Annotated in this window: 168 protein-coding genes, 6 pseudogenes and 2 riboswitches (2 of these 176 running past the window's edge); of the genes and pseudogenes, 59 read left to right on the top strand and 115 right to left on the bottom strand. The window is 71.1% G+C overall.

Annotated features, from left to right (window positions below; all coding sequences use genetic code 11):
• Positions 1-258 carry the 5' portion of a hypothetical protein gene (locus tag ACN28C_RS32460; RefSeq protein WP_422771291.1) on the bottom strand. 300 nt of this gene lie to the left of the window's left edge, so only the first 258 of its 558 coding nucleotides appear in the window; the start codon lies at positions 256-258; the stop codon falls past the left edge of the window.
• Positions 259-389: 131 nt separating this feature from the next.
• Between ACN28C_RS32460 and ACN28C_RS32465 the strand changes: the two genes are divergently transcribed.
• Positions 390-1,001 (top strand): TetR/AcrR family transcriptional regulator, encoded by a 612-nt coding sequence (locus tag ACN28C_RS32465; RefSeq protein ID WP_422771292.1) that lies wholly within the window; start codon positions 390-392, stop codon positions 999-1,001.
• 77 nt (positions 1,002-1,078) lie between these two features.
• Here the strand turns inward: ACN28C_RS32465 and ACN28C_RS32470 are convergent, their stop codons facing one another.
• The 4 genes from ACN28C_RS32470 to ACN28C_RS32485 form a co-directional block, all read right to left on the bottom strand.
• Positions 1,079-2,500, bottom strand: coding sequence for a glycine hydroxymethyltransferase (locus ACN28C_RS32470; RefSeq protein ID WP_422771293.1), 1,422 nt, complete (start codon positions 2,498-2,500; stop codon positions 1,079-1,081).
• A 52-nt stretch (positions 2,501-2,552) separates the two neighbouring features.
• Complete coding sequence (gene metE / locus ACN28C_RS32475; RefSeq protein WP_422771294.1) at positions 2,553-4,790, bottom strand: 5-methyltetrahydropteroyltriglutamate--homocysteine S-methyltransferase; 2,238 nt, start codon at positions 4,788-4,790, stop codon at positions 2,553-2,555.
• Between the two features lie 62 nt (positions 4,791-4,852).
• Positions 4,853-5,917 carry a ribonucleotide-diphosphate reductase subunit beta gene (locus tag ACN28C_RS32480; RefSeq protein ID WP_422771295.1) on the bottom strand — a complete coding sequence of 355 codons (1,065 nt, stop codon included), beginning with the start codon at positions 5,915-5,917 and terminating at the stop codon, positions 4,853-4,855.
• Positions 5,914-8,304 (bottom strand): ribonucleoside-diphosphate reductase subunit alpha, encoded by a 2,391-nt coding sequence (locus ACN28C_RS32485; RefSeq protein WP_422771296.1) that lies wholly within the window; start codon positions 8,302-8,304, stop codon positions 5,914-5,916. The genes ACN28C_RS32480 and ACN28C_RS32485 overlap by 4 nt, the downstream gene beginning before the upstream one ends.
• 130 nt (positions 8,305-8,434) lie before the next feature.
• Positions 8,435-8,642, bottom strand: a riboswitch (cobalamin riboswitch).
• Positions 8,643-8,952: 310 nt separating this feature from the next.
• Here ACN28C_RS32485 and ACN28C_RS32490 point away from each other — a divergent pair.
• Both ACN28C_RS32490 and ACN28C_RS32495 read left to right on the top strand, forming a co-directional pair.
• The gene (locus tag ACN28C_RS32490) at positions 8,953-10,281 is read left to right on the top strand and encodes a hypothetical protein (protein ID WP_422771297.1); all 1,329 of its coding nucleotides are present in this window, start codon (positions 8,953-8,955) and stop codon (positions 10,279-10,281) included.
• Positions 10,281-14,822: an FtsK/SpoIIIE domain-containing protein gene (locus ACN28C_RS32495; protein WP_422771298.1), complete on the top strand. Its 4,542-nt coding sequence runs from the start codon at positions 10,281-10,283 to the stop codon at positions 14,820-14,822. Before ACN28C_RS32490 ends, ACN28C_RS32495 begins: the two co-directional genes overlap by 1 nt.
• Positions 14,823-14,930: 108 nt before the next feature.
• Here ACN28C_RS32495 and ACN28C_RS32500 read toward each other — a convergent pair whose 3' ends face one another.
• Genes ACN28C_RS32500 through ACN28C_RS32510 form a run of 3 tightly spaced genes read right to left on the bottom strand, consistent with a single transcriptional unit; the run spans position 14,931 to position 16,600 of the window.
• The gene (locus tag ACN28C_RS32500) at positions 14,931-15,236 is read right to left on the bottom strand and encodes a WXG100 family type VII secretion target (protein ID WP_422771299.1); all 306 of its coding nucleotides are present in this window, start codon (positions 15,234-15,236) and stop codon (positions 14,931-14,933) included.
• A 22-nt stretch (positions 15,237-15,258) separates the two neighbouring features.
• Positions 15,259-15,564: a hypothetical protein gene (locus ACN28C_RS32505; protein ID WP_421490938.1), complete on the bottom strand. Its 306-nt coding sequence runs from the start codon at positions 15,562-15,564 to the stop codon at positions 15,259-15,261.
• Between the two features lie 22 nt (positions 15,565-15,586).
• A complete protein-coding gene (locus ACN28C_RS32510; protein WP_422771300.1) occupies positions 15,587-16,600 on the bottom strand; it encodes a hypothetical protein in 1,014 nt (337 codons plus the stop codon).
• A gap of 92 nt (positions 16,601-16,692) precedes the next feature.
• Between ACN28C_RS32510 and ACN28C_RS32515 the strand changes: the two genes are divergently transcribed.
• Complete coding sequence (locus ACN28C_RS32515; protein ID WP_422771301.1) at positions 16,693-33,015, top strand: hypothetical protein; 16,323 nt, start codon at positions 16,693-16,695, stop codon at positions 33,013-33,015.
• 143 nt (positions 33,016-33,158) lie between these two features.
• Here ACN28C_RS32515 and ACN28C_RS32520 read toward each other — a convergent pair whose 3' ends face one another.
• The 10 genes from ACN28C_RS32520 to ACN28C_RS32565 form a co-directional block, all read right to left on the bottom strand.
• Positions 33,159-33,719: a sigma-70 family RNA polymerase sigma factor gene (locus ACN28C_RS32520; protein ID WP_422771302.1), complete on the bottom strand. Its 561-nt coding sequence runs from the start codon at positions 33,717-33,719 to the stop codon at positions 33,159-33,161.
• A 32-nt stretch (positions 33,720-33,751) separates the two neighbouring features.
• Positions 33,752-36,364, bottom strand: coding sequence for a right-handed parallel beta-helix repeat-containing protein (locus ACN28C_RS32525; protein ID WP_422771303.1), 2,613 nt, complete (start codon positions 36,362-36,364; stop codon positions 33,752-33,754).
• Between the two features lie 34 nt (positions 36,365-36,398).
• Positions 36,399-38,018: a S8 family serine peptidase gene (locus ACN28C_RS32530; RefSeq protein ID WP_422771304.1), complete on the bottom strand. Its 1,620-nt coding sequence runs from the start codon at positions 38,016-38,018 to the stop codon at positions 36,399-36,401.
• The gene (locus ACN28C_RS32535; RefSeq protein ID WP_422771305.1) at positions 38,015-39,658 is read right to left on the bottom strand and encodes an RICIN domain-containing protein; all 1,644 of its coding nucleotides are present in this window, start codon (positions 39,656-39,658) and stop codon (positions 38,015-38,017) included. Before ACN28C_RS32535 ends, ACN28C_RS32530 begins: the two co-directional genes overlap by 4 nt.
• Before the next feature lie 300 nt (positions 39,659-39,958).
• Entirely contained in the window at positions 39,959-41,956 is a 1,998-nt protein-coding gene (locus ACN28C_RS32540) for a glycoside hydrolase family 127 protein (protein WP_422771306.1), read from the bottom strand.
• Positions 41,957-41,991: 35 nt separating this feature from the next.
• Entirely contained in the window at positions 41,992-42,810 is an 819-nt protein-coding gene (locus ACN28C_RS32545) for a carbohydrate ABC transporter permease (protein WP_422771307.1), read from the bottom strand.
• Complete coding sequence (locus tag ACN28C_RS32550; RefSeq protein WP_422771308.1) at positions 42,807-43,799, bottom strand: carbohydrate ABC transporter permease; 993 nt, start codon at positions 43,797-43,799, stop codon at positions 42,807-42,809. The genes ACN28C_RS32545 and ACN28C_RS32550 overlap by 4 nt, the downstream gene beginning before the upstream one ends.
• A 20-nt stretch (positions 43,800-43,819) precedes the next feature.
• Entirely contained in the window at positions 43,820-45,067 is a 1,248-nt protein-coding gene (locus ACN28C_RS32555; RefSeq protein ID WP_422771309.1) for a sugar ABC transporter substrate-binding protein, read from the bottom strand.
• 72 nt (positions 45,068-45,139) lie between these two features.
• Positions 45,140-46,156: a LacI family DNA-binding transcriptional regulator gene (locus ACN28C_RS32560; RefSeq protein WP_422771310.1), complete on the bottom strand. Its 1,017-nt coding sequence runs from the start codon at positions 46,154-46,156 to the stop codon at positions 45,140-45,142.
• Between the two features lie 225 nt (positions 46,157-46,381).
• Complete coding sequence (locus ACN28C_RS32565; protein ID WP_422771311.1) at positions 46,382-47,401, bottom strand: LacI family DNA-binding transcriptional regulator; 1,020 nt, start codon at positions 47,399-47,401, stop codon at positions 46,382-46,384.
• A 355-nt stretch (positions 47,402-47,756) separates the two neighbouring features.
• On the opposite strand from ACN28C_RS32565, the gene ACN28C_RS32570 reads away from it, so the two are divergent.
• Positions 47,757-49,445, top strand: coding sequence for a hypothetical protein (locus tag ACN28C_RS32570; RefSeq protein ID WP_422771312.1), 1,689 nt, complete (start codon positions 47,757-47,759; stop codon positions 49,443-49,445).
• An 87-nt stretch (positions 49,446-49,532) separates the two neighbouring features.
• Here the strand turns inward: ACN28C_RS32570 and rpmG (ACN28C_RS32575) are convergent, their stop codons facing one another.
• Complete coding sequence (gene rpmG, locus ACN28C_RS32575; protein ID WP_107258087.1) at positions 49,533-49,700, bottom strand: 50S ribosomal protein L33; 168 nt, start codon at positions 49,698-49,700, stop codon at positions 49,533-49,535.
• A complete protein-coding gene (rpmB, locus tag ACN28C_RS32580) occupies positions 49,700-49,936 on the bottom strand; it encodes a 50S ribosomal protein L28 (protein WP_422771313.1) in 237 nt (78 codons plus the stop codon). Before rpmB (ACN28C_RS32580) ends, rpmG (ACN28C_RS32575) begins: the two co-directional genes overlap by 1 nt.
• Positions 49,937-50,047: 111 nt before the next feature.
• Here rpmB (ACN28C_RS32580) and ACN28C_RS32585 point away from each other — a divergent pair, with 111 nt between their 5' ends.
• Both ACN28C_RS32585 and ACN28C_RS32590 read left to right on the top strand, forming a co-directional pair.
• A complete protein-coding gene (locus ACN28C_RS32585) occupies positions 50,048-51,367 on the top strand; it encodes a CobW family GTP-binding protein (RefSeq protein WP_422771314.1) in 1,320 nt (439 codons plus the stop codon).
• Positions 51,364-51,630 carry a type B 50S ribosomal protein L31 gene (locus ACN28C_RS32590; protein ID WP_422771315.1) on the top strand — a complete coding sequence of 89 codons (267 nt, stop codon included), beginning with the start codon at positions 51,364-51,366 and terminating at the stop codon, positions 51,628-51,630. Before ACN28C_RS32585 ends, ACN28C_RS32590 begins: the two co-directional genes overlap by 4 nt.
• 143 nt (positions 51,631-51,773) lie before the next feature.
• On the opposite strand, the gene ACN28C_RS32595 is transcribed toward ACN28C_RS32590, so the two are convergent.
• From ACN28C_RS32595 to ACN28C_RS32625, 7 genes are all read right to left on the bottom strand, one after another.
• Positions 51,774-53,018: a GTP-binding protein gene (locus ACN28C_RS32595; RefSeq protein ID WP_422771316.1), complete on the bottom strand. Its 1,245-nt coding sequence runs from the start codon at positions 53,016-53,018 to the stop codon at positions 51,774-51,776.
• Positions 53,015-53,194 carry a 50S ribosomal protein L32 gene (gene rpmF, locus ACN28C_RS32600; protein WP_422771317.1) on the bottom strand — a complete coding sequence of 60 codons (180 nt, stop codon included), beginning with the start codon at positions 53,192-53,194 and terminating at the stop codon, positions 53,015-53,017. Before rpmF (ACN28C_RS32600) ends, ACN28C_RS32595 begins: the two co-directional genes overlap by 4 nt.
• 177 nt (positions 53,195-53,371) lie before the next feature.
• On the bottom strand, positions 53,372-54,343 hold the full coding sequence (locus ACN28C_RS32605; RefSeq protein ID WP_422771318.1) for an ATP-binding protein: 972 nt from the start codon (positions 54,341-54,343) through the stop codon (positions 53,372-53,374).
• A 148-nt stretch (positions 54,344-54,491) separates the two neighbouring features.
• Positions 54,492-55,586 (bottom strand): LLM class flavin-dependent oxidoreductase, encoded by a 1,095-nt coding sequence (locus ACN28C_RS32610; RefSeq protein WP_422771319.1) that lies wholly within the window; start codon positions 55,584-55,586, stop codon positions 54,492-54,494.
• Positions 55,576-55,968, bottom strand: coding sequence for an SCO5389 family protein (locus tag ACN28C_RS32615; RefSeq protein ID WP_422771320.1), 393 nt, complete (start codon positions 55,966-55,968; stop codon positions 55,576-55,578). Before ACN28C_RS32615 ends, ACN28C_RS32610 begins: the two co-directional genes overlap by 11 nt.
• A 217-nt stretch (positions 55,969-56,185) precedes the next feature.
• Entirely contained in the window at positions 56,186-56,833 is a 648-nt protein-coding gene (locus ACN28C_RS32620) for a choice-of-anchor M domain-containing protein (RefSeq protein ID WP_422771321.1), read from the bottom strand.
• Between the two features lie 37 nt (positions 56,834-56,870).
• Positions 56,871-57,524: a choice-of-anchor M domain-containing protein gene (locus ACN28C_RS32625; RefSeq protein ID WP_422771322.1), complete on the bottom strand. Its 654-nt coding sequence runs from the start codon at positions 57,522-57,524 to the stop codon at positions 56,871-56,873.
• 197 nt (positions 57,525-57,721) lie between these two features.
• Between ACN28C_RS32625 and ACN28C_RS32630 the strand changes: the two genes are divergently transcribed.
• Positions 57,722-59,182, top strand: coding sequence for a choice-of-anchor M domain-containing protein (locus ACN28C_RS32630; RefSeq protein ID WP_422771323.1), 1,461 nt, complete (start codon positions 57,722-57,724; stop codon positions 59,180-59,182).
• Between the two features lie 257 nt (positions 59,183-59,439).
• Here the strand turns inward: ACN28C_RS32630 and ACN28C_RS32635 are convergent, their stop codons facing one another.
• From ACN28C_RS32635 to ACN28C_RS32660, 6 genes are all read right to left on the bottom strand, one after another.
• Positions 59,440-60,390: an anchored repeat-type ABC transporter permease subunit gene (locus ACN28C_RS32635; RefSeq protein WP_422771324.1), complete on the bottom strand. Its 951-nt coding sequence runs from the start codon at positions 60,388-60,390 to the stop codon at positions 59,440-59,442.
• The gene (locus ACN28C_RS32640; protein ID WP_422771325.1) at positions 60,390-61,133 is read right to left on the bottom strand and encodes an anchored repeat-type ABC transporter ATP-binding subunit; all 744 of its coding nucleotides are present in this window, start codon (positions 61,131-61,133) and stop codon (positions 60,390-60,392) included. The genes ACN28C_RS32635 and ACN28C_RS32640 overlap by 1 nt, the downstream gene beginning before the upstream one ends.
• Entirely contained in the window at positions 61,130-62,065 is a 936-nt protein-coding gene (locus ACN28C_RS32645; RefSeq protein ID WP_422774889.1) for a choice-of-anchor M domain-containing protein, read from the bottom strand. The genes ACN28C_RS32640 and ACN28C_RS32645 overlap by 4 nt, the downstream gene beginning before the upstream one ends.
• Before the next feature lie 113 nt (positions 62,066-62,178).
• Positions 62,179-63,801 carry an anchored repeat ABC transporter, substrate-binding protein gene (locus ACN28C_RS32650; RefSeq protein ID WP_422771326.1) on the bottom strand — a complete coding sequence of 541 codons (1,623 nt, stop codon included), beginning with the start codon at positions 63,799-63,801 and terminating at the stop codon, positions 62,179-62,181.
• A 117-nt stretch (positions 63,802-63,918) separates the two neighbouring features.
• Positions 63,919-65,493, bottom strand: a complete 1,575-nt coding sequence (locus ACN28C_RS32655) for a TIGR03773 family transporter-associated surface protein (protein ID WP_422771327.1) — start codon at positions 65,491-65,493, stop codon at positions 63,919-63,921.
• Positions 65,494-65,560: 67 nt separating this feature from the next.
• Positions 65,561-66,760, bottom strand: a complete 1,200-nt coding sequence (locus tag ACN28C_RS32660) for a WxL protein peptidoglycan domain-containing protein (protein ID WP_422771328.1) — start codon at positions 66,758-66,760, stop codon at positions 65,561-65,563.
• 519 nt (positions 66,761-67,279) lie between these two features.
• Here ACN28C_RS32660 and ACN28C_RS32665 point away from each other — a divergent pair.
• Both ACN28C_RS32665 and ACN28C_RS32670 read left to right on the top strand, forming a co-directional pair.
• Positions 67,280-67,894, top strand: coding sequence for a superoxide dismutase (locus ACN28C_RS32665; protein WP_422771329.1), 615 nt, complete (start codon positions 67,280-67,282; stop codon positions 67,892-67,894).
• A gap of 6 nt (positions 67,895-67,900) precedes the next feature.
• Positions 67,901-68,215, top strand: a complete 315-nt coding sequence (locus ACN28C_RS32670; RefSeq protein WP_422771330.1) for a superoxide dismutase — start codon at positions 67,901-67,903, stop codon at positions 68,213-68,215.
• Between the two features lie 102 nt (positions 68,216-68,317).
• Here the strand turns inward: ACN28C_RS32670 and ACN28C_RS32675 are convergent, their stop codons facing one another.
• The 5 genes and pseudogenes from ACN28C_RS32675 to ACN28C_RS32695 form a co-directional block, all read right to left on the bottom strand.
• Positions 68,318-68,494 carry a hypothetical protein gene (locus ACN28C_RS32675; RefSeq protein WP_422774950.1) on the bottom strand — a complete coding sequence of 59 codons (177 nt, stop codon included), beginning with the start codon at positions 68,492-68,494 and terminating at the stop codon, positions 68,318-68,320.
• Positions 68,495-68,520: 26 nt separating this feature from the next.
• Positions 68,521-68,781 (bottom strand): annotated as a pseudogene (locus tag ACN28C_RS32680) (methyltransferase domain-containing protein); the annotation flags it as partial.
• Positions 68,778-69,563 (bottom strand): ABC transporter ATP-binding protein, encoded by a 786-nt coding sequence (locus tag ACN28C_RS32685; protein ID WP_422771331.1) that lies wholly within the window; start codon positions 69,561-69,563, stop codon positions 68,778-68,780. The pseudogene ACN28C_RS32680 and the gene ACN28C_RS32685, both read right to left, overlap by 4 nt.
• A complete protein-coding gene (locus ACN28C_RS32690) occupies positions 69,560-70,543 on the bottom strand; it encodes an ABC transporter substrate-binding protein (protein WP_422771332.1) in 984 nt (327 codons plus the stop codon). The genes ACN28C_RS32685 and ACN28C_RS32690 overlap by 4 nt, the downstream gene beginning before the upstream one ends.
• 25 nt (positions 70,544-70,568) lie before the next feature.
• A complete protein-coding gene (locus ACN28C_RS32695) occupies positions 70,569-71,678 on the bottom strand; it encodes a FecCD family ABC transporter permease (protein ID WP_422771333.1) in 1,110 nt (369 codons plus the stop codon).
• A gap of 228 nt (positions 71,679-71,906) precedes the next feature.
• On the opposite strand from ACN28C_RS32695, the gene ACN28C_RS32700 reads away from it, so the two are divergent.
• The gene (locus ACN28C_RS32700; RefSeq protein ID WP_422771334.1) at positions 71,907-72,668 is read left to right on the top strand and encodes a class I SAM-dependent methyltransferase; all 762 of its coding nucleotides are present in this window, start codon (positions 71,907-71,909) and stop codon (positions 72,666-72,668) included.
• A 52-nt stretch (positions 72,669-72,720) separates the two neighbouring features.
• On the opposite strand, the gene ACN28C_RS32705 is transcribed toward ACN28C_RS32700, so the two are convergent.
• The 6 genes from ACN28C_RS32705 to ACN28C_RS32730 all read right to left on the bottom strand — a co-directional run bounded on the left by ACN28C_RS32705 (position 72,721) and on the right by ACN28C_RS32730 (position 83,261).
• Positions 72,721-74,061, bottom strand: a complete 1,341-nt coding sequence (locus ACN28C_RS32705) for a glycoside hydrolase family 1 protein (RefSeq protein WP_422771335.1) — start codon at positions 74,059-74,061, stop codon at positions 72,721-72,723.
• A 63-nt stretch (positions 74,062-74,124) separates the two neighbouring features.
• Positions 74,125-77,319: a family 78 glycoside hydrolase catalytic domain gene (locus tag ACN28C_RS32710; protein WP_422771336.1), complete on the bottom strand. Its 3,195-nt coding sequence runs from the start codon at positions 77,317-77,319 to the stop codon at positions 74,125-74,127.
• Between the two features lie 227 nt (positions 77,320-77,546).
• The gene (locus ACN28C_RS32715; protein ID WP_422771337.1) at positions 77,547-78,809 is read right to left on the bottom strand and encodes an ABC transporter substrate-binding protein; all 1,263 of its coding nucleotides are present in this window, start codon (positions 78,807-78,809) and stop codon (positions 77,547-77,549) included.
• A gap of 26 nt (positions 78,810-78,835) precedes the next feature.
• Positions 78,836-81,532: a family 78 glycoside hydrolase catalytic domain gene (locus ACN28C_RS32720; RefSeq protein WP_422771338.1), complete on the bottom strand. Its 2,697-nt coding sequence runs from the start codon at positions 81,530-81,532 to the stop codon at positions 78,836-78,838.
• Positions 81,529-82,350, bottom strand: coding sequence for a carbohydrate ABC transporter permease (locus ACN28C_RS32725; RefSeq protein WP_422771339.1), 822 nt, complete (start codon positions 82,348-82,350; stop codon positions 81,529-81,531). The genes ACN28C_RS32720 and ACN28C_RS32725 overlap by 4 nt, the downstream gene beginning before the upstream one ends.
• The gene (locus tag ACN28C_RS32730) at positions 82,347-83,261 is read right to left on the bottom strand and encodes a carbohydrate ABC transporter permease (protein WP_422771340.1); all 915 of its coding nucleotides are present in this window, start codon (positions 83,259-83,261) and stop codon (positions 82,347-82,349) included. Before ACN28C_RS32730 ends, ACN28C_RS32725 begins: the two co-directional genes overlap by 4 nt.
• 221 nt (positions 83,262-83,482) lie before the next feature.
• Between ACN28C_RS32730 and ACN28C_RS32735 the strand changes: the two genes are divergently transcribed.
• The gene (locus tag ACN28C_RS32735; protein WP_422771341.1) at positions 83,483-84,526 is read left to right on the top strand and encodes a LacI family DNA-binding transcriptional regulator; all 1,044 of its coding nucleotides are present in this window, start codon (positions 83,483-83,485) and stop codon (positions 84,524-84,526) included.
• A 300-nt stretch (positions 84,527-84,826) separates the two neighbouring features.
• Here ACN28C_RS32735 and ACN28C_RS32740 read toward each other — a convergent pair whose 3' ends face one another.
• A complete protein-coding gene (locus ACN28C_RS32740; protein ID WP_422771342.1) occupies positions 84,827-85,876 on the bottom strand; it encodes an aldo/keto reductase in 1,050 nt (349 codons plus the stop codon).
• Positions 85,877-86,241: 365 nt separating this feature from the next.
• On the opposite strand from ACN28C_RS32740, the gene ACN28C_RS32745 reads away from it, so the two are divergent.
• Positions 86,242-86,706: an SRPBCC family protein gene (locus tag ACN28C_RS32745; RefSeq protein WP_422771343.1), complete on the top strand. Its 465-nt coding sequence runs from the start codon at positions 86,242-86,244 to the stop codon at positions 86,704-86,706.
• Between the two features lie 77 nt (positions 86,707-86,783).
• Here the strand turns inward: ACN28C_RS32745 and ACN28C_RS32750 are convergent, their stop codons facing one another.
• Positions 86,784-87,509 (bottom strand): LmbU family transcriptional regulator, encoded by a 726-nt coding sequence (locus ACN28C_RS32750; RefSeq protein ID WP_422771344.1) that lies wholly within the window; start codon positions 87,507-87,509, stop codon positions 86,784-86,786.
• A 911-nt stretch (positions 87,510-88,420) separates the two neighbouring features.
• On the opposite strand from ACN28C_RS32750, the gene ACN28C_RS32755 reads away from it, so the two are divergent.
• Positions 88,421-89,077, top strand: coding sequence for an FMN-binding negative transcriptional regulator (locus tag ACN28C_RS32755; protein ID WP_422771345.1), 657 nt, complete (start codon positions 88,421-88,423; stop codon positions 89,075-89,077).
• Positions 89,078-89,264: 187 nt separating this feature from the next.
• On the opposite strand, the gene ACN28C_RS32760 is transcribed toward ACN28C_RS32755, so the two are convergent.
• The gene (locus tag ACN28C_RS32760) at positions 89,265-92,552 is read right to left on the bottom strand and encodes an amino acid adenylation domain-containing protein (protein ID WP_422771346.1); all 3,288 of its coding nucleotides are present in this window, start codon (positions 92,550-92,552) and stop codon (positions 89,265-89,267) included.
• Positions 92,553-92,898: 346 nt separating this feature from the next.
• Here ACN28C_RS32760 and ACN28C_RS32765 point away from each other — a divergent pair, with 346 nt between their 5' ends.
• The gene (locus ACN28C_RS32765; protein WP_422771347.1) at positions 92,899-94,161 is read left to right on the top strand and encodes a cytochrome P450 family protein; all 1,263 of its coding nucleotides are present in this window, start codon (positions 92,899-92,901) and stop codon (positions 94,159-94,161) included.
• A 52-nt stretch (positions 94,162-94,213) separates the two neighbouring features.
• Here ACN28C_RS32765 and ACN28C_RS32770 read toward each other — a convergent pair whose 3' ends face one another.
• The 12 genes from ACN28C_RS32770 to ACN28C_RS32825 form a co-directional block, all read right to left on the bottom strand.
• Positions 94,214-95,212, bottom strand: coding sequence for an AfsR/SARP family transcriptional regulator (locus tag ACN28C_RS32770; protein ID WP_422771348.1), 999 nt, complete (start codon positions 95,210-95,212; stop codon positions 94,214-94,216).
• A gap of 30 nt (positions 95,213-95,242) precedes the next feature.
• The gene (locus ACN28C_RS32775; protein WP_422771349.1) at positions 95,243-96,592 is read right to left on the bottom strand and encodes a lysine N(6)-hydroxylase/L-ornithine N(5)-oxygenase family protein; all 1,350 of its coding nucleotides are present in this window, start codon (positions 96,590-96,592) and stop codon (positions 95,243-95,245) included.
• Positions 96,589-103,011: an amino acid adenylation domain-containing protein gene (locus ACN28C_RS32780; protein ID WP_422774890.1), complete on the bottom strand. Its 6,423-nt coding sequence runs from the start codon at positions 103,009-103,011 to the stop codon at positions 96,589-96,591. Before ACN28C_RS32780 ends, ACN28C_RS32775 begins: the two co-directional genes overlap by 4 nt.
• 23 nt (positions 103,012-103,034) lie before the next feature.
• Positions 103,035-103,838: a ferritin-like domain-containing protein gene (locus ACN28C_RS32785; protein ID WP_422771350.1), complete on the bottom strand. Its 804-nt coding sequence runs from the start codon at positions 103,836-103,838 to the stop codon at positions 103,035-103,037.
• 8 nt (positions 103,839-103,846) lie between these two features.
• Positions 103,847-104,068, bottom strand: a complete 222-nt coding sequence (locus tag ACN28C_RS32790) for an MbtH family protein (RefSeq protein WP_422771351.1) — start codon at positions 104,066-104,068, stop codon at positions 103,847-103,849.
• Complete coding sequence (locus ACN28C_RS32795) at positions 104,065-104,898, bottom strand: thioesterase II family protein (RefSeq protein WP_422771352.1); 834 nt, start codon at positions 104,896-104,898, stop codon at positions 104,065-104,067. Before ACN28C_RS32795 ends, ACN28C_RS32790 begins: the two co-directional genes overlap by 4 nt.
• Positions 104,895-105,872 carry an ornithine cyclodeaminase family protein gene (locus ACN28C_RS32800; RefSeq protein ID WP_422771353.1) on the bottom strand — a complete coding sequence of 326 codons (978 nt, stop codon included), beginning with the start codon at positions 105,870-105,872 and terminating at the stop codon, positions 104,895-104,897. Before ACN28C_RS32800 ends, ACN28C_RS32795 begins: the two co-directional genes overlap by 4 nt.
• A gap of 3 nt (positions 105,873-105,875) precedes the next feature.
• A complete protein-coding gene (locus ACN28C_RS32805) occupies positions 105,876-110,951 on the bottom strand; it encodes an amino acid adenylation domain-containing protein (RefSeq protein ID WP_422771354.1) in 5,076 nt (1,691 codons plus the stop codon).
• Positions 110,948-112,108 carry an FAD-dependent oxidoreductase gene (locus ACN28C_RS32810; protein ID WP_422771355.1) on the bottom strand — a complete coding sequence of 387 codons (1,161 nt, stop codon included), beginning with the start codon at positions 112,106-112,108 and terminating at the stop codon, positions 110,948-110,950. Before ACN28C_RS32810 ends, ACN28C_RS32805 begins: the two co-directional genes overlap by 4 nt.
• Before the next feature lie 22 nt (positions 112,109-112,130).
• Positions 112,131-113,507: a DegT/DnrJ/EryC1/StrS family aminotransferase gene (locus ACN28C_RS32815; protein ID WP_422771356.1), complete on the bottom strand. Its 1,377-nt coding sequence runs from the start codon at positions 113,505-113,507 to the stop codon at positions 112,131-112,133.
• Between the two features lie 503 nt (positions 113,508-114,010).
• Entirely contained in the window at positions 114,011-115,294 is a 1,284-nt protein-coding gene (locus ACN28C_RS32820; RefSeq protein ID WP_422771357.1) for an MFS transporter, read from the bottom strand.
• Between the two features lie 794 nt (positions 115,295-116,088).
• On the bottom strand, positions 116,089-116,619 hold the full coding sequence (locus tag ACN28C_RS32825) for a pyridoxamine 5'-phosphate oxidase family protein (RefSeq protein ID WP_422771358.1): 531 nt from the start codon (positions 116,617-116,619) through the stop codon (positions 116,089-116,091).
• A gap of 431 nt (positions 116,620-117,050) precedes the next feature.
• On the opposite strand from ACN28C_RS32825, the gene ACN28C_RS32830 reads away from it, so the two are divergent.
• Together ACN28C_RS32830 and ACN28C_RS32835 are read left to right on the top strand one after the other, a co-directional pair.
• Positions 117,051-117,854: a hypothetical protein gene (locus tag ACN28C_RS32830; RefSeq protein ID WP_422771359.1), complete on the top strand. Its 804-nt coding sequence runs from the start codon at positions 117,051-117,053 to the stop codon at positions 117,852-117,854.
• Positions 117,855-118,101: 247 nt separating this feature from the next.
• Positions 118,102-118,923 carry an SCO6745 family protein gene (locus ACN28C_RS32835; RefSeq protein ID WP_422771360.1) on the top strand — a complete coding sequence of 274 codons (822 nt, stop codon included), beginning with the start codon at positions 118,102-118,104 and terminating at the stop codon, positions 118,921-118,923.
• Between the two features lie 298 nt (positions 118,924-119,221).
• Here the strand turns inward: ACN28C_RS32835 and ACN28C_RS32840 are convergent, their stop codons facing one another.
• Positions 119,222-119,554 carry a winged helix-turn-helix transcriptional regulator gene (locus ACN28C_RS32840; protein ID WP_422771361.1) on the bottom strand — a complete coding sequence of 111 codons (333 nt, stop codon included), beginning with the start codon at positions 119,552-119,554 and terminating at the stop codon, positions 119,222-119,224.
• Between the two features lie 129 nt (positions 119,555-119,683).
• Here ACN28C_RS32840 and ACN28C_RS32845 point away from each other — a divergent pair, with 129 nt between their 5' ends.
• Positions 119,684-120,097 (top strand): MBL fold metallo-hydrolase, encoded by a 414-nt coding sequence (locus ACN28C_RS32845; protein ID WP_422771362.1) that lies wholly within the window; start codon positions 119,684-119,686, stop codon positions 120,095-120,097.
• Entirely contained in the window at positions 120,094-120,999 is a 906-nt protein-coding gene (locus ACN28C_RS32850; protein ID WP_422771363.1) for an alpha/beta hydrolase, read from the top strand. Before ACN28C_RS32845 ends, ACN28C_RS32850 begins: the two co-directional genes overlap by 4 nt.
• Before the next feature lie 88 nt (positions 121,000-121,087).
• Here ACN28C_RS32850 and ACN28C_RS32855 read toward each other — a convergent pair whose 3' ends face one another.
• Entirely contained in the window at positions 121,088-121,519 is a 432-nt protein-coding gene (locus ACN28C_RS32855; protein WP_422774891.1) for an NADPH-dependent FMN reductase, read from the bottom strand.
• Positions 121,520-121,734: 215 nt separating this feature from the next.
• Positions 121,735-122,223 carry an SRPBCC domain-containing protein gene (locus ACN28C_RS32860; protein WP_422771364.1) on the bottom strand — a complete coding sequence of 163 codons (489 nt, stop codon included), beginning with the start codon at positions 122,221-122,223 and terminating at the stop codon, positions 121,735-121,737.
• A 142-nt stretch (positions 122,224-122,365) separates the two neighbouring features.
• Between ACN28C_RS32860 and ACN28C_RS32865 the strand changes: the two genes are divergently transcribed.
• The 3 genes from ACN28C_RS32865 (at position 122,366) to ACN28C_RS32875 (ending at position 125,314) form a co-directional block, all read left to right on the top strand.
• Positions 122,366-122,830 carry a winged helix-turn-helix transcriptional regulator gene (locus tag ACN28C_RS32865; RefSeq protein ID WP_422771365.1) on the top strand — a complete coding sequence of 155 codons (465 nt, stop codon included), beginning with the start codon at positions 122,366-122,368 and terminating at the stop codon, positions 122,828-122,830.
• Positions 122,831-122,898: 68 nt separating this feature from the next.
• Complete coding sequence (locus ACN28C_RS32870) at positions 122,899-125,058, top strand: RHS repeat domain-containing protein (RefSeq protein ID WP_422771366.1); 2,160 nt, start codon at positions 122,899-122,901, stop codon at positions 125,056-125,058.
• 109 nt (positions 125,059-125,167) lie between these two features.
• Positions 125,168-125,314, top strand: a complete 147-nt coding sequence (locus ACN28C_RS32875; protein WP_421490924.1) for a hypothetical protein — start codon at positions 125,168-125,170, stop codon at positions 125,312-125,314.
• Between the two features lie 591 nt (positions 125,315-125,905).
• Here ACN28C_RS32875 and ACN28C_RS32880 read toward each other — a convergent pair.
• Positions 125,906-126,364, bottom strand: a pseudogene (locus tag ACN28C_RS32880) (IS5 family transposase); the annotation flags it as partial.
• Between the two features lie 90 nt (positions 126,365-126,454).
• Between ACN28C_RS32880 and ACN28C_RS32885 the strand changes: the two are divergent.
• From ACN28C_RS32885 to ACN28C_RS32895, 3 genes and pseudogenes are all read left to right on the top strand, one after another.
• Complete coding sequence (locus ACN28C_RS32885; RefSeq protein WP_422771367.1) at positions 126,455-126,895, top strand: WD40 repeat domain-containing protein; 441 nt, start codon at positions 126,455-126,457, stop codon at positions 126,893-126,895.
• Positions 126,867-126,929 (top strand): annotated as a pseudogene (locus tag ACN28C_RS32890) (WD40 repeat domain-containing protein); the annotation flags it as partial. The gene ACN28C_RS32885 and the pseudogene ACN28C_RS32890, both read left to right, overlap by 29 nt.
• 18 nt (positions 126,930-126,947) lie before the next feature.
• Positions 126,948-127,859 (top strand): WD40 repeat domain-containing protein, encoded by a 912-nt coding sequence (locus ACN28C_RS32895; RefSeq protein ID WP_422774892.1) that lies wholly within the window; start codon positions 126,948-126,950, stop codon positions 127,857-127,859.
• A 983-nt stretch (positions 127,860-128,842) separates the two neighbouring features.
• On the opposite strand, the gene ACN28C_RS32900 is transcribed toward ACN28C_RS32895, so the two are convergent.
• Positions 128,843-129,100, bottom strand: coding sequence for a hypothetical protein (locus ACN28C_RS32900; RefSeq protein ID WP_422771368.1), 258 nt, complete (start codon positions 129,098-129,100; stop codon positions 128,843-128,845).
• A gap of 291 nt (positions 129,101-129,391) precedes the next feature.
• On the opposite strand from ACN28C_RS32900, the gene ACN28C_RS32905 reads away from it, so the two are divergent.
• From ACN28C_RS32905 to ACN28C_RS32920, 4 genes are all read left to right on the top strand, one after another.
• Positions 129,392-130,075: a YcnI family protein gene (locus tag ACN28C_RS32905; RefSeq protein WP_422771369.1), complete on the top strand. Its 684-nt coding sequence runs from the start codon at positions 129,392-129,394 to the stop codon at positions 130,073-130,075.
• Positions 130,076-130,154: 79 nt separating this feature from the next.
• Positions 130,155-131,852 (top strand): copper resistance protein CopC, encoded by a 1,698-nt coding sequence (locus tag ACN28C_RS32910; RefSeq protein ID WP_422771370.1) that lies wholly within the window; start codon positions 130,155-130,157, stop codon positions 131,850-131,852.
• Positions 131,849-132,472: a DUF1775 domain-containing protein gene (locus ACN28C_RS32915; RefSeq protein WP_422771371.1), complete on the top strand. Its 624-nt coding sequence runs from the start codon at positions 131,849-131,851 to the stop codon at positions 132,470-132,472. Before ACN28C_RS32910 ends, ACN28C_RS32915 begins: the two co-directional genes overlap by 4 nt.
• Before the next feature lie 314 nt (positions 132,473-132,786).
• Positions 132,787-133,179, top strand: a complete 393-nt coding sequence (locus tag ACN28C_RS32920) for a Fur family transcriptional regulator (protein ID WP_422771372.1) — start codon at positions 132,787-132,789, stop codon at positions 133,177-133,179.
• Positions 133,180-133,296: 117 nt separating this feature from the next.
• Here ACN28C_RS32920 and ACN28C_RS32925 read toward each other — a convergent pair whose 3' ends face one another.
• On the bottom strand, positions 133,297-134,556 hold the full coding sequence (locus tag ACN28C_RS32925) for a hypothetical protein (protein WP_422771373.1): 1,260 nt from the start codon (positions 134,554-134,556) through the stop codon (positions 133,297-133,299).
• 64 nt (positions 134,557-134,620) lie between these two features.
• Between ACN28C_RS32925 and ACN28C_RS32930 the strand changes: the two genes are divergently transcribed.
• Positions 134,621-135,760, top strand: coding sequence for a hypothetical protein (locus tag ACN28C_RS32930; protein ID WP_422771374.1), 1,140 nt, complete (start codon positions 134,621-134,623; stop codon positions 135,758-135,760).
• Positions 135,761-135,811: 51 nt separating this feature from the next.
• Here the strand turns inward: ACN28C_RS32930 and ACN28C_RS32935 are convergent, their stop codons facing one another.
• The 4 genes from ACN28C_RS32935 to rpmG (ACN28C_RS32950) all read right to left on the bottom strand — a co-directional run bounded on the left by ACN28C_RS32935 (position 135,812) and on the right by rpmG (ACN28C_RS32950) (position 138,887).
• Positions 135,812-136,588: a TIGR03943 family putative permease subunit gene (locus tag ACN28C_RS32935; protein ID WP_422771375.1), complete on the bottom strand. Its 777-nt coding sequence runs from the start codon at positions 136,586-136,588 to the stop codon at positions 135,812-135,814.
• A 43-nt stretch (positions 136,589-136,631) separates the two neighbouring features.
• The gene (locus tag ACN28C_RS32940; RefSeq protein WP_422771376.1) at positions 136,632-137,702 is read right to left on the bottom strand and encodes a permease; all 1,071 of its coding nucleotides are present in this window, start codon (positions 137,700-137,702) and stop codon (positions 136,632-136,634) included.
• 202 nt (positions 137,703-137,904) lie between these two features.
• Positions 137,905-138,597: a hypothetical protein gene (locus tag ACN28C_RS32945; RefSeq protein WP_422771377.1), complete on the bottom strand. Its 693-nt coding sequence runs from the start codon at positions 138,595-138,597 to the stop codon at positions 137,905-137,907.
• Between the two features lie 122 nt (positions 138,598-138,719).
• Positions 138,720-138,887 carry a 50S ribosomal protein L33 gene (rpmG, locus tag ACN28C_RS32950; RefSeq protein ID WP_107258087.1) on the bottom strand — a complete coding sequence of 56 codons (168 nt, stop codon included), beginning with the start codon at positions 138,885-138,887 and terminating at the stop codon, positions 138,720-138,722.
• Positions 138,888-138,934: 47 nt separating this feature from the next.
• Here rpmG (ACN28C_RS32950) and ACN28C_RS32955 point away from each other — a divergent pair.
• A pseudogene (locus ACN28C_RS32955) lies at positions 138,935-139,399 on the top strand (GTP-binding protein); the annotation flags it as partial.
• Here ACN28C_RS32955 and ACN28C_RS32960 read toward each other — a convergent pair.
• The 7 genes and pseudogenes from ACN28C_RS32960 to aztB all read right to left on the bottom strand — a co-directional run.
• Positions 139,390-139,800: pseudogene (locus ACN28C_RS32960) on the bottom strand (DUF916 domain-containing protein); the annotation flags it as partial. The pseudogenes ACN28C_RS32955 and ACN28C_RS32960 overlap by 10 nt on opposite strands.
• Positions 139,801-140,004: 204 nt before the next feature.
• Positions 140,005-140,286: a Fur family transcriptional regulator gene (locus ACN28C_RS32965; RefSeq protein WP_422774893.1), complete on the bottom strand. Its 282-nt coding sequence runs from the start codon at positions 140,284-140,286 to the stop codon at positions 140,005-140,007.
• Between the two features lie 5 nt (positions 140,287-140,291).
• Entirely contained in the window at positions 140,292-140,480 is a 189-nt protein-coding gene (locus ACN28C_RS32970; protein WP_422771378.1) for a hypothetical protein, read from the bottom strand.
• Positions 140,481-140,904: 424 nt separating this feature from the next.
• Entirely contained in the window at positions 140,905-142,086 is a 1,182-nt protein-coding gene (gene aztD, locus ACN28C_RS32975) for a zinc metallochaperone AztD (RefSeq protein ID WP_422771379.1), read from the bottom strand.
• A 76-nt stretch (positions 142,087-142,162) separates the two neighbouring features.
• The gene (gene aztC, locus ACN28C_RS32980) at positions 142,163-143,077 is read right to left on the bottom strand and encodes a zinc ABC transporter substrate-binding protein AztC (protein WP_422771380.1); all 915 of its coding nucleotides are present in this window, start codon (positions 143,075-143,077) and stop codon (positions 142,163-142,165) included.
• Positions 143,074-144,264 (bottom strand): hypothetical protein, encoded by a 1,191-nt coding sequence (locus tag ACN28C_RS32985; protein WP_422771381.1) that lies wholly within the window; start codon positions 144,262-144,264, stop codon positions 143,074-143,076. Before ACN28C_RS32985 ends, aztC begins: the two co-directional genes overlap by 4 nt.
• A complete protein-coding gene (gene aztB, locus ACN28C_RS32990) occupies positions 144,261-145,133 on the bottom strand; it encodes a zinc ABC transporter permease AztB (protein ID WP_422774894.1) in 873 nt (290 codons plus the stop codon). The genes ACN28C_RS32985 and aztB overlap by 4 nt, the downstream gene beginning before the upstream one ends.
• Positions 145,134-145,178: 45 nt before the next feature.
• On the opposite strand from aztB, the gene aztA reads away from it, so the two are divergent.
• Entirely contained in the window at positions 145,179-145,823 is a 645-nt protein-coding gene (gene aztA / locus ACN28C_RS32995) for a zinc ABC transporter ATP-binding protein AztA (protein WP_422771382.1), read from the top strand.
• On the opposite strand, the gene ACN28C_RS33000 is transcribed toward aztA, so the two are convergent.
• The 11 genes from ACN28C_RS33000 to ACN28C_RS33050 form a co-directional block, all read right to left on the bottom strand.
• On the bottom strand, positions 145,809-146,765 hold the full coding sequence (locus ACN28C_RS33000) for an ABC transporter ATP-binding protein (RefSeq protein ID WP_422771383.1): 957 nt from the start codon (positions 146,763-146,765) through the stop codon (positions 145,809-145,811). The genes aztA and ACN28C_RS33000 overlap by 15 nt on opposite strands.
• 46 nt (positions 146,766-146,811) lie before the next feature.
• Positions 146,812-147,867 carry a FecCD family ABC transporter permease gene (locus ACN28C_RS33005; RefSeq protein ID WP_422771384.1) on the bottom strand — a complete coding sequence of 352 codons (1,056 nt, stop codon included), beginning with the start codon at positions 147,865-147,867 and terminating at the stop codon, positions 146,812-146,814.
• Positions 147,868-148,827 (bottom strand): ABC transporter substrate-binding protein, encoded by a 960-nt coding sequence (locus ACN28C_RS33010; protein ID WP_422771385.1) that lies wholly within the window; start codon positions 148,825-148,827, stop codon positions 147,868-147,870.
• On the bottom strand, positions 148,824-150,068 hold the full coding sequence (locus ACN28C_RS33015; protein ID WP_422771386.1) for a TfuA-like protein: 1,245 nt from the start codon (positions 150,066-150,068) through the stop codon (positions 148,824-148,826). The genes ACN28C_RS33010 and ACN28C_RS33015 overlap by 4 nt, the downstream gene beginning before the upstream one ends.
• The gene (locus ACN28C_RS33020; protein ID WP_422771387.1) at positions 150,061-151,305 is read right to left on the bottom strand and encodes a YcaO-like family protein; all 1,245 of its coding nucleotides are present in this window, start codon (positions 151,303-151,305) and stop codon (positions 150,061-150,063) included. Before ACN28C_RS33020 ends, ACN28C_RS33015 begins: the two co-directional genes overlap by 8 nt.
• Complete coding sequence (locus ACN28C_RS33025) at positions 151,298-152,497, bottom strand: YcaO-like family protein (protein ID WP_422771388.1); 1,200 nt, start codon at positions 152,495-152,497, stop codon at positions 151,298-151,300. Before ACN28C_RS33025 ends, ACN28C_RS33020 begins: the two co-directional genes overlap by 8 nt.
• Entirely contained in the window at positions 152,494-153,882 is a 1,389-nt protein-coding gene (locus ACN28C_RS33030; RefSeq protein WP_422771389.1) for a YcaO-like family protein, read from the bottom strand. The genes ACN28C_RS33025 and ACN28C_RS33030 overlap by 4 nt, the downstream gene beginning before the upstream one ends.
• 2 nt (positions 153,883-153,884) lie before the next feature.
• Entirely contained in the window at positions 153,885-155,219 is a 1,335-nt protein-coding gene (locus ACN28C_RS33035) for a CocE/NonD family hydrolase (protein ID WP_422771390.1), read from the bottom strand.
• Complete coding sequence (locus ACN28C_RS33040; RefSeq protein ID WP_422771391.1) at positions 155,216-156,007, bottom strand: hypothetical protein; 792 nt, start codon at positions 156,005-156,007, stop codon at positions 155,216-155,218. The genes ACN28C_RS33035 and ACN28C_RS33040 overlap by 4 nt, the downstream gene beginning before the upstream one ends.
• A gap of 205 nt (positions 156,008-156,212) precedes the next feature.
• Positions 156,213-158,021, bottom strand: a complete 1,809-nt coding sequence (locus ACN28C_RS33045; RefSeq protein WP_422771392.1) for an ABC transporter ATP-binding protein — start codon at positions 158,019-158,021, stop codon at positions 156,213-156,215.
• Positions 158,018-159,754 carry an ABC transporter ATP-binding protein gene (locus tag ACN28C_RS33050; RefSeq protein ID WP_422771393.1) on the bottom strand — a complete coding sequence of 579 codons (1,737 nt, stop codon included), beginning with the start codon at positions 159,752-159,754 and terminating at the stop codon, positions 158,018-158,020. Before ACN28C_RS33050 ends, ACN28C_RS33045 begins: the two co-directional genes overlap by 4 nt.
• Before the next feature lie 120 nt (positions 159,755-159,874).
• On the opposite strand from ACN28C_RS33050, the gene ACN28C_RS33055 reads away from it, so the two are divergent.
• The 3 genes from ACN28C_RS33055 (at position 159,875) to ACN28C_RS33065 (ending at position 163,026) form a co-directional block, all read left to right on the top strand.
• The gene (locus ACN28C_RS33055; RefSeq protein WP_422771394.1) at positions 159,875-161,125 is read left to right on the top strand and encodes an MFS transporter; all 1,251 of its coding nucleotides are present in this window, start codon (positions 159,875-159,877) and stop codon (positions 161,123-161,125) included.
• 221 nt (positions 161,126-161,346) lie between these two features.
• Positions 161,347-161,531, top strand: a riboswitch (cobalamin riboswitch).
• 176 nt (positions 161,532-161,707) lie between these two features.
• Positions 161,708-162,235, top strand: coding sequence for an iron chelate uptake ABC transporter family permease subunit (locus ACN28C_RS33060; protein WP_422771395.1), 528 nt, complete (start codon positions 161,708-161,710; stop codon positions 162,233-162,235).
• Positions 162,232-163,026 (top strand): ABC transporter ATP-binding protein, encoded by a 795-nt coding sequence (locus ACN28C_RS33065; protein WP_422771396.1) that lies wholly within the window; start codon positions 162,232-162,234, stop codon positions 163,024-163,026. Before ACN28C_RS33060 ends, ACN28C_RS33065 begins: the two co-directional genes overlap by 4 nt.
• A 520-nt stretch (positions 163,027-163,546) precedes the next feature.
• Here ACN28C_RS33065 and ACN28C_RS33070 read toward each other — a convergent pair.
• Positions 163,547-163,798, bottom strand: coding sequence for a DUF4194 domain-containing protein (locus ACN28C_RS33070; protein ID WP_422774895.1), 252 nt, complete (start codon positions 163,796-163,798; stop codon positions 163,547-163,549).
• A 213-nt stretch (positions 163,799-164,011) separates the two neighbouring features.
• Between ACN28C_RS33070 and ACN28C_RS33075 the strand changes: the two genes are divergently transcribed.
• The 4 genes from ACN28C_RS33075 to ACN28C_RS33090 all read left to right on the top strand — a co-directional run bounded on the left by ACN28C_RS33075 (position 164,012) and on the right by ACN28C_RS33090 (position 171,316).
• Positions 164,012-166,942 (top strand): choice-of-anchor M domain-containing protein, encoded by a 2,931-nt coding sequence (locus tag ACN28C_RS33075; RefSeq protein WP_422771397.1) that lies wholly within the window; start codon positions 164,012-164,014, stop codon positions 166,940-166,942.
• Positions 166,943-167,340: 398 nt separating this feature from the next.
• Complete coding sequence (locus ACN28C_RS33080) at positions 167,341-167,748, top strand: Fur family transcriptional regulator (protein WP_422771398.1); 408 nt, start codon at positions 167,341-167,343, stop codon at positions 167,746-167,748.
• Between the two features lie 509 nt (positions 167,749-168,257).
• Positions 168,258-170,231 carry a phosphopantetheine-binding protein gene (locus tag ACN28C_RS33085; protein WP_422771399.1) on the top strand — a complete coding sequence of 658 codons (1,974 nt, stop codon included), beginning with the start codon at positions 168,258-168,260 and terminating at the stop codon, positions 170,229-170,231.
• Positions 170,228-171,316, top strand: coding sequence for a saccharopine dehydrogenase NADP-binding domain-containing protein (locus tag ACN28C_RS33090; protein ID WP_422771400.1), 1,089 nt, complete (start codon positions 170,228-170,230; stop codon positions 171,314-171,316). Before ACN28C_RS33085 ends, ACN28C_RS33090 begins: the two co-directional genes overlap by 4 nt.
• Here the strand turns inward: ACN28C_RS33090 and ACN28C_RS33095 are convergent, their stop codons facing one another.
• A complete protein-coding gene (locus tag ACN28C_RS33095) occupies positions 171,317-173,758 on the bottom strand; it encodes a methyltransferase (protein ID WP_422771401.1) in 2,442 nt (813 codons plus the stop codon).
• 20 nt (positions 173,759-173,778) lie between these two features.
• Positions 173,779-180,267, bottom strand: a complete 6,489-nt coding sequence (locus ACN28C_RS33100; protein ID WP_422771402.1) for an SDR family NAD(P)-dependent oxidoreductase — start codon at positions 180,265-180,267, stop codon at positions 173,779-173,781.
• A gap of 156 nt (positions 180,268-180,423) precedes the next feature.
• Here ACN28C_RS33100 and ACN28C_RS33105 point away from each other — a divergent pair, with 156 nt between their 5' ends.
• The 7 genes from ACN28C_RS33105 (at position 180,424) to ACN28C_RS33135 (ending at position 190,618) form a co-directional block, all read left to right on the top strand.
• Positions 180,424-184,311, top strand: coding sequence for an amino acid adenylation domain-containing protein (locus ACN28C_RS33105; protein WP_422771403.1), 3,888 nt, complete (start codon positions 180,424-180,426; stop codon positions 184,309-184,311).
• 30 nt (positions 184,312-184,341) lie between these two features.
• Positions 184,342-185,853, top strand: coding sequence for an ABC transporter substrate-binding protein (locus ACN28C_RS33110; protein WP_422771404.1), 1,512 nt, complete (start codon positions 184,342-184,344; stop codon positions 185,851-185,853).
• The gene (locus ACN28C_RS33115) at positions 185,850-186,776 is read left to right on the top strand and encodes an ABC transporter permease subunit (RefSeq protein WP_422771405.1); all 927 of its coding nucleotides are present in this window, start codon (positions 185,850-185,852) and stop codon (positions 186,774-186,776) included. The genes ACN28C_RS33110 and ACN28C_RS33115 overlap by 4 nt, the downstream gene beginning before the upstream one ends.
• Positions 186,773-187,564, top strand: coding sequence for an ABC transporter permease (locus ACN28C_RS33120; protein ID WP_422771406.1), 792 nt, complete (start codon positions 186,773-186,775; stop codon positions 187,562-187,564). Before ACN28C_RS33115 ends, ACN28C_RS33120 begins: the two co-directional genes overlap by 4 nt.
• Positions 187,561-188,976, top strand: a complete 1,416-nt coding sequence (locus tag ACN28C_RS33125; protein WP_422771407.1) for an ABC transporter ATP-binding protein — start codon at positions 187,561-187,563, stop codon at positions 188,974-188,976. The genes ACN28C_RS33120 and ACN28C_RS33125 overlap by 4 nt, the downstream gene beginning before the upstream one ends.
• Entirely contained in the window at positions 188,964-189,905 is a 942-nt protein-coding gene (locus ACN28C_RS33130) for an NAD(P)/FAD-dependent oxidoreductase (RefSeq protein WP_422771408.1), read from the top strand. The genes ACN28C_RS33125 and ACN28C_RS33130 overlap by 13 nt, the downstream gene beginning before the upstream one ends.
• Positions 189,906-190,210: 305 nt before the next feature.
• Positions 190,211-190,618, top strand: coding sequence for a Fur family transcriptional regulator (locus ACN28C_RS33135; RefSeq protein WP_422771409.1), 408 nt, complete (start codon positions 190,211-190,213; stop codon positions 190,616-190,618).
• Positions 190,619-190,949: 331 nt separating this feature from the next.
• Here the strand turns inward: ACN28C_RS33135 and ACN28C_RS33140 are convergent, their stop codons facing one another.
• On the bottom strand, positions 190,950-194,261 hold the full coding sequence (locus tag ACN28C_RS33140) for a S8 family serine peptidase (RefSeq protein ID WP_422771410.1): 3,312 nt from the start codon (positions 194,259-194,261) through the stop codon (positions 190,950-190,952).
• 307 nt (positions 194,262-194,568) lie between these two features.
• Between ACN28C_RS33140 and ACN28C_RS33145 the strand changes: the two genes are divergently transcribed.
• From ACN28C_RS33145 to ACN28C_RS33165, 5 genes are all read left to right on the top strand, one after another.
• Entirely contained in the window at positions 194,569-198,210 is a 3,642-nt protein-coding gene (locus tag ACN28C_RS33145; protein WP_422771411.1) for a choice-of-anchor M domain-containing protein, read from the top strand.
• Between the two features lie 297 nt (positions 198,211-198,507).
• The gene (locus tag ACN28C_RS33150) at positions 198,508-199,452 is read left to right on the top strand and encodes a metal ABC transporter solute-binding protein, Zn/Mn family (RefSeq protein ID WP_422771412.1); all 945 of its coding nucleotides are present in this window, start codon (positions 198,508-198,510) and stop codon (positions 199,450-199,452) included.
• On the top strand, positions 199,452-200,288 hold the full coding sequence (locus tag ACN28C_RS33155; protein ID WP_422771413.1) for a metal ABC transporter ATP-binding protein: 837 nt from the start codon (positions 199,452-199,454) through the stop codon (positions 200,286-200,288). Before ACN28C_RS33150 ends, ACN28C_RS33155 begins: the two co-directional genes overlap by 1 nt.
• The gene (locus ACN28C_RS33160) at positions 200,281-201,180 is read left to right on the top strand and encodes a metal ABC transporter permease (protein WP_422771414.1); all 900 of its coding nucleotides are present in this window, start codon (positions 200,281-200,283) and stop codon (positions 201,178-201,180) included. The genes ACN28C_RS33155 and ACN28C_RS33160 overlap by 8 nt, the downstream gene beginning before the upstream one ends.
• Before the next feature lie 21 nt (positions 201,181-201,201).
• On the top strand, positions 201,202-201,546 hold the full coding sequence (locus tag ACN28C_RS33165) for an ArsR/SmtB family transcription factor (RefSeq protein ID WP_422771415.1): 345 nt from the start codon (positions 201,202-201,204) through the stop codon (positions 201,544-201,546).
• Here the strand turns inward: ACN28C_RS33165 and ACN28C_RS33170 are convergent.
• The 7 genes and pseudogenes from ACN28C_RS33170 to ACN28C_RS33200 all read right to left on the bottom strand — a co-directional run bounded on the left by ACN28C_RS33170 (position 201,521) and on the right by ACN28C_RS33200 (position 209,319).
• Positions 201,521-202,354 (bottom strand): cation diffusion facilitator family transporter, encoded by an 834-nt coding sequence (locus tag ACN28C_RS33170; RefSeq protein WP_422771416.1) that lies wholly within the window; start codon positions 202,352-202,354, stop codon positions 201,521-201,523. The two genes, ACN28C_RS33165 and ACN28C_RS33170, sit on opposite strands and share 26 nt — an antisense overlap.
• Positions 202,354-202,683: an ArsR/SmtB family transcription factor gene (locus tag ACN28C_RS33175; protein ID WP_422771417.1), complete on the bottom strand. Its 330-nt coding sequence runs from the start codon at positions 202,681-202,683 to the stop codon at positions 202,354-202,356. The genes ACN28C_RS33170 and ACN28C_RS33175 overlap by 1 nt, the downstream gene beginning before the upstream one ends.
• A gap of 201 nt (positions 202,684-202,884) precedes the next feature.
• Positions 202,885-204,330, bottom strand: coding sequence for an ATP-binding cassette domain-containing protein (locus tag ACN28C_RS33180; RefSeq protein WP_422771418.1), 1,446 nt, complete (start codon positions 204,328-204,330; stop codon positions 202,885-202,887).
• A pseudogene (locus tag ACN28C_RS33185) lies at positions 204,327-205,081 on the bottom strand (energy-coupling factor transporter transmembrane component T). The gene ACN28C_RS33180 and the pseudogene ACN28C_RS33185 overlap by 4 nt, the downstream one beginning before the upstream one ends.
• Positions 205,082-205,106: 25 nt before the next feature.
• A complete protein-coding gene (locus ACN28C_RS33190; protein WP_422771419.1) occupies positions 205,107-205,775 on the bottom strand; it encodes an MptD family putative ECF transporter S component in 669 nt (222 codons plus the stop codon).
• Positions 205,776-205,804: 29 nt separating this feature from the next.
• Positions 205,805-207,535, bottom strand: coding sequence for an ABC transporter ATP-binding protein (locus tag ACN28C_RS33195; RefSeq protein ID WP_422771420.1), 1,731 nt, complete (start codon positions 207,533-207,535; stop codon positions 205,805-205,807).
• Positions 207,532-209,319 carry an ABC transporter ATP-binding protein gene (locus ACN28C_RS33200; protein WP_422771421.1) on the bottom strand — a complete coding sequence of 596 codons (1,788 nt, stop codon included), beginning with the start codon at positions 209,317-209,319 and terminating at the stop codon, positions 207,532-207,534. Before ACN28C_RS33200 ends, ACN28C_RS33195 begins: the two co-directional genes overlap by 4 nt.
• Before the next feature lie 155 nt (positions 209,320-209,474).
• Here ACN28C_RS33200 and ACN28C_RS33205 point away from each other — a divergent pair, with 155 nt between their 5' ends.
• Complete coding sequence (locus tag ACN28C_RS33205) at positions 209,475-210,164, top strand: TetR/AcrR family transcriptional regulator (RefSeq protein ID WP_422771422.1); 690 nt, start codon at positions 209,475-209,477, stop codon at positions 210,162-210,164.
• A gap of 7 nt (positions 210,165-210,171) precedes the next feature.
• On the opposite strand, the gene rpmG (ACN28C_RS33210) is transcribed toward ACN28C_RS33205, so the two are convergent.
• Positions 210,172-210,339 carry a 50S ribosomal protein L33 gene (rpmG, locus tag ACN28C_RS33210; protein ID WP_107258087.1) on the bottom strand — a complete coding sequence of 56 codons (168 nt, stop codon included), beginning with the start codon at positions 210,337-210,339 and terminating at the stop codon, positions 210,172-210,174.
• Positions 210,339-210,575, bottom strand: coding sequence for a 50S ribosomal protein L28 (rpmB, locus tag ACN28C_RS33215; protein WP_422771423.1), 237 nt, complete (start codon positions 210,573-210,575; stop codon positions 210,339-210,341). The genes rpmG (ACN28C_RS33210) and rpmB (ACN28C_RS33215) overlap by 1 nt, the downstream gene beginning before the upstream one ends.
• 174 nt (positions 210,576-210,749) lie before the next feature.
• Between rpmB (ACN28C_RS33215) and ACN28C_RS33220 the strand changes: the two genes are divergently transcribed.
• From ACN28C_RS33220 to ACN28C_RS33230, 3 genes are read left to right on the top strand one after another with little or no spacing between them, the layout of a single operon-like run.
• Positions 210,750-212,054 (top strand): CobW family GTP-binding protein, encoded by a 1,305-nt coding sequence (locus ACN28C_RS33220; protein ID WP_422774896.1) that lies wholly within the window; start codon positions 210,750-210,752, stop codon positions 212,052-212,054.
• Positions 212,051-212,317: a type B 50S ribosomal protein L31 gene (locus ACN28C_RS33225; protein WP_422771424.1), complete on the top strand. Its 267-nt coding sequence runs from the start codon at positions 212,051-212,053 to the stop codon at positions 212,315-212,317. Before ACN28C_RS33220 ends, ACN28C_RS33225 begins: the two co-directional genes overlap by 4 nt.
• On the top strand, positions 212,314-213,183 hold the full coding sequence (locus ACN28C_RS33230; RefSeq protein WP_422771425.1) for a class I SAM-dependent methyltransferase: 870 nt from the start codon (positions 212,314-212,316) through the stop codon (positions 213,181-213,183). Before ACN28C_RS33225 ends, ACN28C_RS33230 begins: the two co-directional genes overlap by 4 nt.
• A gap of 50 nt (positions 213,184-213,233) precedes the next feature.
• Here ACN28C_RS33230 and ACN28C_RS33235 read toward each other — a convergent pair whose 3' ends face one another.
• The 9 genes from ACN28C_RS33235 to ACN28C_RS33275 form a co-directional block, all read right to left on the bottom strand.
• A complete protein-coding gene (locus tag ACN28C_RS33235; protein ID WP_422771426.1) occupies positions 213,234-213,572 on the bottom strand; it encodes a (2Fe-2S) ferredoxin domain-containing protein in 339 nt (112 codons plus the stop codon).
• Complete coding sequence (locus tag ACN28C_RS33240; RefSeq protein ID WP_422771427.1) at positions 213,569-214,333, bottom strand: class I SAM-dependent methyltransferase; 765 nt, start codon at positions 214,331-214,333, stop codon at positions 213,569-213,571. The genes ACN28C_RS33235 and ACN28C_RS33240 overlap by 4 nt, the downstream gene beginning before the upstream one ends.
• A 2-nt stretch (positions 214,334-214,335) precedes the next feature.
• On the bottom strand, positions 214,336-215,580 hold the full coding sequence (locus tag ACN28C_RS33245) for a GTP-binding protein (protein WP_422771428.1): 1,245 nt from the start codon (positions 215,578-215,580) through the stop codon (positions 214,336-214,338).
• On the bottom strand, positions 215,577-215,756 hold the full coding sequence (gene rpmF / locus ACN28C_RS33250) for a 50S ribosomal protein L32 (protein WP_422771429.1): 180 nt from the start codon (positions 215,754-215,756) through the stop codon (positions 215,577-215,579). The genes ACN28C_RS33245 and rpmF (ACN28C_RS33250) overlap by 4 nt, the downstream gene beginning before the upstream one ends.
• A gap of 32 nt (positions 215,757-215,788) precedes the next feature.
• A complete protein-coding gene (locus tag ACN28C_RS33255; protein WP_422771430.1) occupies positions 215,789-217,063 on the bottom strand; it encodes an MFS transporter in 1,275 nt (424 codons plus the stop codon).
• A 34-nt stretch (positions 217,064-217,097) separates the two neighbouring features.
• Complete coding sequence (locus ACN28C_RS33260; protein WP_422771431.1) at positions 217,098-218,102, bottom strand: ABC transporter substrate-binding protein; 1,005 nt, start codon at positions 218,100-218,102, stop codon at positions 217,098-217,100.
• Positions 218,103-218,131: 29 nt separating this feature from the next.
• On the bottom strand, positions 218,132-218,911 hold the full coding sequence (locus ACN28C_RS33265; RefSeq protein ID WP_422771432.1) for an ABC transporter ATP-binding protein: 780 nt from the start codon (positions 218,909-218,911) through the stop codon (positions 218,132-218,134).
• Positions 218,912-218,913: 2 nt separating this feature from the next.
• Positions 218,914-219,969, bottom strand: a complete 1,056-nt coding sequence (locus tag ACN28C_RS33270; RefSeq protein WP_422771433.1) for a FecCD family ABC transporter permease — start codon at positions 219,967-219,969, stop codon at positions 218,914-218,916.
• A 388-nt stretch (positions 219,970-220,357) separates the two neighbouring features.
• A complete protein-coding gene (locus ACN28C_RS33275) occupies positions 220,358-221,584 on the bottom strand; it encodes a TIGR03769 domain-containing protein (protein WP_422771434.1) in 1,227 nt (408 codons plus the stop codon).
• 252 nt (positions 221,585-221,836) lie between these two features.
• Here ACN28C_RS33275 and ACN28C_RS33280 point away from each other — a divergent pair, with 252 nt between their 5' ends.
• A complete protein-coding gene (locus ACN28C_RS33280; protein ID WP_422771435.1) occupies positions 221,837-222,286 on the top strand; it encodes a hypothetical protein in 450 nt (149 codons plus the stop codon).
• A 130-nt stretch (positions 222,287-222,416) separates the two neighbouring features.
• Here ACN28C_RS33280 and ACN28C_RS33285 read toward each other — a convergent pair whose 3' ends face one another.
• The 5 genes from ACN28C_RS33285 to ACN28C_RS33305 form a co-directional block, all read right to left on the bottom strand.
• On the bottom strand, positions 222,417-223,403 hold the full coding sequence (locus ACN28C_RS33285) for an ATP-binding protein (RefSeq protein ID WP_422771436.1): 987 nt from the start codon (positions 223,401-223,403) through the stop codon (positions 222,417-222,419).
• A gap of 169 nt (positions 223,404-223,572) precedes the next feature.
• Positions 223,573-224,649, bottom strand: coding sequence for an LLM class flavin-dependent oxidoreductase (locus ACN28C_RS33290; protein ID WP_422771437.1), 1,077 nt, complete (start codon positions 224,647-224,649; stop codon positions 223,573-223,575).
• A complete protein-coding gene (locus tag ACN28C_RS33295; protein WP_422771438.1) occupies positions 224,639-225,031 on the bottom strand; it encodes an SCO5389 family protein in 393 nt (130 codons plus the stop codon). Before ACN28C_RS33295 ends, ACN28C_RS33290 begins: the two co-directional genes overlap by 11 nt.
• Positions 225,032-225,250: 219 nt before the next feature.
• Positions 225,251-225,898, bottom strand: a complete 648-nt coding sequence (locus ACN28C_RS33300; protein WP_422771439.1) for a choice-of-anchor M domain-containing protein — start codon at positions 225,896-225,898, stop codon at positions 225,251-225,253.
• Positions 225,899-225,936: 38 nt separating this feature from the next.
• Entirely contained in the window at positions 225,937-226,590 is a 654-nt protein-coding gene (locus ACN28C_RS33305) for a choice-of-anchor M domain-containing protein (RefSeq protein ID WP_422771440.1), read from the bottom strand.
• A gap of 199 nt (positions 226,591-226,789) precedes the next feature.
• Between ACN28C_RS33305 and ACN28C_RS33310 the strand changes: the two genes are divergently transcribed.
• The 3 genes from ACN28C_RS33310 to ACN28C_RS33320 all read left to right on the top strand — a co-directional run bounded on the left by ACN28C_RS33310 (position 226,790) and on the right by ACN28C_RS33320 (position 230,008).
• Complete coding sequence (locus ACN28C_RS33310) at positions 226,790-228,250, top strand: choice-of-anchor M domain-containing protein (RefSeq protein WP_422771441.1); 1,461 nt, start codon at positions 226,790-226,792, stop codon at positions 228,248-228,250.
• Positions 228,251-228,366: 116 nt separating this feature from the next.
• Positions 228,367-229,095, top strand: a complete 729-nt coding sequence (locus ACN28C_RS33315; protein ID WP_422771442.1) for a class I SAM-dependent methyltransferase — start codon at positions 228,367-228,369, stop codon at positions 229,093-229,095.
• Positions 229,096-229,273: 178 nt separating this feature from the next.
• The gene (locus ACN28C_RS33320) at positions 229,274-230,008 is read left to right on the top strand and encodes a class I SAM-dependent methyltransferase (protein WP_422774897.1); all 735 of its coding nucleotides are present in this window, start codon (positions 229,274-229,276) and stop codon (positions 230,006-230,008) included.
• Positions 230,009-230,113: 105 nt separating this feature from the next.
• Here ACN28C_RS33320 and ACN28C_RS33325 read toward each other — a convergent pair whose 3' ends face one another.
• On the bottom strand, positions 230,114-230,686 hold the 3' portion of the coding sequence (locus ACN28C_RS33325; RefSeq protein WP_422771443.1) for an anchored repeat-type ABC transporter permease subunit. It continues 360 nt past the right edge of the window; only the last 573 of its 933 coding nucleotides appear in the window; its start codon lies beyond the right edge, outside the window; it ends in the stop codon at positions 230,114-230,116.

Consider the following 230,686-nt stretch of genomic DNA (forward strand, 5'->3'; position numbering starts at 1 on the left):
GGCGAGCAGGCTTACCGCGACGTTGGCGTACAGCAGGGTAGGCGACCCGGTGGTGCGCGACGCGCGGGCGTCGACGATGGCGGCGGCCACGTCGAAGAGCGGATAGATCACGAGCAGCGTGACGGCGAGCGGGCCGAGGTGCGTCGCGGTGGTGAACGCGAGGAGGGCCCAGGCGATGGCAAAACCGAAGCGGACGAAGTACAGCCGCCGCAGGGTGGCCGCCGTCGTCGAGACACCGGGGGTGGCAGTGGTGGTCATCGCGATCCTTTCGATGGTTACCGGAGCGCGATCCAGCGCCACGGCAAACAGTAGAACGAACGTTCTGTCTCTATGATGCCGACTCCACCTCGACCCGTCAAGACCGAACGTTCTGTCGCTAGCATGGGTTCATGGCCCCGAGCGACATTGAGACCCGGCCGTCCGAGAGCCGACCCTCCGAGGCACGACGACGGCTGCTCACCACCGCGACCGGGATCTTCTATGCGGAGGGGATCCACTCGGTCGGCGTCGACCGCATCATCGCCGAGGCCAAGGTGACCCGGGCCACGTTCTACCGCCACTTCCCCGGCAAGGAAGATCTCGTCCTCGCCTATCTACAGGCGGCCGACCAGGCCATCCGCGACCAGGTGGACGGGGCCATCGCCGCCGGCCTACCGGCGACGGACACCGTCCGGGCCGTCGCGGCGGGGATCGCCCGGAGCATCCGGTCCCCCGGCTTCCGCGGATGCGCCTTCCTGAACGCCGTGGCCGAGTATCCCGATTCCGACCACCCCGTACACGGAGCCGTCCTCGCCCATCGACAGTGGTTCCTCGACACGATCAGCGCCTTGATGGCGCGCATCGAGAAGACCGGGGCCGAGGCCGCCGCGCAACACTTCGTCATGCTTCGCGACGGCGCCATGGCGGCCGGTTGCCTCTTCGACCCCGTACTGATCTGCGAGACCTTCCTGCGCGGCGTCGACGGGCTCGTCGAGACTCACGCCGCACGGCAGCCATCCTGACCAGCCTGCTCCAGGGCTCGGCCGACGCCGTAGCAGCCGTCATCCGGCTGGTTGCCCATCTCCCGGTCGACAGGCGATCAGCCGAGGTCGACGCCGGGATAGAGCGGGAACGGCGCCAACAGCTCCGTGGCCTGCTTGCTCACCCGGTCCGCCAGGGCCGGGTCGAGCCGGTACTTCGCCTTGGAACCCTCCGCCGGGCCGGTGTTGCCCAGCACGGTGTGGATCAGGTCGGCGATCTGGTCCATCTCGACGACGCCGAGGCCGCGACTGGTCAGGGCCGGAGTACCGACCCGGATGCCGGAGGTGTACCAGGCGCCGTTCGGGTCCTGCGGGATGGCGTTGCGGTTGGTGACCACGCCGCTGTCCAGCAGTGCCTGCTCGGCCTGTCGGCCGGTGAGTCCGAACGGGTGCACGTCGATCAGCACCAGGTGGTTGTCGGTGCCGCCGCTGACCAGCCGGACGCCGCGCCGCAGCAGCCCGTCGGCGAGGGCCTGGCTGTTGGCGACGATCTGCTGGGCGTACGTGGCGAACTCCGGCCGGCGGGCCTCGGCAAAGGCGATCGCCTTGGCCGCCATGACGTGGCTGAGCGGGCCGCCGAGCACCATCGGGCAGCCGCGGTCGACCTGGTCGGCCAGCTCCGGCTGGGCCAGGACCGCGCCGCCGCGCGGGCCGCGCAGGCTCTTGTGCGTGGTGGTGGTGACGATGTGGGCGTGTGCGACCGGGTCGAAGTCACCGGTGAAGACCCTGCCGGCGACCAGGCCGGCGAAGTGGGCCATGTCAACCATGAAGGTCGCGCCGACCTCGTCGGCGATCTCCCGCATCGCCGCGAAGTTCACCTTCCGGGGGTACGCCGAGTAGCCGCCCACGATCACCAGCGGCCTGAACTCGCGGGCGGCCTCCCGCAGCGCCGTGTAGTCGATCTGGCCGGTGGTTGGGTCGACGCCGTAGCTGCGCTGGTCGAACATCTTGCCGGAGATGTTGGGCCGGAACCCGTGGGTGAGGTGCCCGCCGGCGTCGAGCGACATGCCGAGCATCCGCTGGTTGCCGAACGCCGCCCGCAGCTCGGCCCACTCGGCCTCGGAGAGGTCGTTGACCTGCCGCTTGTCGAACTTCCTCAGGTGCGGCACCTCGACCCGGTCGGCGAGGACCGCCCAGTAGGCGACCAGGTTGGCGTCGATGCCGGAGTGTGGCTGGACGTAGGCGTACGGTGCACCGAAGAGCGCCCTGGCGTGCTCGACGGCGACCGCCTCGACGGTGTCGACGTTCTGGCAGCCGGCGTAGAAGCGCCGGCCGACGGTGCCCTCGGCGTACTTGTCGGAGAGCCAGTTGCCCATCGCCAGCAGCACGGCCGGCGAGGCGTAGTTCTCGCTGGCGATCAGTTTCAGCGACTCGCGCTGGTCGGCCAGCTCCTTGACGATCGCGTCGGCGATGCGCGGCTCGACGGCGCGGACCGCCTCGATCGCGGAACGGAAGGCGGTCGATTCGACGTTCAATGTCACTCCCGGATCGGGCCGGGCGGGCGCTGCGGGAAGCCCGCCCGGCATGGGTTCGTCAGTTTGCGCGGATCTCGGCGGCGGCGGCGACCAGGTGCCGCAGCGACGCCTCGACCTCACGGTAGCCGCGGGTCTTCAGGCCGCAGTCGGGGTTGACCCAGAGCCGCTGGGCCGGGACGGCGGCGACCGCCCGCCGCAGCGCCTCGACCACCTCGTCGTGCGACGGTACCCGCGGCGAGTGGATGTCCCACACCCCGGGGCCGACGCCCCGGCGGTAGCCGATCGCGGCGAGGTCGTCGAGAACCTCCATCTTCGACCGGGACGCCTCGATGCTGGTCACGTCGGCGTCGAGGGCGTCGATCGCGGTGATCACCTCGCCGAACTCGCTGTAGCAGAGGTGGGTGTGGATCTGGGTGTCGTCGGCGACGCCGCCGGTGGCCAGCCGGAACGCGCCGACCGCCCAGTCCAGGTACGCCTGCTGGTCGGCCCGGCGCAGCGGCAGGGTCTCGCGCAGGGCCGGCTCGTCGACCTGGATGACCCGGATCCCGGCGGCCTCGAGGTCGCGGCACTCGTCGCGCAGCGCGAGCGCGACCTGGTCGGCGGTGTCCGCCAGCGGCTGGTCGGTGCGGACGAACGACCAGGCCAGGATGGTGACCGGACCGGTGAGCATCCCCTTGACCGGCTTGCTGGTCAGCGACTGCGCATAGCTGGACCAGTCGACCGTCATCGGCGCCCTGCGGGCCACGTCGCCGTAGATGATCGGCGGACGGACGCAGCGGGAGCCGTAGGACTGCACCCAACCGTGCCCGGTGGCGGCGAACCCGTCGAGCTGTTCGCCGAAGTACTGCACCATGTCGTTGCGTTCCGGTTCGCCGTGCACGAGCACGTCCAGGCCAAGCCGTTCCTGGAGCCGGATGACGTGTTCGACCTCGGTGCGCATCCGCTGGACGTAGCCGGCGTCGTCGAGCCGGCCGGCCCGGTGCTCGGCGCGGGCCCTGCGCAGCTCGGTGGTCTGCGGAAACGACCCGATCGTGGTGGTCGGCAGTTCCGGCAGCCCCAGCCGCCGCTGCTGGGCGGCGGCCCGGTCCGGGTAGTCGCCGCGCTGCCGGTCCGCCGGGTCGAGCGCGCCGAGCCGGGTCCGGACGTCGTCGTGCCGCCAGGCCGCCGGGACGGGCGGCAGCGGCTCGGGCAGGTGGGCGGTCCCGTCGCGCAGCGCCCGCCCGAGCAGGACGACCTCGTCCACCTTCTGCCGGGCGAACGCGAGCCGGGCGTACAGGTCCGGGTCGAGCCGGGTCTCGACGGAGAGGTCGACCGGGACGTGCAGCAGCGAGCAGGAGGTGGCGACCGCGACGTGGTCGGCGAGCGCGCTGACCGTCGCCCCGGTCGCGACGGCGGCACGCAGGTCGGTACGCCAGATGTTGTGGCCGTCGACCAGGCCGGCGACGATGGTCCTGCCGCGTAGCGGGCCGGCGGCGGCGAGCCGTTCGAGGTTGCCCGGCCCGGCGACCAGGTCCAGGCCGACCGCCTCGACCGGGGTGTCCAGCAGAGCCGGCAGGGCGTCGCCGAGCTCCCCGAAATAGGTGGCCACGAAGATCCGCGGCCGCCGTTCGAGCGCGCCGAGCCGGGTGTAGGCGCCGCGCAGCGCGTCGATCTCGGCCGGGCTGCGGTCGGCGACGTAGCCGGGCTCGTCGAGCTGCACCCACGCCACGCCCGCCTCGGCCAGCGCGGTGAGGATCCCGGCGTACGCCTCGACCAGGTCGTCGAGCCGGGCGAACGGGTCGGCGCCCTTGGCCAGCAGCAGGAACGTCGCCGGCCCGACCAGCACCGGCCGGGTGGTGACCCCCAGGTCACGGGCCTCGGCGAACTCGCGCAGCGCCTTCGCCGGGTTGGCGGTGAAGACGGTGTCCGGACCGATCTCCGGCACCAGGTAGTGGTAGTTGGTGGCGAACCACTTGGTCAGCTCCAGCGCCGGCTCGGCGTCGACGCCGCGCGCCATCGCGAAGTAGGTGTCCAGCTCGGAGAGGCCGAGCCGGGCGAACCGGGCGGGGATCGCGCCGACCGCGACGGCGGTGTCGAGCACGTGGTCGTAGTAGGAGAAGGTGTTCGACGGGATGGCGTCGAGACGGGCGTTGGCCAGGGTCCGCCAGACCTCGGCCCGTAGCCCGGCGGCGGTCCTCTCCAGCGCCTCCGCGTCGAGGCTGCCGGCCCAGTACGCCTCGACGGCCTTCTTCAGCTCGCGGTTGGCGCCGATGCGCGGGTAGCCGAGCACGGTGCTCTGGCCGAATGCGGTACTCATCACACAGGGTCCTTCCCTCGGGTCCGGCGGTCGGATCGGCACCAGGCCGCCCGGCGTACGAATCAGAAATCGTCGTCGAAGCTGACCGAGCCGGTCACCCCGACCTGATAGGCCGACACCCGCCGCTCGAAGAAGTTCGACAGTTCCTGCACGTCCTGTAGCTCCATGAACGCGAACGGGTTACGGCTGCCGTACACCGGCTCGATGCCGAGCATGGCCAGCCGCCGGTCGGCGACGTACTGGAGGTATTCGCGCATGTCGGCCAGCGACATGCCGGAGACCCCCTGTTCGAGCAGGTCGGCGGCGAACTGGACCTCGCATTCCACCGCCTCGGCCAGCATGTCCCTGACCTGCTGCTCCATCTCGGCGTCGAAGAGGTCCGGCTCTTCGGCGCGTACGGCGTCGACCACGTCGAAGGCGAACGCCATGTGCATGGACTCGTCCCGGAACACCCAGTTGGTGCCCGAGGCGAGGCCGTGCAGCACCCCCCGGGAGCGCAGGAAGTACACGTACGCGAAGGCGCCGTAGAAGAAGAGTCCCTCGATGCAGGCGGCGAAGCAGATCAGGTTGAGCAGGAACGCCCGCCGGTCGTCGCGGGTCTTCAGCTCCCGCAGTTCGAAGACCGAGTCGATCCACCTGAAGCAGAACTCTGCCTTCCGGGCGATCGACGGGATGTTCTCCACCGCCGCGAACGCCTCGAACCGTTCCTTCTCGTCCGGAACGTAGGTGTCCAGCAGGTTCAGGTAGAACTGGACGTGCACCGCCTCCTCGAAGAGCTGCCGGGAGAGATAGAGGCGGCCCTCCGGGGAGTTGACGTGCTGATAGAGGTTGAGCACCAGGTTGTTGGCGACGATCGTGTCGCCGGTGGCGAAGAACGCCACCAGCCGGGACACCAGGTGCTGCTCCGCCGGGGAGAGCCGGGCCAGGTCGGCGAGGTCGGAGTGCAGGTCGACCTCCTCGACGGTCCAGGTGTTCTTGATCGCGTCCTTGAACCGGTCGAAGAACTGCGGATAGCGCATCGGCCGCAGGGTCAGGTCCATGCCCGGGTCGAGCAGCAGGTGCCGCCCACCGATGCCGGTGACGGTGCCGCTGCTGGGGCTGGTGCTGGTTTCGGAAGTGGTGGTCACTGGCAGGCCTCGCAGCTTTCGGGGTTTTCCAGGGAGCAGGCCAGCGCCTCGTCGTCGCTCACCGCGACGATCGGCTGCGTCACGGGGGCGACCGCGACGGTGGCCTGCTGGATCCGGGTCGCGGGACGCGACCGCAGGTAGTAGGTGGTCTTCAGCCCGGACTTCCAGGCGTACAGGTACATCGAGGAGAGCTTGCCGAGGGTCGGCGCGCTCATGAACAGGTTCAGCGACTGCGACTGGTCGATGTACGGGGCACGGGCGGCGGCCAGGTCGACCAGGGCCCGCTGCGGCAGCTCCCACGCGGTGCGGAACAGCTCCCGTACGTCGGCGGGGAGGTCGGCGATGCCCTGTACGGAGCCCTCGGCCCGCTTGATCTGCTCGCGGATCGCGGCGGTCCACAGCCCTCGTGACTTCAGCTCCCGCACCAGGTAGGTGTTGATCTGGAGGAACTCGCCGGACATGGTCTCGCGCTTGAAGAGGTTGGAGACCTGCGGCTCGATGCACTCGTAGCAGCCGGCGATCGAGGCGATCGTCGCGGTCGGCGCGATCGCCACGAGCAACGAGTTGCGCAGGCCGTGCGCGGCGATCGTCGACCGCAGCGCCGCCCACCGCTGCACCTGGGCGGGTTCGGCGCCCCAGAGGTCCGGGTGCAGTTCGCCACGGGCGGCGCGGGTCTCGGGGTACGCCGGATGCGGGCCGAACCGCTCGGCCAGCCCGGCCGAGGTCTCCAGCGCGGTCAGGAAGATCTCCTCCTGCACCCGGGTCGACAGCTCCCGGGCCGGTGCGGAGTCGAAGGGCAGGCGAAGCGTGAAGAACGCGTCCTGCAACCCCATCAACCCGAGCCCGACCGGCCGCCACCGGGGGTTCGACGCCGCCGCCTGCTCCGCCGGGTAGTAGTTGATGTCGATCACCCGGTCGAGGAACACCACCGCGGTGCGAACCGTGGCCCGCAGCCGCTCCCAGTCCACGCCGTCGGCGGTGACGTGCGCGCCCAGGTTGATCGACCCCAGGTTGCAGACGGCGGTCTCGGCGTCGCTGTTCACCTCCAGGATCTCGGTGCAGAGGTTGGAGAGATGGATCGTGTTGCCCGGGGAGCCGGTCTGGTTGGAGAGCCGGTTCGACGCGTCCTTGAACGTCATCCATCCGTTGCCGGTCTGCGCCAGCGTGCGCATCATCCGCCCGTACAGGTCCCGGGCCTTCACCGTCCGGACGGCCTTCTTCTCCGCCGCCCGGTACGCCTCGTCGAACGCCTCGCCGAAGAGGTCGGGCAGCTCCGGCGCGTCGGACGGGTCGATCAGCGACCAGTCGCCGTCCGCCTCGACCCGGCGCATGAACTCGTCCGGGATCCAGTTCGCCAGGTTGAGATTGTGGGTGCGCCGGGCGTCCTCGCCGGTGTTGTCCCGCAGCTCCAGAAACTCCTCGACGTCCGGGTGCCACGGCTCCAGATAGACGCAGGCCGCTCCCTTGCGCCGGCCGCCCTGGTTCACCGCCGCCACCCCGGCGTCGAGGGTCTTCAGGAACGGCACGATCCCGTTCGACCGCCCGTTGGTGCCCCGGATCAACGCGCCGCGACCACGGACCCGGGACCAGGAGATGCCGATCCCGCCGGAGAACTTCGACAGCTTCGCGACCTGGTGGTAGCGCTCGTAGATCGAGTCGAGCTCGTCCCGGGGCGAGTCGACCAGGAAACACGACGACATCTGGGTGTGCCGGGTGCCCGAGTTGAACAGCGTCGGCGAACTCGGCAGGTACGCCAGGCTGGACATGAGACGGTAGAGGTCGATCGCCTCGCCGGGCGTCTGCGACAGCCCGCAGGCGACCCGCAGCAGCCAGTACTGCGGCGTCTCCACCACCAGCCGCGACTCCGGATGCCGCAACAGATACCTGTCCGCGACCGTACGCAGGCCGAAGTACTCGAACCGACGATCACCGTCCAGGTCGACGGCGTCGTCGAGCTTGCGGGCGTTGCGGGCCACGAACGCGGCCGTCCCGTCCCCGATCAGCCCCAGCCCGTGGGCGTACCGGATGGACTGGCTGAAGCTCGCCACCCCCTGCCCGCGCACCTCCTTGTCCACGTACGCGGCCAGCAGCCGGGCGGCGAGCTTCGAGTACTGCGGCTCCTCGCCGATCAGCTCGGCCGCCGTCTGGATCGACAACTTGTCCAGCTCTGCCGTGGTCGCCCCGTCGTAGAGACCGCTGATCGTCTTTGTCGCCACCCGGAGCGGATCCACCTCGCCCAGGTCGGCGACCCACCGCTCCACCGCCCTGACGATCTTGTTGACGTCCACCGGCTCGGTGTCGCCGTTGCGCTTGCGGACCTGCATCACCTGCCGGCGCTGCTCCGGCACCGCCCGGTCCGGCACAACCTCTTCGCGCGTCGCGGTCATGTCCCCCTCCTCACGCCTGTCCAAGAGGTCGTCGGCGCGCGGGAGGACGCCACCGGGCACCTTCGGCACAGCTGCCGACGGTCCGGCTGATGGCGTCGGCCGTCCCGCGCGGCCTTCGACCGCCGCACACGTCGCGTGCGGCGCGCTGGCAGGTCTTCGGACTCGCGGGCGTCGTACTCGTGCCTACTGGCCGTCGCTTCCCGGACCCGAGGGTCCAGTGCTTCGTTGACGGCGGTCGTTCCCACTCACCGCTGCGGGGCAGTCCCGGATTCGCACCGGGTTCCCTCTTGCCTCGGCTACCGAGCATCGGTAGTCGAACCAGCTGCGAGCAGCACCATATATGGGCGCGACCGAACGAGGAAACACCAGATGCTGTGTCGGGCGTGTCGCGGTGGAAGATCACATCGGCCAGGTGGGCCGAGGTCACGGTGGAGCGGGTGCCGGGGGCGCCCCTCGACACCGGCGGATCGTCACCAAGAGTTCATCGGCTGGATATGGTCACGGGTCCGCCCTCTGGGCGCGCAGCCTGAACTGCGGATCTGACGCTCCCGGTTGGATCTCGGCCACCAGGACGGCCGTCCACCCACAGTTAACATCAGGACACGACCGTGCCGCCCCTGGCGCGCTACGGGTGAGGGAGGAGCACGGTTGAACGCGCCGTCCTTCAGCGGCCTCGGCCGCTTCCTGGACACCAACCGGCAGACGCTGCTGGCCGTACTCACGGTCCTGGAAGTGCTGATCCTGCTGGTGGTCCTGCTGCGGTGGTTCGACCGCCGATACGGCCTGCGGGGCACCGGACGGCGCATCCGGCGCGGCGTCGTCGGCGCGGCGCGGGACCTGGTGGCGCCGATCGTCGGCTTCGTCCGCCTCCGGCGCGGCATGCGGGTGGTCAACGACTGCTTCGCCGGCTCGGGGCCGGTGCCGGCGGCCCGAGCCGGGATCGTGTCGGCGCGATCGGCACTGGCCGACCGGGACGACTTCTGGCCGTACCTGGTGCTGTTGGGCCCGGGAGAACTCGGCGTGCGGCTCGCCGGTGCGGGGCCGGACGTGCCGCTACCGGCGGCGGAATCCTCGTGGCAGGTCACCACGGCGCGCAGCTGGCGGGCCCGCGCGCCGCTGCCACCGGTCCACGGGCCCGCGACCGGCGACCCGCTGCCGATCGCCGTGGGCGTCCGGGCCAACACGCTGGTCCTGCTGGATCTCGCCCGCTGCCCCGGCATCGTGTCGGTGCACGGTGCCCCGACACCGGCGGAGCGACTGGTGTCCGCGCTGGTCGTCCAGCTGTCGGCCCTGACCGACGGGCACGGCGTGCAGCGCCTGGTCATCGCGGCGGAACCCGGCGACGGTCTGGCGGCGGCCGGCACCGACCGGATGCCGATCGCCGAGGCCCTGACGACTCTCGCGCGGCCGCCTCTCGCCCGGCGCTCGGCGGAGCCGGCCGGACGTACCGTCCTGGTCTGCCGGCGGCCCGATCCGCCGGCGGCAGCGCAGCTCGCCACCCTGGTCGCCGACGATCCTGGGCTGCTGGTCCTGGTCGCCGGTTACCTGCCCGGATCACGCTGGCGGCTGCGGGTCGACCTGGCCGGGCGGGTGATCGCACCGGAACTGCGCATCGACGCGGACTCCGCGCCGCTGGCCCGGTGCCTGCGGCCCGCCCGGCGGTCCGCGCGCACGACCGCACCGGCACCGGCCTGGGCCGAGGAGAACTCTCCGGGATCCGTAGCCCCCGGCGCGGCCTCCTCCTTCCCGGCGGAACCAGCGGGACCGGCAGGACCGGCAGGACCGGCAGGACCGGCGATCCCGCCCGACGCCCGTCCGGTCGTCGCGGCGTCGCCCGCCGTGCCGGCCGCGCCACCACCGCCCGGCACACCGGCTCCGCCCGGCACCAACGACGACCTGATCGAGCAGACGCACGAGCAGCGACGGCCGATGGTCCACTCCGGCGTCGAGCCCGCCGGACGTGGCGGAGACCGCTGATGCGCCTGTTGTTGACCGTCGTCTCCGCCGACGCCGACCGGGACGTCGCGCTGGACCTCGGGGTGCGGACGCCGGTCGGTGCGGTCACCGAGCAGGACGGCGCAGCCGGCGAGTGGTATCTGGACGGGGCCCGGCTGGATCCGACCTGGACGGTGAGCCGGGCCGGGCTGGTCGCCGGGGTCCGGCTCGGTGACGGCGGGCCGGCGCCGGCCGGTGGGGTACGTGACCTGCCGGGCGACCTCCGGACCCACTGGCTGGAGGTGCACGGCGTCGGCGGCCCCGGCGCCGGACGGATCTGGCCGGTCGGCCTGGGCTGTCACGACATCGGCTCGGCGCCGGGCTCCGCGATCGACCCGGGCGGCAGCGGGGTGCCCGCGCACGCCGCGCGGCTCAGCGTCGACGACCAGGGTCGCGCCTGGCTGGCCACCGCTGGTCCGGAGGTACGCCTGGCGGCGCCGCAACCCCCGGCCCAGACCGAGCAGGAGGGTCCGCCCGGACACCCGGACCACTCGGAGCGGTCGCGGCCGGCGGGGCCCGCGGCCGGGCAGGGACGGGACGGGACGGAGGACGAGGCGGAGGACGGGACCGACACCTGGGCGCCACGGCACGACGGTGCCCGCCGTTGGCCGCCCGGGGTGGACCTGGCGGTGGGTGAGAGCCTGCTGCGGCTGGTGCCGCGCCCGGCGCCGGACGCCGCGGTGACACCGGCCGTGGACGTACCGGTGCTGGACTTCAACCGGCCGCCCCGGATCGTGCCACCGCTGCTCTTCGCCCGGCGCCGGCTGCCCACCCCGCCGGTCAAACCGACCCGCCGACCGATCCCGCTGCTGATGATCCTCGCCCCGATGGTGCTGGGCCTGGCCTTCGTCTTCCTCTTCCGCTCGTACTTCTTCCTGCTGATCATGGTGCTCAGCCCGGTGCTGGCACTGTCGAACTGGTACACCGACCGGCGCAGCGGCCGCAAGCGGTACCGGAAGGATCTCGCCGAGTACCTCCGTAAACGGGCCCGGATGCTCCGGGAGCTGACGGCGGCGGTCGCCGAGGAACGGCTGGCCCGGTGCGAGGCGTCCCCCGACCCGGCCACCGTCCTGCACACCGCCGTCGGTCCCGGGCGGCGGCTGTGGGAGCGGCGCCGCCGCGACCCCGACCACCTGGTGCTGCGGGTCGGCACGATGGACCAGCCGTCGCTCATCGACGTGGAGGACCCGGCCCGCAGCGACCCGGACCGGCACCTGCGCTGGACCGTGCCGGACGCGCCGGTCACCGTGGACCTGGTCGACCGCCAGGTGGTCGGCCTGGCCGGCGAGGCGGAGACCACGTACGCGACGGCACGCTGGCTCGTCCTCCAGGCCGCCGCCCTGCACAGCCCGCGCGACCTGCAGATCCGCGTGCTGACGGAGCCGAGCGGGGAGGAGCGGTGGAGCTGGGTGCGGTGGCTGCCGCACGCCCGGCCGCCCGAGGACGGTGTCCCGGCCGGGCGGCCCTACACGCTTGTCGGCAACGACCCGGAGACGGTGGCGAACCGGATCGGTGAACTGGTCTCGTTGGTCACCGCCCGGACCAGGGCCCGGGGGTCGCAGCTCGGCCAGGTCATGTTCAGCGAACCCGACGTGCTGCTCGTCGTCGACGGGGCACGCCGGCTGCGCGACGTCTCCGGCATGGTGCAGGTGCTCACCGAAGGGCCGGCGGTGCGGGTCTTCGCGATCTGTATCGACGCCGAGGAGCGGCTGCTGCCGGAGGAGTGCACCGCGGTGCTGCGGGCCGACGCGGACGGGCTGACCGTACGGCAGACCGGCGTGCCCGAGGCCACCGGAGTACGACCGGACCTCGTCACCCCGCGGTGGTGTGACCGGGTGGCCCGGGCCATGGCCCCACTGCGGGACGTCACCCCGGACGAGACCGCCGGACTGCCCGATCGCAGCCGGCTGCTGGACCTGTTGGCGGCCGACCCGCCGGACGGTGCCGAACTGGCCGAGCGCTGGTCCCGGCAACCCGCGTCCACCAGCTTCGTGATCGGCAGCGGCTTCGACGGAACGGTCACCCTCGACCTGGTCCGGGACGGGCCGCACGCGTTGATCGCCGGCACCACCGGCGCCGGCAAGTCCGAGCTGCTGCAGACGATGGTGGTCTCGCTGGCCACGGTGAACCGCCCGGACGAGTTGACCTTCGTGCTCGTCGACTACAAGGGCGGCAGCGCGTTCCACAGTTGCGTACGCCTGCCGCACACCCTCGGCATGGTCACCGACCTGGACAGTGCGCTCGTGGTCCGGGCGCTGGAGTCGCTCGGCGCGGAGCTGCGCCGCCGTGAGGAGATCCTGGCCGAGGTCGCCGCCAAGGACCTCGTCCAGTACCGGGTGATGCGTGGCCGCGACCCCTCGCTGCCGGCGGTGCCCCGGCTGGTGCTGGTCATCGACGAGTTCGCCACCCTCGCCCGGGAGGTGCCGGACTTCATCCCCGGCCTGGTCAGCATCGCCCAGCGGGGTCGGTCGCTCGGCATCCACCTGATCCTGGCCACCCAGCGTCCCGGCGGCGTGGTGACCACCGACATCCGGGCCAACACCAACCTGCGGATCGCGTTGCGGGTCACCGACCCGATGGAAAGCTCCGACGTGATCGACGTACCGGATGCCGCGATGATCCCGGTGGCCACCCCCGGCCGGGCGCTCGCCCGGCTCGCCCACCGCTCCACCGTGCCCTTCCAGACCGGGTACGTCGGCGCGGTGTACCAGGGTGCCGACTCCGAGCCGCCCGAGTCGCGGCCGACCGCCCCGGTGAACGCCACGGAACTGCCCTGGTCCCGGCTGGGCCGGGCGTTGCCGCCGCCTGTGGAGCCGACACACGCCGGCACCGCACCGGACGAGTTGGCCGCCACCGACCTGGACGTGCTGGTGGACGCGATCGACGCCGCCGCCCGCGAAACCGGCTGTGAGCGGCAGCGGAGCCCCTGGCTGCCACCGCTGCCGCCGGTGGTGCTGCTGGACGACCTCACCCCGCCGGAGTCCCGGGCCGGTCCCGGTCTGCCGCCGGTGCCGTACGCGCTCGCCGACCTGCCCGAGCAGCAGAGCCAGCCGGTGTTGACCTGTGACCTCGGCACGCTCGGACATCTCTACGTGCTGGGCGCCTCCCGGACCGGCCGGTCACAGCTGCTGCGTACGCTGGCCGCGTCACTCGCCCGGTCGCTCTCCTGCGCCGACGTGCACCTGTACGCCGTCGACGCGGCCGGCGGGTCGATGGTGGTGCTGTCGGAGCTTCCGCACTGCGGCGCGGTCGTCCCCCGGGCCGACCTGGAACGCCTGGAACGCCTGGTCGGCCGGCTCCAGGGCGAGCTGGCCCGCCGACACGACCTGCTGGCCCGGCACTCCTGCGCCGGCCTCGACGAGCTGCGGGCGGCGCTGCCGCCGGCGGAGCGTCCGGCGCATCTGATGCTGCTGGTGGACGGCTGGGATTCGCTGGCCGCCGTCCTGGGCGACCACGACGGCGGCCGGCTGCTGGACCAGTTCCTCGGCCTGCTGCGGGAGGGGCCGGCCGCCGGGCTGCACCTGGTGATGTCCTCCGAGCGGTCGCTGTTGACCGGGCGGGTGGCCAACCTGAACGATCACCGAATCATGCTGCGGATGACCGACCGGACCGACTACTCGGCGATCGGCGTCAACCACCGTCGGGTGCCGGAGGTGGTGCCGCCCGGACGCGGCTGGCGCTCGGCGGACCAGGCGGAGATCCAGGTCGCCCTCCTCGCCCCGGATCCGTCCGGCCCGGCGCAGGTCGAGGCGATCCGTCGGATCGCGGCCCGGGCCACCGCCCGGGACAGCGGCGTGCCGGCGCAACGCCGGCCGTTCCCGGTGGCCGGGCTACCCACGGCGGTCACCTTCGCCGAGGCGTTCGCCCAGGTCCCGGAGGAGCACCGGCGTCCACTGCGCGCGCTGCTCGGGATCGGCGGTGACGCCGCGGGACCGGTCTACGTGGACTTCACCGGTAAGCAGGCGACCTTCCTGGTCGCCGGGCCGCCGGGCTCGGGGCGGAGCAACACCCTGGCCACGCTGGCGGTCTCGCTGCTGGCCGGCGGCACCGCACTGGTGATCCTGACGCCCCGGGAATCGGTGTTGCGCCGGTTGACGGTGCACGCCCGGGTGCGGGCGGTCGAGGGGGCGACCCCGGATCCGGCGCGGGTGACCGCCGCCATGGAGGAGCTGGGCGGTCCGTTGGTGGTGCTGGTCGACGACGTCGACCTGCTCGGCTTCGCCAACCCACTGGAGGCGGTCCTGCGCCAGGTGGTGGCCACCGGCCGGGACCGCGCCCTCGGCCTGGCGTACGCGGGAACGGCCGAGACCCTCACCCAGTCGTTGGGCGGCTGGATCGCCGAGGCCCGACGCTCCCGGCAGGGCGTGCTGCTTGCACCGCAGTCGGCTATCGAGGGTGACCTGGTGGGTGCCCGGGTGCCGCCGGGGCTGTTGCGCTCCGGCAGCCGGCCGGGGCGTGGCTATACGCCGGACCCGACCGGTGCGCTGAGCACGGTCACGATCCCGCACACCGTGTTGCGCTGACGGCCGCGCTGACCAGGGCCGCCGCGCTGACGCGGACCGGATGGCCGGCACCCGGTCCGCCGGAGGCGCGGCCCGGGTGCCGGTGGGGCGACAGCCGGGCCGCGCGGTTCACGCCGCAGGCGGCGGCTGGGAGAGCGTCTGGTCCATCTCGGTCAGGTTCTTCACGATCGCCGCGAAGCTCTGGGCGAAGGTCTCCAGGTTGCTGACCGCCTTGGTCAGCGAGGCGGTGAACTCCGTGTACTGCGTGCTCATCACCGGGCTGGCCTGCTGCATCCAGAGGCCGCCCTGGCTGGTCAGCAGCTCGGTGACGCTGGTCTGCAGACCTTTCAGCACATCGGCGATCTCCGCGCCCTCGGTGGTCAGCCGCCCGGAGACGGTGTGGATCCTGTCGTAATCGACGTTGACTTCAGCCATCGGATGCCTCCGGTTCGGCGGATCAGGCGGCGCTGCTGGACGCGGTGATCTGCTCGTCCATGGTGCGCAGTTGGACGGTGATGTTGTGGAACTGCTGGGCGAAGGAGCGGATGCTCTCGATCGCCGCGGTCAACTCGGTGTTGAAGGTCTGGTACTGCCCGCTCAGGGTGGGGCTGGACTTCTGCAACCACAGGCCACCGTCGCTGGTGAGCAACTGGGACACCGCGGCGAGCAGATCCTCCAGCCGTGGCACGGTCTGCGTGACGGCCAGGTTGAGCTGGTCGTTGACCGTCTGTACCCGGCCGAAGTCGACGGTGATGTTGGGCATGGCGCTGCTCCAAAGGGTTGGGTCAGATGGTGACGGTGGTGAAGGGGACGTAATCGTCCTCGGACGACTCCTCGGTGACGAGGGTCCACTCCCCGGTCGTCGGGTTGCCGTGGTAGACCTTCGTGCCGTCCGGGCCGACCACCGTCTTGGTGCCGGTGTCCGGCCCGGTCACCACGATGTCGGTCGTGGTGGTCTCACCCTCGTGGTCGACGGTGACCTGATGCGAACCGCCGTCGGCCTTCGGGGTGACGGTGCTGGTGGTGGTCCCCTCGTCGGTGGTCGAGGTCACCACGAACGAGCCGTCGTCGTTCGTCGTCTTCTCGATCTTCTCCTCGGTGCCGTCCGCGTGCGTGATGGTGGAGGTGTAGTCGACGACGTCGATCTTCCCGTCGCCGTCGGTGTCGCGGTAGGTGAACTCGGTCGTCTCGGTGTAGGTCAGCCCGTCACCGGAGGTGACCGTGGTGGTCTCGGAGACGACGTTGCCCTCGTCGTCCAGGACGGCGGTGGTGTTGTTGCCGCCCACCGGTGAGGTGCCGTCGATGGAGGTGGGCGGGTCCCCCGGCTCCGGCACCGGATCCCCGCTCCACACCGGCACCGAGCCGCTGACCAGGTTGCCGTTCTCGTCGTAGTACTGGAAGGTGATCTCCCGGTCCTTGAGGTCGAGGTAGCGCTCGTACGCGGCGGTGTCGGCCTGCCAGCCGCTGATGTTCGCCCGCAGCCGGTCCAGGTTGACCTTGCCGGCGATATCCGCGTCCAGGTCGAAGTAGGCCTTGGCGATGCCGTCGAAGGTGTTCGCCAGCTCGTCGAGCAGCTCCATCGAGTCCTTGAACGGGGTGTGGCAGGCGGAGAAGAAGGCGCTCAGCGTCGCGTACAGCGTCGAGTTGCCGACCTGGCCGGAGTCGACGACGGTGCCGTCGGAAGTGACGACCGACCGGCGCGACCCGGTGTCCACATCGAACTGGATCTTGCCTTTCAGCTCGCGCAGGCTGCCCGCCAGGCTGTGCAGCAGCGCGTAGTCGAGCACCAGGTCGGCCACTGTGCACCCCTACTCCCGCTCGTCGACGAGTGCCCTCCGTAGGGTTCGACGCGCCCGGGGCGGCCAGCGGTTCACCGTGAACCTCCGCGCGGGTGCGTCGCGTCGAACAGGACGAGGGTGTCCGGGGCGGCGGGAGGGGTGCGGTGGCGGTACGGCCCGGTGACTGGTCGGCGCTCACACTGTCCGGTGATCCCACCCCCGGCGATCCCGACGTGCTGCTGCGGGTCGCCAGCTACATGGACGTGATGGCCGGCCATGCCCAGACCGCCGACGACGGTCTCGCCACCGTGTTGCGGCAGAGCGGCGAGGGGGCGTTCGTCGGCAAGACCGCGGACTGGCTGCGCGAGCAGATCAGCAAGGAGATGAGCGGCTTCATCGCCGGGGTCCGGACGGCCTTCTCCGCCGCCGGGCCGGCCATCCGCACGTACGCCGAGGCGTTGCGGGAGGCACAGGCAAAGGCCGACCAGGCGCTGCGCAGCGCGGCCGGGGCCGGCGACGACGAGGACCGGATCAACGCGCTCAAGGCGGACGCGCAGAACGCCGCGGCGGACGTGACAGCCGCGGCGGGAACGGCCCGGCAGGCCATCCTCGACGCCACCGGGCACATCAGGTCCCCGGTGACGCCCAAGTCGGCCTGTGAGGTCTTCTGGGAGATCTTCACCTGGCTGACCCTCGTCATCACCGTGGTCGCCATCTTCGTCGGCGGGCCGCTCGGCCTGCTCGCCTTCGCGATGAACGCCGCCCTGGCGGTGAAGGCGACGCTCGACTTCGCGATGGGCAAGACGAACGCTCTGGGTCTGGCGCTCGGCCTGCTCGGCCTGCTCGGCCCCAGCACCCGGCCGCTGATCGCCCTCGGCGACCTGACCAAACTGGCCAGCAGCGCATGGCGGAACATCACCCAGCTCAGCCGGAACAGCTTCAACCTGGCCCGGACCGGCATCAACGACTTCTGGCAAGCGGTGTCGGCGCTGAGCATCGGCGGGATCATGCGCGGCATCGGTGACCTCGGCGTCACCGTGGCCAACTCGGTGAAGGTCGGCGCGCTGATGATCCCGCGGATAGTCGGCCCGCTCGACGGCCTGGCCGTGCGGGGATTCGTGGCCCTGGAGAAGTTCACCCTGGTCACCACTCCGGCCGCGATCACCCGGCTCGGTGTCGTCGGCTATCAGGGGCTGGGCAGGCTCGCCGGCCTGACCGCCGACGCCGGCCGGTTCGTCGCCGCCAACGCCGTCAGGTTCGGCAACCTGATGGCGCGGGAGTTCGGCGGCTGGAAGTGGTTGCGGATCTTCCTACCGCTGGCCGGTCACGAGATCGGCGCGGTCGGGGTCTCCGGGGCCTTCAAGCTCGGCGTGTTGGGTCGCGGGCTCGGCATGACCCGGTTCGACGCCCTGGCCTCGCTCGGCGGCGGCGTACGGCTCGCCAACGGCATCACCACGGTGCACGTCGTCACGCCCGGCGGCGCACCGCACACCGGTGGGATCAACGTCAGCCAGAACGGGCTGTACCTTCCCGACCTGGTCGAGAAACCGCTGATCGGCGGTGCGTCGATGCCGGAGCTCAGCTTCTCGGCCCGCGGTGTCGACCTCTCCGCGACCCGTGGCGCGCTCGGCGCGAACGACCTGGCCGGCCTGCGCGGCGCGCAGAACCTGGACGTGCCGGTGTTGCGGACGGCCGATACGGTCACCCCGGTCGCCGCGCCCGGTCTGCCCGGTGCCGCGCACGCGGTCGATCTCGGCGCGATCGCCCGGCCCGACGTACCGACGGTCAATCCGGCGGTGACGACATCACAGGTCACCGTGCCCACGGTGGGCACGCCGGGCTCGGTGACCCTGCCGAACATGCAGATCGGCAACCTCAGTACGACGCTGAACCGGGTCGTGGGCGGTGTGGAGGGGATGGAGGCGTTCGGGCGTACGGAGCTGCGCCACCTGCACATGGGCGAGGTCAGCGCGGTCCGGGTGTCGGAGACCGGGGTCGCGTTCAACCTCGGCGCTCCGGAGAAGGCGTTCGGCGAGACCAGCACCGCCACACCCACACCCGCCCCCACGGGTGTGACCTCCCAGGCGGCGCCGACGAACCTCGTCCGGGCCGAGGTCGTCGCGCCACCGCCGACACACCTCGGCAGGGCCGCCGATGCCAGCACCGTCCACCAGGCGCTGAACCTGCTCGACGGGCCCGGCCCCGGTGCGCTCACCGCCCCGCCCCGGGTGGATCCGTCGGCGGTCACCACACCCACCGCACCGGTCCGGGACATCTCGACGCCCGTACCGCCCCGTGCGGAGCAGACCGGCGGCCCGTCGCCGCAGCAGCTCAGCCACCTGCATGCGCTCGATCAGCTGCAGCGGGCACAGCACGCGCTGGCCAACGCCTCCGGGGACGCGCTCACCGTCGCCCGCGCCGAGAAGGACGTCCGGGTCGCCGAGGCGCTGGTCCGCCGGACCGCCGACGGCCTCAGGATCGAAGCCAGGGAGGTCTCCCTCGCGGTCGATCCCCCGCCCGCCCACCCGAACGGTACGGTCGCACCGGACCTGGCGGCGGCCAGGGAGGCCACCTCGCCCGACCTCGCGGCTGCCAGACCCGCTGCGGCGGTGGACGAAGCGGTACAGCAGTTGCAGACCCGGCTGGACGACCTGCGCGGAGCCGACGCCCCCCGCACCGACCTGGCCGCGCTGGAACTGGAGCACCGGTTCGCGCAACTGCGCCCGACCGCCCCGGCCGACATCGCCGACCTGCCGTCGGTGCCCACCGAGCAGCCCGGCACCAGCTTGGCCGAGCTGGAGAGCCGGCTGGCGGCCCTGCGCGGCACCGACCCGCCCTCCCCGGCGGCCCGTCAGCTGGAGCTTGAGCACCGCTTCCATCAGCTCCGCCCCGGTGCCCCACCCCCGGCCCGCCCGGTCGAGCCGGCGATCTTCCCGGACGTGCCGACCATCTCTCCGGCGGAGGCAACCGCCCGCGCCACCGCCGTCGAGCGCCTCACCGACCTGGAAACCCAGCTCGCCGCCGCCCGCGCCGAGGAGGTCCCCGTCGAGTTCGAGACGGGACGGCTCGGTGACGCCGGGTCGCGGGGCGACACCCCGGGCCGACCGGAAACCCCCGACCAGGCGGGTACGCCGGCCGGAGCGGAGCGGGCGAGCGGCGCGGGCGCCGGCGACCGCCTGCCGGACCTGCCGAGCGTGCCTCGGGCCGACCCGGCCGCCGCACCCGGCCCCGAGGCGCTGCACCAGCGGCTGACCGAACTCGTCTCCGACGCCCGGGGGGTCGAGCTGCCCGAGCGGGAGCTGGGCGTGCTCAGCGGCGAGGTCCGCACCGCGATCGAGCAGGGCCGGCACGGTGACGCCGCCCGAGGGCTGAACGCGCTGCACGACCGGATCGACCGGCACGCCCTGTTCCCGCGGCTCGACTCGTTCCGGGCACACGTCGACGCCGGTCACCACCGTGCCGCCCAGCTCGGCATGGAGAAGTCGACCTGGCTGCAACACGCCATCGACATCGAACGCGCGGTCGCCGCCGGCGAGACCGACGAGCTGCACCGGCTGCTGCACGCCTACGAGAACAGCCTCGCCGGCAAGCTGGCCGAGCAGAAGCTGCACGACCGCGTCGTACCCGATGCCACGCCCGACCGTGCTCCCGACGGCGCCGGATCCGCGGGCGACCTGGCCGAGCTGCAGGCCCGGCTCGACGCGCTGCGCGGCGACCACGCCCCCGACCCGCGCCTCGCCGGCCTGGAGCTGGAGCAACGCTTCGCCGCCCTGCGCGGCACCGACGGCCCCGACGTCCCGCTCGCCGAACTCCCCGACGCACCGACGCTGCCGCCCGGCGGCCTCGACGACCTGGCGCAGCGGTTGCACGCGCTGCGGGGGGAGAGCACGCCGGAACCGGACCTCCTCGGCATGGAGCTGCGCCACCGGCTGGACGCGCTACGCGGCTCCGACAACGGTGCGCCACGCGGCTCTGACGACCCGGAGGTCCCACCGACCGGTCCGGCCGAGCTGCCCGACGTACCGACACTGCCGCCCGGCAGCGCTGACGAGCTGACCGAACGGCTCGGCGCCCTGCGGACGTACCGGGACGAGGCGATCGGCATGCCGCCGGCCGAGCGTGCCGAGTGGGACGCCGAGTTCGGCCGCGCCGGCACCGAGGCGGCCGAGGCGGACGTGCTGGCCCGCTACGAACTACGCGTCGCCGCCCTGGAGCGGGAGGCCCGGCTCGCGGAGCTTCGCGGCGGCAGCGGTCCGCTTCCCGCCGACGAGTACCGGGCCTGGCAGGACGCGCTCGCCCGAGCCGGCGACAACCGGGCCGGCATCGACCACGTGCTGTCCCGGTACGCCGCCCGGCTGGACCAGCACCGGCTGGACACCGCCGCCCAGATCAACGCCGCGCTCACCTCCCCCGATCACCTCCGCCCGCTCGACTCCCGGCTCGACGAGGCGCTCGGCGGTCTCTCGCAGAGCCTGCGGGACTCGACCGCTGCCCGCTACACCACCCTCGGCGACCGGTTGGCCGAGCTGCGTGGCGCGGACGGTCCGCCGGTGCCCGGCCGGGCCGCGGACGACCCGCCGACGCTCACCACACCCGTGGAGAGCCCGGCGACGCCGAAGCCGACGGAGAGCCCGGCGACGCCGAAGCCGACGGAGAGCCCGGCGACGCCGAAGCCGACGGAGAGCCCGGCGACGCCGAAGCCGACGGAGGGACCGGCACGGCCGACATCGACAGCGGGTGACGACGTTCTCGAGCTGCCGGCACCGCCCCGCGCTGCCGACGACGCGTCCACCGCACCCGCAGAGAAGGTGGCGATGCCACCGCGCGACCTGCTCGGCGACGGCCGGCCCGGCGGCCAGGCCCGGGTGATCGAGGTGGACGCCGAGCGGTGGCGACCGTTGAAGGACGCGTTCCGTTTCGAGCCACCCACCGCCACCGGCCAGCCGCCGAAGGTCACCCGTCCGCCGGCCAGCGGCGAGCGGGTCGGCGTCGGATACCGGCTGACCGTCACCGAGCAGGAGATGCACTTCGCGCTCAAGCTGCGCCTCGACGCCGCGCCCGGCGTCACGGCGCAGGAGATCGCCACGGTGAAGGCGCGCGTCGTCGAGGGACTGCAGCGGTACGTCAACGCACCCGAGCACCGCCTGCCCGGGTGGGACGTGCCGATGCGGGTGACCGTGGACTTCGACGACCCGGCCAACGCGCGCGGCTCGGTCACGGTCGCCCCCGCCGGCACGCAGACGTCCCAGCGGGTGTGGGCGGCCAACGCCTCGCCGGCCGCGTACGCCCACGAGATCGTGCACCAGCTCGGTGCGACGGACACCACCGCACCGCCGAACGCGTTGCTGCGCGGCACCCACCAGCCCGAGCACGGCGACCTGATGGGCAGCCACACCGACGGGGTCGACGAGTTGGTGTTGACCCCGGCGGCGCTCGGACAGATCGCCGACGTGCTGGCGCCGTACTTCTCCGGCTCCGCCGCGCCACGTCCGGTGCCGGATGCCGTGGCCGGCAACGTCGCCGAGGAGTTCTGGGCCTCCGGCGTGGACGTCGCTCCCCGGGTCACCACCGCCGAAGCCACCCCGCCCGCCGAAGCCACGGCGCCCGCCCCGGCCGGTACGGTCGCCACCTCGTCCGGCACCGCCCCGGCGCCGCTGGCGCCCGTTGTCGCGAGCAGCACGATACCCACGATCACCGTGACGCCGCCGGGCGAAGAGATCGCCATGACGGTCCTCAAGCCCGCCGAGCCGGCCGACAACCCCCTGCCCGGCCTCTACCGGACCCGGCCCGACCTGCTGCACGTCCTCGACTCCATCAACGACCTCGACGGCCTGATCCGTGACCTTGATCAGAGCGTCACCGACGCGGTACGTGCCCGGGTGGCCGAGAAGCTGCCGCTGGTGCCGGGATCGTCCAAGCTCTCGGTGCAGACCGGCGCCATCGGGCAGGCGCTGCGCGACGACGCCCAGTCGTTCTTCACCACCGGTGGCCGCAGTTTCGACGTCCGCGACGGCCTCTTCGGTTGGCACCGGGTCACCGTCACTCCGATCTGGTCGCCGGCCGGTGCCCAGGTCATCGACCAGTCCGCGGACCGGGCGAAGTTCGACACCCGCAGCGACCAGTCCGCCGGGATCAAGTACGCCTCCACCACCGGCGGCTCCGGCTCGCTCGGCGTCGGCACCATGTTTCCGCAGCGGGTCGGCTACGGGGCCGGCGGCGCCGTCGACGTCGCCCTCTCCCGACCGCTGGAGTCCTTCCAGGACGGCGCGAAACTGATCGACTCGCACAACGTACGCAGCGGGTCAGGCTCACACCTGGTCACCGCACCGGTCGGTTTCCAGGTCACCGTGACGGACCCGGACTCGCCGCTCACCGGTCCGCAGGCGACCGAGCGGCGCGTCGGCGAGCCGGTCGGGGCCGACGTGACGTTCCGGACCGTCGACGACATCGCCAACGCCACACCCCGGGAACCCGACTGGCTCACCGTCGACCCGAGCAGGCACACGTCGATGCTTGTGGAGAACCTCACGCCGGTACGCATCCTGCGGGCGGGGATCGGTCTGGACGACGGTGCCGACCCGACGGGCACCTGGAACGACGTCGTCGAGGACGCTCTCGTCATGTTCCGGCCCACCAAGACCGTCGGGCCGGGCACCCTGGGGGCAGGGCAGGCCCGTGGCCTGTTCGAGGAGTCCTCCATGATCGGCAACCTGCTGCCGGCCCTGGACACGGCCGTCCATCCACCGACGATCACCAGCACGCACGGCGCGCACGCGCTCTCGCTGGAAATCACCGCGACCATGCCGAAGCTCTCCGTCCTGGCCGACGTCGCCAAGACCTCGTTCCGCTGGCAGCCGGGGCAGAGCGAGGCGACGCAGTTGTCCCACTCGAGCCGGGTCGGCACGGGCCTGTCCCTGGTCCCCGCCCGCTGGGCGTTCGGCCCAGGATACGTACAGGCCCGGCTCTTCTGGGGCTTCCTGCGCTCGATGACCGCCTCCGCCACCCACGGCGGCACGTCCAGGACCGGCACCGAGTTCAAGGACATCGCCAATGTCCTGGTCGAGGCGCACTTCCGGGTCACGGTGCACGCCGGGCTGCGCGAGGTGCCGGGCAGCCGCTTGTCCGGGCAGGGCACGATCGCACCGATCACCGTCGACCTGGTGGTGCTCGGCCACCTGCCCGCGGTCCGGGTGGCCCAACTGCTCAACGACAGCAGCGTCCTCATCCCCGCACCGAAGCAGTGGTACGTGCCGCCGTACGCCCTCGGTGGTGGCCGCTCGGTCACCTACGGGCTGAGCGGGTTCCAACAGCTCTACCTGGACGTGAGCGGGCTGATCCGACGCATCGAGGGCGGCTTTCTGCCCGAGTACGGCAGGTCCGGCAGGGTGAAACGGATGCGCACCAGCCGCGCCGCGGTTGAACGGCAGGCCAACCAGGATGCGCTGGACCGGGTGCTCTCGGTGTCCGGGTTGCGTCAGGGCCGGGGCACTCTGCTCAAGACCGGCCTGGTCGCCGAGTTGACCCGGACCAAGAAGATCGGCACCCGGCACGTCATCGTGCACGTGACGGCCAGCTACACCAGGGCCTTCCAGCACCTCGGCACCAGCTCGGGCGACGCGGTGCGGACCAGCCACGCCGACACCTTCCAGGAGAAGATCAACGCTGGTCTCCAGTGGCGAGGCGCCGTGGCGTTCGAGGGCGGTGGCGTGTTCCGGCTGGTCGGGACGGCGGCCAGCGCGTTGGTACCCGCGGGTGCGGTCGAACTCCGTGGCCGGTTCAACCGGCAGAGCGACGCGCGGCTAGCCGGTCAGGAGATCCGACTCAACGGCGGGACCCCGAACTCGCAGGCCTTCGGCAACGACCTGCAGATCACGGTGCAGGTGTACGCGTACACGAAGCGCCTCGGTCCGGATCCGAAGTCCCGGTCCATGTTCGGGCGGGTGATGCACCAGCGGTTGCCCCGGCCGGTCACCGACCCGGCCGGCACGGCCCGGGTGGTGAACCCGACCCACGAGCCGGCGGCGCTGGTCGGCGGGAAGCAGTTCACCCGCTTCCGGCTGGTCCAGACGCGTCCGGTCACCGTGCAGTTCGACAACGCCTCGGTGCTGGCCCGGCCGATCAGCCTGCCGACCACGATGACACCGCGCCCCGATCCGCTGGCCGTCGACCGCCGGACCCAGCTCGAGCTGACCCGACTGCGCGAATGGGTCGACGAGGGGCCGAAGTCGACAGTCAACCACTGGCTGTCGGTGGAGGACTTTCCGGGTAGCACCTTCATCACCCGGCTGGCCAGGGACACGCTCCGGGCCGCCCAGGAATACACCGACGCCGTTTCCCGGACCAAGCTGGGCGGCCTGCGCGGCACCGACGGGTTGGCCGAGGGGATGCCGGTCTGGGCCGGCACGATCGACCGGCTGGGCGAGTCGCGCCAGATCCACGGTCTCGCCGCGATGCTCGACGGTGTGTGGCACGTGGACCGGCTCACCACCGCCGAGGACGGCGCCGCGACCGATCTGGCCGTCGCGGTCGCGTTGACCAATCCGACGGTGTTGCCGGCGTTCGCCACCATCACCAACGAGTCCGCCTCGGTCGGTTCGGTCGAGGTCGGCGCGGCCAAGACCGTCGAGCGACAACTCGCGCTGCGGGCCAACTTCTCGGCGAACGTCCGCCGCTCCGGCACCAGCACGGAGACCACCTCGGGCGGTGGTGTGCTGTTCCCGTTCGGCTACGAAAAGCTGCTCTACGCCGGATCCACCCGGCACACCGAGAGCGTCAGTGGCGCGATCGAGCGCAACGCCAACAACCGCAAGGGCAGTCAGCGCTCCTTCCTGGTCGTCTTCGACATGCGGGTGTCGGTGGCCGCGGAGATCACCACCGAGCCGGACCGGTACGCCGCCATTCCGCAGTCGCTGCGGACCGGCGAGTGGCTGCACCACCACAAGTCGGTCGCCCGGCACGGCACCATCAGCAACGCGATATTCCTGCGGCTCTCCGCCGCCACCATGGTCAAGCTCGGTCTGCTGCCGAAGCTGGCCGGAGACCCCGGCACGATGGGAGCGCCGTGGCTGCCGACGCTGCCTCCGGCCCTGGGCCTGCCGCCCGGCCGCAGCCCCGGTCTGGGCCTCTACACCTTCGACGAGACACCGACCCTGACCGAGTCGATGACCAGCGTGCTGCGGGCCGAGGCGGCCAATCTCGGCCCGGACCGAGGAATGGTCAAGGGCCTCCTCGACATGGTGCAGGGCCGGATCACGAACCGCTCGATCGGCAAGATCTCCGACTCGCTCTCCGGACCCGGGCTCGACGACCCGATGCTGAACCGCCGCCGGCTGCTCCACCTCTTCACTCCGGCGGGACAGGCGCAGCACTGGTCGGCGATGGTCGACGGCGGGGTCTCGGTGCTGCACATGAAGCCCGGCCGGATGACGCAACACTCCCGGGACGTACGTCTGCTGGCCGAGCCGATCGGCGAACCGAAGGTCCTCGGTTTCGTCGCCGACCACGACGACCTGGACATCAAGACCACGCACACCAGTGAGCAGGGCGTCACCAGGCAGCGGACGCACGGCGACACCGCGACGGTCGGGGTGGCCGGCACCGGCGTCTCCAACCACCACGGCGAGAACCTCGCGGTCGGCATGGGAGACACCGTCGGGCGGGTGTCGCAGGTGCTGAACGCGCAGAACGACGACTCCACCACGACCGACACGAACCTCAGCTCCGGCCGTGGTGTCAAGGCCAGACTGGAGACACGCGTCAAGTACACCCTGGCCATCTTCGACAAGGGCGAGCGCGTCGACGGCGACCTGCTGGTGGTGTACGACAAGGTGATCCAGGATCGGTGGGCCGACGACCTCCGGCCGCCACGGTCTGCGCCGGCGGACCGGCCCACGCCCTACCAGATCGTTCCGCCGGCAGAGCTGGCACCCGGCTGGCGGACGGTCAACGGGATGCCGCTGCCGCCGCGCTTCAGCGCGGAGGACGTCAACCAGGTCGCCCAGGTACAACGCGTCGTCACGAACCTGCTGGCCGCCGCCGCGAAGCGGTTGAGGACCACGGGGTACGCGGGAGCACACCAGATCCACCAGAGCCTCACCCCGGAGATCCTGCTTCCCGCCATGTCGAAGCTGATCAGCGCCGAGGGTTTCACGCTGCCGCCGGCGGTCAGCGCGCAGATCTTCGGACAGAAGGCGGCGATCACGATCAGGCTGCTGCCCGAGGGCGCGTCGCTCGGCGGCGTCAGCTCCGGCGTCTTCCGCGAACACGCACGCCAGCAGAGCGGTGGTTACAGCACCGGCACCAGCATCGTGACCCAACATCTGCGGATTCCCCGCATCCCGCTGATCGGGCGGGGCTTCGCCGACGACCCGTACCAGGCCCTGGAAACCGGTGGGCCCGGTGTCGCCGCCGGGGACACCCAGGCCGCCGCCGAGAGCGGCAGCAACTCCACCAGCGACCTGGGCAACGTCAAGCCGGAGAGCCGCTCGGCCGCCGTCGACTACCTGAGCCGGGTCGAGGTCACCGTCTCGCTGTCGTACTCGACGTGGCCCACCAGGACGGTCACCAGCGCCAGCCAGCCGACCGAGTTGGTGAACGTCTCGTTGCGGATGGGCCTGCACGACGCGCGGACGGCGCTGCACATCCCGACGGAGGCCGCCGGTATCGCCACGGACTCTCCGGACCGGGTCGCCGCCTTCGGCGAAATCGTCGATCACGAAGCGAAGCTGGCCAGGGCGGCGGAGAACTTCGTCTCCTCCGCCGACAAGCTCGACCAGGCCCGCTACGACGCGTACGCGGCCCCGGAAGGCAGCGCCGCCCGCGCGGAGGTCGAGGCCAAGCTGCCCGGGTTGCACCAGGAATGGGACCGGGCCGGGCAGACCTGGTGGGATCTGCTGCAACGGCACCACGGGCTGCTCGACGACTTCCGGCACCGGTACCTCGGGGTGGCCGAGGGTGCGAAGGACGCCGACGCGGCGGCTCTCGCCAAGCACATCCAGGACGAGAGCGTCCGCCTGCCCACGCCGCCGCAACCCACCACGACACCGCCCGCGCAGCAGCCGGCCACCACAGCACCGGTCCAGCAGTCCAGCACACAGAAGCCGGCCACCGCACCGCCGGTGCAGCCGTCCACAACCGCAGCGCCGAAGCTGTCGACGGAGGCGTCGCGGGTGCTGCCGACGCCGGGCGGTGGGCTCTGTCAGCTCTACGCCGCCGTCGGCAGCGCCCCCGAGCTGGTGAGCACAAGGTTGGCCGCCGCCGGGCTCGGCTCGCCGGCCCTGCACTCGTGGCTCGCCGACCCCGAGGCAGTCCGCGCGCAGATCACCGGCCGGGCCGCCCAGACACCTGGCCTGATGCCGCCGAACATCCAGATCGGTACGGCGGCGGAGCTGCTGCGCCGCCTGGTCGAGCAGCACCTCCGGGCGGTGGGCCCGGAGGGCGTACCGGCACAGGCCATCGAGGCATACCGGAACAACCGGGTACTGCAACTCCGCGCCGAGGTGGACGCGATGGACCGCGACACCCTGTTGGGCCGGTTGCGGGACGCGGGCATCACGAGGCTGCATGACCCGGCCCTGCTGCCGGCCGTGCAGCTGCGCGATCTCTACATAGCGCAGCGGACCGCCGACCTGGTTGCCGCGGGCTGGGACGCTGCGGCGGCCCGCGCCCACGCCGAGGGTCAGGTGCCACTCAGACCCACGACGGACGGCTCACCGCCCCGCGACCTGGCCGACGAGTCACTGTCGATGCGGGCCATGTTCGACTACCTCACCGCCAGCGGCAATCCGGTCGGGCTGCAGGCACTTCCCGACGGTACGCTGCGCGACCAGCTCATGACACACCTGCTGGATCCGCTCCGGCCGGTCGACGCCGACGAGTTCGCCGCCCTCGTCCAGGCCGTGCGAAACTGGGCCGACCACTGGCACGACGCCGTCGGCGAGGCCTACCCGGGCCTGCTGGCCGCCGCGTTGGATGCCCAGATACGCATCCACGCGCCCGAGCACAGCCAGACGATCGGTCGCGAGGGTGCGCCGCTGTTCGACGTGTACCGGCACAGCGACCACTACCAGGCGATGGTCGAGGGACAACCGGCACCGCCGGAGCCCTTGCCCCCCAGCCCGCCGAAAGCGGCCGAGCCGAAAGCGGCCGAGCCGAAAGCGGCCGAACTGGACGAGACGAGGGGACCGGCTGTCGATCCCAAGGGCGTGAAGCCGTTCGAGATCGACCCGCCCGTAACGGCCGGCGGAAAGACTGTCAGCGGGGACGCCCTACGCACCCAGCAGGTGCGCGTCAACCCGGCCTGGATGCCCCTCTCCGACTTCACCCCCGAGATCCACGCCGGCCGGCCCGACGCCCGCTGGCACTACGTGGTCACCGAGGGCGGCGACATCATGATCGGCAGCGAGGAGATCCTCACCGTCGTCTCCGCCAAACAGCTCGACGACCTGCACGCGGCGATGCGGACCAAGAATCCCGACCTCACCCTCGACCAACTCAGGGAAAGCATCAACCAACAGGGCCACCCCACCATCGGCGTACGCTTCGACGCCGAAGGCCACGCCTACGTCGGCAAGGGACGAATCAGCGGCGAACTGCACCGCGACCCGGAAACCGGCCGATGGGTCGTCGACGACAAGTCCGGCCGCTACATGAGCGAAAAGATCCGCCCTCAGCTCGACCCGGCCGATGTCAAACGCTGGCTCGACAACGTCGCCGTCGTATTGAGCAAACAGCTGGGCGAACCCGTCGAAGCCCGCCCATACAAACACACCACCGCCCCACCACCCACCAAAACCGCACCCACCCAGACCGCACCCACCCAGACCGCACCCACCCAGACCGCACCCACCCAGACCGCGAAAGCGGCCGAGCCGAAAGCGGCCGAGCCGAAAGCGGCCGAACTGGACGAGACGAGGGGACCGGCTGTCGATCCCAAGGGCGTGAAGCCGTTCGAGATCGACCCGCCCGTAACGGCCGGCGGAAAGACTGTCAGCGGGGACGCCCTACGCACCCAGCAGGTGCGCGTCAACCCGGCCTGGATGCCCCTCTCCGACTTCACCCCCGAGATCCACGCCGGCCGGCCCGACGCCCGCTGGCACTACGTGGTCACCGAGGGCGGCGACATCATGATCGGCAGCGAGGAGATCCTCACCGTCGTCTCCGCCAAACAGCTCGACGACCTGCACGCGGCGATGCGGACCAAGAATCCCGACCTCACCCTCGACCAACTCAGGGAAAGCATCAACCAACAGGGCCACCCCACCATCGGCGTACGCTTCGACGCCGAAGGCCACGCCTACGTCGGCAAGGGACGAATCAGCGGCGAACTGCACCGCGACCCGGAAACCGGCCGATGGGTCGTCGACGACAAGTCCGGCCGCTACATGAGCGAAAAGATCCGCCCTCAGCTCGACCCGGCCGATGTCAAACGCTGGCTCGACAACGTCGCCGTCGTATTGAGCAAACAGCTGGGCGAACCCGTCGAAGCCCGCCCATACAAACACACCACCGCCCCACCACCCACCAAAACCGCACCCACCCAGACCGCCACCATCAAACCAGCCGAGGGCACCGAGACCGCCCCGCCAGCGGTCGACCTGCGTGCGCGGTGGGTGGAATTTCAGGCACAGCGCCTGCGGGCCGAAGGGACCGACCCGGTGGCAGCCGGGATCCTCGCCAGTGGCCTGACTGCCGACCGCGACACGATGCTCGCCGACCTGGCGACCCAGCACGCCACACAGCAGGCGGCGCAGCAGGCGACATCCGCCGGTCCGACCACGACCGACACCGCTGACCTGGCCGCCACATCCGCGCCCGACACCAGGACGGCGACCACGGCGACAGCGACCACGGCGACAGCGACCACGGCGACGGCGACCACGGCGACGGCGACCACGGCGACGGCGACCACGGCGACGGCGACCGCGACGACCACCGCCCAGACGACGCCGCCGGGGCACGTTGCACCGCCCGGCCCGGACTACCGGATACTCCGCTCCGCCGACGCGGCGCACCTGAGAAAGCTGCATGACGAGGTGAGCCAACTGGTCGCCACAAAGGCTGACGACCGGGGAAAGCTTTCCGTCGAGGTCTGGCGGGAGGTCGCCGGACTCATCACCAGTGCCCTTGGAGCGCCGCCGATACGAGCGATCACTGGCGCCCGCCCGGGCCTGGAGGGCGCCTTCAGCATGAAGCACTGGATCATGGAGCTCGCCACCGACGGTCCGGTGGACGAGGTCATGCAGTGCCTGGTGCACGAGCTGGCGCATCTCGAGCAGTTCTCGGTAGCCGCCCAAATGCTTGCCACCCGGTTCGGCGATCCGGCGGCGCCCGGTGCGGTCACCGCCCACCCGGACGTCCAGCGGGAGCTCTGGGAGGGACGGGTGACCGACGACCCCAGATATCCGGCGATACAGCAGATCTGGGACAGCCACACGGATCCCGCCACCCGGCACTTCAACGAAACCTTCCTCCAGACCAAGCTGCTGGCCCGCGACGCACGCCAGCGGCTCTCGGTGGCGGAGCGACTCTTCGAATTTGCGCCCCGGGCTCTCGACCGGCTGCGCCGCGGCCTCAACCTGCTGGACGCGCTCAGCCGGGTCGCGCCGCTGCGCTACAACACCCAGCCGACAGAGATGCAGGCGTTCCTGACCCAGTTGCGATACACGTCCCTCGGCTCGGTACGGGACTGGAGTGGTACGCCCGTCGCCCAGCTCGCGCCGCCGGAGGGCTACGAGTTGGTCGGCCTGGGTCGCGCGGGTGGTTTCCTCCGCCCGACGGGGTCGGCGACCGAACCACCCCAGCGGCTGGCGCATCCGGACCGGCCGCTGCTCGTGATCTCGCTTGCCGACTCGGCTCGGGCGGATGAGCTGCTCACCGAGCTACGCACCCGACTACCCGATCGGGTGCTGGTGGAGCTGGTCATCCCCACCCCGGTCAGCGCGGCGAGGGCGATGGAGCTGGCCCGGCTACTCGGTCCGGAGCAGCGGCTCGCGTTCGCCCCGCACCTGATCGAGCCGCCCGGAGCGGGGCTCTCCGACCACTTCGTGTCGTACAGCCGGCTGCACACCGCGACGCTGCCGGCGTTCGCCCGGTACGTCACCGTGCACCACACGCCGCGCTTCCCCCAGCTCGCCACGCCCACGACCGACCTGGGCAACCTCGGCGGTGGCCGGTGGGGGGTCTTCGGCGACGACTGGCAGGCGACGTCGGTGGGCGACCGGGTCTGGGTGGGGCCGAAGGACGCGACACCGGTGATCGAGGAGGGCGACCCGCGGGTGGTCATCGGCACACCAGGCCAGGACACCCCCTGGCCGGTCTGGCAGCACGGCATGTGGCTGGCCCGGATGCTGGCCGGTCAGGAGGGCGACCCGGACGCCCCGATCGCCCGGGTGCACCGACCCGAGACGCAGCCGCCGCCGGTGCGGCTCGACGGCGATCTGGTGCATGCCGTCACCGACCAGGACGCCGAACTGGCCCGGCTGGTCACCGGCGAGCAGAATCCCCTCGCCGCCTACGAGTACTCCTTCCCGACCCCGTATCCGCCGCTGGAGGTCGTGCCGGGCCAGGACCTCTCGTTCACCGTGTACGACCTGATCGACGCGCTGCTGGACGTGACCGACGTGCCGCCGGCCGAGCGGGACGTCACGGTGCTCCTGGACGCGCTGACCGCGCTGGCCGGCAAACTCGGCCTCACCGGCCCGGACGCGCTGCGGAACCTGCTCGCCGCCGGTTACCTGGCCGCGCGGGCGTACGGCATCGGCGGGTTCGGCCTCCACCGGCTCACCGCGGCGTACCGGGCGCTGCGGCTGCTGGAGCCCACCGCTCCGCTGGCCTCGGGGCCGTCCGCAGCGGCCGACCTGATCGCCTGGGTCGACGGGGCCAATGTGGACACCTGGGCCCCCGACCTCCCGGTACGGCTCATGCAGGTGCTGGAGCGGACGCGGGAGCAGAACGTCGGGTTGGCACAACTGACCGCCGCCAACCAGGCGGACGCGGAGCGGATCCGTCTCGCCCTCGACGGGCTCGTGCGGCTCGACACCGATGTCTGGGCCACCGCCGGCGTCGGCCCGCAGGTCGGGAGCCTCCCGGCCGAGGGCGATCTGGTGCTGGCGTACCCGGCCGGTCCTCGGCTACAGCCGGTGCCGCCGAGTAGCGCTCCGGCCGGCCCCGACGACCCGCTTCCCGCCGCGCTGCTGGCGTTCCTCGGGGACCAGGCCCGCACCCGGGTCAACCCGGACGGTGGGCGGGAGATGCGGGTCCGGCTGGTGCCGGTGACCGACACGCCGGTCACCCGGGACGACTTCCACTACCTCCGGGACGACCTCGCGGACCTGAACGACCGGCTGGGCTGGCGGGTCGTGCTGGGAGATCCGGTACGTAGCGACGGCAGTCCGGTCCAGTTCATCGACCCGGCCCCGGAGCCGCCGGCCGCCTGAACCGGTTCCCCTCGCCCCGGGCCACACCGGGGCGGACCCGCCCCGGGCCACTACCGGGCGGGGTCAGTTCGGGGCGGGGTCAGTTCGGGGCGGGGTCAGTTCGGGGCGGGGTCAGTTCGGGGCGGGGTCAGTTCGGGGCGGGGTCAGTTCGGGGCGCTGCCGGTCACGCCGCGCCGGTGCAACGCCCGTTGCAGCTCGCGGGCGGCATTGTGGGTGCGCGACTTCATCGTGCCCGGGGGCACGCCGAGCACACCGGCCACCTCGCGGTGCGTACGGTCCTGGTAGTAGACGAGGAGCAGGGCCTCGCGGTGCACCGCCGAGAGGCTACGCAGCGCCGGCTCCAGCTCGGCCCGGTCCAGGGCGGCCTCGTAGAGGCTCTCCGCCGGCTCCCAGACCCTGGCGGTGAGGTCCTCGGCGACCTCGGCGGGGCGGGCCGCCACCCGCCGGGCCTGGTCGATGCAGAGGTTGTGCGCGACCCGGGAGAGCCAGGCCTGCGGCGACCGGGCACTGGCCACCGAGTCCAGGTTCCGCCAGGCCCGCAGGAGCGTCTCCTGGACCAGATCCTCGGCACGGTGCGGGTCGCCGGGGACCAGACGCAGGGCGTAGCGGTGCAGCGCGGGGCGACTCTGCGGCACCAGCACCCGCTCGTACCAGGTGGTCAGGTCGGTCTGGATCGGTTGAGGAGCGCACTCGACGGTCGTCATCGGATACCTCATCTCTGGCCGTACGGACCGGCTCAGGCAACCGAACCGGCGGCGGGCACGTCGGAGGCGGTCAGCCGCAGCAGGTCGTCCGTTGACGGGTCGGCGAGGTCGGCCACCCGCTGCGCCTGGTGTTCGGTCATCCGCTGGAAGACCTGCCGTGCGGCCCGCCCGTTGCCGAAGCCGTGGCCGTGGGCCATCCCGGCGAAGAGGGCGTGTACGGCGCTGCGCGCATCGTCGCCGAGCTGGTACTCGTGCCGCCGGCACTGGGCCTCGACGATGTCGGTCAACTCGGCGGGTCCGTAGTCCTCGAAGGTCAACGTCCGGGAGAACCGCGAGGCGAGGCCGGGGTTCGATGCGACGAAGCGGCTCATCTCCAGCGGGTACCCGGCCACGATCACCACCACGTCGTCGCGGTGGTCCTCCATCAACTTGACCAGGGTGGCGATGGCCTCCTGCCCGAAGTCGTTGCTGTGACCGGGCGGGACCAACGAATACGCCTCGTCGATGAAGAGCACCCCGCCGAGCGCCCGGCGGAAGACGGCCTGGGTACGGGGTCCGGTGTGCCCGACGTACTCGCCGACCATGCTGGTCCGGTCGGCCTCGACGAGGTGGCCGCGTTCCAGCATGCCCAGCGCGGCGAGCAGCCGGCCGTAGAGGCGGGCGACGGTGGTCTTTCCGGTGCCCGGGTTGCCGGCGAAGACCAGGTGCCGGCTCAGCGGCGGCGACGCCAGCCCGGCCTCCTGCCGACGGCGTACCGTCTGCATGAGTTTGATCTGAGCCTGCACGTCCTGCTTGACCCGGTCCAGGCCGACCAGCGAGTCCAGTTCGGCCAGCAGCTCCGGCAGGTCGGCCTCGGTCGGCACGGCCACCTCGGCGCCCGCGGCGGCCTCGGTCGCCGGGGCGGCGGGCGTCGCGGGTGCGCCGGTCGCCGCCAGGTTACCGGGCTGACCGCCGGCGGCGAGCGCGGCCGGCGGCAACAGCGACCTGGTCACCTCGGTCAGCCGGATCTCCTCGAAGACCGGCTTGGCCTGCGGGTCCACGTCGACGTCGAGTTCGGTGTCCCGGATCCGGGCGCGGACGACGGCCGGCGTCGCGCCGGCGCCGACGTGGATCGCCGGGTACGTGCTGGCCGTGAAGACGCAGTCGACGAACCGGCCGCCGCCGCCCTCGGCCACGAAGAGCGCGTTCTTCGCCCCGGTCGTGCACGAGGTGGCCGTCACCTGCGGTTTCGCTCCGGTCCACACCACGATGCCGGAGCCCTCGGCGTCGTGCACCGCACACCGGTCGACGGTGCCCCCGCTCTCCTGCTCGAAGACGATCCCGGCGGTGCCGGCGCGGTCGATCCGGCAGTCGGTCAGCTCCACGGTGGCACCGACGCCGACCTGCACCCCGGCCCGGCCGCTGGCGTCGACCACGCACCCGGTCAACCGCACCGGCCGGTCCGCGCCCACGACCACCCCGTTGCGGTTCGCCGCCAGCACGGTGCCGGTGGCCGTCACCTCGGCACTGTCGGCGGTGCTCACCCCGGCCAGTCCGCAGCCGTGCACCCGGCCCCCGGTCAGCTCGGCCCGGCCCGCCCCGATGGCGTGCAGCCCGTGCTCCGCCGAGGGACCCACCCAGACGCCGGTGGCGGTCAACCGGCCGGTGCCGCCGACGTGCAGCACGCTGTATGTCGAGTCGCCGAGCACGGTGTCGGTGAGCGTCACGACGCCCTGGTCGGTGACGATGAGCCCGTTTCCGGCGCAGCCGCGCACCGCCCCGGCGACGACGCCGACCTCGGCCTCGTCCCGGCACACCACACCGGTCGCGCCCGCCCGGTCCACGTCGCAGCGGCTCAGCGCCAGTTGCGACCGGTCGGCGGCGACGACGCCCGCGCCGGCCGGGTCGGTCAGCCGGCACCCGGTCAGCTCGACCCTCGTGGTGCCGGAGGCGAAGACCGAGTCGCCGCCGCTGCGGGACACCGCGACGTCCCGCCCGGTGACCGAGGCCGCCTCCTCGGCGAGGATGCCGTTGCGGCCGGCCGCGACGACCGTGCCACCGGCGAGGTCGAGTCGGGCGGTGCCGCGCGCCCGCACGCCGGAGCCGGTGACCGGGCCGATCCAGGTGTCGCGGAGCGTGGCCTGCGCCGACTCGCCGGCCACCACCCCGATGCCGTCGACGTCGGTGACGACGCAGCGCTCGAGCAGCACGACGGTGCCGCCGGTGGCGTACAGGCCGGCCAGCCGGGCGCCGGTCAGCCGGCAGTCGCGCAGCACCGGGCGGGACTCCCCGGTGGTCTCGATCCGGCCGCCCTGCAGGACGCAGCGGACGAGTTCCGCGCTACCGTCCTCGATCCGCAGCAGCGGCTCGGCGGGGTCGGTGCCGGCCAGCGTCAGGTCGGTCAGGGTCGCCCCGGCGGTGATCCGCAGCGAGGTGCGCGGCACCAGCGACACGCTGCCCGGACCCCGCTCGGCCCGTAGCCGTACCGGGCTGTCGACGAGCAGTTGCTCGTGGTAGAGACCGGGTGCGACAAGCACGGTCTGCCCCTCCGAGGCCGCACGCAGGCCGGCCGCGATGCTCTGCGCGGCGCCCCGTTCGCCGGGTGCCACCCGGACGACGTCCGAGCCGGTGCCGACCCGTCGGCCCCGAAGTACGCCCCGTACCATCACTCACCCCCGCCGGACCCGTTGGTTCCGGTGCTCACGGCTTCCCGCTGCGCACCAGGTGCTCCGCGCCTCCGGCGCGGCTGCCGAACGGGTCGTCGGCCTGTTCCACGGCCAGCCGACGCCGGGTGCGGGCCGCCCGGTGGCGACGCCAGAGCCGCCCGGCCACGAGCACTGCCCCGATCGCGGCGAGCACCGCCAGCACCACCGGCCAGGAGACCGGCCGGCTCCGCTCGCTCCGCTCGGCGAGCGTGGCGGGCCGGCCGCCGTCGACCAGCGGGCCGGTGACCGCGGCGTACGGGTCGAGCCGCCCGACGCCCTCCGCGCCGATCGCGGGTCCCCGGTCGGCGGTGCTGACGAGTTGTCGGCCGACCTGTCCCGCGGAGAGCCCGGGGTGGGCGGAGCGCACCAGGGCCGCCGCGCCCGCGACGAAGGCTGCGGCGTACTGCGTACCGGTGCCGACGTAGGACCCGGTGCCGGCCGCGCCGATGCTGCGGATCCGGGTCGCCGGTGCGAGCAGGTCCACCGAGCCGGCCGGATAGTCGCTGGACGGCCGCTGGTCGGGACGGAGACCGCCGACGCGGAGCAGGCCCTCCGCCGGGGCCACCGTGGAGTCGCCGGCGGGGGCCGGCGCCACCACGAGCACGTTCCGCCCGATCGCCTCGTCGACCGCCGACCGTACCGTGCGGTCGGTGACGTCGACGGCGGCGCCGAGCAGGATCACCTTCGCTCCGGTGGCGACCGCGACCTGGATCGCGGTCACGGTCGCCGGTGGGCTCGCCGCGACGCCCCGGTCCACGAGTCGCACCGGAATGATCACGGCCCCCGGCGCCATCCCGACCCGTTCGCCGTCGGCACCGTCGTCGGCGGCGACGATGCCCGCCAGTGCGGTACCCGAGCCGACGCAGTCGGTGTCGCCCAGACCGTTGCCGGAGACGATGTCGGCGCCCCGACCGAGCCGGTCGCCGAGTCCGGGCCGACCCGCCGCCACACCCGAGTCGATGACCGCCACCCGGACGCCGGCGCCGGTGGTGCTCCGCCACACCCGCTCCGGAGCCATCAGGCGCTGCCCCCAGGTCGAGTTGGCCGGCGGGGCGGCGACAACTGTCGGCCGGCAGCCGGAGCGGCCAGAGGCCGGGGAGCCGGAACCCGCCGACCGGCCGGCACCGGAGAGCGGATTCGCGAGGGTGCCGGGTGCCGCACCCCGCCCTGGTGCGCTGCCGGGACCGGAGGTCGGGTCGGCCGAGCTGGCCGGGTCGGGCGCGGCAGCCGTCGTGCTGGGCAGCACGCCGTGCCGCAGGCCGGTGCCGATCGCGTCCCACGGCAGCACGAGGTGCCAGCCCTTGTTCAACCGCCCGGGATCGGTCAGCCGGCCGCCGTCCGGCTGCCGCCGCCCCGTGTTGAGCTCCAGGATCTCGCCGGCCCGCTCGGCATCGCCGAGGAACCGGTCGGCGATCGACCAGAGGGTCTCCGGCCTGCCCTGGTACGACGCCAGCACGGTGTAGTAGAGGACATACGGCTCGACCTCCGGACCGGCCGGCGCGGCCCGGGCGGCGCGGGGTTCGGTCACGGCCTCCGTGGTGGTGACCGTGGTGGCCGCCGTCAGCGCCGTGAGCATCGCCAGCCCGGTCAGGGCCACCCGGGCCAACGGGGTCACCAGTTGGCCCTTCGGATCAGTGCCCAGTCGTGGTCGTCGCCGGAGCGGCAGCCGAACACCGCGAGACGGGCATCCAGTCCGCCGTCCGCGTTGCCGGGAACGTCCAGGCAGAGGTTCGAGGCGGTGTTGACGATCCGGTAGTACTGGACCTTGCCGGACTTCACGGTGGGCTGCAGCCGCCAGTACTGGTTCTCGTCGTCGAAGCAGCCGGTCTCGTTCAGCGGCGTCGCCGGGGCTACCGAGCCCAGGCCCGGCAGATCCAGGCAGTACTGGGAGGTGACGCTGCGGATCCAGTACAGCTGGTTGCCGGAGCCGTCGACCCTGCGCGGGACGAAGGCGTACTCCTGGTTGTCGGGGGTGTGCGGGTAGCAGAGGTTCTGGTTGACGGGCCCGTCGCGCGGCCCGGGCCCGGTGCCCGGGATGTCGAGGCACATCTTGGTGCCGAGGTTGTGGATGAAGTACGGCCCGTACGAACGGTTGTCCGCGGCGGCGTCCTTCGCCTTGACCGGTGGCTGGTCGGAGCTGACCGCCTTCGTCGGGGTGCCCGGTTTCGTCGCCTTCGCCGCAGGTGGCCTGGCCGGTGCGGTCGTCGCGCCGGGTGTCCGTCCGGGCGCGGCGGTCGGGCTCTTCGACGGGGCAGCGGTGGGCGGGGTCAGCCGGGTGTCCCTGGCGTACTCGGTCTCGAAGCGGCCCATCTGTTCCGTCAGGGCGATGATCCGTTCACCGCCCGGCACGTCGGCCAGCGAGCGGACCGCCGGATCGCCGCGAAGGAACGCCGCCAGTGCGAGCGGGTAGTCGTCGGCGCCGGTGCCGGGTACGGCCTCCAGCAGTGCGCACATGGTCTCGCCGAGCGCCGGTATCGCCGAGCTGGGCGTCCACGGCGAGGCCGTCGCCGACGGCCGTACGTAGGCGACCCAGACCTGGGGCAGGAACTGCGCGATGCCCTGCTCGCCGGTCGGGCCGAGCCGCTGGGGGTCGAACGCGGAGGTGGCCATGAGCTGCGCGGCGACCCGGGCCGGCGGCAGCTGTTGCGGGCAGACGGCCCCGGCGGCCAGGATCGGTTCGAGGTACTCGTCCGGCACCGGCAACGGCGCCGCCTCGGTCACCCGCTCCGCAACCATCGCCTGCGTGGTTTCGGGTGCGGGTTCACCGCTGCCACCGAAGGCCGGCTGCATCGCGTACCAGATGGCGTACCGCTGCACGGTGTCGACGTACTCGACCGCGCCGGCCGGCACGTCGCCGGTCTCGACGACCGGCCCGACGCCGACCCGATGGGCCGCCAGCGCCAGTTGCCACCGGTCGCCGTCGAGCCTGAGCACCCGGATCTGGCCGACCAGTTGGCACATGTGGTGGGCGAGTGCGGTGACGCTTGCCTCCCGGTCACCCGGTCGCGCCCCGTCCCACGGCGCCCACTTCTGCCAGACGGTCGGCACCAGCCCGGCGGTGCCCTGAGCGCCGACGGCCTGCACCGCCTCGACCGGGGTCGCGGAGAACCGGGATGCGGCCATCACCTGGCCGGCCAGCCGCGACGGGGTCAGGGTGGGGCACGCCTCGGCGGCCTCGGTCAGCAGCCGGACATCCGCGTCGGAGACCTCTGTGCCGGCCAGTGGCTGCACGGCATCGGCCGGGCGAGGAGCCATGGACGCGGTCAGGGTGAACGTCGCGGCCAACCCCAGGGCCAACCCCACGGACAGCCGATGAACGGTCCTTCTTGACATGCTCGTCCGGGTCGTCCTGCTCGGCACCGGCCCCCACACCTTCCCCAGAATTGTCCGCAATGGACGCACTGCAAGGTAGATGTCGGCAGTGTGGAGCACAGGCACCTAAAGGGACGCCACCGTGAACATTGGATGAACCGATCCGGTCCGCGGTCGCATCCTGACGGATCTCGTGGACGCCGGGCGATCCCGTCGGCCCGTGTCCAGGGTCGCCCTCCGAGGTCACGAGCTGTGGCCGTCCGCGTGTGACCGCGTCGCGGGCAGCCAGACCCGCATGCTGGACGGGCCGCGACGGGCCCAGGAGTGGTACGGCCGCAACGGCACCTCGAACCAGCCGGCGGCGGCCGGAGCGATGTCGACAGCGGCCGGAGCGATGTCGACAGCGGCGGGGTACGGCCAGTCCTGTTCCGGCACGGCGGGCGCGGCGAGCCGGCCGCGTACCCGGACCACACCGTCGACGTCGCGCGGTGGCACGAACGGATCGATCTCCAGGCTGTCGATCGCGTCGCCGGCCGGTAGGTCGTGGGACTCGACGCAGAGCACCTCCGGGCCGCGCTCCACGGCGACGCAGCCGCGGACCGCGTCGATGCGCCGGTCGGGCCGGCTGAGACGGGGCCGGACCGGCAGCTCCAGCGTGATCACGTCGCCGATCTGGAAGGCGCGGTGGAGCGTGGCCATGCCCGGGGTCACCGGGGTGCTCCGGCCGTCGTGGACGAGTCGGGCGCCGGCGGCCCACGCCGGTACCCGCAGGGACAGCGTCCAGGGCTGCCCCGAACCCTCGGTGACGTGCACGTGGATCCCGCCGCTCGCCGGGTAGTCGGTCTCCACCCTGACCGCCAGCCGTTGGCCGTCGGGAAGCCGGGTCCGGATGGTGGCGGGCGCGTACTGATGGATCTGCAGGCCGCCGTCGTCGGTGGTGGCGACGTAGCCGGCCAGGCTGGCAAGGGTGCGGGCGACGTTGGTCGGGCAGCAGGAGACCTCGAACCAGGCGGACCGGGTCCCGGTCTCGGCCCGCGGGCTGACCCCGGCACCGGCGGTGGACGCCGCCGGGGTTCGCTGGTGCAGGGGGTTGGCGTAGAAGAACGCGCGGCCGTCGCTGCTCGGGGAGGTCGCGACGACGTTGTAGAGGGTGCGTTCGACGAGGTCGGTGTAGCGGGGGTCGCCGGTGGCGAGGAAGAGCCGCCACGACACCATGATCGAGGCGACGCCGGCGCAGGTTTCGCAGTAGGCCCGGTCCGGCGGCAGTTCCCAGTCCTCGCCGAAGCCCTCGTCCTGGTGCCGCGAGCCCATGCCGCCGGTGAGATAGGTACGTCGGGCGACGGCGTGCCGCCACTGGCGCTGGACGGCGTCGAGGAGGTCACGGTCGTCGCGGTCGGTGGCGACGTCGACCGCGGCGGCGCTGAGGTAGAGGGCGCGCACCGCGTGGCCACGCCAGGTGTCGGCCTGCCGGATCGGCACGTCGTCCTGGAAGTAGGCCCGGCCCAGCGGCATCTCCCGCAGCGTCCCGTGGCCGCGGCGCTCCAGGAACAGTGCGGCCTGCTCCACGTACCGGTCGACGCCGAGGGCACGGCCGAGCTCGACCAGACCGACCTCGATCTCCGGATGTCCGCAGATTCCGTTGCGGCCGTCGGCGCCGAATGTCCCGCACACGTGGTCGGCGGCCCGGCGGGCAACCTCGACCAGACCGTCCGCACCGGTGGTGCGCAGCCGGGCCACGGCGGCCTGCAGGAGGTGACCGGTGTTGTAGAGCTCGTGCCCGTGCTCCAGGTCGCTGTACCGGGCCGGCTGCGAGCTGTGACCAAAGCAGGTGTTGAGGTATCCGTCGGGGTCCTGGGCCCGGGCGATCCGTGCGGTGAGCCGCCTGATCGCGGTCTCGGCCGTCGGCGCGCCGCTGCGCCCGACCTCCCAGCAGAGCGCCTCGACGAGCTTGTAGACCTCCGAGTCGGAGAACGGCCAACCGGGCCGGTCGGGGCCGGTGCTGCCCTCCGCGACGCGGTCGAAGTTGGCCAGCCAGCCGACCCGCTCCATCCACTCCTCGCAGTGCGCCAGGGTCGCCGTGGCGTTCACCTCCTGGCGGCCGCCCCAGAACCCGCCGTCGAGGGAGACGTCCGCCAGCCCGAGCGGGCGGAACACGCCGCGCGCGGGCAGCACCGGGCAGCCGTGCCGCGGCCCGCCGCCGGTGGCCTGCAGGGGGTCGGTGACGGTGCAGCCGTCGGTCATGCTGTCGCCTCGTTTCGGGGATCGGAACACCGGGGTCAGTCCTTGACGGCGCCGGCGGTGACACCGGCCGCGACGTAGCGCTGCGCGAGGACGAGCAGGAACGCGGCGGGCACGGACGCGATCACCGCGGTGGCCATGATGGAGTTCCACTGGGTGGTGTTGTTGCCGATGTAGCGGAAGATTCCGAGCGTGATGGGGATGGTGTCGCTGCTGCGGCTGAGCGTGGACGCGAAGACGAAGTCGGACCAGGCCCACAGGAACGCGAAGAGCGACACCGTGATGATGGAGTTGCGGCTCAGCGGCAGGATGACCGACCGGAAGGTGCGCCAGGTGCCCGCGCCGTCGATGGCGGCCGCGGCGGACAGCTCGGCGGGGATGCCGGCCATGAAGGCGCGGACGAGCAGCACCGCGAACGGGACGGCGACGGTGGAGTCGGCGATGATCAGCCCCCAGACCGTGTTGAGGATGCCCAGCCGGATGTAGATGGCGTAGAAGCCCATGGCCATCACGACGGCCGGGATCATCTGTGCGACCAGGAGCAGGAAGCTCAGCGTGCCGGCGCCGCGCGGACGCAGGCGGGCCAGCGAGTACCCGGCCGGCACCCCGATCAGCAGGGTCAGCACAACGGTCCCGAGCCCGATGAAGAGGCTTGTCGCCAGCGCGGGCAACTGCTGACCGAGGGCTGCGGTGTAGCCCTCGATCGTGGGATCCCACGGAAACCAGTGCGGTGGATCGGCCCGCATGTCGCCCGTCTTCGTGAGCGAGACGTTGAACATCCAGTAGACGGGGAAGAGCATCAGGGTGGTGAAGAACACCCCGAGTGCGGTTCTCCAGGTCCTACGGCTCCTGGTCATGCCCGCTCCTCCTGACGCAGCAGGCGGACATAGGCGAGCCCGGCGACGAGCGCGATGAGGATCAGCAGGTTGCCGACCGCCGCGGCCGGGGAGAAGTCCGGCTGTCCGGTGCCGAACGCTTCCCGGTACGACCAGATGGCGAGCGTGGTGGACGCGTCTGCCGGCCCCCCGGTCGTCATGATCCAGATGATGTCGACGACCTTGAGCGTGTAGATGAGGCCGAGCAGCAGGGTGATCACGGAGACCGGGCGCAGCAGCGGGAACGTGACGCGGCGGAACCGCTGCCACGCGGTGGCGCCGTCCAGCGCGGCCGCCTCGTGCAGTTCGTGCGGGATGTTCTGCAGGCCGGCATGGAGGATCACCAGGTTGAACGGGATGCCGAGCCAGATGTTCGCGATGGTGACCGCCAGCAGCGAGGTGTCCGGGGAGGTGAGCCAGTTGATCTGGCCGATCCCGAACGCCTGCAGGGCCGCGTTGACGATGCCGTTCTCGCTGTTGAGCATCCAGGACCAGGTGGAGGCGGAGACGATCAACGGCAACAGCCACGGTACGAGGAACAGTGCGCGCAGCACCGCGGCGAGCCGGAAGTGGCGGTGGAAGAACACCGCCAGGGCGAGGCCGAGCACGTACTGTACGGCGATCGAGCCCAGCGTGAAGATGGCCGTGTTGCGCAGGGCGTGCAGGAACCTGTCGTCGCGGAGCACGTCGACGTAGTTGTCCAGCCCGACGAAGTCGGGGTTGCCCTGCACGAACGCCCGCGGCGTGTAGTCGTGGACGCTGAGTTCGACGTTGCGGTACAGCGGGTACGCGTAGAACAGCAGTAGATAGACGATCAGCGGCGCGAGGAAGGCGAATGCCGCCCACTGCCGGGAGTGCCCCGCGCGCGGCCGGTCGCCGGGCCGGTGGGCGGCGGGGGCGGACGGCGTGTCCACCCCCGCCGGCCCGACGCGGTCCGGGAGCCCGACGGCATCGGTCTGGGTACGAGCCATGTGGTCCTCGTCCTCCTGACTCAGCCGCGCGTTGCCGCCCTGGCCTGGGCCTGTGCCGCGGCCAGCGCCTCGGCCGGAGACGCCGAACCGCTGAGCGCCTTCTGCACCGCGGTCCAGAGGGCCTCGGAGATCTTCGGGTATCTGGTGCCGAGGTTGTCGCTGGTACGGCCCTTGGCGGTCCGGACGGCGTCGACCCACGGCTGGAGAGCGGGCTCCCTGGCGAGAATCGCCTCCTGGCCCTCGGCGGTGGACGGGATGTAGTAGGCGAACGTCGTACCGGTCTCGACCAGGCCCTCGGGTGTGGTCATGCATTCGAGGATCTTCTTGGTCACCTCGTACCGGCCGGCGTCCTTCTGCACCGGCACGGTGATGAACTCACCGCCGGTGGGGGTGGGGGCGATACCGCCGTCCCTGGCCGGGATCTGGACGATTCCCGTGGGGAAGCCGGCCTGCTCCGCGCTGTTGATCTGCCAGGTGCCGTTCTCGGCGAAGCCGAACTCCCCGGTCAGGAACTCCTCCCAGGTGGTGTTCTGCGAATTGTTGATCACCGAGTTCGGGGCGGTGCCGTCCTTGACCCAGGTGGTCCAGAGCTGCAGCGCGTCGACCGCCTGCGGCGAGTCGAGATCGGTGAGCTGCGCCCCCGCGCCCCAGAACCAGGGCAGGAACTGGAACGAGCCCTCTTCGGTGCCGATCGCGGAGAAGGTGATCGCCTTCTTGCCCGAGTCCTTCACCTTCCGCAGCGCGGTGTTCAACGATGCCCAGTCCTTGATGGTGGCCGGATCCACACCCGCGGCGTCCAGGACGGTCCTGTTGTAGTAGAGGGCGAGTGTGTTCGCGCCGATCGGGATGCCGTACGTCTGCCCGTCCAGCTCACCGGCGGCGATCAGGTTCTTGTCGAACCGCGCCGTGTCCAGGCCGAACTCGCTCATCGTGCTGAGCATCCCGGCCTCGGCGAGGGTGGAGACCGCCGGGTTGTCCAGCAGGATGACGTCGGGGGCATTGCCTTCCTGGCCGGCCAGCAGCGCCTGGTTGGTCAGCGCCGTGGTGTCGTACGGGGTGCGGTTGATCGTGACACCCGCCTCGTCGCCGCAGGCGCTGACCCGCTTGGCCCACGCCGAGCCCGGGTCGTGCTGCGGATAGGGGTCCCACCAGGTGTACGCGCCGCCGGACCCACCGGAGTCGCCGGACTGGGACGAGCAGCCGGTCAGGAGGGTGGTGCCGAGCGCGGTGGCGGCAAGGACCGCCGTGGCCCTTCTGGAGAATTTCACGATCTGCCTCCTCGGAGGTGTGAGCGCTAACAAGAAAATGCCGGGAGAGTTCGGCCGCGGTACGCGCGGCGGCTAGCGTGGAGCGGAGGTGCTGCCCCGGGAGACGAGTTCCGGAGAGATGAAGCGCACGACGTACGGCTCGTCCCGCGCCTTCGGCGATTCGATGCGCCGGACGAGTTGCCGGACGGCCATGCCGCCGAGCCGGTCCGGCGCACTCTCGATGAACGAGTACGGCAGGGAGAAGGTGGCCGCGAACTCGTCGGAGTAACGGCCGATGACCGACAGGTCCTCGGGCACCCGCAGGCCGCGGGCATATGCGACCGAGGGAAGCGCCGCCGCGGCCGCCTCGTTGTTGAGCAGCAGCCCGGTTGCCGAGGGATAGGTGTCCAGCAGCGCGTGGAGCAGGCGACCCACGGCGGGCTGCCGGGACTCGCCGTAGAAGGCGTGCAGCGTGACATCCCGCTCGCGGGCCCGTTCCAGTGCCGCGTCACGCAGGCGCCACACGTACGCGCCGCCACGCTGCACGACGTGCTCCGGCTGGGAGACCAGGATCAGCTCGCGGTGCCCGAGCCGGTGCAGGTGGTCCACCATGACCCGGCCGGCCTCTTCGAAGTCGAGGTCGAACACGTCGAGTCCGGTGCAGTCGGCGGGCAGGCCGACCGACGCGCCGGGCTGGGTGGCCGTGCGCAGGATGGGCAGTCGCTCGTCGTCCTCGGCGATGTTGAGCAGCACCACGCCGTCGACCATCCGGGAATTGGTGATGCGGCCGAGCGCGCGCGGCCCGTCCGCCTCGGTCACCAGCAGTGTGTCGTAGCCCAGGACCCGGGCGGTGTCGGCGACGCCCATGATGTACTGCAGCATCGCCGGCGCGAACTCGTCGGAGTGGAACTGGGCGAGCACCCCGATGACCATCGTCTGCGCGGTGGCCAGCGCGCGTGCACCCGCGTTCGGTGTGTAGCCGAGGGCCTGCGCCGCCTCGACCACCCGCTGCCGCACGCCGACCGAGATCGCCCGCTTGCCGGAGAGCGCGTACGAAGCGGTGCTGCGACTGACGCCGGCCGCACGCGCCACGTCGCCTATCGTTGCCATCCCGCCTCCATCGTCGAACCGGTTCGCCACCGGGCCGCGAACCGGGTCCGCTTTTCGGGTCCGAAGTTGACTTGAATGCAGGTACGCGGCAGGTAAGACAACCCGCCACCAGATCGCGTCGCGCCGTCCGGTCCGCGAGGTCAGGCGAACCGGTTCAACGAATGTTGCGTGACTATGACGCCGGACAGCCGGCTGTGTCAAGACCTACACACACGCGAAGCAGGGTCAACCACTGACCGGTGCGGACGATGCGCGTACCACCAGCCGGCACGGCACGACGTGCGGACCGGGCTCCGATTCGCCGCGTTGGATCGCCTCCAGCAGCAGGGTGCCGGCAGTCCGGCCGACCTGTTGCAGGTTGAGGTCGACACTGGTCAGCGGTGGCTGGCAGCCTTCGGCGGTGGGTTGCCAGTTGTCGACGCCGACCAGTGCGACATCGTCGGGCACGCGTCGGCCGCTTGCGCGTAGGCCGTCGGCTACGCCGCGTCCGATCGCGTCGCTGCCGCAGAAGACGGCGTCGACCTCGGGGTGTGTCCGGATGAGTGCGGCGGCGGCGAAGCGACCCCAGACCTCGCTCCAGCCGCCGTACCACGGGTCGCCGAGCAGGTCCAGCCCGGCGGCACGCAGGGCACTCAGGGTGCCGTCGACCCTGGCCTGCACGGAGGCGTGTCCGTGCGGGCCGGTGACGTGTGCGATGGCTCGGCGGCCGGTGCGCACCAGATGCTCCACGGCCAGAACGGCGCCGGCCGCCTCGTCGACCACCACGCTGCAGTCGGCCGGATCCGCCGAGCGGGCGAAGGCGTAGACGACCGGCACCGGCAGCACACCGGCCAGCGGCGGCCGGGGCTCCGTGCGGCGACCGGCCACGATGATGCCGTCGACCCGGCGCCGCACCAGGCTACGCACGTAGTGCTGCTCACGGATCGGGTCGTCCCGGGTGTCACAGACGAAGGCAAGCGTTTCGTCCCAGCCCAGGGCGTCCTCGGCACCGTGCAGGATCGGCAGGCTGAACCGCCCGTGATGGTCCGTCATGATCAGACCCACGGTGTACGTCCGGCCGGTCAACAGACTCGCCGCGACCGCGCTGGGGATGAAACCGAGCTCGTATGCCGCGGCCCGCACCCGGGCCCGGGTTTCGTCCCGGAGCTGTCCCCGGCCATTGAGCGCCTTCGACACCGTGCCGACCGACACCCCGGCCCGCCGCGCCACGTCGACGATGCCCACCCGCGCCCGCCTGTCTGCCACAGGAGGACCATAGCGACGGAAAACCTTTGCCTCAACCTGCCGCACAACTGACCGTTGACGGACCGTCCCGTCAATACGTAGCCTACGCAAAACGACCCGTTACAAGGGCGTGGCGGTGGATACCGGGCACCGAAAACATTTTCCGCATCTGCCCGGGCCATCACCTGCGATTCCGCGTTAGCGCTCACATGGGCGCGGAAAACCGTGGAGATCGCCGAGACGGTCGTTTCCGGTATCCGCCTGCGTCGCCGCTACGCCCGTTCGACAGCTCAAGATCGGCTCCTGCTCGGCGTGCGAACCCCGACCGCGCCGAGCCCGTCCCAGGGAGGCAACCCTCGTGCGAGCATCCACCCGCGTGTCCGCCGCGACACTGGCCTCGGCCATCACGGTCGCGGCCGGCGTCATTCTTACCGGCGGTACGGCCAGCGCCGCCAACTCCACTCTCACCGTGAATGTGGCCAGTCCGTTCCGCCCGGTCAGCCATGTCGCAGCCGGTGGCCTCTACGCCCTGGCCGAAAACAACCGCCCCGCCGACAACATGCTGCTGCCGCTCAAGCTCAACACCCTCACCCAGCCCGCGCCCCGGGTCGGCCAGCGCCCCAACGGCCAGCCACCCGGCGGGGACGCCCTGCTCGTCGCGCCCCAGGCCACCCGCGTCGGCGCCGCCGAATACATCCGCATGCCCGACATCTACCCCAACTTCCCGTACCGCTGGGTGAGCTGGAACGACTGGCTGGCCAAGGTGGACACCCAGGTCAACGACCGACTCGCCGCCACCGGTACCAGCAACATCACCGGTTGGGAGCTGTGGAACGAGCCCGACTACACCTGGGACACCGCCGCCGCCGGTGACTTCAACGCGGCATGGGTCCGCACCTACCAGCGGGTCCGGGCGCGCGACACGCTCACCCCGATCGTCGGGCCGAGCACGGCCACGTACAACGAGTCATGGATGCGCTCGTTCCTCACGCACGCCCGCAACACCGACACGCTGCCGGACATCATCTGCTGGCACGAGCTGCAGACCTCCGCCAACGTCGCCGCGCACATCGCCAACTACCGGGCGCTGGAGCGGTCGCTGGGCATCAGCGCCCGGCGGATCTCCATCAACGAGTACGCCACCCCGACGGAGATCGACCAACCCGGTCCGGTGGCCAGCTACATCGCCAAGTTCGAGCGCGGCGGCGTCGACAACGCCGAGCGCGCCTTCTGGTACGAGTACGGCACCGTCAACGGGCTGACCACCAACAACCAGCCGACCGGAAGCTGGTGGCTCTACAAGTGGTACGGCGACATGGCCGGCAACATGGTCACCACCACGCCCCGGGCCCAGACCGGCCTGGACGGCTTCGCCGCACACGACCCCACCCGCCGCATCGTGCACGCCGTCTTCGGCGGCGAGTCCGGCACCAACCACGTCCGTTTCACCGGACTGTCCTCTCTCGGCGGCCAGGTGCGGGTGACGGTCGAGTCGACGCCGGCGTCCGGACGGCACACCCAGGTCTCCGCACCCACCACGATCAGCAACACCACCGTGAACGTGACCAACGGCGAGCTGACCGTGACCGTGCCCAACATGAGCGCGACCAGCGGCTACCACATCGTGGTCCAGCCGACCAGCGGCGTACCCGGCTACCAGCAGCGGTACGAAGCCGAGAACGCCTCCATCTTCCGCGCCAACCGGTTCGGCAGCTCCAGCGCCTCCGCCGGCGCGTACGTCGGCCAGATCGACAACACCGGCGACCCCCGCACGGCCAGCTACGTCGACTTCATCGTCAATGTGCCCACCGCCCGTGCGTACACCATGCAGATCGGCTACGCCAACGCCACCGGCGCTACGGCGACCCACGGTCTCGCCTACAACGGCGGATCCTGGTCAACGGTGAGCTACCCACCCACCAGCGCGTGGGGCCAGTTCGGCGCAACCGTCAGCACCACGGTGAACCTGCGCGCCGGTTACAACGTCATCCGGCTCGCCAAGGGCGCACCATACTTCGGTGGCGGCACCGGCTACGCCGAACTCGACTACATTGAGCTGACCTGACAGTACGAACTGTCGCCAGGGCCGCCGCGATCCGCGGCGGCCCTGGCTCGTGGGGCGGGTGGCCCACGTCCCGGTTGCGGAACGGTGTCAGCGCTCCTCGCGGAAGTCGACGTGCCGGCGGACGATCGGATCGTACTTGCGCAGGACCAGCCGGTCAGGGTCGTTGCGGCGGTTCTTGCGGGTGACGTACGTGTAGCCGGTGCCGGCGGTGCTGCGCAGCTTGACCACCGGCCGGATGTCGGTCTGCCGGGCCATCAGACCTTCACCCCCCGGGCGCGCAGCTCGGCCACGACCTTCTCGATGCCCTTGCGGTCGACGGTGCGCAGCGCCTTCGCGGTGAGCCTGAGGGTGATCCAGCGCTTCTCCGAGGGCAGCCAGTAGCGGTGCCGCTGGACGTTCGGGATCCACCGGCGACGGGTGCGCCGATGGGAGTGGGACACGGCGTTGCCGAAGCTCGGCTCGGCGCCGGTGACCTCACATCGTCGGGACACGGCATCTCCTCTTCTGTGTGGTTGACGGTGGCGGCGGAAGACCCCCTGGCCTCGCGCCGCCAGCCACCATACTATAATGGAAATCGTTTCCATTAGTTCGTGAGGACCGGAATGCCGACGTCACCACTCGCACCCACCGACACCACCACCCCGGCAGCCGACAGCCGCCCGGCCCTGACCGTGCTCAGCGGCTTCTGGCCCTCCGCGACGTACGCGGTCGCCCGGACACTGCTCGCCGCGGAGCCGTCGCTGCTGCTGGTCCGACACGACCTGACGGCCGTACGCGACGGCCTGGTACGCCGGACCGTCCGCGACGGCGCGGGCGGGTTGGAGGACGAGCGGATCACGCTGGCGCACGGCTGCGTCTCCTGCACCCTCCGCGAGGACGTGCTGCCCACCCTTGCCCGCCTGGTCCACACCCATCCCGGCCGGGACCTGGTGCTGATGCTGCCCGAGGTGGTCGAACCGGAGGCGGTCGCCGCCGCCTGCGCCCACTGCCTCGTCGACGGCGCATCCATCACCGACCTGCTCCGCGTCGACTCGTACGTCACCGTGGCCGACGCCGAGCACCTGCTCGACGGGCTGGCCAGCACCGACGACCTCAAGACCCTCGACATCCACGCCGCGGAGAACGACGACCGAGGGCTCGCCGACGTGATCGTCCGCCAACTCGAGTACGCCGACACCGTCGTCCTCTGGGGCCGCTCCCGGGAGGGGGCGTACGACACCGACCGTCTCTCGGTACTGCTGGCCCGGATGGTGCCGTGGGCGACGCAGGTACGCGTCGACGGCGACCTCGTCGATGCGCACACCCTTGACCAGCAACTGCGCCGGACCGGCCGGCATCGCCCGGAAACCCCGGGCGTGCTGACCCGCGGCCTGCAGGGTCATCTTCTCGGCGTACACGAGCCGCACCCCGACTGCGGCGTGGTCTCGGTGGTCTACCGGGCCCGCCGCCCGTTGCACCCGGAGCGGCTGCACGACGCGCTCGAAGACCTCGGGGCCGAGGCGATCCGCTCCCGTGGCCACCTCTGGCTGGCCAGCCAGCCCGAGACCGTCGTCGCCTGGGACTTCGCGGGTGGCGGCCTCGGCCTCGGCAGCCTCGGCCGCTGGCTGACCGCCCTGCCCGACGACCACTGGAACCACCAGCCGGTCCACCGGCAGCTCGCCGCCACCCTCGACTGGGACCCCTACTACGGCGACCGCCACCAGCATCTGGTCTTCATCGGCCTGGACCTCGATCCGGCCGACCTGCACCGCACCCTCGACCGCTGCCTGCTCACCGACGCCGAACTCGCCGACGGTGAGGAAGCCTGGCGCGGCTACCCCGACCCGTTCGCCGACTGCTTTCCCCTGCCCGACCTGTTTCCCCTGCCCGACCTGGACACAGCCGGCCAGAGCCGAACCGACGCCGAAGGAGATCCCGTATGAAGCCTGGAATCCACCCCGGATACCGCCCCGTGGTCTACCGCGACCGCGCCGCCGACTTCGCCTTCCTCACCCGCTCCACCGCCACCAGCGACCAGACGGTCGAGTGGACCGACGGCAACACCTACCCCGTCATCGACGTGCAGATCTCCTCCGCCAGCCACCCCTTCTGGACCGGACGGCAACGCCTGGTCGACACCGAGGGTCGGGTGGAGAAGTTCCGCGCCAAGTACGCCCGGCACGGCGGCGCGCCGCCGCAGCAGTGACGCCATCGAGGCGACCCCCGCGAGCCGGTCGATGTCGAGCACGGCCACCCGGGGCCTGCGGCCGGGCTGGTAGTGGCCCATCATGGCTTCCCAGTCCCGCCGCCAGCGGGCGAGGTCGGCCGGGGCGAGGCCGACGGGCCTGGTCAGCGAGGGCCGGCGGCGCCGACCGGCTCCGGGTGCTCGTGATGGTCGAGGTCGGCAGGGTCCCAGGCCGGGAAGGGGTCGGGCAGCGCCCGCCAGGTCGCTTCGTCCGCCGCGGCCTCAGCGTCGGTGAGCAGGCAATTGTCCAGCGCCGTACGCAGCCCGTCGGCGTCCAACCCGACGCCGATCAGGACGAGTTCCTGTTGCCGGTCGCCGAAGACCCGATGCCAGCGGGCCGCCAGGTCTGCCCGTTCCTCCGGGTCGTCCGGCCATTCGCCGGAGACCACCACCGGCACGCCGGCCGGGTCGCAGCGCCCGGACGGGCCGGCCTGGGACCAGAGCGCCTGCACGTCCGGACGGCTGGCCAGCCACAGGAAGCCCTTGGACCGCAGCACGCCGAAGCGGTCGAGCCCTTCGCCGAGCAGGTCCCAGAGCCGCTGCGGGTGAAACGGCCGGTGGTCCCGGAAGACGATGCTGGAGATGCCGTACTCCTCGGTCTCCGGGACGTGCTCTCCGTTGAGCTCGGCGACCCAGCCGGGTGCGGTCTCCGCCCGCTCGAGGTCGAAGCGGCCGGTGTGCAGGATCTCCGCCGGAGGCACCCGTCCATGCACGGCACGGACCTGTCGGGCCGTCGGGTTGAGCCGGGTCAGCAGCGCCTCGACCGTGGCCAGGTCCTCTCCCTCGACCAGGTCGGTCTTGTTCACCACCAGGACGTCGGCGAACTCGATCTGGTCGACCAGCAGGTCGGAGACGCTGCGGTCGTCGCCGTCGTACGCGGCCAGCCCGCGCTGCTCCAGCGTCTCCCCCGCCTCGATGCGGTCGAGTAGGCCGGCGGCGTCGACGACGGTGACCGTGGTGTCCAGCCGGGCGAGGTCGTCGAGCACCTGCCCGTCCTCGACGCCGAAGGCGAAGGTGGCCGCGACCGGCATCGGCTCGGAGATCCCGCTGGACTCGATGAGCAGGTAGTCGAAGCGACCGTGCCGGGCCAGCCGGGCCACCTCGTCGAGCAGGTCGTCCCGCAGCGTGCAGCAGATGCAGCCGTTGGTGAGTTCGACGAGCCGCTCCTCGGTCCGCGACAGCGCACCGCCGTCGCGGACCAGCGCGGCGTCGATGTTGACCTCGCTCATGTCGTTGACGATGACGGCGACCCGCAGGCCGTCGCGGTTGGCCAGGACGTGGTTGAGCAGACTGGTCTTGCCGGCACCGAGGAAACCGGAGAGCACGGTCACCGGCAGCCGAGCGGTCACGACTGCTCCACCATCTGGCGGCCCCGGTAGAGCCCGCAGTGCACGCAGGCGTGGTGCGGCAGCACCATCTCCCTGCGCGGGCAGGGGCACGGGGTCAGCGGCGGCAGGCTCGCCTTCCACTGCGCGCGTCGGTGCCGGGTGTTCGACCGGGACATCTTCCGCTTTGGTACGGCCACCAGGGATCCTCTCTGCTCGGCGAAACACCAGGCTATCCGATCTGGTTTTCGTTGTCATTAAGTCCACTCGGCCGCGCACCCACCCGCCGCCGACCCACGCCCCGTCTTGCGGTCGATCGGCGACTCGTGTCCGGCATCGCTCGGGCGAGAAGCCTGAGCGGCACCGGTTGGTCGGTGTTAGCGTTGCGCTGCTGCGACAGGGCCGAGGACGAAGTCCGGGTCGACCTGTGCCGCGAGGTCCTCGCCGGTGCGGTCGTTGGCCCAGGCACTGGCGTTGCGCAGGTGGAAGTGCACCGCCTGCCGGGTGTACCTGGCCCAGTCCTGCGCCGCCGCGTCCACGGCACCGCGCATCGTCTCCAGCGCCGCCCGGTTCGCCGGTTCGAGCGTGTCGATCGGGCGCGGCGTGCCCCGCTCGGCCTCCTTGACGTAGCCGGAGCGGCCGAGCCAGGTGAGCAGGTCGTCGCCGACGTGCTCCCGCAGGAACTCGACGTCGGAGGCGTCCTCGACCTTGTTGCCGACCACGTGCACCCGGACACCGTAGTCGGCGGCGTAGCCGACGTACTGCCGGTAGACGCCGACGCTGCGCTGGGTCGGCTCACAGACCAGGAAGGTCGCATCGAAGCGGGTGAAGAGGCCGGAGGCGAACGAGTCGGCACCGGCGGTCATGTCCACCACCGCGTACTCGCCGGCCCCGTCGACCAGGTGGTTGAGGATCAGTTCCACCGCACCGACCTTGGAGTGGTAGCAGGCCACCCCGAGATCCTCGGTCGTGAACGGGCCGGTCACCGCGAGCCGGACGCCGCCGACCTCGCGTACCAGGGCGTCGTAGACCGGGTTGGTCTCGGCGACCCGCAGCAGCCGGGAGCCGCGTCCGGGCGGGGTGGTCTTGACCATCGCCGCGGCCGAGGAGATCCGGGGGTTCGTGCCGCGCAGGTATTCCTTGATCTCGGTGAGGTGGTCGCCGAGCGCGGGGATCTGGATCGCCTCCTCCTCCCGGGCACCGAGCGCCACGGCCAGGTGCTGGTTGATGTCCGCGTCGACGGCGAGCAGCGGGGTACCGGCCGGCGCCTGCGCCGCGAGGTGGCGGGCGAACAGGGCGGCGAGCGTCGTCTTTCCGCTGCCACCTTTACCGACAAAAGCGATCTTCACGGCCGGTCCTCCGGGAATGGATATGTTTCCTACGGTTCCGGCCACACCTTAGCTGAGTTGGTAGTCGTTTCCATAAAGACACCACGACCTGGGACGAATGTCCTCCGGGGTGGTACCCCGGGTCGTCCGGGCAGCCACGGGGCGGGGCTCAGACCGGCCCGGATCCTCGGCCGGGCACGGCGAGGTGCGGCAGGACCTCCGCGCCGAGTCGCCGGATGATCTCCAGCGTCCGGTCGGGATGCCCGGCGGCCTCGACGACGAGCATCAGCCGCCGGGCGCCGGTGGCGGCGAGGGTGCCGGTCAGCCGCGACACGCAGTGGTCGGGCGGTCCGACCGGATGGATCGCGAGCAGATGATCGAGGTAGGCGTCCAGGTCGCGGTGCGCGGGTGGACTGCCGTCGATGCGGACGTACTCGCGGGTGCGGGCGAGCCAGCCGGGCAGTGTGTCGCGCACCTCCTTCTCGGCCTCGGCGACGGTGTCGGCGACGTACGCCAGGTGCGCGCTGACGTGCTCCGCCGCCGTCGCGTCCCGCCCGGCGCCGCGCACCTCGCGCCGCGCACCGGTCACCACGGCGGTCCGTGCGTATCGGTCGAGGGTGGCGGCCTTGGCGGCGTCGTCCACGTGCATGCCGAGCAGCAGCGGAAGCCCTCGGCGTGCGGCGAGATCCACGGTCGGCGCCGAGGTGGCGGCCACCCACACCGGCAGCGGCCGGCTCGGCCGGGGCACCATGGCAACCTGCCGGAACCGGTGCACCGGGCCGCTTCCGGCGACGGTCGGCCGCCCGGAGAGCGCGTCGAGGAGCAGGTCCAGCGACTCCGGGAAGCCGGTGGTGTGGCGGTCCAGCCCGGTGCCGAAGACCTCCAGGTCGACCCAGGGGCCGCCCCGGGCCACGCCGAGGTCGAACCGGCCGCCGGAGACGGCATCGAGCAGCGCCGCCTCCTCGGCGAGCGCGACCGGATGCCGGTTGGGCAGGATCGCCGCCGCCGTACCGACCCGGATCCGGGTGGTCCGGCCGAGCAGGAAACCGGCGAGCGTCGTCGCTGACGGGCAGACGCCGTACGAGATGAAGTGGTGCTCAGCCAGCCAGACGCCGTCGAACCCGGCCGTCTCGGCGGCGACGGCGTAGTCCACGGCGTGCCCGAGGGTGGCGGCGTGATCGGCGCCGGGAAACGTCCCCGCAAGCAGAAACAGGTCGACGCGCGGCCGTTCCGGCCGCGCGTCGACGGGCGGATCAGCAGTCACGCAGCTCGGGTGACTGGTTGAGCAGTTGTCCCCGGGGCGAGATGAAGGCGCGGTAGCGGTCGCTGTCCACCGCGGACGGCGTGAACGCCGCGACCCGGTGGCAGTTCTGGAAGGCCAGCTTCACCCCGAAGTGGCGTTCCAGCGCTCCCCGGATCGCGTCGCTGGCCAGCGCTCGCAGCAGCTGGCCCCGCTCGGCCTCGGTCGGCGGGGGCACCGCGTGGTCGGCGAATTCCCCGCCGTCGCGGCCGAGATCGCCGGCGACCTCGCTGACGACCGCCCAGGCGTAGGGCAGCGAGTCGCGCACGCAGGCGACGAACTCGGCGTCGTCGACCGGTCCAGCCTCGGCCCGTTCCAGCAGGGCGGTGGGTACGTCGAGGGACATGCAGACTCCTCAATGCTCGGAAGCATCACCGTCGGTGTCGGCGAATGCACTAACCGCGATTTCTACCTTGCCTGATGGCCATCCGCCCGTCCAGCCCTCGCTCTCCGTCCCATCGGCCGTCCGGTTGGGTCCTCCGGACGCATGGGGAGCGCTGGGCCCGCGCCCCCGACCATCGCAGCGAGCGGTCGGGGGCGCGGTGACCGGGACGACGCTGTCGTCAGCCGACCTGGAATGTGTAGTTGACGGTCGGACTGGCGACTCCGGTGCCGCCCTTGGCGGTGGCCCGGAACGAGAGGGTGTAGGTGCCCAGCGCCGAGAACGCCCAGTTGCCGTGCGCATGGATGCCGGCGCCGATGTTGCCGGGCCAGACGGAGATCGGGCAGCCGGCGGCACTGTTGGAGTTGAGCCGGAAGGTCGGCGTGCCGAAGGAGTTGGTGGTGTAGATGGCGAACCGCCCGCCTGCCGGCACGGACGACACACCGACCAGTTCCATCCGCACCGGCCCCTGGGCCGCCGGCACGTCCTCGGTGTTCCAACCGGGCCAGATCAGGTTGGGGTTCTCGGCCTGCGGGGCGACGTAGGCGGTCGACCCGGCGGCGCCGAGGCAGTTCCAGGCGGATCCGCTCGGCACCGTGATGGCCGAGGTCGGCTTCAGCCGCAGCGTCGTACCCACCGGCGACAGGTCGTCGTTGGCAGGGCTGTGTGACCTGATGTCGAGGGTGAGGGCTCCGGCGGCGTAGTCGACATCGAGGACGTCGAGGTGACCGGTCTCGATGGTGGCCGCCGCCGCCGGGGTGGCGGTCAGGCCGAGGACGGCGGCGGTCGTGGCCGCCACGAGGACCAAGGTCCGGTGGACGAGTCTCATCACTGCTCCAATTGCGGGGACGGGGGTCAGGACGGGCTCAGCTCTTGACCTTGAAGGTGAGCCACACCGGGTCGGAGGTGACGCGCTCCCCGGTCGCGGCCAGCCTGCCGGTCACGTCGACCTTGATCCGGTAGGTGCCGGCCCGCTCGAACGCCCAGTTGAGGTGCATGTGGTCGCCGACCGGCCGGGTGATCACGTCGGGCAGGCCGTCCTCGCTGTCGACCAGCACGTTGGGTGCGCCGACGGGGTCGCTGACGAAGATGCTGAACCCGTCCGGGCCGTTCACCCGGGTGAACCGGATCCGGACGCTGTCGCCGACGAAGACGCCGGACTCCAGCTCCTCGGTGGCCAGGCCGGCCCAGAGCAGGTTCTCGTCCTGCACCTCGGGAAGAATGTGGACGGTCGCGCCCGGTGCGCCGAGGAACGCGTACGCCGGGTCGTCCGGCACGGTCACCGCCGCCTCCGGCTTGGCGACGAAGATCACGTCGGCCGGGTCGCGCTCCACGTCGGGGTCCACGGTCTCGTCGTGGACGGAGATCTCGAACTCACCGTCCTCGAAGGCCACGTCCACCGCGTCGACGTGCCCCTGGGACAGCTTCACGACGGCCGCCTGGGCGGGCACGGCCCCGACCAGCAGGCCGGCCGTGATCGCCGCAGTAATGCCGGTCAATGCGGTCATCCTGGTTCGCATGCGAATCCTCCTCACGCCGCGGCACCGCACCACGGCAAAGCAAACGGTAACCATTTTCAGTAAGGTGTCAAGTCTCTGGCGCGGCCGGCACCACGGACCCCTCCGGGATGGCCGGCCACTCGCTCGACACGCCTCCGGGGGCGTGCTAACTTCCCCGCGAACCTGACATCCGTTTTCAACAAGAAGTGGGGGGAGGGATGACGACGAGAAATCCCAAGCGCCTTGCCGCTGCCGCCGGAGCCGCCGTCGTGTGCCTCGGTGGCCTGCTGTTGCCCGGTGCCACGCCGGCACTCGCGCAGGAGAAGGTCGTGCTGTCCACCGGCCACACCGACGCGGTCGACGTGCACTACGAGGACGGCGATCTCGTCCTCAAGGTGCACGACGACACCGTCTCGCCGTCGGTCACCCGGGATCCGGAGGACGTGATCTTCCAGGCCCTGCCGGAGGCCGCGGTGCAGGTGCCGGACCTGCCGGAGTACGCGTTCCTCGGCCCGGCGGGCTCGACGGTGTGGCTGCTACCGATGACGCAGGACCCGAACCTGCTCTGGCCGGGCTGGAACACCACGACGCTGCGATCCGGCGTGTTCCAGGGCAACAAGGTGCGGCTGAGTCTGGTCGAGGTGGCCGGTCCGGGCCGGGTGTCCGTCTTCATGACCGATCCGGTCGGTCAACCGCTGATCAAGTTCCGCAGCGACGACGGACTGCCGGACACGCTCGACGTGCCGATCAGCACCCACGCACACGCCAACTGGGTCTTCAGCGCCCTGGGCAGCTACACGCTGACCTTCCAGGCCGACGCCACGCTGGCCGACGGCACGCCGATCTCCACCGGCCCGGTGCCGTACCACTTCGTGGTCGGTGACCTGCCGGATCCGGACCCGGAGGTCGAACTCTCCGTGCAGGGCCTGCGGTCCGGCTACGTCCCGGGCGCTGCGGTGAACCTGACCGCCGTGCAGAATCCGGTCACCGAGCTGGACCAGTACCGCTGGTTCAGCAGGTGCCCGGGGGCGGCGGAATTCGCCGAGATCCCGAGCGAGGTGTCCGCGGCGTACTCGTTCACCGCCACCGCGCAGCTCGACGACTGCCAGTACCTGGCCCGGCTCTACCGGGACGGTGACGTGCTGGTGGCCGAGAGCGCTCCGGTGACCCTGAACGTCGAGGACGCCGGCACACCGGCGGCGTCGCAGACGATCAAGGTGACCGTCGGGGCGCAGGGCTCGCTGGTGGTCAGCGTCGACCCCGACGACCGCACGGTGAACCTGCCGGCGGCCGTCCTGTCCCCGGGCGGTGACCGGTGGCAGAGCAACGGCGACCTACGCCCGGTCACGGTCACCGACACCCGGCCGGGTTCACCCGGCTGGAACGTCGCCGGACAGCTCGGTGACTTCACCGCCGGGCAGAACCGGGTCGGCGGAAAGTACCTCGGCTGGACGCCGACCGTGCTGGCCCAGGCCCAGGGTCAGGGAGTCGTCGCGGGCCCGACCGTCGCCCCCGGCTTCACCGTCGGAAACGGCCTGGCCGCGAGCAGTGTGCTCGGCACCGCACCGGCCGGCGACGGCCGGGGCACCGCCCAACTCGGCGCCGGGCTGAACCTGGAACTGCCGACCGACACCGCTGCGGGCGAATACGTCGCGACGCTGACCCTGACCGCCATCTGAGGAACCTGACAACCATCCGGAAGAAACCCGTCTCGGCAGCCGTGGGTGCACAAACCCACGGCTGCCGAGACGATTTTCCCGGCGCCGTCCCAGGCAGCCAGCGCAGGAGAAGCTGGACGTCGTCGTGCTGGCGCCCCGACGATGGTCGAGCTCCGCCACTGCCCCGGCCAGCTCCGACGCGGTACTCGCTGGACTCGTGGTCTTTCATGCTCCCCGCCACGCGCGACGCGCTACGCGCCAATCGGCGGCTGCCCGGTTCACCTTCGGCGTAGCCGCCGGGTCCTGACCGCCACGGTCTGGTGCGGAGGGTCGGCGCGGTCGTCCGACCCCGGAGTGTCGGAGTCCTCGACCGCCGCAGGGCGGCGCCAGCGCCGGGTGAGCAGGCCGTGTCTCGGGGCGAAGAGCCAGGCGGCGAGGAAGACGGCGGTGGCGACCAGCACGATCGTGCCGCCGACCGGAGTGTCGTAGCTCCACGAGAGATAGAGCCCGACGAGCGCGGAGGTGCCGCCGATCACGGGGGCGAGCAGCATCATCACGCCGAGCCGGTCGGTGAGCAGCCGGGCCGCCGCCGCAGGGGTGATCAGCAGGGCCAGGACGAGGATGTTGCCGATGGTCTGCAACGAGATCACCACGGCGAGGGTGACGAGGACGTAGAGGACGATGTCGAGCCAGAAGACCGACATGCCCATGGATCGGGCCATCTCCCGGTCCAGGCAGACCGCGACGAACTCCTTGTGCAGCGCGAAGACCAGCCCCAGGATGACCAGGCCGGTGCCGCCGACCAGGTAGAGGTCCCGGTCCGGGATGCCGGTGATCGAGCCGAAGAGGAACTGCTGCAGCGAGCCGGCGTACCCGGGCGCCTGCGAGATGATCACGATGCCGAGGGCGAAGGCGGCGACCAGGAAGACGCCGATCAGGGAGTCCTCCTTGAGCCGCCGGTTCTGCGCGAAGATCGCGATCAGCAGGGCGGTCGCTATCCCGGCGACGGCGCCGCCGAGGACCAGGCTGCCCTGCAGGACGAAGGCGACCGCGAGGCCGGGGAAGACCGCGTGCGCGACGGCGTCGCCGATGAAGGCCATCCCCCGGAGTACGACGTAGCAGCCGACGACGCCGCAGACGACGCTGGACATGACCGCGATGGCCAGCGCCTTCGGCAGGAAGGCGAGGTCGGGGTTGAGCAGGTCGGTGAGGAAGTCGGTGATGGACACTAGGTCGCCCTCACGAGTTTCAGCAGCGGGGAGGTCTCGCTGACCCCGAAGGTGCGCATCCACACCTCGACGTCCTGGAGTTCGTCGGGTCGGCCATCGGCGATGACCGTGCGGTTGAGCAGGACCAGCCGGGTGCAGGACTCCATGGCGGCGACCAGGTCGTGGGTGGTCATCAGCACCGCCCGGCCCTCGACGGCGAGGCTGGCGAAGAGGTCACCGAGGAGTTCCTGGGTGGGCATGTCGAGTCCGGTGAACGGCTCGTCGAGCAGCAGGATGCGCGGGGCCAGCGCGAGGGCGCGGGCGACCAGGACGCGCTGCCGCTGCCCGCCGGAGAGTTCGCCGACCGGGCGTCGACGCAGACCGGCGAGTTGCACCCGGTCGAGCGCGTCGCCGACGGCCCGCCAGTCGGCGACACCGGGGCGGCGGAGCAGGCCGATCCGGCCGATCCGGCCGGTCAGCACCGCCTGCTCGACGGAGATCGGGAAGTCCCAGGTGAACTCGTGGCGCTGCGGGACGTACCCGATCGCCGCACGTCCGGGGCGGGACGGCTTTCCTTCCACCAGCACCTGGCCGTCCCTGGCGCGGACCAGCGCCAGGACGGTGCGGAGCAGGGTGGTCTTGCCGGCCCCGTTGGGGCCGAGCAGTCCCACCAACTCCCCCGGCTCGAGGTGCAGCCGCACGTCACGCAGCACCGGCCGGCCGCCGAGGTCCACGTCCAACTCGTCGACCTCCAGCGCTCTCACGGCCGACCGTCCGGCGACGCCGCGCTGCGTTCGCGTTCGGCCCGGCGCCGTGCCCCGGCGCTCCGGACCAGCACCACCACGAGGGCCACCGCGAGCAGGACCGCGACTCCGACCAGCGCGGCGAGCAGTGTCGTACCCGGGCCGTCGGACGAGTCGCCGGCCTCGGTCGGCCCGTCGTCGGGTGCGCCCTGCCCGGCGGCTCCGGGGACCTCCGCCGTAGCGGCGAACGCTTCTTCCGCGCTGGCGGCGTCGCCGACCGCGAAGCGCAGCGTCCGGGTCGAGGAGACCTGCTCGCCACTGATCAGATCGGCGGAGACCTGGACCGCGACCAGGTAGACGCCGGGTGCGCTGAAGACCCAGTTGGCGTGGGTGTGGGTGTTGACCTCCACCCAGATCGGCTGGGCCGCCGGCTCCGCCGAGCGCCAGAGCACCTGCGGCGCGGCGAAGTTGCCCGACTGGAGGAACGTGGTGAGGGTGCCCGGCCCGTGCACGCCGAGCAGGCTCAGCGTGACCCCCCGGTCGATGGTCTGCAGCACCCGGGGATCCTGGCTGTTCCAGCCGAGCCAGATCACTCCCTGGTCCTGGACCTGCGGCACCACGTGCACCCGCCTGCCGGCCTCGATGTCGAGGAAGGCGTATGCCGGATCGTCCGGCACGGACTGCAACGCCGCGTCGGAGACCCGGAACACCGTCTCGTCGGGGTCGCGCCACACCGGCCGGGCCTGCGTGCCGTCGTGCACCAGAAGGGTCCACTCGTCGTCGACGTAGCGGGGGCCGATGTCCACGTGCCCGGTCGCCAGGGTCGCCCGGCCGGTGGCCAGCGGCTGGTCCGCCGCGATCGACTGCTGAAGGTCCGGACTCGGTTGCGCGGCGAGCGCCGGGGTGGTCGTCGCCGCCAGCGCCACAATCGTTCCCGCCACGCATCGCAACATCGCCGTCGCCGCGCGGGCGCTCCGCCCGTGCGGCGGCCTCCGCGCCGCGTCCCGGCGCCGCTGACCGGCCCAGCGCGGCGATCGCGCTCGTCCTGCCGTCACTGCTTCCTCCCTCATCGTGCCGTGCCCAGGCAGCCGTACAGCGATTCGGCGTTGAACCGCATCATCCGCAGGTAGTCGGTGACCTCGTCGTCGAAGGTGTCGCCGTAGATCCGGCAGATCCGCAGCCCCTCCTCCCGGGCCACCTCGGTCAGGGTGGCGGAGCGGGCCGCCAGGTTCGGTTCCAGGAACACGGCCGGGATGTCGAGGTTGCGGATCGTCTCGGTGAGCCGGCGCCGGTCGGCCAGGCTCGGCTCGGTCGCCGGGCTCGGTGTGACGAAGCCCGAGATCTCGACGCCGTACGCCTGGCCGAGATAGCCGAACGCGTCATGCGTGGTGACCAGATGACGCCGCGAGGGCGGGATCCGGGCGATGGTGTCCCGGACGAAGGCGTCGAGTCGTTCGAGTTCGTCGACGTAGCTGGCGGCGTTGGCGCGATACTGCGCCGCACCCTGCGGGTCCACCCCGATCAGGGTGTCCCGGATCAGCTCCACGTAGGAGATGGCGTTGCGGACGTTCTGCCACAGGTGCGGGTCGATCTCGCCGTGCACGTGCTTGCCCAGCACCGCCTGCGGAAGCTGGTAGACCTGGGTGCCGGGCCGGCCGAGGAACCGGTACCTACGGTCGCCGGGCACCTCCCGCAGCGCCTTGTTCGGCACCTCGATCACCGTGCCGGCCGGGTCGTACACCCGCTGGTTGACCGTGCCGCCGCCCTCGGGGTCGGCCAGCAGGTCGAGCCGACCCTGGTCGAGGTCGACGCTGAGGTCCGCGTGCCCGGAGTTCAGCACCGCCGCACCCGCCATTCCCGGCACCGAGTGCGGGTCCACCCCGACGGCGAAGGTGAAGACCTGCTCCCCCATCGGCACGGGGGCAGTGTCCGGGGTGACCGCGAGCTCTGCCCGCATTACCAGCCGGTAGACGCCCGGCTCGGTGAAGGCCCAGCTCATATGGGTGTGCGCGTCCGGTGGCAGGGTCGCGGTGTCGTCCCGGTAACCGTTGGCCGGGTCGAAGCCGTCGGTGGAGTCGACGTAGAACGACGGGTCGCCGAACGACTCGGTCAGGTAGGCGACGAGCTTTCCGGGGCCCTGCACGGCGGTGGCGTGCAGCAGCACGTCGGAGGAACGGTTGGCGCCGTGCGCCACGCCCGTGCCGAGAACCCGCATGCCGAGCCAGACGGTGTCCAGCGACACGTCCTCGACCAGCGGGATGATCTCCGCCGCGTACTTCACCGCGCCCTCGGCCAGCGAGACGTTCGGTACGCCGTCGCGCAGGTTCGCGTCCAGCGCCTTGATGATGGCTTGTTCCTCCAGCAGCAGGTAGTTGCTGAACGCGACGTCGGCGTAGACCACGTTGCGGATGCTTCGCAGTGTCGGCTCGTAGCTGTGCGGGTCGGCACCGTCCGGCACCATCGCGCTGACGCGTACCCGGTCACCACCGACCTGGCTGGCCAGATCACGCAGGATGCCGGTGGTGGTGACAACCTGGATCCGTTCGTCGTGTGCGCTCAGCGTCACCTCCGACCGGCAGCCGGCGGCGAGCACCGCGAACAGCAGCGGCACCACCGCCGGCAGCAGCCGGGCGCGCAGGGCGACGCGGCGAGCGGACGGGCGGGCCCGGGTGGCGACGGCGACAGGCATCCGCGCGCCTTCTAGCTCGGCGCGACGGCGCCGGGCGGTCCGCGCCACCGTTCCGCGCGTCGCGCCGAACAGTAACCCTGATATGGAAATGGTTATCATCTTTGTGAATGCCGGTCGTTATGGCGTTGTCGCCCCGGCGCCGGTCCTGCCGCGGCGTCGTGCGGCGAAGCTGAGCAGCGCACCGGCCAGCACGAGGAGCAGCCCACCGCCCACCGCCGGAAGGATCCAGGACTCACCGGTACGCGGCAGCCTGCCGTTCCCCGACCCGTCACCGGAGCCGTCGCCCGAACCGTCACCGGAGCCGCCACCGAAGCCCGCGCCCGGATCGGTCTCGTCGCCCACCGCGATCGCCAGGGTCCTGGTGTCGGTGACCGCCCTGCCGTCCGTGGTGGTGCCGCTCATCTGCACGCTCAGCCGGTAGAGGCCCGGCTCGCTGAACGCCCAACTACCGTGCGCATGCGTGTTCGGCGGGATCGCCAGCCGCTGCGGCAGCGCCTTGCCGGTGTCGAACAGGACCTTCGCGCCGCCGAACGAGTCCGTCGTGAAGAGCGTGAACCGCCCCGGACCGTCGACCCCGGCAAGGGTCCACGTCACATTGCCCCGGGTACCCGAGACCACCGACTCGTGCTGGGTGTTCCAACCCGGCCAGACAATCCCGGATTGCTGCACCTGCGGTAGCACCCAGACCTCGTCGCCCTCCTCGCCGAGGAAGTCCGCACCGGCCGGCACCGTCGTCCTCGCGTTGTCCTTGGCTTGGAGGACCACGTCGGCCAACTCCCGCCACACCGCCGGGGTAACGCTGTCGTCCTTGAGCCGGATCGTCCAGTCACCGCCCACCAACTGTGGTCCCATGTCGACGTGCCCCTCGGAGATCACCTTGCGTTCGCCGGCGGCCGGGGCGACGTTCACGACCACCGGCTGCGACATCGACGGCGTCGGCACCGGCGCGGCCCGCGGCGGCGCAGGTGCCTTGGCCCTGGTCTGCGGCAACTGCCGGGCCGGCTCGACCGGCGTCGCCGCGGCGGGCGGCGGCGGCGCCGCTCCCGGCCGCAGGGTCGGGACGCTCACCTGGTACGTCGCCTCGGCCGTCACCGTCGCGCCGGTCGTCAGCGTCGCCGACGAGGCGAGCGTCAGCCGGTAGTCCCCAGCGGTGTCGAAGGCCCACACGACCGGAGTCCGGGTGGCGGTCGGCAGCGACACGTCCCGGGCATCCGCGCCGAGCAGTTGCCGGGCCGTACCGAGACCGGTGACCGTGTACGCGGTGAACCGGCCGGGTCCCGCCACTGCCGCCAGCGACACGGTCACCGCGTCGCCCCGCACGGCACCCCGGCCCACCCTCGTGGTGTCGAACGCGGGCAGCCCGGCATTCCCCGAGGTGAGCGACCAGACCGGCTGACCGGGTGCACCGAGGAACGAGAACTGCGGGTTGTCCGGCACCCGGACCGTCACGCCGCCCTCCGGGCTCAGCAGCACGTCGGCCGGGTCGTGCCCGGCCGCATCCCGGGCGGCCTGGCCGGCGTCGCGGACGCGCATCGAGAGGTCACCGTCGACGACGGAGAGGGACACCAGGTCCGCCCCCGCCGGGTCGACCGGCGTCGGCGCGGCACCCACCGGTGCGGCAGTGCCGGCCAGCGACAGTACGGCCAGGGCGAGCCCGGCCGCGCCGACCCGTACCACTGCTCTTCTTCTCATCTCCCTGCCTCGCTCCACTCGGGGTTGTCGATATCGGGTCCGGTTCGCCGGCACGGTTCGTCCGGGGTCACGGGTGGGCGCCCGGGGCTGGCGTCGACGGCTCCGATGTGGCCTTCGGCGTGCTCCTGTCGGGCTGCGCTGGCGGGCCCGTGCCGTCCGGCCGTCCCGACGGCGCGCCGACGGCCGTCGCGGCAGCTTCGGCGCGGCCCTGGTCGCGAGCCTCGGCAACGGCCTGTGCCAGGTCTCGGGCCGCACGGCGGCGCCTGCGGCGGCGGACCATCAGGAGAGCAGCCACCACCCCGACAAGGAGGGCGACGAGCAGCAGTTGGCGCCACGGTACGGCCCACACGGAGACCGCCTCCGACACCTCGGCCGGGGGTGGATCGAGCACCTGACCCTCGACGGCCGACGGGACGACGGTGGTGGTGACCGTGAGCCGGAACAGCGGTGCCACCCCCGGGAGCCGGACGGTGGCCGCAATCGCGTCGCCCGGCAGGATCTCCGGCAACGCCGCACCGGACGCGCTGCGGCGCCCCAGGCCGAGGAGCCCGGCCGACTCGACCGCCGGCTGGGCGGCGAGCCGCACGTTCCCGGTGTTCCGGATCGTGGCCCTGGCGACGACCTCGCCTCCGGCGAACGGGTTGCCGGAAGCACGATGGTCCACCCGAAGGTCCTCCAGGGCCAGCGCCGGCCGCAGTGCGCCGGTGACACGCAGGTAGATCCGCGCGCCGACCCGGTGGTCGACCGCGACCTGGTTGCCCTGGCCGTCCGCGCTGGTGGCGGCGAGCGAGGCCACGATGCCGCCGACGTGGTCGCCCGGGGTGGCGTTCTCGGGCACGGTCAGGGTGAAGGGCACGTCCATCCGGGACGTCGACGGGATCGTCAGCGTCGGGGCGGTGAGCCGCACCCAGGAACCCACGTCGACCGGCCGCTGCCCGCCGGGCAGTAGGTCGAATCCGCCCTGCGGGGTGGTGACGGCGTCGCTGGCGTAGAGGCTGAGGGTCAGCGGCCGGGTGGAGTGGTTGGTCACCGCGACGTAGTCCGTCACCGTGGCACCGGGATCGAGCTTGTAGCCGAAGCTCGCCCGCCCGTTGGGCCCGGTTCGACTCGACGGGGTCACCCCCCAGGTCACCGGCGCTGGCCGGACGGACACGCTGCCGCTCGGTGCCGGGGTGGGCGTCGGCGTCGGTCCGGGCGCAGCGGCCGCCGGGACCGCGCCGAGTGCAGCGCCGGCAACGGCGGTGGTGATGGCGATGGACAGACGCATGGTGGGTGGCGGATCCGTTCGGGTAGGGGCGTGGCCGGCGCCTGGGTCGCCCGGCGCGCGAGAACTGACGAACTCCGGTCGGGCTCCCGGCGCAGTCCGGAGAGGGACGCGGGACCATGACGCACAGGCTATACAGTAATGAAAACCAGAATCAACTAGTCCAGGAATGATTCTTGCCGGAGACCGCCATCGCGCTGGTGAGCAGGGTCAGCATCACGGCGTTGGCGATGTCCGGACGCAGGCCGAGGGGCCGGACCTTGCGAGAGTCGAAGGTGAGCGTCAGGAACGGCCGGTAACAGACGGCGGTGGCGGGCGTTCAGGTGGGTGGCGTCGGCAGGGCTTGCCGGACTGCCTGCCGGGCCAGGGTCCGACGTGCACCGCTGTCGCACAGCGCGGCGAGGGCTGTCGCGACGCGATCGAGTGCGTTTTCCGTCACGCCGGTCAAGCCGCCTGCCGATCGCCACTATTGCCATAATGTGGCAGGAGCAAATTTCTGGCGAGACTTGGAAGGACCCACGGATGGCCGTCTACACACTCCCCGACATGCCCTACGACTACGGCGCACTCGAACCCGCCATGTCCGGCGAGATCCTGGAACTGCACCACAGCAAGCACCACGCCGCCTACGTCAAGGGCAGCAACGACGCCCTCGACCGCCTCGCCGAGGCCCGTGACAAGGGCGACTACGAGACCCTCGTCGGTCTGGAGAAGACCTTCGCGTTCAACCTCTCCGGGCACGTACTCCACTCCATCTTCTGGAACAACCTCTCCCCCGACGGCGGCGACCGCCCCGACGGCGACCTCGCCGCCACCATCGACGAACACTTTGGATCCTTCGACGCCTTCGGCAAGCAACTCTCCGCCGCCACCAAGAGCGTCCAGGGCTCCGGCTGGGGCGTCCTGGCCTGGGAACCACTCGGCCGCCGCCTCATCGTCGAGCAGGTCTACGACCACCACGGCAACGTCGGCCACGGCTCCACCCCGATCCTCGTCTTCGACGCCTGGGAACACGCCTACTACCTGCAGTACCGCAACGTCCGCCCCGACTACGTCGACCGGCTCTGGGACCTGGTCAACTGGAGCGACGTCACCGCCCGGTTCGACGCCGCCCGAGCCAGCCGACCCACGATCTGAGCAGCGGTGGGCCACCCCGACCCGGTCCACGCCGCCGAGACGGCGCAACGCGCCGCCGGAGTCATCGCCGCACGCCGACGCGGCGACCTCGACGGCGCCGAAGCCCTGCTCGCCGCCTTCCCCACCGAAACGGCGAAAACCCTCGGCTTCTATCTCCTCGCCGACCTCGCCCTCGGGCTACTCCAGGCGCAGTCGGGGCAGTCGATGGACGATCTTGTCCGGGAAGTGTCCCTGCACCTGGCCCGGGCCGTGGCCCAGCCACCGTCGCCGCCACCACCAGCTCCCGGCCGACCCACTGGCTCTCCTCCTGGGGGCCGGTAGCCGGCCGGGTGCGCGCCCACCGTCGCGCGGGCCGGGACGGGGTTCCTCTTCCGGCCCGCCATCCCGGCCAGCCACCGGTCTCGACCCGGCGGCCGGGCACGTCTACCGCCGGCCGGTGACGAGGAACTGCGTCTGGTGCTCGTGGTCCGGGGCCACCCCGAAGCGTCGGTCCAGTTCGTAGATCGACGTCAGTGGCGTGACGGTGACGTCCCGCAGACCCGCCTTCTCCAGCACCGCGACGGTCTGGTCGATGGAGGTGGCGGTGACCAACGGCAGCACCGCCTGGACCTGGGTGTCGTAGTGGCGTGCTCGCGAGCCCGCGCCAGCATCCCGTCGGCGAGGTCGATTCCGGTGACGCGGTGACCGAGGCCGGCCAGGACGATGGCGGCCTGCCCGGTGCCGGTGCCGACGTCGAGTACGTCGAGCGGGCCGGCCGGCACGGCCCGTTCCCAGATCGCCGACCATGCCTGCTGGTCGGCGGCGAACCGGTCGGGGCGCTGCTGGTAGGCGTCGTAGCTCGGGGCACGGCCGGTCCAGTAGGCGTTGAGCCGCTCCTGCGCGCTCACGCGGCGCTCCTCTCGTCGACGGTCCGGGCGGCGGGCTGGAACAGCAGGTGGATGGCGCCGGCGAGGTCCAGGCGCCGGATGCCGATGCCGTAGACGGTCTCCAGGACCACCGGGTCGAGGACCTCGTCGGTGGTGCCGGCGGCGACGATCCCGCCGTTGCCGAGCAGTACCAGGTCGTCGCAGTACCGGGCGGCGAGGTTGAGGTCGTGCAGGACGACGATGGAGCAGGTGTCCAGGGTGCGGATCAGGTGCAGGATCTCGTGCTGGTAGCGGATGTCGAGGTGGTTGGTCGGCTCGTCGAGGAGCAGGTGGCTGGCCTGCTGGGCCAGGGCGCGGGCGATCAGCACCCGCTGACGCTCTCCGCCGGAGAGGTGGCCGAACGCCCGTGGCCCGAGGTGGGCGGCGCCGACCCGGCTCAGGCAGCGGGCCGCGATGTCGTGGTCGGCCACGCCCATGCGCTGAAACGTCGACAGGTGCGGGCCCCGGCCCAGCAGCACCAGCTCCGCCACGGTCAGCGCCGTCTCGCCGCCGGTCTCCTGGACGACGACGGCCAGCCGGCGGGCGGCCTCCCGCGACGGCAGGGCGGTCAGCTCGTCGCCATCGACGACGACCTGTCCGGTGCGGCTGCGCAGGGCGCCGTAGAGCAGCCGCAGCAGGGTCGTCTTGCCGCTGCCGTTCGGGCCGATCAGTCCGAGGACGCGGCCGGGACTCGCGGTCACGCTGACCCCGTCGATGACGGGGTTGGCGCCGTAGTGCCAGGTGACCCCGGTCGCCCGGATCACGGATTCGCCTTGAAACGCCGCACGATCCGCTCCAGACCGTCGATCGACAGCGGGGTCGGCGGCTCGGTGAAGTTGAACAGCTGGGTCATCACGTTGCCGGTGCGGACGGCGTTGAGGTTCTGCGCGCCGGGCAGGCCGGTCAGCCCCTGCTCGACGGCCGTGGGGTCGCCGTCGCTGTAGAGCAGGATCAGCACGTCGGGGTTGCGGCCGAGCAACTCCTCGATGGTGACCTCGAAGACCCGTTCCTTGACGTCACCGAAGACGTTACGCAGCCCCGCCGCCTCCAACTGGGGGTGGGCCATGCTCGCCGTGCCGTAGGCGTACGTGACGCCGCCGCCGACCGTCGGGTACAAAACCGCCGCAGACCGTCCGGACGACGTACCCGCCTCGGCCCGTACCTTGGCCATCCGCTCCTTCAGGGCGGTCACCGCGGCGGTCGCCTCGGCTTCGCGATCGAACACCTTGCCGTATGTCTGCATCTGGGCGTAGATGTCGTCGAACGTCGGCACGGCGGTGCTGTCGGGGCACATCGCGGGATCCTCCAACAGGGGGATGTCCACCGCGGAGAGGGTGTCGCGGGACAGGTTGTCGACCTCGCCGAGCACCAGGTCCGGTTGCTGGCTGATCACCACCTCCTTGGAGATCTGCAGGTGGCCGCTGGTGTCGGTCTTGTCGGTCAGCAGCGGGATCCGGTCCAGCTCGGCGATGGTCGCCGGGTCGTAGTACTCCTCCGGGTACTGCCCGGCCCGCGCGGTGACCCGGTCCATGACCCCGAGCGAGTGCAGATACGGCACGGCCGCGCTCTTGAGCAGCACCACCCGCTGCGGCGCGGCGTCGAAGGTGACCTGCGCCCCGCAGTTGGTGACGGTGAGCGGGTAACCCTCGCCCGCCGCCGTCGAACCCTCACCACCACCGCACGCGGCGACGAGCAGCAGGGTCGTGGACGTGGCGGCGGAGACCGCCAGACGGATCGCCTTCATCGTTCTCCTCGACGTGACAGGGCGCTCAGGCGCCGGCGGCGTGCAGACGACGGATCAGGATCACCAGAAACGGCGCACCGAGCAGGGAGGTGATGATCCCGATCGGAATCTCCTGCGGAGCCAGCAGAATCCGGGCGAGCACATCGGCCCAGACCAGCAGGATGGCGCCGAGCAGCGCGGCCACCGGCACCACCCGCACGTGCGGGGCCCCGACGATGCGCCGGGCCAGGTGCGGGACGACGAGTCCGACGAACCCGATGCTGCCGGCGGCGGAGACCAGCACGCCGACGCTGAGCGAGACCACCACGAGCATCCGCATCCGGAACCGGTCCGGCGACACACCCAGGGTCTGCGCGGTCTCGTCACCGATGGCCAGCACGTCGAGCCGCCGCCCGACGACGGTCAGGTAGAGGATCGTGCCACCCAACACGAGGGCGGCCACCACCAGCAGGGCGTCCCACCGGGCCAACCCGAGCGAGCCGAGAAGCCAGAACATCACCGACCGGGCGCCCTCGGCCGACCCGGACGCGAAGATCAGAAAGCTGGTGGTCGCGTACAGGGCGTAGCCGACCGCGACCCCGGACAGCAGCAGCCGGATCGAGGTGACCCGACCGCCGCTGCGGGCGATCAGGAAGACCAGCAACGACGCCGCCAGTGCGCCGAGGAAGGCACTCGCCGGCAGGGCGTACTCCCCGAAGCCGGCACCGGCCCCGAACAGGATCGCGGCGGCGGCGCCGCTGGACGCCCCGGAGTTGATGCCCAACAGGTACGGGTCGGCCAGCACGTTGCGCACCATGGCCTGCAACGCCACCCCGCACACCGCCAGCCCGGCGCCGACGAGCATGCCGAGCAGCACCCGGGGCAACCGCACCTGCCAGACGATCGCCTCCTGCGGCAGGGTCCAGGTCACCTCGCCGGGCACGCCCACGAGCTGATGGCCGATGATCCGGGCCACGGTCACCGGGGCGATCCCGATCGCACCAGACCCCACCGCCACCACGCCGGTCAGGAGCAGCCCGACCGCCAGCGCAACCAGCCACAGCCCGGTCCGGCGTCGCTGAGCCACGACGCCGAGCAGGTCCTGCTGGCCCTTCACCAGGGCGGTGGCCATCACGTCTCCCAGATGCACTCGCATGGTTCTTGCCACAATATTGCAGAAACTAGCACCAAGATCAGAGGCGGTGGAAGACGACCGAGCCGGTGTTCACTCCCGCCACGTCCGGACGACGCCTGTCAGAAGGACGAGCTACACACTCCCCGCGCTGACGACAGACCGGGTACGCGTGGCGGTTGAGCCGTCGCCAGATCCAACACCCTGATCCCGTCTGGACGCCAACCGGCGAGGTAACTACCGTTGTGCGACATGGATCCTTACGTAGTCGCCGCACCGTCGGCATGGCAGGAGAGCTGGGACCGGCAACAGGAGGCATACCTGCCGGACCGGGAACAGCGCATCGCCGCGATGCTCGATGCCGTGGCCGCCGTCACCGGTCGACGCCCGCCACGGCTACTCGACCTCGCCGGCGGCACCGGCACCATCACCCTGCGCGCCCTGGCCCGGTTCCCCGACGCCGAGGTCACCCTCGTCGACCAGGACCCCGTCCTGCTCGCCCTCGCCGGTGCGTCGCTGGTCGACCGCGCGAGCATCGTCACGGCCGATCTCCACGAGCCGGACTGGGGCGCCGCACTGCCGCGCGACCACTTCGACGCCGTACTCACCGCCACCGCCCTGCACTGGCTACCTCCGGATCGGCTCACCGTCCTGTACGGCGAGGTCCGCGAGTTGTTGCGTCCCGGCGGGGTGTTCGTCAACGCCGACCACATGCCGGACGACGGGCTGCCAATGCTGACGAAACAGCTGTCCGCCGACGCCGAGGGCCGACGCCAGGCCCGCTACACCGCCGGTGCGGTGCTGTCCTGGCGGGCCTGGTGGGACCACGTCGCCGCCGATCCCACCCTGGCGCCGCTGGTCGAACGCCGCGAGCGGATCTACCCCGACGGGCACGCGGCCGAGTGGACCCCTCCGGTCTCCTGGCATCTGCGTGCCCTCCGTGACGCCGGTTACACGGAAGCGGGACTGATCTGGCGCGGCGGCGCGGACGCCGCCGCGGCCGGCGTCCGCTGACGTTGGCGACCGTGCTGGCCGCACCTCGCAGCTAGCGAGCGGTCGCGGCGGTTCATCCGGCGGAGCCGGAGGCCGCCTGTGGCTGTTGCGCAGCCGATCCGGTGCGGTGCGCGTCACCCTGTGCCGTTCGGTGACCATCGACGGCACGCCGATCCCGGTCGGCCCTGAGCCCATCCGGCACGTCTCGCGGCTGACACACCGTCGGCCGGAGGCTGCCGGTGGCCGCGATCTCGGCGAAGGCGTGCGCGCTGGGCTTGGGAATCCGGGCGAAGTCGTGGTCGACGGCGATGAGACCGAACTTCGGCCGGAACCCTTCGCTCCACTCGAAGTTGTCAAAGGCAGACCAGTGCAGGTAGCCGCGAACGTCGACGCCCTCGGCGCGGGCCTCGGCGAGCGCGGCGAGGTGGGCGTACAGGTACTCGACCCGCTCGGCGTCGTCCTCGGTGGCGATGCCGTTCTCGGTGACGTACAGGGGCAGGTCGGTTCGGGCGGCGCGGTGCAGCATCTGCCGCAGCCCATCCGGGTAGCTGGCCCAGCCCATCTGGGTACGGGTGAAACCGTCGGGTGGGTCGGCGAAGAAGGTGGGTGCGGCGGGGTCGACCCATTGCTTGCGGTAGTACTGCACGCCGAGCCAGTCACCCCGGTCGGGGCCGGTGAGGCCGTCCAGGTACAGGTCGACGATCTCGTGCTGCATCAGGCGGCAGAAGGCGCGGCAGGTGTCGTCGTCCCGAACCGGCGCCAGCAGTGGAATGTTCACGGCGAGGCCGACCCGGGAGCGTGGTGACCCGTCGCGGACCGCGGGTACGGCGGCGTGGTGCGCGGCCAGCAGGGTACGGCCGGCCCGTTTCCAGAGGGTGGGGTTTGTGATCCCGGGCGGGTGGTAGCCCTCCAGGTAGCCGTGCAGGGCCACCATCTGCGGCTCGTTGATGGTGCAGACGTACGGCATCAGGTCGCCGAGTTCGGTGGCAACGTGCCGGCAGTAGCGGGTGAAGCGTTCGACGGCGTCGGGAGCGAGCCAGCCGCCGGCTGCGGCGAACCAGCGCGGCAGCGTGAAATGGTGCAGGGTCACGAACGCGGCCATGCCGGTGTCGGCGAGCGCGGTCAGCACTCGCCGGTAATGGCCGACGGCTGCGCGGCTGAACTCGCCGGGGGCCGGTTCGACGCGGGCCCACTCGACGGAGAGGCGGTGCGTGTTGTGGCCGAGGGCTGCCAGCAGGGCAAAGTCTTCGGCGTACCGGTGGTAGTGGTCGATGGCGTCGCCGGAGGACTCCCGGGCGGCGGTGCGCGGGTCGTGTTCGAAGTCCCACCAGTCGCTGTTGACGTTGCCGCCCTCGACCTGGTGGGCGGAGGTGGCGGTACCCCACAGGAAATCGGCGGGAAAGTCGACGCCCACAATGCTCCGATCCGGAAGGTGGCGTGGTCTGGCCCGCCGTGCGGCGGGCCAGACCACGCGTCGCTATGCGTTGACGGTGGCGAAGGTGTAGGTGCCCGAGGCGACCCGGTAGACGGCATGACCGTCGTCGACGCGGACGAAGACGGCCCGGTCCGGCGTCCCGACGACCCGGCCGCCCTGGATCGGTACCCAGACCTCGGCGCTGGTGTTGGTGGGAACGGTGACCGTGAGCCGCAAAGAGTGCGCGGCCTTGCGCCACTCGGCGCGGGCCTCACCGGCCGGGGTGTGGTAGCTGCCCTTGGCGTAGGTCAGGTCACCGACAATCTTCGGCTGGAAGACCAGCTTCTGGTACGCGGTCGAGCCGGCGGCCTCGCGGATGCCGGCGATCCCGCTGTGGAACCACTCCTCGATCTGGGCGAGGATCATGTGGTTCTTCGAGTCGCCGCGGTTCCACCGTTCCCCCATCGTCGTCATACCGCCCGGGTTGGCGGCGGTGGACTCCATGAAGTAGCCGTAGCTGGGCTGCTCGTCCTCCTGGAGCAGGTCCCACAGCACGTCGTCGCGACCCGCCGCGGCCAGCGCCCGTACGGTGGGCGCCATGCCGATGGTGCCACCGCTGAAGTGCGGCCCGTCCCCGCTGGGGTGGAAGGCGTGGACCAGTTCGACCAGGGCGTCCAGGACAGCACCGCGCTCGCCCTCGGGTACCAGTCCGGCGTCGAGGGCGAGGGCCTGCGCGGCCTGGGTGGCGCCAGCGGTTCCGGCGTTGCCGGCCGTGGTGTAGCGGCGCAGCGTGCTGTTGTAGAAGTGGGCGTTGAACGCCGCCCTGATATCCCCGGCCAACGCCGTGTACCGCTCGGCGTCGGCGGTGTGCCCGGTCAGCCGCGCCATCATGGCGATCTTGCTGATCATCACGTAGTAGCCCCAGGTGCCGGTGATCCGGCCGGAGGTCTGGTCGGCCGAGACCCAGTCGGCGAGGGCGGCGTCGACGATGTGCGCGTCGGCGCCCGTGCCGACCTTCTGCCGCTGGACATAGTCGGCAAAGGTGACCATCTGGTCGTAATAGCGGGCCATGGTCTGGGTGTCACCGTAGAGTTCGTACAGCATCGCCGGCACCAGGATGATCGCGTTGCCCCAGTTGATCTCGTCGCCGAACCGCCCGCTGTAGCCCCAGTCGTAGACCGGGGTCTTCAGGGCCACGTTGCCGAACATCGGGGTGTCCGCCCGGGACTGCCCCTCGACCAGATGGTGCATCGTCGTCCGCAGGTACGCCGCGAGCTGGTGGTTACGGTGGATCGCGCCCATCGGCATCGTGTAGTCCGCCGGGTAGGAGAGCTTCTCCCGGCCGGGACAGTCGGTGAATACCGACATCACGTTGCCGGCGAACGAGTAGCGGGCCATCTTGTTGGTCCGGTTGATCCGGGCGTTCGAGGTGACCACCTCGCCGGCGACCGGGGTGGCCGCCTGCAGCCGCAGTCCCCTGATCGTGTCCTTCGTCGGTACGTAGCCGTCGGGCAGGCCGGTGACCTGGACCCACTGCATGCCGAAGTAGTTGAAGTCCGGGTGCCAACGCTCCCCGCCGGGCAGCCCTACCGTGGTGTATGTGTTGAACAGGTCGACGCCCCGGCTCCCGCCGCCGCCGCGCAGTGACGCCTGGTCGACCGTGCCGTCCGGGGCGAGTGACTCCGCCGGTGACATCCGCACGGTGGTGCCGGCCGGTACGCCCCGCAGGCGCAGCTCGGGCCAGCCGACGATGTTCTGCCCGAAGTCGAAGACCCAGGTACCGGGGGCGGGATTGGTTATCGTGACCGGGGTGAACGTCTCGACGACCTTGAGCGGTTCGGCGGCGCGGGCGACGAGCCTGGTAGCCAGGTTCGGCGGTGGGGCGATACCCGCGTCGACCCAGCCGGTGGCGGTGCCGTCGCGCCGGTTCGCGGTCGCCGACAGGTCGGAGCCGGGCTGGTCCCAGCCGGGCTGCTCTCGACGGGCGTCGTAGTCTGCGCCGGAGTACCAGGCGTCGGTGACCAGCGGTCCAAGGGCGGCGCGCCAGCGACGATCGGAGACGATGACGTCGCTGCTGCCGTTGGTGTAGGAGACCTCCAGCCGGGCGATCAGGCGTGGGGTGACGGCCGCGCCCGCGCTCGCGTCGTTTGCCGCGATGTTGTTGCCCGACCCGGTCACCAGCACACCGGCGAGGTGTGGTTTGGTCAGCGGCGGAGTGAGGGTGATGCCGGTGCCGTCCGGGCCGGCGGTGCCGATCGCGGTGATGACCCGGGATTCGAGGCGGTCGCCGCCCTCGCCGGTGTCGACGTTGATCGTGCCGCCCACGTGGTAGTTGGCGACATTGTCAAGCTTCACGGTGGTGGCGCCGGCCTCGGCGTCGGCGATCAGGGTACTGCTGCCCTTGAGCTGGCTCTGCCACCACGAGTACGGCGCAGTGCGGCCGACCGCCGGGTTGGTGACACTGCGGCGCACGTACGCGGGTCCGTTGCCGAGCTGTACGCCGAGGGTGTTGGCGCCCCTGCGCAGCTGCTCCGTGACGTCGTACGCGCGGTACTCGCTGGAAAGCTGGTAGTTGGAGTTGCCGGGGGCGAGAACCTCGTCGGTGAGGGTGCGGCCGTTGAGGGTGGGCTTGTGCAGGCCGACGCCGGAGAGGTAGAGCCGGGCGGCGGTGACCCTGCGGCCGTGGTCGACGGTGAACTGGCGGGCGAGGATCGGCATCGGCTGGGTTTCGGTGCGGCCGGGGTACTCGATCCAGCGCGCCGAGCCCCAGTCCGCCGGCGTGAGCAGTCCCATCTCCCAGCCGGAGGTTCTGCTCCAGTCGGAGGGCCGACGGTCGGCGTCCCAGACGCGTACCTGCCACACCACCTGCTGCCGAGAGGCGAGCGGCCGGCCAGCGTAGGCGATGCTTGTCTGCCGGTCGGAGCTCACCTTGCCGGAGTCCCAGAGCAGTCGGCCGCGCCGTAGGTCACGCTCGCTGCCGGCGGCCCGGATCTGGTAGGCGGTCTGCCGGTCGCCGGGGCACGCCGCCCGGGAGTGCCGTCGGTGACACGGGTGGCTCGCGGCGCTTCGGGTTTCGACGATCTGCCAGCCGAGAGTCGGCGCGCTGTTGTCGATGCCCAGCGGTTCGTCGTGGCGGCCGTCGACCTGTAGGTTGACGGCCTGGACCCGGGGTTGGTCGCTGCCGTGCCCGGCGGCCGGAGCGGAGTTGAGCGCCTGCGACGCGAGCAGGGCCACGCAGACCCCTACTCCCGCCAGCACGCGCCGACGATTCCTGGCTGTTGACACTGGTGCCCTCCCTTGTCGCCGGGCCGCTCAGGCGCCGGCGATCGCCGTCGTACGTCTGATCGGTCGTGCTGGTGGTGCCGTGCGGCAGGTCGCGTCACACCGGTGCGGGCGCGGTGCGGGGTGCCCGGTCGGTGCCGTGGAGGTGACCCCGCCGGCAGTGGCGCCGCCGACGTTGCCGGTGCCCTCGGCAGAGGTCGGGGTTAGCTGCCGGACCTGTAGTCGGCGTCCATCGCCGCGAGGACCTTCTCGGGCGTCGACTGGTCGCTGAAGATCTCCTGCAGGCCGGAGAGCATGGTCTGCTGCACCTTGGCGTTGGGCCAAAGCTGGTCCATGAACGGCACCGTCCGGTTGCCCTGGATGAAGGTGTTCAGTTCTGCGATGCCCGGATCGACAGCGGAGCCGCTGTCGGGCAGGGACGGCAGGCTGCCCTGCTTGCCGTTGAACACCTTCATGCCCTCGGGCGACATGACGAAGTTGACGAACTTCAGCGCGAGATCCTTGTTCTTCGCCTTGGCGTTCACCCCGTAGCCGGCGCCGGCCGCGGCGGGCATGAAGAACGACGCGGGGTCGTCGGTGGCGGGCAGCGGCTCGAGGGTGTAGGTGCTAGCCGGGTTCTTGCCCTTGAGCAGGGCGACGACCCAGTTGCCCTGGATGATGCCGAGGGTCTTGCCGGTGGCGGCGAGTTCCTGACTGGCCTCGTAGCTGGTGCCGAGGGGGTTGCGCTGGAAGCAGCCGCTGGCGTTCATCTCCTGGTATTTCGCCATCGCCGTCTTCCAGGGCGAGTTGGCGAAGGTGGCCTGGCCGGCCTGCATCTTGGTGTCGAAGTCCGGGTCGGCGGAGTAGACGGTGGTGGCCACCAGCGCGTACAGGACCAGCTGGGTGACCCAGTTGTCCTGGATGCCGAGGGCGAACGCGGGAGTGCCCTTGGCGGTGGCGGCCCTGCAGAACGCCAGCAGGTCTGTCCAGGTGCCCGGCGGCTGTAGGCCGGCCTTCTGCATGGCCTGTTCGTTGTAGAGGGCGCCGATGCCGTTGAGGCCGAATAGCGCGTTGTAGATCTTGCCCTCGTACTGCGCGACGCTGCGTACCGCGTCCGGCAGCTTGGCCGCCCACGGCTGGTCGGAGAGGTCCAGCAGGTAGCCGGGTTTGGCCAGCACGTGCGTGGCGCCGGGGTTGCCGTTGCCCGGCCAGACCGTCATCACGTCCGGGGCTGTGCCGGAGGCGAGTTGGGTGCGGATCTGCTGCTGGTACTGGTCGGCGCCGCTGGTGGTGAAGTTGACCTTCACGCCGGGATTGGCGGCCTCGAACGCCTTGACGACATCCTCGATCGAGCCCTGGTCGACCGAGGCGAGCGTCAGGATCTTGCCGTCGCCGCCGGAGCCGGCGTTGGTGCCGCTGCTGCACGCGGCGAGCAGGGTCGCCGCAGCGACGGCCGCCGCCACGGCCGGAAGGGTGCGTGTCTTCATGGTGACTCCCATGGGGGAAGGAGCGGTTAGGTGGTCGCGCCGGGTGCTGCGGCGCTGACGGTGTAGCGGCCGGACGCCAGCCGCAGGGTGACCCCAACGGCTGCCGGCTCGACCCCGAGTACTCCCGGCCGGCTGGCCACGGGTGCGTCGGCTTCACGGACGCTGTCCGGGTCGGCGGTCGGGATCTCCAGCAGTGCGGTGCTGCCGGGCGGCACCGTAGCGGTCACGGTGATCCGGCCGTTCTCGATCGACCAGCCGCAGGCGACACGTCCGCGTACCGTCTCCTGCTCGGCGCGGGCCCAGGTCAGCCGGCCGCCGGGCAGTGGCCGGAGCAGCAGTTCGCGGTACGCCACCGACGATGCGGTCTGGTCGATGCCGGCGACCCGGCCGAAGAGCCAGTCGCCGACGCTGCCGAGGCTGTAGTGGTTGAACGAGTTCATCGCCGGTGACTGGAAACCGGCGTGGTCGGTCCAGCCGTCCCAGCGCTCCCAGATCGTGGTCGCGCCGTGCCGGATCGAGTACCCCCAGGACGGGTACTCGTCCTGGTGCAGCAGGGCGTAGGCGAGGTCGGCCCGGCCGTGCTCGGCGAGTACCGGGCAGAGCAGCGCCACGCCGACGAATCCGGTGCTGAGCCGGTAGTCCCGCTTCTCGATGTCGGCGGCCAGGTGCTCGACCGCCGCCGGCACCAGCCGTTGCGGCAGTAGCCCGAACGCGAGCGCGAGCAGGTACCCGGTCTGGGTGCCGCCCTCGACGCTGCCGTCGTCGCGGACGTACGTGTCGATGAACGCGGCCCGGATGCCGCTGTGCAGGGCCCGCAGCTCGGTCGCCTCGGCGTGCCGGCCGAGCACCTGCGCCGCCTCGGCGACGAGCTGCGCGCTGTGTGCGAAGTAGGCGGTCGCCAGCAGGTCCCGGGGGGTGGTCGCGTCGACCTGGAGCCAGTCGCCGTAGGAGTTGCCGGTGCGGTGCCGCCACCGCAGGTCCGGGTTGTGCCGATGCACATAGCGGACCCAGCGCAGCATGGCGTCGAAGCCGGATTCGAGGGTGCGGCGGTCGCCATAGGTGCGCCACAGGTGCCAGGGGATGATCACGCCCGCGTCGCCCCAGGCTGGTGCGGCCTCGCGGGTGATGGAGACGACCGGGGCGACGTCGCGGAAGGCGCCGTCGGCGTCCTGCCCGTCGACCACGTCGCGCAGCCAGCGGGCGAAGAACGCGGAGACGTCGGCGTTCCGGCTTGCGGTGGGGGCGAAGATCTGCGCGTCGGCGAGCCAGCCGAGCCGCTCGTCCCGCTGCGGGCAGTCGGTCGGCACCGCGAGGAAGTTGCCCCGCTGGCCCCAGGTGATGTTCGACTGCAACTGGTTGACCATCGGGTCGGAGCACTCGAACCGGCCGGTGAACGGGGTGTCGTTGTGCAGTACCCGCGCGGTCACGTCCGCTGGCAGGAGTTCGCCCGGATGGTTGTCGACCTCCAGGTAGCGGAAGCCGTGGAAGGTGAACTGCGGCTCGAACACCTCCACCGGATCGCCGGCGGTGACGTAGACGTCGGTGGCCCGGGCCCGGCGCAGGTTGTCCAGGTACAGCTCGCCGCCGTCGAGTACCTCGGCGTGCCGCAGCACGACCCGCCGCCCCGGGCCGGCATCGCGCAGGGTGAGACGGACCCGGCCGACCAGATTCTGACCGAAGTCGACGACGAACCGATCCGGTCCGGCCTGCCGCACGTCGACGGCGGCCAGCTCCCGGGTGACCCGGATCGGCTCATCCGGCTCGGCGACCAGCGGACCGGGCACGGTGTCCAGCACCCCGGCCGGCACGAATTCCTCGGGTCGGCCGGCGGTGTCCCAGCCGGGCACGTGCCGGCGGGCGTCGACCTGCTCGCCCATCAGCAAGTCGGAGACGCGGATGGCACCCGGGCGCTCAGTCCAGCCCGGACCGGTGGCGATCACCTGGCGGGAGCCGTCGGCGAAGTCGACGACCAGTTGGGCCAGAAAGGCCGGTTGGTCGCCGTAGTGCCGAGCCGGACGTCGGGCGTCGAAACCAACGAACCCGCACCACCAGCCGTCGGCGACGATCGCGGCGAGCACGTTGGCGCCCTCGGTCAGCTGACCGGTGACGTCGTAGGTCTGGTACTGCTGCCGGTGCTGGTACTCCGTCCAGCCGGGCGCAACTTCGAGGTCACCGACGCGTTCGCCGTTGAGCCGTGGCTGGTAGACGCCGCGGGCGGTCGCGTAGAGCCGGGCGCGCACCGGCGGCCGAGCCAGGTGGAACTCGTGGCGTAGGTACAGCGGGGGCGATACCAGGGACGACTCGACCTGCACGTCGTCGCCGGGCGGGTCGGCCGGCGGCAGGGTGAGCGGGTCCCGACCCACCCACACCGCGGTCCAGTCGTCGAGATGCAGCAGACCGGTCTCGAACCAGGTCTGGGCCGCCCCGGCCGACGCGCCGGTCTCGTCCCAGACCTCGACCCGCCAGTGGTAGCGGGTCGCCGACCGCAGCACCGGACCGTCCCACGGCACGCCGACGCTGTCCAGGCAGTCGCGACGCCCGCTGTCCCAGATCAGCCGGTCGGGGTCCTCCAGGTCCGCCGCCCGTTCGGCGGCGGTGATCCGGTACGCGGTCTGCGCCGCGCCCCGCCGGGTCGACTCCAGCTTCCAGGACAGTCGTGGGCGTGGCTCGCCCAGGCCGAGCGGTACGCGCCGCTGCTCGGTCGTCAGGTCGTACGGCGTCATCCCTTCAGCCCTCCGGCGAAGCCGTTGATAATGCTGCGTTGCAACGCGAAGTAGACGGCCAGGATCGGCACGATGCTGATCACGAGTGCGGCGAAGATCAGATTCCAGTCCGAGACGAACTGGCCGACGAAACCGGCCAATGCCACGGGCATGGTCTGCTGGTCGCTGCCGGACAGGTACAGCAGTGGGGTGAAGAAGTCGTTCCACACCGCGATCGCGTTGAGCACCAGGGCGGTCACGGTGATCGGCTTGAGCATCGGGAAGACGACATATCGGAAGACCTCCAGCGGCCGGCAGCCGTCGATCATCGCGGCGTCCTCGAAGTCGCGCGGTAGCGCCCGCATGAAGCCGACGTAGAGGAAGGTGGTGAAGGGCACCTGGAGCCCGGCGTAGAACAGGATCAGCGCCCAGACGCTGCCGAGCAGGCCGAGGTCCCGCATCGTCTGGTAGAGCGGCAGCGAGGCAAGCTGGAACGGCAGGATCAGCCCCAGCATGATCAGCAGGAACATCCCGCGCGACCACCTGGCGGTCGCCCGCGCCAGCGGATACGCCGCCAGCGAGGAGGCCGCGAGGACGATCAGCACGCTGGCGGTGGTCACCAGCACGCTGTTGGCCAACGCGCCGCCGAGCCCGCCCTCCCGCCACGCCTGGGTCAGGTTGGTAAGCGTCGGGCTGCTGGTCGGCCGGATCGGCGAACCAGGGTCGGAGGCGGGCCGGATCGCCAGGTTGACCAGCACGTAGAGCGGGAAGGCGACAACCAGCGCGACGGCGATCATCACCATCTCCAGCACGAACGTGCGCGTGCGGTAGCGGTTCACGACGCCGCCCTCTCGTTGCGGGACAGCACGAAGTACTGGCTGGTCGAGGCGACCGCGACGATGACCGTCAGCACGACCGCGAGAGCGATGCTGTAGCCGAACTCCCCGAGGGTGAACGCCTCCTTGTAGATCAGGGTGGAGATGGTGTCGGTGGCGTGCCCGGGGCCGCCTCCGGTCAGCGCGTACACCTGGTCGAACAGCTTGATCCCGCCGATGATGGAGAGCATCAGGTTGATCGTGAACGCCGGCGCGAGCAGTGGGCGGACCACCCACCAGAACCGGCGTACCGGTCCGGTGCCGTCGATCGCGGCGGCCTCGTAGATCTCCTTCGGCACCGACTGCAGCCCGGCCAGGAAAATCACCATCGAGTAGCCGGCGAACTGCCACACGATCACACCGACGATCGCCCACAGCGCCAACTGCGGGTCACCCAGCCAGTCCTGCCGCCACGCCCCCAGCCCGACCGCGTCGAGCAGGCTGTTCACCGCACCATCCGGCCCCAGCAGGTTGCGCCACAGGTACGCGGTCACGATCGGGGTGATCACCGCAGGTGCGAACAGGAACACCCGCAACACGTTCCGCGACTTGATCATCGTGTTGACGCCGAGCGCGAGCAGCAGCCCGAACCCGTTCTGGATGACCGTGATGGCCACCGCGACGACCAGGGTGTGCCAGATCGCCTGCCGGGCGTTCGGGTCGGCGGCCATGTCGGTGAAGTTGCCGAACCAGACCCAGGAGAAGTCCGGGCTCAGGCCGTCCCAGTCGGTGAAGGCGTAGTACACGCCGCGTCCGCTCGGGATCAGCACCACGAAGGCGAACAGCAGCATCGCCGGCGCCGCGAACCACCACGGGGGTGCGCTGCCCAAGCTCGGGCGGCGTACCCGGCCATGCCTGTCGGGAAGAGTCGTCATGTATCGGATCCACTTCCTTGGAACGTTTCATCCGAATCGGCCCGTCGAGGGCTTCGACAGCAAGACAACCCGGAGGGTGAGTGGGCAACGTTTTCCAAGATGTTGCGCCTGACCCTAGGAGTTCATCTGGGGGGCGTCAAGAGACCAGCCTGTTGGTCGTGAGGTGAACCGATTAAACTTCGGGGCAACGTTCCCCACCCCTGCCCGCCGAAGGAACTCGCATGGACACCCCCGTGGCGCCGTCCCGGCGGATCACCATCGTCGACGTCGCCCAACACGCACAGGTCTCCACGACCGCGGTCTCCAAGGTGCTACGCAACGCGTACGGCGTGAGCCCGAAGATGCGCGACCGGGTCCGGCAGGCGATCGCCGAACTCGGCTACCGACCCAATGCCGGCGCGCGGGGCATGCGCGGCCAGACCTACACCATCGGCGTGATGCTGCCCAACATCCGCAACCCGTTCTTCGCCGAAATCCTCGACGGCCTCACCGACCACCTCGCCGACACCGACTACCAGGTCCTGCTCGGCCCCGGCTGCAACGGCCGGGACGCCGAGGCCAGGGTCACCCACGCCATGATCGACCGCAGCATGGACGGCCTGATCCTCATCGCGCCCATCTCGACCCGCGCCCACCTCGACCACGTCGCCGCCACCGTGCCCACCGTCGTCGTCGGACGGCACGGCCGGTCCCGGGCCTACGACAGCGTCGCCGACGACGACTTCGCCGGCGCCGCGCTGGTCGTGGACCACCTCGTCGACCTAGGCCACACCCGGATCGCGCACATCGAGCACCACGAGACCGACCGGGACTGCCTCGCCGAAATGCCCAACGCCATCCGCGCCGCCGGATACCAGCAGGCGATGCGCGCACGGGGTCTCGCCGACGAGATCGACATCGCCTCCACCAGCTACAGCCAGGAAGGCGGCTACCTCGGCGCCCAACAACTGCTGGCCCGGCCGGTCAGGCCGACCGCCATCTTCGCCGGCGCCGACATCGTCGCCATGGGCGCTCTCGACGCCATCGCCGAGGCCGGTCTACGCGTTCCCCAGGACATCTCCGTCGCCGGCTACGACAACACCACCTTCGCCGCCTTCCGCCCCATCTCCCTGACCAGCGTCGACCAGGCCGGTCACCAGATCGGCGCCAATGCCGCCCGACTGCTGCTTGACCGCATCGCCGATCGGCAACGGCCTGCTGCGCAGGTCAGGCTCTCCCCCACCCTCGTCGCCCGCCACACCACCGCCCCGCCACCCACGTCGTAACGGCGGCACCTGAACCCAGCGGCCGGGGCGCAACAGGTTGACGTACGGTCGGCAGTCACCGGTGCTGCCACAAGCGCCCCGTCGACCGGTTGTCGCCGCAACCACTGTGCTGGGACTTGCCGCTCCGACGACATGACAACGGAGGGAGCTCAATCCCCGGCGCGATGGACAACAGGTAACGTTGTCCAGTCGTGGGTGCCCGGTGCCCGATCATCGCAGTGGCCCCTACCTGCGGCGGCGCCTTCTCCCAGAGCACCGATGAGCAGCCGAGACCACACCACGGTGTGCCGTGCCACCCGGTCAGTGATGCTCCCCGGATTCGGTGGAGTCGGCGCTCCACGCTTCGGTATGCGGGTGGCTCGGCCCGGAGCCGATGGCCTCCTGCCGGATCACGGCCGCGATCCTGTGGAGGTCTGCGGCCGACAGCCGTACCGTCGCCGCCGCCCGCCAGTCCGCGATCTGCTCGGGTCGACGCGCTCCGACGATGGCGCCGGTCACGCCACGACACTCCAACACCCACGCGATGGCCACGGCGCTGGTGCTGACGCCGTGCGCGGTGGCGACATCCGCCAGGGTGCGGGTCAACCGCATCGTCTTCTCCAGTCCACGCCCGCGGAATCCGGGGTCGCGAGAACGCCAGTCGCTGGGCGGCAGGGCAGCGACTCGCTCAGGTGTGAACGCCCCGGTCAACAGCCCGCTACCCAGCGCACCGTAGGTGATGACCCCCACGCTGTGCGACGCGCACCAACCGATCTCCTCCGCAGCGCCTCGGGCAAGAGCGGAGAACTGCGGCTGGAACGAATCCACCGGCGCGACGTGGTGCGCCCGCTGGAGTTCGTCGAGGCGGTGGTTCGACAACCCCGCCGCCCGTATCTTGCCCTTCTGACGCAGGTCGGCGAGGGTCTGCCAGTACTCCTCCAGCGGAGTCCCGTCTGTGGCGGGCCAGTGCATCTGGTACAGGTCGATGCAGTCGACCTGGAGCCGACGGAGCGACTCGTCCAACTCACGCTCGATGCTCTGCCGCCGGCCGGCGACGGTGCCCGGCTCGGCGTCTACGCCCCACACCACACCGCACTTCGTGAAGACGTACGGGCGGACATCCTCCGGGAGAGCGGCGAGCGCCGTACCCACCAACTCCTCCGCCCGCCCATGGCCGTAGATCGGCGCTGTGTCGAGCCAGTTGAGGCCCCCGTGTTCCGTCGCGTACCGGATGGCGGCGATCGCCTCCGAGGCGTCCTGCGGCCCCCAGCCGAAGGCCCAGCCGTCACCGCCGAGCGCCCAGGTGCCGAGACCGAGCCGGGTGATCGTAAGCGGGGATGAACCGAGTCGTACCGATGGCAGCGTCGTCATGGTGCGTCCTCCGGGGGCAGTTGGAACGACAGGTGGGTGGAAGGTGCGAAATGGGACCGCTCCGGCGGTGCGCTGGAGAAATTCCGGGCCGGATCGTGGCTGCCGCGAGCAAACCAGGCGACTTGCGACGCTTCACGGGGCGCCCGGACCACTACGGCGCATTGTTGTGCATCGGTACCGAGAACGCAATTCCTGTCGTCGCCGTCATTCGGGAGGCATATCCGAAAATTGTCACCGGCCACAGAGTGCCGGCGCCGTGAAGCCGTCGCGACAGACAACCTTGACAGGCTGGAACCGTTCAGCGGGTTTCGCACTGAAGTAGGGAACGAAAGCGGCATCGACCATCCGAGCTGAGGAGTGAGGGCGTGGAGTTCATCGCCGAGCCAGACCGACAGAGCATCGTGATCAGACGCGTCTTCGACGCCCCCCGCCACCTGGTGTTCAAGGCGTGCACAGACCCGGACCTGCTCGTCCGCTGGTGGGGGTCGAGCGATTTCGAGAACAGCGTGGACAAAATGGATGTCAGGCCGGGCGGCACCTATCGGTACGTCAGCCGCGACGGTCGCGGAACTGAGTTCGCGATTGGCGGGGTGTACCACGACGTCGTCGCGCCCGAGCGGATAGTGCAGACATTTCAGTTCGAAGGCATGCCTGGCCAGGTGCAGCTCGAGACGATCACCTTCGAGGCGGTCGGAAGCGGCACCCGGTACGAGGCTGTGTGCATCTTCCAGTCGGTCCGACAACGAGATGACGCGGTGCTGTTCGGAATGGAGTCGGAGACGCACAGCAGCATGGACCGGTTGGCCCGGGTGGTGGCGAGTCTCCGTTGAGGGCCCGCCGTCCGGTGCTCGACCGCCGAGACGGCCCGCCGAGACGGCGCCGGTGTCCCGCCGGCGGGACAGGGGGGCTACAGCCGCAGCAGGGGCGAGCCTGCGACCTGCCCCGGCGGCGCGGCCCCGTCCCCGGTGGTGCCCGCACCAAGTGCCCGCTCGGCAGCCTCGTCGAGCGCCGTCACGATCCACGAGGTCAGATCGATGCTGGCGCGCTCAGCGGCGAGCCGCCAGCATTCGAGGCGGGCTTTCTCCACCTGCACCCGCGGCAGGGCCGACGACGTGGGCTGGCTGGACGTCCCCCGCCCCCGCGCCTCCTGGACGTGCCGGCGCAGCTGATTCCGGGACCATCCGCCGCCCTCGGCACGGTCCAACCAGGCGTCCTGTTCGGCCGGTGGCAGCGAGGCCACTTCGGCGTGGTGCTGAAAGCTCAGGTTCTCTCGCCGTCTGGAGGACTCGAACTTGCGTGCAACCCAGGCGTAGTTGCGCAACGTCTGGTAGTCGAGGCCGATCCTCTCGACCGTCTTGGCGTACCTGCCCTCGTATCTGTCCTGCCCGTAGACCAGCCAGTCGCCGAGGCACCAGGCGAACGAGTCGACCAGACTGGAGAGCTTCGGTCCGGCCTCCGCCCACTGCTCGAACGTGATCCCCGACGGGAACCGCAGACCCACCCGGGTCGTGAGGATCTGGCCGTGGCCGTGCGCCGGTGCCTCCTGCTGCTCGTGCTCGCCCAGAAGAGGGCTCGTGGACTGCCTGGCGAAGTGCCGCGAACTGAGTGCCGTCTGCCTGGGTACACGCTTCACCCTGTTCCCCTTCGCGGGAGTGCTGACCTCGGATTCGTGACCTGCCGCCGTCGCGCCAACCGCTCACCAGTTCGGCACATGACCACCCCACTCGATATCGGCTCCGATTCCACGGAATCAACTTCACTCACGCGCGTCATTCGGTCAGGCAGATGGAGCGCCGAAGCCACCGAGGTCCCTCTACTGGAATTGATCTGCCGGCTCGGCAGTCAGCCCAGACCGGACGGAGATCACGCCAAGCGGCGCCAGGAAAGGCCGTCACGACACCATGACCGAGCAAACGCAGATGCCATATCGCGCGGCAATTCGTGCCCTATGCCAATTCTTGCGAGATTCATGCATTTCCCCCGTGACTCAAGCTCTTCGAGCCAGGCACCTAACCGGTGCCGCAACATCAACCGTAACGCCTGAGGGTCGGGATTTCAAGATCGACAGATCGTAATGCGTGGAACTTGCGCTGCCGAACGCTATGGCCAACCATCAGTCCGGGGGCAGGTTCCACGACTGCCCGACCCTCCGCTCCCGCGCACGCACCAGCAGGACACGGGCCACCTCTTGGCCGGGCCCACGTCAGTGGACGTCGGTCGCGCGAACCGCAGCCGAGAGGCAGCCGCAGACCGCAATCACAACCGCCAGACATCGGAGGAATACCGGAACCACTCCCGTTTCTAAAGCACCCGATCCGACCCGCTGGAACGCTTGGAAATTTCTCCTGCCGAGGGAGACCGTTCGGCGTTGGCGGATCATTCCACCCGCATCGCGGCGTACCTCATTCAAGGCCCCGCTCGCGGTCGCGCGACAACGACATGCCGCAATATACGGAGCGTTCACCGCGGCCGACCCGGGGCCTAATAGCTTGATGAACGAAGCCGCCACCGACGAAGCCGCCGCCCAGACATGACAGGAATGACATGTACGTACCAGGACAATACCAGGCGGAAGATCCGTCCTGGGCGTGGGAGCTGATCGATTCTCATCCCCTGGCCACGCTGATAACCGCGACCAATGGTGTTCCGCTGGCCAGCCATGTGCCGACCATCAGGCCTGCCCCAGAACCGCGCGACGGCACCGACCCGGCGGACTCGCAATCGATTCTGGTAGGGCACATGAACCGCGCGAACCCACAGTGGCCGGAGATCGGGCCCGGATGTCCGGCGTTGCTGGTCTACACCGGGCCCGGCCGCTACGTCTCCCCCACCGTGTACGGCATCACCCCGGCGGCTCCGACGTGGAACTTCACAGCCGTTCACGTCAACGGTTGGCTTTCGCCGCTACCGCCTGGTGAGCCTACGCTGGCGGTGATCCGGTCCACCGTGGAGGCTTTCGAGCAGCGGCACGGCACCGGCTGGGACATGACAGCGTCGTTGGGCTACTTCGATCGCCTGCTTCCCGGTGTCGGCGCGTTCGAACTGCGAGTGGACCGGGTCGATGCAATGTTCAAGCTGAGCCAGGAACAGGCTCCGGACGTCCGCAACCGGGTCGCGGCCGACATCGCATCCACCGAATGCGGCCACCACCGGGAACTCGCCCGCCTGATGGCACGGGCGGCCCGGCCGCGACAGGCCTGACCGGGCCGATCCCGCCGGTGACGCGCCCGAGGTGAGCACTCGGCGTGCGGGCAGCGGCGGGATGGCGGCCGGCTGACCCGGCGCACGGGCCGGTGGGGCGCCAACCCGCCGGCCCGCCGCCGTCGACCACGTCCTGGGCGGACGGCCGGCGACCCGCCCCGCGGGGAGACCGGCGCGGGCACGCGGCTCAGGAGACCGCAACGGCGGTGTTCGGCGCCGGGTGCGGGTCCTGGACCGCACCCGCGAGCACCTTGTCGATCTCGTGCGCCAGTTCCGCGACGGTCACCGCCTCGAACATCGACCGCAACGGCAGATCAACCCCGAGTATCTCCCGCAGCCGGTACACCACGCGGGTCACCAGCAGCGAGTGGCCCCCGAGACCGAAGAAGTTGTCCCTCCGGCCGATCCTCGCGATGTCGAGAATCTCGCCCCAGATGGCGGCGACGGCCTTCTCGGTATCGGTTGCCGGCGCGACATATCCGTCGACCGGTACCGGGTCGGGCAGTGGGAGCCGCCTGCGGTCGATCTTGCCTGAGGCGGTGCGGGGGAACGTGTCCAGCACGAGGAGTAGTCCCGGCAGCATGTAGTCGGGCAGGTCGACGCGGAGCGCGCCGCGCACCTCCTCAGGGGTCAGCTCGTGCCCAGCGCGGGGCGTGACGTATCCGATCAGTCGAGGCGCCTCGGGCACCGACGTGTCACAGACCACGGCGGCCTCCTCGACCGTCGGCAGAGCCGCCAGGCACGACTCGATCTCGCCGGGTTCGATGCGGTATCCGTGGATCTTGACCTGGAAGTCGATCCGGCCGGCGAACTCCAGGGTCCCGTCCGACCGCCACCGCGCCCGGTCACCGGTGCGGTAAAGCCGTTCGCCCCTGCCGTTGCCGGACGGATCGGGGACGAACGCCGCGGCCGTCAGGTCGGGTCGGCCCAGATATCCCCGGGCGAGGCCGGCACCGCCGACATAAACCTCGCCATAGGCTCCGACCGGCACCGGTCGCATCGTGGTGTCCAGCACGTACACGCGGAGGTTGTCGATGGGGCGTCCCATCGGGGCCTGGTCCGGCCAGTCGTCAGTGGGATGGGTGAGGCGGTTGACCGTGACGACATTGGCCTCCGTCTGTCCGTAGTGGTTGTCGAGAAACGCCTCGGGAAGGGCGGCAAACATCCGTCGCACCGACGGGCCGATCCGCTGCCGGTCACCGGTGGTGGCCACGTCCCGCAGCGAGGCGAACTGCTCGGGATGCTGTTCGGCGTGCCGGGCGAGATGTTCGGCGACGACGGTCGGAAGCACCGTGGTGGTGATCCGGTGTGCCTCGATGAGACGGCCCAGCGCCGGGATGTCGCGGCGGACCTCCTCCGGCACGACGACCAGTGTGCCGCCGGTCCACCAGGCCAGCATGACCTCCAACAGGTAGGTGTCCGGACTCATCGAGTAGAACTGGAGCACCTGCGGTCGTTCCCGATAGTGCCGAACGAACCAGTTCATCATGTTCAGCTTCGAGCGGTGGGTCATCATGATGCCTTTGGGACGTCCCGTGGAGCCGGAGGTGTAGACCACATACAACAGGTTGTCCACGCCGGCACGTCGTGGCAGGTTGTCCGCCGTCCGTTGGGCGATCCGCTGCCAGAGCTCCTCGTCGAGGCACAGCACCGGTGTCTCCACGCCGTTGACCGGCTCCGCCGCCGGGCTGACGCCAGCGCCGACGATCTCTGCCGTCCCACCCGTCACCAGGCCCGCCGTCTGGGGATCGACAAGCACCAGCGTGGCACGCGAGTCGTGGACCAGAAACCTCAGTCGCGACGACGGTTCCGACGGGTCCAGTGGAACGTAGGCGCCGCCGGCCTTGATGACGGCCAGGACGGTGATCAGCGCACGGGTGCCACGCGGCAGACAGACGCCCACCACTGTCTCCGGCCCCACCCCGAACTCGCACAGGTACGAGGCCAGCCTGTTCGCCTCGGCATTGAGCTGCCGGTAGGTGAGCCGCTCACTGCCGGACACGACCGCCACCCGGTCCGGATGCGCCTCGACCTGGTACTCCACGTGCTCGGCGACGGTACGGACGGCGAGGGCGGGAGCCGTTTTCCCGGCGCTCCAGCCGTCCAGCAGCGCCCGCTCCGCATCGGTGACTCGCACCAGTTCGGAGATCCGCGTGCCCGGCTCCGCCACGGCGGAGGCGACCAGCGCCGTGTACTGATGCGCGAAGTGCTCCATGGTCGCCTGTTCGAAGAGGTCCCGGGCGAAGATGACCCGCCCGAGCATTCCGCCGTCCGGCGTCTCGAAGACGTGTAGCTCGACATCGAAGCGCGTCGTCACCGTCCCGCTGCGGAACTCCTCTACCGCCAGGTGCGGCAGGTCCAGCTCACCGCGCTCGACACCGGTGCCCGTGCTCAACAGACCGAACAGAATCTGGACCACCGGGTTGCGACTCAGGTCGCGGGGTGGCGCCAGATCCTCGACGATGCGGTCGAACGGAACGGCCTGGCGCGCGTACGCCTCGAGTGCGGTGTCCCGGACCCGCCCGACAAGCTCGGTGAACGTCGGGTCGCCGGTGAGGTCGATGCGGAACGGCAGGGTGTTGGCGAAGAAGCCCACGGCGCCGCGCAGCTCCGGGTCGAGCCGGCCGTACACCGGTGACCCGACCAGCAGGTCAGACACGCCCGCCAGCCTCGACAGCAGGAGTCCGTAGGCCGCCAGGGTGACCATGAACGGGGTCGCACCGATCTCGGCGCACAGGGCTCGGACTCCGCCTGCGACCTCGTCGGCGACGGGGAACGTGAACTCTCCCGCCGCGGCCGACGGCACGGCGGGCCGGCGGCGGTCGGACGGCAGTTCCAGGGTGATCGGCGCGTCCGCCAGGTGGCGTTGCCAGTACTCGAGTTGTTCCGCCGTCTCACGCTCACCGATCTGCGCGTGCTGGCGCAGCGCGAAGTCGGCGTACTGGACCGGCGGCTTCGCCGGTGGGGGCGTGGACCCACGCGAGTACGCCCGGTACGCCGCGGTCAGATCCTCGGTGAGCACCACCAGGGACCAGCCGTCGAACACGGCGTGGTGGGCGGTGCACAGCAGGACGTGGTCCTCGTCGGCGAGGCGGAGCAGCGCAACCCGGAACAGTGGCCCGGCGCTCAGGCTGAAGGGCGTGTCCACCTCGGCGGCCGCCAACCACCGCGCCGACGACTCCGGGTCGTCCGCGTCGCGGAGGTCGATGAGCCGCAGTTCGCCGCCGTCCGCGTCGATCACCTGGTACGGCTCACCGTCTACCGTCTCGATGCGGGTACGTAGCACCTCGTGCCGGTCGACGACGTGGTGCACGGCCCGCTGTAGGGCATCGCGGTCGAGCCGACCCCGGATCCGGTACCCGAACGGAATGTTGTACGCCGCGCGTCCGGGAAGTAGGCGGTCGATGAACCAGAGTCGACGCTGAGCGTAGGAGAGCGGCGCGCGACGGTGTTCGTTACGAGTGGGATCGGTCATGACCCTCCGATCGAAGTTCCTGCGGACGTTCCAGGCGGGTATGCCGGGCAGCGCGGCCCTTGACCCGCAGCCACCCGCCCGTCGCTGGCACGTTTCCGGCGGGCGCCGACGCCTCACCGCGGTGTCCCGGCGGTCAGCGACTGTCGCGATTCTCGCGATCCGGAGTGTCACAGGGCTTTCAATCCGCCGTCGGCGTCCCGCCTCGCTCCGCCGAGGCCCGTTGGCGGGGCCTGGGCATGGCCCGGACCGCGTCGCTCAGCCGGACAGCGCGCGGACAGCGCCCCAACAGGGCCCGCTGCCAGGATGCGAACGAAGCGCTCACTCGTCCGTATGAAAGGCGGCCAGCATGGTGCATGTGGAGTTGCCGGAGTTCGTCAGACGCGACGGCCGGGGCGACCCGGACGTGTACCGCCACTTCGACTGGATGCGGTCCACCATGCCGGTGGGTTCGGTGGTCGGGCCGGACGGTGAGGGCACCGCCTGGCTCGTGACCTCGTACGAGCACGCTCGAGCCTGTCTGGCCGATCCACGGCTGAGCAACGAACGACGCCACTCGGCGACCGCCACCGAGGGTGAGGACGAGGACGAGGGCGATCTGCTCGGTAAGGACCCGCCGCAGCACACCCGGCTCCGCAAGCTGGTGAGCCCCATCCTGAGCCGCGGTGCCGTCGCGCGGCTACGCCCCCGCATCACGGAGGTGTGCTCCTCGCTCATCGACGCGTTCGCCGCCCGCGGCACCGCCGACCTCGTCGCCGAGTACGCGTGGCCGATCCCGTGGGCGGTGGTGCACGACCTTCTCGGCATCCCGGAATCGGAACGGATGTCCGCCAGCCGGTGCATCGACCGCTTCCTCGTCGCCGGTTACCACGAACAACAGCGCCAGGGACGCCCGACACCAGCGACAGACGAATTGATGGGGTACATCCGGGAACTCATCGCCTACAAGCGCCGGCATCGCGGCGACGATCTCACCACGGTCATGATCGACGGCTTCGACCGCAACGACATTCAGAGCGAGGCCGAACTCGAAGGCATGCTCTACGTGATACTCGGCGCCGGGCAGGTGAGTACCGGTCCGATGATCGCCGCTGCGACGCTGCGGCTCCTCGAAGATCCCGCACAGCTGACGAGGCTCCACGCCGGGGAGACGGACTGGCGGCTCGTCATCGAAGAGGCACTGCGCTACGACGCACCGGTGCAGACCTCCGTCAGCCGCTACGCGCTGACCGACCTGGAGCTCGGGGGCGTACGCATCGCCAAGGGTGACAGAGTGATCGTCTCGCTCGCCGCCGCCAACCGGGACCCGGCGCGTTTCCCCGACGCCGCGCGGTTCCAGCCCGATGCCGAGCGTCCCTCGCACCTGGCCTTCGGGCACGGCATCCACCTTTGTGTGGGCGCGCCTCTGGCCAGGTTGGAGGGCGAGATCTGCCTGCGGGTGCTCTTCGACCGGCTGCCCTCGCTACGGCTCGCCGTACCGGCCGGTGACACGGCGTGGGCGCTGGGGCCCGAGCTACGCAGCCCCCGCGAGATCCCGGTGCGCTTCGACCCGGAGCTGGTCACGCCGTCGCGCCCGCAGCCGCCCGCGTCGCACTCGCCCGAGGCGGGCTAGAGTCCCACCAGCCTGCACACGGACGCCTCGGCCGGTCCGCGAGGCGCCACCGTCACCGCTGCCCGAGCACCGCGTCCGCGATCTGGTCCAGCGGCAGCGACCTGCCCGCGCCCGCGAACGACAGGGCGAGTGCTCCGGCCCCCTGCAGCGACGCCTCGGGGGGCTCGGACCGCGGTTCGACGGGGGCGGCGGCCCAGGGCGTGGGTTCGGAGCGTGGGCCGCCGGCATGCCGCTGGCCGACGACGAGCCCCCGCACCCGAGGGCCGGCCCGACCACCCGCCGCACCCGTGGCCGGCGCGACCGTAGGAGTCTGCGGATCGAGCAGCGTCAGGTGCGCCTCGCGCAGCACGTCGGACGGGTCCACGCCCAGTTCGTCGGCGAGTCGGCGGCGCATCCGCCCGTAGGCCCGCAGTGCCTCGGCCCGCCGCCCGACGGCCGCCATCAGCATCAACAACCTGGCGTGTAGCGGCTCGTCGAACGGCAGGTGGGCGGCGAGCCGTTCCACCAGCGGCAGCGCCAGGGCGGCCCGGTCCAGCCTCAGCGCCACGTCGCCCAGCTCGTAGGTGCGCTCCAGGCGGTCGCGCTCCAGGGCGAGCACAGTGGGGTCCATCCGCAACCATTCCGAGGACTCCGCGAGGACCGGGCCTCGCCAGACCCGCAGCGCGCGCAGCAATGCCTCGAACCGGGCGTCCGGCGTGTCGGCCTCGTCCGCCCGGCGGGCCAACGTCGAGAAGCGTGCCGCGTCGAGCTGGTCCGGTCCGACGATGATGCGGTACCCGGCCCCGGAGTGCTCGATGCCGACGTTCCGGTCGCCGGCGTCGCCGATCATCCGGCGCAGCCGCGCCACGGCGCAGTGCAGGGCGTTACGGCTCACGTCGGCCTCGGCCCAGGTCAACGATGCCAGCCGGCGGTGGCTCACCCAGGCGTTCGCGTGGATCAGGAGGGCGCCGAGCAGATGGTTGACGACGGTGCCCCGCACATCGAGCGGTAGCCCGCTGGCCCGCACCTGCAGGGCGCCCAGAAGACCGAAGGTGACGTCGTTCCTCGGCATGAACCGGTCCTCCCGGTACAGGTCACGGCATCAGGGCCCGCACGCCGGGGGTCCTGTCCCCGATCCGGCTGCGATCGACCTGGTGATCTCACCAGCCCGGATCGCGCTGTTGGACAGCAACGAGGCGGATATCCCGTGTGTCTCCTCGGTGCCGCCCTGCAGGTAAACCGCGCAGTCGACGCCGCCGGTCGTGACCACACGATAGTCGCGCTCGAAGCACAGGGCACCCTTGTCGTCCAATTTGCAGTACTGCACGAAGTCGCCGAGCATCGGGATCGGGTCGGCCGGCCGGTATCCGGTGGCGTAGACGACCACGTCCGAGGCGAACCGCCGTACCTGCCCGGTCGGCAGGTGCTCGACGGTGACCCGCATCCCCGCCGGTTCGGGCTCCAGGCTCTGGACCCGGGAGGAGTTGAGCATGTGCAGGCGCCGCGGTCCGTGCACGCTCTCGTCGTACACGCGCCGGTACAACTCGGCGATGAGGTCGGCGTCGACAGCGGAGTAGTTGGTGTTCGCGTGGTAGCCCAGCAGCATCCTCTTGACCGACGGTGGCGAGTGGAAGAACAGGTCCACCGCCGCCGGGTCGAAGATGCCGTTGACGAACGGACTGTCGTCGGCAGGGCTGTATCCGAAGCGGGCAAACACCGAGTACACCGTCGCCGCCCGGAACCGTCGGTGCAGGTACTCCGTCACCTCTGCGGCGCTCTGGCCGGCACCGACCACGGTCATGGTCAGCGGCGCGGCGTCGTCGAGTTGGTTGGCGCGATCCAGCAACTCGCAGCTGTGCCAGACGCGCTCCGACAGGGTGACACCAGGCGGCGTCGTGGGCACCAGGCCGCAGGCGAGGACCAGGTTGCGGGTGCGGGACACCGTGGTCCTGCCACCTGACCGGGCCACCACGTCCAGCTGGGCGACGCGCCCGTCAACCACCACCGGACGAACCTCGACGACCTCGCTGCCGTACTGGACGACGTGGTCGAACGCCGTTGCCGCCCAGGTGAGGTAGTCGTTGAACTCGACACGTGAGGGGAACAGCGCCTTTTGGTTGATGAAGCTCGCCAGCCGCCCCTTCTCGTGCAGGTACTTGAGGAAGGTGAACGGACTGGCCGGGTCCCGCAGCGTCGCGAGGTCCTTGAGGAACGACACCTGCAGCGTGGCTCCCTCGATCAGCATGCCGCGGTGCCACCCGAATCGTTGCTGCTTCTCGACGAAGGCGAAGGTCAGTCGGCCGTCCCGAGGCGCAGTCCCGGCCTCGCTCCGCCTGGCCACGGCGTCGTTGTGGCTTCGCAGGGCGACGGCGAGCGCCAGGTTCGACGGCCCAAAGCCCACCCCTAGGACGTCGAGGATGGCCGCCGCTGCGGTGTCCGCAGCTGTGTTCATGGCTTCTCCGTTCGGTGAAGTTCGATCAGGGTGGCCATCGCCGCCACCGTGCGGTGGTCGAAGATCGCCCGCAGGGGCAGATCCAGTCCGAACGTGCGGCGCAGTTCGGCGACGACCTGGGTGGAGAGCAAGGAGTGACCGCCCAGCCCGAAGAAGTCGTCTGTCACACCGACCTGGTCCAGGTGCAGGATGCGTGCCCACACCTCGGCGATCGCCGCTTCGAGCTCGTTGCGGGGAGCCACGAAGCCGTCACCGTCGGGTGTCGCCACCGGAAGCCGATCAAGATCGATCTTTCCCGACGGCAGACGCGGCAGTTCCGGCAGCACCACGAAGACCGAGGGAACCATGTACTCGGGGACCCGCTCGGCGAGATCGGCGCGCATCTCCGCCGCGGAGGGTGCCAGCATGCCCCTGGCCACCACGTAGGCCGCAAGGACCGGGTCACCGGCCGGGCCGTCGACGGCGCGCACGGCGGCCTCGCGCAGGCGGTTGTTGGCCAGCAGGGCGGCTTCGATCTCGCCGGGTTCGACGCGGTATCCACGGATTTTGACTTGGCGGTCGGCGCGTCCCAGGAACTCCAGGTTGCCGTCGTGGCGCCAGCGGGCGAGGTCCCCGGTGCGGTAGAGCCGTTGCCCGGCGACCGTGGCGAACGGGTCGGGCACGAACCGTTCGGCGGTCAGGTCCGCACGGCCCACGTACCCCCGGGCCACCGCGGTGCCGCCGATGTACAACTCACCGGCCATACCCACGCCGACCGGTGCGCCCTGTTCATCGAGCAGGTACACGGTCACGTTCGGCAGCGGGCGACCGATCGGTGGCCGTGCCTGCCCCGGCTCCACGGTGCAGGCGGTGGCGACCACCGTGTTCTCGGTGGGGCCGTAGTGGTTGCAGACCGTGAGCCTCGCGCCGGGGTCCGGCTGGGCCGGGGGCGGCAGGGTCAGCGTGTCGCCACCGGTGAGCAGGTACCGCAGCCCGGTCGTCGGAAGCCCTCTGCGCAGCAACAGTTGCGCCATCGGGGTGGGAACGAACGCCACAGTCGTCTGCGCGAGCTGGAAATGCTCGGCCAACAGATCGACGGAGGCCTCCACGCCGGGATCCGGGACCACCATCCGGGCGCCGGAGAGCAACGCGCTCCATATCTCCCAGCCCGCGGCGTCAAACGACGGATTGGCAACCTGACTGACCACGTCGCGGCCGTCGAGCCGGTACCGCTCGACATGCCAGTCGACGAGATTCAGCAACGAGCCGACGGTGACCGCCACGCCCTTGGGTTGTCCCGTGGAGCCGGAGGTGTAGATGACGTAGGCCAGGTTGTCGAGTGAGGCCGGCGACACCGGCACCGCCCGGGCATCGGCCTCGGACTCCGGCTCCGGTAGCGCGCCGACGTCGACCGCCTCCACACCGGCGGACAACCCCGCGACACCCGCCGCATCGGTGAGCACCAACCGGGCCCCGGCATTGTCGAGCATGTAGGCACTCCGCTCGACCGGCTGCTGCGGGTCCAACGGCAGATAGGCCGCACCCGCCTTGAGCACCCCCAGCACCGCCACCACCAGGTCCACCCCACGCGGCAGACACACCCCCACCACCTGCTCGACGCCCACCCCACGACCCGCCAACAACCCCGCCACCCGGTCAGCCCGCGCATCCAACTCCGCGTAGCTCAACCGCTGCCCACCACCAACCACCGCCGGCGCCTGCGCAGACCTCGCCACCTGCTGCGCGAAACGCTGCACCAACGTCCGCCCACCGACCCGGTCCACACCGGTGTCGTTCCACCGCACCAACACCTGCGCCAACTCGTCACCAGGCACCACCGCAAGCCGCGAACACCGCTGACCCGCATCAGCGGCCACCGACTCCAACAACCGCCGATAATGCCCCGCGAACCGACGCATACTCGCCTCGTCGAACAAATCCCGCGCAAAGATCAACTGACAATCCCACCCGTCCGCCCCACCCACACAATGCAACTCCACATCAAACCGAGTCGTCACCGACTCCTCGGGGGCGGCGGTGACTCGCGTGCCGTCGAGCTCCAGACGCACCATTCGGTCCGCCGTCTGGAACAGTTGGAAAAAGACCTGCACGAGTGGGTTGCGGCTGAGGTCACGCGTGGGCGCCAACTCCTCCACCAGCCGGTCGAACGGCACGTCCTGATTCGCAAAAGCGTCCAGAACCGTCTCCCGCACCCGACCCAACAACTCCACAAAACTCGGATCGTCCGACACATCCGACCGCATCACCAACGAATTGACAAAAAACCCGACCAACGACTCCAACCGCGCCGACACCCGCCCCGCCGCCGGCACACCAACCACCACATCCGACACACCGCTGTAACGCGCCAACAACACCTGAAACGCCGCCAACCCCACCATGAACAACGTCGCCCCAGAACCCGAAGCCAACTCCCGCAACCGCGCCACCACCGACGCATCCACCCGGAAATCAACCAACCCACCCCGATACGACGGCACCGCCGGACGCGGCCGATCCACCGGCAACTGCACCGCCTCCGGCACACCCGCCAACCGCTCCCGCCAATACGCCAACTGCTCCCGCACCACCGGCTGCGTCATCCGCTCCCGCTGCCACACCGCATAATCGCCATACTGCACCACCAACTCCGGCAACTCCGGCCGCCCACCAACCAACAACGCCGAATACGCCGCCGACAACTCCCGCTGAAAAACCCCAATCGACCACCCATCAAAAACACTGTGATGAAAAGTCGCCAACAACACCTGATCCTCATCATCCAACCGCACCAACATCACCCGGTACAGCGGACCACCACCCAGATCAAAAACACCCTCCGCCTGCTCCCGCGCCAACACCCCCAACCGCTCGAACCGATCCACCGCCCCCCGCAGATCCACCACCCGCAACCCCGCCACCGCACCCAACCGCACAAACGGCTCCCCACCCACCACCTCGAAACAACACCGCAACACCTCATGCCGCTGCACCACCACATCCAACGCCCGCGCCAACACCCCCACCGCCAACCGACCACGAATCCGGTAGGCCAGCGGGAGGTTGTAGGCGATCAAGCCCGGCTGCAACTGGTCCAAGAACCACAACCGGCGCTGCCCGAACGACGGTACCCACCGCTCCCCCCGCGCCACCGGCTCCAGCCGCACCTCGTCTGGGCCGGTCGACCGGCCGGCAACGGCGACGGCCAGCGTGGCCACGGTCCGGTTCTCGAAGATCGCCCGCAACGGCAGCTCGATCCGCAGCGCGCTCCGGACCCGTGCCACGACCTGAGTCGCCAACAGCGAGTGACCACCGAGTTCGAAGAAGTCGTCGTCGACGCCGACGGCCGGTACGCCGAGGGTCTCCGCCCAGATGGCCGCGATCGTCGCCTCTTCGGCCGTGCGGGGCGCTACCCGGTCCCCGGACTCCTCCACCGGCGCCTCGGCCGGACTCGGCAAGCTCGAGTGGTCCACCTTGCCGGTCGCCGTGAGCGGCAGGGTCGACAGCGCGACGACCTGCGCCGGCACCATGTACTCCGGCAGCGAGGCACGCAGGATGGCGCGGAGTGCCGAGCCGGGTGGCAGGGCCTGGCCCGCGGGGACGGCGTACGCGACCAATCGAGTGTCACCGGTGCGGCCCCGGTCGGCGACGACGAGGGCTTCGGCGACATCCGGATGCCGGAGCAGGGCGGCTTCGATCTCGCCGGGTTCGATCCGGTATCCACGGATTTTGATCTGGCGGTCGGCGCGTCCCAGGAACTCCAGGTTGCCGTCGTGGCGCCAGCGGGCGAGGTCCCCGGTGCGGTAGAGCCGTTGCCCGGCGACCGTGGCGAACGGGTCGGGCACGAACCGTTCGGCGGTCAGGTCCGCACGGCCCACGTACCCCCGGGCCAGACAGTCTCCGGCCACGTAGATCTCGCCCACGGCACCGGGCGGAACCGGCAGGAAGTGCTGATCGAGCAGGTAGATCCGGGTGTTGGCGATCGGCTTGCCGATGCCCGGAAACTCCGGCCAGTCGGCCGGGTCACCGGTCAGACGGCCGGCGGTGATCACATGTGCCTCGGTGGGACCGTACTGGTTGTCGATCACGACCCCGTCCCCGGCGGTCGCCAGCTCGCGGATCTCCGCAGTGATCTGGAGTTGTTCGCCTGCGGGTACGACCTCCCCGAGTGACAGCCGACGGCCGATGCGCCGCGCCGCGAGCGCGATCTGTGCCAGCACCGCAGGCGGGCAGTGCAGCCGTCGCACCTGTTCGGCGGCGAGCACGTCGAGCAGGTGTTCCGGGTCGCGCCGCTGCTCGTCGGTCACGAGCACCACGTAGCTGCCCCCCAGCCAGGCAGTGAACATCTCCTGGAACGAGATGTCGAAGAAGATCGACGAGAATTGGAGCACCGGCCCGACGACCTGGCTGCGCCGCAACTGCCAGTCGATGAGGTTCGCCAACGGCCCGTGCGACATCGCCACGCCCTTGGGTTGTCCCGTGGAGCCGGAGGTGTAGATGACGTAGGCCAGGTTGTCGAGTGAGGCCGGCGACACCGGCACCGCCCGGGCATCGGCCTCGGACTCCGGCTCCGGTAGCGCGCCGACGTCGACCGTCTGCACACCGGCGGACAACCCCGCGACACCCGCCGCATCGGTGAGCACCAACCGGGCCCCGGCATTGTCGAGCATGTAGGCACTCCGCTCGACCGGCTGCTGCGGGTCCAACGGCAGATAGGCCGCACCCGCCTTGAGCACCCCCAGCACCGCCACCACCAGGTCCACCCCACGCGGCAGACACACCCCCACCACCTGCTCGACGCCCACCCCACGACCCGCCAACAACCCCGCCACCCGGTCAGCCCGCGCATCCAACTCCGCGTAGCTCAACCGCTGCCCACCACCAACCACCGCCGGCGCCTGCGCAGACCTCGCCACCTGCTGCGCGAAACGCTGCACCAACGTCCGCCCACCGACCCGGTCCACACCGGTGTCGTTCCACCGCACCAACACCTGCGCCAACTCGTCACCAGGCACCACCGCAAGCCGCGAACACCGCTGACCCGCATCAGCGGCCACCGACTCCAACAACCGCCGATAATGCCCCGCGAACCGACGCATACTCGCCTCGTCGAACAAATCCCGCGCAAAGATCAACTGACAATCCCACCCGTCCGCCCCACCCACACAATGCAACTCCACATCAAACCGAGTCGTCACCGAGTCGACCGGGAAGGGTTCGACCTGCAGGCCCTCCAGGGGCAGGGTGTCACCCGGCGAGAAGAGGTCGAACCAGGTCTGCACGAGTGGGTTGCGGCTGAGGTCACGCGTGGGCGCCAACTCCTCCACCAGCCGGTCGAACGGCACGTCCTGATTAGCAAAAGCGTCCAGAACCGTCTCCCGCACCCGACCCAACAACTCCACAAAACTCGGATCGTCCGACACATCCGACCGCATCACCAACGAATTGACAAAAAACCCGACCAACGACTCCAACCGCGCCGACACCCGCCCCGCCGCCGGCACACCAACCACCACATCCGACACACCGCTGTAACGCGCCAACAACACCTGAAACGCCGCCAACCCCACCATGAACAACGTCGCCCCAGAACCCGAAGCCAACTCCCGCAACCGCGCCACCACCGACGCATCCACCCGGAAATCAACCAACCCACCCCGATACGACGGCACCGCCGGACGCGGCCGATCCACCGGCAACTGCACCGCCTCCGGCACACCCGCCAACCGCTCCCGCCAATACGCCAACTGCTCCCGCACCACCGGCTGCGTCATCCGCTCCCGCTGCCACACCGCATAATCGCCATACTGCACCACCAACTCCGGCAACTCCGGCCGCCCACCAACCAACAACGCCGAATACGCCGCCGACAACTCCCGCTGAAAAACCCCAATCGACCACCCATCAAAAACACTGTGATGAAAAGTCGCCAACAACACCTGATCCTCATCATCCAACCGCACCAACATCACCCGGTACAGCGGACCACCACCCAGATCAAAAACACCCTCCGCCTGCTCCCGCGCCAACACCCCCAACCGCTCGAACCGATCCACCGCCCCCCGCAGATCCACCACCCGCAACCCCGCCACCGCACCCAACCGCACAAACGGCTCCCCACCCACCACCTCGAAACAACACCGCAACACCTCATGCCGCTGCACCACCACATCCAACGCCCGCGCCAACACCCCCACCGCCAACCGACCACGAATCCGGTAGGCGACGTCCGCCATGTTGTAGGCGAGGATTCCGGGCTGCAACTGGTCCATGAACCACAACCGGCGCTGCCCGAACGACGGTACCCACCGCTCCCCCCGCGCCACCGGCTCCAGCCGGATGCCCTGTTCGTCGGCGACCGCCGAGCCCGTCATACCGTTGAGTCGACGTCGCAGCAGTTCGGCGCGGTCGGTGGACAGGTCTCCTGCACTACGGATCATGGATTCTCCCGAGGTCTCCACCGTCACTGGACGGCCCACACCGGATGGTTTCGGCGGTACGCCTGCAGTTCCGGCCCATCCGGGCGGGCGGCGAAGATGATCGACATTCGCTTCTGATGGCGGCGACGCATCCAACCCGCCACGCGCCCGGGGAGCACGCCCCTGTTGAGTTGGCGGACCAGGGTCTCGATCGAGTTGAGATCGCTGTAACGCACGACGAACTCCTCGCTGCGCAACAGATCTTCGGCGGACGTCTCGCACAGCAGGCGCGCGCCCACCCCTCGCGTCAGGTAGTTCATCCCGAGACCGACGTGTCGCGACTCGTCCCGGCGTACGAGTCGGTAGACGTCCGCAAGGCCGGTCGAGCGCAGACCGCGGACGAACCACAGGAACTCGTCGGCTGCGAACCCCTCGAGGAGCATGTGCGCCAGCGCCCGGTCGGCAGGATGCGCCATGGCCATCAGGCCGCGCGAAAGCGCGTCGATGGGCTCGGGTGGAGGTGCCACCGCTCCACCGATCGTCTCGGCGTAGTAGGCGAAGACGGCGCTGTGTCGTCCCTCGTCGCCGACGGCGGTGGCGCCGATGAGCTTGGCGGTGGCGTCTGGGCTCTCCGTCACGATGACGCTTGCCGCCTCCAGGCCCAGTTGTTCGGCGTAGACGCTCCCACTGGCCAGGTTCCAGGTCAGCTCCAGCATCGGGTCGGTGGGGCGGATCTTCTCCAGTGCAGCCCGCGCGGTGACCTTGGGGTCCCACGTCGAACGCCGGGCGTCCGCCAGGAACCTCTCGGTCACCTCGTCGATCTGCCGGTCGTACCTGACCAGTGCCATGTCCGTCCTCAGGTCGTCTCGTGGCTGCCAAGCGCGGTGCGTACACTCAGCGGCGTGATGTCGGTCCAGACCTCACGGACATGGGCCAGACAGTCGTCCTTCGTGCCGACGAATCCCGCGTCCTCCCAGCCAAGCGGGTTCTCCCGCTCCTCCGGCCAGATGGAGTACTGCTCCTCGTGGTTGACCACGACCCGGTACCGGGTCGTCAACGCCTGGTCGGTCTGGCTCACTGGGTCCCTCCCAAGATCGCCCCATCGGGGGTGGACAGGTGGCGTAGCAGGCGCCGGGTGAGATCGACGGCGACCGCCTCAGGATGCTGCTGGAAGTAGAAGTGGTCCCCGGGGAACATCCGTGACTCGAACGTTCCTTCGGTGATGTCAGCCCAGCCCGCGATCGCGGGAGCGGACGCGTCCGGGTCGTCGACCGAGCCGTACGCGACAAGGGGGCACCGGACGACCGCCCCCGGCGTGAAGCGATGGTTCTCGACCATGCGAAGGTCCGCGCGCAGGATCGGCAGCATCAGCTCCAGCAGTTCGGCAGAGTCGAACACCTCGGGCGGCGTACCGCCCATCGCCTTCATCGCCACGGTCAGTTGCGCGTCGTCGAGCAGATGCAGGCGATTCTCGCGCGGCCACCCGGGGGCGGGCTGACCCGAGACGACCAGGCACGCCAGCGGGGCCCTGCGGGCCTGCAGGCGGAGGGCCAGTTCCAGCGCGAGGATCGCGCCCATGCTGTGTCCGAACAGCACGACCCGGTCGGCCAGCATGGGCTCGATCTCGTCGGCGAGCTGACCGGAAAGTTCACCGACGTCCCTGGCCGCGGACAGGTGGAACCGGGTGCCCCGGCCGGGAAGCTCGGCAGCCCAGATGTCCAGCGCGCGGGAGAGCAACGGCAGCCAACTGTCGTAGCCGTTCGCCGACCCGCCGGCGTACGGGAGGCAGAACAACTGCGGGCGCCCGCCCGTGACCCGGCCGATCGGGCGGAACGCCCGTTCTTCCCACCGGTCCCGCTCACCGGGCTGGTCGTTCGACGGCGGGTCGGGTCGCGTCGCGGCGGTCAACTCGCACCCACCACGACACCGGCGCCGCGTTCGACCGCCCGCTCGTACACGACGCGGGCGGCGACGAGGTCCTCGACGGCCAGACCGAGCGACTTGAACAGGGTCGTGGCGCGGGGATCGGTACGTCCCGGGTGCCGCCCCGCGATCACCTCGCCGAGCTCCGCCCTGATGTGGCTGGCATCGATAACCCCCTCGGAGATCGGCACGAGCACGTCACCGGCTTCACGCAGGGCGGCCTCGCGGCTGTCCACGTAGACCTCGGCGCGGCGTACCAGGGCGGTCGGCAGTTCTCGGCAGGTCGCCCCGAACGCCCCCACGCCGTTGATGTGCACGCCCTCGGGAGCGATGCTGCTGTCCGCGACGACCGGGCTGGCCGAGGAGGTCGTCGTACAGATCACATCGGCGTCCTTCAGGGCCGCGTCGGGATCGTCGCTCAGCTCCGCCGGCAGATCCCGTTGCCGCGCCCACCCGACGAGTTGCTCGGCGCGTTCGGCGGTCCGGCTGAACACGGAGATCCGCGACCAGTCACGCAGGTCGGCGAGGGCGGCTAGGTGCGCCCGTCCCTGCACGCCGGCGCCGATGACGGCCAGGCGCGACGCCTCGGGCCGAGCCAGCAGCGCCGTGGCCCGGGCGGTCACCGCGGCCGTCCGGATCTCGGTCAGCGCGACTCCGTCGATGACGGCGAGCGGCTCCCCGTACGTGGGGTCGAGGAGGATCAGCACGCCCTGCACGTGCGGGAGACCGCGTTCGGCGCTGCGGTCGAACATGGACAGCACTTTCAGGCCCATCCCCGCGTCGGCGCTGGCCGACGGCATGATGAGTACCCGTCCCGGGCTGGTCGTCGACTCCACGGTCACCCGTGGGTGTTGCGCGACGCGACCGGTGCTGAAGTCGGCGAGCGCCTCGCCCATCGCTTGCACCAGCTCTCGAGGCGACAGTATGGATCGCACCGTCGCACCGTCAATTACCCGCATCTCTTAGCTCCTTTCGTGTCCCGCCGGCCCGTTCCCCGCAGCGTGGGGCGTGGTGTCGTGAACGGCGGCGGCGACATCGTCGTCTGTCATGGCCTCGATCTGTGCCACCACGGCCGCCGCCACCGTCGCGGCCAACTCCCGGACGGTCCGGTTCTCGAAGATCGCCCGTAGCGGTAGTGCGATGTCGAAAGCAGTCCGGATCTCGTGGACGACGCTGGTGGCCATCAACGAGTGGCCGCCCAGACCGAAGAAGTCGTCATCGATGCCGACCTGTCCGGACAGGTGTCCCGCCCAGATGTCCGCGATGATCCGTTCGTGTGGCTGCAGGATCGCCGAATCCCGCTCGGCGTCACCCCGTTGGTCGTCGAGCGCGGCCAGTCCGGCGCGGTCGAGCTTGCCGGCGGCGGTGAGCGGCAGCGCCGGCACGGTGACGAACGCCGAGGGGATCATGTAGCTCGGCAGCCGGGCGAGCAGGAACCCACGCAGGGTCTTCGGGTCGGGCGCGCCGTCTCGACGGGGAACCACATAGGCCACCAGGCTCCGATTCGCCCCGTGACCCACGGCCAGCACCGCGGCCTCCGCGACATCCGGATGGCCGGTGAGGCTCACCTCGATCTCGCCCAGCTCGACACGGTGTCCGCGTATCTTGACCTGGTGGTCGGTCCGGCCGAGGAACTCGAGGCGGCCATCGAGGGTCCAGCGGGCGAGATCGCCGGTGCGGTAGAGGCGCGTTCCTGGTTCGACACCGAACGGATCCGGCACGAAGCGGTCCGCGGTGAGGTCCGGACGACCGATGTAGCCACGGGCGAGGCAGGTGCCGCCGACGTACACCTCACCCGCGGCCCGTGGCGGCACCGGCCGCATCCGCTCGTCGAGCAGGTAGATGCGGGTGTTCGCGATCGCGCTACCGACCAGGGGAAACACCGGCCAGTCCTGCGGGTCGCCCGAGAGCATCTCGGCGGTGACGACGTGCGCTTCCGTCGGTCCGTACTGGTTGTCGAGGACGACGCCGGGGAGCCGGCGCAGTAGGTCACGCACCTCGGCGGTCAGGTGCAGTTGTTCACCGGCGGTGGCGATCTGTGCGAGCGGCGGCAGTTCGGTACCGCCCGCAGCCGCCTGCGCGATCTGTTCCAGCACCAGCGGGGTGCAGAACAGCCGCCGCACGCCGTTGGCCGTCATCACCGCGAGGAGTTGCTCCGGATCGCGCCGCTGGTCCCGGTCGAGCAGGACGACCGGGCGGCCGCAGAGCCAGCTCGAAAACATCTCCTGGAACGAGATGTCGAAGTGCAGGGCGGAGAACTGCAGCGTGGGTCCGGCCGGCTCGGCCCGACGAAGCTGCCAGTCGAGTAGGTTGAGCAGCGGCCGGTGGGTCATCACCACCCCCTTGGGGCGCCCGGTGGAGCCGGAGGTGTAGATGACGTACAACAGGTCGTCCGGCGCCGCGGTCCGGGTCGGGTCGGTGGCGACACAGCTGGCGATGACGGCCGAGTCGGCGTCCACGCACACCACGGACAGCGGCAGGTCGGGCGCCAGAGCGGTGAGGGTGAGCACGACTTCCGCGCCGGCGTCGGCGAGCATGAAGGCGACCCGCTCGCCCGGGCTGTCGACGTCGACGGGCAGGTACCCGGCGCCCGTCTTGACGACCGCCAGCAGGCCGACGACGGCGTCCAGCCCCGGCGGCAGGAACAACGCGACGACCTGGCCGCGCCGGACGCCGCACCCGCGCAGGTGGTGGGCCAGGCGGTTCGCGCGACGGTTCAACTCGGCGAACGACATCCGGACGCCGTCGAAGACCAACGCCACCTCGTCCGGCGTACGGGCGACCTGCTCCTCGAAAAGCGTCGGGACCGTACGGTCGGCGCGATACGGTGCGGCTGTGTCGGTCCAGCCGTGCAGGATCCGGTCGCGCTCCTCGTCGAGCAGCATGTCGACCTCGGACAGCGGTATGTCCGGCCGCGCCGCAGCCAGCCGGGCGAGGTTTTCGAAGTGTCGCGCGTACTGTTCGACGGTTTCGCGCTCGTACAGGTCGGTGGCGTAGACCAGTTCTCCGTCCAGCGCCCCCGACGGGCTGTCAGACAGGTGCAGCTCCAGGTCGAACCTGGTCGCGACGGTGGCCGGCGGATGCCAGCGACTCGTCGCGCCGGGCAGGTCCAACGAGTCCGGCGCGGAGAACAGGTCGAACCAAATCTGCACCACCGGGTTGCGATTCAGGTCGCGGGCCGGCGCAAGATGCTCGGCCAGGCGCTCGAAGGGCAGGTCCTGGTGGGCATAGGCACTCGTCGCGGTGTCCCGCACCCGCTCCACGAGACCGGCGAACGAAGGGTCGCCTGACAGGTCGGCCCGCATCGGCAGCGTGTTCACGAAGAAGCCGACCATGTCCTCGAAGTCCGACCCGGGCCGGCCGACCGACGGGCAGCCGACGACGAACGCGTCGCGCCCGGTGTAGCGCCCGATGAGCAACTGGTAGACGGCGAAGGTCACCATGAACAGCGTCGCCCGCCGTTGGTCCGCCAGCCGCCGCAGTTCCACCACGACGGGTGCCGGAAGGCGTACCGGGACGGCGGCTGCCCGGTACGAGGGCACCGCCGGGTGGGGCCGGTCCCCCGGCATCTCCAGGACGAGGTCGAGCCCCGACAGTCTGCGGGACCAGTAGCCGACGACGTCGCTGATGCGCTCCTCCGACAGGTGCCGCCGCTGCCACGCCACGAAGTGCCGGTACTGCCGGCTCGACGCGGGCGTGCGAGGCCGCCCGACCAGGGCGTCACGGTAGGCGTCGGACAGGTGCCGCTCGAACGGTCCCAGCGACCAGCCGTCGAAGACCAGGTGGTGCACGACCACCAGCAGCAGGTGTTCGGTCGGGCCGATCCGCAGCACAGTGGCCCGCATCAGCGGTCCGACCGCGAGGTCGAACGGTTTTGCCGCCTCGACGCGGGCGGCCTTCTCAGCCTCCGCCGGCGAGACGACGGCCCGGACCGTGAGCTGGCCGATCACCTGTTCCGGCGGCAGCAACCGGACCCGTGGACGGCCGTCCGCTGCGACAATCGTGCCACGCAGGCACTCGTGCCGGACGGCGACCGCGCGCAGCGCCTCGGTGAGGGCGGTGACATCCAGTCTTCCGCTGACCTGGTAGCCCACGCAGACGTTGTAGGCGATGTTGCCGGTGTTCAGCTGGTCGAGAAACCACAGCCGCCGCTGGGCCAGGGAAAGCTCGTACGGCGCCACATCCGCCTCGTCGGCGGGCACGTCCCGGGTCGGTGGCGCGTCCGCTGCGGCCCTTGCCAGGGCAGCCACGCTGCGGTGGGTGAACACGTCGTGCACTTCCAGGTGTACGCCGAGCACGGCGCCGGCCTGCATGGCTATCCGGGTGGCGCCCAGCGAGTCGGCCCCGAGGGCGAACACGTCGTCGTCGGCGCCGACGACGCCCAGGCCCAGGACAGCCCGGACCACCTCGGCGATCGCCCGCTCGGTATCGGTGCCGGGCGGTCGCGCGCCCTGCGCCCGGGTCAGGGCGGGCAGTCGACCACGGTCGATCTTGCCGGTATCGGTGACAGGCAACCGATCCACCACGGACACATGGCGGGGCATCATGAACGACGGCAACCGCTGGGCCAGGAGATCGCGCAAGGCGCTCTCGTCGACCCCGTCGCCGGCAGGCACCACGTAGGCGGCCAGGCACGGTGCGCCGGGCCCGTCGTGGACGGGTACCACGGCGACGTCGGTGACCGCCGCGAAACGGCGCAGCGTCGCGGCCACCTCGCCTGGCTCGATCCGGTGGCCGCCCACCGACACCTGGTCGTCGAGCCGGCCCAGGAAGACCAGGTTGCCGTCGTCCTGGACCCTGACCAGGTCACCGGTGCGGTACATCCGCATCCCGGGCTCTCCGTGGAAGGGATCCGGCAGGAAGAGCTCCGCGGTCAGGTCGGCGACACCGGGGTAGCCGCGTGCCACGCCCCGACCGCCGAGGAACAGTTCGCCTGGCAAGCCCTGGGCGACAGGTCGTAGGTCCTGGCCCAGCACGTACGCGCGCGCCCCGACGATCGGAGTGCCGATCGGTGACCTCTCGTCGTCCTCCTGGTCGGTGCACGACCAGGAGGTGGCAGCCACGGTGGCTTCGCTGGGACCGTACTGGTTGTACAGCCGGATCCACGGCGCCACGGAGCGCAGGCGCCGTGCCGTGGACGGCGGCAGTTCCTCACCGCCGCAGGTCAGCAGGCGTACCGGGGCCAGCCGAATGCCCGCCTGCGGCTCGTCCAGCAGATGGCGCAACAGGGTCGGCACGACGTCGAGCAGGGTGACGCCCTCGGCCGAGACGACGTCCAGCAGCCTCGCCGGCTCGAATCGCTCGTCGCCGTCGCCCAGCACGAGGCTCGCTCCGGTCAACAGCGGTAGCAGCAGTTCCCGTACGGACGCGTCAAATCCAGGCGCGTGAGTGGGTAACAGCCGGTCGTCCGGGCGTATCCGGTACTCCCCTGCCGTCCACCGGATGAGGTTCAGCAGGGCGCCTTGTCCCACCCCGACAGGTTTCGGCGCTCCCGTCGATCCGGAGGTGAAGACGACGTACCCGAGGTTGTCCGGCCCGACCCGCTGCGGCGACCGTGCCGGCGGGTCAGGTGCCAGCGACTTGTGAGCGGCGACGATCGGCACCGCGCCGCCGATGGACGCGTCGGACAGCCCTCGGGGTACGAGCACGCAGCGCGCGCCGGCCGCGCGCACCAGGTGGGCCAGGCGTTCCCGGGGGTGGGCCGAATCCATCAACAGGAAGGCGGCGCCACGCCTGGCCACGGCCAGGACGGCCGCGACCAGGTCCACCCCGGGACGTAGGCACACACCCACCACCGATTCCACCCCGACGTGATCGGGCAGCGCATCGGCCAGCGCGTCGGCCCGGTGGTCCAGCTCGCGGTAGGAGAACCTGCGGCCGGCACTGACCACCGCCGTCGCGTCCGGAGCGGATGCGACCACCCGGGCGAACGCCTCGGCGATGCCGTCGACGCCGAGGCCCGTCGTGGTCGTGGACGGGGCAGGGCCGGCCAGCGGCGGTACGGGCTCCGGCTCGCGGTCTCGCGTGGAGAGCGTCATGAGCCCGGCAGGAGGTCGGCTACGTCACGGGCCACCGCGCCCCGCAGCGCCAGGTCGACACAGACCTGGCCCAGCATCGGGATGAACTTGAAGATCCAGCCCGAGGTGCAGTAGACGACTCGTTCGGCACCCGGGACCCGGCCCACACGGAACGCCTGATGATGCTCGTCGGGCAGCGTGACCAGACATGTCGACGCCTGCAGGGGCGTCGGGTCGAGGTTCGGCAGGTGCCGGGCGACCCACGCGGAGAGCCTGGCCATGTCGTCGTCCCGGGCCACGCCGGTGGCCTGCGTGGCGTCGGAAAGCGGGTGTGCCTCCGAGTCGGGCGCGACCCGGACCAGGTCGCGGCGACCCCACGGGCTGCGGCCGAACCCGTAGTAGAGGGCCTCGTCGGCCTCGGTGGGCGGTTCGAAGGCGAACCACGTCGGATAGTCGAGCGACGGGTCCCGCAACCGGAAGTAGGCCGACGGCATCTCGAAGGTCCGCATCCCGAGCCGGAGCCCCAGCGCTTCCAGCAGCGGTGAAGTGCCCGCACCGGCGGCGACGACTACGGTACGGGCACGGACGCTGCCGTCACCGGTGATCACCTCCACGTGGTCGCCGGTAGGTTCCAGACCCAGGACGGACACCTGGGGCCGAATGTCGGCCCCGCCGGCCACCGCCAGCGTGTACAGCGCCCAAAGTGTCCCCCGCACATCGATCACGCCGCCGTCAGGCTGGTAGAAACCCTGGTAGTGCTCCGGCAGGTTGGCGAACCCGTACCGCTTCTCGATGTCCCGGGCCCCGACCCACTCGTAACCGAGGGACAGTCGCTCCAGCACGGCCGCCGCCGCCCGGATCTGCCCCTCGTTGCTGTCCTGGTCGATGTCGCCGAACCACAGGCTGCCGGTGCGATGGACCAGCGGACGGTCGATGGCCTGCTCCAGTCGATCCCACACGGGGACGGACGCGAGCACCAGGCGGGCCAGCTGTTCCTCGCTGTACTGCACACGCCACTGCCGCTCGGCGCCGCCGGAGCTTCCGTTGTCGTGGAAGAGCGGTCCCCGCTCGAAGAGCGCAACGGACAGCCCCGCGGCACTCGCCTGCCACGCCGCTGCCAGACCGACAGCACCACCGCCGATCACGGCGACGTCGAACGTCCTGTCCGCGCTCGTCATCAGATGCTCCCCTCAGCCGTCACTAGGAACGGGTCCCGTAGTCCAGCGCGTCGCCGAGCGCGGCGACCATCGTCTTCACGTCGACATCGCCGAAGCCCGGGTGGCACGGCAGGTTGATCTGTTCCTCGAACCAGCACCGCTCGGCGACCGGGCAGTCGCCGAGCCCATTGCCTCGGTTGCGCCACTCGGGTAGCAGATGCACCGGGAAGTACCGCAGCCACACGTCCACCCCGAGTTGCACCAGGCGCTCGACGACCCGGTCCCGCACGATCCCCTGTTCCGGCCGGACGAACATCGTGTACAGGTGGTACGAGTGGCGAACGCCGTCGTGCGCCACCTGGAGTCGCACACCCGGATGAGCCGCAAGGGCCTCGTCGAGCTGAGCCGCGACGCGTCGCCGCGCCTCGGTGAGCGCCGCCAGCTTTCCGAGTTGCACCAGGCCTACGGCAGCGGCCGGCTCACTCAGCGTGGCGTTGGTCCCAGCGGCGCGTACTCCGACGCACTCGCTGCTGTGGGCCAGCCCGTCGAACATGGCGCGCGGTACCTTCGGCAGGTCCGGTGCGGCCGGCCGGTACACCGCGTCGCATTCGTTGTTGCGCAGCCGAATGATGCGCTCGGCCCAGTCGTCACGGTTCAGCGTCAGCATGCCGCCCTCGCCGAGGGTGGTGATGTTCTTCGTCGAGTGGAAGCTGAAGCAACCGATGTCGCCGAGTGCTCCCGGCCGATCGCCGAGGTACTCGGCGCCGAGTGCGTGAGCGCAGTCCTCAATGATGACGAAATCGTGACGCTGCGCCAGTTCCCGAATAGTGGTCATGTCGGCCGGCAGGCCACCGTAGTGGACGATGATCACCGCCTTCGTGCGGTGGTTCACCAGTTCCGCGAGCCTCCGCACGTCCACGTTCAGCGAGTTCGGATCGACGTCACAGAAGCGCACCGTCGCCTGGTAGTCGAGCAGCGGCTGCGCCGTCGCCTGATAGGTCTGCGGCGTCACCACGACCTCGTCGCCCGGCTGCAGGTCCAGGAGTTGGATCGCCAGCCGGAGAGCGACGGTTCCGCTGGTCACCGTGAGGGCGTGCCTAGCACCCGTGTGGGTCTTGAACGCTTCCTCGAACTTTTGCCTCCAGGAGCCCTGCGACAACCGCTCGCGCGACAGCAGCAGATCGGCGACGGCCCTTATCTCCTCGTCACCGAGAATGCTGCCCAGTGTGGGATACAAAACTCCGGGCCGTGTCGGACTTGTCAAGATCAGGCCCTCTCGAATCGGGCCGTACGCGAGACCCTGCGACCAGTTCCGCCATGGTCTCGACATCGGCTGCCATACGGCGTCCCGATGAATTCTGTTCGGCCTGCCTGTCAGCTCACTTTCGTCGGCCCGTTGCCGAATCGGCCAGTCCGTCACACGCCGGAGTCCACGTCGCCCGTGCCGTTCCGGCACGTCGGGAACCCCCGCCCTGTCCCGCCGGCGGGACACGACCCGAGCCCCCGAGGGGCCGGCCGAGTCGGGTCTTCTGCGCGGATGCCGCCGACGCGTCGGCGACGAGCCGACCGTCCATGGTGGAGCGAAGTTCGAGACGGACGAGCGCGGGCTGCCTCGCCGCCGGCGCCGAGGACAGCCGGCCACCAGGCAACGCGTCGGGCCCGGCACGCATCGGCCGGCGCGCGGTCATCGGTCGGCTGTCGCCGCTCACGGCACGCATGGGCGGCCGCGCGGACGCTCAGCAGCGCCGGGGCAGGATCACCACGAGAAGGGCTGGCGACCAGCGGATGAGCGGCAAGGAACCCGGTGTCCGGGCGGGACCGGGGACGGTGACGCAGCTGCCCCGAGCGATCACTCGACCTCCTGGGCCCAGCCCGGGGGCTCTGTGCGTCGCCGTCCGACGCGCGAACCCCCCCGGCGCCGTCCTACCGCGCGGCGGATCCGGTCTCGGCCGCCGCCCCGCTGTCCGCTGTGCCTGCCCTGTCCGGCGTCGCGCCTCCGCCTGTCACCGCGCCTTCACCGTCGGACCTCTTGAGAGACGCACGGCCCGTCAACAGCAGGCCGCCAATCATGGTCAGGATCGCCACCCCGACGAGGGTCAGGCGGTAGTCCGCGACGGCCACGAGCCATGCACCCAACGGAATGCCTATTGCCATCGGGCCGAACACGAGGGTGCTGGCGGTACCGGCGACCCGCCCGAGCAGGTCGTGTGGCGTCTGTCGTTGCACCGCAGTCATCGCCGCGACCACCGTCCAGGGCAGGCCCACACCGACGACGACACTGCTGGCCACGACGCCGGGCGTCCAGGGCAGCAGGCGCGCCGCGGTGCCGACAGCGAACAGGACCGCGCCCAACGTGCCGACCAGTGCCTCCCCCCGCCTGGACATCAGTCGTCCGGTGAGGAGTCCTCCGGCCAGAGCACCGGCACCCTGCGCGGAGGACAGCACGCCCATGAACGCCACCGACAGTCCCAGACCCTCGTCGACCACGGCGAACGTGGCGGCCGTCGTGAGGCCGGACATCGTCACGACGAGTGCGCCGACGAGCACGATTGCCCGCAGGCGGGCGTCCCGCAGCAGGAACCGGATGCCCTCCCGGGTCTCGTCCACGATTCGCCGTCGCTGCCTCGGTGGCAGCGACTCCGCTGCCCGAATGAGCCGGTAGAGTACGGCGGCGATGACCAGCATGGCGGCCGCAAGAGCCGCGACCCCCGCTCCGCCCAGCAACGTGAAGAGACCCGCGCCGAGCAACGGCGCCAAGAGCTTGGCCCCCTCCTGCGCGCTCATCCGGAGGCCGTTCACCCGTCCCAGTGCCTCACCGGGCAGCGCAGCCGGCAGCAATGCGGCCTCACCGGCGTCGAGCAACACGTAGCTGATCCCATACCCGAGCATCACGACGTACAACAGCCAGACCTGATCCGCGGATCGCACGGCCAGCAGCAGCAGGAGCAGGGCGGCTACCACCAGATTCGTCCAGAACAGCAGCGGCCGGCGGGGCAACCGGTCGACGAGTGCGCCCAGCAGCGGCCCGAAAAGGGTCGGGAAGAAGACGCAGAAGCCCGCCATAGCGGCCAGGCTGGCGGAATTGGTCAGGGCCATGACCCAGATGCCGGCGACCAGGGACATTGCCGTGCCGCCGAATCCGGAAACCAGGGAGACCACGACAAACAAAACGATGTTGCGTCTCTGCCCGACGGCCAACGGCGTCATTCTCCGCACTCCCCGATGGTCGAGTCAAACCGGCTCAACATTAGCGGCGTGAGGACGGCAGTCAACCTGTCGCCAGGCAACCTTCCTCTCCCCTGCGCTACTGATCGGCTAGAACCCCCGACGACACCTGGTTTCGGCGTCGGGCGTGGCGTCAGGGCCGGGACGCCCCACATACCACTCGTGACCTGGCCGAGGCCGCCGCCGAGCAACTCGGCCTGGACTCCGCTGACGTCGCGCGTGGTGTGTTCGAAGCATGGAGTGCCCGCACCGACACCTCCGGCGGAGCCGCGACCCTCCTCCGGATACGGCCGCCCCGCCCTCCACCGCTGGCCGCAGACCCGAGCCACCGGAGAATCGGGAGTGGGCCCCCTGGCCAAATTCGGCCGAGCCGTCACTGGTTTCCTTGGACGTCTTCAACCCGTTGCCCCAGGCACGGGGGCAGGCCACGGGGCGTGGCGGCCGCCACCTGGGTGGTTCGCGGGTGGCTGCGCTGTGACGGCGCGACCCTGCCGGCGCAGTGATCGATGGCGATGATGGTGTGCTGTACTGCCAGGCATGAGGCAGCGCGCATGTTGGTCATCGGTGTGGTGGTGCTGCTCATCGGGGGTAGGCGGTCTGGCCGGCCGGCGGTGGTGTCGTAGCCTGCCGCCGTACGGGCCGGAGGTGCTGGCGGCGACCCTGTGAAAGCTAGTCGACCAGGCCACCGCGGACGCCGCGTTCAGCCCTGCTAGGCGGTAACGAGACCTCTGACGGAAACGGGTCTCAAACGCGCATCGGCTGGCCCGTGCTGTGGATCAGGGCTGGGACGCCATGGTGAGCTTTGCAATGTCTGGGGCATAGACGGTCATCCAGTGCGGATGCAGCCGGTAGTAGACCACGTCGTTGTCCCAGTCGAAGAGGTCGTCGCCGTAGAAGTCCTTCAAGTACGCGAGCACGTCCGGCCAGTCCCTGGCCTGGTCGCCGTCCTGGGGGTTGAGGATCTCCACCTTGCCGTGCGTGAAGACGCCGAGGTCCTCACCGCGCATGTGTGCGGCGCTGACGGCGGGCCGCGCCGCGAGGTGGCGCGCCTTGGCCGCGTCGCGCGCGGTGCCGAAGTACCACTTGCCTCGCAGGAAGTGCCCGTCGACACCGCTGATCCGCGGCTCACCCTTTGCCGTCACGCTGGACAGAGCGAGGGTGCACATGCCGGTGAGGACCTGGGTGAGCTGCTCCGCGTTCAGTGTGCGCGCGGTGTTGATGATCGAGCGGAGGTGGGAGGTGGAGCGGGCGAGGGAGGCGTCAAGGAGGGCCTGGAGCTCTTCGAGATCCTCTGGGGTTTCGCGCATGAAGGTCCTTGTCTTTCCGTATATCTATCTGTTCTGTGGTCGGCGCCTATCACCGGCGCCGACCGATGAACCTATGCTCCACCCAAAACCTGACACCTTGCGTCATATTTCTTGAACTGGCTTGCGGACGCCAGCGGGCCGCGCGGCAGCCGGCGTGAGTGGCCGGCGGCGCGACGTGACGGCTCCCGGCTGGCGACGCGCGAGCTCTGCGGCATGAGAGCACGTCTGATCTTGGCGTTGGTAGCCCTCCGGCGGTGGCTAGCATGTGCCGGTCACGGGGCGGCCGGACATGCCAGCGGACCGATATGCTTCTCAACCCGATGGGCATGGGTACGGGGTCCGCCCACGGACTCGGTGGGAGGACTCAGATGTACGCAGGCGCGGGTGGGCTTACCCGTGGCGTCTGGTGCGCACGTTCAGGACGTTCGGTGTTGTCCGGCATTCTGGCCATCGGCGCGGTGCTGCTCGCCCCGTCGCCGCCGAGCTGGGCTCACGTGGCTCGCGTGGAAGATTCCACCCATCTGTCGGTGTCCACCACGAACGCGAAGGGACGGGTGGGCGACACGGTCAGCATCCGCGTGACGGTGAAGAACCACGGACCCACGATCGAGCCGGAGTGGGCACTGACCGGCGTGGAGACCCAGCCGGGCACCAGATTCGTCAGCGGTGGTGGGTGCCGTCCGGACCCCAACGGCGGGCAGTACTGTCCCAGTCCGGGGCCGTTGGCCGTCGGCGCATCCCAGACGGTTGTGCTGCGATACAAGATCATCCATGCGGTGCAGCATCCCGAGCGGCAGTCCGCCGGATTCGGTTTCTACGAGGCGCTGGTCCGCAAGGGCGGCACTGATGACGTGGACCTGAGCTTCCAGATCTACATCGCGGGTGCGGCCACGAAGACCCCCCGCACTCCGGCACGCTCCAGTGCGACTCCGGCGCGCTCGAGCAAGGCGTCGGCGCGCTCCCGCCAGGAGGCGTCGACTGTGCCACCATCGCCCCCGTCCGCGGTGAGCGCGAGTGCGCCGACGGTGATCGCGGCTGCCACCACCGGACCCGCAACGCACGTCACCGCCCCCGCGTTGGACAAGGCTCAGCACAGCGGCGTTACCACCGGCTGGGCCGTAGGTACTTCCGGCGTCATCGTCATAGTCATCGGCGTCGGCACGCTGGTCACCATGACGCTGCGCCGTCGCAGACGCGCCGAACCAGGCCAGCCAAGCACGACAGGCGAGGATTGACCCCGTCGCGCTCGCGGACCGGGCAGCTTCTACCCGACCGGCCATTGACCGCCGACACGCCCCACGACCGCCAAGGCCGCGCGGCGTGTGTACTCGCCGCACGCCGCACGCCGCGCGACACGAGAGCGAAGCTGATCTTGGCTGGATTGATGTCGACCGGAGGTGTCGTATTCGGGCGGGGCTGTTCGTAGCCAGGGTGAGAGGCAGCCGGTGAGGACGCTGTCGCGATCACAGGAGATGATGACCGATGCCGCACGCGCATGCCAAGGTCCGCCGCATGGTCGAACTCGTCGAGCCAATCGCCACTGTCACCTTCTCCGAGGTGCCGAACGAGGCGTTCCTGGCCCTGGGCATGCGCGACTACTGGGACGGCTACTTCGCAGGCCGGGCCGCGCCGCTGGGGATGGCGCCGGCTGAGGTGGTGCACGCGGTCTTCTACAACTTCGCTGACGGCGAGGTGGCCCGCCACATCCCGTGGGTATGGGGGAAGACCACCCCGCAGGAGGTGATCGCCGTGCGCGAGCAGAGCAGCGCCGCCGCGCTGCGGCAGATGACCGGGGAGCTCGCCGACTCGCCCGGTCTGGTGCGGGTCGCCGACCTCGCTGCCCGGGCCTCGGTCAGCGCGCCGACCGAGGGCCGGGCGCTGTACGCCGGGCTCCGGGCGCTCGACATGCCGGAGGAACCGGTTGCCCGGCTGTGGCACGCGGCGACGCTGCTGCGGGAGCACCGCGGCGACGGCCACAACGCCGCCCTGCTCGCCCACGGCATCGGCGGCACCGAAGCCCACGTCCTGCTCGCTCTCTCCCTCGGCATGAGGGCTGAGCAGTTCGGCCGGACCCACCACCTGCCCAGGGCACGGTTGGCCGCCGTCGTCGACGGGCTGCGCGGCCGCGGCCTCGTGGACGCCGCCGGCGGCTTCACCGACGCCGGCCGGGAGACCCGGGAGCGGATCGAGGCCCTCACCGACGAGCTGGCGGCGCCGGCGTACGACGTGCTCACCGGAGACGAACTCGACGAGCTGGTCGCAGGGCTCGAGCCGATCGCCACCGCGTTACAGGCCATCGACTAGTGAGCGGGCATCAGGCTATGGCCACGACCCCCAGCGCGGCCACCGCGATCAGCCGGTTGTTCGCGCGGTCACTCCGGTGTGTCGTCCGGTAGCGAGCGCACTGTGGCAAATCCGGGCGCCACGACCGTTCTCGGCAGGAGGGTGTGTCGGGTAGGGAGGCGACGAGGAGGCTCTGGACGGCTGTCACCAGAGGTGGTGCTTGAGTCAGTCAGCGTGGCGTCGGGTTGTCGCGCCATCCCGGCTCCTCCGACTGATGTAGCCGCCGAGCAGCGGAGCAGCCGATCAGCGGAGCAGCCGATCAGGCGGCGTTGTTCTCCGTCGCCCAGGCACAGATGGCGGCGAGTGGTTCCTGCAGCGTCTTGCCGAGGGCGGTCAGCCCGTACTCGACGTGCTGCGGCGGTGTCTCCTTGAGCACACGCCGCTGCACCAACCCGTCGCGCTCCATGTCGCGCAGCGTCTCGGTCAGGACCTTCTGCGTGATCCCCGCGACGCGGCGACGTAACTCGGCGTGCCGTTGGGGACCGGCGAGCAGCGCGTAGATGAGCAGGACCCGCCATTTCGAGGCGAGTCGCTCGATCGCCTGCCGCGTCGTGCAGCCCTCTTCGAGCACATCCGGAACGACCAGCGACATGAGCACTCCCGAGGCTCGGACAGCGCCGCCCGAGCTCGTCGAAGGGCACCGCGAAGTGCCTTCTGTCCGACGCGCGCCGTGCGACCTAGCGTCGAGCCAACAGTAGACGCCGAAGGGAACACCGCCGACATGTCCGACCGCACGTCCGAGTACCGCATCCACACGTACACCGCCGCCGAAACGGGTCTGTTCGTCAACAGCTACCTGGTCGAGACGACCGAGGGTGTCGTGCTTGTCGACGCTAACCTGCTGCTGTCCGACGTCCGCGCGCTTGCCGCCCGTATCGCGGCGTTGCACAAGCCGCTGCTGGGCGTGTTCGTGACGCACGCGCACCCGGACCACTCCAACGGCCTGTGCCTGCGTTTCGCATCGCATGTCGTCGGCGCAGCGGAGAGCCATGCCGACTCCTACCTCACACTCGACGACCGGGCGTTCATCGGCGACCTGGCCTTCCACGGCACCCACCCGTACACCGCGGAGCTGGCCAGCGAGGCGACCGGCAGCGTCGGCACGGCGTCGGCCGCCGAGGCGGTGGCGGTGTGAGCACCGAGCGCGTCACGTTCAACGCCGATGGCATCACGCTGGTCGGAAACCTCGCGCTGGCCGCCGATGGTGCGCCCGCCGTGGTGCTGACCGGGCCGTTCACCAGCGTCAAAGAACAGGTCGTCGGCACCTACGCCGCCCGGCTCCACGAGCGCGGCTTGACCACCCTTGCGTTCGACCACCGCGGCTTCGGCGAGAGCGACGGACGCCGCACACACGAGGACAGCCAGGGCAAGCTGGCCGATCTGCGCGCGGCGGTAGGCCTGCTCACCGCCCACCCGGCTGTGGACCCCGCCCGCGTGGCTGCGGTCGGGATCTGTCTCGGCGGCGGCTACGCGGTTCGCGCGGCTGCCGCCGATCCGAGGATCCGCGCGGTCGTGGGCATCGCGGGTGCCTACAACAGCCCGGTCCGCTTCCGCGCGAGCGACGCCGATGGCTACCGCCGAGCGCTCACCTCCTTCATCGAGCGCTACGACGACGAACTGCCGGCGGTCGCCCCCGACGGCGGTACGGCAGCGATGAGCGGCGACGAGCCGTTCGACTACTACGGCACCCGACGATCCACGGCCGCGAACTGGGAGAACCGGGTCACCTACGGCTCTCTACACGCGCTCATGACCTTCGACGCCCTGAGCGCAGCGCCGCTACTCGCCGCCACCCCGCTGCTGGTCGTACACAGCCGGAACGACGCCTACTGCGCACCGGAACTCGCCGAGGCGCTCTACACCGACGCGACAGGACCGAAGGAGATTCGCTGGCTCGACGCCAAGCAGCACATCGACCTCTACGACGGAGAGCCGTACGTCAGTCAGGCCGCCGACGCGACCGCGACCTTCCTGAACCGTCACCTCGGCGGCGCTACCACAGTGCCCACCGCACCCGCGTCGACCGCGAACCCATGACCGCGACACCAGAGCGGACGCTGTCACGAGGGGCAGGCCAGCGCCTGGGCGGCGGCCTGCCCCGTCGTCGTGCGCGGTCGGAGTGCGGTCAGGGTTGGCGCAGTGGTGCGAGCGCGCCGGCCCAGGCGGTTACCTCGGTGAAGAGCTGGCGGAGCATGGTGTTGTGGCGGTCGCCGGGGGTGAACGCGGTGAACGCTGCGAAGTCGGTGGCGAGTGACGGGCTCACCTGGGTGCGTACGCCGGCTAACTGGAGACCTGCGGTGATGAGGCGCAGGTGTTCCACCGCGCGGGCGCCGCCGACGTTGCTGCCGTAGGAGACGAAGTCTGCCGCCTTGTTGATCCATTCGCCATAGAGATATTCGATGGCGTTCTTCAACGCTGAGGGAATCGACCGATTGTACTCCCGGGTGACAAAGACGTATCCGTCGAACTCGGCGATCTTTTTGCTCCATTGCCGTGTACGGGGCGTGGGCGTAGGAGTCGAGTAGCGGCGACTGCGGCTCGTCGAAGACCGGCAGATCGTAGTCCTTGATGTCCACCACCTCGACGTCGATGCCGTGGTGCTGGCTGCCCTGCTTGGCGACCCATTCGGCCACCTGGTGGCCAACCCGGCCGGGGCGGGGCCGCCGAGATGATTCCGATGTTCGTCATGTGTGGTCCGTTCTTGCCGATCAGATGGTACTGATGGTTGGAAATGCTGTGCTACGGGGATTAATCCGGAATCCAATACGAACTTCACCGCCGTTGCTGACGCGGACGTCCGGATTGCAGGGCCGCGTCGAGGCCGTTCAGCCGCAGCAGGCTTCCGCCGCGCAGGTGCGCCAGGTCCGCACTGCCGTCCCCCGTGTATCTGACAAAGGTCACCTGCTCGGTCCAGTCCAGCCGGGTTCCGTCCGTCTCGGCGTCGAGCCGGACGGTGACCAGCGAGGTCCATCGCAGTACGCCGTCGACGACGGCCTCGTAGCCGTAGACGACCCGGTGGGCGTTCGCGATGTCGATGTACCGCGACCGGTACTCCAGCCGCTCGGGCGCGGTGTCCAGCCCGGTGAAGGTGCTGCTTGCCGTCTCGCCACCGCCCACCCGGAAGTCGTGCTCGTAGGAGGCTCCGCTGCCGGGAAGCCGGAACCACCGCCGCCTTACCGCGGTGTCGGCGAACGCCGTGAAGACCTCGCCCGGCGGCGCGTCGAGGTGCCGCGAGATCGTGAACGTGTCGTGCCGGACCATGCCGTTCCTTCCGCTGTCACGGCCACAGAGGGGTGGCCGCACGCCAGTTACGATCAGTAAGAAACGTGTGTCCACCGGATTTAGTCCGGCTTTCCAATACGCACTTTGAAGTCAGCTACTGACGGATGAGGAACAAAGAGCCATGGCAAGCTTCCTTGGTGCCGAACTCGCAGAGCGCGGGGTCGCACCGGACTGCGTACAGACGATCGAGCTCGTCCGTGACGTACTGGCGCGGGTCAGCGACAAGTGGACCCTGCTGACCATCACGGCCCTGGCGCCCGGCCCGCTGCGCTTCACCGCGCTACACGAACAGGTCGCCGGCATCTCCCAGCGGATGCTCAGCCAGACGCTGCGCGCCCTCACCCGCGACGGGGTGGTGACCAGGACCGCATACCCGGAAGTACCACCGAGGGTTGAATATGCTCTGACGCCGCTCGGCCGATCACTCAGCGACGCCGTTGACGGACTCGTGCACTGGGTTCGCGACCACCAGAGCGACATCGCCCGAAACCGCGACGAGTTCGACCAGGCCTCCACCGCGAACACAGCTACAGCGGTTGAAAGTCTGGGGTCTGTTTCGGTCGTGGCGGTTCCGGTTCGAGGTTGAGTCCGGTCTGGGTGAGGAAGCCGGGGATCAGGTCGGGGCGGTACTGCACGCGCTTGAGCCGGTTGCGGATGATCGCGACGAGGTGGTCCACGCCGTCGACGGCGAGTTGCCCAGGCTGGACTTTACGACGTCGCCGGCAACGTCACCAGGGTCGTCACCGCCACCGGCGCCACCACCCAGTTCGGGTACGACACACCGCTGGCCGGCTCGCGACGCTCACCAACCCGCGCGGCAAGTCCTACCGTTACGGCTACGACGACGCCGGGCGGATCGTCTCGTCGACCACCCCGACCGGCCGGATCGTCCGGTACGCCTACACGCCAAACGGAAAGCCGTCCACGATCACCCTGCCCAGCGGCAGCGTCAGCTACGCCTACGATGCCGTCGACCGGATCACCAAAATCGACTACAGCGACACCACGCCGGACCTCAGCTACACCTACGACGTCCTGGGCCGGACCGCCACGGCCGGGAACGGCACCACCGTCGCCGACTACGACTACGACGATCTGGGGCGGACAACCCGGATCGCCCGGGGCGCCCAGGTGTCCGACTACCAGTGGGACCCGGCCGGCCGGCCGACCAAGACGACTATGCCGGGCAACCGCAGTCAGTCGTACACCTGGAACAGCGACTCCAGGCTGACCGGCACGACGTTGACCACCGCCGCGGGAAGCCGGACCGTCGACTACGGCTACGACCCGGCTGGCAACCTGACCTCGGTCACCCGCGCGGGTGGCCCGACCACTTCCTACGGCTACGACCGGGCAGGTGCGGTCACCCGGGTTGCCCACCGGGCCGGCGCGACCACGCTGGCCGAACAAAACGTCGTTTGGGGTCCGCAGGGCAACCCGGCCACGGTCACCACGACGCGGGGCACCAGTACCGCCAACCAGCTCTACTCCTACGACGCCGCCGGCCAGGTCACCGGGGTGTGCCTGGCAGGCACCGGCACCACCTGCCCGGCAACCGCCGCCCGGAGCAATTTCGAGTACGACCTCAACGGCAACCGCAGCAAGACGGTCGACGCAGGAACCACCACCACATACAGCTACGACGATGACGACCGGCCGACCGGCGAGACCGTCAACGGCACCACCAGGGCACTTGGTTACGACGCCAACGGCCTGCTGGCCAGCCGGGCCACTGCGGCCGGCACCGTCACCTACAGCCACGGACTGGACGCCAACCTGCGCAGCGTCCGGCTCGCGGACGGTCGTACCGTCGGCTACGGCTACGACGAGGCCGGCAACCGCACCACACGTACGATCAACGGCGCCGCCGACGCCACCTGGACCTGGGACACCCTCGGACTGCCGACTCGGATCGAGGAGCGGAACGGCAGCGGCACAGCCACCCACCAGTGGTGGGCCGACCCGCAGACCGACCTCGGCACCGCTCTGGCCGACACCGTTGCCGCCACCCCGAGCTGGCTGCTCGGCGACTTTCAGGGCTCTATCACCGACACCGCCGGCCCGACGGCCCTGACCGGCAGCGCCACCCTCGGCCCGTACGGGGAGCCGGTCACCGCCAACGGGACGTACCCGGCCAACCCGCTGCGGTTCCACGGCCAGTACCTTGACCAGCTCACCGGCCTCTACGACATGCGAGCCCGCGACTACGAGCCGACCAGTGGCCGGTTCACCAGCCCAGACCCGCTGCCGGCCGCGATGAGCACTCCGTTCACCCAGACCTACCACTACGGCTACAACCGGCCGACCGTTCTCACCGACCCCACGGGGCTGTGCCCGATCGTCTGCACCGCCATCATCGGCGGCGTCGCTGGTGGAGTCGTCGGCGGCATCGACTGCTGGCTCAGCGGCGACGACCGCAACACCTGCATCAAAAAGGTGGCCGTCGGAGCGGCGGCGGGCGCGCTCACCGGCGCCACCATGGGCGCGGCGGGCAGCGTCGGTGCGGGAGCCTACGCCGGCATCACCGGAGCCGGGGCCGGAGCCACCCAGCTCGCCGGTACGGTCATCGTCGGCGGCGCCGGCAGCGCTCTCTACGGATCCGGGGTCGCCGCCGCCACCGGCCAGGACTACACGCTCCGGCAGGCCGGAGGAGGCTACGACTACGGTCGGGGAGTCTCACCGGCCTGGGTCGAGTACGTGATCCGCAATGTTCGCGGCGTTCGCCAGGACAACGGGAACTACTCACATATGCTGGGAACGCTTCAGGTAATCGTGAGCCGGGAGGGCCGGGTCGTGACGGTGATAACCCATTGAGCGGCGAGCAGGCGCAGCACGGCTGACGGAGCTGCGCGAGGCGCTCAGGCGGGGTGACATCGACCTCGACGAGTTCAGCATCTCCTTCGAGAGCACGCTGTACGAGGTCTTGCCGTACGAGGACAGGGAGCCGCCGCGGCGGTTCACCGACCTGGTCAACCGGCTGGAACTCATCCGCTTCACCAAGCGACCGGAGAACCAGCGCGGAGATGCCGCGCGGCTGGTGGACGAGGCGATCCGCCTGCTCGAAACGTGAGTGCGGGATCGCTTCGGGATGGATCGTGACGGGTGCCGTCGACAGCTTCGAGGTGAGCGCACCTGTTCCTGTTGCGGCGGCGGCCTGAGACATCGGTAGAGATGATCACCGGCATGACGTGACCGGGGCGCGCTCGTCGTGTTTGCGTCCCCGCACGGTTTGGGGACCGCTGAGGATCAGGCCACTGATCGTCGCGCTACTGCTCACCGCAGCCGGAGGTCTGGTCGGTACGCCGACCGCGACCGCGGCGCCACCGGCCGTCCCGCAGCCGTCCGCCGTGCTGCGGGCACGCTCGACCTGGTTGCCGGACAGTTCAACATGGCCGTCGATCATCCGCAGCACGGCGTCAAGGGCGAATCTACAACGAGGGCGTCCTGCCCGACCCGCAGCTGCGGCGCATGACCTACACGCGCAGGAGGGCGCTGAGAAGCGCGAGATGCTGTGTCTGTGATCCGTCGCCGGGATGTTGGTGGTCTGCACCGCGCACCTCGTCTCGGGTGAGGGCAGCAAGCACGCGCCCGGGACTACACCACCGAGGACATATCGGTCCTCCTAATCTAAAGACGCGGTCTCATTTGGGGTTGTGTGAGGTCAGCAGGTTGAGTCGGACGAGTCTGGGTAGCAGATGACCGCGCAGGCCAACTGGGCGAATCCACGAAATGTGCGGCTGTGCGTTCGTAGCGCCGTTGCAGGCGACGAAACCTGCTGACCCACTCCAGAGCGCATTCGATGACGTAGCGGTAGTGACCCAACCGCTGCGACGACTCGACGCCCTTCCGGGCGATCCGCGCGATGATCCCGCGGGTGCGCAAAGCCGTGCGGCACACGGCGTAGTCGTAGCCCTTGTCCGCGTGCAGCTTGTACGGACGCCGGCGGGGCCGCCCCACCGGCTTGGCGGACCAGCACGACCGCATCGACGACCTGTTCAAGGGCTTTCATATCGTGGGTGTTACCGGCAGAGATCTCCACCGCCAGAGGCAGCCCGCCACGCTCGCTGATCGCATGGATCTTCGAGCCGGGCTTGCCGCGGTCGACCGGTGAAGGGCCGGTCAGATCGTCGAGGCTCGGTCCAGCCTGCTGGACGCCTACGTCACCCCGACGGCGACCCGGCTGCACGGATTCGGCACCGCCGCCCAGGCGGTGACGTACAGCCCGGACAAGCGGCTGATCGCCGCCAGAAGCGCCGACCACACGGTACGGCTGTGGCGCGCGGACGACCCGGACCAACCACCGGTTCCGTTCAGCGGCTCACTGGCCGGATCCACCGATGCAGTGTACTCGGTGGCGTTCAGCCCGAACGGACGGATCCTCGCCGCCGGCAGCGCCGATCGCAGCGTCTGGCTGTGGGACGTCGGCGATCCGGAGAGGCCCGGGCCGCGTGGCCTGCCGCTGCTCGGCGCAGCATCGACGATCTACTCGGTGGCGTTCAGCCCGGATGGACGCGTGCTGGCGGCAGGCGGCGCGGACCGGACCGGACCGGACCGTCCGACGGTGGGCAATCGACGACCAACTGAACACCCGAGCCCTGCCCGACGCAGTCGGTCACACCGACTCGGTGCAGTCGGTGGCCTTCAGCCCTGACGGAAGGCTCCTGGCCTCCGGCAGCGCAGACACCACGGTACGGCTGCCGAGCATGCGTGGATCCGGTCGCGCGGAACCCGTCGGCGCACCGCTGTCGGACAACACCGGCAAGGTCCGGACGGTGGCGTTCAGCCCGGACGGGGGCACGCTGGCGAGCGGTAGCGAGGATCGGAGCGTACGACTGTGGAACGTCACCGATCCGAGCGTGACCAGCCCGGAAGCGGAACCCCTGACCGGTCTCACGAGTTGGGTGAACTCGATCGCCTTCAGCCCGAACGGCCGGACCATCGCCGGCGGCACGTCGGACCGGACGGTGACGATCTGGGCCCGCGATACAGGCCGAGTTCTCACCCTGCTGCCGCACCCGCACAACGTGACCGGCGTCGCTTTCGGGTCCGACGAGCACACCATCGCCAGCAGCGGCATCGACGCCGTGATCCGGCTGTTCAACATCGCGTTCGGCGGTGACGGGAAGATCCTCGCGGCAGCCAGCCGCGACCGGACGGTACGGCTCTGGAACGTCACCGATCCGCGCCGACCGGTCCAGTTGGGGCGGCCGATCGTCAGCCCACCAGGTATGGCCGCCTTCGCCGGGACGATGGCGCTGAGCCCGGACGGCAACATCCTGGCCGTCGGCACCCGGACCGGCACGGTCCAACTCTGGGAGGTCACCAACCCGAGCACCCCCGTCCGGCTCGGTCCGCCGCTCACCGGCCCCACCGCCCTGCTTCAGACGGTCGCATTCAGCCCCGACGGACGTACGCTGGCCGGTGCCGGCGACGATGGCGGGATTCACCTGTGGGACGTCACCGACCCCCGCCGGCCCGGTCGGCTGTCCACCCCCGGCACCGACGCGATCATCTTCTCGCTGGCCTTCAGCCCGGACGGGCGGACACTGGCCGTCGCCAGCACGGACACGAGCGCCCGGCTGATCGACGTGTCCGGCCAGCCCCGCTCGACGTGACACTCGGGTTCACCAACTACCTCTACAGCGTCGCGTTCAACCCGGACGGACGGATCCTCGCGGTCGGCTCGCCCACCTCGCCGCGGGCCGGGCTCCGGTGTCGCAGTTGCGATCCTCGACCGGCGCGAGCACCGGGCGCAGCATCCCTCCAGGCCCGCAAGAACCACCCAGAAGCCACGCAGTTGCGATCCGCGCACGGCGGGCGCCGAGCGCAGCAGACACGGAATCCGCGTCGATCAAAGACCTAGATTTTCAACAACCTCCGACTGTTCTGGATTGAGACGGCGCTGTCGGCGGCCATTGGGGCCCCGGCTATCACCCGCCCGGGATGTCCCTCTCGGGGACAGGCGTCGAGCGGGTAATACAGCGACCGATCCGTACGTAGCGACACGGGCCGGCACCGCCGTACTACACGGTTCTGCGCCCCACATTCCGGCCCAGTCCTCGGACAACCCGAGGAACAGAAACAACCCCTGGTCAGAGGCGACTTCTTCGGGCGTTTCAACATTGTTCGCCGAGGGCGTGGTGTGGGGCGCCGTGTGACCACGAGATCACTAACAATCGGCACCAGTCGATGACTGGCGCCAATTGACCGGCACAAACACAAGGTGGAGCCGAGGGGACTCGAACCCCTGACCCCCACACTGCCAGTCTGGTAACGATTCTGTCACGCCGTACCGCCGGATGCCGACAGGTGCTTTGAGCAGGGAAAATTCTCTACGTCAAATCACACCCCCTGTCGCCACATGTCGCGCAATGATGGCTATTTGATCTTGGGCTGTGACCACCAATGTGACCACGCTCAGTGTGGGAGGGTTCGTGCCACCCCGTCCGCCCGCCACTGCCCGCACCAGATTGACCAACCCAGGTTTCGTTTACAGTCCACCGGCGCCCGTAGCCTCGGCTGGTAGCCGAGGCCACGGACGGTGACCAGGTGGAGTGGGCCGAGACATGCCTCTCTTGAAATGAGGCGAGTGATTTGGTCACCCGGTGGTGCAGGATCTGATCTGCGGTCGGGCGCCGAAGTTGCCGTTCGTCATGGTGGTGAAGCCGAAGGAGTTGCCGCTGCCGTTGGAGCGCATTGTCAGCACGGTGTTGTTACTGCTGAGGGTGGCGCTGCCACTCCAGGTCGTGGTGATGCACTGTGGGGCGGTGACGGCCACCGTCACGGTCCAGCGGGTGGCGCCGCTGACCGTGACCGAGGTGTTGTAGCGGTCGCCCCAGACCGCGCCGGAGGTCATCGTCGCGGTGCAGCCACCACTGTTGAATGACGGGTCTGTTCTGGCCTCCCCTGTTTGAGATCGTCGCCAGGGCGAGCAGGTACGGAACGCCGACCGCGAACTCAATCACTTCCAAGCTGCGGGTACGACGAGTAGCCATCAGGACCTATCCCACATCGTGGGAGACTGGGTGCGGCCGGGAACTAAACGCCGGGCAGTGACGGACTACTGGATCGCGGTGTGCTGCGGCGTCGGCCGTGGCACTGTCTCCGGAAGGGTTGTTCAGCTATGGGTGTCACAGGTCGCCAGGTCGTGAGGATCGGCGCGCTCGGGCTCTTCGTCGTTGCCGCGGTGGCGCTCACCGGGTCACCGGCTGCCGCGCATGTCACGGTGACCCCGTCGGTCACCATCGCCGACTCGTACACCGTGCTGACGTTCGGCGTGCCACACGGCTGCGACGGCTCCGCCACGACGAAGGTCTCCATCAAGATTCCCGAGAAGATCGTCTCGGTCACCCCGACGGTGAACCCGAACTGGGCAGTGCAGAAGGTCATGGCGGACCTGAATCCGCCGGTGAAGGACAGCCACGGCAACGAGCTCACCCAGCGGGTCGCCGAGGTCGTCTACACCGCGAAGACGCCGCTGCCGGACGACCTGCGGGACACGTTCGAGCTGTCGCTGAAGCTGCCGAACGCCCCCGGCGAGACGCTGGCGTTCCCGGCCGTGCAGAGCTGCCAGCAGGGTGAGACGCCGTGGGTGGAGATGCCCGCCGCCGGTCAGGACGCCGACGAGTTGGAGCACCCGGCGCCGAGTTTCGTGCTGACCGCTAAGGCCGACACCGATGACGCTGACGCCGCCGTGCAGCCGGTGGCCCGGTCCAGCGACGAGTCCGGCGGCGGTGGCAATGGTGTGGTCGGCTGGATCGGCCTGGTGCTCGGCGCGCTGGGTCTGGTGGCCGGCGGGGTGGCGCTGCTGCGCACCCGCAAGTCCGCCTGACGGGCCTGCGGTGCAGGTGGGGTTGCCCAGCACGGTGGCGGCGCGACGGTCGAAGCGGAGTCGGTGGGCGCGGTGGACGGTGTCCACCGCGCTCGCCAGCCTGCTCGGTCTGCTGGCAGCTGCCGTACCCGCGGCGCCGGCAGCCGCCCACGCGGTCCTGCTCGGCACCGACCCGGCGGACGGGTCCGTGCTGGCGAGCGCCCCGGCCGAGGTCACGCTGACCTTCAACGAGCCGGTGACGGTACGCCCGGGCGGAGTCCGGCTGCTCGACGCGGCCGGTGACGAGATCTCCAGCGACAGCCGGTCAGTGGACACGAAAGTGCTCCTGGCCGTGCCGCCGGACCTTCCCGGCGGCACCTACATCGTGGCGTTCCGGGTGGTTTCGGCCGACAGTCACCCCATCTCCGGCGGGTTCACCTTCGCCGTCGGCGCGCCGAGCGCCTCGACCGTGCAGTTGCCGGAAGGCCGTCCGGGTCCCGCGCTGAACGTGCTGCGTCAGGCGGCCGAGGGTGCCGCCTACCTCGGCCTGCTGGTCAGCGCGGGGCTGCTGGTCTTCCTGCTCGTCCTGCTGCGCGCCGACGCACCGGTCCTGCGGCGCCGGCTGCTGCGGTTCGCCGCCTGGTCGGCGGCCGTGACCGCGCTGGCGCGGCTGGTTCTGGTGCCGACCGTCCCGGCCTGGCAGGACGGCCGGAACCTGACCGGCCTGGCCGACACCTCCCTGTGGGCGGCCGGCCTCACCTCGACGGAGGGACTGAGCTCCCTGCTGGTCGTCCTCGGCCTGAGCGCCGGACTGTGGGCAACCTCGGCCGCCGCCGGGCCCCCGGCATCCGGCGATGCCGCCGAGGCTGTCCGCACCAGCCGACGCGCGGCGCTGACCGCCACGGCGTTCGCCGGCGTCGCCCTCGCCTGGGGAGCGATCGCCCTGGTCGGGCACACCCGCACCTACGGCCCGGCCTGGCTGGTCGTCCCGGCCGACATCCTGCACGTGGCCACCGCCGGCGTATGGCTGGGCGGGCTGGCCGCGCTGCCCTGGACACTCACCCGATCGGCCGACCTGCCCGCCGACGCGGCGGCGCGGACAGTTTCGGCATTCTCCCGCTCCGCCGCCGTCCTCGTCGGCCTGCTCGGCGTCGCCGGCCTGCTGACCGGCTGGCGGATCCTGCGGTCATGGGAAGCACTGTGGAGCACCCCGTACGGCCTGGCCCTACTCACCAAGGTCGGACTGACCGCGGTGGTCCTCGCCATCGCCGCACACAACCGGTTCCGTCTGGTCCCCCGCGTCACGGCCGCCGACCACGACGACGGCCCCCCGGCCGCGTGGCGGCTGCTGCGCCGCGCCGTCCGGCTCGAGGCGTCACTGCTCATCGTCGTCGTCGCCGCGACCGGATTCCTGGTCACGCAGAGCCCCACCCCCGACACCGCCCCCCGGCCCGCAGCAGCGGACGCCGGGGACAGCCCACCCGTGCTGGAGGCGCCGCTGGGGCCCGGGCGGGCAGTCGCCCGGCTCACCCCGGGCACGGTAGGAGTGAACTCGATGGAACTCGATCTCTTCGACGCCGCCGGTCAGCCCGTCGTCCCGGTCGCCGACCCGAAGCTGACGGTGCTGCTGCCCGCGATGAACCTCGGCCCGCTGGAACGGAAGCTGGCGCGCACCGGCCCCGGCCGGTACCAGGCGGTCGTCGACCTGCCCCTGGCCGGCTCCTGGGTGATGCAGGTCAGCGTACGCACCTCCAAGTACGACAATCCGGTCGCCCGGTTCACCGTGGACGTCGGATGAACGCGCGGCGGTGGACCCGGACGGTCGGCGCGGCGGCGGTAGCCACGGTCGCATACCTGGCACTGGGTGCCGCGCCCGCCGCCGCCCACGTCGAAATCGCCGAGGCGCAGCCGAACGGCGACGGCACCACCACCCTCACCTTCAGCTTCGACCACAGCTGCGACAACTCCCCCACCACCGAACTGGTCGTCGCCCTGCCGGACGGAGTCACCGCGACCACCACCGCCACGCCGAACCGCTGGTCTGCCGCAGTCGCCGACGACCGCGTCACGTTCACCGGCCCCGGCCTGAAAACCGCCCAGGTTGGCCTGACCACCCGGATCATCGCCCGAGCGGGCGACACCCTGCACTTCCCCGTCCTACAGCGGTGCGCCGACGGCGGCTCGTACGACTGGATCGACATCACCGCCGACAGCGAACACCCCGCCCCACGGCTGATCGCCACCAACGCCGTCCTGGCGAACCCACCCGACACGACCACTGCCCCCGCACCGGCCGCCGCTGGCGGCGCGGCGCAGGAACAGGGCGGCGGCGCCACCCTGGTGCAGGCGCTGGCCGTACTCGCGGCCTTTGTCCTCGCCGCTGCGGCGGCCGGGTTCGCGCTCGCCCGGCGGGTGTAGCAGGCCGTCATCCGCTCCGGGCCGTGGGCCAGCGGCGCCGTCGGCCGAATTCGGCAACAGCCCACCCTGCTGCCGCCAGACTCGCTGCCCATCGCCGAGGATCAGCTTCGTCGGCGTTCACGTCCGGTAACGGCACTTCACTCCGCTATGCCGGGTCTGGCCCCGTCCCCAGATGCGGCGGACCGTCGAGTTTCTCAACGACGCATAATGGATGCGCCCGCCATTCGGCGTCATCGACGGGGTGCCAGGCGGCCAGGGTTGGCGGCACGGCCAGTGGAGACATTCGCGGAGACGGCGGTACAGTGAACCAGACGATGCCAAATGTGACCCGGAACACTCGGCAGCGGGTCGAGGTGCTGGCCCTGCTGCGTGAGGTCGAGGGCTTCCACACCGCGCAGCAGTTGCACCAGATGCTGATCGCCCGTGAGGCGCGGGTCGGGCTCACCACCGTCTACCGGACGCTCCAGCTGCTGGTCGACGCCGGGGAGATCGACTCCACCCGGCTACCAGGTGGCGAGCAGCTGTTCCGTCGATGCAGCCAGGGCAGGCACCACCACCACCTCGTCTGCCGCAACTGCGGACGCACGGTGGAGGTGGCCGGCCCGGCGGTCGAGCGTTGGGCCGACCAGGTGGCCAGCCAGCACGGCTTCACCGACGTCGGTCACACCCTCGAGATCTTCGGCACCTGCGCCACCTGCGCGCGCTGATCCCACCGCCTGCCCGGACCCAGCCGGCCACTGGCACGGACGACACAGCATCGCAGGACGCAGATACGGGATCTGACAGTCTCCCGACCTCCGGACGGCGTCACTCCGCAGCCGCGGTCAGACGGTGCGCAGGTCCAGGCTGTGCCGTAGGAACAGCTCCTGGTTACCGGTCGACCACCACAGCACCCCGCCGCGATAGACGACGTCGGTGGCGGCCGGACTGACCTCGACCGGTCTCCGGCGGGCGATGTCGTAGACCAGAAGCGGCACACTGCCGGTCAGGTCCGCAGTGCCGCCGAGTTCCGCGTACACGTCGAAGCGGTCGAGCGCGCCGACGTCGGTGACGGCGGTCTCCACCGAGCCCTCGGCGACTCTACGGCGGTCCGTGCCGTCAGGGTTCATCAGATCGATGCGGTAGCCGTCTCCGGTCAACGAGACGACTCGACACCAGCGTGGACTGCAATTCGTTACCGCCCTGCGGCTCGGCGACACCGCGACGTCGCGGCGGGTGACGATGTTTCTCAGTGTGGTCGAGCCGGCAACGGAGGTGGCGCCGTCGACCAGCCACGGCCACGCCGACAGTTGCCACGTACCCGTCTCAACCGTGATCTGCATCTGGCCGCCGGTCAGCGCCACCGACCGCACCTCGGTCACGTCGTTGTCGGCGGTGGCTACCCAGCGCACCCGGCCGTCCGCGATCACCAGGTCGTACTCCGACCGGTAGAAGCGGGCCTCGCCGGTGTCGACGGTCACCAGCCACGGCGGTCGTCCGTCGCGGAAGTTGTCCGCCCACAGTTGCGGATCGCGATTCCCGTGGCCTTCGGCCCAGACCACCACCTCACCGCTGACCGTGACCGCCGCGATCGACGGGGCGTCGCCGGTCGGCAGACGTCGCAGCTGCCGCAGCGACCCGTCAGCCTGGTGAACCACCAGCCGCAGGAAGGCGCCGTCACGACTCCGCGCGGTGCCGATCGACGTTCGGGCGTCGAGAAACCAGGCTGGGGTGTAGGCGGTGCCGTCGGGCAGGTCGGCGGGAACGCTTCCGCGCTGCACGCCCGGCCAGGCGAGCACCGCCGACACCGGCGCTAAGGCGGATTGTCGGTCACTGGGCGGAACCAGCAGCAGCACACAGATCGCCGCCACGGCGACGGTCAGGCTCAGCAGCGTTCTCGCCCGTCGGGGCGCGCCGATGACCGGCCTGCTCGACAAGCCCACCTCCCGGCGACGGGCACGGGGCCGCACCGGACATCCGGTACGGGTGACCGACACTGTAATCGGCCCCGCGGATGCCGCATTCCGGTGGTCCGTCGTCCCAGACCCACCTGGTCCCGGCCCGGCCACCAGCGCGCTCGTGCTGCGCCCGCTCTCGGCCGCCATCGTGCCCGATCGGAGAATTCGATCGCGATACTGTACGGGTGGACGGCCAGATGGGATGTTCGAGATGAGCCGTGTCGCTGCCCGGCCCAGCACGCTCGCCGGACGGCGGGTGGGCAGCCGGCGGCGGGTCAGCGGGTCGGCCGCCCTGGTCGTCGCGGTCGCGGCTGCCGGCGTGCTGCTCTGGCGGCCGCCACCGCCCGAGGCCGGGCCCGCCGCCTCGCTGCCGCCCCACGCGGCGGAGGTCTGGCCGAACGCCCAGCGCGCGAGCATCAACGCCAGTTTGCCTGATGGCACGGTGTACCATCCGACGCTTTTTCTCGACGCAACGGCCTCGATCGGCATGGCGCCCGAGCCGGGCGGCGCCCACCTGCGGCTGCTCTACCGCGCCCCGGGTGGGCAACTGCGCGAACTGCGCCGCCTCCCGAACGTGGACGAGCCGGAGTTCGCCGCCGTCGCCGTCGAGAAGGGCACGGTTGTCTGGGCCGAGTCGACCATCGACGCCAGCGGCCGCGCACACACCGAGCTGTGGAGCGCCGACCTCGCCGGAGATCGGCCGGTCCGGCGGTTGACCGCTGACACCGGCCAGTTCCTGTACCTCGGATCCGAGTACGACCTCGCCATCGCCGACGGGTGGCTGCACTGGGCTGCCGCCTCACCTGACCAGGGCACCGACACGGAACTACGTGCGGTGTCCCTCGACGGTGGCCCGGTAACCGTCAAGGCGCAGCCCGGCGACTGGGAACTCTCCCGCTGGCCCTACCTGATCAGCATCGGCAGCGGTGGACCGATCCGGTTGCACAACGTGGTCGAGCGGCAGACGACGCAGGTCGCCGCCAACCCGGACGAGGTGGTCACCTGTAGCCCGAGCTGGTGCCGGTTGCTCGTCGTGCCTCTGCAAGGACAGCCGCAGAGTCTCCTGATACGGCCGGACGGCGGCGACCGTCAGGTCGTTCCACCGGACACCGCGCTGCCGTCCGTCGTCGACGTGGCCGCACTCGATCGCTTCGAGGTGCTGACCGAGGGCAACGCCGACAACCCCGAGCAGAGCAGTCGCGTCCTCTACCTCTATGACATCACCCAGCGGCGCACTGTCGAGATCGCGCGCGGCGTCGGCACGGTACAGTCCCGCGGCGGCTATCTCTGGTGGTCGACGGGCGTCGGCAAGGAGACCGTCTGGCACACCCTCGACATGAGGTCGATTTAGGTTCGGCCCCGGTCCAACTCGACGGGGACCATCCGCGAGAGTGCACGAACGTCACTGCTCGTACGGTTGCTTCGGCGGGTCGATCCGCTGCCACGACTCGACCTGGACGTAGGGAATCTCCACCTCGTTCACCGGATCCTTGCCGACCTGCGTGGTGTAGCGTCCGATCACCTCGACCCAACTGTCCGGCGGTAACCCGGCGGGCACGTCCCCGGACATGCCGAGCTTGATCGGCCGGCCGTCGGCAGCGCAGCAGGACAGCATCATCCGAGCCAGGATCGGTTCGCCGTTCGCTCCGGGGGCGATGAAGCCGGTGAGCTGCACCCGCCGGTCGCGGAGCGTGTCGCCCTCGTCGAAGATGGCCCGTCCGGCGTAGTCGAGCAGTCCGATCTGGACCGGGTCACCCGCCGGCAACGGTGGATAGATCTCGACTTCCTGATTGGCCAGCACCGTCCCGGACTGCCCGGCCGCATACGATCCGAGTGCCGGTGGCGACAGCAGCAGCAGCCCGAGTGCGGGCAGGATCAGCAGCCAGCCCACCCGGGGTTCGTGGTGCCCGTGCCCGTCGTCGGCCGGTCCGTCCCCATCTCCGTCTCCACCGCCAACCTGTCCATCGTCGTGGCCGCCCGCCCCGCCTGCCACGCCAGGACGCCGTAGCAGATCGTGCAGCAGCGTCATCACCGCGGCGACCACCAGTACCGCACCGGCGGCGATCAGGAACGGCCGCAGCCCCTCCTTGACGTACCGCAGGTAGACGTCGGTGAGGCTGGCCTTGAGCACCGACCCGCCGAGCAGCAACAGGACGACCGCCTGCGCCTGCCGGTTCACCGGGAACCTCCGGACCGACCACTGCTCCGCACGCGAATTCCGGTCACAGCAGCACCGCCCCCACTCCCACCGCGACCAGCACGGCGACCACGAACGTCGTCGGCGCGAACCGGGCGGCGAACCGGCGGCCGAAGACGCCGGTCTGCATCGAGATCAACTTCAGGTCGACCATCGGACCGACCACCAGGAAGGCCAGCCGGGCCGTGAGCGAGAACTGCGACAGCGAGGCGGCCACGAAGGCGTCGGCCTCGGAGCAGATCGAGAGCAGCACCGCCAGTATCGCGAGCGCGAGCACCGACAGCACCGGATTGTCGGCCAGGGTTTGCAGCCAACGTTCGGGCACCAGCACGTTGATGCAGGCCGCGGCCATCGCGCCGAGAACCAGGAAGCCGCCGGCGTGGACGATGTCGTGCCGTACCGCCGCCCAGAACGCCCTGGCCTTCGACAGGTCGTCCAGTTCGGGCCGGTGCGGCAGCCGGATCCAGTCGGTCCGGCCCAGCCGCAGCCAGAGCCACCCCATGATCATCGCGACGGCCAGGCTGGCCACCGCCCGGCCGACCACCATCTCCGGATTGTTCGGAAAGGCGACCGCGGTGGCGGCCAGCACGATCGGGTTGATCGCCGGAGCGGCGAGCAGGAACGCCAGTGCGGCGGCCGGAGTCACGCCCCGCCGGATCAGTGAACCGGCGATCGGCACCGCACCACACTCGCAACCGGGCAGCACCACCCCGGCCGCGCTCGCCACCGGTACGGCCAGCGCGGGATGTCGGGGCAGCGCTCGCGCCCAGAACGACCGGGGCACGAAGACGGCGATCACCGCGGAGAGCGCCACCCCGAAGACCAGGAACGGCACCGCCTGCACCATCACCGAGACGAAGACCGTGGTCCAGGTCTGCATCCGGGGGGAGGAGATCAGCGATGCCACCGGTCCCCGGAACACGATCAGCAGGATCAGCAACAGCGCGAGTACCTCGACCGAGCCGACCCGATCGCCGAACGGACGCCGCCAGGAGCGGGCCGGCTGGCCGGACTCAGCCGGCTGGTCATCATGGTCGGCGTCGACACGCTGGTCGCGCTCGCCCACCGGGGCCCCGCCCGGATCCGGTTCGCTCACGGGCACGACCGGGTCGGCGTCGTCCCCCGACCCGGCACGCCGAGCGTCTACTCGGTCCGGTACGACCACGGTGCCGACCTGCCTCTCACCGGAGAAACTGGGCCAGTCACTCTAACCCGAGGCACAGCACCCCTCACCACACCTGGCAGCCGCAGTTTCCAGGCGGCATCCGACGCCGTAGCCCGATCAGCGCGGCGGCGTTCTACTTGCCTTCCGGCGCGCCGTCGGACGTCAACGCGCCCTGCCCCGGCACTGCGGGCAGGAAGACGTGGGCGTGTCCGTTCCCGGCATCGATGTTGAGTACATCGAGCTGGGTGGCCGCCGTCGACCAGGTGGCGACCGCCACGTCCCGTTGACGCCCGGCCAACTCCAACAGCGGCGGTCGTCCGGCGTCCGGCGCGGCCAGCGCGGCCGCGTACGTGTCGACGGCAAGGTCGAGTGCCCGCACGGCCGCCGCCAGGCCGGAACGAGCAATGTTGACACCGGTGCCGGCAGACGGCGGATCGGCGAAACCCTCGACGGCCGCCCCGGTCACCGTCTGCCAGTCGGTCACGACGGTCCGGGCCGTGACCGGACCGGGCGCCGCGCCCGCCACCGGCACCGCCACGGCGAAACCGTCGAGAACAGGTACCAGGCGTTGCTGCACCTGCCTGGCCTGGGCAGTGAGGTCGACGATCTGCGCGGCGTCTCGCCGTGCCTCTTCCGCGCGTAGCCGCGCCACCTCGTCGGCCATCGGCGCCTCGTCGCCGCCCGCCGTCACGGCACCGATCGGGCCGGCGAGCAGCGCCCCGAGCGCGAAAGCCAAGGCGAGCATGGCCAGCCGGCGACCGGCGGATGTCGGAACGGCCGGCGTGGACCCGCGCGGCCCGGAGCGCAGCTTGGTGCGGTTGCTCATCCCTCTCCTTCGAGTCTGGCGGGGCGGCCACCGCCGCTGGCCGGCCCCGCAGATGGGGTAGAGCATGTCACCCCCGGATACGCCGCCGATACGGCTGGATCCCCGGCGCCGTCGCGACCGGGTCAGCGCTCCTCACGGAAGTCGACGTGCCGGCGGACGATCGGGTCGTACTTGCGCAGGACCAGCCGGTCAGGGTCGTTGCGGCGGTTCTTGCGGGTGACGTACGTGTAGCCGGTGCCGGCGGTGCTGCGCAGCTTGACCACCGGTCGGATGTCGGTCTGCCGGGCCATCAGACCTGCACTCCCCGGGCGCGCAGCTCGGCCACGATCTTCTCGATTTGAAAGACGAGCGGATCACACTGGCGCACGGCTGCGTCTCCTGCACCCTCCGCGAGGACGTGCTGCCCACCCTGGCCCGCCTGGTCCACACCCACCCCGGCCGGGACCTGGTGCTGATGCTGCCCGAGGTGGTCGAACCGGAGGCGGTCGCCGCCGCCTGCGCGCACTGCCTGGTCGACGGCGCCCCGATCACCAACCTGCTCCGCATCGACTCCTACGTCACCGTGACCGACGCCGAACACCTACTCGACGGACTCGCCAGCACCGACGACCTCAAGACCCTCGACATCCACGCCGCCGACAACGACGACCGAGGACTCGCCGACGTCATCGTCCGCCAACTCGAATACGCCGACACCGTCGTCCTGTGGGGCCGCTCCGAGGAGGGCGCGTACGACACCGACCGCCTCGCCATCCTGCTGGCCCGGATGGTGCCGTGGGCGACACAGGTACGCGTCGACGGAATCGTCAGCGTCGGCGCGGTGAGTCGGACCCAGGAGCCCACGTCGACCGGCCGTTGCCCGCCGGGCAGCAGGTCGAACCCACCCTGCGGTGTAGTGACGGCGTCGCTGGCGTAGAGGCGCAGGGTGAGCGGCCGGGCGGAGTGGTTGGTCACCGCGACGTAGTCCGTCACCGTGGCGCCGGGGTCGAGTTTGTAGCCGAAGCTCGCCCGCCCGTTGGGTCCGGTCGGACTCGACGGGGTCACCCCCCAGGTCACCGGCTCCGGCTGGGCGGGCGCGCTGCCGCTCGGTGCCGGCGTCTGCGTCGGCGACGGCGCCGGTCCGGGCGTGGCGGCCACCGGGGCCGCGCCGAGCACGGCTGCGCCGACGGCGCTGGCGATGGCGATGGCGCTGGACAGACGCATGGTGGGTGACGGATCCGTTCGGATTGGGACGTGGCCGGCGCCGGGGTCGCCCGCCGTTGGGGCGCCTGTGGTCGCCGGTCGGGCTCGCGGCAGAGGTATGACTATAAGCACAACCGTCTTCGTTTCATCTGAATATCCGCCGCGTCCACGCAGGTCACCGGGGCGCCACATGACTTCGTACCTGCCGCCGTGCCTGCGCGCCGATCACCGCCCGCCGCCCGGTGCGCGGCGATCGGCGCGCAGGCACGTCCCACAAACCCCGTACAGGTCGCTGTGCTGCGGGTTGGGCACGAAGTCCTCGTCCGCGCGTACCTGCTGGAGCCAGCTGGTCACCGTGTCGCCGGACCGCTCCACGACCAACCCGCACACCTCGCACACCAGGTGGTGGTGCGGCCCGTCCCGGCAGTGCCGATAGGTCAGCTCCCCGTCGCGGTGGAAGACGTGCACCCGACCCGCGTCCGCCAGGGCGTGCAGGGTGCGGTACACCGTCGTCAACCGACGGTCCGACCGTCCGCGCGCAGCCGCTGGTAGATCGCGATCGCGCTCGCCGGGTGGTCATGACCATGCAGCGCGTCGAGCACCAGCCGGCGCTGGGCCGTCGGCGCCAGGCCGGCCGCCCGCAGCTCACCGATCAGCTCACGCTGCTGGTCCGGCCCGCGCCACCGGTGCACGCCCATCATGGCGCCACAGGGTGAGCCGATCGGGGCGCGCGGCCCTCGCGCGCGACCGGCGCGGCCACTCGGCCGTACCGGTCGGTCGACGACTCAGGGGCACCGCCTACGCGCCAGCACGCCAGGCAGGTCAGGGACCATGGCGCACAGGCCATACGGTAACGAAAACCAGGACCAACTGGTTCGCGATGGATTCTTGCCGGAGACCGGTGGGGCGCCGGCGACCCCGACTCCGGGGTGCCGGCGACCCCGACTCCGGGGTGCCGGCGTCACCGTCACCAGTTCGAGCGCACCCACCGCGTCGAGCCCGGTGGCGCCGCGACCGCTGCCGAGCGGCGCGGAGTGTCGCGCCGTCGCCGAGGCCGATGCCCGAGGTGCGGCCGGAGGGGCCACCGGACCGGCCGGACAATCTCCACCACCGGAAATCGGGACGTCAGTGTGCCGACAGCGTTCCGCTGATCTCGTTCGGAATCGCGTCGAGCGTCACCGATCGGACAACCTTGCCGGTGGCGAGGTCGAGCCGGTGCAACGTCCTGGTGGCCGGTTCGGTGATGTACGCGTCGTTCCCCCGGGCGAAGAGAGCCGGGCGTGGCTCCTGCCAGTTCATCGGCTCCTTCCACGCGGCGACCACCGGCCACGAGTTGGTCAGCTTCCCGGAGCTGGGATCGACCACGTGCAGCTTGCCGTCGGTCCCGAGGATCAGCCCCTCGCCCTGTGGACCACGGGCCAGCGAACGGAAGCTGTAGCTGGCGCCCGCCGGCATCGGCACGACCTGGATCTTCTGGGCGGCGGTGTCGACGAGCGCGAACTGCTCGGGGAACTCCCGTTCCGCGTCGGGGTCGATCTTGTAGTCACCGAGCAGGACCGGCGACTTCTCCGTGCCGACCTGGGTGGCGATGGCACCGTACGCCCGATCGCTCTTGACCTTGACGAAGGCGCCGTTCTTGAACAGCAGCACGCCGTCCTGGCAGCCGAGGGCCACGACCTCACCCTGCGCGACCGCCTCGCCGTGCACGCCGGGGCATTCCTCGCTGCGGGCGATCTCCTTACCGTCCTTGTCCACCGCGATCGCACCCGGGCGTGACTCCTCGGTGCCGAGGGTCACCACGAGGGTGCCGTCGGCGAGTTCGATGGCCACGCCGTGGTGTGGTTGGGCGGTCTTGTACTGCCGTCCCTGGGGCTTGCCGTCCGCGAGCGCCTTCGGGTCGAAGCTGTGCACCTCGCCACTGCCGTCGGTGAACAGGATGGTGCGGTCGCCGTGCAGCACCACGTGACCGGGTTTGGCGCCCGGGTAGGTGACGTCGGTCATCCTGCCGGCGACCGCGTCGAGCATCTGGAACCCGGAGTCGGTGGATACGACGACGTTGGTGTCGTTGCCGGCCGGGTTCACCCGGTTGAAGCCGGGCAGCGCCACGTTGTGCACCACCTCCAGCGCCTCGCCGTCGAGCAGGTAGATGCCGCCCTCGTAGGTGATCGCCACCGGCTCCTTCAGCGCGGCCGCGACGGACGGCCCGGCCGGCGATCCGTTCTCACCGTCCGTGCCGGAAGCGCACGCGGTGAGCGCCAGCGAGGCAGCCACCAGGGCGACCAGGCCACGCGATCTGCGATGAGTCACTACATCCTCCCAATATGAAACTGACAACGATTTTCATTAAAGCGTACCGGAGGGTTCCCGGACTCGACTCAGGGGGTCAGCCGGAGAGGCCGCCGATGATCGCCTCGGTGTTGAAGCGCATCATCTCCAGGTAACTCGGGGCGTCGCCGTCGGCCTTGCTGAGCGACTCGGAGTACAGGGCGATCACCCTCACCTTGATGCCGGCCTCCGAGACGAGCACCTCGGCCAGCCGCGCCGGCTGCGACGTGTCGACGAAGATCGCTGGTACCCGGTGTGCCCTGATGGCGGTGACCAGCGAGGCGAGGTCGGAGGCGCTCGGCGACGCGAGCGTGGTGCCGCTCGGGATGATCGCGCCGATGACCCTGAGTTCGAAGCGTTCGGCCAGATAGCCGAAGACGTGGTGGTTGGTGACCAGGACTCGGCGTTCCACCGGGATGTCGGCGAAGCGCCGCGCCAGGCTCGCGTCGAGCTCGCCGACCCTGCTCGCGTACGCGTGCGCACGCTCCCGCACCGCGCCGGTGTCCACCCCGTCGACGTGCCGCACGATCTCGTCGGTGAGTAGCCGCACCGCCGTGACCACCCGCGCCGGATCGGTCCAGAAGTGCGGGTCCGGTGCTCCGGCGGCGTCGCCGTCCCGGTACTCCATCGGTTCGATCCCCGCCCCCACCTCGACGGTCTCGACGCCCTGGCCCTTCGCCGCCTCGACGTGCCGCAGGACGCCCTCTTCGAGCCCCAGACCGTTGTAGACGACCAGATCGGCCGTCTGGATGGCGTGCGCCTCGCGGGCCGAGATGGCGAACGAGTGCGGGTCGGCGTTCGGCTTCATCAGCACCCGCACCTCGGCCTGGTCGCCGACGATCTCGGTGACGACGTCGCCGAGGATGTTCGTGGTCACGACGATGTGCGCGCGATCGGGCGAGGTGCAGGCGACGCCGCCGACCAGCAGGCCGGCGGTGACGGCGAGCGCCGTCACCAGTTTCCGTGTTCTCATCGGCCGACCTCCAGGGCAAGATCCGGTCGTTCGGCGACCGGTAGCGTACGGGCGGTGCGCAGCCTGTCGCGATAGTCGATCTCGTGGATGACCCGGGCCTCCGGATCGGCCAGGTAGGCGCGATCGACGTCCAGCGTCAGGCTGACGGCGCGCAGCGGCTTCTCGGCGAGGACTCTGCCGGTCTCGAGGTCGTAGCTGATCAGCACGTCGGACGCGTCGAGCGCGAGCACCGTACTGCCGTCCGCGGGCGACGCGACGGCCACCAGTTCGCGACCGGTGGCCGGCACGTACCGCAGGCTGGCCTTGGCCGCGTTCACCGACCAGATGCCGGTGCGGTCCGCCAGCGCGGCCTCGTTACTGCGCGGGCGGTACCCGAACCCGTTCGGCGACACCGGGGTACGCGGGGAGGCCAGCACCTTGGCGGTGAGCTTGTCGTCTTCCCGCTTGACGCGTACGAGACTGTCCGCACAGGCGAGGACGGCGCCGCCGCGCAGGGCCGCCCAGCCGCGCGGTGCCGCGCAGGGCGTCTGGAGGGCGCCGGTCGGCCGGCCCTGCGTGTCCATGGCGACGATCCGGTCGGCCGGCTGTCGCGGGTCGTCACCGACGGCGACGAGGAGCTGGCCCGCGTACGGTACGGCCAGCGCGGTGGAACTTGTGGAGTCGATCGTGGCCAGCCTGACCAGCTTGCCGGCTTCGAGTTGCCGGCGGTCGAGGATCGTCACCTGCCCGTCGGCGGTGCCGATCGTGGTGTGGGCCGCGAAGCCGGCGATCGTCCGGATCGGGGCGTCCAGGGACAGCGTGCCGACGGACCGGGCGGCCGCCCGGTAGTAGTGGACGTGGTCGGTGTGGTCGACCGTCCACACTCCGGAGTCGAGGACCTCCAGCGTGCGGTCGCCGTCGTCGACGTAGACGAAGCGGCCGTCCTCGGTGAGCCGTTCGGCGCCGACCGACAGCCCGATCTCCTTCTCCGTCCCGGTGCCCAGGTCGAACAGGCGCAGCCGCTGGGCACCGCGGGGGGCGTACGCGATGGCCGACTGCGCCTCGGACAACTCCTCGGCGCCCTCGACGTAGCCGTGCGGCGTCTCCTCGACCAACTCTGGATGGCCGGTCGAGCCGCACGCGGCCAGCGTGAGCGTGAGGCCCAGGCTGACCGCGCCGAGAAGGCGCCCGGCCCTGCTGATGATCACTGACTTCCTTCCGGTGTGGGATTGGCGGTGGGTGCCGGCGACCGATGACGCTGTACCGCTGCCGTGATCCGGCGGGTGCCGAGAATCGCGAAGAACATCAGTACGGCGACGGCGGCGATGGTGGCCCCGGCGGCGGTCGCCGCGTACCAGGAGATCCAGAGGCCGATCACGGTCGCGGCCGAGCCGATACCGAAGCTGGTGAGCATCACCGCCGGGAGACGACGCGCGACGAGCATCGCCGCCGCCGAGGGCGCGATCAGCATCCCGAAGGCGAGCAGTGTGCCGACGACGCTGAAGGCGACCGCCATCGTGATGGTGAGCAGGGCCAGCATCACGGCGTTGGCGATGTCCGGGCGCAGGCCGAGGGTCCGCGCCTTGCGAGGATCGAAGGTGAGCGCCAGGAACGGCCGGTAACAGACGGCGGAGGCGACCGCGACCACTGTCAGCGCGGCGGCGAGCAGCAGCAGGTCGGGCCACCGGATCGCCAGTACGTCGCCGAACAGGAACGCGGTCAGATCGGTCGCGAACGACCGCGAGTGCGAGACGACGATCACCCCGACCGAGAGCATCCCCACGAAGAGCAGCCCGATGCTGGTGTCGCGCCCGAACTCGCGGCTGTGCCGCAGCGCGTTGACGCCGACCGCCATGGCGAACGCGCTCGCTGCGGCACCGACGACGAGGCTGCCACCGAGAATCGACGCGATGGCGACCCCGGGCAGCATGCCGTGGCTCATCGCCTCGCCGAGGAAGGTCATCCCGCGGGCGATCACCCACACCCCGACCAGCGCGCAGACGGCGGCCAGCAGCACCCCGCCGACCAGTGCGCGGACGACGAAGGACACGGTGAACGGTTCGAGCAGCGACGCCATCACCTGCCCTACTATAATGCAACTGAAAATCGATGTCCTTAAGGGATGACGTTGAGCATCGAAGTCCTGACCGCCGAGCACGTGGCCTTCGGGTACGCCGGCACCCCGGTTCTGCACGACGTGAGCCTGCGCGTGCAAGCCGCGTCCATGGTTGCCGTGACCGGCGCGAACGGCTCTGGCAAGAGCACCCTGCTGCACCTGCTGGCCGGGGTCGAGACACCGACGTCCGGCAGCATCCGGCGCCGATCCGGCTGCCGACTGGCCCTGCTCCCGCAACGCACCGGCGACATCGACGCGCTTCCGATAACCGTGGCCGAATGCGTACAGATCGGACGCTTCACTCCATGGCGACGCCTCAACCGTAGTGACCGCGCCGCAGTCGCCACGATCATGGAGCGGCTGGACCTCGGTCCCCTCGCCCGCAGACGGCTCCGCGAACTCTCCGGCGGGCAGCGCCAACGCACCCTTCTCGCGCAGACGCTCGTCCAGGTCGCCGACATCTACGTCCTGGACGAACCCACCGTCGCCCTCGACGAGGCAAGCCGGCTACACGTCCACGACCTGCTCGCCGAACGGGTCCGCGCCGGCGCGGCGGTGATCTTCGCCAGTCACGACGCCACCGAGGCCACCCTCGCCGACCGCACCGTCCGACTCGCGGGCGTCACCGGCGGCACCCTACTCACCACCTGAAACCTCCGGCACCTGGACGGAACCTCTTTGCCCGGACCGCTCGGGGACCTGGACGGGAGCTTCCTGCCCGGAGAGCTTCGGGACCGGAACGGAAGCTTCCTGCCCGGACCGCCTGCCTCGGCGGTGCGCCGGTTCCGGTAGCCGCAGGCGCAGCCGACCGTTGTCGTCGACGCCGACCTCGGCCGCGACACCGTAGACGTCGTGCAGTAGCCGGTCGGTGAGGATGTCCTCCGGCGGGCCGGCGGCGGCGACCGTGCCCTCGTGCAGCACGACGAGCCGATCGCAGTACGCGGCGGCGAGTTCGATGTCGTGCAGAGCGGCGACGACGGTGACACCGAGGCCACAGACCAGGTCCAGGACCGCCAGTTGATGGGCGAGATCCAGATGGTTGGTCGGTTCGTCGAGCAGCAGCAGCCGTGGTTGCTGGGTCAGCGCCCGGGCGAGTTGGACCCGCTGGCGCTCCCCACCGGAAAGCGTGGCCACCGACCGGTCGGCGAGGTCGTCCAGGCTGCACCGCCGCAGCGCCTCCGCGACGATCCGCTGGTCGTCGGCGCCGACGCCGCCGAGCGCGGACTGGTGCGGCACCCGGCCCAGCGCGACCAGGCCGGTGACGGTGTGTTCGAGGTCGGTCGGGATGTCCTGGGTGAGTACGGCCACCTGGCGGGCGACCTGCCGGGCGGGCTGCCGCCACACGTCGACCCCGTCGACCAGAACCGTGCCGCCGGTGGGGCGGTTCCGCCGGTAGACGCAGCGCAGCAGGCTGGACTTGCCGCTGCCGTTGGGCCCGAGCAGCCCGACGATCTCGCCGGGCTCGACGGCGAGGTGCACGTCGCGGACGATCGTCCGGCCACGGGGTCCCCAGCAGACGCCGTCCAGTTCGAGCCGGGCCGGCGTGCGGTGGTCCGGCACGAGATGGTCCGGCGTGAGGTCGGTCGCTGTCACGAGCGTGCCCCGGTCACGAGCCTGCCCGGTCACGAGCGTGTCCCGGTCACGAGCGCGCCCTCCGGAGCAGGTAGAGGAAGAAGGGGGCGCCCAGGAGCGCGGTGATCACACTGATCGGCACCTCGTCGGGGTCGTTGACGACGCGGGCGGCCAGGTCGACCCAGACCAGGAAGACCGCCCCGGCGAGGGCTGCCACCGGCAGCAGGCGCCGGTGGTCAGGGCCGACGAGCAGCCGCATGGTGTGCGGGACGATGAGGGCGACGAAGCCGATGCCGCCGGTGACCGAGACCAGGCTGGCGGTGACCAGGGCGCAGCCGACGACGAGCTGACGGCGTACCCGGTCTCCGTCCACGCCCAGGCTGGCGGCGGTGTCGTCGCCGAGAGTCAGCGCGTTGAGCCGGGTGATGTTGGTGACGAACCAGATGCCCGCCGCCCCGGTCACGGCGGCGGCGACCGGCAGGTGACCCCACTCGGTGCCGGCCAGCCCGCCGAGCGTCCAGTGCAGCGCCGAGCGGACGTCCCGGTCCGGTGTGGTGAGCACGACGTACTGGGTGACGGCCTCGCAGAGCGCGGCGACGGCGACCCCGGCCAGGATCAGCCGTACCGTGCTGGTGCGGCCGAGGGCGAGGACGGCGGCGAAGGCGGCGATCGCCCCGACGAACGCCCCGGCCGGCACCGAGACGAGGCCGAGTGGGGCCAGACCGATCAGCATCACGCTGACGGCGCCGAGCGACGCACCGGAGGTGACCCCGATGATGTACGGGTCGGCCAGCGGGTTGCGCAGCACGGCCTGGAGTACGGCGCCGACCAGCGCCAGCCCCGCGCCGGTGATGGCACCCAGCAGTACGCGCGGCAGCCGGATCCCCCAGACGATCGCCCGGTCCGGGCCGAAGATCCCGGTACCGTCGGCGACGCCGAGTTCGTGTCCGACGACGCGCCACACCACGTCGAGCGGAATGGCGACCGGGCCGAGGCTGACGGCCGCGGCGACCGAGGCGACCAGCCCGGCGGCCAGTACGGTGAGCCAGCCGGCGAGCGGAAGACGACGCGCCCCGGCCCTGGTCGCGGCGACCAGGGCGGGGGCGGCGGTGCGGGCGGTCACTCAGCCGAGTCCGGCGACGATGGTCCGCAGGGCCCGGCCAGAACGCAGGCCCGGCTGGTTGTCGTTGACCGGAACGACGATGAACCTCTTCTCCTTGACCGCGGTGACGCCCTGGATCGGCGGGTAGCCGCTCAGGAAGGTGATCGCCGCGTCGGCCGGTTCGAAGGCCTGGTCCTCGATGAGGATCGCGTCCGGATCGCGCTTGACCAGCTCCTCCCAGTTGACCTGGCCGAATCCGGTGGTCTCGGGAAAGGCGTTGCTGGCGCCGGCCCGGCGCAGCAGGTCGTCGACCAGCGCCTGGGCTCCGGGGGTGGTCGGCTTCTCCTTGCCGCCGGAATAGACGAACACCGTCGGGTTACCGGCGACCGGCTTGACGGCGTCGATCTCGCCGCGCAGCTTCGTGACCAGCTCCTCGGCCTTCTCCGGAGCGCCGAGCAGGTCGCCGAGGTTCTTCAGGTCCGTGTAGGTGTCGTCGACGCTGGCCTTGTGGCCTGCGCAGGCACCGGAGAGCAGGTACGAGTTGACCCCCTCCTCGGCGAGTTTCGCCCGGTCACCGAGCGCCTTGGGTCCGTAGTCGTCGGAATAGGCGCTGACGACGAGTTCGGGGCGGGCGGCGAGCACGGTCTCCTTCGACGGCGGCGGGAACGCCTTCTCGGCGATGATCTGCACACCCTGCATCTCGCCGGCGTACTCCGGCAGCAGCTCGCCCGGAGCGACCGTGCCGACCAGCCGGTCACGCTGCCCCAGCGCCAAAATCATTTCTGTCGCCGGGGTGCTGGATGTGACGATGCGCTGCGGCGCCTGCCGGTAGGTGTACTGCTGGCCGCAGTTGGTGAGCGTCTGCGGCGCGGCGGCGTCGCCGGTCGCGGCGGTGGTCGGCCCGGCCGGGTCGCCGCAGGCGCTCAGGGTCGCGGCCAGGGAGAGGGAGAGAACCCCCGCGACGATCGTATGTCTTCTCATTGTCGTCCTTCTTTCTCGTACAGCAGGTGACGCAGGGCGGCCCGGCGGAGCCGGTCCGGGTCGGGTACGCCGAGGGCGTCGGCGACGACGTCCGCGGGACTGTCCGGGGGTAGCCCCGCCCGCCCGGCGCACCACGACCAGACGTCGGCGTCGGTCAGCCCGAGGGCGGCCGGTTCCGGGGTACCGCCGAGGCGTTCGCAGCAGGCGGCGACGTCGCGGGCCCGGGCCAGGCGTCCCGGTAGCTGTCCCCACAGCCGCAGCGTGTCGATGATCGCCGCGGGCAGGCGGTCCTCCACGGCGGCGCAGGTGTGCACCAGTGCGGCCTGGTCGGCCGCCAGTTCGCCGAGGGCGTCGGCGTCGAGGTCGGCGAGCGCGTCGGCCGGCACGTGTTCGCGTAGCCGGTCCACCCATTCCGCGCGTGCCCCACCCGTCGGGCGTGGCCCGGTGCCGACGGCGACGAGGCGCAGCGTCGCGGCCTGGGCCAGGTCGGGATAGTCGCCGTCCAGGTGGACGCCGTCGAGCAGGTCCGCCTCCACCGCCGGATCCAGGGCGGACGCGGGGCGGGCGAGCTGGAGGTGTTCGGTCCGCTCGACGCGGGGCGGTACGGCGGGTGGGTGCACGCCGCCGCCGGCGATCAGGTCGAGCAGGGCGCGGGCGTCCGCCGCCTTCACGTCGCGCCGGCCGGTCTTGAGCCAGGTGGCGAACCCGGGCGGGGCGAGCGGGAGCAGCGCCGGCCAGCGCCGGTGCGGGTAGTGCAGCCGCTTGGCGGCGGTGAGTATCCGGTCGCCGGCCTGCGGCCCGAGTACGCCGTCGGCGACCGCCGCCGCGACGGTGGCGCGGATGTTGACCATCGCTTCGCTGACCGGTCGGTGGCCGTCGTCCGGGCCGAGGTGCGCGACCGCGACCTCGTCGTCGTCGGTCAACTGCCCGTCGCGCACACTCCGGTAGATTTCGCCGACGCCGACCATCCCGAACGGTGCGAGTTCGGCGGCGCGCAGCGCACCCATGCTGGCCGCGCCGGCCACCGCTACGCCGCGTTCAAGGGCGTACAGGATCTCCTTGTGCCAGACAGCGGGGACGCGCTCGTAGACGCCGTCGATGATGGCGAGAAGCCGGGGTCGGGCGGCGAGGGCGCGCAGCACGTCCCCCTGGGCGACCGGTGGTAGGACCTCCGCGTCGAGCCGCCGGCCGACCTCGTCGGCGGGCAGGGTCGGGCCGACGAAGACGACGATCTCAGCCACGCCCCGTCACCGCCCTGGCGCGCTCGCCGGGCAGGGTGCCGCCGCCGGTCAGCGCGGTGATCCCTTCGAGCCCCGGCACCACCACCTTGAACACCGGTATCCCGGTGTCCGGGCGGGTGAGGTCGACGGCGACCGGCTCGGCGATCCCGGCCGCGGCCAACCGCTCCAGCAGCCAGTCCAGGTCGGCGCGGAGAGTGTCGTTCGTGACCCCCCAGCCGGTCGGCCAGGCCCGAACGTCGCGGGCGGCGTCGCGGAGCTGGTCGCGTACCCGGGTGGCGGTCTCCACGTCGACGGCGGCGGAGTAGTCGTCCCGACGGACGTCGTCGCGGGCGCCGGATATCGTGATCAGCCGGCTCTGCGCCGCCTCGGTGACCGCCCGGGAGAGCGCCACCTCGGCACAGGGGTGGCAGCCGAGGCCGGCGGCGGGCGGCAGTGGTCGGAACGGGTCCGGCTCGGCCTCGACCAGGTAACACAGCACGGCCGGTACACCGATGTCGGAGCTGATGTCGTACAACGCGATCTCCGTTCCTGCCGCGACGCAGCGGTCGAGCAGTTCCCGGGACTCGGCCCCGGTGACGCTGGCCGGATCGATCCGGGTGCCGGTCTGGTCCGTCAGCTCCCACAGCGCGGCGGCGTCCCGCTCGATCACCTCGCACAGCGCGTGCACGATCGCCTCGATGGCGGTGTTGCCGCTGGCCAGTCCGTTGGAGTCGCGGGACAGGCCGGCCGGGGTGAGCCCGGCGGGCAGGGTCAGGTCCAGTCCCACGACGTCGTACGGCACCCCCACGGGGGCGCCGTCGCGCACCCGGTGCCCGGCCGCCCAGAGCAGCGCCGTGTATTCGTCCACGGCGGACGTCGTGGTGCGGGGCAGCGTCCACGGTGCGACGGCGCGGGGCAGCTCGGCGTGCCGGGCCAGCCGCAGCGGCAGGTCGACGCGTTCGGCGTGGTCGTGTTCGAGTGCCTCCATCACGGCCGAGACCCGGCTGGCCAGCGGGGTGGCGCCCTTGCCCTGGCTGACGGCGAGGCTGCGCGAGTTGGGTCGGTAGGCGGTGGCGACGGGTATGCCGATGATGTCCAGGCCGGTGATGTCGGCGACCCGGGTGACGCCGACGTCCGGCAGCAGCGGTGTGACCCGTCGCCAGGTCTCCTCCAGGGTCGCGGCGCGGTGCGTGCCGTGCCGCTGCGCCTTGGCGGTGACGGGTTCGGTGAGCCAGGGGGTGGTTTTCGGTTCAGACATGGGGCACCGGAAGGAGGCAGGGGCGGTCGGGAAGGGGATCGGCGCCCGCGCCGAGGAACGGGAAGGCCGCCGGTGCCGTCGAGCGCAGGCCGGGCACGACGACCCGGACGACCGCGTAGCCGGCGGTGGCCACGTCCGGGGTGGTGAGGTCCACGGTGAGCGCGGCGAGGCCACGGGCGGCGAGGACGGTGTCCAGGTCGGGGCAGGTGGACGCCCAGCCGTGGCGTTCCGGGACGGGAGCACCACCGGCGAGCCGGTGGGTGACGGCCTCGGCGATCCGGGGATCGGCGAGCAACTGCGCGTGGCAGACGATGTCGGTGGCGTCGGAGAGGTCGGGGGCGTACGCGTCGCCGTACCGGCGGTCCGGCCGGTACGGCTGCAGCGGCTGCCAGTCCAGGGCGCCGTCCGCGACCAGCCGTACGGTGCACAGGCTCTGGCACGCCTCGGCGGCGGCCTTGGCGGCGGCGGAGTCGGCGTCGTCGGCCAGCGCGCAGCCGACCCCGAGCAGCCCGTCCCCGTCCTGCACGACGGCCAGGACCACGGGTGCGGAGAGCAGGTTCGGCACGGCCCGTAGCTGTCCGGGGAAGCCCGGAACGCTGGGCCGCAGGAGCGGGAACCGGGTGCCGGCGTGCCAGCAGGTGGCCAGGGCATGCCGTTCGACGACCTCGGCCAGCGCGGCGGCCCGAGCCCGTTCCGGCGTCGGCCCGGCCGCCACGCCGGCCGCCACGGGCAGGTGCGGCGCCACTCCAGACAGATGCGCAGCCGCGTCGGTGGGCGATGCGGCGAGCATGCAGAGCGACGCCGGCACCCAGGCCCGCTCCTGGTGCGGGTCGGTGCCGGCGAGCCAGCCGATCGGATCGGTCCGGGCGATCCCGGTGAACGGGACGGTCTGGTCGGGGCGGTACAGGGCGAGCAGGTCCGGATCGACCGCCCGGCGGCCGCGTTCCGTCATGCCGTGCCAGGTGTCCAGCCTGGGCGGCTGCGGGGTGCGGTGCCCGCAGTAACGCTCTGCCGCCTCGCCGAGGGCGGCGGCGGTGGCGGCGTCCGGGGAGGTCCACGACGCTCCGGAGACGGTGGGACGCCCGCCAGCTGGGCCGAGCCAGGCGAGGTCGGCGTGCGTGACGTGTAGGCCGGCCGGCAGGCGTTCGTGGTACAGCGCGGTGACGAGGCCGGTCCGCCGATCGGTGATCATGTGTGCGGTAGCGGGACGCGGTTGACGTCCGCCTCGGCCAGCGGCGCCGTGCGCAGGCCGAGCCGGACCGGGTCGGTGTAGAGCCGGCTGCCGCCGAGGAACGGGAAGGCCGCCGGCGGGTTGCCGTAGGTGCCGGGGGCCACCACCCGGACGACGGCCACCCCGGCGGCCTCGGCGTCCGGGGTGGTCACGTCCACGGCGACCGCCTCGATGTCCTGGCCGGCCAGCCGGCGCAGGTAGCCGGCCCGGATGTCGCCGGCGAGGTGCGGCAGGTCGTCGAGGCGGACCACCTCCTCACCGCCGGTGATCGGGTCCAGGTGTGCACGCATGGCCGGGTCGAGCCAGAGCTGGCCATGGCAGCCGAGGTCCAGCACGTCGGACCAGTCCGGGCGGTAGGAGCGGGTGTAGCTTCGGTCGGCCCGCCAGGGGTGGAAGATCGTCCCGTCGATGAGTCCGGCGCCGGCCGCTTGCCATATCTCGCCGTCCGGGTCGAGCAGGCCGAGGGCGTACCGGCGCAGCGTCACCGCCTCGGCGAGGGCCTTGGCCACCGCGGCGGCGGGTTCGGGTCGGGCGGCGACCCCGAGGGCGGTGATCTGCAGTTCGGGGTCGTCGATCAGTACGCCGAGGACGGAGACGTCGAACACGGTCGGGATGGCGACCACCCGGTAGCGAATGTCGGCGGAGGTGCCGGCGGCGCGGGCCCAGCCGGAACCCCGTTCCGGGTCCGGGACCAGCAGGCGGGCCAGTGCCGGGTGGGCCACGTCGACCGGGCGGGCGGGGATCCTGTTGGCCCACCAGACGACGGTGGCGTCCCGTTCGATCACCTCCTCCAGGGCGGCGGTCTCGGCGGCGGCGCGGGTCGGCCCGGCCGCCAGCCCGGAGAGCATCGAGAAGTTGGTACGAGGTTCGTCCGCACGCGGCGGCAATAGCCAGTTGACGTAGACAAGCGACGCCGGCACCGCCGTCGGGATGCCGTCGGACAGCCGGTAGCCGGTCGTCCACAGCACCTCGAGGTCGCCGGTGAAGGGCTGGAACGGGAAGTCGGGCTGCGCGTACTGGGCCGGCGAGTGCAGTGCCAGTGTCGTCGGGTCGACGGCGTGCTCTCCGGCGGCGAGTAGTTGCCGATGGCTGGCCCGGCGCAGCCCGGCGGGGACGAAGTTGCCGCAGTAGCGTTCGACCGCCTCCCCCACGGCGGCCCGGTGCGCGTGTTCCGGGTCGGCGAACGCGGTGCCAGTGGCGACCCGGTCCGCCGGCCACGGCAGGTGGCGCATCATGTCGGCGACGTCCGCGACGACGATGTCGAGGCCGGACGGCCACCACTGTTCGGCCGGCAGCCGGACGGTGCCCCGTACCACGCCGGTCCGGGTGTCGATCAGCGCCTCCACGGCTACCGCTCCTCGGGTAGGGGCGCGCGCAGGACGATCCCGTCGACGGTGAGCGTCGCCGGCGCGGGCGGGCGGGGATGTCTCGGATAGCGGCTGGTGGTCAGTTCCAGCCGCAGCCGGTGTCCTGCGGGAAGGTCGACGGCGACCGGACGGCAGTCGATCTCGACCGCCCACGGGCCGCTGGGAACCGCGGTGACGCCGTCAGTCAGCACCGTCCGGATCCCGGCCGGGGTCTCGTGCACCAGGGTGGCGACGAGCTGCGACGGGGCGTCCGAGCGCCCGGAGATCAGGCAGACGGCGTCACCGTGGTAGCTCAGCGGCCCCGGCACGTTGGACACGAGGGCGCCGGGGAGGTCCGTGAGCCGGCCGAGATCCGCCGAGTGCGGCAGCGACGGGTACGGCCGTGCCGGGTCGGCGGTCAGCACGCCCGGTTTCCCGGTGAGCAGGGTCCGGACGGGTGCCGCCGTCGTCACCGGGGAGCCGTCGCGCCAGACGCCGCTGCCGAGCCAGAGCGTCCGGCAGCGGTGCAGCGCCCCGGTGAGCCACCGCAGGGTGAGGGTCGACGGGTCCGGCTCGACCGGTACGTCGATCGCGCACTCCTCGGCGAGCTCATGGGTCAGCGGGGAGACCCAGCCGCCGACGTGGCAGGTGGGCTCGGTGGCGAGGACGGCATGCCGCAGGGTCGCCGTCACCGATCGGCAGTACCAGCTGCCGAGGTGCAGCGACGGCGCCCGGCATGCCGCCACCGCCTGCTCGACGCGCCCCGCCGGGGCCGCGGCGGCGGTGGCGTGCGGCGGCCACGGCCGGATGTCGACCGGCCACCGGCCGGGCAGCTCCGCGTCGTCCAGCGGCAGTTCGGTGACGGCCGTCGCCAGCGGGGTCAGGCCGGGATGGCCTATCCGGCCGCTGCCGTGCTCGGTGCGCCACCACAGTTCACTGTCGACCGGTGGGGACGCGTCGCCGGGTGGCCACGGCTGCCGGCTGACCACTCCCGCCACCGCCGGATGACCGCTGGCGCACCACGCCGCGTACGCCTCGTATCCGGTGCCGCAGAGCACCACCCGCCCGTTCGACCAGGGCGCTCCGGTGACCCAGTCGACGGTGGCGTGCCCGTCGGCGGTCTCGTCGGCTCCGGCGACGAACTCGCCGTCGGAACGGAACCGTCCACGGACGTCCTGCAGCGCCACGGCGAAGCCGGCCGACGCGTACGCCGACGCTTCCGGCCACAGCCCCGGCGTGCCGTACGGGGTCCGCACCAGCACCGTGGTCGCCGACTCCTCGGGCAGCCACACGTCGGTGGCCAGCCCACGGACGTCGACCCCGAGTCTGATGTTCACGGCGCCTGCACCATCAGGTCGGGCGGCACCGGCAGCACCGGGTGCCGGCGCAGCACTCCGCTGGCGGGGTCCAGCCCGTACTGGGTCCGCTCCCCGGGCACGGGGCGGCCGGCCAGATAGGCGCGGACATCCGCGGCGATGAGGCCGGCGACCACGGCCGCACCGGCCGGGTCGGGCGGCCCGGCCGGGCGCCCGCCGGAGTCGAGCCACGCCCAGTAGGCCAACAGCTCGTCCGGGAACGGGCTGGCGGCCAGCCGTCGCAACCGCAGGTCGGCGTAGCTCGGTCCGGCACCCGGTACGGAGAGCGGCCCGGCGTACCAGCGTCCACCCTCGGCGTAGCCACGGTGCCAGGCGATCCCGGCCGCCGCGCACTCGGCGTCCAGCCGGCACCAGCGGCCGTCGGGCAGCCAGTCGGCGCACGCCACGACCAGCGCCGCGCCGCCGATGCCGTCGGTCCGCTTCGCGTCCAGCAGCTGGCCGAGCTGGTCGACCAGCACACCGTCACCCAGCAGGGCCACCGGCCCGGCAGGGGCCTCCGGTTCCTCGGCGAGCAGCGCCTCGTCGGCCAGCACGTCGAGCAGTCCGGCGGCATCGGGATCCCGCGCGACCGCCGCGTCCGGGGAAAGGTCGCCGGAGAGCAGCGACGCGACCAGGTCCCGGCGGTCCGGCTCGACGTCGATGGTGATGAAGTCCTCGCCCGGCGTGACGAGCAGGAAACCGTCGGCTGTGGGAACGACACCGGCGCCCCGCGAAAGACGCAGCGGGCGGTCGGCCAGGGACCAGTCCATAGCTCCTCGTCAGGGATCTAGGCTTGCGGGAGGGGTGCGTGGGCGTCACATCCGCCCACGCACCCCCGGTTCACCGGCTCAGCGGAGCCGGCTCGGCGTCACCGCTTGCGCCAGGCGACGCTGGCGTTGCGCAGCGTGGCGTGGTTCGACGTGTGCACCGAGGCACGGACCGTCTGCACCTTCAGCTTCTCGACCTTCACGTGGGTCACCTCCCTTCCGGACTCGTGGACGGTTGTTCCGACGGGACCGCCGCCAGTAGTGCGTCGGCGTCCCGTTGGCTCGCGATGAGCGCGGCATAGCTGGGGCAGCGCTCCAGCAGCACCTCGTGCGGTGCCACGTCGACGATCTGTCCGTGCTCGAGGAGCGCGACCAGGTCGGCGGTGCGGATGGTGGCCAGGCGGTGGGCGATGACCAGGGTCGTGCGGCCGGCCCGCAGCCGGTCCAGCGCCGCGCCGATCTCGCGTTCGCTGAGTACGTCGAGCTGGCTGGACGATTCGTCGAGGACCAGGATCGGGGCGTCGCGCAGCAGGGCACGGGCCAGCGCGACCCGTTGCCGCTCGCCGCCGGAGAGCCGAGCGCCGCGCTCGCCGACGACCGTGTCGAGCCCGTCGGGCAGCCGGTGCAGCACCGGTCGCAGTTGCGCGGCGGCGCAGACCTCGTCCAGGGCGGCGCCGCTCGCCTCCGGTGCGGCCAGCACCAGGTTCTCCCGGAGGGTGTCGTGCAGCAGGAAGACGTCCTGCGGCACGTACGCGACCAGCCGCAGCAGGGCCTGCAGGCGGTACTCCCGGATGTCGACTCCGTCGACCCGCAGCACACCGCGCTGCGGGTCGAACGCGCGCAGCAGCAGGTTCGCCATGGTGGACTTGCCGGCACCGGTCGCACCGACCAGTGCCACCGTGCTTCCGGCCGGGATGGTCAGGTCGGCGCCGCGCAGCACCCAGGACTCGTGCTCGCCGTAGCGGAACCACACCCCGTCGAAGGTGACGGTGCCGGCGGTGGCCGGGGCGTCGCGCGTTCCGGTGTCGGCGACCACCGCCGGCTCTTCCAGCAGGTCGAAGACCCGGTCCGCCGAGGACGAGGTCAGCCCCCAGATCCGGGTGACCTTCAGCAGGGTCAGCAGTGGCGTGAACGACTGGGTGGCGAACACGGTGGCGGCCACCAGCGTCGGCACCTCGACGCCCCGCCACACGGCGGCGGCCAGCACCGACACCGTGCCCGCGCCGGTCAGGGCCGCGCACACCGCCTGCTCCAGCCCGCCGCGTACGGTCTGCCGCCGCTGCGCCTCCGCCAACTCGGCGCTGGCCTCGGCGATTCCGACCCGGGCGTCCTCGCCGCGGCCGAAGGTGAGCACCTCGCGGATGCCCTGCACCAGATCCACCGTCCGGGTGCCGACCAGCGCGTGCAGGTCCCGTACCCGCCGGCCGTGTGCGGCGTTGCGGCGGCGCAGCGCGAACGGCACGGTGGCGACCAGCAGTAGCCACGGCGTCAGCGCCAGCGCCAGCGGCCAGGCGACGACGGCCAGCCCGGCCAGCGCGACCGGTGGCAGGATCAGGGCGACCGCGATGTAGATCGAGGTGTGTGCGTAGAAGATCTCCAGGCTCTCCGCGTCACGCAGGGCGACCGCGGCGAGATCGCCCGTGCGACGCTTGACCAGTCCGCCGGGCGCGATCCGCTCGAAGGCGCGGTAGAGCCAGTACCGGACCTCCGCCAGCAGCCGGAACGACAGCTCGTGGGAGATCCACGCCTCCAGCCAGTTGGCCAGCGCCTGCATCACCATCAGGGCCAGGGTCAGCAGCGCCAGCGGCCAGAGCCGGGAGGTGGCCGCCCCGGTCAGCGCCAACCCCACCAGGTAGCCGCCCAGGGTCAGCGCGGCGATCCCGGCGCCCTGGTTGAGCACTCCGAACAGAACGGAGAGCGCGTAGGGGGATCGGTACGCGGCCAACACCCGCAGCAGTCCGGCCGTGCCGCGCCGGCCCGGCCCGGTGTCGCCGAGCAGCCCCGGTTGCCAGCTCACCGTGCCGCCCCCGCGTGCACGGCGACCAGTCGCGACCATGCCCCGCCGGTCGCGAGCAGGTCGTCCGGGGCGCCGTGCTCGACGACCCGGCCGCCGTCGAGCACCGCCACCTGGTCGGCGCCGGCCACCGTGGAGAGCCGGTGCGCGATGACCAGCGTGGTACGCCCCGCCGTCGCCTCGGCCAGCGCCGTCCGCAGCCGCTCCTCGGTCGCGCCGTCCACACTGGAGGTCGCCTCGTCCAGGACGAGGACCGGGGCGTCGGCCAGCAGGGCGCGGGCGATGGCCAGCCGTTGCCGCTGCCCGCCGGAGAGCCGTGTGCCGCGCTCGCCGACGACCGTGGCGTAGCCCTGCGGCAGGGCCGCGATCTCGTCGTGGATCCGCGCTCTGCGGCAGGCCGCCGTCAGGTCGGCGTCGCTCGCCTCGGGGCGGGCCATCCGCAGGTTGTCGGCCACACTGCCGTGGAACAGGTACGCCTCCTGGCTCACCACCGCGGTCAGCGCCCGCGCCTGTCGCAGCGGGAGGTGCCGCAGGTCGACGCCGTCGACCTCGATGGCACCGCTGCCCGGGTCGTGGAAGCGTTGCAGCAGGGCGGCCAGGGTCGACTTCCCGGCACCGGAACGCCCGACCAGCGCGGTGGTGCGGCCGGCCGGCAGGGTCAGGTCGACCTCCACCAGCGCCGGCTGGGCGGAGCCGGGATACGTGAAGCTGACCTGTCGGAACCGCACCTGCACCGGTCCGCCGTCGCCGCGCACCGCCCGCGCCTCGGCCGGTTCGCCGACCGGCACGGGCGCGTCGAGCAGGGCGAAGATGCCGTCTGCGGCAGCCATCCCGGAGAACCCCTCGTGCCAGTAGTTCTGCAACTCCAGTTGCGGCCGGAACGCCTCGGCGGCCAGCAGCAACACCAGCAGTACGGCCGCGGCGTCCACCGCCCCGTCGGCGTGCCGCAGCCCGGCTACGGCGACCGCCAGCGCCGTTCCGGCTGTGGTGATCAGGGCGGTGGCGACGTACACCGTCGCCGAGGCGGCCAGGTCCCGCATCGTCGCCCGGTACACCCGGGCCGCCTCCGCCCGCAACCGCTCGCCGTACCGGGCACTGGCGCCCAGCGTCTTGAGCGTGGTCATCCCGTAGAGGGCGTCGAGCATCTTGGCGGCGAACGCCTCGTACGCCGCCCAGTGCGCCTTGCCACGCCGGCCGAGCAGGCGCCGGAACACCGGCCGCGCCAGCGGCAGCAGCGCGACCGCGACGCCGACGATCACCGCACTGACCGGGTCGACGACGGCCAGGACCGTCACGACCAGCGCCGGCCCCACGACGCTCACCACCGCCTGCGGCAGATAGAAGCCGACGTACGCGTCGAGCGCCTCCACACCGTCGGCGACGGCGGTGTGGATGGTGCCGACCGGGCGGGCCGACGTCCCACCGGGACCGAGTGCCAGCAGCCGGCGCGTCAGCCTGTCGCGCAGCCGCAGTTTCACCAGCGCGGCGGTCCTGGTCGCGGCGAGGTCGCGTACCCAGAGCAGCGTGCCGCGGGCGGCGACCGCGAGCACCGCGACCGCCAACGGTGCGGTGAGGTGCCCGACGGCCTCGCCGTCCACCGCCCGGCGCAGCGCCTCGGCCAGAGCGACGGCCATCACGACGGCCGCACCGGTGGCGCTCAGCGCACAGGCGACGGTGACGGCGACCGGTCCGGGCGCCTCGGCCACCAGGCCGAGCAACCGCCGCCGCACCAGCACAGCAACTCCTCCCGTCGGTGATCCCCCGATCACCGATCGTGGGCCCGCTCCACCATGCCAGCACCTGAAAATGGTTGTCAACACCTTGGTTATGGACTTCAATTTCACTAGGCTCGGCGCGTGACCGCCGTCGCCGCTCCCGGCATGCTCCGCGTCCTCTCCGCCCGCACCGAGTTCCGCTGGCTGTGGCTGGGAAACCTGATCAGCGTGTGCGGAGGCTGGTTCAGCGCCGTCGCGGTGTTCGCGATGGTCTACCAGCACACCGGCGCCGGCCTGGCCGCCGGCGCCACCCTCGCCCTGCGGTACCTGCCCGGCGTCCTGATCGGAGGCTTCGCCGGCGTCCTCGCCGACCGGATGGACCGGCGCACCCTCATGGTCGTCACCGACCTCGCCCTCGCCGGCTTCGCCGCCGCCTTCCTGCTCGCCGACAGTCCCCGGTGGATCTGGCTGGTCTATCCGCTGACACTCGTCTCGGCCGCGACGAGCTTCACCTTCCAGGCCGCCCGCAACGCCTGGATGCCGAGCCTCGTCGAGCCCGACGAGTACGTACTGTTCGGCGCCCTGGTCCAGGTCAACGGCCTACTGCTCCAGGCGCTGGGCGGCCTGGCCGGCGCAGCGGCGGTGACCCTGTTCGGCTGGCGGTGGGCCTTCGTCATCAACGCCGCGTCGTTCGTCGTCTCCACCCTGTGCACCCTGCGCGCCCGAGGCGGCCAGCGTCACGGCGACACCGGGAGCGCCCGGAAGGACGGCATCCTGACCGCCCTCGCCGCCGGCATCCGACACGGCCTGCGGCACCGGCAGATCCGCGCCCTGCTGGCCGTCGAGGCCATGTTCTGTCTCGGCCTCGGCGCGACGATCGTCACCATGACCTTCCTCGCCACCCGCACCTACCAGCTCGGCGCCGGCGGCGTCGGCTGGTTCTACGCCGTCCAGGGGATCACCGGAGCGGCCGTCCTGCTGTCGGCCGCTGCCCGCATCCAACGGCTGCCCGCCCGGGGACAACTGACCGTACTCGGCCTCTCCTGCCTGGGCGAGGGCCTGGCCACCATCGCGTTCGGGTTGGCACCCGCGGTCGGCTTCGCCCTCGCCTGCTGGGCGGTCGCCGCCGCCGCCGACGTCCTGTACGGTCCGGTGGCCATCGCCGTCCTGCTGCGCCACGCCGACAACGCGATGCGCGGCCGGCTCATGTCCCTGTGGACCGCCACCGCCACCGCAGCCCTGGCCCTGTCGTCCCTGGTCGGCGGCATCCTGGTGGACCGGCTTCCGCCCGGACTCGTCGCCGTCGGAGCCGGCCTGCTGATGGCGGTCGCCGGCGGAACATGGTTGGTGCTGCTCGGCCGAGGCCAGCTCGACACGTCCGTTCAGCCGTGAACGGCGGCGGCGCGGCCACCCTCCGCTTCCGCCGACCGCGCCGCCCGCGCCAAGCCGCCCTTCGCCTCTGCGTGGGGCCCTCCGCCTCTGTCTGGGGCGAAGACATCCCGGGGCTGCGCGCCGCGCTGTCCCGCGTCGGCCGGCCCGCACGCCACGGTGATTCCCGACGTGACCCGCGCCTCGCCGGATGCCGCCCGGACGGGACTCCCCACCGGGGCGATTAGCATGGGCCCCGCCGTGGTGTTCGGGAAGCCGGTGTGAAACCGGCGCGGCCCTCGCCACTGTGAACGGGACAGCCGTCGGCCCTCGTCGGGCAACGAGGTCACTGGGCGCGATTCGCCTGGGAAGGCCGGCCGGCGGCGCACCGCCCGTCAGCCAGGAAACCGGCCACGGCACCGACGACCCGTCCACGAGGTGCTGGAAGGCGGTCTGCGATGCGCGTGCGCGCTGTGCGGTCCCTCATGTCCTGGCGCGTTGCCGCGCCACTGTCCGTCATGCTCGTCGCCCTGTCCGGCTGTGCCGGCGGCGACGCCGAACCCGAGGCGGGCTCCGGCAGCGGCGCGGCCACCGTCACCAACTGCGGTGTCGGGGTACCGACCGGTACCCCGCACCGTTAACGTCTACACCGCCGAGCAGGCTGCGGTCTGGCTCTCCGGCAGCCTTGCCGGCCGGTCCTGGGGGCACGTACTGCCGGTGGTGCTCGCGGTGGCGGTGCTGCTGCCGGTGGCGTTACGGCTGGCCGCGTCGCTGCGCGCCCTCGAACTCGGCGACGACCTGGCCCTCGCCCTGGGTACCCGAGCCGAACCGGCCCGGGTCGGGCTGCTCGCCACGGCGGTCGTCCTAGCGGCCGTGGCGACGGCGGCAGCCGGCCCGATCGCGTTCGTCGCCCTGGCCGCGCCGCAACTGGCCCGCCGCCTCGTCCGCGAGCGCGGGCTCGCCCTGGTCACCTCGGCCGCGGTCGGTGCCGCGCTGCTGGGCTGCGCGGACCTGGCCGCCCGCCGGGCCCTCGCTCCGACCGAACTGCCCGTCGGGGTGCTCACCACGGTCCTCGGCGCCCCGCTGCTCGTCTGGCTGCTGTCCAGAGCCAACCGCGTCGGGAGGACAGGATGACCGAACTATGCGCCGCCCGGCTCGGCCTCGGCTACCACGGCCGCACCGTGGTCACCGGTCTCGACCTGCGGATCGCGCCCGGCCGGATCACCGCCGTCGTCGGGCCCAACGCCTGCGGCAAGTCGACGCTGCTGCGCGGCCTGGCCCGGCTGCTCCGCCCGGACACCGGCACGGTGCTGCTCGACGGCCGCGACATCCACCGGCTGCCGACCCGCGAGGTCGCCGCCCGCGTCGGCGTACTGCCGCAGCAGCCCGTCGCCCCGGACGGCATCACCGCCGGTGACCTGGTCGCCCGGGGACGACATCCGCACCAGACGTGGCTGCGGCAGTGGTCGGTCGCCGACGAACAGGCGGTCAGCACCGCCCTGGCCGCCACCGGCGTCACCGACTTGGCCGACCGACCCGTCGACGAACTCTCCGGCGGCCAGCGACAACGCGTCTGGATCGCCCTGGCCCTCGCCCAGGACACCGACCTGCTGCTGCTCGACGAACCGACCACCTTCCTCGACCTCGCCCACCAACTCGAGGTCCTCGACCTGCTCACCGACCTCAACACCGCCGGCCGCACGGTCGTCGCCGTGCTGCACGACCTCAACATGGCCTGCCGTTACGCCCACGAGATCGTCGCGATGCGCGACGGCGCCGTACTCGCCCAGGGTCCGCCCGCCGAGGTCGTCGACGCGCGACTGGTCGAGACGGTGTTCGGCGTACGGGCCCGCGTCATCACCGATCCGACGACCGGAACACCACTCGTGCTGCCAGAGCCGCGAACCACCCGGAGCACCCCGTGACGGCTTCCGGCGGTGCGGCCTGACAACCCGGCGGACGGGTGACTACTTCCGCTCAGACGGATCCACCGGTCACCGCCGGCAGATGTGCGAACCCGTCCCGACCGTACGCCCGACTCCTGGCTCGACCGCGCGGTGACTTCGCCGGCCGGCGCCAGAACAGGCAGGGTATCCATTGATTACCGTCGATATTTTCTAGCGTCAATCATCACTTCCCCCCTTCCCCGACCAGATGAATCCACCACCGTCGATCCTGACACCGCCGCAGATGTCGCTGCCGTGCCGGATCGTGCGGACGGCCTTTGCGAAGGACCCTCGGCAAGGGCGCACGAGACGGCGCCGCGCTGCCGTCGGTGGGATGCGCTCCACTGGACGCGTCATCCTCCCCTTGTGACGGCGTCGCAGAGTGCTGAACCCGCCAGGCGCCGTCAGCAGATGCCGCGCGTCGACGACACCTCGCCGCACAGCCGCAGCAGCCGGAATCCGGGCGTTGCCGCGACGGCGTCGGCCGGGCTCCGATCGGTCACCGCGCCCCCGCCGTGGTCCCCGACAGCTCGGCGGCGTACTCGACGAGCCGGGCGTCGAAGTCGGCCAACCACTGCCCGTCGACGAACGCCTTGATGATCCGCCGCACCTCGTAGCTCGCTTCCCCGTCGTTCAGCCGACGGAGGAACCCCAGCTCGACGACCTTGTTGAGATGGGTGTCGATCTGGTCGATCAGCCGGCCGCACGGCCGCGTCAGCGGCGACTGGGCTAGCTCACATGATGGCGTTATTGATCACGATAACCGGTTGCACTTACAGTATGGGCCGCCCCTGCCGGTATCCGGCGCCGAAGGACGGGCAGGCGGCCGATACCCACCTCGCCTAGCTGCGGAAGTGAACGCATGACCAGATTGATGCAACCACCCGACCGACAACGCCCGAGCACCTCGGCAGGTCTCCGGTGGCGCCGCCCGTCTCGCCGACACGCGAGGATCGGCGCGGGTGTGACCGCTGTGCTGGCAGTGCTCGCCTCGACGGGCCTGCTCGGACCTGTCAACGTCGCGTCGGCCACGGCGGGGCCGGCACCGGCGAGCGGCACCCGCACGGTCCTGTCCGACACCCACGTGGATGTCGTCGCGGTCGGCGCCAGCGCGGGTCAGCTCACGTTCAACACGAAGGCCGATCTCGAACGCACCGGCACCCGCCTCTACCCGGAGGACGTGATCGTCAACGTCGAGGACGCCGCCCGAACCACCGTGCCCGGCGACCCGGTCTACTCCTTCCTGGGCGAACCGGGCGACGCCGTCTGGATCGCGCCCGAGGCGCGCCGGGACGGTGTCGTGTGGCTGGGCTTCGACACCGCCGACGTCCCGGCCGGAGCCGTCGAAAGGGACAGCGTCGAGATCGCCTTGACCGGCGTCGACGGACCGGGACAGGTCGAGGTCTGGACCGCGTCCGGGTTGGGCCTCAACCGAATCTTCTCCAGCCAGGCAACAGGCGCGGCCAACAGTCTGACCATGCAGGCCGCTGGGCATCAACACGCGAACTGGGGCTTCACCGAACCCGGCCGATACCAGCTGACTTTCGCCGTCAAAGCCGTGATCGGCGGAACCACCCAGACGAAGGCGGCCACGATCCGATTCCACGTCGGCCCGATGCCACCGGCGACGCAGACCACCACCACGCTGACCGTCACACCGGCCCAGGCCACCGTCGGCCAGCCGGTTGTCCTCTCGGCGGCCGTCAGCCCCGCCACGGCGAGCGGAGCGGTCGAGTTCGTGGCCGGCAGCACGGTGCTGGGACACACGCAGCTCACCGGCGGCGCCGCCGTCCTGGAGACCACGCAGATCCCACTGGGCCGCCAGACGATCACAGCGCGGTATGTGCCGACCTGGACCGATGAGTTCGGCCCGTCATCGTCGGACGCCGTCGAGGTCAACGTCCGGCAACCAGGCTCGGGGGCGGACTTCGAGATCACCGGTCTGCGGGAGTCCTACCAAGCCGGCGACACCATGCGCCTCTCCGTCTCCGGCTACCCCCTCGGCGACAACCAGAACATCCGGTGGACCGCCACCTCCCCCGACCCGGAACAGGGAACTCTCACTCTCACTAGTGTCAGCAAACCTGATCCGCTGAGCATGGAACGGGTGGTCACCACCGCCTACGACGGCTGGGAGATCCAAGCCCAGGTCCGCACCGGCAGCGCGGTGGTCGCCACGACGGCTCCAGTCCGGCTCCACGTCGGCGGCACGGACGCCGGCAGCGGTGTCGAGATCATCATTGAGCCGATCCAATCGAACTACTACTGGGGCGTCGCGGTTCCGCTCGTCGCCACCCATCGGCCGCTGGCCGAGGGAGAGCGCCTGCAATGGGTCCAGCGCCCCGCAGTCGGTGGCCTCACCTGGCAGGACACCAACCCGACGTACGGTCCCGTCGGAGACGGGCCGTGGAGCGTGGTGTCGAACTTCATGCAGTACCAGGAGTTCGCCCTGCAGTTGCGCGCCGCCGACGGCACGGTTCTCGGGGAGTCCGCGCCACAGCATTACAGCCTGACCATCCGATCGGTCGAGCTCCAGGGGCTGCGCTCGATCTACCGCGTCGGCGAACGGGCGGAACTCAGCGCGTCGGTGTCACCAGACCTCGGCGACGGCCTCTACTACCTCTGGGAACTGTGGGGAGAAGGTAACGACCGGATGACGGTGGACGGTGGCGCGCGACTGTCGAGCGCGGCGTTCGACGTCACCGAGGCGATGATGAACCGGACGCTCTACCTGCGGGTCCACTCGCGTACCACCGACCAACTCGTCGGGTACGTGCGGGTGCCGTTCAACGTGACCAACGTCGCCGAAGGCGACCAGGTACTCGCCATGGCACCCCTCGGCGGCCACTACCACCAGGGCACACCGATCAACCTCGACCTCACCGCCGAACCCGCGCTCGCCTCCTCCGACGTCACACGATACTGGTGGAAACGAAGCGACTGGGACGACTTCCGGCAGATCCCCGGTGCCACCGGCCTGAGCCACGTCATCACCGCCGAGCAAGCCCTCAGCGGCACCCAGATCAAGGCCGACGCGGTCAACTCGTCCGGGGAGGTACTGGCCACGACCGACACCCAGACGATCACGGTCGACGATCACGGCGCCGGTCCGGTCCAGGGAGTGATCATCGAAGGCCTCGCGCCGTCCTATACCGCGGGGGACGACGCCGTGCTTACCGCACGGGTGTCACCGTCATCCGTCCTCGACCGGTTCACTTGGCTGGTCAAGAAGGCAGGCGAGACCGAACCCATCGCGGTGGCCGGAGCCAACGGTTCACGGCTGGAACTGCCGTTGACCACCGACCTCGACGGCGCCCAGGTGACGGCCCAGCTCACCTTCGATGACGGCCGGGTCTACGTCACCTCCACCCCGGTCACACTCAACGTCACCGGGTCGGAGCCCCCGCAGGCGGCGACGCAACAAATCGTCGCCACTCTTCGGGAGAGTGACGGCTCGCTGGTGGTCAGCGTAGATGCGGACGACAACGTGGTCCAGATGAGTGACTTCGAGCTGGGGACCGCAGGTGATCTGTGGGCCTCCTCGGGCGCACTGCGTCCGGTGACCGTCACCGACACCAGGTCGGGCGCCCCCGGATGGACCGTGTCCGGCCAGGTGTCCGACTTCACCGCGAACGCCGAGGTACTCAAGGGAAGGTACCTCGGCTGGACTCCGCTCGTCGCCGAACAACCCGACGGCGGGGGCGTCACCCCCGGAGGCCAGGTCGCACCCGGTCTGCACGGCGGTAACGGTCTGAGCGTCGGCAGTCCGTTGGCCATCGCTCCTCCCGGAGCGGGTTTCGGCACCAGCAAGCTCGGGGCCGGCCTGGTCATCGAGACGCCTACGACTTTGGCCCCCGGAACCTATGCGGGAACGATCACGTTCACCGTGATCTGATTCTGGGCCCGCACACATTAGGGGCGGGTGAACATGACCTGGTCACCCGCCCTCACCGTCTCATCGTGCGTCGCGCCCGGCGTCGCTCCATGCCGCCACGGCCCGCTTGACAGGGTCGGCGAGGAGGAGCTCCCCCGGGGGGCGCCAGCTCCCAGCCCGACGCAGCCGGATGCCGTTCGGAATCGCCGGCCATCGCTGGAGGTCAGCATCGTCGGCGTCCATGTCCGGTAACGGCAACGGACTCTGCTATGTCAAGTCTGGCCCGTTTCGGCTGTCGCGAGCCGCCGACTCTCCGGGCGACGCATAATGGATGCGCCAGCCATCCGGCGTCGTCGACGTGGCGCCAAGCGGCCAAGGTTGGCGGTGCGGCCAGTGGAGACATTCGCGGAGACGGCGGTATGGCGAACCAGACGATGCCAAACGTGACCCGGAACACCCGGCAGCGGGCCGAGGTGCTGGCCCTGCTGCGCGAGGTCGAGGACTTCCACACCGCGCAGCAGTTGCACCAGATGTTGATCACCCGGGAGGCGCGGGTCGGGCTCACCACCGTCTACCGGACACTTCAACTGCTGGTCGACGCCGGGGAGATCGACTCCACCCGACTCCCAGGTGGCGAGCAGTTGTTCCGTCGATGCAGCCAGAGCAGGCACCACCACCACCTCGTCTGCCGCAACTGCGGACGAACGGTGGAGGTGGCCGGCCCGGCCGTCGAGCGTTGGGCCGACCAGGTGGCCGCCCAGCACGGCTTCACCGACGTCGGCCATACCCTCGAAATCTTCGGCACCTGCGCCGCCTGCGCGCGCTGACCACACCGCCCTACTCGCAAGGCGATTTTCACGGGTCGGTGCGGTGTGGCATGGCCGGACCCATCACGAAGTCGAAGACGATCTGTACGCCGAGGTCCATCCCGATGCGGTCGTTGGCCCACATGCTGGCGCTGCGGCAGCGAAATCGTCGGCGTGCCGGGTGAGCGCGCCCAGTCCCGGACGTTCGCACCGACCGTCTCGGCGAACCGCTCCAGGACCGCGTGGTTTCCGCGCCGCCGCTTGCGTCGAATCTCGGCGGCACGCGTTGCGGGATAGCTGGCCTCCCGCAGCTCGCCGAGGTCCACCAATGATCGGTCCGCCACGGGGTTTCACCACCATTCAGGTCCGGGCTTCCGACGGCATGGATGGCAATGGCCCCGGGTGACCGTCGAAGCGTTCTGCGGGTCGCGCCCCAGGGCGGAGACTATCGAGAATGGTGTTCATTTCAGTGTAAGCTACGGACCTGGCTGACCGGACACCACCGGCTGCCGACCACGAGGAGCCGGTTCATGTCACTCACCGCCGTCGAGCATCCAGGCGATCCCGCGCCGTTGCTGGCCGAAATCTGGTCGGAGCTTCTCGGCCTCGACCGGAACACCATCGAACCCGATGTCTCCTTCCTGCGTTACGGCGGAGACTCCGTGCTCGCGGTGCGGATGGCCGCCCTGATCCGCAAGCGTCTCGGCGTCGTACTCGCCCTGGCCGACGTGGGTGCCGAATCGACGGTGGCGGAGCTGGCCGCTCTCGTGCGCCAAAGGTCGGCGGCCGGATCCGCGATTCGTGCGCTTCCGGTGGAGCTGCAGCGGCGCGCGGACCAGAGCAAGCCGTTCCCGCTGCTGCCGTTGCAGCAGGGCTACTTCGTCGGCCAGCAGGGCGGCTGGGAGCTGTCCTACGAGTCCGCGCACTTCTACAGCGACGTCGCGCTGCGCGACATCGACAGCGACGAGGCCGCCGAGGCGCTGACCGACGCGCTACGGCGACTGGCCGAGCACCAGCCGATGCTGCGGGCCCGGGTCACCTCGGACGGCATGCAGTACATCCTCCCGCCCGACGCACCGGGCGCTGTTCCCGCCCCGCGGGTGTACGACCTGCGGGACGCCTCCCCGGATTCCGCGTCCGCGAGCCTGATCGAGTTGCGCGCGGAGATGATTGCCGCCGGCCCCGACCCGACGCAGGGCCCGGGACTGGACATCCGACTGACGCTGCTGCCCGGCGGCGAGGGGCGGCTGCACACCAACATGAGCCTGCTTCTCTTCGACGGCTGGTCGGCCACGCTGCTCAACCGGGAGCTGCTGGAGCTGAGCGCCGACTGGAACGCGCTGCTCGCCCCGCTGGAGATGGGCTTCGACGACTACGTGGCCTCCGTGGAGGCGCTGCCGCAGAGCGCGGCCTGGGCTACCGACCGGGACTGGTGGTGGTCCCGGCTGGACGAGATGCCGCAACCGCCCGCGCTGCCGCTGGTCGTCGACCCGCGTGAGGTCCGGGCCACCACGATGGCCAATCGCGAGGAATATCTCTCCCCGGGCCGTTGGGCGGCGTTGCGGGACCGGTGCGCCGCACATGACGTGACGCCGTCGACGGCGATGTTCACCGCGTTCGCTATCGTCATCGCCCGGTGGTCCGGCCAGCGGCGGATGCTGCTGAACTCGCTGCAACTCAACCGGCTGCCGCTGCACCCGGACGTGCACCGGGTCTTCGGCGCCTTCGCGTCGACCATGCTGCTGCCGACCGACCTGGCCGCCGGGGCGTCGTTCGCGGCACTGGCCGGCGAGGCACAGCGACGGTTCACCGAGTACGCCGGACACGCCCTGGTCACCGGCGTAGAAGTGTCCCGCGAGCTAGGACGTCGTCGGGGCACCCACCGGCCGGTCGCGCCTGTCGTGTTCCAGAGCACGCTCGGCATGGACACCGCGATGGGCGCCCAGCAGCCGGATTCCGCCGGGCCGCTCGGACAGGTCGCGATGGACGACTTCTTCCACCAGCTCCGTACCCCTCAGGTGGCGCTCGAGGCGCGCTTCTACGAGCTGCGCGGATCGCTGGCCATCGTCTTCTCGCTCGTGGAGGAGCTGTTCGACCGGGATCAGGTCGACGCGGCGTACGCCGACCTGGTGGCGCTGGTCGGCAGCCTCGCCGACGGCGACGGCTGGGACCAGATCGTCGAGCTGCCGGACGAACCGGAAGGCAGCCCGACCGAACTGCGCCTGGGACGGTACGCCGACAACCGGGCCACGGCTGGCGACGGCCCACCCGCTTCGGAGCTGGAGCAGACAATCGCCGCCCTCTGGGAGGACCTGCTGGGGGTGCCGGTGCTGGATCGCGGCACGAACTTCTTCGAACTCGGCGGCGACTCCCTGCTGGCGGTGCGGGCGCTGGCCCAGCTCGCCAAGCGGATCGGCACCACCGTGCCGGTACGGGACTTCCTCGCCGATCCCACCGTGGCCGGAGTGGCGGTGGCCGCGTCGACGGCGGTCGCGTCGCGATGACCGGCCTGATCGGTGTACTTGGCGGTGCCGGTGCGGTAGGTCGGACCGCCGTGGAACGGCTCGCGAGCTTCGGGCTGCCGCTGCGGATCGGCGGGCGGAGTCTCGTCCGCGCCGACGAGGTCGCCCGCGCCGTCGGAGCGGACGCGACTGCGGTGGACCTGTTCGACGACGACTCGCTGACCAGGTTCTGCTCCGGTTGTGCCGTCGTCGTCAACTGCGCGGGCCCGTCGTACCAGGTGCTCGACCGCGTGGCCCGGGCCGCGCTCGCCGCGGACGCCGGCTACGTCGACGCGGCCGGCGACCTGGTGGCGGTCGAGGCGCTCGGCCACGCGCCCCCGTCCAGCCTGGCCAGGCGGGCTGCCGTCTTCTCCGCCGGGCTCATGCCGGGCCTGTCAGGTCTGCTGCCCCGGCTGCTGTTGGACGGTACGCCGGTCGGGCGCCTGGACGTGTACGTCGGCGGATCGGTCGAGATCAGCGAGGCGTCGGCGGTGGACGCGCTGCTGACGCGTGGGCCGAAGTTCGGACACGCGCTGGCGATGTGGCAGGCCGGCCGGGTGGTGGAGCACTCGCTGGCCCCCTTGCGTTCGGTCTCGCTGCCCGGCTTCCGGGGACGGGTGCACGCCGTACCGTTCCTCTCCACCGAGATGAGGATGCTGGCGGCCGGCGGGGGGATCGGCGAGTTGCGCAACTACACCGTGTACGCGACGGAGAACCTGCCCGCGGCCTTCGCGACGGCGTGGGCCGACGACGAGCAGCCGCCAGAGGCGCACGCCGGGGCGATCGTGGCGGCGGCCGCGCGTGATGTCGAGGAGCATGGCCGTCACTACACGGTTCTTGCCTACGCCCGTCCTCCGGCCGGGTCGGGCCTGCCCGCTCGCCGGGTGCTGCTGCGTACTCCGGACTCCTATCCGCTCAGCGGCCTGGTCGCCGCCATCACGGCGCGCGAGTTGGCGGCCGGCGCCGTGCCGCCGGGGGTCCACTACGCGTCCGAGGCGCTGGACCCCCGCCGGGTCACTGCGGAGCTGGCCGGCGATCCCCTGGTCAGCGAGCTGGCGCTGCCGGAGGACGCCGCCGCGACCCGGTGATCACGTACTCGCCACGAAGAGGTGCACGCCGACCGCGTGCAGCGGATGGTCCGGGTCGGGCAGGCACAGCAGGGGTCGGAATCCGGCGTCGCTCAGCTCGTCCCGCCACTGTGTCTCGTCGAGGAAGATCTGGTCGGTGCCCGCGCGACGGTCGCGGGCACCGGGCCGGTCGCCGCCCGGGCGGGGCGACATCAGGAACTGCATCGATGTCAGGATCTGGTGGATCTCGCGGGTGGTCTCCACGAAGACGAGCAGCCCGCCGGGGCGCAACAGGCGGTGGAAGCTCATCAGGGTGGTGCCGATGTCGACGGCGTTGTGCAGCACGTTCGCGCCCACGATCAGATCGAGCGCGCCGGCCTCGACGCCCTGCGCGCTGACGTCGGCGTTGATGTCGAACCGGCCGTACCGCAGGCCGGCGCGGCCCGCGAACCGGCGCCGCGCGTCGTCGAGAAAGAACGTCGACACGTCGGTGAACAGGTAGTCGACCGGTAAGGTGGCGAGCGCGTCCAGCACGTCGACGGTGGTGCCGCCGACACCGGCGCCGACCTCGAGGACGCGGTAGGGTTCGTCCGTCGAGTGCCATCGAGATGCCCAACGCACCGTCTCGGCCGCCGCCGCGTTGACGTACCGGTTGACGGCGTTGTCCCGGTAGGCTCCCTCCGCGGTATCAGTCTCCCCATCCGCGAAGAGCAGGGCCTGGAGCGCGATCTCGTCACGCAGCAGCGCGCGAAGGTACTGCACGGCGCTCTGGAAGAAGCGGGTGAGTTCCGGCGGGTAGCCGAGACCACGACGTGCCCGGTCGATGTCGTCGGCGGCCGCGACCAGCGCCGCCCGGCCCGGTGCCCGCAAATCGTAGTAGCCGTGGCCGTCGGTGGCGAGCATCCGCGCGTCGACGAGGGTGCCGAGCCAACGGCGCAGAATCCAACGGTGCCGTGGCGCGACGCCGAGTGCGGCCGCGATCGCCTCCTCGTCGGCTCCGGGCGGCGCGGCGTCCAGTCCAGCCGCCGCGATCGTGTCCGCCATGGCGAGGCGGGCAACGTGGTCGAGGTCGCTCAGGAAGGCCGGCAGCCGCCGCGCGTCCGTGACGTCGACGACCCGGTTCGCCGCATCCGCGATCCGCTGTACCGGAATACCCCGCTCGGCGCTCACGACCAGCCCCCGGTGGTCGATCCCGGCCCGGCGACAGGCTTTCCGGACGACCTCGCCGACACGTCGGTCGACGAAGGCGGTGAAGGGCTCGTGTGCATGGCCGGGGCGCGCGCTCACCGGTACGAACGCCGCGTCCGCCGGTGCCACGAGCGCGAGCCGGGTGGGGTCCGCGTCGTCCAGCACCACCGCGGCGTCCGCCGTGCCGAGTGTCGCTCGCAGGTGGTGGGCCGTGACCGCGTTCGGTCCGGCGTCCAGCAGCCGGTTGGGGATGTTCTCGATGCGGATCGGCTCCCCTGTGGCGATGGCCGCGTGTGCGTCGTCGATCCCCGCCCACGTCCGCGTGCCGGTGCGGACGGGCGGGGCTTCCGGGTCGACACGAAGGACGGCGTCGAAGCGGTAGCGGGTCAGTTCGGTGTCGGCGATCATCGTCTTCGGGTAGACCGCGATGCGGACATCACGGCCGCTGCCGGTGGCCGCGGTCGCCAACACTGCGGGATCGAAGTTCAGCTCGTCGTCGCGTCGCGCGCGGGCACGGGCCCGCGCGGCGATCGAGTCGTCGTCGGCCTGCGGATCTGCGGCGCGTTCCAGCCAGCGGCAGTAGGCGTCCAGCAGGCCCGCGTGCCGGTTGTCGCCGACGACCACGGTGCCGCCGGGCGCGACAAGCCGGATCGCGTCCCGCACCACCCGCGTCAGGTAGGCGACGTCGGGAAAGCACTGCGTCACAGAATTGATCAGCACGCAGTCGGGTCCGGCGGCAGGAAATCCGGCCCGGGTCAGCGCTTGCCGGACGTCGTCGGTGTCCGCGTCGTGGGCGGCGGCACGCACGAAGGCTCGTCCTGGCCGGGCTTTCGCCCGGTGCCGTGCGATGACCTCCTCGGCGACGTCGGTGCCGACGTAGCCCTCGACGTGTGGATCCAGTCGGTCGGCGAGCAGCCCGGTACCGCAGCCGAGTTCGAGCACGTGCCGGGGCCGGGCCGCGAGCACCAGTTCCACGGTGCGCTCGATCCAGTCGGTCATGTGCGCCACGGGCAGCGCGTCGCCGGTGTCCGAGGCACGCCAGCCGGCCAGATCGGACGGGCCACCGGCGCGGTCGCCGGCCGTGGCGTAGGTGAAGTCGTAGACCTCCGTCCAATGATCCAGGTATTCGCGGACCAGCGGCCCCAGGTCAGCCTGGACGGCGGTGGCGCCGGGCCGCAGCAGCACCCGTATCTCGTCGCCGTCGTGAACGGCGGCATCGATCCACGGGTGGGCGCGCAGCGGATCCAGGACGGACGGTGTGATTTCCGGGGGCACGGTGCGGCTCCGATCGAGGCTCAGGGAAGGTGCCGGACGAGCGCGGCGTTGATCAGCTTGGCGACCGTCGCAATCGCGGGCTCGCGCATCAGCGAGTAGTGGTCGGCGTCGACACCGGCGATCTCCGGTGCGGTGGCCAGGCGCGCGGACCAGCCGAGGTCACGCAGCCCTGGTGGTGTGTCGTCGACACCCATTCCGATGCCCGAGTTGCGGGTCGCTCTCCGCTCGGCCCGGATCAGCAGCGTGTGGGTACGTCCGTCGAGGTGCGCACCCGGCTCGTGCAGGGCCAGGCCGCGCAGGTGCCGGTCGAAGACCGCGAGCCGGGTGCGCAGATCCTCCCGGGCGCCGAGCAGCCGTCGGCCACGCAACCGTTCGGTGGCCCGGGCCCACCGGTGTACGGGCGGCTCGGCGAGGAACGTGGCCAGTGTGGCGGGCGTGCTGACGCCGAGGTCGATGTCGAGGTACGCCTCCAGCGCCCCCAGGTGTCGGGCGAGCACCTGCGCCTCGACCGCGTCCGGATCACCGGGTATCGCGGTGATGTAGACGGGGTCGTTGGAGTCGAGCATCAGCAGCAACGCGACGTGCTCGCCCCGCTGGTGCAGCACCCGGGCCATCTCCTGCCCCAGGCTGCCCCCCATCGACCAGCCGCCGAGCAGGTACGGGCCGTGCGGGCGGATCGACCGCAGCACGTCCACGTAGAGCCCGGCGAGCCGGGACAGCTCGGTCGGGGCCTCGACGCCGGCGAGACCCGGATCGGTGAGCCCTACCACCGTGACCCGCTCGTCGAGCCGTAGCGCGAGATCCGTGTAGCAGGTCACGTCGCCGCCGGACGGATGGACCAGGAACAGCGTCTGCCCGGAGTCGGTCCCGGTGCGCAGCGTGACGGCCACCTCGTCCACCGGCGGGTCCCCGGCCGGTTCGTCCCGCCAGGCGGCGGGATCGGTCAGGGCGCGTAGCCGGCTCAGGTAGTGGTCGAACATCCGGTCCACGTCCGGCGGCGCGAGCACCGGCTCCAGCGCGTCCCACTGCACCAGCAGCTCGCCGTCGCGCTCGATGACCTGGTGGTCCAGCACGGTCTGCGGTGTCTGGCTCAGCGCGGCGACCTGCCGGCCCGCCCACTCCAGGTCGTGGTCTCCGCCGATCACGTCGTCGAGGCCGAGTGCGCTGGTGAACACGACCGGGACGGAGGCGACCCTGCCGGTGCCGGCCGACTTCTCGGCGAGGACGTCGAGCGCGGAGAAGAGGCGGTGGTCCAGGTCGGTGAAGAGCGTACGGTGCGCTCGCTGCGCCTGGGCGGCGAACGATGCGGGGGTACGCCGGTCCACCTCGTGCAACACCAGCGAGGTGAAGTCGCCGACCACGTCCTCGACGGCCGGATGGATGGCGGGGCGGTCGAAGAGCGTCAACGTCACGGCGAAGTGCTGGTCGCCGCTCCACCGGGCGAGCAGTTCGCCGTACGCGGCCAGCAACGCCGCCGTCGGGGTGACGCCGTTGTCGGCCGCGTTGCGTTTGAACGCGGCCCATTCCACGGCGTCGAGCCGACCGGCGTGCCGGACGAATCGGCCGTCCGTATGGCCAGTGGAGGTGGGCAGGGCGGGCGCGTCTGGCAGCGAGGGCAGCCGTTTCCGCCAGTAGTCGGCGGCCCGCGCCCAGTCGGGGGTGTCGCGCTGCGCGACGATGGCGTCGACGCAGCCGGCGAAGGTGATCGGCACCTCCGGCAGCTCCTCGTCCGGGTGCTCGTAGTAGTGGCGCAGGTCCCGGTTGATGATCCAGTAGCTGCCGGCGTCGCAGACGAGCACGTCGATGCCGAGGAAGACGCGGACCCGGCCGCCGGGCAGCCGGGCGGCGCGCACCTGCACCAGCGGCCAGCGGTCCGACGGGCCGGGCCGGCGGAACACCTGTTCCCGTAGCGTGCCGAGCCGGCCCTCGCGCTTGTCCTCGGTGGCCTCGGTCAGATCCACCGCCCGGATCCGGTAGTGGGGAACCTGGTCGAGCTGCCTCATCCGGCCCTGCCCGGTCGTGATGGCGCGTAGCATCGGGTGCCGGGCGATCACCCGGTTCCAGGCCCGTTCGTAGCGGTCGAGGTCGAGGTCCGGGCAGTCGTACTCCAGGGCGAAGTGGCAGGCCGTGTCGCCGAACCGGTACCCGCCGGAGCGGCCCATCCAGTAGGCGTGCTGCACCCGCGTCATGGCGAACGTGCCGTCCGGCGCCAGTCCATCGGTGATCCGCGCGATCGGGGACGGCTCAGCCTCGGCCGCCGTACCGGCGGCGATCGTCTCGGCTCCGGTGGCGGTGGCGATCGTCTCGGCCAGGCCCGCCACCGTGGGACGGGCGAGCAGGTCGCGCAGGCTCAGCCGGACGTGGTACCGCGCCCCCAGGTTGGTCAGCATGCGGGTGGCGACCAGCGAGTGGCCGCCGAGCGCGAAGAAGTCCTCGTCGCGGTCGGTGATCGGGGTGCCGAACAGCTCCGACCAGACCTCGGCCACCACCGCCTCGACGCCGCTCAGTTCGCCGGTCACGGCGTCGCTTCGGCGGGCCGCCGGCCGGTCAGCGGCGGCCATTCGCGTCCGCAGGTCGGTGGTGGACACGGCCACGACCGACGGGACGGCTCCGGCGTCGCATGCGCTCAGGATCGCGTCCAGGGCGCGCATGCCGGTGGCGGCGTCGAGCGCGTACTCGATGTTGACCTCGCGTTCGGTGCCGAGCGGGCCGACCTTCCAGGCGTCCCAGACGACGCTGACCCACCGCGTGCCGTCGGTGGCCATGCGCTCGGCGAGACCGTTGAGGAAGCCGTTGCTCGCGGAGTAGGGGCCGGTGCCGATGCCGCCGACGAGCGTGCCGGCGGACGACATCAGGACTACCCGGGACGGCCGATCAGCCGGGGCGAGCGCCTCGATCGCCGCGCGCAGCGCCAGCGCGCCCCGCACCTTGGCGTGGACGTGTCCGTCCACGTGCGTCGCGTCGGTCCGGCGCATCGGTTGGAGGTCTCCGCTGGCCACCACGCCTGCGGCGTGCACCACCAGGTCCAGCACCGACCCGCTGCCCAGCTCCGCGAGCAGCGCCCGGGTGGCGTCCTCGTCGCCGGCGTCGAGCACCCGGACGGACACGTCGTACCCGCGCGCGATGAGCTGGTCCACCCCGGCCGTCCGGGTGCCGGAACGGGAGGTGATCACGACGCGCGTGCCCCGCGCGGCGAGGTGGGCGGCGATGGTCATACCGACGTCGCCGAGGCCACCGATGATCAAAGCGGTGGTGCCGGGCCGCGCCGCCGGCTCGGCGGACGGGACCGGCCAGGGCGTCATCGCACTCGACCAGCGGAGCCCGCCTCGGACGGCGACATCGGTAGCGGATCGCCGGGTGCGCAGGTCGGCGAGTTCCGCGACGACAGCGGGGCCGGCCGTGCGCGGGTCGGCCACGTCCAGCGTGCGCCAGGACAGGCCGGGCGTCTCCTGGGCGATCACCCGGGGCAGCGCGCGGGCGGCTGTGGTGGCCGGTGCGGGACGGTCGCCGCTCTCCACCCGGCACCCGTGCACCGTCACCTGGAGCAGCAGCACGGGCGGCGGGTCGAGCGCGGCGATCGTGGCGGCCACGGCGCCATGCTTGAGGATCAGCCGGCCGGTCTCGTCGGGAGTGTCGGCCGCGCCGACTACCACCACGACTCCCTCGGCCGGGCCCGTCACGTCGGCCGGGCCCGTCACCTCGGCCACCTCGGCGCCCGCGGAGCGCAGGGCGGCGCCGATCGCGTCGGCATCGGCGCCGTCGCCGAGCACCAGCCAGCGGCCGCCGAGCGCGGTGACGGCGGGCAGCGGCGGTTCCTGCTGCCAGCGCGGCACCTGGAGCAGTTCGGCCGCGTCCGCGTCCGGGCGGATCGCCTCCTCGCTCGGCTCGATCCACAGTCTCCGACGCTGGAAGGCGTACCCGGGGGCGACGACCCTGCGGCGGCCCGGCCAGTGCATGGCGGGGAAGTCGACAGGTACGCCGTGTGTCCACAGCTCGCCGGCGGCCAGGCGGGTCGCGGCCAGGTCGGAGAGGTCGTCGTCCCGGGTGAACGTGGTGACCGTGGCGGTCAGGTGCGCGAGCCCGTGGTTGCGGGCGGCCGCGACCAGTGCGGCTCCCGGCCCGGCCTGCACGACGACCGTCGGCACCGGCTCGGCAAGGGCCACGGTCAGCGCCGCCGAGAATCGGACCGGCTCACGCAGTTGGCGTACCCAGTGCTCGGGATCGCCGAACTCGTCGCCGACGAGCGCGCCGGTCAGCGAGCTGACCGTGGCGATCGCCGGCCGGCCGGGACGCACGGACCGGGCGGCGGCGCGCATCTGCGGCAGTGCCGGGTCGATCAGGCGGGAGTGGGCGGCCGAATTCAGCGGCAGTCGAGCCGGTTGCACTCCCCGGCCGGCAAGGGCGACCGCGATCCGGTCCACAACCTCAGCCGGGCCGGAGACCACGCAGGAGTCCGGCGCGTTCACGGCGGCGAGGTCGGCGCCGGGATGGTCGCGCAGCAACGCGACGACGTCGGCCTCCGGCAGGGGCACCGACAGCATCGCACCGCCGCCCGCCGCGCCGGCCAGCGCCCGCGAACGCACCGCCACGAGCGTCGCCGCGTCCGGCAGCGTCAGCGCGCCCGAGAGCACCCCTGCGGCGTACTCGCCGAGGCTGTGGCCGAGGAGCACATCCGGCCGGATTCCCCAGGCACCGAGCAGCCGGGCGGTGGCCACGGAGACGGCGAACAGCGCGGGCAGTCCGGTAGCGGCGGAGTCGGCCGTGGCGTCGTCGCCTCCGGTGACGAGCGTGCGCACGTCCGTGCCGAGCAGCTCGCGGAACAGCTCGGCGGACTCGTCGATGCTCGCGGCGAACACCGGTTCGGCCGCGTAGAGCCGCGCGGCCATGCCCGCGTACTGGCTGCCGCCGCCGGGGAAGAGGAAGGCCACCCGGGGCGAGCTGCCGGGCAGGGTCGGGGCGGTGCGCCGGGGCGTGATGCCCTGGCCGGCGACGACGGCCTGACGCAGCGGGAGATGGGCGCGGCCGCTCTGCAGCGTGTACGCGACGTCCGGCAGGTCGGTAGCCGGCAGGTCGCGTGCGGTGACGTCGAGGGCGGCGCGGTCCCGGGCGGAGTAGACGAGGATCTGGGGGCGGTCGTCGTCCGGTGACGCCGGACGGTCAGGTGCCGGGCCGAGCAGCACGTGGGCGTTGGTGCCGCCGATGCCGAACGAGCTGACCCCCGCGTACGGCGCGGTGTCCCAGGGGCGGGTACGGGTGACAACCGCGAACGGCGAGCCGTCGAGCCCGAGCTGTTCGTTGATCGGCTCCGCGTGCAGTGAGGCGGGCAGCGTGCGGTGGTGGATCGCGAGCACCGTCTTGATGAAGGAGGCGATCCCGGCGGCCGAGTTGGCGTGCCCGATGTTGCTCTTCACCGAGCCGAGTCCGCACCACGCGCCGGTGCTGGTGTCGGCGTGGCCGAAGGCCGTGCGCAGCGCCGCGACCTCGATCGGGTCGCCGAGCCTGGTCCCGGTGCCGTGTGCCTCCAGATAGCCGACGTCCGGTGGTGTGAGTCCTGCCACGGCGAGTGCCTCCGCGATCACCCGGGCCTGCCCGCGCAGGGACGGTGCGGTGAACCCGACCTTGTCGGCGCCGTCGTTGTTGACCGCGCTGCCGCGTAGGACGGCGAGGACCGGGTCTCCGTCGGCCAGTGCCTCGTCGAGGCGGCGCAGCACGACCGCGCCGACGCCCTGGGAGTAGACGACGCCGGTGCCCTCCGCCGAGAAGGGGCGTACCCGGCCGTCCACGGCGAAGATGCCGTCGGGGACGTACCGGTAGCCGTGTCCCTGCGGGACGATCAGCGACACGCCGCCCGCGATGGCCATGTCGCACTCGCCGGCGAGCAGCGACTGCGCGGCGGCGTGCACGGCGACCAGCGAGGTCGAACAGGTCGTGGTGATGTTCATCGCCGGCCCGGTCAGTCCGAGTCGGTAGGCAAGCTGTAGCGGCAGGTAGTCGGCCTGGGTGGCTATCGCGGTCTCCAGGCTGCCGATCGGGTCCCGCCCGCCGCCGGTCGGATCCCACCGTCCGGCCAGGTTACTGGCGAGATAGGCGCTCTGGGCGGCGCCCGCGAAGACCCCGACCGCCTCGATGCCGACACCACCGCCGTGACCCGAACGTTCCAGCGCCTGCCAGGCGGTCTCCAGGAAGAGCCGGTGTTGCGGATCCATCAGCGCGGCCTCGGCGTCGGTGAGACCGAACGGTGCGGGGTCGAAGAGGTCCTGCCCGTCGATCAGGCCGCCGACCGGCACGTAGTCCGTGCGGCGGCGCAGGGCGGCCGGCACGCCGCGGGCGACCAACTCGTCATCGGAGAACCTGGTGAGTCCCTCCCTGCCGTCGCGCAACAGGGCCCAGAACTGGTCGACGTCGGACGCACCGGGGAAACGGCCGGCGACGGCGGTGACCGCCAGCGGCGGTGAGGCTTCGTCTGCCGGAGCCGCGTCGGCTCGGACGGACATCGACTGGGTTGTCATCGCACTCCTGAGCGCTCCAGTGGGGACAGACCCCATGGTTATACTCGATAATGACAATCATTCCCACAGTGTCGCGGTTGTGAATAATACTACTGGCAATCATTGTCATTTTCATGTTCTAATACCGGCGCCGAGGCCACTCTGGGAGGGAGACGCATGACTGCGTCGCAGACACCGCCGATCGACCACCAAGCCGAGGTGACCACCTGTCTGGCCGAGATCCTCGACCTGGACCCGGACACCGTCGATACCGATCGGAAGCTCACCGAGCTGGGTCTCGACTCGTTCGCCGCGGTGCGGCTGCGGCGCCGGCTACGCGAGGAGTTCGGAGCCGACCTGCCGTTGACGGCCTTCCTGGACGGAGCGACACCTGCCACCGTGACTGCCGCCATAGCGGGTGAACCGTCGGTGATCGAGCAGCCCACAGAGGGCGAGGACTTTCCGCTCACCGCGATCCAGACCGCGTACCTGGTCGGTCGCGACCCGTCCTTCCCGCTCGGCGGGGTGGCCACCTACTTCTACTTCGAGTACGACCGCCGGCCCGACGGCGACCCGCACGAGGACGTGCGGCGGCTGGCAGAGGCCTGGAACCGCGTCGTGGCCCGCCACCCGATGCTCCGGGTGACCATCGACGACGAGGCGTGGCAGCGGGTCCTCACCGACGTACCCGAATACGAAATCCAGGTCACCGACCTGCGCGCGGCCGGGGAACTCGCGGCGGACCGGCACCTCGCCGACATGCGGCAGCAACTGTCGCACCGCACGCATCCCACGGACCGGTGGCCGCTCTTCGACATCCAGGCCGCGCTGCTGGGCGATGGGCGTACCCGGCTCTTCGTCGGCATGGACATCATCGCGCTGGACATGGCCGGCTGGATGCAGGTGATGCGCGAATGGGGCCAGTGCACCGCCGACCCCGGGCTGCTACCGCCGCCGCCCGCCACCACCTTCGCGGGCCTGCTGGCGCGGCGGGAACGGGATCCGGCCGAGGCGGCCCGCCGCAACCGCGACCGCGAATACTGGGACGCCCGGGCGGCGACGCTGCCGGCAGGTCCAGCGCTGCCGTGGACGCCGGACGCCGCCACCCGAGGCGTCCCGCGCTTCACCCGGCACGCGGCCGAGCTGACCGCCGCCGAATGGGCCGGTCTACGTGGGCAGGCCGCGGCGCGCGGGTTGTCACCGACGGCGGTGCTGCTCGCCGGGCTGGCCGCGGTGCTGAGCCGGTGGGGAGCCACCGCGCCGTTCTGCCTCAACACGACCCTGTTCGACCGGCCGCAGGACGATCCAGACATCCGATCGGTGGTCGGGGACTTCACCACCACCGTGCTCATCGAGGCGACCCCACCGGACCTCACCGGGCGGGAGGGCTTCGACCGGTACGCCGCAGGGCTCAACCGTCGCTTCTGGACGGACCTGGAGCACCGGTCGGTCTCGGCCGTGGAGATACTGCGCGGGCACCGCACCGGCGCCCTCGCCCCTGCCTACCCGGTGGTGTTCACCAGCGGCGTCGGCCTGGCCGCCCACGCGGAGCCGCCGGCCGCCTGGCTCGGCACCGAGGTGTTCGGCGTCTCGCAGACCCCGCAGATCCTCATCGACCACATCGTGTGGGAGGACGGCGACCGGCTGCGTATCGCCTGGGATGTCGTCGACGGCGCCCTGCCCGACGGCTTCGCCCCCGGCATCCGCGACGCCCACCTGCGACTGCTGCGCCGGCTCGCTGCCGACGAGCACACCTGGACCGAGCCGGCGTTCGGCTGGGATCCGTCGTTCCTTGCGGACGAGCCACTCGACGTGGCCCCCTTCGGCGACTGCGGCCCGCTGATCGACGATCCGCTGCGCGCGACCGCCGTACGCGCGCCGCAGAACGTCGCGCTGCTGCACCGCGACGAGATCGTCAGCCACGGCGACCTGCACGCCCGCGCCCGGACCACCGCGGCGGCCATCGCCGAACTGGGACTCGGACCGGGAGACATGGTCGCGGTCGCCGCGCCGAAGGGCACCGCACAGATCGCCGCCACCCTCGGCGTGACCGAATCCGGCGCGGGATATGTGCCGGTCGAGCCGTCCTGGCCCGCGGCGCGGATCGCCTCCGTCTGCGCACAGGCCGGCATCCGGCACGCCCTGGCCACCGACATGCCGTCCGCCTCCTGGCCCGATGACGTCCAGGTGCACGCCCTCGACGACGACGGCGTGCTGCGTCCCGCCGACACCGGCCAACAGGCACCCGTGCCGCCACGCCCGGACGAACTGGCGTATGCCATCTTCACCTCCGGCTCCACCGGCCGGCCGAAGGGTGTCGCCGTCGAGCACCGCCAGGCCCGCACCACGCTGGACGACGTCGCGGCCCGCTGGCCGCTCACAGCCGGCGACCGGGTGCTCGCGCTCTCGGCGATGTCGTTCGACCTTTCGGTGTACGACGTGTTCGGCGTACTCGGCGCGGGCGCGGCGATGGTCCTGCCGGACGCCGACCGCCAGCGCGACCCGGGGCACTGGCTCGAACTCATGAGCCGCCACCGTGTCACGGTGTGGAACACCGCACCCGCACTGCTGGAAATGCTCGTCGAGTACGCCGAGATCGACCCGGACGGCGCCGCGGCCGCGCTCGCCGGGCTGCGGCTGGTGCTGCTCTCCGGCGACTGGATCCCGGTGACCCTGCCGGACCGGATCCGCGCACTCGCCCCGAAGGCGCAGGTCATCAGCCTCGGCGGCGCCACCGAGGCGTCCATCTGGTCGATCTGCCAACCGATCGACGCCGTCGACCCGCAGTGGCCGAGCATCCCCTACGGACGGGCGCTGCGCGGGCAGTCGTTCCACATCCTCGACGCCGACGGGCGTCCCTGCCCGGTCGGCGAGGCCGGCGAACTCTACATCGGCGGCGACGGCGTGGCCCGCGGCTACCTCGGCGACCCGGAACAGACCGCACAGCGGTTCGGCACCCACCCGGTGCTGCGACGCCGGACCTACCGCACCGGCGACCTGGGCCGGTGGCGGCACGACGGGACCATCGAGTTCCTCGGCCGGGTCGACCGGCAGGTGAAGATCCGCGGGCACCGCATCGAGCTCGGCGAGATCGAGTCGGTCCTCGGACGTGCGCCCGGTGTGCGGCAATGCGTAGCCCGCGCGGTGCCAGGGCCCGACGGTGGCTCACGGCTGGTCGCCTACGTCGCCACCGGGGACGCGCAGCCGACGGTGACCGACGACGAGCTGATCGACCGGCTGCGGACGCACCTGCCCGACTACATGATCCCGAGTCGATTCGTGCGGCTCGCCGGACTGCCGGTCACCCCGAACGGCAAGATCGACTACGGTCGGCTCAGCAACCCGTTCCGCGACGGTGCGCAGGCCGCCACGGCGCCGGTAGAGCCCGCGGAAACACCGGACGCCCCGGCCGGCCGATCCTCGGCCGCCCCGCCGGCCGAGGAGGACTCCGACCTCACCGGGTTGCTCGTGGACGCGGCACGGTCAGGACTCGACATCCGGATCTCCGTCGGCAGCGGCAGGCTGGACGCCGTCTCCGCGCTACGGGCCGCCACCGAACTCGCCGTCGCGGCCCGCAGGTCGACAACCTCGTACGAGGTGATCCCCGACCTCGACGGCGAGGCGGTGCTCGGGCTCCGGATCACCGCCAAGCAACCGCCCGAGGTGGACCCGCCACCGACGCCCACGACGCCGGGCGAGCACGCGCCCGATCAGGCGACCGAACGCGGCGTGCGGGAGGTCTTCGGTGAGCTGCTGACCACACCGATCGACGTCACCACCCCGTTCTTCGATCTCGGCGCCACCTCGCTGACGCTCATCCGCGCCCACCGCCGGCTCACCGCACGCCTCGACGTGTCCCTGGCCATGGTGGACCTCTTCGCCCATCCGACCGTCCGCGACCTCGCCCGGCTCATCGACGGCCGCCGCCGGTCGAACGGCACCACCTCCGCACCTGGGGCACCACCACCCTCGACACCACTTCCCGCGCCACAGCCCGTGGCGGCGGCGGGCCGGGCTGCCGGACGCCGCTCGGCACGGGCCGCGGCCGCCCGCGCCACCCGATGACCACGCAATCCCTCGACGCAGAAGGCCAATATGAGAAGACGCACCATCCTGACCGCGCTCACGCTGCTCGGCGGCGTATCGCTTGCCGGCTGTGGCGATACCGAGCCGGCCGCCCCGACCAGCACCGACACGCTGCGGTACGTGTCGATCGGCTCCCCCGCCACCGCGAGCAACGATCCGCACGGCGGGCTCGGCAACGAGTCCGACGCCGTACGCTTCGCACTCCTCTACGACGTGCTTACCGGGCAGGGCCCCGACGGGCGCACCCAGCCCCGGCTCGCCGAGTCGTGGCAGCCGGACGCGACGCTGACCAAATGGCGCTTCACGGTCCGGCGGAACGCGACCTTCAGCGACGGACGCCCGGTGCGCGCCGCGGACGTGCTCTACTCCCTGCGCCGCATCGAACGCAAGGCGGCGGAGAACTACGGCCGGCTGGCCGGATTCGACATGAACGCCTCCCGCGCACTGGACGAGCACACGGTGGAGATCGTCAGCCGCCAGCCGTTCGCCGAGGTGCCCCGGGCGCTGGAGTCGATGACGTTCATCGTCCCCGAGGGCAGTGACGACTTCAGCAGTCCCGTCCCGGGGTCGGGACCGTTCACCCTGGCCAGCAACGACGCCCAGACCGCAGTGCTGGAGCGGCGGGACGGCTGGTGGGGCGCCGCGCCGTCGTTGCGCCGCATCGAGGTCCGTGCCGTGGCCGATCCGCAGGCCCGCGCCCAGGCCGTGCTCTCCGGGCAGGCCGACGTCGCCGCCAGCGTCGCACCGGCCACTGCCAAGCAGGCCGAGGGCCGCGACGACGTGAGCCTGACCCGGCGCCCGGCCGTCACGATGTACCCGTTCGTCATGCGCACCGATCGCAAGCCCTTCGACGACCCTCGGGTACGCGAGGCGATCAAGCTCGCGGCCGACCGGCCGGCCCTGGTCCAGTCCGTCTTCCTCGGCTACGGCCAGCCGGCCGACGACGTGCTGGCCCCGGCGGACCCGTCGGCACCGACGGGACTGACCCCGCGTGTCCGCGACGTGGCGCGGGCGAAGCAACTGCTCGCCGAGGCCGGGCACCCGGACGGGCTGAAGCTGACGCTGCACACCACCACCTCGTACCCGGGGATGGACACCGCAGCGACGCTCTTCGCCGGGCAACTCGCCGAGGCCGGCATCACCGCCGAGGTGAAGCTGGAGCCGCCGGACACCTACTTCACCACGATCTGGGCGCAGAAGGACTTCTACACCGGATACTTCGGCGGCATCCCGTTCTTCGACGTGGCCCGGGTGGCGCTGCTCTCCGGCTCGCCGACGAACGAGACGGCGTGGAAGCGTCCCGCGTTCGACGCGGCGCTGAACGCCGCGCTCGCGCAACCGGACGAGGCCGCGCGCAACGCCGCGCTCGGCCGGCTCCAGCAGGAGGTCCGTGACGAGGGCGGGTACGTGGTCTGGGGCACCGGCGACGGCCTCGACCTGACCCGCAAGGGAGTGGAGGGACTGCCCACCGGTCCGGGATTCAGCCGACTCTTCATCGATCAGGTCCGGATCGCCGGATGATCGTCCGGGCGCTGGTCCGCGCCCCGCTGCTGCTGGTCGGCGTCTCGGTACTGGTGTTCACCACCGCCGAGGCGCTGCCCGGCGACGCCGCGCAGGCCCGCGCGGCGGGACGCGCGACCGCCGAACAGCTCGCCGGCCTCCGCACGGAGACCGGCCTGGATGAGGCGGCCTGGCAGCGGTACCTGGGCTGGGCCTGGGGATTGCTGCGCGGCGACGCCGGCGTTTCGCTGCTGTCCGGCCGGCCGGTGGCGGAGCTGATCGGGCAACGGCTGCCCGCTACCGCCGTGCTCGCCGCGGCCGCGCTGGCGGTGACCGTACCGGTGATGCTGCTGCTGGCCTGGTCGGCTGGCACGGGCTCGGCGTTCGGCCGGTGCGTCGCCGCCGTGGTGACCGCGACCGCCGCCGTGCCGCAGGTGGTGGTCGCGGCCGCGCTCACGGCGCTGCTGTCCGGGGTGCTGGGGTGGCTGCCGCCGGTGTCGCTGCTGCCGGCCGGTGGCGCCCTTCCCGCACCGGAGGTGCTGGCCCTTCCGACCGCAAGCCTGGCGCTACCGGCCGCCGCATACGGCGCCATGCTGTTGCGCGGCGTCGTCGCGGACGCGCTCACCCGGCCGCACGTCCGCGACGCCTGGCTACGCGGACTGTCCCGGCGGCGGATCGCCGTGCGGTACGTCGGCCCGTTGCTTCTCGCACCGGCGGTCCGGATCCTGTCGGTGGTCGCCGGTGGCCTGGTCGCCGCCACGGCCGTGGTGGAGACGATGTTCGGCTACGCCGGCCTGGGCGAACTACTCGTCGGCGCGGTCGCCAACCGGGACACCCCGGTGGTGCAGGCGACAGCGATGCTGGCTGCGGCGGTCGCGTTGGGCGGCCTGCTCGTCGCGGACCTGCTCGCCGCGCTCACCGACCCCCGCCGGGCCCCGTCATGAACACCCGGCACGCGGTCCCGGCGACGGTCGCCTGCGCCGTGCTCGGTGTCGCGCTGTTCGGCGGCAACCTGGCACCGCACGACCCGATCACGCCGTTGGGCGCCCCCTGGAACCCGCCGGACAGCCGGGCCCTACTGGGTACCGACGCGCTCGGCCGGGACGTGCTGTCCCGCATCCTCGCGGGCGGCCGGCACCTGACCGTCACCGCCGGTCTGGCGGCGCTGGTGGCCAGCGTCGCCGGGGTCACCGGTGGGCTGCTGGCCGGCTGGCGGGACGGTCCGGTGGCGCGGCTGCTCTCCGCGACCGCTGACCTGTTGCTGGCGATGCCGTTGCTGCTGATCGCCATGCTGATCGCCGTCGCGCTGCCCGGCACCGCCGCGGTGGTCGCCGCCACGGTCTGCGGTGGCACCCCGCTGACGCTGCGGATCGTCGCCGACGCGGTTCGGCACATCCGTTCGGCCGGCTACGTCGAGGCCGCGCTCGGCCGAGGCGAGTCCGGTCCGGCGATCCTGCGGCACGAGGTGCTGCCCGCCCTGGCCGGCCTGGTCGGCGAGGACCTCGGGGCCAGGTTCGTCGTGGCGCTGCAGCTCGCGGCCGCGCTGAGCCTGCTGGGTTTCGGCCTGGCTCCCCCGGCTCCCGACTGGGCCGCGATGATCCGCGAGAACCTGGCCGGTGCCGGACTCAACCCCGCCGCGCTCGTCGCTCCGGCCGTCGCGCTGGCGCTGCTGTGCCTGGCCGTGGCGACGGCTGGCCACGCCGCCGTGGGCCACTCCCGGCGGCCGCGATGAGCACCGCTGGCCACGGCCTGGAAATCAGCGGCCTGCGGGTGGTCGACGCTGGTGGCCGTACCCTGGGCAGCGCTCTTGATCTTATGGTTGTACCGGGCGAGGTCGTGGCGCTGACCGGTGCCTCCGGAGCCGGAAAGACGGTCCTGCTGAGCGGTCTGCTCGACGCGCTGCACCCGCCGTTGCGCCGTGCCTCGGGCACGGTCCGGTGGCGAAACCGGATCATCCCGCCGGGCCGGGAGGCGCGCCGGTGGCGCCGGTCGGAGGTGGGCATCGTCGGCCAGGACCCGCAGCAGACGCTGCACCCGCTGTTGAGCGCCGTCAGCGCCGTGACGGAGGCGGGAGTGCGCGATGCGGAGGCCGCTGCGGCGCTGACGCGCACGGGCCTGCAACCCGCGCTGCATTGCCGCCGTGTTCATCAGTTGTCCGGCGGCCAAGCGCAGCGTGTCGCGATCGCTCGCGCGATCGCCGCCGAGCCGCCCCTGCTGATCCTCGACGAGCCCACCAGCGCGCTGGACGCGACGGCGCTCGGCCTGGTGGCGGAGGTCGTCCGCGCCCGCCGCGGTGATCCGCGCCGGATGACGCTCGTGGTATCGCACGACGCGGACTTCGTTGCCGCCGTCGCCGACCGCACCGTGCGGATCGGCGCGGCGGCGCCACCGACAACGGCGGTCCGGCCGGTCCGGCTTGCGCCGACCGGTCCGGCGGTGTTGAGCGTGGACGGGCTGTCGGTGGCGCAGCCACCCGGCGGCCCCGTGCTGCTCCGCGAGGTCGGCCTGCGAATGGACGCCGGTGAGTTCGTCGCCGTGCTCGGCCCTTCCGGATCCGGCAAGAGCACCCTGTTACGCGCCCTGGCCGGTCTCCATCCGGTCGCGGCCGGAGACGCGTGGGTATCCGGGACGGCGCTGCCGTGGCCGGTCCGGGACCGCCCCAGCGAATTGCTGCGGGCCGTGCAGTTCGTCGGTCAGCATCCCGCGGACGCGCTGAACCCGGCGCACACGGTGGGTACCGCAGTGGCCCGGCCGCTACGGACCCTGGGAAACGGACGACAGGCGGAGCGCGCGGCCGCGGCCCGGGGGCTGCTCACCCGGGTCGGCCTGGATCCGGCGCTGGCCGCCCGCCGGCCCACCGGCCTGTCGGGCGGGCAGCGCCAGCGTGTCGCGCTCGCCCGAGCCCTGGCACCCAACCCTCGACTACTGCTCGCCGACGAGATCACCGCCGCTCTCGACCCGGCCTCGGCCACCGGCGTGCTGGAACTGCTGGACGACCTGCGCCGCGACGGCCTCGCCGTACTCGCCGCCACCCACGACCGCACAGTCGCCGACCGGGCCAACCGGATCCTGTCGATCCACGACCACCGCCTCGTGCCACGCACCGCACTGACAACCGATCATCACTCGCGATGGGAACACTGACCGTGTACGACGTCATCATCATCGGCGGCGGAGCCGCCGGGCTCAGCGCCGCGCAGGTCCTCGGCCGCCAGCAGCGCCGCACACTACTCGTCGACGGCGGCCCGCCCCGCAACAACCGAGCCGACGGCATCCACATGTACCTCAGCCGGGACGGATTCCCGCCGCTGGAGCTACTGAGCACCGGCCACGGCGAGCTGAACGCCTACCCGGCCGTCGACACCGTGCACGCCCGGGCGACAGCCGCCACCGGCAAGATCGACGACTTCACCGTCAGCCTGGACGACGGAACGGAGCGCCGGGCCCGCCGTCTGCTGCTGGCCACCGGACAGGTCGACCGACCGTGGACCCTGCCAGGGCTGGCGGAACGCTTCGGCCACAGCGTCATGCACTGCCCGTTCTGCCACGGCTGGGAGGCACGCGGCAAGAGCATCGTGGTCTTCGGCCGCGAACCGGCCGAGGTCATGCTCGCGGCCTACCTCGCCGACCGGTACAGCGACGACGTCGTCGTGGCGACGAACGGACCGCACACCCTACCCGAGCCGATCCTGGCCAACCTGCGCGCGCTGAACATCCGCGTGGTCGAGGAAACGGTCACCGAACTCGACGGCGAACTCGACGACCTGACCGTTCACTTCGCCGACGGCGAACGCCTGGCGCGTCAGGTCGCCTTCCACCGCGCACCGGTCGAGCTACAGACCGCACTGGCCACACAGCTCGGCGTGGAGCTGCTGCCGGACGGCTACGTACGCGTCAACGAGTTCGCCCAGACCACCGTGCCCGGAGTCGCCGCCGCAGGTGACGTAGCTCGGCTTGCCGCGCTGCCGGACGGCCTCACCCTGGTGAGCCAAGCCGCGGCCGACGGCGTACGCGCGGCCGTCTGGCTGGAGCAAGGGATGTTCCGGGCGGATCTACCGGTAACCATGGGCTGACTCCCTAAACAGTGAAGCCGAGGAGCAGCGGCGTTCGCTGTTCACACAGCGCCGCGAGCAGAAGACGGAACAGCGCTCCTGCGGCGACCGAACCCAAGGACGGAGGGAACAGCGAAGCACGCAATGAACAGGTTCGAGAAGCCGTTCGCCGGCTACAGCTAGGTCTGGCCCGTTTCGCGGCTGGCGGGCCGCCGACTCTCCGGACGACGCATAATGGATGCGCCAGCCATCCGGCGTCGTCGACGTGGCGCCAAGCGGCCAAGGTTGGCGGTGCGGCCAGTGGAGACATTCGCGGAGACGGCGGTATGGCGAACCAGACGATGCCAAACGTGACCCGGAACACCCGGCAGCGGGCCGAGGTGCTGGCCCTGCTGCGCGAGGTCGAGGACTTCCACACCGCGCAGCAGTTGCACCAGATGTTGATCACCCGGGAGGCGCGGGTCGGGCTCACCACCGTCTACCGGACACTTCAACTGCTGGTCGACGCCGGGGAGATCGACTCCACCCGACTCCCAGGTGGCGAGCAGTTGTTCCGTCGATGCAGCCAGAGCAGGCACCACCACCACCTCGTCTGCCGCAACTGCGGACGAACGGTGGAGGTGGCCGGCCCGGCGGTCGAGCGTTGGGCCGACCAGGTGGCCAGCCAGCACGGCTTCACCGACGTCGGTCACACCCTCGAAATCTTCGGCACCTGCACCACCTGCGCCCGCTGATCCCACCGCCCCTCCCAGGCTCAGCCGGTGATCGGCACGCAACGACGCTGCATGGCCGGACCCCATCACGAAGTCCGGGTCGATCTGTGCGCCGGGATCCATCCCCATGCGGCCGTTGGCCCGAACGCCGGCGTTGCGGCGGTTGAACTCGTGAACGCGCCCGTACTGGGCGGTCGCACCGACCATGTCGGTCAGCCGAACGGCAGGATCATAACCGGCAGCATGAGTCCATCCGTCAATCCCCGGCGAAGTTCCACCTCAACGCCGGCGGCCAAGCGACCGAACGGTGCGGTGGCCCGGCCGTTGCCGGCCGGGCCACCGCCGGTTGGATCTAGCGGCGCGTCACCTGGATCGGTGTGCTGACGACGGTGGTGCCGGAGACCGTGCTGGCGTCCATCTCCGTGGTGACCGCGCCGGCCCCCCGGTTGACGCCCCGCACCCGAACCTCGTAGGTCACGGTGTCACCGGGCGCCGGGTCGGTGCTGGTGACCCGCAGGTCCTCGGTCGGGAAGGCCCCGTCCGGGAGCTGATCGCCGCCGGTGCCGTTCACGTTCTCGGCGCCGATGACGGTCGGAAACCCGGAGTCGGCCGGCAACGCGGCCGGGTCGTAGGCGTACGAGATGTCCTCGACGCCGTTGATACCGATCCAGGTTTGGAAATGCCGGTTCGACGTGGTGCCGTACACATTGACCTGCCATTCGACGACGATCCAGTCGTTGACACCGTCGGTGAGCGAGGTCACGCGGATACCCTCGGCACCCGCACCGTTCAGGTCGGTCCAGAACGGCGCCAGCACGTTGTTCGGCCGGGCCGGGTTCGGGATGCCCGGTGGCTCGAACTCCACGTCCTCGGCGATGCCGCCCCCGACGACCAGGTATCCGTTGGACGTGACGCCGACCGCGGCGAACGTCTGTCCGGCGTACACGAACGGCGGGGTGTCGAAGTTGACGATCGTCTCGTCACCGACTCCGACGGGTGCCACACCGAAGCCGGCCAGCGGCAGGTAACCGGCCGGGCTGGCGCCGGGTGCGATGGACGGCACGCCCGGCTGGGCGCCCGCGAGGGTCACGTTGTTCTTCTCGACCGTACGCGGACCGGTCATCGTCGCACCGGTGGCCCCGGCGACGCGCAGCTCGTTGCTGACGGTCGTGGTCAGGTCGACCTGGGCGGCGCTGAAATCGTGGTTGGTCGCCGTCACGGTGCACGTGCTGATCCCGCCGATCGGCACCCCGGTCGGGTCACAGACGCTGGCCAGTGACACACCACCCTGCTGCGGCACGAAGGCGACCGGCAGGTGCAGCGTGGGCATCCCGGCCCGCCGCGGGACAAGCTGGATCGACCCGAACCGCTGGGTGGCCGACCCGGTCGCGGTGATGACGATCGACAGCTCGACCGTCGCGCCCGGCGCCACGGTGAACCGCTTCGGGAAGACCTCGATCGTGCTCTCGGCCGGCGACTTCGCGCTGACGTCATAGGTCTGTACACGCCCGCTGACATTCTTCGCCGTCCGGACCGTCGTCACCCGACCCGGCATCACCGGTGCGTTGACCGACGGCAGATTCAGGTGGACGGCGTTGACCGGGTCGTTGCCCAGCGCCAGCATGTTGGCCGGGGTCTCGTCGAAGGTCAGGCCCGGGTCGTCGGCGACGCGCAGGTTGACCCGCCCGCTGCCGTAGTCGAACGGGTCCGCCTTCGTGGTCAGGTCCTCCTTGACGACGTCGGTCTTCGCCGTCGTCATCATCGCGGACTTGATCTGGCCCGGTGTCCAGGTCGGGTGCAGCGCCTTGAGCAGCGCCGCGGAGCCGGCGATGTGCGGGGAGGACATGGACGTGCCGGCGATCGCCTGGAAGTACTCGCCAGGCGGGCCGCCGCCGTCGGCCGGGGACCCGGGGGTGGGCGAGGCACCCGCGAGGATCTGCACGCCCGGCGCGGTGATGTCGGGCTTGATGCCGAAGCCGCCCGGCCCGCGGGACGAGAACGCTGCCATCACGTCGCTCTGGCCGTCCTCCGGCTGACCGGCGGTGAACGTGCCCGTGACACCGGTGTGGCCGGTCATGAAGGCGACGAAGTCGGTGCCGTCGGCCAGGTGCACCGTGGGCACCCAGTGGTTGTCGGTCTCGATGTCGGCCAGCGTCGGGTTGTAGAGCACCATCCCCTCACCGCCACCCTGGCTGACGAAGTAACTCTTCTCGACGCGGGCGTTTCCGCCGCGCTGGCACGCGACGATGAGCCCGTCGAAGGTGTCGCTCGCCGGCGGCGGCGCCGCGCAGAGTGCACCGCCCGAATAACCGGGCACGTTCTGGGCGAGGACGACGGGCAGCGGCGTGGTGACACCGCGGGTGATGGACGCGCCCTCCGCGCTGAATGTGCCGCCGTCACCGGCGGTCAGTGTCAGTGTCGAGGCGAACTCGCGGGTCTGGGTGGACGCGGCCACTGTGGTGACCCAGGGCGAGACGTGGTTGGTGGTCGCCGCGCCCGGCCCGTCGTTGCCGGCCGACGCGGACACGAACACCCCGGCCGCGTACGCGTCGAGGAACGCCAGCTCGACCGGGTCGGTGAACGGGTTGTTCCCGCCCGAAATGGAGAAGTTGATGACGTTGACGCCGTCCAGGATGGCCTGGCCGACCGCTGCGGCGGAGTCGGCGTCCTGGCAGCCCTGCGGCCCGCACACCCGGTACATCGAAACCCAGGCGCCGGGCGCGATGCCGTTGACCGGGCCACGGTCCACACCGAACACCTCGGCGTGGGCCAGCACGTTGCCACCGGACGTGGACATCGTGTGGGTGCCGTGTCCGTCGTCGTCCCGGGCCGTGCCCGGGTAGCGCTCGTCGCCGAAGTTCGCGTGGTAGCTGTCGAGGAAGGCCGCGCCGCCGACGAGCTTGTTGTTGCAGACGAACGGGTCGTTCGCTGGGGTCAGCGGGTTGTCGCCGTAGCTGCACCCCCGGGCCGGTCCGGGCGGCGGTTTCAGGTTGCCCTGGTCGGCGAAGGACGGGTGTTCGGGCCACGCGCCGGTGTCCAGGACACCGATCAGGACGCCGCTGCCGGCGTCCTTCTTCCCGCCCAGCATCGGGTACAGCGACGTCGCGCCGATGAAGGCCGGGCTCGAGTCGGTCAGCGGTTGCCGCGTCTGGTCACGTTGCACGGCCACCACGCCGTCAATCTTCAGCAGGTCCGCCACCTTGTTCGCCGGCAGCCGGACCGACACACCGCCGTAGACGGTGCGGAGCCGGGTTCCGGTCTTCGCGGCCGGAACCCGACTATGCAGGGCGTCGACGAAGGCGTTCTCCTTTTCGGCCAGGTACGACTCGTACGACCGCTCGGCCGCCGATCGGGAGAGCTTGCGCCCGGTGGTGGCCGGGCTCGTCGCGGGAAGGCCGCTGATGTTGCCGGCGTACGTGGCCACGGGGTCGTAGTCGAGCTTGACCAGCACCGGCACGGTGGCGGCGTCCGTGCGGCCGAGCAGCGTCCGGTCGGTCTGGGCCAGCCGGCTCGTCGGCGCCTTGGCAACGTCGAAACGGGTGGTCTGGGTTAACGGCTCCGCGATGAACGACGGCGCGGCGCCCGCACTGGATGCGGTCACCACGAGCGTCGATGACACGAGGACAGCCGCCACTCCGGCGCGCTGCCACGCTGTGGATTTCATGCGATTCCTTCTCCTTGGGGGTTCGACCGCTCCGTAGCGTCGCGGGCCCCGTGGACCCGCAGGGTGCGTACGGCGGTACGTGGAGTTCTCGCATCGTGGCATGTCGATCACTTGAACACCAGCACATGGATGGCTCGACCTGACCGGCCGTCCGGCGCTCCCTGGGCTGGCGAGCAACGGGCGGGCGCACGGGTGACCGAGGTCCATCCGGGAGATGCGAGACGGCAGCCGTGATGATTATAGTGAAAACCGTTTTCTATTAAGCGCCGACCGCGGCCTGCCCGCCATATCGATCGAAGGACCTCCAGTGCCCCCTCATCCCGGTGCCCCGGCACCACTCCGACGTCTCGTCCTCTTCCTCGTCGCGGTCCTACTTGGCACGTTTGCCCTGTTCACGGTCGCCCCAACGGGTTCGGCCGCCGCCGCCGACGGTCCCGCGCCGAGCCCGCAGTCGCTGACCGTGATCGCCGACGTGCACACCGACGCCGTTGCCACGTTCTGGGACGACGGTCAGTTGTCGCTGGCGTCCAAGGCGGACGTCCCGGAGCTGCACACCCGTTACGAGGCTGACGACGTGTGGTTCCACGTCGATGACGACTCCAGGATCGAGAGCCTTCCGGCCGGGTACGACTTCGTGGCACCCGCCGGCTCGACGGTCTGGCTGGCGCCCGAGACCCAGCAGACCAGCCAGCTCTGGCCCGGTTTTTCCACCGAATCCGTCCCGGCCGGCACGCTGGACAACGACGACACCACGCTGACCCTGGTCGATGTCGACGGGCCCGGCGAGGTCGAGGTATGGCAGACCGGCACCTTCGGCGCGGCCCAACGACTCTGGTCCAGCGACGAGACCGGACACAAGAGCTTCACCCGCAAGCGGGTCCACATGCACGCCAACTGGGCCTTCACCGCCGCGGGCAGCTACCGGCTCACCGTCCGGGCCGACGCCGCCGTCGGTGGCACCCCGGTCAGCGACACCGCCGTCTACACGTTCGTCGTCGGTGGCCTGCCCGCGGACGTCGACACCACGGCCAGCCTGGAGGCGTCCGACACCAGCCTCACGGCCGGAGACCCGGTCGCCCTGACCGCAGCCGTGTCACCGGCCGGGGTCGCCGGTTTCGTCGAGTTCCACGACGGCAGCAACGTCCTCGGTCACACCGCGGTCGAGGACGGCCGCGCTGAGATGGAGGTGCCGGACCTCGCCGTCGGCAGTCACGACATCACGGCGGTCTTCGTGCCGGCCGTCGAGAACCTCGCCAACACCTCGACGTCGGCTCCGGTGACGATAACCGTCACCGACGAATCCGGCGTGCCGTTCGGCATCGCCGGAGTGGCAGAATCCTACGAGGTAGGCGACGTGTTGCGGGCCCGGGTTGCCGGCCACACCCTGACCGAGGGCGAGAGCTACCGGTGGTTGATCCGGCCGGTGGAAAAAACCTCCTCGTACGTCTTCAGCGGCACCGGCTCCGAGGCAGCCCAGGGGCGGCTCGAGCAACTGCTCGACGCCCGCCACGACGGTTACGAGATCCAGGCGCAGTTGCGGCAGGGAAGCACGCCGCTCTCCGAGACACCGTGGGTGCCGCTGGCGGTCGCCGACGCGGTCACACCCGTCACCACCACGTTCCCGGCCGGACCCCGCTACCTCGGTGACGACGTCGTCTTTCCGCTCCAGGGCCGCACCCTGGCCGAGGGCGAGACGGCGCGGCTCGTCTACCGCTTCAGCAGCCCCTGGTACGACGTGCCGAACAGCTCGCGGGTCGGCGACACCATCGTGGCGAGGCCACCGTACGCGACGGGGGAGGCCGAGTTCTCCGTCCAGGTCGTCCGCGACGGCGTGGTGCTGGCACAGTCGGATCCGGTGCTGGGAAGCATCTCCGAGCGTGAGGTTCTGGTCCAGGGTGTCCAGGGCGTCTATCGGGTGGGGCAGACGCTGGGCGCGACCGCGACGGTGCACCCGCCGAGCACGGAACTCACCTACCGCTGGAGCGTCCAGAACGCGGACTACTCGCTCTCCACCCTGAAGGAGGGCACGACGGAGGACGCCCTGCGCCTCGAGCTGCCGATGACGATGGACCTGCACGACCGGCGGCTGTACTTCCACGCGGTGGCCTTCCACGCCGCCGACGGTGCGACTCCCACGGAGATCTGGGCCGGCACGTGGAGCACCACGCTCAAAGTCTCCGACTCCGACCCGTCGGAGCAACTGCTCTTCTTCGAGAACCTCGGTGACCACTACCACCAGGGCAACCAGATCAACCTCAACCTGGTGGCCGACCCGCCGCTGGCCGACAACGACACGATCACCTGGGAGTGGCAGTGGCCCGGGACCGGCTGGGTTTCCCTGCCGGGCGCCAGCGGCCTGTCCCACACCCTCACCGCCGAGCAGGCCCTGGACGGGGTCGCGGTCCGCGGCACGCTGCACTTCGCCGACTCCGACGAGACCCTGGTCGCCGAGCCGGTGACCATCCACGTCGACGACCACGGCGCCGCCGCCCGGCAGCAGCCGACGGTCGGCGGAACCACCTCCTACACCGAGGGCGACACCGTCACCCTCACCCGCCTGCTGCCCGAGAACGGCCCCACCGTCCTGACCGATCACCGGTGGGAGAAGCAGGCCGCCGGCACCGAGGACTGGTCGGTCGTCGAGGGTGCGACCGGCGCGGAACTGACCTTCCCGGCGACGCTCGCCGACGACGGCGCGCAGTACCGCGTCTCGATCCTCAAGCCCGGCGGCGAGGCGGCCTACGGCCCCTCCCCGGCGGTCGAACTCCAGGTCGAACAGGGATCGACCGAACCGGCGGACGGGCTGCGCATCGACGGCCTCGCCCACCACTACCACTCGGGCAACACCATCACGCTCACCGCGGTGCCGGCGGACGACGCACCGGCGACCTACCGCTGGGCGACGAGGCGGACGGACCAGTCCAGCTTCCACGCCGTCGACGGCGAGTCCGGTCCCTCCTTCACCGCGACGGCGGAGCAGGCTCTGCACGGCACCCAGGTGAAGGTCGAGCGCATCCTGGATGGTGAGGTCGCGGCAGCCTCGGAACCGGTCACCGTGGTCGTCGACGACCACGGTGCGCCCGCGCCTCAGGTGGTGTCCATCTCCGGGCCGACGGCCTACCACGAGGGTGCCCCGGTCAGCCTGACGGCGAGTGTCGCTCCGGGGACCGTGCTGGACCACTACCAGTGGTACCTCACCCCGGCCGGCTCGGACGTACCGCAGCCGGTGGCGGGAGCGACGTCGGCGGCGTACTCCTTCACCGCGACGCCTGAGCACGACGGGGCGGCGCTCACCGTCGCGGTGACCGGTGACAACGGTCTGGCGGTGTACGGGCCGTCCCGGCCGCACGTGCTCAGCGTGGCCGCGCCCGATCCGGAACCGGCCGCCACGACGGTGACCGCCGCCGATGTCCGGCAGATCTACGGCAGGAAGGCGGAACTGACGGTGGCGGTGACGCCGAACGCCACGGGCACGGTCGAGGTGACGCTGCCGGGCACGAGCCGGAAACTGACCGGAACGCTGGCGAACGGGCAGACGAGGATCACGCTGCCCGCCAGGCTCCTGAATCCCGGCAAGCGCACCCTGACGATCAGCTACGCGGGCGTCACCGGCACGTTCCAGCCGTCCACCGGCACGGCCACGGTGACCGTGGTCAAGGCCACCCCGAAGGTGAAGGTCGAGCCCGGCACCCCCAGGGTCGAGCCCGGCGGGACGGCGACGTTCACGGTGACCGTGACCGCCGCCGGTGTGCCGCCGACCGGCGTGGTCACCGTCGCGGTGGCGGGCAAGACCAAGGCGACCGTGCTGAACAAGCAGGGGCAGGCCACGGTGAAGATCTCGCTGCCGCCGCGCACACCGGCCGGCACGAAGGCGGTTACGGTCTCCTACCTGGGCGACACGTACGTCGCCAAGGGCGAAACCGCCACCACCATCAGGGTCCTCAGTTGATCCATTCCGCGACCAGGCGGACTCGGCGGGACGCGTGCTCGCGCCCGGGGTCTGCTATCGAGGCGGAGCACACCGACTGTCGCGGGCCGATAGCCCGGCCTGGTCACCGCATCGGTCCCTCCTGGCGGCGCCGTAATTCGCCATCGCAGCAGTGCGCATCACAGCAGTGCATGCATCGCGATATCAGAATCTATCTATCGTAATGACAATCACTTGCAAAAGCCTTGTGGTGCCGGCCGGGCCCCACTACCGTCCCAGCGGTAATGAACTCCGTTGTCAACTAATCAGGTTTGGAAGGTGGCGATTCCGGTGCACCGCAAACGCATAGGTCTACTGGGTGCCGCACTGTTGTCGGTGGCGATGTTCGGCGCGGGGTGCGGGTCCTCGTCCGGTGATGACAGCGCGGCGACACCGTCCGCAGGCGCCTCCGCCTCCGACGGCGTCACGGTGGTCGCGTCCACCAACGTCTACGGCGACGTCGTGCGGCAGATCGCCGGCGACAAGGTGACGATCACCTCGATCATCAACGACCCGTCGGCCGACCCGCACTCGTACGAGGCGAACACCCGCACCCAGCTTGAGCTGTCGAAGGCGGACGTGGTCATCGAGAACGGCGGCGGATACGACGACTTCGTCGACACGATGCTCAAGTCGGCCAACGGTGACGCCAAGGTACTCAACGCCGTGGAGATCTCCGGCAAGGCGGCGGCCGGCGGGGAGGAACTCAACGAGCACGTCTGGTACGACCTGCCGTCGATGGGCAAGCTCGCCGATCAGATCGCCAGCGCGCTGTCCACGGCGGCTCCCGGCGACGCCGCGACGTTCACCGCCAACGCGGCGAACTTCAAGCAGAAGCTCCAGGAACTGGGGGCGACGGCGGCGCAGATCAAGTCGACGCACAACGGAGCCGCCGTAGCGATCACCGAGCCCGTCCCGGGCTACCTGCTGGAGGCGTGCGGTCTGGTCAACAAGACGCCGGAGGAGTTCAGCGAGGCGATCGAAGAGGGCACGGACGTCTCGGCCGGCGTGCTGAAGGAAACCCTCGACCTGTTCACCGGCAAGCAGGTCAAGCTGCTGGCCTACAACGAGCAGACGACCGGGCCGGAGACCGAGAAGGTGCTCCAGGCCGCCAAGGACAACCAGATCGGCGTGGTCCCGGTGACCGAGACCCTGCCGGCGGGCAAGGACTACCTGGCATGGATGAGCGGGAACCTCGCCGCGATCAAGACCGCGCTGGGCTGATGCCGGACGGCCACCAGGAGGTGGTGCCGGCGCTGGAGTTCGAGGACGCCGGGCTGAGCTTCGGCCCGCGGAACCTCTGGTCGGGGCTTTCGCTGCGGGTCGAGCCCGGCGAGTTCGTCGCCGTGCTCGGCGCCAACGGGTCGGGCAAGACCAGCCTGGTCCGCACGGTCCTCGGGCTCCAGCGCCTCAGCTCGGGCCGGTTGCGGGTCTCCGGCCGGCCCGCTCGGCGGGGAGCGGCCGACATCGGCTACGTACCGCAGCAGCGGCGTATCGATCCCCTGACGCCGATGCGCGCCCGCGACGTGGTCGGCCAGGGTCTCGACGGACACCGTTGGGGCCTGGGCCGGCCTGCGGGGCGCGCCGCACGGATCGCCGCAGCACTGGAGGCAGTCGACGCGTCCGCGTACGCGCAGATGCCGGTCGGCCTGCTCTCCGGCGGCGAGCAGCAGCGGGTACGCGTGGCGCAGGCACTGGTCGCCGATCCACGACTGCTGCTCTGCGACGAGCCGCTGCTCTCGCTCGACCTGCGTAGCCAGCGCACCATCACCGCGCTGGTCGACCGGCGGCGCCGGCAAGAGGGCACCGCCGTGGTGTTCGTGACCCACGAGATCAATCCGGTACTGCCCTACGTGGACCGCGTCCTCTATCTCGCCGACGGCAGGTTCCGGGTCGGCCCGGTCGAGGAGGTCTTCACCTCGGCGACGCTCTCCGGCCTCTACGGGGTGCCGGTCGAGGTCGTCCGGACCAACGGGCGGATCCTGGTGGCCGGCATCCCGCAGGCCGACGAGTCGCAGCACCACGACAGCGCTGCCACGGCGGGAGTTCCGCATGTCTGACCCGGGAATCTGGGGCCGGATCTTCAACTTCGACGACTACGGCCAACTGCTCGGCCTGGTACAAAACTCGATCATCGCCGGTGCGGTACTGGGTCTGGTGGGCGGGTTGATCGGCACGTTCGTGATGATGCGCGATCTGCCGTTCGCCGTACACGGGATCAGCGAGCTGTCGTTCGCCGGCGCGTCCGGCGCACTGCTGATCGGCACCAACGTCGTGCTGGGCTCCCTGACCGGCTCCATCCTGGCCGCGCTGGTCATCGGCCTGCTGGGCAGCCGTGCCCGGGACCGCAACTCCATCATCGGCGTCCTCATGCCGTTCGGACTGGGCCTCGGTGTGCTGTTCCTGGCCCTCTACAAAGGACGCTCAGCGAACAAGTTCGGTTTGCTGACCGGCCAGATCGTCGCCGTCGACACGCCACAGCTGTCCTGGCTGCTGATCACCTCGGCGGTGGTGCTGGCCGGGCTCGTGGTGATCTGGCGACCGCTCGCCTTCGCCAGCACCGATCCCGAGCTGGCCGCCGGGCGCGGCGTGCCGGTGGCGGCGCTGTCGTCGGTGTTCATGGTGCTGCTCGGCCTCACCGTCGCGATGTCGGTGCAGATCGTCGGCGCGCTGCTGGTGCTCAGTGTCGTCTGCACCCCCGCGGCCGCCGCGATGCGGATCACCGCGTCCCCGCCGCTGGTCGCCCTGCTGAGCGTCGTGTTCGCGGTCGGCTCCGTCGTCGGTGGCATCCTGCTCGCCCTCGGCAGTGCGATCCCGATCAGCCCGTACGTCACCACCATTTCCTTCCTCATCTACATCTGTTGCCGGATCGTCGGGGCGCGCCGCCAGCGCAAGGGCTGGGCTTCCGTGCGGGGCACCCGCACCACTCCGCTGCCCGCGACCGCGCACTGAGCACACCGGAGGACGGGCGGCATGGCAGAGCGGAACGCCACCTCGACGGACGACCCGATCGAGACCATCGCCGCTGTCCTCCAGGCGCTCGCCTCACCACTTCGGCTACGGATCGTCCTGGACATCCTGGACCGGCCGGCCAGCGCCGCCGAGCTCGCCGACCGGCTGGACGTCACCTATCCGACGCTGGCACAGCACCTGCGCCATCTTCGGATAGCCGGCCTGGTGCATCGACACAGGGCCAGAAACAACGTCCGGTACACGGCGTCGCCGTCGGCAGCCGCGCTGGTCCGCGCCATCCTCGCCGAGGTCCCGAAAGCCGTGCCCGCTGCGGCACCGGTCACCCGCGCTCGACCACGCCACTGATGGCGTCGCCCGGTGCCCGGTCCACCGCCGAATCGCGGCGGCGGCTGTCGGCATCGGCCAGGGTACGTCGGAAGGTGATGTTGGTTTCTCCGGAGCAGCAGGAGCAGCCCGGTTCGCATCCGCATTCGTCGTCCGTGCCGTCCCGGGTGGTGGCGGCCGTGGGAACGGGCACCGCACAGCAGGCGTCCCCGCGCCAGGCTTCGCGGCCCTCCTTGACCGCGACACCGGCGATGAACAGCGCGGCGATCGGGTCTGCCCAGGACCAGCCGAACAGGCTGTTGAGGGCCAGGCCGACCAGCAGCACGGCGGACAGGTAGGTGCAGAGCAGGGTTTGCTTGGAATCGGCCACTGCGGAGCGGGAGCCGAGTTCGCGGCCGGCGCGGCGCTGTGCGGTGGAGAGCACGGGCATGATGGCCACGGAGAGTCCGGCCAGCACGAGGCCGACGGTGGAGTGTTCGGCTTCGGCGCCACCGAACAGCGACCGCACCGCCTCGACGCTCACATAGGCGGCGAGGGCGAAGAAGGAGACCGCGATGACCCGCAGCGCGACCTTCTCCCGGGCCTCCGGGTCGCGGCCGGCGAACTGCCAGGCCACCGCAGCGGCGCTGGCCACCTCGATGAAGGAGTCGAGGCCGAACCCGATCAGCGCGGTCGACGAGGCGACGGTGCCGGCGGTGATCGCCACGATTCCTTCGATGACGTTGTAGGTGATGGTCGCGGCGACCAGCAGCCGCACCCGGCGGGCGAGCAGTGCGCGCCGGGCCGCGCTCGGCCCGGCCGGCTGGAGCTGGATCGATGGCAGGCTCATCAGCAGCAGCCCTCTTCCGCCGCAGCGGCACAGGCCACGGGGTCCACCGCGAGGACCAGGCCGAGCAGGTCGCCGAGGGCGTGTGCGAGGCGCGCGTCGGCCAGCTCGTAGCGGGTACGCCGGCCTTCCGGCACCGCCACCACCAGCCCGCAGCCGCGCAGGCAGGACAGGTGGTTGGACAGGTTCTGTCGGCTGGTGCCGACCAGGTCGGCCAGCTCCGCCGGGTAACCCGGACCGTCACGCAGTGCGAGCAGGAGCCGGGCACGCAGCGGGTCGGACAGGGCATGGCCGAATCGCGCGAGGACCTGCCCGTGGGTCAACGTCTCCATGGTCCGGACAGTACACGAGCTGATGTATTCAGCGGAAGGTGTACCCCCGGAAGGTGAGCGCTGGCGCACGTGGCGCAAGAGCGAGAGTCCGCCTGCGCCGCACGCCGGAGGCGAGCGCGAGCCGGTTCGGGGCGTGGATGACCGGGCCCGCCGCGTTGCGCCGACAGTCCGCCCCGGACCGGCACCACGCGGTCGAGTCGATCAGTGAGATCCGCTCGGCTTCCGGACCGGGACCAGGGTGAGCTGCCGATCGGCCGCCAGCGCGACCAGGTCGTCGTCATGACTGATCAGGAGCACGACGGCGCCATCCGTGGCGAGCTGCCTGATCTGGGCGCGGATCGACCCGAGGTGGCGGCGATCGACGCCCGAACTCGGCTCGTCGAAGACCACGACGCGCCGGTTCGCCACCCGGACGGCCGCGACGACCAGGCGCTGCTGCTGACCGCCGGACAACGACAGCGGGTGCCGCTCGGCGAGGTGGGCGAGGTCGAGCGCGGCGAGTACGGCGGCGGTGTCGGGCGCGGCCGGCGCGTTGGTACCGGCGAGCCGGATCTCCGCCTCGACACTGTCGGTGAAGAGTTGCCGTTGCACGTCCTGCATGACGATTGCGCTCGCGCGCTGTCGGGCCCGGCGGCTCAGGACACGGCCGTCGAGGCGTACGACGCCGCGGGATCGGAGCAGCCCGGTGACGATCCGGGCCAGAGTGCTCTTGCCGGCTCCGTTGATGCCACGGATCGCGGTCACCTCGCCGGCCCGGAAGGCGACCCGTTCGAGGTCGAGGATCGTACGTCCGCCGAGCCGGCACCGGACGCCGTCGAGTTCCAGCACTCCCGGGCGTACCTGCGCGGGCGGGACCGGCCGGGCCGCGCTGGCGCCCGAGGCCGCGAGTTCGGGCAGCTCGGCGCGGAGCACCTCACCCCGAAGCCCTTCGCGGGCGAGGTCTTCGTCGGGCACGGCCCGGAACTGTGCCGCCGTCCACTCGGCGTGGATCCTCCCCGCACGCATCACGACGACCCGGTCGGCGAGGTCTCGCAGGTAGTGCAGGCGGTGCTCCGCGACGACGATGGTGACGCCGTCGCGCTTGAGCTGCGCGAGCGTGCCGGCCAGCCGCTCGACCGCGCCGGTCGAGAGGTTCGAGCTGGGCTCGTCGAGCAGGAGGACGGCGGGGCCGTGTGCGGCGGAGGCGGCGATCGCGACCTGTTGCTGCTGGCCGCCGGAGAGGTGCTGGAGCCGTTGCTCGACGGGCACGCCCGTGGCGAGGTCGTCGAGGGTCCGGCCGACCCGCGTGTGGATGTCGGCGGGAGCGTACCCGAAGTTCTCCATCGCGAAGGCCACCTCGTCGCGGGCGGTGTCGGTGAAGAACTGCCGGCGCGGGTGTTGGCGCACGGTGCCGGTACGCAGGCCGATCTCGTCGATCTTCGCGGTGGCGGTGGCCAGACCGTCGACGTGCACCGTTCCGGTCAGCGTGCCGTTCTCGTGGAAGTGCGGGATGAGCCCGTTCATGAGGCGCAGCGCGGTGGATTTGCCCGAGCCGCTCGCCCCGCACAGGACGAGAAGTTCTCCGGCGGTGACGTGCAGATCCAGGCCCCGAAGGCTCGGGCCCTCGGCGTGCGGATAGGTCCAGGCGACCTGGTTAAGCCGGATCATGTCAACACGGTGGGCAGCACAGGAGGGCTGCGGCGGCGAGTAGGCCGACGACGCCGAGCAGCACCGCGTCGGCCCGGCCGAAGCGGGGTGGGTGCAGCGCGGTCGGGGTCCGGTGGGAGCCGAGTCCGCGCAGGATCGCGGAGGCGGCGAGGTCGTCACCGGCGCGCAGACTCGAGGCGATCATCGGTACGGCGAAGCGCTCCGTGCTGAGGATGGGATGCCGCAGGAGCCCGCCGGCTCCGGCGAGACCGCGCAGCCGCATGGCGTCGCGGACGGCGGTGGCCTCACCCGCGACGACCGGGAAGAACCGCAGCATCACCGCCAGGGTCACGGCGATCGGTCGCGGCACCCGCCAGGCGCGGAGGGCCGCGCCGAGGTCCGTCGGCGAGGTGGTGGCGACCACGTGCATCCCCACGCCGATAGCCACCACGAACCGGAGAAGATACGTGCAGGCCAGCGACAGGATCGCGGTGAACCGGTTGGCCCAGAACAGCGGCAGCAACCAGCCGAGCAGCCACATCGACGCGGCCACGACGGGGAGGGTGATCACTCGCCGCCAGGCGCCCTCGCACACCGCGAGCCCCAGGGCGAGGAGCAGGGCCGGCGGCACGAAGCGCAGCCCGCCGGGGCTCGTCACGGCCGTGCTGACCAGCACGACCAGCAGGATCTTGCTGCGCGGGTCGAGCCCACGCGGCCGGATCGGCGTCACCGGCACCCGCTGTGCACGGTCGGGTGCCGTCCGGGTGAGCATTGGGGCCGAGTCGGTCCGCGGCGGATCAGGCCAGGCCGGCACGGGTGAAGTGCTTCTTGAGCAGGTAGACGCCGAGGAGTCCACCGAGCAGTCCGCAGACGAGCGTCGAGACGTTGTAGGCCCAGAGCACGGTGGTCGAGACGGTCCGGTCGAACGAGGCGACGTACTCCGGACCCATCGCCCGCATGCCGGGCGAGTCCAGGTATTCGGCGCGGTTGGTCAGCAGCGGCAGCATCGGCCCGATGTACCAGAGGGAGAACACCGCGTAGGCGACGATCGCGGCCGCGCGGGAGCGGTATCGGCCGGCCCAGAGAACGACCTCGGCGAGCAGCGCCACGGCGATGGTGACGAGCGTACTGATCCAGGGGTGGCCGCCGAGGAGATAAAGGACGCCGATCGCGGCGCCGAACAGGGTGACCATTCCGGCGTGCCGCACCCGGGTGAGGAAGAGCATGTAGGGGATGCCGGCGACGACGATGCTCAGCGGCAAGGTGAGCAGCATGACGAGCGGATTGATGATGCCGAGCAGTGCGATGGCATAGACCGTCACGAAGTAGATAACCGCGAAGATCGCGACGTTGAGCAGGTCGCGGGCGGTCAACGCCAGCGAGAACCGTGGGCGCTCGCTGGACGCCCCGGTGGCTCCGCCCGGCGCCGGGACCGGGGCCGGAACGGTCTCGTCAGTTGTACTCATCGTGGTGCTCCTGGTGTCGTGCTGGTGGGTCAGTGTCGGGTGAGTTGCCAACCGGTGGCGTCGACGCGCTCCCGCCAGTAGCGGGCGTACGGCCCTGCGGCGGCGAGGAGTTCGGTGTGGGTACCGGCCTCCTCGATGCCGCCGTGCTCGTCGAGCATGATGATCTGGTCGGCAGTCATGATCGTCTGGAGTCGGTGCGCGACGACGATGACGGTACGGTCGGCGCGGACGGCGTCGAGGGCGTCGCTGATGGCGATCTCGTTGCCGATGTCCAGTGCGGCGGTCGCCTCGTCGAGCAGGATGATCGGCGCGTCCTTGAGCAGCGCCCGCGCGATGGAGACCCGCTGCCGTTCGCCGCCGGAGAGGTTGGAGCCGCCTTCGCCGACGCGGGCGTCCCAGCCGCCCGGCAGTCGTGCGGCGATCTCGTCGACCCGGGCTCGGGTGGCCGCGGCGATGACGTCCTCCCGGCCGAGGTCGGGGTTGCCGATCCAGACGTTGTTCAGGATGGTGTCGTCGAAGAGGTACACGTCCTGGAAGACCGGGGCGACCGCGGCCTCGACGACGGCCGTGCCGAGTTCGGGCAGGGGAGCCCCGCCGATGGAGATGGTCCCGGCTTCCGGGTCGTAGAACCGGGCGATGAGCCGGACGATGGTCGTCTTGCCCGATCCGGACGGCCCGACGATCGCCGTCATCCGGCCCGGTGGTGCCGTGAACGACAGGTGCCGCAGGACGGGAGCGCCGCCGTAGCCGAACGTGACGTCGTCGAAGGCGATGCTCCAGTCCCGCGGGGTCGCCGGCTCGTCCGGTTCCGGCAGGGGGCTGAGCGCGTAGAGGTCGTCGAGGTGGTTGAGCGTGGTCTTGGCGACGGCGACGCCGCCGCCGAGCGCTCCGGAGTTGGCGATCGGTTCGGTGAACCGCACGCCGAGCACCAGCAGCGCGATGAGCGTCGCCGGCTCGAGCGAACCGCCGACCGCGAGGTAGGCGCCGAGCACGATGACGACGGTCAGGGCGAGTTGCACGACGGCGGCGAAGGCGGCGATGCCGGCCCCGCCGGTGATGAGCAGACCCCGGTACGCGCGGTGCTGCTGTTGCAACGCGTCCGCCACCAGGCGGTCGGCGATGGAGTTGTCACCGGCGGTCCGCAGCGCGGGCTGGACCCGGGCGAACTCGATCACCCGGTTGGACGCCTCGGCGACCGCCGCCGAGTGCGTGGCATCGTCACGCTCCATCCCGGTACGCAGCCACCGGAACGCGAACCAGAGCACGGGGACCGTCGCGGTCATCGCCAGCGCGAGGCGCCAGTCGAGGAAGAACATGCCGATCAGCACCGTGGCCGGCGTGACGAACCCGGTGATGATGAGCCGCACGATCGAGTACGGGGTCGTGGCGACGAACATCGCGCCGTGCGTGGCGATGCCGGCCATCAGGCCGGAGCGGTCGACGCCGAACCACGCGATCGGCAGCTCCACGAGCCGGTCGCCGAGCCGCCGCAGCAGCGAGTCGAGCACGGCCGTGCTCGCCTTCATGCCGATCTGGCTGGCGAACCAGAACGCCACCGCGTATGCGGCGCCGACCGTGGCGAGGGCGATCAGCCAGGAGCGGACCGTCGCCATGTCGTCCAGGAACAGTGCCCGCAGCAGCGGCACGAGCATCAGGAACGCGACACCCTGGAGCACCGCGGTCGCCACGATGCAGGCCAGTTCGACGACGAGCAGGCGCCGGGCCCGTGCGGAGGAGTAGTGCAGCAGGCGGCGAATCATCCGGGCACCCCTTCTGGCCGGGAACGCGCATGGTTGGCCTGGTAGTCGGCCCAGATCCGGGCGAAACGTCCGCCGGCCGCGACGAGTTCGGCGTGGCTGCCGCGCTCGACGACGCGTCCGCCGTCGAGGACGAGGATCTGGTCGACGCCAACGATCGTGTGCAGCCGGTGGGCGATCACCAGCACGGTGCGGTCCGTGGCGAGGGCGCTGAGCGCGGCCTGGATCGCGGCCTCGGAGTCCGGGTCGGCGAAGGCGGTCGCCTCGTCGAGTACCAGGATCGGCGGGTCGGCCAGCAGGGCGCGGGCGATCGTCACCCGCTGCGCCTCGCCGCCGGAGAGGTTCGCGTCCACGCCGACGACGGCGTCGTAGCCGTGCCGGAAGCGCAGGATCCGGTCGTGGATCTGTGCCGCCCGCGCCGCCCGCTCGACCTCTTCGTCGGAGGCGTCCGGCCGGGTCAGGCGGATGTTGTCGCGCAGGCTCGCGCGCAGCAGTTGTACGTCCTGGAAGACGAACCCGACCGTCCGGTACAGCTCGGTGGCGGAGACCTCACGCACGTCCGCGTCGCCGATCGACACCCGCCCCTGCGACACGTCGTAGAAGCGGGGCACGAGCTTGGCCAGGGTCGACTTGCCCGAGCCGGACGCGCCCACCAGCGCGGTGACGGTGCCGGGCCGGCACGCTGCGGCGATGTCGTGCAGGACGCGGTGCGTCCCGTCGTAGCTGAACGAGACGTCCTCGACCCCGACGTGGCGACCGGAGGGGGTGCGCGGTGGGTCGGCCCAGGGCGTCGGCGCAAGGGCGAAGAAATCGGCCAGGGACTGCCGTGCCTTCGTCGCGTTGCGGAGAAACTGTCCCGAGGAGCCGAGCTTCAGGATGGGGCCGGTCAGGCCCAGCCCGAGCAGCAGGCCCGGCAGGACGTCGATCGGCTCCGCGGCACCGGCGGTGACGAGCCACGCGCCGACCGCGACGAGGTAGCCGAGCACGACCACGGGCGAGGTGACGATCTCGATGACGCTGAACCAGACGGCGCTGTCCCGGGTCCACCGCCCGATGAAGTGGACGTAGTCCCTGGTCTCGTCACGATACCGGCGGTGGCTGCGGCCGAGCTGCCCGAACCGCTTGACCACGGCGATGCCGTGCACGAACTCCACCGTCGCCCCGGACAGCCGCTCCACCGCCGACTCGTACTGCCGGTACTTCTCGACACCGCCGCGCATCATCAGGACGTACAGCACCACGGCGACTACGAGTGGCAGCAGCGCGGCGAGCGCCAGCTGCCACTGCACGGTGAACAGGTAGCCGATGCCGATCACCGGTACGGCGATCGCCGTGACGACGTCCTGGATCGCGTGGGCGACGAGCTGGTGCAACGCGGTCACGTCGTTCTCGACCAGCTTCCGCACCGTGCCCGACGTGCGGGCACCGAACCATCCCAGCGGCAGGCGCTGGAGATGACGGACGATCCGCTGCCGCAGACTGAGCTGCAACTCCGCGTCGGCCAGGTGGCCGACCATGCCCGAGGCGAACGCGGCGCCGGAGCCCACGAAGAGCGCGACCACCGCGACGATCACGATCGTCCAGATCCGGCGCTGGTCCACGGCACCACCGTCGAGTGCGGGTAGCAGTGTCCGGGCGAGTTCGACGACCGCGATGAACGGCACGACGCCGGCGACCGCGCCGAGCAGACCCAGGCCGACGATTCCGGCCAGGCTGCCCCGCACCGCTGCGAAGAAGTCCTCGCCGGATGCGGTCGCATCTGTGGTCGTGGGGGCGACCTGGCTCATGGCATCCCGTTCCTCTTCCGCCTGCCGGCGAATGCGGCATTGGTTATCACGGTCAGAACAGTGTTCTAATCAGGTAAGGGGCACCTTACCCAGATCGCCCGGTGGTCCGTCAACCACACTTACGGCCTGATTCGCAGGGAGAGGAGAAGACCATCATGTCCGACGCGCCAAGCGCGCCGTTTCACGTAGGTCTGACCCGGAAGCGCATCGTCGACGTCGCGCTCGAACTCACCCACGGGTCCCACCTGGCCGGCTGGTCGATCCGGGACCTCGCCCGCCGGCTCGACGTCGCCCCCTCCGTCATCTACCACCACGTCGGCGGCAAGGACCTCATCGCCCGGCACGTCGCGGAACGCGTACTCGACGGTCTCGCCGCACCGCCGGCCGACCTCGACTGGCAGGACTGGTTCCGCGCCCTGCTCGACGACTGCTACCAACCCGTCTCCGCCCACCCCGGGGTGGCGAAGTGGGTACTCATGCACGGTCCGACGTTCCCGTCGGTGCTGCCCATCGTCGACACCGGGGTCCAGGTGCTGCTCCGGGCCGGGTTCGGTGACCAGGCCGGCTTCGCCTACGCCGCACTGCTGAACAACGCCATGCTCACCATCTCGATCGGAGACGATCGCCTCCTGCACGAGGACGACGGCCCCCGGGACCACGCGACCATGATGGACGACTTCCGCCGCGCCACCGACGGAAGTCCCGGGGTCAGCGCACTCGCCGAAGCGTTCATCACTCCGTTCGCGCAGGGTGGCCAGACCGCCGCCCGCCAGCGCAGGACCTACTACACCTTCGTCGTCCAGACCACGATCGCGGGCCTGGCCACCCTGCTGGGCGAGCCCTGAGCCGGCGTCAGCGCTCCTCGCGGAAGTCGACGTGCCGGCGGACGATCGGGTCGTACTTGCGCAGCACCAGCCGGTCGGGATCGTTGCGGCGGTTCTTGCGGGTCACGTACGTGTAGCCGGTGCCGGCGGTGCTGCGCAGCTTGACCACCGGTCGGATGTCGGTCTGCCGGGCCATCAGACCTTCACCCCCCGGGCGCGCAGCTCGGCCACGACCTTCTCGATGCCCTTGCGGTCGACGGTGCGCAGCGCCTTGGCGGTGAGGGTGAGGGTGATCCAGCGCTTCTCCGAGGGCAGCCAGTAGCGGTGCCGCTGCAGGTTCGGGTTCCACCGGCGGCGGGTGCGCCGGTGGGAGTGGGACACGGCGTTGCCGAAGCTGGGCTCGGCGCCGGTGATCTCACATCGTCGGGACATGGCATCTCCTCTGCGACAACACGACTTCGCCGCGACTGCACGACTTCGCCGCGACCTGACGGCATTACCGGGACCTCACGGCTCCGCCGCGACGTGACGGCGGCGACCCTGGCCCCGGATCGCCGCCAGCCACCATACTATAATGGCAATCGTTTTCGTTTACCCGTGAGGATCGTGATGTCGACGTCACCACTCGCACCACCCGGCACCAGCACCCCGACAGCCGGCAGCCGCCCGTCCCTGACCGTGCTCAGCGGCTTCTGGCCGTCCGCGACGTACGCGGTCGCCCGGACACTGCTCACTGCGGACCCGTCACTGCTGCTGGTCCGGCACGACCTGACGGCCGTACGCGACGGCGTGGTACGCCGGACGGTCCGCGACGGCACCGGCGTGACAGAGGACGAGCGGATCACACTGGCGCACGGCTGCGTCTCCTGCACCCTCCGCGAGGACGTGCTGCCCACCCTGGCCCGCCTGGTCCACACCCACCCCGGCCGGGACCTGGTGCTGATGCTGCCCGAGGTGGTCGAACCGGAGGCGGTCGCCGCCGCCTGCGCGCACTGCCTGGTCGACGGCGCCCCGATCACCAACCTGCTCCGCATCGACTCCTACGTCACCGTGACCGACGCCGAACACCTACTCGACGGACTCGCCAGCACCGACGACCTCAAGACCCTCGACATCCACGCCGCCGACAACGACGACCGAGGACTCGCCGACGTCATCGTCCGCCAACTCGAATACGCCGACACCGTCGTCCTGTGGGGCCGCTCCGAGGAGGGCGCGTACGACACCGACCGCCTCGCCATCCTGCTGGCCCGGATGGTGCCGTGGGCGACACAGGTACGCGTCGACGGCGACCTCGTCGACGCGTACACCCTGGACCGGCAACTGCGCCGGACCGGCCGGCACCACCCGGAAACCCCGGGCGTGCTGACCCGCGGCCTGCAGGGTCATCTTCTCGGCGTGCACGAGCCGCACCCGGACTGCGGCGTGGTGTCGGTGGTCTACCGGGCCCGCCGCCCGTTGCACCCGGAGCGGCTGCACGACGCGCTCGAGGACCTCGGGGCCGAGGCGATCCGCTCCCGTGGCCACCTCTGGCTGGCCAGCCAGCCCGACACCGCCGTCGCCTGGGACTTCGCGGGCGGCGGGCTCGGCCTCGGCAGCCTCGGGCACTGGCTGACCGCCCTGCCCGAGGAGCACTGGGAGCACCAGCCGGTCCACCGGCAGCTCGCCGCCGCCCTCGACTGGGACCCCTACTACGGCGACCGCCACCAGCACCTGGTCTTCATCGGCCTGGACCTCGACCCGGCCGACCTGCACCGCACCCTCAACCGCTGCCTGCTCACCGACGCCGAACTCGCCGACGGTGAGGAAACCTGGCGCGGCTACCCCGACCCGTTCGCCGGCTGTTTCCCCCTGCCCGACCTGGACCCGGCCAGTCAGAACCCGACCGACACCGAAGGAGACCCTGCATGAAACCCGGCATCCACCCCGAGTACCGGCCCGTCGTCTACCGCGACCGCGCCGCCGACTTCGCCTTCCTCACCCGCTCCACCGCCACCAGCAACCAGACGGTCGAGTGGACCGACGGCAACACCTACCCCGTCATCGACGTGCAGATCTCCTCCGCCAGCCACCCGTTCTGGACCGGACGGCAGCGTCTCGTCGACACCGAGGGCCGGGTGGAGAAGTTCCGCGCCAAGTACGCCCGGCACGGCGGCGGCAAGAAGTCAGGATGACGAGTCCGGTACGCATCGACTGGGCCGGACGTACGCCGCACCTCGTCGTCGCGGCCGAAGACGATCGCGCGTGGTACCAGAGTGTCGCCCGCGAGTTGGTCGCCCCCGGCGACCGGCTCGCGGTCGACGTCGGTTGCGGCGGCGCCGGCATGGCGCTCGCCGTGGCCCGACAGATGACCTGTGGCCGGGTCCTCGCCGTCGATGCCGAGACCACGGTGGTCGAGGCGGCGCGGGAGCGGGTCGAGGCCGAGTGGAGCGATCCACGGATCCGCATCGAGGTCCTGCCCGCCGACCTCTCGCACGGCGCCGAAGCCCTGCGGGGGGCCGTGGGCGGGCAGGCCGATCTCGTCTGGGCCTCGGCGGTCGTGCACCATCTCGGCGACCAGCAACGCGCCGTCGACACCCTCGCCGCGCTCCTCGCGCCCGGCGGCCGGCTCGCCCTCGCCGAGGGCGGGCTGGCCGCCCGCCACCTACCCTGGGACGTCGGCGTGGGCGAGCCCGGCCTGGAGTCGCGGTTGCAGTTGGCGCAGGAGCGGTGGTTCGCCCGGATGCGCGCCGCGCTGCCCGGCAGCCGACCGATGCCCTACGGCTGGGGTGAGGCACTACGCCGCGCCGGTCTGGACCCGGTGCGGACCGCCACCGCCCTCGTCGAGGCTCCCCCGCCCCTGCCGCCGGACCGGCTGCGCGCCGTCGTGGCGGGCCTCGCCGACCGGGTCGACCGGCTACGGGATGCGAATCTGCTCACCGCCGACGACCTGCTCAGCTGGGATCGGCTCCTCGATCCCAGCGACAACGCCTGGCTGGGCCGTCGGACCGACCTGGGATCACTCGAGGCGCGGAGCGTGCACGTCGGCCGTCGCCGCTGACCGCTGATCGCCGCAGCCTGCGTTCCGTCCCACGACCGTAGGCCGCGCGGTCAGTCCGGCCGCCCGTCAGCCTGCCGGACCAGGTCGACGACCTCGGCCACCTGCTCCGGCCGCTCGACCGGACCGACGAGCAGCCCACGCCTGTCCCCGCCGTTCGGGCCCGCGTTGCGCAGCAGGAGGACCAGCGGCGCGCGGTGACAGGCGCCCAGGCACTGCCCGCGGACGAGGACGGCACCTCTGCTGCCCCGGACCACCTCGCGGAGCACGTCGAACAGGTCGCCGCCGACACCGAGCGGCCCCACCTCCGTGCGAGCGCGCAACGCCCGGCACCGGTGCCCGTCGCAGAGCACCACCATCACGTCCACGGAGCCCGACGCAGGGTTTGTCATAGCGTCTCCCCGGTGGCCCGAAAAGCCACCAGCGCCTGGTCGCCGTTCCGCCAGAGCGTTCCGGCGTGCTCGAAACCCGCCTGCGACGCGGTCTCCCGGTGCCAACGGCCCGGCGCCACGAACTCCGCGTCGGGAAGCCCGGCCAGTACGGCAGCGCGGCGCCGGAGCAGCGGCGCCATCGAGGCGACCCCGGCGAGCCGGTCCCACCAGTCCCGCCACGGCTCCTCCGCACCGCCATGCCCAATTTGCCCGGTCCCACCCCGGCCGTCGGAAGTCGTGGGTACCGGCGGGCCGTCCGGGATGGTGTCCGCCACCAGGAGTAGTCCGTGCGGGCGCAACACACGGCGCGTCTCGACGTACCAGCGCCGCAGCCGCTGCTCCGGCAGGTAGTGCGTGGTCATGATGGCCCAGATCAGGTCGTACGGCCCGCTGACCCGTGCGACCCAGGCCGGTGAGCTGAGGTCGGCCTGGACGCTATCCGTCCGCTCCGGCAGCGCGGTCTCGGCCAGGGCCAGCAGTACCGGGTCGATGTCGAGCACGGTCACCCGGGCCTGCGGCCAGCGTCCGGAGAACAGTTCGGCGATGGTGCCGGGGCCGCCGCCGAGGTCGAGTATCCGCTCCGGCTGCCGGCCGAGCATCGTCGTCACGGCGTGCAGCCCGGCCGCGACGAGGCTCGCGCGGCCGGGCTGGTAATGGCCCATCATGGCTTCCCAGTCCCGCCGCCAGCGGGCGACGTCGGCCGGGGCGAGGTCGACGGGCATGGTCAGCGGGGGCCGGTTACGCCGACCGGCTCCGGGTGCCCGTGATGGTCGAGGTCGGTCAGGTCCCAGGCCGGGAAGGGGTCGGGCAGCGCCCGCCAGGCATCCTCGCCCGCCGCGACCTCCGCCTCGGTGAGCAGGCAGCCGTCCAACGCCGTACGCAGCCCGTCGGCGTCCAGCCCGACGCCGATCAGGACGAGTTCCTGTTGCCGGTCGCCGAAGACCGGATGCCAGCGGGCCTCCAGGTCGGCCCGTTCCGCAGGGTCGTCCGGCCATTCGCCGGAGACCACCACCGGCACGCCGGCCGGGTCGAAGCGCCCGGACGGGCCGGCCTGGGACCAGAGTGCCTGCACGTCCGGGCGGCTGGCCAGCCACAGGAAGCCCTTGGAGCGCAGCACACCGAAGCGGTCGAGCCCGTCGCCGAGCAGGTCCCACAGCCGCTGCGGGTGCAACGGACGGTGGTCCCGGAAGACGATGCTGGAGATGCCGTACTCCTCGGTCTCCGGGACGTGCCCGCCGTTGAGTTCGGCCACCCAGCCGGGTGCGGTCTCCGCCAGCTCCAGGTCGAAGCGGTTGGTGTGCAGGATCTCCGCCGGGGGCACCTGTCCGTGCACGGCGCGGACCTGCCGGGCCGCCGGGTTGAGCCGGGTCAACAACGCCTCCACCACCGCGAGGTCGTCCGCCGTGACCAGGTCGGTCTTGTTCACCACCAGGACGTCGGCGAACTCGATCTGGTCGACCAGCAGGTCGGAGACGCTGCGGTCGTCGCCCTCGTAGGCGGCCAGCCCGCGCTGCTCGAGGGTCTCCCCCGCCTCGATCCGGTCGAGCAGGCCGGCGGCGTCGACGACGGTGACGGTGGTGTCCAGCCGGGCGATGTCGTCGAGCACCTGCCCGTCCTCGACCCCGAAGGCGAAGGTCGCCGCGACCGGCATCGGCTCGGAGATCCCGCTGGACTCGATGAGCAGATAGTCGAAGCGCCCCTGCCGGGCCAGCCGGGCCACCTCGTCGAGCAGGTCGTCGCGGAGGGTGCAGCAGATGCACCCGTTGGTCAGTTCGACGAGCCGCTCCTCGGTCCGCGACAGCGCACCGCCGTCGCGGACCAGCGCGGCGTCGATGTTGACCTCGCTCATGTCGTTGACGATGACGGCGACCCGCAGTCCCTCCCGGTTGGCCAGCACATGGTTGAGCAGGCTGGTCTTGCCGGCACCGAGGAAACCGGAGAGCACGGTCACCGGCAGCCGGGCGGTCACGGCTGCTCCACCACCTGACGTCCCCGGTACAGCCCGCAGTGCACGCAGGCGTGGTGCGGCAGCACCATCTCCTTGCGCGGGCAGGGGCACGGGGTCAACGGCGGCAGGCTCGCCTTCCACCGCGCCCGTCGGTGCCGGGTGTTCGACCGGGACATCTTCCGCTTTGGTACGGCCACCAGCGATCCTCTCTTCTCACGAGAGGCCCAGGCTATCCGATCTGGTTTTCGTTGTCATTACGGGTCGGCTGGCGATCGGGTTGAGAGTTGGCGAAACGCCGGGCGCTGGGGAGGGTCGCGGCGAGTGCGGGGGCGAGGAAGCAGACGAGAGCGGTGGTGCCGAGTACGGCGGTCGCGCCGAAGGTGTCGATCGCGGGGGCGATGAGGGCGAGCCCGAGCGGGGCGAGTCCGTAGGAGGTGAGGAAGTCCAGCGAGGAGACCCGGGCTAGTTTGCGGGGTTCCACTTCGCGTTGGGTGGCGGTGAACCACGGCACGTTGAACAGTTCGATCCCGATGCCGGCGAGCACGTACGCGGCGATCACGAGGAGGGGGTGCACGGGCAGCATGAGGCTGAGTGGGGCGAAGCCGTAGCAGGCCAGGCCGGCGAGCGCGGCCCAGCCCTGATTCTGCGGTCGCCACCGCGCGATCAGCAACGCACCTGCGAGCGCGCCGACGGTGTACGCGGTGGCCGCCCCGGCCAGAACGGCCTCGGTGCCGTACCGGTCCCGGCTGATCAACGGTAGGGCTACGCCGGTGGCGGAGTAGCCGGTGGCGATGACGGCGGTCAGCGCGCCCAGGCCGGCGAGAAACCAGGGGTGTCGGCGGGCTTCGCGCACTCCGTCGGCGAACTCGGCGAGGAAGGTGCCGTGGCTCTGTCCGGTGGCTGGTGCCGGTGCCCCCGCTGGCGGTAGCAGGGCGGTGGCCAGCCAGAGGAGGGCGATCCCGAGTAGCAGGGTGTTGGTGTCGAGGACGGTGGCCAGCAGCGCGGTAAGTGCGGGTGCGACAAGTGTGGTGACCCGGACGGAGAGGGTCATGGCGGCGTTGGCCTGCTGGCGCTGTTCTTCGTCGACGACTTCGGCGGTCAGTGCCTGGAACGCCGGCCGGCATGCGCCCTGTCCGGCTCCGGCGACCGCCGCCGCGACGGCTGTCAACGGCATCGACCAGCCCGTTCCTGCCGCGATCACCGGCGTCGCGGCAGCGGCGGCCAGTCCGGAGAACAGCACCACCCTGCGGCGGGAGTAGCGGTCGGCGATCACCCCGCCGACGGCGACCGCGGCGAGAAATCCGACTGTGCGGGCGGCCAGCAGCAGCCCGAGCCCGGCCGGGGAGAGTTCACGGTCGAGTACCGCGAGGCCGAGCACGAACGGCAGGGCCCAGGTCGCCAACCCGGAGGCGGTGGTGCCCGACCACAGCCGGAGAAACGCCGGATCCCGCAGGATGGACGGCTGACTGACGGCGTTCTGGGGAAGGCGGGGCGCTGCGGCCACGGGCGGCTCCTCCTGCGGTACCGGCTGTCGGCAGTCAGCGCTGGAGGTTTCGGAGGTATCCAGCGAACTTCTCCAGACCGTCGACGTTGCGGGGTCCGCTGATTCCCTCGTTGTAGTCGAGGACGAAGAACCGGTTGTCGAGCACGGCGGGCAGGTTCCTGGTGGTGGGGGAGGTCTTCAGGAAGTCGATCTTTTCCTGGGCTGGCTTGTCGCCGTAGTCGAGGATGACGATGATCTCCGGTTGGCCCTGGACGACGGCTTCCCAGCTCACCTGGGTCCAGCGTGCGTCGAGCTGCTCGAAGATGTTCCGGGCGCCGGCGAACGAGATGATGTCGGTCGGCGGTACCTGACGGCCGGCGGTGAAGGGCTGGTCGGTGCCCGAGTCGTACAGGAACACCGGCATCCGGTCCGTACCGGCCGCCTGCGCCCGCACCGCCTCGACGCGCTGCCGCAGTCCTTGGACGACCTCGGTTGCCCGTGCCTCGACCCCGAAGATCCGGCCGAGGCGTTCGAGGTCGGTGTAGAGGCCGTCGAACGGGGTCGTCCGCTGCGGGAAGCCCGGATAGTTGAAGCACGACTCGGTGTGCATGAAGCTCTGAATGCCGAGGCCGTCGAGGATCTCCGGGGTGATCCCCCGCTTGTCGCTGAATCCGGAATTCCAGCCCGCGACGACGAAGTCTGCCTTGGCGTCCACGACCAGCTCCCGGTTGAGCAGGTCGTCGCTGAGGAATTCCACCTGCGCGTACTCCTGTGCCCACGGCGACTCGGTGACCGGCGGATTGGCCGGCGGCATCACGTACCCGTGCACATGGTCGGTGAGGCCGAGCGCGAACATCTTGTCGGCACTGCCGCCCTCGTAGACGACGGCCCGCCGAGGGGTGGTGTATTGGACCTCCTCGCCGCAGCGCTGCACGACCACCTTCTCTTCGGGAGCGGCGGACTCGTCGACGGTGGCTCCGCAGCCGGACAGGAGCGCGACGACGACAAGGCTGGCTGCGGTGCCGCGGATGGTCGCGGTGCGGCGGTGAGGGATGGACATCAATACGCTCACTTTTCGATCGAATTTGGCTACGTGGTGTGGGGTGGAGCGAGGGAGTACAGCAGTTGCGGGTCGCCGGTCAGGGGATGGGTGACGACGGTGGCGGCCACTCCGAAGACGTCCCGCACGAGGTCGGCGGTGACGACCTCCGCGGGTGTGCCGGCGGCGACGAGCCGCCCGCCGGAGAGCACGCCGATCCGGTCACATGTCGCGGCGGCGAGGTTCAGGTCGTGCAGAACCACCAGGACGGTCAGCGAGGTGCCCTTGAGCAGGGAGAGCAGCTCGATCTGGTGTCGGATGTCCAGATGGTTGGTCGGTTCGTCGAGGACCAGGATCTCGGGTTCCTGCACCAGCGCCCGGGCGACGAGCACCCGTTGACGCTCGCCTCCGGAGAGGCTGAGGACGCCCCGGTCGGCGAGATGGGCGACATCGAGCCGCTCCATGGCGTGGTCGCACAGCTCCCGTTCCCGGCCGCTGAGCGGCCGGTTGCCGCGCAGGTGCGGTGCGCGGCCCAGTGCGACGACCTCCGCGACGGTGAAGTCGAGTTCACTACCACCGTCCTGGGTCAGCGCGGCGATCGATCGGGCGCTCCTCCGCCGCGGCACGGTGGCGAGGTCGTCGCCACCGACGCACACCACGCCCCGGCTCGGCCGTAACGCCCGGTAGACACAGCGCAGCGCGGTGGACTTGCCGGACCCGTTCGGTCCGACCAACCCCACCGTCTGCCCCCGGTCGACGGTCAAGGACAGGTCGCGGACGAGCAGATGACCGTCGACCGCGACCGTGACGGCGTCCAGTCGCAGATCCATCGTCACCGGCCGCCGAACAGGTAACCCCGCCGGCGCATCAGCGCGATGAACGCCGGAACCCCGACCAGTGCCGTGATCACGCCCAGCGGAAGCTCCCGGGGAGCGACGACGGTTCGCGCGAGCAGATCGACCCAGATCATGAACAGCGCCCCGGCCAGCGGCGTCACGACCAGGACCCGGGCATGCGGTGCGCCCACCAGGATGCGGACCAGGTGCGGCAGCACCAGACCCACGAAGGCGATCGCCCCGCTGACCGCGACCATCGCGCCGGTGACCAGCGAGGTGACGACGAACAGGCCGGTACGGGCCCGGGTGCTGTCGACGCCGAGACTGGCGGCCGTCTCGTCCCCGAAGGTCATCACGTCGAGCATTCGGCTCCGGTGGTGCAGCAGGAGTGTTCCGGCGAGCACCGCGACGGCGACCGGCGGCAGTACGCCCCAGCTCGCCGCACCGAAGCCGCCCATCGACCAGAACAACAACGTGCTCGTCGCCTCGCTGTCCGGCGAGAAGTAGACGATCATCGCCATGACCGACTGAAAGCCGAACGACATCACCACACCGGTCAACACCAGCCGCAGCGGCGTGAGCCCGGCACGGCTGTAGGAGGCGAGGAACACCAGCGCGGTGGCGACGAGCGCACCGACGAAGGCACCCGCGGAGACCGCGTACACACCGGCGAACGCGAGCCCGCCGGAAACGGTGACACCGACCGCCCCGACCGACGCGCCCGAGGAGACACCGAGCACGAACGGATCGGCGAGCGCGTTGCGCACCAACGACTGCACCGCGACTCCGACCACGCCCAGGCCCGCACCGACCAGCGCCGCGAGTAGCACCCGAGGCGTACGGATCTGCCAGACGATCTGGTAGCGGGTCACGTCGTCGCCGCTGATGGTGCCAGCGGTCAGGCCCGCCCAGAGATACCGGATCGTGTCCGCGGGCGGCACGACCGCCGCGCCGATACCGATCACCACCGGCACGGAAACGAGCAGCGCGCTCAGCAGCAGACTGACGAGCAGTACCAGACTCCGCTTCGCCGGCCCGGACGTACGTCGCATCCCACGGTGTGGCGCGGCGCGGGCATCCACCGGGTCAGGGCTGTCCACCCTGTCCCGAAGTGGCTGCGTCGACACAACGAAGTCCTCCAGTTACATGAAAGTGATTCTCGCTTTCGTTCGGAGGCTAGCACGACCGATCCGACCGCCAGCGGGCGCCCGACCAGCTCGATCGCACCGTCGAGCCGGCCGGCTCCGCCGTAACCTAGGCGGCGTGCGAATCGATCGACCAGTGCGACCGCCTCGCCAGACACCTCGTGATGGTCGGCGGCGCCACCGGTGAGAATCCACGACACCATCGGGCATCCGGTGGGCGTCAGTGGACGCCGCACCAGACACCCAGATGTTTCACGACGGTCAGCGAGCGCGCCGTGCCGGTTGGACGTCGCAGTTAATCCCGTACCGGTGGTCGGGATGACGTACGGGTTGGACCCCTGGACGTTGGTGGCCGCCTGCCACCTGTTCTGTCCCAACGGAGCAGCCGGCGATCGGTACATTCAGCGGGTGGTCTCGCCAGCGGCCAGGGCGCGGTGGTCTCGGCCGTGTCGCCGAAATAGTACTGGTCGTTCAGGCCGCTCAGCGAGATCTGTTCACCGGTCGACGACCCGATACCCTCCACATCGAGGATGATCTCGTCCTTCATGATCGCGCCCAGCGGGGCCACGCTTCCCGCCGGAAGCAGCGCCACCTGGATCCGCGCGCCGTTGAGTCCCTGGCTCGCCCCGAGCGTGACCGAGCTGGGCGACTGCCCGAGAGCGTGCAGCAGGTTGTGGCTGTCCGGTCGGTTCGCCGTCCAGATCCGCCACATGAACGTCTGTCCGGGCTCGGGAGTGACACCGACGACTCGCAGCTCGATCCGGTCGCCCGGCTGGTACGTCTCCTGGTTCGCCCGGATACCGAAGACGTAGCCGCCTTCTTCTTCAGGGACACGCAGGGCGAGGGGCGGTGACTCGGAAGCTCGGTGGTGGTTCACGACCGCAGGCACGTAGCGGGCGACGATCTGGCGCTCTCCCAACGCGAGATCCGACACTTCGAGCGACGCGGTTCCGTTAGCCACCGGCGTGTGCCCAAGGCTTTTCACCCCGTCACCCGAGACGTCGGAGAACTCCACCCAGCCGGGCGCCGTCTTCGGCGTCACCGAGGTGTCGAGGACGACCGGGTTGCCGACGACGATGGCGGACGCACTGGACCGCAGGGATACCGATGTCGCCTCGGCGGTGGGAAGGGTGTCGCTCACGTCGAACGTGTAGGTGGCCTGGTCGGTGTGGCGGACCCCGTTGATCGATACCGACGCCTTCACGGCCAGCCGGTACCTGCCGGGGGCGGTGAACGCCCAGTTGGCGTGGGTGTGGATACGTCCGAGCGTGAACGACGTGAAGTCCTCGTCCCGGGATGACCACATGCGGATCATCGGCACCCCGAATTGTCGACCGATTCGGCAGCGGCGCAGCCGAGGGGCGACTCTGCCGCGGACCGGGAGCGGCGCTCCGAGCGCCACTTCCTCCGCGAGCGTGCGTCTGCGTCGGGTGGCAGAGGCATCAGGGGGCATGGGTGAGCCTTCCACTTCACGAAGCGACGGCTCTGGGCCGTCGTGATGCCGAGATGCGCCGCTCGACATGTTTATTGGAAAGGACAACCGATATCAAATAGTCGAGCGCCCCGTTGTCCAGCCGAGATTGCCAAGATTTGTGCGGGTGCGTGCCAGCCTCATTTCACAACGGCCCACGACGACCTCTACCAAAAGCCCGAAAGACACCGCTTAGTCGGTGTTAGCGTGATGCCACTGCAACCGCTCGATGGCAGAACGCCCCAGAGCGAGACACCGGCGGGAGGCGCAACGAGCGACGGCCGACAAGACGGGGGGTAAGCCATGACGGCGTCCACCAGGCACGCGACGCACAGCCCGCATCCGCACATCCACGGGCCGGACTGCGGGCACACCGCGACCGAACATGCCGGCCACGTCGACTTCCTGCACGACGGACACCGGCACCACGCCCACGACGGGCACTACGACGAGTGCGACCAGGCCGACCACGCCCGGTCGGAACGGCACGACCACGAACACGGCGAGCACTGCGGCCACGTCGGGGTGCCACACGACGGGCACGTGGACTATCTGCACGACGGGCACGTGCACCGCCGCCACGACGACCACTACGACGAGTGCGTCTCCGGTACGCACGTCATGGCGGAAGAGCACGACCACGTGCACGGCGGCGGCTGTGGCCACTCGCCGGTGCTGCACGGCGACCATCTCGACTACGTGCACGACGGGCACCGGCACGCCGCCCACGAGGGCCACTACGACGAGCACTGACGGCCGCACAGGCCCGCGGTCACCGCCCCGCCCGGGCGAGCCGGCAGCCTCTCGGTCCCGGCCGGACGGCGGGTCGTCCGATCGGGCGGCCGGCGCTCGTTGCCGCCCGCCGCCCGATCGTCGCCGAAGCTCAGGCCTGTTGGAGCAGCGGAGGACGGAGTGCCTCGGGTCCGAGGACGAAGTCCGGATCGACCTGTGCTGCAAGGTCCTCGCCGGTGCGGTCGTTGGCCCAGGCGGTGGCGTTGCGGAGGTGGAAGTGCACCGCCTGCCGGGTGTACGTGGCCCAGTCCTGCTCCGCCGCGTCCACGGCGCCGCGCATCGTCTCCAGCGCCGCCTGGTTCGCCGGTTCGAGCGTGTCGATCGGGCGCGGCGTGCCCCGCTCGGCCTCCTTGACGTAGCCGGAGCGGCCGAGCCAGGTGAGCAGGTCGTCGCCGACGTGCTCCCGCAGGAACTCGACGTCGGAGGCGTCCTCGACCTTGTTGCCGACCACGTGCACCCGGACACCGTAGTCGGCGGCGTAGCCGACGTACTGCCGGTAGACGCCGACGCTGCGCTGGGTCGGCTCACAGACCAGGAAGGTGGCGTCGAACCGGGTGAACAGGCCGGAGGCGAACGAGTCGGCACCGGCGGTCATGTCCACCACCGCGTACTCGCCGGGGCCGTCGACCAGGTGGTTGAGGATCAGTTCCACCGCACCGACCTTGGAGTGGTAGCAGGCCACCCCGAGATCCTCGGTCGTGAACGGGCCGGTCACCGCGAGCCGGACGCCGCCGACCTCGCGTACCAGGGTGTCGTAGAGCGGGTTGGTCTCGGCGACGCGCAGCAACCGGGAGCCGCGACCGGGCGGGGTGGTCTTGACCATCGCCGCGGCCGAGGAGATCCGCGGGTTCGTGCCGCGCAGGTACTCCTTGATCTCGGTCAGGTGGTCACCCAGCGCGGGCAGCGTGATCGCCTCGTCCTCGCCGGCACCGAGCGCCACCGCCAGGTGCTGGTTGATGTCCGCGTCGATCGCCAGCAGCGGGGTACCGGCCGGCGCGTGCGCCGCGAGGTGGCGGGCGAACAGGGCGGCGAGCGTCGTCTTTCCGCTACCACCCTTACCGACAAAAGCGATCTTCACGGCCGATCCTCCGAGAATGGGTACGTTTACTGCGGTTCCGGCCACACCTTAGCGGACTTGGTAGTCGTTTCCACAAAGCCGCCACGACGTGGGACGAATACCCTCCGAAAGTGGTACTCCCTCGGACCGCCCGGAACAGCCACGGCGGGGCTCCGACCGGACCGGATCCTCAGCCGGGCACGGTCAGGTGCGGCAGGACCTCGGTGCCGAGTCGCCGGATGGTCTCCAGCGTCCGGTCGGGGTGCCCGGCGGCCTCGACGGCGAGCATCAGCCGCCGGGCGCCGGTGACCGCGAGGGTGCCGGTCAGCCGCGACACACAGCGGTCGGGCGGACCGACCGGATGGATCGCGAGCAGGTGCTCGAGGTAGGCGTCCAGGTCGCGGTGCGCGGGTGGACTGCCGTCGATGCGGACGTACTCGCGGGTGCGGGCGAGCCAGCCGGGCAGCGTGTCGCGCACCTCCTTCTCGGCCTCGGCGACGGTGTCGGCGACGTACGCCAGGTGCGCGCTGACGTGCTCGGCCGCCGTTGTGTCCGGGCCGGCGCCGGGCGCCTCGCGCCGCGTGCCGGCGGCCGTGGCGGTCCGCGCGTAACGGTCGAGGGTGGCGGCCTTGGCGTCGTCGTCGACGTGCATGCCGAGCAGCAGCGGAAGCCCTCGGCTGGCGGCGAGTTCCACGGTCGGTGCCGAGGTGGCGGCCAACCACACCGGCAGCGGCCGGGCCGGCCGGGGCACCACGGCGACCGGCCGGAACCGGTGCACCGGACCGTTCCCGGCGACGGTCGGCCGTCCGGAGAGTGCGTCGAGGAGCAGGTCCAGCGACTCCGGGAAGCCGGTGGTGTGGCGGTCCAGGCCGGTGCCGAAGACCTCCAGGTCGACCCAGGGTCCGCCGCGCGCCACGCCGAGGTCGAACCGGCCGCCGGAGACGGCGTCGAGCAGCGCCGCCTCCTCGGCGAGCGCGACCGGATGGCGGTTGGGCAGGATCGCCGCCGCGGTGCCGACCCGGAGCCGGCTGGTGCGGCCGAGCAGGAAGCCGGCGAGCGTCGTGGCCGAGGGGCAGACGCCGTACGAGATGAAGTGGTGCTCGGCGAGCCAGACGCCGTCGAACCCGGCGGTCTCGGCGGCGACGGCGTAGTCCACGGCGTGCCCGAGGGTGGCGGTGTGGTCGGCGCCGGGAAACGTCCCGGCGAGCAGGAACAGGTCGACGCGCGGCCGGGCCGGCCGCGCGTCGACCGGCGAGTCAGCAGTCACGCAGCTCGGGTGACTGGTTGAGCAGTTGTCCCCGCGTCGAGATGAAGGCACGGTAGCGGTCACCGTCCACGGCGGACGGTGTGAACGCGGCGACCCGGTGGCAGTTCTGGAAGGCCAGCTTCACCCCGAAGTGGCGCTCCAGCGCCGCACGGATCGCGTCGCTGGCCAGTGCCCGCAGCAGTTGGCCCCGTTCGGCCTCGCTCGGCGGGGGCACCGCGTGGTCGGCGAATTCCCCGCCGTCGCGGTCGAGGTCGCCGGCGACCTCGCTGACGACTGCCCAGGCGTAGGGCAGCGAGTCGCGTACGCAGGCGACGAACTCGGCGTCGTCGACCGGGCCGGCCTCGGCCCGCTCCAGCAGTGCGGTGGGTACGTCGAGGGACATGCGGACTCCTCAATGGTCGGAAGCATCACCGTCGGTGTCGGTGAATGTACTAACCGCGATTCCTACCTTGCCTGATCACCATCCGCCCGTCCAGCCCCCACATCCCGTCCCGATGGCCGCGCGGGTATGCCTTTCGCGCGGATGGAGAGCGCGTTGGGCCGCACCCCCGACCGCCCGGAACGGGCTTGTCGGGGGCGCGGTCGCAGGACGACGCTGTCCTTAGCCGACCCGGAACGTGTAGCTGACGGTCGGACTGGCAACTCCGGTGCCGCCCTGCGCGGTGGCCCGGAACGAGAGGGTGTAGGTGCCCAGCGCCGAGAACGCCCAGTTGCCGTGGGCATGCACGCCGGCGCTGATGTTGCCGGGCCAGACGGAGATCGGGCAGCCGGCGGCGCTGTTGGAGTTGAGCCGGAAGGTCGGCGTACCGAAGGAGTTGGTGGTGTAGAGGGCGAACCGCCCGCCGGCCGGCACCGAGGACACGCCGACCAGTTCCATCCGTACCGGCCCCTGGGCCGCCGGCACGTCCTCGGTGTTCCAACCGGGCCAGATCAGGTTGGGGTTCTCGGCCTGCGGGGCGACGTAGGCGGTCGACCCGGCGGCGCCGAGGCAGTTCCAGGCGGATCCGCTCGGCACCGCGATGGCCGAGCTCGACTTCAGTCGCAGCGTCGTACCCACCGGCGACAGGTCGTCGTTGGCGGGGCTGAACGCCCTGATGTCGAGGGTGAGGGCTCCGGCGGCGTAGTCGACATCGAGGACGTCGAGGTGACCGGTCTCGATGGTGGCCGCCGCCGCCGGGGTGGCGGTCAGGCCGAGGACGGCGGCGGTCGTGGCCGCCACCAGGGCCAGCGTCCGATGGACGAGTCTCATCGTTTCTCCAGTTGCGGGACGCAGGGACGGAACGGGGCTCAGCTCTTGACCTTGAAGGTGAGCCACACCGGGTCGGAGGTCACGCGCTCCCCCGTCCCGGCCAGCTTGCCGGTGACGTCGACCTTGATCCGGTAGGTGCCGGCCCGCTCGAACGCCCAGTTGAGGTGCATGTGGTCGCCGACCGGCCGGGTGATCACGTCGGGCAGGCCGTCCTCGCTGTCGACCAGCACGTCGGGCGCGCCGACCGGGTCGTTGACGAAGATGCTGAACCCGTCGGGACCGTTCACCCGGGTGAACCGGATCCGGACGCTGTCGCCGACGAAGACGCCGGACTCCAGCTCCTCGGTGGCCAGGCCGGCCCAGAGCAGGTTCTCGTCCTGGACCTCGGGCAGGATGTGGACGGTCGCGCCCGGTGCGCCGAGGAACGCGTACGCCGGGTCGTCCGGCACGGTCACCGCCGCCTCCGGCTTGGCGACGAAGATCACGTCGGCCGGGTCGCGCTCCACGTCGGGGTCCACGGTCTCGTCGTGGACGGAGATCTCGAACTCACCGTCCTCGAAGGCCACGTCCACCGCGTCGACGTGCCCCTGGGACAGCTTCACGACGGCCGCCTGGGCGGGCACGGCCCCGACCAGCAGGCCGGCCGTGATCGCCGCAGTAATGCCGGTCAATGCGGTCATCCTGGTTCGCATGCGAATCCTCCTCACGCCGCGGCACCGCACCACGGCAAAGCAAACGGTAACCATTTTCAGTATGCTGTCAAGGGTCGGGCACGGTCGGCCGCCCGGACCCTCCGGGGTGGCCGGTCGCCCGCTCGACATGCTTCCGGGGGCGTGCTAACTTCCCCGCGAACCTGACATCCGTTTTCATTTGATAGAAGTGGGGGGAGGAATGACGACGAGAAATTCCAGACGCCTTGCCACAGCCGCCGGTGCCGCCGTCGCTTGCCTCGGCGCGCTGCTCCTGCCCGGTGCCACCCCGGCACTGGCGCAGGACAAGGTCGTGCTGTCGACCGGCCACACCGACGCGGTCGACGTGCACTACGAGGACGGAGAACTCGTACTCAAGGTGCACGACGACACTGTCTCGCCATCAGTGACCCGGGATCCGGCCGACGTGATCTTCCAGGTCCTGCCGGAGGCGGCGGTGCAGGTGCCGGCTGCACCGGCGTACGCCTTCCTCGGGCCGGCGGGCTCGACGATCTGGATGCTGCCGATGACGCAGGATCCGAATCTCCTGTGGCCGGGCTGGAACACCACCACGTTGCGATCCGGTGTGTTCCAGGGCAACAAGGTGCGGTTGAGTCTGGTCGAGGTGGCCGGTCCGGGCCGGGTGTCCGTCTTCATGACCGATCCGGTCGGTCAGCCGCTGATCAAGTTCCGCAGCGACGACGGACTGCCGGACGCGATCGACGTGCCGATCAGCACCCACGCCCACGCCAACTGGGTCTTCAGTGCCCTGGGCAGCTACACGTTGACCTTCCAGGCCGACGCCACGCTGGCCGACGGAACGCCGATCTCCACCGGCCCGGTGCCGTACCACTTCGTGGTCGGTGACCTGCCGGAGCCGGACCCGGAGGTCGAGCTTTCCGTGCAGGGCCTGCAGTCCGGTTACGCCCCGGGTGCGACGGTCAACCTGACCGCCGTGCAGAATCCGGTCACCGAACTGGACCACTACCACTGGTTCAGCAGGTGCCCCGGGGCGGCGGAGTTCACCGAGATCCCGAGCGAGGTGTCCGCGGCGTACTCGTTCACCGCTACGGCGCAGTTGGACAACTGCCAGTACCTGGCCCGCCTCTACGGGGACGACCACGTACTGGCGGCCGAGAGCGCCCCGGTGACCCTGAACGTCGAGGACGCCGGCACTCCGGCGGCGTCGCAGACGATCAAGGTGACCGTCGGGGCGCAGGGCTCGCTGGTGGTCAGCGTCGACCCCGACGACCGTACGGTGAACCTGCCGGCGGCGGCACTCTCCCCGGGCGGTGACCGGTGGCAGAGCAACGGTGAACTGCGCCCGGTCACGGTGACCGACACCCGGCCGGGCTCGCCCGGCTGGAACGTCGCCGGACAGCTCGGTGACTTCACCGCCGAGCAGTCCCGGGTCGGTGGCAAGTACCTCGGCTGGACGCCGAGCGTGCTGGCCCAGGCCCAGGGGCAGGGCGTCGTCGCCGGCCCGACCGTCGCGCCCGGCTTCACCGCCGGGAACGGCCTGGCCGCGAGCAGTGTGCTCGGCAGCGCACCGGCCGGTGACGGCCGGGGCACCGCCCAGCTCGGTGCCGGGCTGAACCTGGAACTGCCGACCGACACCGCTGCCGGTCAGTACGTCGCGACGCTGACCCTGACCGCCATCTGAGGAACCTGACAACCATCCGGAAGAGACCCATCTCGGCAGCCGTGGGTGCACAGACCACGGCTGCCGAGACGCTTCCGGTGTCGTCCCGGCACTGTCGACAGGAAGGCGGACACCCAATGACGGTCGACCTCTACGCGGAATCCGGTGAGTTCATCGACGTGTTCAGTCGGGATGCCTGGCGCGCGTTCCGGCCGCCGGTCGTCGCGGCACTGCGCCGGGCCGTTCCCGCCCAGGGACCGATCCTCGACATCGGCGCCGGGTCCGGGCTGGGCACCCTGCTCGTGGCGGAGACGCTGCCGACCGCCGAGATCGTCGCGGTGGAGCCGTCCCCGATCCTCCGCGCGGTGCTGCTGTCCCGGCTGGCCGACAGCGAGACGCTGCGCCCGAACGTGACGGTGGTCGCCGCCGGTATCCAGGACTGGTCACCCCCGGCCCGGCTGGGCGGGGTACTCGCGATGAACATGCTCGGCCACCTCGACCCGGCGCAACGCCGGACCCTCTGGGCCGACCTGCGCGAGCGGCTGGCGCCCGCCGCGCCGCTGATCGTGAACCTGCAACCGCCGGCCGAGGTGACCACCATCCCGCCGACACCCTTCGCGAGCATCACCATCGGCGGCCGTACCTACCAGGGCGGCGGCGAAGCCCGGCCGGACGGGGCCGACACCGTCACGTGGACAATGAGTTACCGCACCCTCGGCCAGGACGGCAACGTCGAACGCGAGGTCGTCGTGGCGTATCCGTGGCACGTGATATCCGCGACGGAGCTGCTCGACGAGCTGGCCGAGGCCAGCTTCACCGCAAGCGTCGGTGAGCTGGACGTCGTGCTGGCCACCCCGCACGGCTGACCCGGACACCGCCCGCCCGGCGAGCACTTCCCTGCTGGCGACAACCCCTGTGAGGAGACCCGACGTGGACGATGGCACCGACGAGGACCGGGCGGCCCGGACGAAACAGGAGCTGGCCGGGGTGTTCGACCGTGGCGCGCCGGCCTACGACCGAGTCGGGGTGGACTTCTTCGGCCCGATGGCACGGGAGCTGGTGCGCCGGGCCCACCTCCGCCCGGGTGAGCGGGTGCTCGACGTGGGCTGCGGACGGGGTGCCGTCCTGCTGCCGGCCGCCCACGCCGTCGGACCGACCGGCGGCGTCGTCGGCATCGACCTGGCCCCGACGATGGTCGAGCTGGCCCGGGCCGACGTGGCCGCCGCCGGGCTGACCCAGGTACGGGTCGAGGTCGCCGACGCCGAGGCCCCGCCACTGCCTGCGGCCGACTTCGACGCGGTACTCGCCGGACTGGTGGTCTTCATGCTCCCCGCACCCCTCGACGCGCTGCACGCCTACCGGCGCCTGCTCCGCCCCGGCGGGCGGCTCGGCTTCACCACCTTCGCCGCCCACGATCCCCGCTTCAACGAGGCGCTGCGCGCGTTGGCGCAGCACCTGCCCGAGGAGCACCGTCGGCCACCGACGGCCGACCAGGAGCGGTTGTTCGGCTCGGCCGAGTCGGTCGCCGCACTACTCGATGCCGCCGGCTTCGAACAGGTCACGGTCGACGAGGTGCCGTTCGAGAGCCGGTTCCGCGACGTCGACCACTGGACGGCGTGGGCCTGGTCGCACGGCGCCCGCGCACTGCTGGAACGCGTCCCGGCCGACCGGCTGCCCGCCGCGCTCGCCGACGCGTCCCGGGTGCTGGCCCCGACCGGCGGCGACCTGGTCCTGACCACCACCGTCCGGTTCACCTTCGGCGTACCTGCGGGGTCCTGACCACCACGGTCCCGGCTCGCCCTTTGGTGCGACGGTCTCGGGGGAACCGGATGCGGATCGGCCTAGCTCGTGGCCGCCACGGTCCGGTTCGCCCCGGTGCGCCGGCTAGCTCGTGGCCGCCACGCTCTGGTTCGGAAGGTCGGCGTGGTCGTCCGGTCCCGTGGTGTCGGAGTCCTCGGCCGCTGCGGGCCGGCGCCAGCGCCGGGTGAGCAGGCCGTGCCTCGGGGCGAAGAGCCAGGCGGCGAGGAAGACGGCGGTGGCGACCAGCACGATCGTGCCGCCGACCGGGGTGTCGTAGCTCCAGGACAGGTAGAGCCCGACCAGTGCGGACGTGCCGCCGATCACGGGGGCGAGCAGCATCATCACGCCGAGCCGGTCGGTGAGCAGCCGGGCCGCCGCCGCAGGGGTGATCAGCAGGGCCAGCACGAGAATGTTGCCGATGGTCTGCAACGAGATCACCACGGCCAGGGTCACCAGCACGTAGAGGACGATGTCGAGCCAGAAGACCGACATGCCCATGGACCGGGCCATCTCCCGGTCCAGGCAGACCGCGACGAACTCCTTGTGCAGCGCGAACACCAGCCCCAGGATGACCAGGCCGGTGCCGCCGACCAGGTAGAGGTCCCGGTCCGGGATGCCGGTGATCGAGCCGAAGAGGAACTGTTGCAGCGAGCCGGC

The organism is Plantactinospora sp. WMMC1484 (genome assembly GCF_049315195.1).
Taxonomy (GTDB): Bacteria; Actinomycetota; Actinomycetes; order Mycobacteriales; family Micromonosporaceae; genus Plantactinospora.

Bases quoted from the DNA above. Each gene is read 5' to 3' on its own strand.
- ACN28C_RS32720 (WP_422771338.1), bottom strand. From the start codon at position 81,532: ATGACGCCGTACGACCTGACGACCGAGCAGCGGCGCGTACCGCTCGGC.
- ACN28C_RS32755 (WP_422771345.1), top strand. From the start codon at position 88,421: ATGTACGTACCAGGACAATACCAGGCGGAAGATCCGTCCTGGGCGTGG.
- ACN28C_RS32865 (WP_422771365.1), top strand. From the start codon at position 122,366: ATGGCAAGCTTCCTTGGTGCCGAACTCGCAGAGCGCGGGGTCGCACCG.
- ACN28C_RS32835 (WP_422771360.1), top strand. From the start codon at position 118,102: ATGCCGCACGCGCATGCCAAGGTCCGCCGCATGGTCGAACTCGTCGAG.
- ACN28C_RS32915 (WP_422771371.1), top strand. From the start codon at position 131,849: ATGAACGCGCGGCGGTGGACCCGGACGGTCGGCGCGGCGGCGGTAGCC.
- ACN28C_RS32550 (WP_422771308.1), bottom strand. From the start codon at position 43,799: ATGGCTCGTACCCAGACCGATGCCGTCGGGCTCCCGGACCGCGTCGGG.
- ACN28C_RS32520 (WP_422771302.1), bottom strand. From the start codon at position 33,719: ATGACGACCGTCGAGTGCGCTCCTCAACCGATCCAGACCGACCTGACC.
- ACN28C_RS33115 (WP_422771405.1), top strand. From the start codon at position 185,850: ATGATCGTCCGGGCGCTGGTCCGCGCCCCGCTGCTGCTGGTCGGCGTC.
- ACN28C_RS32500 (WP_422771299.1), bottom strand. From the start codon at position 15,236: ATGGCTGAAGTCAACGTCGATTACGACAGGATCCACACCGTCTCCGGG.
- ACN28C_RS32730 (WP_422771340.1), bottom strand. From the start codon at position 83,261: ATGACGACTCTTCCCGACAGGCATGGCCGGGTACGCCGCCCGAGCTTG.
- ACN28C_RS33020 (WP_422771387.1), bottom strand. From the start codon at position 151,305: ATGTCTGAACCGAAAACCACCCCCTGGCTCACCGAACCCGTCACCGCC.
- ACN28C_RS33025 (WP_422771388.1), bottom strand. From the start codon at position 152,497: ATGATCACCGATCGGCGGACCGGCCTCGTCACCGCGCTGTACCACGAA.
- ACN28C_RS33140 (WP_422771410.1), bottom strand. From the start codon at position 194,261: ATGAAATCCACAGCGTGGCAGCGCGCCGGAGTGGCGGCTGTCCTCGTG.
- ACN28C_RS32625 (WP_422771322.1), bottom strand. From the start codon at position 57,524: ATGCGAACCAGGATGACCGCATTGACCGGCATTACTGCGGCGATCACG.
- ACN28C_RS32700 (WP_422771334.1), top strand. From the start codon at position 71,907: ATGGATCCTTACGTAGTCGCCGCACCGTCGGCATGGCAGGAGAGCTGG.
- ACN28C_RS32800 (WP_422771353.1), bottom strand. From the start codon at position 105,872: ATGCGGGTAATTGACGGTGCGACGGTGCGATCCATACTGTCGCCTCGA.
- ACN28C_RS33010 (WP_422771385.1), bottom strand. From the start codon at position 148,827: ATGAGAAGACATACGATCGTCGCGGGGGTTCTCTCCCTCTCCCTGGCC.
- ACN28C_RS32845 (WP_422771362.1), top strand. From the start codon at position 119,684: ATGTCCGACCGCACGTCCGAGTACCGCATCCACACGTACACCGCCGCC.
- ACN28C_RS32630 (WP_422771323.1), top strand. From the start codon at position 57,722: ATGACGACGAGAAATCCCAAGCGCCTTGCCGCTGCCGCCGGAGCCGCC.
- ACN28C_RS33120 (WP_422771406.1), top strand. From the start codon at position 186,773: ATGAACACCCGGCACGCGGTCCCGGCGACGGTCGCCTGCGCCGTGCTC.
- ACN28C_RS32970 (WP_422771378.1), bottom strand. From the start codon at position 140,480: ATGATGGGCGTGCACCGGTGGCGCGGGCCGGACCAGCAGCGTGAGCTG.
- ACN28C_RS32810 (WP_422771355.1), bottom strand. From the start codon at position 112,108: ATGACGAGCGCGGACAGGACGTTCGACGTCGCCGTGATCGGCGGTGGT.
- rpmG (WP_107258087.1), bottom strand. From the start codon at position 210,339: ATGGCCCGGCAGACCGACATCCGACCGGTGGTCAAGCTGCGCAGCACC.
- rpmG (WP_107258087.1), bottom strand. From the start codon at position 49,700: ATGGCCCGGCAGACCGACATCCGGCCGGTGGTCAAGCTGCGCAGCACC.
- ACN28C_RS33105 (WP_422771403.1), top strand. From the start codon at position 180,424: ATGACTGCGTCGCAGACACCGCCGATCGACCACCAAGCCGAGGTGACC.
- ACN28C_RS32715 (WP_422771337.1), bottom strand. From the start codon at position 78,809: ATGAAGACACGCACCCTTCCGGCCGTGGCGGCGGCCGTCGCTGCGGCG.
- ACN28C_RS33275 (WP_422771434.1), bottom strand. From the start codon at position 221,584: ATGTCGAGCGGCGCATCTCGGCATCACGACGGCCCAGAGCCGTCGCTT.
- ACN28C_RS32945 (WP_422771377.1), bottom strand. From the start codon at position 138,597: ATGAGCAACCGCACCAAGCTGCGCTCCGGGCCGCGCGGGTCCACGCCG.
- ACN28C_RS33170 (WP_422771416.1), bottom strand. From the start codon at position 202,354: ATGAGCCTGCCATCGATCCAGCTCCAGCCGGCCGGGCCGAGCGCGGCC.
- aztC (WP_422771380.1), bottom strand. From the start codon at position 143,077: ATGAGAACACGGAAACTGGTGACGGCGCTCGCCGTCACCGCCGGCCTG.
- ACN28C_RS32690 (WP_422771332.1), bottom strand. From the start codon at position 70,543: ATGAAGGCGATCCGTCTGGCGGTCTCCGCCGCCACGTCCACGACCCTG.
- ACN28C_RS32930 (WP_422771374.1), top strand. From the start codon at position 134,621: ATGAGCCGTGTCGCTGCCCGGCCCAGCACGCTCGCCGGACGGCGGGTG.
- ACN28C_RS32545 (WP_422771307.1), bottom strand. From the start codon at position 42,810: ATGACCAGGAGCCGTAGGACCTGGAGAACCGCACTCGGGGTGTTCTTC.
- ACN28C_RS33230 (WP_422771425.1), top strand. From the start codon at position 212,314: ATGACGAGTCCGGTACGCATCGACTGGGCCGGACGTACGCCGCACCTC.
- ACN28C_RS32820 (WP_422771357.1), bottom strand. From the start codon at position 115,294: ATGACGCCGTTGGCCGTCGGGCAGAGACGCAACATCGTTTTGTTTGTC.
- ACN28C_RS32525 (WP_422771303.1), bottom strand. From the start codon at position 36,364: ATGGTACGGGGCGTACTTCGGGGCCGACGGGTCGGCACCGGCTCGGAC.
- rpmG (WP_107258087.1), bottom strand. From the start codon at position 138,887: ATGGCCCGGCAGACCGACATCCGACCGGTGGTCAAGCTGCGCAGCACC.
- ACN28C_RS33135 (WP_422771409.1), top strand. From the start codon at position 190,211: ATGGCGAACCAGACGATGCCAAACGTGACCCGGAACACCCGGCAGCGG.
- ACN28C_RS33085 (WP_422771399.1), top strand. From the start codon at position 168,258: ATGTCACTCACCGCCGTCGAGCATCCAGGCGATCCCGCGCCGTTGCTG.
- ACN28C_RS32895 (WP_422774892.1), top strand. From the start codon at position 126,948: ATGCGTGGATCCGGTCGCGCGGAACCCGTCGGCGCACCGCTGTCGGAC.
- ACN28C_RS32615 (WP_422771320.1), bottom strand. From the start codon at position 55,968: ATGTCCCTCGACGTACCCACCGCCCTGCTGGAACGGGCCGAGGCTGGA.
- ACN28C_RS33125 (WP_422771407.1), top strand. From the start codon at position 187,561: ATGAGCACCGCTGGCCACGGCCTGGAAATCAGCGGCCTGCGGGTGGTC.
- ACN28C_RS33080 (WP_422771398.1), top strand. From the start codon at position 167,341: ATGGCGAACCAGACGATGCCAAACGTGACCCGGAACACCCGGCAGCGG.
- ACN28C_RS33305 (WP_422771440.1), bottom strand. From the start codon at position 226,590: ATGCGAACCAGGATGACCGCATTGACCGGCATTACTGCGGCGATCACG.
- ACN28C_RS33265 (WP_422771432.1), bottom strand. From the start codon at position 218,911: ATGGATCTGCGACTGGACGCCGTCACGGTCGCGGTCGACGGTCATCTG.
- ACN28C_RS32840 (WP_422771361.1), bottom strand. From the start codon at position 119,554: ATGTCGCTGGTCGTTCCGGATGTGCTCGAAGAGGGCTGCACGACGCGG.
- ACN28C_RS32655 (WP_422771327.1), bottom strand. From the start codon at position 65,493: ATGAGAAGAAGAGCAGTGGTACGGGTCGGCGCGGCCGGGCTCGCCCTG.
- ACN28C_RS32540 (WP_422771306.1), bottom strand. From the start codon at position 41,956: ATGACCGACGGCTGCACCGTCACCGACCCCCTGCAGGCCACCGGCGGC.
- ACN28C_RS32590 (WP_422771315.1), top strand. From the start codon at position 51,364: ATGAAGCCTGGAATCCACCCCGGATACCGCCCCGTGGTCTACCGCGAC.
- ACN28C_RS32560 (WP_422771310.1), bottom strand. From the start codon at position 46,156: ATGGCAACGATAGGCGACGTGGCGCGTGCGGCCGGCGTCAGTCGCAGC.
- ACN28C_RS33260 (WP_422771431.1), bottom strand. From the start codon at position 218,102: ATGTCCATCCCTCACCGCCGCACCGCGACCATCCGCGGCACCGCAGCC.
- ACN28C_RS33180 (WP_422771418.1), bottom strand. From the start codon at position 204,330: ATGATCCGGCTTAACCAGGTCGCCTGGACCTATCCGCACGCCGAGGGC.
- ACN28C_RS32485 (WP_422771296.1), bottom strand. From the start codon at position 8,304: ATGACCGCGACGCGCGAAGAGGTTGTGCCGGACCGGGCGGTGCCGGAG.
- ACN28C_RS32785 (WP_422771350.1), bottom strand. From the start codon at position 103,838: ATGGCACTGGTCAGGTACGACCGGCAGATCGACGAGGTGACCGAGAGG.
- ACN28C_RS32735 (WP_422771341.1), top strand. From the start codon at position 83,483: ATGGACACCCCCGTGGCGCCGTCCCGGCGGATCACCATCGTCGACGTC.
- ACN28C_RS32650 (WP_422771326.1), bottom strand. From the start codon at position 63,801: ATGCCTGTCGCCGTCGCCACCCGGGCCCGCCCGTCCGCTCGCCGCGTC.
- ACN28C_RS32495 (WP_422771298.1), top strand. From the start codon at position 10,281: ATGCGCCTGTTGTTGACCGTCGTCTCCGCCGACGCCGACCGGGACGTC.
- ACN28C_RS33280 (WP_422771435.1), top strand. From the start codon at position 221,837: ATGACGGCGTCCACCAGGCACGCGACGCACAGCCCGCATCCGCACATC.
- ACN28C_RS32920 (WP_422771372.1), top strand. From the start codon at position 132,787: ATGCCAAATGTGACCCGGAACACTCGGCAGCGGGTCGAGGTGCTGGCC.
- ACN28C_RS33155 (WP_422771413.1), top strand. From the start codon at position 199,452: ATGCCGGACGGCCACCAGGAGGTGGTGCCGGCGCTGGAGTTCGAGGAC.
- ACN28C_RS32825 (WP_422771358.1), bottom strand. From the start codon at position 116,619: ATGCGCGAAACCCCAGAGGATCTCGAAGAGCTCCAGGCCCTCCTTGAC.
- aztA (WP_422771382.1), top strand. From the start codon at position 145,179: ATGACGTTGAGCATCGAAGTCCTGACCGCCGAGCACGTGGCCTTCGGG.
- ACN28C_RS33190 (WP_422771419.1), bottom strand. From the start codon at position 205,775: ATGAGTACAACTGACGAGACCGTTCCGGCCCCGGTCCCGGCGCCGGGC.
- ACN28C_RS33240 (WP_422771427.1), bottom strand. From the start codon at position 214,333: ATGCCCGTCGACCTCGCCCCGGCCGACGTCGCCCGCTGGCGGCGGGAC.
- ACN28C_RS32860 (WP_422771364.1), bottom strand. From the start codon at position 122,223: ATGGTCCGGCACGACACGTTCACGATCTCGCGGCACCTCGACGCGCCG.
- aztB (WP_422774894.1), bottom strand. From the start codon at position 145,133: ATGGCGTCGCTGCTCGAACCGTTCACCGTGTCCTTCGTCGTCCGCGCA.
- ACN28C_RS33205 (WP_422771422.1), top strand. From the start codon at position 209,475: ATGTCCGACGCGCCAAGCGCGCCGTTTCACGTAGGTCTGACCCGGAAG.
- ACN28C_RS32770 (WP_422771348.1), bottom strand. From the start codon at position 95,212: ATGCCGAGGAACGACGTCACCTTCGGTCTTCTGGGCGCCCTGCAGGTG.
- ACN28C_RS33320 (WP_422774897.1), top strand. From the start codon at position 229,274: ATGGCACGGGAGCTGGTGCGCCGGGCCCACCTCCGCCCGGGTGAGCGG.
- ACN28C_RS33175 (WP_422771417.1), bottom strand. From the start codon at position 202,683: ATGGAGACGTTGACCCACGGGCAGGTCCTCGCGCGATTCGGCCATGCC.
- ACN28C_RS32765 (WP_422771347.1), top strand. From the start codon at position 92,899: ATGGTGCATGTGGAGTTGCCGGAGTTCGTCAGACGCGACGGCCGGGGC.
- ACN28C_RS32620 (WP_422771321.1), bottom strand. From the start codon at position 56,833: ATGAGACTCGTCCACCGGACCTTGGTCCTCGTGGCGGCCACGACCGCC.
- ACN28C_RS32870 (WP_422771366.1), top strand. From the start codon at position 122,899: ATGATCGCGACGAGGTGGTCCACGCCGTCGACGGCGAGTTGCCCAGGC.
- ACN28C_RS33295 (WP_422771438.1), bottom strand. From the start codon at position 225,031: ATGTCCCTCGACGTACCCACCGCACTGCTGGAGCGGGCCGAGGCCGGC.
- ACN28C_RS32900 (WP_422771368.1), bottom strand. From the start codon at position 129,100: ATGACCTCCGGCGCGGTCTGGGGCGACCGCTACAACACCTCGGTCACG.
- ACN28C_RS32925 (WP_422771373.1), bottom strand. From the start codon at position 134,556: ATGGCGGCCGAGAGCGGGCGCAGCACGAGCGCGCTGGTGGCCGGGCCG.
- ACN28C_RS33315 (WP_422771442.1), top strand. From the start codon at position 228,367: ATGACGGTCGACCTCTACGCGGAATCCGGTGAGTTCATCGACGTGTTC.
- ACN28C_RS33040 (WP_422771391.1), bottom strand. From the start codon at position 156,007: ATGGACTGGTCCCTGGCCGACCGCCCGCTGCGTCTTTCGCGGGGCGCC.
- ACN28C_RS33270 (WP_422771433.1), bottom strand. From the start codon at position 219,969: ATGCGACGTACGTCCGGGCCGGCGAAGCGGAGTCTGGTACTGCTCGTC.
- ACN28C_RS33100 (WP_422771402.1), bottom strand. From the start codon at position 180,267: ATGACAACCCAGTCGATGTCCGTCCGAGCCGACGCGGCTCCGGCAGAC.
- ACN28C_RS32645 (WP_422774889.1), bottom strand. From the start codon at position 62,065: ATGTTGCGATGCGTGGCGGGAACGATTGTGGCGCTGGCGGCGACGACC.
- ACN28C_RS32695 (WP_422771333.1), bottom strand. From the start codon at position 71,678: ATGCGAGTGCATCTGGGAGACGTGATGGCCACCGCCCTGGTGAAGGGC.
- ACN28C_RS32775 (WP_422771349.1), bottom strand. From the start codon at position 96,592: ATGAACACAGCTGCGGACACCGCAGCGGCGGCCATCCTCGACGTCCTA.
- ACN28C_RS33200 (WP_422771421.1), bottom strand. From the start codon at position 209,319: ATGAGCCAGGTCGCCCCCACGACCACAGATGCGACCGCATCCGGCGAG.
- rpmB (WP_422771423.1), bottom strand. From the start codon at position 210,575: ATGTCCCGACGATGTGAGATCACCGGCGCCGAGCCCAGCTTCGGCAAC.
- ACN28C_RS33165 (WP_422771415.1), top strand. From the start codon at position 201,202: ATGGCAGAGCGGAACGCCACCTCGACGGACGACCCGATCGAGACCATC.
- ACN28C_RS33160 (WP_422771414.1), top strand. From the start codon at position 200,281: ATGTCTGACCCGGGAATCTGGGGCCGGATCTTCAACTTCGACGACTAC.
- ACN28C_RS32535 (WP_422771305.1), bottom strand. From the start codon at position 39,658: ATGGCTCCTCGCCCGGCCGATGCCGTGCAGCCACTGGCCGGCACAGAG.
- ACN28C_RS32740 (WP_422771342.1), bottom strand. From the start codon at position 85,876: ATGACGACGCTGCCATCGGTACGACTCGGTTCATCCCCGCTTACGATC.
- ACN28C_RS32505 (WP_421490938.1), bottom strand. From the start codon at position 15,564: ATGCCCAACATCACCGTCGACTTCGGCCGGGTACAGACGGTCAACGAC.
- metE (WP_422771294.1), bottom strand. From the start codon at position 4,790: ATGAGTACCGCATTCGGCCAGAGCACCGTGCTCGGCTACCCGCGCATC.
- ACN28C_RS32660 (WP_422771328.1), bottom strand. From the start codon at position 66,760: ATGCGTCTGTCCATCGCCATCACCACCGCCGTTGCCGGCGCTGCACTC.
- ACN28C_RS33235 (WP_422771426.1), bottom strand. From the start codon at position 213,572: ATGACAAACCCTGCGTCGGGCTCCGTGGACGTGATGGTGGTGCTCTGC.
- ACN28C_RS33310 (WP_422771441.1), top strand. From the start codon at position 226,790: ATGACGACGAGAAATTCCAGACGCCTTGCCACAGCCGCCGGTGCCGCC.
- ACN28C_RS32780 (WP_422774890.1), bottom strand. From the start codon at position 103,011: ATGATCCGTAGTGCAGGAGACCTGTCCACCGACCGCGCCGAACTGCTG.
- ACN28C_RS32760 (WP_422771346.1), bottom strand. From the start codon at position 92,552: ATGACCGATCCCACTCGTAACGAACACCGTCGCGCGCCGCTCTCCTAC.
- ACN28C_RS33130 (WP_422771408.1), top strand. From the start codon at position 188,964: ATGGGAACACTGACCGTGTACGACGTCATCATCATCGGCGGCGGAGCC.
- ACN28C_RS32805 (WP_422771354.1), bottom strand. From the start codon at position 110,951: ATGACGCTCTCCACGCGAGACCGCGAGCCGGAGCCCGTACCGCCGCTG.
- ACN28C_RS32465 (WP_422771292.1), top strand. From the start codon at position 390: ATGGCCCCGAGCGACATTGAGACCCGGCCGTCCGAGAGCCGACCCTCC.
- ACN28C_RS33110 (WP_422771404.1), top strand. From the start codon at position 184,342: ATGAGAAGACGCACCATCCTGACCGCGCTCACGCTGCTCGGCGGCGTA.
- ACN28C_RS33065 (WP_422771396.1), top strand. From the start codon at position 162,232: ATGACCGAACTATGCGCCGCCCGGCTCGGCCTCGGCTACCACGGCCGC.
- ACN28C_RS33090 (WP_422771400.1), top strand. From the start codon at position 170,228: ATGACCGGCCTGATCGGTGTACTTGGCGGTGCCGGTGCGGTAGGTCGG.
- ACN28C_RS33195 (WP_422771420.1), bottom strand. From the start codon at position 207,535: ATGATTCGCCGCCTGCTGCACTACTCCTCCGCACGGGCCCGGCGCCTG.
- ACN28C_RS32665 (WP_422771329.1), top strand. From the start codon at position 67,280: ATGGCCGTCTACACACTCCCCGACATGCCCTACGACTACGGCGCACTC.
- ACN28C_RS33225 (WP_422771424.1), top strand. From the start codon at position 212,051: ATGAAACCCGGCATCCACCCCGAGTACCGGCCCGTCGTCTACCGCGAC.
- ACN28C_RS32585 (WP_422771314.1), top strand. From the start codon at position 50,048: ATGCCGACGTCACCACTCGCACCCACCGACACCACCACCCCGGCAGCC.
- ACN28C_RS33300 (WP_422771439.1), bottom strand. From the start codon at position 225,898: ATGAGACTCGTCCATCGGACGCTGGCCCTGGTGGCGGCCACGACCGCC.